The sequence below is a fragment of the Sphingomonas kyungheensis genome, assembly GCF_037120395.1.
GTDB classification, from domain to species: domain Bacteria; phylum Pseudomonadota; class Alphaproteobacteria; order Sphingomonadales; family Sphingomonadaceae; genus Sphingomonas; species Sphingomonas kyungheensis.
In genome coordinates this window covers 1-169,299 of record NZ_JBBBDM010000005.1, presented here as the reverse complement: position 1 = coordinate 169,299, position 169,299 = coordinate 1, and the positions used below count along the sequence as shown (strand labels likewise).

154 protein-coding genes, 1 pseudogene and 1 riboswitch are annotated in these 169,299 nt (G+C 67.1%); of the genes and pseudogenes, 99 read left to right on the top strand and 56 right to left on the bottom strand.

Annotated elements, in window-relative coordinates; translation table 11 throughout:
- Window positions 1-1,092: relaxase/mobilization nuclease domain-containing protein (locus tag V8201_RS12530; protein WP_336545516.1), on the top strand; the 1,092-nt coding region annotated here is incomplete at its 5' end.
- A gap of 145 nt (window positions 1,093-1,237) precedes the next feature.
- Here V8201_RS12530 and V8201_RS12525 read toward each other — a convergent pair.
- Window positions 1,238-8,413 carry an autotransporter outer membrane beta-barrel domain-containing protein gene (locus tag V8201_RS12525; protein WP_336545515.1) on the bottom strand — a complete coding sequence of 2,392 codons (7,176 nt, stop codon included), beginning with the start codon at window positions 8,411-8,413 and terminating at the stop codon, window positions 1,238-1,240.
- Between the two features lie 143 nt (window positions 8,414-8,556).
- Window positions 8,557-8,724, bottom strand: coding sequence for a hypothetical protein (locus V8201_RS12520; protein WP_336545514.1), 168 nt, complete (start codon window positions 8,722-8,724; stop codon window positions 8,557-8,559).
- 348 nt (window positions 8,725-9,072) lie between these two features.
- Between V8201_RS12520 and V8201_RS12515 the strand changes: the two genes are divergently transcribed.
- The 21 genes from V8201_RS12515 (at window position 9,073) to V8201_RS12415 (ending at window position 33,294) form a co-directional block, all read left to right on the top strand.
- A complete protein-coding gene (locus V8201_RS12515) occupies window positions 9,073-9,843 on the top strand; it encodes a glycosyltransferase (protein WP_336545513.1) in 771 nt (256 codons plus the stop codon).
- Between the two features lie 77 nt (window positions 9,844-9,920).
- Window positions 9,921-11,255, top strand: coding sequence for a sugar transferase (locus V8201_RS12510; RefSeq protein WP_336545512.1), 1,335 nt, complete (start codon window positions 9,921-9,923; stop codon window positions 11,253-11,255).
- A 123-nt stretch (window positions 11,256-11,378) separates the two neighbouring features.
- Window positions 11,379-11,945: a dTDP-4-dehydrorhamnose 3,5-epimerase gene (gene rfbC, locus V8201_RS12505; RefSeq protein WP_336545511.1), complete on the top strand. Its 567-nt coding sequence runs from the start codon at window positions 11,379-11,381 to the stop codon at window positions 11,943-11,945.
- Window positions 11,946-11,956: 11 nt separating this feature from the next.
- The gene (gene rfbB, locus V8201_RS12500; protein WP_336545510.1) at window positions 11,957-13,009 is read left to right on the top strand and encodes a dTDP-glucose 4,6-dehydratase; all 1,053 of its coding nucleotides are present in this window, start codon (window positions 11,957-11,959) and stop codon (window positions 13,007-13,009) included.
- A gap of 39 nt (window positions 13,010-13,048) precedes the next feature.
- Window positions 13,049-13,951: a dTDP-4-dehydrorhamnose reductase gene (gene rfbD / locus V8201_RS12495; RefSeq protein ID WP_336545509.1), complete on the top strand. Its 903-nt coding sequence runs from the start codon at window positions 13,049-13,051 to the stop codon at window positions 13,949-13,951.
- Window positions 13,948-14,817, top strand: a complete 870-nt coding sequence (gene rfbA / locus V8201_RS12490) for a glucose-1-phosphate thymidylyltransferase RfbA (protein WP_336545508.1) — start codon at window positions 13,948-13,950, stop codon at window positions 14,815-14,817. Before rfbD ends, rfbA begins: the two co-directional genes overlap by 4 nt.
- 222 nt (window positions 14,818-15,039) lie before the next feature.
- Entirely contained in the window at window positions 15,040-16,485 is a 1,446-nt protein-coding gene (locus tag V8201_RS12485; protein WP_336545507.1) for a glycosyl hydrolase family 28-related protein, read from the top strand.
- Between the two features lie 207 nt (window positions 16,486-16,692).
- Window positions 16,693-18,045 (top strand): oligosaccharide flippase family protein, encoded by a 1,353-nt coding sequence (locus tag V8201_RS12480; RefSeq protein WP_336545506.1) that lies wholly within the window; start codon window positions 16,693-16,695, stop codon window positions 18,043-18,045.
- Between the two features lie 122 nt (window positions 18,046-18,167).
- Window positions 18,168-18,611: a DapH/DapD/GlmU-related protein gene (locus tag V8201_RS12475; RefSeq protein WP_336545505.1), complete on the top strand. Its 444-nt coding sequence runs from the start codon at window positions 18,168-18,170 to the stop codon at window positions 18,609-18,611.
- A 4-nt stretch (window positions 18,612-18,615) separates the two neighbouring features.
- Window positions 18,616-19,236, top strand: coding sequence for a class I SAM-dependent methyltransferase (locus V8201_RS12470; protein ID WP_336545504.1), 621 nt, complete (start codon window positions 18,616-18,618; stop codon window positions 19,234-19,236).
- Window positions 19,199-20,455: a glycosyltransferase gene (locus tag V8201_RS12465; protein WP_336545503.1), complete on the top strand. Its 1,257-nt coding sequence runs from the start codon at window positions 19,199-19,201 to the stop codon at window positions 20,453-20,455. The genes V8201_RS12470 and V8201_RS12465 overlap by 38 nt, the downstream gene beginning before the upstream one ends.
- Window positions 20,456-20,465: 10 nt before the next feature.
- A complete protein-coding gene (locus V8201_RS12460) occupies window positions 20,466-21,785 on the top strand; it encodes a glycosyltransferase family protein (protein ID WP_336545502.1) in 1,320 nt (439 codons plus the stop codon).
- Entirely contained in the window at window positions 21,785-22,936 is a 1,152-nt protein-coding gene (locus tag V8201_RS12455) for an EpsG family protein (RefSeq protein ID WP_336545501.1), read from the top strand. The genes V8201_RS12460 and V8201_RS12455 overlap by 1 nt, the downstream gene beginning before the upstream one ends.
- Window positions 22,937-23,033: 97 nt before the next feature.
- A complete protein-coding gene (locus tag V8201_RS12450) occupies window positions 23,034-24,023 on the top strand; it encodes a glycosyltransferase family protein (protein ID WP_336545500.1) in 990 nt (329 codons plus the stop codon).
- A 2-nt stretch (window positions 24,024-24,025) separates the two neighbouring features.
- On the top strand, window positions 24,026-25,078 hold the full coding sequence (locus V8201_RS12445; protein ID WP_336545499.1) for a glycosyltransferase family protein: 1,053 nt from the start codon (window positions 24,026-24,028) through the stop codon (window positions 25,076-25,078).
- A 67-nt stretch (window positions 25,079-25,145) separates the two neighbouring features.
- A complete protein-coding gene (locus tag V8201_RS12440; protein ID WP_336545498.1) occupies window positions 25,146-26,522 on the top strand; it encodes an O-antigen ligase family protein in 1,377 nt (458 codons plus the stop codon).
- A 109-nt stretch (window positions 26,523-26,631) separates the two neighbouring features.
- The gene (locus tag V8201_RS12435) at window positions 26,632-27,276 is read left to right on the top strand and encodes a polysaccharide biosynthesis/export family protein (protein ID WP_336545497.1); all 645 of its coding nucleotides are present in this window, start codon (window positions 26,632-26,634) and stop codon (window positions 27,274-27,276) included.
- Between the two features lie 15 nt (window positions 27,277-27,291).
- Complete coding sequence (locus tag V8201_RS12430) at window positions 27,292-29,496, top strand: GumC family protein (RefSeq protein WP_336545496.1); 2,205 nt, start codon at window positions 27,292-27,294, stop codon at window positions 29,494-29,496.
- A 130-nt stretch (window positions 29,497-29,626) separates the two neighbouring features.
- On the top strand, window positions 29,627-30,742 hold the full coding sequence (locus V8201_RS12425) for a hypothetical protein (RefSeq protein WP_336545495.1): 1,116 nt from the start codon (window positions 29,627-29,629) through the stop codon (window positions 30,740-30,742).
- 385 nt (window positions 30,743-31,127) lie between these two features.
- The gene (locus tag V8201_RS12420) at window positions 31,128-32,138 is read left to right on the top strand and encodes an acyltransferase family protein (protein WP_336545494.1); all 1,011 of its coding nucleotides are present in this window, start codon (window positions 31,128-31,130) and stop codon (window positions 32,136-32,138) included.
- Between the two features lie 139 nt (window positions 32,139-32,277).
- A complete protein-coding gene (locus tag V8201_RS12415) occupies window positions 32,278-33,294 on the top strand; it encodes a site-specific integrase (protein WP_336545493.1) in 1,017 nt (338 codons plus the stop codon).
- 298 nt (window positions 33,295-33,592) lie between these two features.
- Here the strand turns inward: V8201_RS12415 and V8201_RS12410 are convergent, their stop codons facing one another.
- Entirely contained in the window at window positions 33,593-34,087 is a 495-nt protein-coding gene (locus V8201_RS12410) for a hypothetical protein (RefSeq protein ID WP_336545492.1), read from the bottom strand.
- Between the two features lie 185 nt (window positions 34,088-34,272).
- Between V8201_RS12410 and V8201_RS12405 the strand changes: the two genes are divergently transcribed.
- The 6 genes from V8201_RS12405 to V8201_RS12380 all read left to right on the top strand — a co-directional run bounded on the left by V8201_RS12405 (window position 34,273) and on the right by V8201_RS12380 (window position 41,477).
- Window positions 34,273-36,294 (top strand): HAD family hydrolase, encoded by a 2,022-nt coding sequence (locus tag V8201_RS12405; protein WP_336545491.1) that lies wholly within the window; start codon window positions 34,273-34,275, stop codon window positions 36,292-36,294.
- Entirely contained in the window at window positions 36,291-37,421 is a 1,131-nt protein-coding gene (locus tag V8201_RS12400; protein ID WP_336545490.1) for a hypothetical protein, read from the top strand. Before V8201_RS12405 ends, V8201_RS12400 begins: the two co-directional genes overlap by 4 nt.
- 258 nt (window positions 37,422-37,679) lie before the next feature.
- Entirely contained in the window at window positions 37,680-38,609 is a 930-nt protein-coding gene (locus V8201_RS12395; RefSeq protein WP_336545489.1) for a glycosyltransferase family 2 protein, read from the top strand.
- Window positions 38,606-39,679, top strand: coding sequence for a glycosyltransferase (locus V8201_RS12390; protein ID WP_336545488.1), 1,074 nt, complete (start codon window positions 38,606-38,608; stop codon window positions 39,677-39,679). Before V8201_RS12395 ends, V8201_RS12390 begins: the two co-directional genes overlap by 4 nt.
- Window positions 39,676-40,587, top strand: coding sequence for a polysaccharide pyruvyl transferase family protein (locus V8201_RS12385; protein ID WP_336545487.1), 912 nt, complete (start codon window positions 39,676-39,678; stop codon window positions 40,585-40,587). The genes V8201_RS12390 and V8201_RS12385 overlap by 4 nt, the downstream gene beginning before the upstream one ends.
- On the top strand, window positions 40,584-41,477 hold the full coding sequence (locus V8201_RS12380; RefSeq protein WP_336545486.1) for a glycosyltransferase family 2 protein: 894 nt from the start codon (window positions 40,584-40,586) through the stop codon (window positions 41,475-41,477). Before V8201_RS12385 ends, V8201_RS12380 begins: the two co-directional genes overlap by 4 nt.
- A gap of 90 nt (window positions 41,478-41,567) precedes the next feature.
- On the opposite strand, the gene V8201_RS12375 is transcribed toward V8201_RS12380, so the two are convergent.
- The 3 genes from V8201_RS12375 to V8201_RS12365 form a co-directional block, all read right to left on the bottom strand.
- Window positions 41,568-42,293, bottom strand: coding sequence for a Crp/Fnr family transcriptional regulator (locus V8201_RS12375; protein WP_336545485.1), 726 nt, complete (start codon window positions 42,291-42,293; stop codon window positions 41,568-41,570).
- Between the two features lie 63 nt (window positions 42,294-42,356).
- Window positions 42,357-42,863, bottom strand: a complete 507-nt coding sequence (locus V8201_RS12370; RefSeq protein ID WP_336545484.1) for an RES family NAD+ phosphorylase — start codon at window positions 42,861-42,863, stop codon at window positions 42,357-42,359.
- Window positions 42,864-42,889: 26 nt separating this feature from the next.
- A complete protein-coding gene (locus V8201_RS12365) occupies window positions 42,890-43,240 on the bottom strand; it encodes a hypothetical protein (RefSeq protein ID WP_037533948.1) in 351 nt (116 codons plus the stop codon).
- A 94-nt stretch (window positions 43,241-43,334) separates the two neighbouring features.
- On the opposite strand from V8201_RS12365, the gene V8201_RS12360 reads away from it, so the two are divergent.
- Window positions 43,335-43,760 (top strand): hypothetical protein, encoded by a 426-nt coding sequence (locus V8201_RS12360; protein ID WP_037533949.1) that lies wholly within the window; start codon window positions 43,335-43,337, stop codon window positions 43,758-43,760.
- A 13-nt stretch (window positions 43,761-43,773) separates the two neighbouring features.
- On the opposite strand, the gene V8201_RS12355 is transcribed toward V8201_RS12360, so the two are convergent.
- The 5 genes from V8201_RS12355 to V8201_RS12335 all read right to left on the bottom strand — a co-directional run bounded on the left by V8201_RS12355 (window position 43,774) and on the right by V8201_RS12335 (window position 46,900).
- Entirely contained in the window at window positions 43,774-44,013 is a 240-nt protein-coding gene (locus V8201_RS12355; RefSeq protein WP_037533950.1) for a hypothetical protein, read from the bottom strand.
- Between the two features lie 173 nt (window positions 44,014-44,186).
- Window positions 44,187-44,630 carry a hypothetical protein gene (locus V8201_RS12350; RefSeq protein ID WP_037534004.1) on the bottom strand — a complete coding sequence of 148 codons (444 nt, stop codon included), beginning with the start codon at window positions 44,628-44,630 and terminating at the stop codon, window positions 44,187-44,189.
- Window positions 44,627-45,442 (bottom strand): FAD:protein FMN transferase, encoded by an 816-nt coding sequence (locus tag V8201_RS12345; protein WP_336545483.1) that lies wholly within the window; start codon window positions 45,440-45,442, stop codon window positions 44,627-44,629. The genes V8201_RS12350 and V8201_RS12345 overlap by 4 nt, the downstream gene beginning before the upstream one ends.
- A gap of 19 nt (window positions 45,443-45,461) precedes the next feature.
- Window positions 45,462-45,998, bottom strand: a complete 537-nt coding sequence (locus tag V8201_RS12340; RefSeq protein ID WP_336545482.1) for an FMN-binding protein — start codon at window positions 45,996-45,998, stop codon at window positions 45,462-45,464.
- Entirely contained in the window at window positions 45,995-46,900 is a 906-nt protein-coding gene (locus V8201_RS12335) for a DUF6662 family protein (protein WP_336545481.1), read from the bottom strand. The genes V8201_RS12340 and V8201_RS12335 overlap by 4 nt, the downstream gene beginning before the upstream one ends.
- A gap of 161 nt (window positions 46,901-47,061) precedes the next feature.
- Here V8201_RS12335 and V8201_RS12330 point away from each other — a divergent pair, with 161 nt between their 5' ends.
- From V8201_RS12330 to V8201_RS12310, 5 genes are all read left to right on the top strand, one after another.
- Window positions 47,062-47,487, top strand: coding sequence for a hypothetical protein (locus V8201_RS12330; protein WP_336545480.1), 426 nt, complete (start codon window positions 47,062-47,064; stop codon window positions 47,485-47,487).
- Between the two features lie 489 nt (window positions 47,488-47,976).
- A complete protein-coding gene (locus V8201_RS12325) occupies window positions 47,977-48,972 on the top strand; it encodes a diguanylate cyclase domain-containing protein (protein WP_051583399.1) in 996 nt (331 codons plus the stop codon).
- On the top strand, window positions 48,932-49,747 hold the full coding sequence (locus V8201_RS12320) for a hypothetical protein (RefSeq protein WP_336545479.1): 816 nt from the start codon (window positions 48,932-48,934) through the stop codon (window positions 49,745-49,747). Before V8201_RS12325 ends, V8201_RS12320 begins: the two co-directional genes overlap by 41 nt.
- Window positions 49,748-49,959: 212 nt before the next feature.
- Window positions 49,960-50,112 carry a hypothetical protein gene (locus tag V8201_RS12315; RefSeq protein WP_153810796.1) on the top strand — a complete coding sequence of 51 codons (153 nt, stop codon included), beginning with the start codon at window positions 49,960-49,962 and terminating at the stop codon, window positions 50,110-50,112.
- 57 nt (window positions 50,113-50,169) lie between these two features.
- Window positions 50,170-51,168 (top strand): alpha/beta fold hydrolase, encoded by a 999-nt coding sequence (locus tag V8201_RS12310; RefSeq protein WP_336545478.1) that lies wholly within the window; start codon window positions 50,170-50,172, stop codon window positions 51,166-51,168.
- Window positions 51,169-51,416: 248 nt separating this feature from the next.
- Here V8201_RS12310 and V8201_RS12305 read toward each other — a convergent pair whose 3' ends face one another.
- Complete coding sequence (locus V8201_RS12305) at window positions 51,417-52,733, bottom strand: chloride channel protein (RefSeq protein WP_336545477.1); 1,317 nt, start codon at window positions 52,731-52,733, stop codon at window positions 51,417-51,419.
- Between the two features lie 163 nt (window positions 52,734-52,896).
- Between V8201_RS12305 and V8201_RS12300 the strand changes: the two genes are divergently transcribed.
- The 5 genes from V8201_RS12300 to V8201_RS12280 all read left to right on the top strand — a co-directional run bounded on the left by V8201_RS12300 (window position 52,897) and on the right by V8201_RS12280 (window position 60,364).
- Window positions 52,897-54,558 (top strand): methyl-accepting chemotaxis protein, encoded by a 1,662-nt coding sequence (locus tag V8201_RS12300; protein WP_336545476.1) that lies wholly within the window; start codon window positions 52,897-52,899, stop codon window positions 54,556-54,558.
- Between the two features lie 467 nt (window positions 54,559-55,025).
- On the top strand, window positions 55,026-56,969 hold the full coding sequence (locus V8201_RS12295; RefSeq protein ID WP_336545475.1) for a methyl-accepting chemotaxis protein: 1,944 nt from the start codon (window positions 55,026-55,028) through the stop codon (window positions 56,967-56,969).
- Between the two features lie 141 nt (window positions 56,970-57,110).
- The gene (locus tag V8201_RS12290) at window positions 57,111-58,796 is read left to right on the top strand and encodes a methyl-accepting chemotaxis protein (protein WP_336545474.1); all 1,686 of its coding nucleotides are present in this window, start codon (window positions 57,111-57,113) and stop codon (window positions 58,794-58,796) included.
- Between the two features lie 112 nt (window positions 58,797-58,908).
- Window positions 58,909-59,550 (top strand): helix-turn-helix domain-containing protein, encoded by a 642-nt coding sequence (locus V8201_RS12285; RefSeq protein ID WP_336545473.1) that lies wholly within the window; start codon window positions 58,909-58,911, stop codon window positions 59,548-59,550.
- 622 nt (window positions 59,551-60,172) lie between these two features.
- The gene (locus V8201_RS12280) at window positions 60,173-60,364 is read left to right on the top strand and encodes a hypothetical protein (protein WP_037533958.1); all 192 of its coding nucleotides are present in this window, start codon (window positions 60,173-60,175) and stop codon (window positions 60,362-60,364) included.
- Window positions 60,365-60,396: 32 nt separating this feature from the next.
- On the opposite strand, the gene V8201_RS19040 is transcribed toward V8201_RS12280, so the two are convergent.
- Together V8201_RS19040 and V8201_RS12275 are read right to left on the bottom strand one after the other, a co-directional pair.
- Complete coding sequence (locus tag V8201_RS19040; protein ID WP_373276480.1) at window positions 60,397-60,660, bottom strand: type II toxin-antitoxin system RelE/ParE family toxin; 264 nt, start codon at window positions 60,658-60,660, stop codon at window positions 60,397-60,399.
- Between the two features lie 17 nt (window positions 60,661-60,677).
- Window positions 60,678-60,923: a type II toxin-antitoxin system ParD family antitoxin gene (locus tag V8201_RS12275; protein WP_336545472.1), complete on the bottom strand. Its 246-nt coding sequence runs from the start codon at window positions 60,921-60,923 to the stop codon at window positions 60,678-60,680.
- A gap of 214 nt (window positions 60,924-61,137) precedes the next feature.
- Here V8201_RS12275 and V8201_RS12270 point away from each other — a divergent pair, with 214 nt between their 5' ends.
- Window positions 61,138-64,215, top strand: a complete 3,078-nt coding sequence (locus V8201_RS12270) for a TonB-dependent receptor domain-containing protein (protein WP_336545471.1) — start codon at window positions 61,138-61,140, stop codon at window positions 64,213-64,215.
- 133 nt (window positions 64,216-64,348) lie between these two features.
- On the opposite strand, the gene V8201_RS12265 is transcribed toward V8201_RS12270, so the two are convergent.
- From V8201_RS12265 to V8201_RS12230, 8 genes are all read right to left on the bottom strand, one after another.
- The gene (locus V8201_RS12265; protein WP_336545470.1) at window positions 64,349-64,579 is read right to left on the bottom strand and encodes a BrnA antitoxin family protein; all 231 of its coding nucleotides are present in this window, start codon (window positions 64,577-64,579) and stop codon (window positions 64,349-64,351) included.
- A complete protein-coding gene (locus V8201_RS12260) occupies window positions 64,566-64,841 on the bottom strand; it encodes a BrnT family toxin (RefSeq protein WP_037533963.1) in 276 nt (91 codons plus the stop codon). The genes V8201_RS12265 and V8201_RS12260 overlap by 14 nt, the downstream gene beginning before the upstream one ends.
- 240 nt (window positions 64,842-65,081) lie before the next feature.
- On the bottom strand, window positions 65,082-66,845 hold the full coding sequence (locus V8201_RS12255) for an aspartyl protease family protein (RefSeq protein ID WP_336545469.1): 1,764 nt from the start codon (window positions 66,843-66,845) through the stop codon (window positions 65,082-65,084).
- A 311-nt stretch (window positions 66,846-67,156) separates the two neighbouring features.
- On the bottom strand, window positions 67,157-69,319 hold the full coding sequence (locus V8201_RS12250) for a TonB-dependent receptor (protein WP_336545468.1): 2,163 nt from the start codon (window positions 69,317-69,319) through the stop codon (window positions 67,157-67,159).
- A gap of 720 nt (window positions 69,320-70,039) precedes the next feature.
- A complete protein-coding gene (locus V8201_RS12245; protein ID WP_336545467.1) occupies window positions 70,040-70,486 on the bottom strand; it encodes a DMT family transporter in 447 nt (148 codons plus the stop codon).
- A gap of 160 nt (window positions 70,487-70,646) precedes the next feature.
- Window positions 70,647-71,003: a Rap1a/Tai family immunity protein gene (locus V8201_RS12240; protein WP_037533970.1), complete on the bottom strand. Its 357-nt coding sequence runs from the start codon at window positions 71,001-71,003 to the stop codon at window positions 70,647-70,649.
- Window positions 71,004-71,013: 10 nt separating this feature from the next.
- Window positions 71,014-71,775: a hypothetical protein gene (locus tag V8201_RS12235; protein WP_336545466.1), complete on the bottom strand. Its 762-nt coding sequence runs from the start codon at window positions 71,773-71,775 to the stop codon at window positions 71,014-71,016.
- 10 nt (window positions 71,776-71,785) lie between these two features.
- Entirely contained in the window at window positions 71,786-72,097 is a 312-nt protein-coding gene (locus V8201_RS12230; RefSeq protein WP_051583402.1) for a hypothetical protein, read from the bottom strand.
- 670 nt (window positions 72,098-72,767) lie between these two features.
- Here V8201_RS12230 and V8201_RS12225 point away from each other — a divergent pair.
- The 4 genes from V8201_RS12225 to V8201_RS12210 all read left to right on the top strand — a co-directional run bounded on the left by V8201_RS12225 (window position 72,768) and on the right by V8201_RS12210 (window position 76,473).
- Window positions 72,768-73,634: a GGDEF domain-containing protein gene (locus tag V8201_RS12225; protein WP_336545465.1), complete on the top strand. Its 867-nt coding sequence runs from the start codon at window positions 72,768-72,770 to the stop codon at window positions 73,632-73,634.
- A gap of 243 nt (window positions 73,635-73,877) precedes the next feature.
- Window positions 73,878-74,378 carry a Ros/MucR family transcriptional regulator gene (locus V8201_RS12220; protein WP_037533971.1) on the top strand — a complete coding sequence of 167 codons (501 nt, stop codon included), beginning with the start codon at window positions 73,878-73,880 and terminating at the stop codon, window positions 74,376-74,378.
- Window positions 74,379-74,508: 130 nt separating this feature from the next.
- On the top strand, window positions 74,509-74,874 hold the full coding sequence (locus V8201_RS12215) for a response regulator (protein ID WP_037533973.1): 366 nt from the start codon (window positions 74,509-74,511) through the stop codon (window positions 74,872-74,874).
- Between the two features lie 654 nt (window positions 74,875-75,528).
- On the top strand, window positions 75,529-76,473 hold the full coding sequence (locus V8201_RS12210; protein ID WP_336545464.1) for a hypothetical protein: 945 nt from the start codon (window positions 75,529-75,531) through the stop codon (window positions 76,471-76,473).
- A 209-nt stretch (window positions 76,474-76,682) separates the two neighbouring features.
- Here V8201_RS12210 and V8201_RS12205 read toward each other — a convergent pair whose 3' ends face one another.
- Window positions 76,683-78,614, bottom strand: a complete 1,932-nt coding sequence (locus V8201_RS12205; RefSeq protein WP_336545463.1) for a hypothetical protein — start codon at window positions 78,612-78,614, stop codon at window positions 76,683-76,685.
- Window positions 78,615-78,813: 199 nt separating this feature from the next.
- Between V8201_RS12205 and V8201_RS12200 the strand changes: the two genes are divergently transcribed.
- Both V8201_RS12200 and V8201_RS12195 read left to right on the top strand, forming a co-directional pair.
- Window positions 78,814-79,584, top strand: coding sequence for a metallophosphoesterase family protein (locus V8201_RS12200; protein WP_037533978.1), 771 nt, complete (start codon window positions 78,814-78,816; stop codon window positions 79,582-79,584).
- A 493-nt stretch (window positions 79,585-80,077) separates the two neighbouring features.
- Entirely contained in the window at window positions 80,078-81,154 is a 1,077-nt protein-coding gene (locus tag V8201_RS12195; RefSeq protein ID WP_336545462.1) for a DUF5694 domain-containing protein, read from the top strand.
- A gap of 456 nt (window positions 81,155-81,610) precedes the next feature.
- On the opposite strand, the gene map is transcribed toward V8201_RS12195, so the two are convergent.
- Together map and V8201_RS12185 are read right to left on the bottom strand one after the other, a co-directional pair.
- Window positions 81,611-82,384 (bottom strand): type I methionyl aminopeptidase, encoded by a 774-nt coding sequence (gene map, locus V8201_RS12190; RefSeq protein WP_336545461.1) that lies wholly within the window; start codon window positions 82,382-82,384, stop codon window positions 81,611-81,613.
- Between the two features lies 1 nt (window position 82,385).
- Window positions 82,386-82,586 carry a ParD-like family protein gene (locus tag V8201_RS12185; protein WP_037533983.1) on the bottom strand — a complete coding sequence of 67 codons (201 nt, stop codon included), beginning with the start codon at window positions 82,584-82,586 and terminating at the stop codon, window positions 82,386-82,388.
- A 194-nt stretch (window positions 82,587-82,780) separates the two neighbouring features.
- On the opposite strand from V8201_RS12185, the gene V8201_RS12180 reads away from it, so the two are divergent.
- Window positions 82,781-83,035 carry a hypothetical protein gene (locus V8201_RS12180; protein WP_037533985.1) on the top strand — a complete coding sequence of 85 codons (255 nt, stop codon included), beginning with the start codon at window positions 82,781-82,783 and terminating at the stop codon, window positions 83,033-83,035.
- A gap of 37 nt (window positions 83,036-83,072) precedes the next feature.
- On the opposite strand, the gene V8201_RS12175 is transcribed toward V8201_RS12180, so the two are convergent.
- The 4 genes from V8201_RS12175 to V8201_RS12160 form a co-directional block, all read right to left on the bottom strand.
- Complete coding sequence (locus V8201_RS12175) at window positions 83,073-83,834, bottom strand: trypsin-like serine peptidase (protein WP_336545460.1); 762 nt, start codon at window positions 83,832-83,834, stop codon at window positions 83,073-83,075.
- Window positions 83,835-83,935: 101 nt separating this feature from the next.
- A complete protein-coding gene (locus tag V8201_RS12170) occupies window positions 83,936-84,268 on the bottom strand; it encodes a hypothetical protein (RefSeq protein WP_271301092.1) in 333 nt (110 codons plus the stop codon).
- A 164-nt stretch (window positions 84,269-84,432) separates the two neighbouring features.
- Window positions 84,433-84,702: a hypothetical protein gene (locus tag V8201_RS12165; RefSeq protein ID WP_037533991.1), complete on the bottom strand. Its 270-nt coding sequence runs from the start codon at window positions 84,700-84,702 to the stop codon at window positions 84,433-84,435.
- A gap of 76 nt (window positions 84,703-84,778) precedes the next feature.
- Complete coding sequence (locus tag V8201_RS12160) at window positions 84,779-85,363, bottom strand: transglutaminase-like cysteine peptidase (protein ID WP_336545459.1); 585 nt, start codon at window positions 85,361-85,363, stop codon at window positions 84,779-84,781.
- 164 nt (window positions 85,364-85,527) lie between these two features.
- Between V8201_RS12160 and V8201_RS12155 the strand changes: the two genes are divergently transcribed.
- The 5 genes from V8201_RS12155 to V8201_RS12135 all read left to right on the top strand — a co-directional run bounded on the left by V8201_RS12155 (window position 85,528) and on the right by V8201_RS12135 (window position 91,167).
- The gene (locus V8201_RS12155) at window positions 85,528-86,166 is read left to right on the top strand and encodes a polysaccharide biosynthesis/export family protein (protein WP_152542241.1); all 639 of its coding nucleotides are present in this window, start codon (window positions 85,528-85,530) and stop codon (window positions 86,164-86,166) included.
- Window positions 86,167-86,614: 448 nt separating this feature from the next.
- The gene (locus V8201_RS12150; protein WP_152542243.1) at window positions 86,615-87,049 is read left to right on the top strand and encodes a hypothetical protein; all 435 of its coding nucleotides are present in this window, start codon (window positions 86,615-86,617) and stop codon (window positions 87,047-87,049) included.
- Between the two features lie 24 nt (window positions 87,050-87,073).
- Window positions 87,074-88,372: an outer membrane beta-barrel protein gene (locus V8201_RS12145; protein WP_336545458.1), complete on the top strand. Its 1,299-nt coding sequence runs from the start codon at window positions 87,074-87,076 to the stop codon at window positions 88,370-88,372.
- Between the two features lie 33 nt (window positions 88,373-88,405).
- Window positions 88,406-90,550 (top strand): GumC family protein, encoded by a 2,145-nt coding sequence (locus V8201_RS12140; protein ID WP_037533997.1) that lies wholly within the window; start codon window positions 88,406-88,408, stop codon window positions 90,548-90,550.
- Window positions 90,550-91,167 carry a hypothetical protein gene (locus V8201_RS12135; RefSeq protein WP_336545457.1) on the top strand — a complete coding sequence of 206 codons (618 nt, stop codon included), beginning with the start codon at window positions 90,550-90,552 and terminating at the stop codon, window positions 91,165-91,167. Before V8201_RS12140 ends, V8201_RS12135 begins: the two co-directional genes overlap by 1 nt.
- Before the next feature lie 435 nt (window positions 91,168-91,602).
- Here the strand turns inward: V8201_RS12135 and V8201_RS12130 are convergent, their stop codons facing one another.
- The 3 genes from V8201_RS12130 to V8201_RS12120 all read right to left on the bottom strand — a co-directional run bounded on the left by V8201_RS12130 (window position 91,603) and on the right by V8201_RS12120 (window position 94,106).
- Window positions 91,603-92,937 (bottom strand): O-antigen ligase family protein, encoded by a 1,335-nt coding sequence (locus V8201_RS12130; protein WP_336545456.1) that lies wholly within the window; start codon window positions 92,935-92,937, stop codon window positions 91,603-91,605.
- A 75-nt stretch (window positions 92,938-93,012) separates the two neighbouring features.
- Window positions 93,013-93,408 (bottom strand): PIN-like domain-containing protein, encoded by a 396-nt coding sequence (locus tag V8201_RS12125; protein WP_336545455.1) that lies wholly within the window; start codon window positions 93,406-93,408, stop codon window positions 93,013-93,015.
- Window positions 93,405-94,106, bottom strand: coding sequence for a DUF433 domain-containing protein (locus V8201_RS12120; RefSeq protein ID WP_336545454.1), 702 nt, complete (start codon window positions 94,104-94,106; stop codon window positions 93,405-93,407). The genes V8201_RS12125 and V8201_RS12120 overlap by 4 nt, the downstream gene beginning before the upstream one ends.
- Window positions 94,107-94,447: 341 nt before the next feature.
- On the opposite strand from V8201_RS12120, the gene V8201_RS12115 reads away from it, so the two are divergent.
- Together V8201_RS12115 and V8201_RS12110 are read left to right on the top strand one after the other, a co-directional pair.
- Window positions 94,448-95,515 (top strand): cell wall hydrolase, encoded by a 1,068-nt coding sequence (locus tag V8201_RS12115; RefSeq protein ID WP_336545453.1) that lies wholly within the window; start codon window positions 94,448-94,450, stop codon window positions 95,513-95,515.
- A 25-nt stretch (window positions 95,516-95,540) separates the two neighbouring features.
- Window positions 95,541-96,746, top strand: a complete 1,206-nt coding sequence (locus V8201_RS12110; protein ID WP_051583292.1) for a glycosyltransferase — start codon at window positions 95,541-95,543, stop codon at window positions 96,744-96,746.
- 19 nt (window positions 96,747-96,765) lie between these two features.
- Here V8201_RS12110 and V8201_RS12105 read toward each other — a convergent pair whose 3' ends face one another.
- Window positions 96,766-97,062, bottom strand: coding sequence for a helix-turn-helix domain-containing protein (locus tag V8201_RS12105; RefSeq protein WP_152542144.1), 297 nt, complete (start codon window positions 97,060-97,062; stop codon window positions 96,766-96,768).
- The gene (locus tag V8201_RS12100) at window positions 97,043-97,507 is read right to left on the bottom strand and encodes a type II toxin-antitoxin system RelE/ParE family toxin (RefSeq protein ID WP_336545452.1); all 465 of its coding nucleotides are present in this window, start codon (window positions 97,505-97,507) and stop codon (window positions 97,043-97,045) included. Before V8201_RS12100 ends, V8201_RS12105 begins: the two co-directional genes overlap by 20 nt.
- Window positions 97,508-97,524: 17 nt before the next feature.
- Between V8201_RS12100 and V8201_RS12095 the strand changes: the two genes are divergently transcribed.
- On the top strand, window positions 97,525-98,265 hold the full coding sequence (locus V8201_RS12095; RefSeq protein ID WP_336545451.1) for an SDR family oxidoreductase: 741 nt from the start codon (window positions 97,525-97,527) through the stop codon (window positions 98,263-98,265).
- Between the two features lie 128 nt (window positions 98,266-98,393).
- Window positions 98,394-100,874 carry a TonB-dependent receptor domain-containing protein gene (locus V8201_RS12090; protein ID WP_336545450.1) on the top strand — a complete coding sequence of 827 codons (2,481 nt, stop codon included), beginning with the start codon at window positions 98,394-98,396 and terminating at the stop codon, window positions 100,872-100,874.
- A 46-nt stretch (window positions 100,875-100,920) separates the two neighbouring features.
- Here the strand turns inward: V8201_RS12090 and V8201_RS12085 are convergent, their stop codons facing one another.
- On the bottom strand, window positions 100,921-101,388 hold the full coding sequence (locus tag V8201_RS12085; protein ID WP_336545449.1) for a PilZ domain-containing protein: 468 nt from the start codon (window positions 101,386-101,388) through the stop codon (window positions 100,921-100,923).
- Window positions 101,389-101,788: 400 nt separating this feature from the next.
- Between V8201_RS12085 and V8201_RS12080 the strand changes: the two genes are divergently transcribed.
- The 4 genes from V8201_RS12080 (at window position 101,789) to V8201_RS12065 (ending at window position 107,300) form a co-directional block, all read left to right on the top strand.
- Window positions 101,789-103,711, top strand: a complete 1,923-nt coding sequence (locus V8201_RS12080) for an oligosaccharide flippase family protein (protein WP_336545448.1) — start codon at window positions 101,789-101,791, stop codon at window positions 103,709-103,711.
- A gap of 1,018 nt (window positions 103,712-104,729) precedes the next feature.
- Window positions 104,730-105,740, top strand: coding sequence for an acyltransferase family protein (locus V8201_RS12075; protein ID WP_336545517.1), 1,011 nt, complete (start codon window positions 104,730-104,732; stop codon window positions 105,738-105,740).
- Between the two features lie 94 nt (window positions 105,741-105,834).
- A complete protein-coding gene (locus tag V8201_RS12070) occupies window positions 105,835-106,038 on the top strand; it encodes a hypothetical protein (protein ID WP_037532368.1) in 204 nt (67 codons plus the stop codon).
- Between the two features lie 278 nt (window positions 106,039-106,316).
- Window positions 106,317-107,300 carry a glycosyltransferase family 8 protein gene (locus tag V8201_RS12065; protein WP_336545447.1) on the top strand — a complete coding sequence of 328 codons (984 nt, stop codon included), beginning with the start codon at window positions 106,317-106,319 and terminating at the stop codon, window positions 107,298-107,300.
- 166 nt (window positions 107,301-107,466) lie between these two features.
- Here the strand turns inward: V8201_RS12065 and V8201_RS12060 are convergent, their stop codons facing one another.
- The 3 genes from V8201_RS12060 to galE all read right to left on the bottom strand — a co-directional run bounded on the left by V8201_RS12060 (window position 107,467) and on the right by galE (window position 111,111).
- Window positions 107,467-108,519 (bottom strand): glycosyltransferase family A protein, encoded by a 1,053-nt coding sequence (locus V8201_RS12060; protein WP_037532363.1) that lies wholly within the window; start codon window positions 108,517-108,519, stop codon window positions 107,467-107,469.
- A 614-nt stretch (window positions 108,520-109,133) separates the two neighbouring features.
- Window positions 109,134-110,099 (bottom strand): UDP-glucuronic acid decarboxylase family protein, encoded by a 966-nt coding sequence (locus tag V8201_RS12055; protein WP_037532361.1) that lies wholly within the window; start codon window positions 110,097-110,099, stop codon window positions 109,134-109,136.
- Window positions 110,089-111,111: a UDP-glucose 4-epimerase GalE gene (galE, locus tag V8201_RS12050; RefSeq protein ID WP_336545446.1), complete on the bottom strand. Its 1,023-nt coding sequence runs from the start codon at window positions 111,109-111,111 to the stop codon at window positions 110,089-110,091. Before galE ends, V8201_RS12055 begins: the two co-directional genes overlap by 11 nt.
- 211 nt (window positions 111,112-111,322) lie before the next feature.
- Between galE and V8201_RS12045 the strand changes: the two genes are divergently transcribed.
- Window positions 111,323-111,514: a hypothetical protein gene (locus V8201_RS12045; RefSeq protein WP_037532355.1), complete on the top strand. Its 192-nt coding sequence runs from the start codon at window positions 111,323-111,325 to the stop codon at window positions 111,512-111,514.
- Window positions 111,515-111,520: 6 nt separating this feature from the next.
- The gene (locus tag V8201_RS12040; RefSeq protein WP_336545445.1) at window positions 111,521-111,958 is read left to right on the top strand and encodes a type II toxin-antitoxin system VapC family toxin; all 438 of its coding nucleotides are present in this window, start codon (window positions 111,521-111,523) and stop codon (window positions 111,956-111,958) included.
- 125 nt (window positions 111,959-112,083) lie between these two features.
- On the opposite strand, the gene V8201_RS12035 is transcribed toward V8201_RS12040, so the two are convergent.
- Window positions 112,084-113,544 carry a hypothetical protein gene (locus V8201_RS12035; RefSeq protein WP_051583286.1) on the bottom strand — a complete coding sequence of 487 codons (1,461 nt, stop codon included), beginning with the start codon at window positions 113,542-113,544 and terminating at the stop codon, window positions 112,084-112,086.
- Between the two features lie 310 nt (window positions 113,545-113,854).
- On the opposite strand from V8201_RS12035, the gene V8201_RS12030 reads away from it, so the two are divergent.
- Window positions 113,855-114,895, top strand: a complete 1,041-nt coding sequence (locus V8201_RS12030) for a glycosyltransferase family 8 protein (RefSeq protein ID WP_051583285.1) — start codon at window positions 113,855-113,857, stop codon at window positions 114,893-114,895.
- 100 nt (window positions 114,896-114,995) lie between these two features.
- Window positions 114,996-116,489, top strand: coding sequence for a lipopolysaccharide biosynthesis protein (locus V8201_RS12025; RefSeq protein WP_037532353.1), 1,494 nt, complete (start codon window positions 114,996-114,998; stop codon window positions 116,487-116,489).
- A 78-nt stretch (window positions 116,490-116,567) separates the two neighbouring features.
- On the opposite strand, the gene V8201_RS12020 is transcribed toward V8201_RS12025, so the two are convergent.
- Together V8201_RS12020 and V8201_RS12015 are read right to left on the bottom strand one after the other, a co-directional pair.
- Entirely contained in the window at window positions 116,568-117,827 is a 1,260-nt protein-coding gene (locus V8201_RS12020; RefSeq protein ID WP_336545444.1) for an aminotransferase class V-fold PLP-dependent enzyme, read from the bottom strand.
- Window positions 117,827-120,220 (bottom strand): TonB-dependent receptor plug domain-containing protein, encoded by a 2,394-nt coding sequence (locus tag V8201_RS12015; RefSeq protein ID WP_336545443.1) that lies wholly within the window; start codon window positions 120,218-120,220, stop codon window positions 117,827-117,829. The genes V8201_RS12020 and V8201_RS12015 overlap by 1 nt, the downstream gene beginning before the upstream one ends.
- A gap of 319 nt (window positions 120,221-120,539) precedes the next feature.
- Here V8201_RS12015 and V8201_RS12010 point away from each other — a divergent pair, with 319 nt between their 5' ends.
- From V8201_RS12010 to V8201_RS11955, 12 genes are all read left to right on the top strand, one after another.
- Window positions 120,540-121,214: an RNA polymerase sigma factor gene (locus tag V8201_RS12010; protein ID WP_336545442.1), complete on the top strand. Its 675-nt coding sequence runs from the start codon at window positions 120,540-120,542 to the stop codon at window positions 121,212-121,214.
- Entirely contained in the window at window positions 121,211-122,146 is a 936-nt protein-coding gene (locus V8201_RS12005) for a FecR family protein (RefSeq protein ID WP_336545441.1), read from the top strand. Before V8201_RS12010 ends, V8201_RS12005 begins: the two co-directional genes overlap by 4 nt.
- On the top strand, window positions 122,143-124,521 hold the full coding sequence (locus tag V8201_RS12000; protein WP_336545440.1) for a TonB-dependent receptor: 2,379 nt from the start codon (window positions 122,143-122,145) through the stop codon (window positions 124,519-124,521). Before V8201_RS12005 ends, V8201_RS12000 begins: the two co-directional genes overlap by 4 nt.
- Before the next feature lie 97 nt (window positions 124,522-124,618).
- Window positions 124,619-124,768, top strand: coding sequence for a CopG family antitoxin (locus V8201_RS11995; RefSeq protein WP_336545439.1), 150 nt, complete (start codon window positions 124,619-124,621; stop codon window positions 124,766-124,768).
- Window positions 124,769-124,781: 13 nt separating this feature from the next.
- Entirely contained in the window at window positions 124,782-125,363 is a 582-nt protein-coding gene (locus V8201_RS11990) for a class I SAM-dependent methyltransferase (protein WP_336545438.1), read from the top strand.
- A gap of 525 nt (window positions 125,364-125,888) precedes the next feature.
- Window positions 125,889-127,151, top strand: coding sequence for a glycosyltransferase family 4 protein (locus V8201_RS11985; protein WP_336545437.1), 1,263 nt, complete (start codon window positions 125,889-125,891; stop codon window positions 127,149-127,151).
- The gene (locus V8201_RS11980) at window positions 127,151-128,248 is read left to right on the top strand and encodes a KpsE/RkpR family capsule polysaccharide export protein (RefSeq protein ID WP_336545436.1); all 1,098 of its coding nucleotides are present in this window, start codon (window positions 127,151-127,153) and stop codon (window positions 128,246-128,248) included. The genes V8201_RS11985 and V8201_RS11980 overlap by 1 nt, the downstream gene beginning before the upstream one ends.
- Entirely contained in the window at window positions 128,245-129,066 is an 822-nt protein-coding gene (locus tag V8201_RS11975; RefSeq protein ID WP_051583283.1) for an ABC transporter permease, read from the top strand. Before V8201_RS11980 ends, V8201_RS11975 begins: the two co-directional genes overlap by 4 nt.
- Window positions 129,063-130,454: an ABC transporter ATP-binding protein gene (locus V8201_RS11970; protein WP_336545435.1), complete on the top strand. Its 1,392-nt coding sequence runs from the start codon at window positions 129,063-129,065 to the stop codon at window positions 130,452-130,454. Before V8201_RS11975 ends, V8201_RS11970 begins: the two co-directional genes overlap by 4 nt.
- Window positions 130,451-131,743, top strand: a complete 1,293-nt coding sequence (locus V8201_RS11965) for a glycosyltransferase family 4 protein (RefSeq protein WP_336545434.1) — start codon at window positions 130,451-130,453, stop codon at window positions 131,741-131,743. The genes V8201_RS11970 and V8201_RS11965 overlap by 4 nt, the downstream gene beginning before the upstream one ends.
- A complete protein-coding gene (locus V8201_RS11960; RefSeq protein WP_336545433.1) occupies window positions 131,743-132,912 on the top strand; it encodes a polysaccharide biosynthesis/export family protein in 1,170 nt (389 codons plus the stop codon). Before V8201_RS11965 ends, V8201_RS11960 begins: the two co-directional genes overlap by 1 nt.
- A gap of 11 nt (window positions 132,913-132,923) precedes the next feature.
- Window positions 132,924-134,057, top strand: coding sequence for a glycosyltransferase family 4 protein (locus tag V8201_RS11955; protein WP_336545432.1), 1,134 nt, complete (start codon window positions 132,924-132,926; stop codon window positions 134,055-134,057).
- 123 nt (window positions 134,058-134,180) lie between these two features.
- Here V8201_RS11955 and V8201_RS11950 read toward each other — a convergent pair whose 3' ends face one another.
- A complete protein-coding gene (locus V8201_RS11950) occupies window positions 134,181-134,402 on the bottom strand; it encodes a type II toxin-antitoxin system RelE/ParE family toxin (protein ID WP_336545431.1) in 222 nt (73 codons plus the stop codon).
- 1 nt (window position 134,403) lies between these two features.
- A complete protein-coding gene (locus V8201_RS11945) occupies window positions 134,404-134,655 on the bottom strand; it encodes a ribbon-helix-helix domain-containing protein (RefSeq protein ID WP_336545430.1) in 252 nt (83 codons plus the stop codon).
- A 155-nt stretch (window positions 134,656-134,810) separates the two neighbouring features.
- On the opposite strand from V8201_RS11945, the gene V8201_RS11940 reads away from it, so the two are divergent.
- Window positions 134,811-135,947 carry a CDP-alcohol phosphatidyltransferase family protein gene (locus V8201_RS11940; RefSeq protein ID WP_336545429.1) on the top strand — a complete coding sequence of 379 codons (1,137 nt, stop codon included), beginning with the start codon at window positions 134,811-134,813 and terminating at the stop codon, window positions 135,945-135,947.
- Window positions 135,948-136,130: 183 nt separating this feature from the next.
- Here V8201_RS11940 and V8201_RS19035 read toward each other — a convergent pair whose 3' ends face one another.
- Window positions 136,131-136,619 carry an Imm26 family immunity protein gene (locus V8201_RS19035; protein WP_373276479.1) on the bottom strand — a complete coding sequence of 163 codons (489 nt, stop codon included), beginning with the start codon at window positions 136,617-136,619 and terminating at the stop codon, window positions 136,131-136,133.
- Window positions 136,620-136,777: 158 nt separating this feature from the next.
- On the opposite strand from V8201_RS19035, the pseudogene V8201_RS11930 reads away from it, so the two are divergent.
- The 3 genes and pseudogenes from V8201_RS11930 to V8201_RS11920 all read left to right on the top strand — a co-directional run bounded on the left by V8201_RS11930 (window position 136,778) and on the right by V8201_RS11920 (window position 138,714).
- Window positions 136,778-136,856: pseudogene (locus V8201_RS11930) on the top strand.
- A gap of 442 nt (window positions 136,857-137,298) precedes the next feature.
- On the top strand, window positions 137,299-137,625 hold the full coding sequence (locus V8201_RS11925) for a hypothetical protein (RefSeq protein WP_336545427.1): 327 nt from the start codon (window positions 137,299-137,301) through the stop codon (window positions 137,623-137,625).
- Between the two features lie 447 nt (window positions 137,626-138,072).
- Window positions 138,073-138,714: a hypothetical protein gene (locus tag V8201_RS11920; RefSeq protein WP_336545426.1), complete on the top strand. Its 642-nt coding sequence runs from the start codon at window positions 138,073-138,075 to the stop codon at window positions 138,712-138,714.
- Window positions 138,715-138,777: 63 nt separating this feature from the next.
- Here the strand turns inward: V8201_RS11920 and V8201_RS11915 are convergent, their stop codons facing one another.
- Complete coding sequence (locus V8201_RS11915) at window positions 138,778-139,137, bottom strand: DUF6572 domain-containing protein (protein WP_336545425.1); 360 nt, start codon at window positions 139,135-139,137, stop codon at window positions 138,778-138,780.
- 116 nt (window positions 139,138-139,253) lie between these two features.
- Here V8201_RS11915 and V8201_RS11910 point away from each other — a divergent pair, with 116 nt between their 5' ends.
- Together V8201_RS11910 and V8201_RS11905 are read left to right on the top strand one after the other, a co-directional pair.
- Window positions 139,254-139,427, top strand: coding sequence for a hypothetical protein (locus V8201_RS11910; protein WP_336545424.1), 174 nt, complete (start codon window positions 139,254-139,256; stop codon window positions 139,425-139,427).
- A 146-nt stretch (window positions 139,428-139,573) separates the two neighbouring features.
- Window positions 139,574-139,840, top strand: coding sequence for a hypothetical protein (locus tag V8201_RS11905; protein WP_336545423.1), 267 nt, complete (start codon window positions 139,574-139,576; stop codon window positions 139,838-139,840).
- 40 nt (window positions 139,841-139,880) lie between these two features.
- Here V8201_RS11905 and V8201_RS11900 read toward each other — a convergent pair whose 3' ends face one another.
- On the bottom strand, window positions 139,881-140,240 hold the full coding sequence (locus tag V8201_RS11900) for a hypothetical protein (RefSeq protein WP_336545422.1): 360 nt from the start codon (window positions 140,238-140,240) through the stop codon (window positions 139,881-139,883).
- Window positions 140,241-140,695: 455 nt separating this feature from the next.
- On the opposite strand from V8201_RS11900, the gene V8201_RS11895 reads away from it, so the two are divergent.
- The 4 genes from V8201_RS11895 to V8201_RS11880 all read left to right on the top strand — a co-directional run bounded on the left by V8201_RS11895 (window position 140,696) and on the right by V8201_RS11880 (window position 143,373).
- On the top strand, window positions 140,696-141,142 hold the full coding sequence (locus V8201_RS11895) for a DUF4262 domain-containing protein (RefSeq protein WP_336545421.1): 447 nt from the start codon (window positions 140,696-140,698) through the stop codon (window positions 141,140-141,142).
- A gap of 252 nt (window positions 141,143-141,394) precedes the next feature.
- The gene (locus V8201_RS11890; RefSeq protein WP_336545420.1) at window positions 141,395-141,664 is read left to right on the top strand and encodes a hypothetical protein; all 270 of its coding nucleotides are present in this window, start codon (window positions 141,395-141,397) and stop codon (window positions 141,662-141,664) included.
- Entirely contained in the window at window positions 141,645-141,992 is a 348-nt protein-coding gene (locus tag V8201_RS11885; protein ID WP_336545419.1) for a hypothetical protein, read from the top strand. The genes V8201_RS11890 and V8201_RS11885 overlap by 20 nt, the downstream gene beginning before the upstream one ends.
- A gap of 1,132 nt (window positions 141,993-143,124) precedes the next feature.
- Window positions 143,125-143,373 (top strand): hypothetical protein, encoded by a 249-nt coding sequence (locus V8201_RS11880; RefSeq protein ID WP_336545418.1) that lies wholly within the window; start codon window positions 143,125-143,127, stop codon window positions 143,371-143,373.
- Window positions 143,374-143,885: 512 nt separating this feature from the next.
- On the opposite strand, the gene V8201_RS11875 is transcribed toward V8201_RS11880, so the two are convergent.
- On the bottom strand, window positions 143,886-144,152 hold the full coding sequence (locus V8201_RS11875) for a hypothetical protein (RefSeq protein WP_336545417.1): 267 nt from the start codon (window positions 144,150-144,152) through the stop codon (window positions 143,886-143,888).
- Between the two features lie 51 nt (window positions 144,153-144,203).
- On the opposite strand from V8201_RS11875, the gene V8201_RS11870 reads away from it, so the two are divergent.
- Together V8201_RS11870 and V8201_RS11865 are read left to right on the top strand one after the other, a co-directional pair.
- The gene (locus V8201_RS11870) at window positions 144,204-144,704 is read left to right on the top strand and encodes a hypothetical protein (protein WP_336545416.1); all 501 of its coding nucleotides are present in this window, start codon (window positions 144,204-144,206) and stop codon (window positions 144,702-144,704) included.
- A gap of 925 nt (window positions 144,705-145,629) precedes the next feature.
- Window positions 145,630-146,001, top strand: coding sequence for a hypothetical protein (locus V8201_RS11865; protein WP_336545415.1), 372 nt, complete (start codon window positions 145,630-145,632; stop codon window positions 145,999-146,001).
- Between the two features lie 21 nt (window positions 146,002-146,022).
- On the opposite strand, the gene V8201_RS11860 is transcribed toward V8201_RS11865, so the two are convergent.
- From V8201_RS11860 to V8201_RS11835, 6 genes are all read right to left on the bottom strand, one after another.
- On the bottom strand, window positions 146,023-146,541 hold the full coding sequence (locus tag V8201_RS11860) for a hypothetical protein (RefSeq protein ID WP_336545414.1): 519 nt from the start codon (window positions 146,539-146,541) through the stop codon (window positions 146,023-146,025).
- Between the two features lie 138 nt (window positions 146,542-146,679).
- Window positions 146,680-147,579 (bottom strand): glycosyltransferase family 2 protein, encoded by a 900-nt coding sequence (locus V8201_RS11855; RefSeq protein ID WP_336545413.1) that lies wholly within the window; start codon window positions 147,577-147,579, stop codon window positions 146,680-146,682.
- Window positions 147,576-148,712, bottom strand: a complete 1,137-nt coding sequence (locus V8201_RS11850) for a glycosyltransferase family 4 protein (RefSeq protein ID WP_336545412.1) — start codon at window positions 148,710-148,712, stop codon at window positions 147,576-147,578. Before V8201_RS11850 ends, V8201_RS11855 begins: the two co-directional genes overlap by 4 nt.
- Before the next feature lie 53 nt (window positions 148,713-148,765).
- Window positions 148,766-149,440: a sugar transferase gene (locus V8201_RS11845; protein WP_336545411.1), complete on the bottom strand. Its 675-nt coding sequence runs from the start codon at window positions 149,438-149,440 to the stop codon at window positions 148,766-148,768.
- Between the two features lie 240 nt (window positions 149,441-149,680).
- On the bottom strand, window positions 149,681-150,778 hold the full coding sequence (locus V8201_RS11840) for a glycosyltransferase family 4 protein (protein ID WP_336545410.1): 1,098 nt from the start codon (window positions 150,776-150,778) through the stop codon (window positions 149,681-149,683).
- A gap of 76 nt (window positions 150,779-150,854) precedes the next feature.
- The gene (locus V8201_RS11835) at window positions 150,855-151,709 is read right to left on the bottom strand and encodes a glycoside hydrolase family 16 protein (protein ID WP_336545409.1); all 855 of its coding nucleotides are present in this window, start codon (window positions 151,707-151,709) and stop codon (window positions 150,855-150,857) included.
- Window positions 151,710-152,272: 563 nt separating this feature from the next.
- On the opposite strand from V8201_RS11835, the gene V8201_RS11830 reads away from it, so the two are divergent.
- From V8201_RS11830 to galU, 3 genes are all read left to right on the top strand, one after another.
- Complete coding sequence (locus V8201_RS11830) at window positions 152,273-153,103, top strand: glycosyltransferase family 8 protein (RefSeq protein WP_336545408.1); 831 nt, start codon at window positions 152,273-152,275, stop codon at window positions 153,101-153,103.
- A gap of 277 nt (window positions 153,104-153,380) precedes the next feature.
- Window positions 153,381-154,286 carry a hypothetical protein gene (locus V8201_RS11825; protein WP_336545407.1) on the top strand — a complete coding sequence of 302 codons (906 nt, stop codon included), beginning with the start codon at window positions 153,381-153,383 and terminating at the stop codon, window positions 154,284-154,286.
- A gap of 257 nt (window positions 154,287-154,543) precedes the next feature.
- Window positions 154,544-155,413, top strand: a complete 870-nt coding sequence (gene galU / locus V8201_RS11820; protein WP_336545406.1) for a UTP--glucose-1-phosphate uridylyltransferase GalU — start codon at window positions 154,544-154,546, stop codon at window positions 155,411-155,413.
- A gap of 74 nt (window positions 155,414-155,487) precedes the next feature.
- Here the strand turns inward: galU and V8201_RS11815 are convergent, their stop codons facing one another.
- From V8201_RS11815 to V8201_RS11805, 3 genes are all read right to left on the bottom strand, one after another.
- The gene (locus V8201_RS11815; RefSeq protein ID WP_336545405.1) at window positions 155,488-156,750 is read right to left on the bottom strand and encodes a hypothetical protein; all 1,263 of its coding nucleotides are present in this window, start codon (window positions 156,748-156,750) and stop codon (window positions 155,488-155,490) included.
- Window positions 156,751-156,896: 146 nt separating this feature from the next.
- Window positions 156,897-157,577 carry a hypothetical protein gene (locus V8201_RS11810; RefSeq protein ID WP_336545404.1) on the bottom strand — a complete coding sequence of 227 codons (681 nt, stop codon included), beginning with the start codon at window positions 157,575-157,577 and terminating at the stop codon, window positions 156,897-156,899.
- A gap of 1,462 nt (window positions 157,578-159,039) precedes the next feature.
- Complete coding sequence (locus V8201_RS11805; protein WP_336545403.1) at window positions 159,040-160,464, bottom strand: L-serine ammonia-lyase; 1,425 nt, start codon at window positions 160,462-160,464, stop codon at window positions 159,040-159,042.
- Between the two features lie 101 nt (window positions 160,465-160,565).
- Window positions 160,566-160,654: riboswitch (glycine riboswitch) on the bottom strand.
- 292 nt (window positions 160,655-160,946) lie between these two features.
- Here V8201_RS11805 and V8201_RS11800 point away from each other — a divergent pair.
- The 8 genes from V8201_RS11800 to V8201_RS11765 form a co-directional block, all read left to right on the top strand.
- The gene (locus V8201_RS11800; protein WP_336545402.1) at window positions 160,947-161,945 is read left to right on the top strand and encodes a replication initiator protein A; all 999 of its coding nucleotides are present in this window, start codon (window positions 160,947-160,949) and stop codon (window positions 161,943-161,945) included.
- Window positions 161,946-162,394: 449 nt separating this feature from the next.
- The gene (locus tag V8201_RS11795; protein WP_336545401.1) at window positions 162,395-163,198 is read left to right on the top strand and encodes a helix-turn-helix domain-containing protein; all 804 of its coding nucleotides are present in this window, start codon (window positions 162,395-162,397) and stop codon (window positions 163,196-163,198) included.
- 266 nt (window positions 163,199-163,464) lie between these two features.
- A complete protein-coding gene (gene parA, locus V8201_RS11790; protein ID WP_336545400.1) occupies window positions 163,465-164,127 on the top strand; it encodes a ParA family partition ATPase in 663 nt (220 codons plus the stop codon).
- On the top strand, window positions 164,124-164,405 hold the full coding sequence (locus V8201_RS11785) for a ribbon-helix-helix domain-containing protein (RefSeq protein WP_336545399.1): 282 nt from the start codon (window positions 164,124-164,126) through the stop codon (window positions 164,403-164,405). Before parA ends, V8201_RS11785 begins: the two co-directional genes overlap by 4 nt.
- A gap of 239 nt (window positions 164,406-164,644) precedes the next feature.
- A complete protein-coding gene (locus V8201_RS11780) occupies window positions 164,645-166,747 on the top strand; it encodes an acyltransferase family protein (RefSeq protein ID WP_336545398.1) in 2,103 nt (700 codons plus the stop codon).
- Between the two features lie 34 nt (window positions 166,748-166,781).
- Window positions 166,782-167,834, top strand: coding sequence for an acyltransferase family protein (locus V8201_RS11775; RefSeq protein ID WP_336545397.1), 1,053 nt, complete (start codon window positions 166,782-166,784; stop codon window positions 167,832-167,834).
- A 243-nt stretch (window positions 167,835-168,077) separates the two neighbouring features.
- On the top strand, window positions 168,078-168,638 hold the full coding sequence (locus tag V8201_RS11770; protein WP_336545396.1) for a hypothetical protein: 561 nt from the start codon (window positions 168,078-168,080) through the stop codon (window positions 168,636-168,638).
- The coding region (locus V8201_RS11765) for a relaxase/mobilization nuclease domain-containing protein (protein ID WP_336545395.1) at window positions 168,635-169,299 on the top strand (665 nt) is incomplete at its 3' end. The genes V8201_RS11770 and V8201_RS11765, both read left to right, overlap by 4 nt.

Sequence of the window (169,299 nt, the reverse complement as noted above, 5' to 3'; positions counted from 1 at the left end):
CTGCACGTCGATCGCGATCATCCGCACGTCCATCTGACGGTCGCGCGGCGCGATTACGACGGCCGCCGGTTCAATCCCGATCGCGACGATCTGCTGCGGTATCGCCAGCGTTTCGCGCAGAAGCTGCGCGACCGCGGCATCGAGGCGAACGCGACGCCGGTGCAGGCGCGCGGCGTCGATGCGACGCACGAACCGATCGCGGCGCGCAAGATTCGCGAGCAGGGCGCGGTGCCGCGGATCGACCGTAACCGGGCCGATCGTGCGCGGCGGCTGCACGAAACGGGGGGCGCCGATCCTACCGAAACCGCGCTCGCGAAACGACAGGCGGTCGTGCGCGACACGTTCCAGCGCTCGATCGATGAGCTGCTGACGTCGTCGTCGTTTGTCGATCAGGTCAAGGCGCAAACCTTGCGCAAGTTTGTCGCGGCGATGCCCGAGCCGGTGCCAAGTTTACGGACGTTGCCGGGTAACCCTGCGATCGTATCGGCCACACACGACCACGGGCAGGGTGCCACGCCGGCCGATCCGATCGCCGAGGCGCTCGCCCGGACACAGGCGACGAATGTCCGCATTGCTGCCAGACGCGCCGGTCTGCCATCGCACGCTATCGATCCCGCCAACCCGATCGCCGCTGCGCTCGCCCGGATGGAAGCCGCGACGGCGAGGATAGCGGAACGGCGTGCGCAGGAAGCCAGCGCTGCCGATCCGGTCGTGCTGGCACTGGCACGACTGGAAGCGGCAAGAGCCGAAATCGAAAAGAGGCACCAAAAGGCCAGCGATGCGGCGGATCCGCTGACAGCTACGCTGGCCAGAATCAATAAGGCTGCCGAAGCATTGGCGGCGCGAGGGCGGGATGCGAGCGCGGCCGGAACCCCGGGTTGCGATCGGCCGGCGGATCGCACTGCCGCCGAGCGACCGGAGCAGATGCGGGCGCCCGATGAGCCGGAACGCCGGCCCATGCCGACATATTCGACTGACAGTGTCGATGCGTTCGTGCGTCAGACCCTCGAGCGTGTCCGAGCGCTGGAGCAGGAACGCTATCGGATGCTGCAGCGCGACCGGTCGCAGGACAGGAGCGGGCCTCGCCGATAACGTTCGATCCAGCCTGGGCGGTAGCGGGCGATTGCCGCCCGCTACCGTTGCTCGACGCCGTACGATCTAGTCGGCAGCGTGCGCACAGGTAGCGCGCTTCGATTGGACGATGCGGTCCCCGTACAAGGGAACCGCATCCGTCCGATCAGAACCGCAGCCGCACCCCGGTGCTGATGCTCTCCTGATGATCGTCGCGACCGGTCTGCGACGAGACGGTGCTGAACAGGTCGAGCCCGGTGGTCAGGCGGTAGGCGAGGCCCGCCGCGGCGGTACCGACCAGATCGGCGCGCGCCGCCCCCAGCGCGGTGAGGCCGAGGCCGCCGCCTGCATAGCCGGCGAGCGCATCGGTCCGGTTGCCCTTGAACTGGTAGCGCACCCCCAGGGAGACGAACGGCCGCAGCGGCGCCTCCGAGACATCGCTGCGTGCGAAGGTCAGCCCGGCGTCGGCGAAGCCGGCGACGTGACGGTCGCGCGCGACGCTGAGCGCAAAGACGCTGCCGGTCTCGGTGAGCGCGGCGCGGGTGGTGCGGACCAGCGTCAGCCCGGCGCGGGGCCGCAGCGTCCAGTCGGTCGACAGGCCAAGGTCGTAGCTCAGCGACAGGTCGCTGACCCAGCTGTGCAGACCGTAGCTCGCGCTCGCGCTGCCCGCGCCGGGCAGGGCGCGCGTGCTATGCGCGGTGCCGCCGTCGTAGAGGATCGCGGCGGTGACGCCGGGCCCGCCGGGGACGGCATAGCGCGCCTCGAGCCCGGCGACCGCGCCGTCGAGCTTGGTGCGCGCAGCGAGCGCGTCGATCTGCTGGCGGTCGTTGAGATAGCCGGCGAAGACGCCGACGCTCCACGTCGCATCGCCGATGCCGATGCCGCCGAGGAAGCCGTAGCTCTGGCTCCGCGTCGCCGCGGTCCCCGCCGCGGCGTCCGCGCCGAGCCGGTGCCAGCCGCCGAGCATCTGCGCGAAGGTGAAGGGACGGACGTCCTCGCTGCCGGTGGCCAGGCCCGGCCCGCGCGCGGTCGCGGCGAGCGCGAGCGCGTTGTCGACGCCGATCTGGCTCGCCGAGGCATAGGTCTCGGGGGTGAGGCGGGCGAAGGCGGCGGCATCGGACGTGCCGTTGGCGGTGAGCAGCGCGGGCAGCGCCGCGAACAGCGCGCTGTCCGCCGGCTGCGCGACGATCGCGCGGTTGGCGTAGGCGATGCTGCGGCTGATCTGCGCGTTGGTGCCGGCGGGATCGAGGAACTGGCCGAGCAGCTGGATGCGGTCGCCGCGCTGGACGATGAAGCCGAACAGGCTGTCGGGCTTGAGGATCGTCGCATAGCTGCCGGTGATGCCGCCGCTCGCGGTGATCAGGTCGTAGCTGGTGCCGGGGCGCAATGTCCCGCTCGGTGCAAGCTGCAGCGTCGCGCCCGACGCGATCGTCACCGCGCCGTTGACGACGAGCTTGTCGTAGACGGTCGGGGTGATCTCGAACAGCGACAGCGATCCCGACTGGAGCGCGACATTGCCGTTGACGGTCATCGTCCCCGGCGACGCGCCGGGGCTGAGGATGCCGGCGACGGTGACATTGCCGTTGACCGTGCCCGCCGAGCCGAAGGTCGCACCGGGCCGGATCAGGAACTGGTCCGCCGACAGCGTCGAGCCCGCCAGCCCGACCAGTCGACCACCCGACATGTCGACAGTACCGAGCGCGGCATTGCCGGAGACGGTGGCGAAGCCGTCGCTCATCGACAGCGCGGCAACCTGCGCGATGCTGCCGAAAGCGACCGGCGCCGCGGCATTGCCGCCCGAGATCGCGATCGTGTTGCGGCCGGCACCGCCGTCGACCGATCCGGCGAAGCGGCCGGCGATGGTCAGGCGGTTGTCGTCGTCGCCGAAGCGGAGCTGGCCGGTGGTCAGCGCCGCATTGGCGAGCACGGTCAGGTTGCCGGTGCCGCCGACCCGGTCGAACGCATAGGTGCCGGCGAGCGACAGCGTGCCGCTGCCCTCGGTGGTCAGCGTCGCGAAGCCGGTCAGCGCATTGGTCAGCGTCCGGTCGCCGGCGAGGGCGACGGTCGCGCTGCCCTGGCCGCCGCCCGCGACGCTGCCGACCAAGGTGCCGCCCGCGGCGAGGCGGAAGCGGGTTTTGCCGGTGCCGAGGTCGATGACGCCGGCGAGCGTGCCGCCGTCGGCGACGGTGAGCTGCGTATCGGCGGTGGTGAAGGCGAGGGGGGCTGCGGCGCTGCCGAGCATCCCCGCGACGGTCAGCGCGCCACCGGTCAGCGCGACGCGCTCGAACCCGGTCGCGCTGCCGACCAATGTCACCGGCGCGGCCGCGGTGAAGGCGAGCGTGTCGGTGCCGCTGCCGCCGTCGTAGCGGCCCATCGCGACCGACGTGCCGAGCGCGAGGGTGTCGTCGCCGCCACCCAGCGCGACGCGGGCGATGTCGCCGTCGACGCGCAGCGTCTCGGCGGCATCCGATCCGGTGACGCCGGCGATGCGATAGCCGGCGAGCGTCAGGTCGGCGTTGGCACCGTTCAGCGCGAGGCTGGTGAAATCCTGGTCGAGCGTCAGGCGCAGCGTGCCGGTGCCGCCGACCGCGAGCCGTTCGAAGCCGGTGCGCGCGCCGATGCCGCTGCGGTCGCCGGCGAGGACGACCGAGTAGAGATCGTCGCCGGTGCCGCCGTCGACCACCCCGGTGACGCGGCTGTTCGGCCCTTCGACGAAGGTGTCGTTGCCCGCGCCGAGCGCGACCGCGCCGAGGATGGTGCCGTTGTTGATCACCGTCTCGTCGGCGCTGCTGCCGGTCAGCGCGACCGGGCCGCTGGTCGCGAGCGTATCGCCCGCGGCGACGGTGATGGTGCCGCCGACCAGGCCGATCGTGTCGAAGCCGAAGCTGCCGAGATAGTTGACGTTGCCCTGACCGGTCTGGCTGAGGCCCTCGAACCGGACGAATTGCGCGGCGTTGATCGTGCCGCCGCCGGTCGCATCGACGATCAGCATGTCGGTGCCGTCGCCGCCGTCGACCGTGCCGGTCAGCGTCGCATTGGCCTGCTGGAGGAAGATGTCGTCGCCGGCGCCGAGGACGACGTCGCCGGTGATCGTGCCGCGATTCTCGATCCGGTCGTTGCCGCCGCCGAGACCGATCGAGCCGATGATCGTGCCGGTGTTGACGATGCGGTTGTCGGCGTCGCCGACGGTCTGGATCGCGCCGGCGAGGCGGTCGCTGCCGAGGTGGTAGGACAGGTAGTCGTTGCCGGCGAGCGCGGTGCCGTTGCTGCCGCGGATCGTGCCGGCGTTGGTGAGGTCGAGTGCGCCGCGACCCATGATCGCGGCCGACAGCGTACCGGTCGCCTCGATCGTACCGGTCGCGGTGTTGGTGATCGCGGCGATGTCGCCGGCGTTGACGGCGTAGCGGACCGCGACCGCCGGGGTGCTGCCGTAGACCGGCGCGGCGCCGGCATAGGGATCGGCGGGCAGCGGGCTGCCGCCGCCATTGGCCTGGATCGTGCCGCTGTTGGTCAGCGTGACGCTCTGCTCGCCGGGTAGGTAACCGACTGCGCTCAATGCGACCGCATGGCCGCCGATTGCATCGGTTGCGATCGTGCCGCTGTTGTTGAGCAGCACGGTCGCGACGCCATTGATGGCGTAATTGCCTGCCGACAGCGTCACCCCGTTGCCGCCGACGGTGATCGTCCCGCTGTTGCTCATCGCCAGCGCGATCGGGGCGGGGGGAGACGTCGTCGTCACCGGCCGGGGATAATAATAATAGTAAGGGTCGTAATACGGCCAATAGGCCTCGACCGCGGCATAGACGCCTCCGCCGGTGATTGTGCCGCTGTTGGTGATGGTCGTCGATTGCGTTCCGGTCAGATAGATCGTGCTGCCGCTGCCGCTGTTGCTGATCGTGCCGGTGTTGACGAAGGTCGGCGTCGCATAGAGCGACAGCGCCTGCCCCCTGAACGTCGTCGTGCCAAGCATGCCGCTGTTGGTGAACGCGCCGACGCCGCCGTAGAAGCCGCCGGCGATCGTGCCGCTGTTGGTGAAGGCGGCGAGTTGCGCGTCGGTATGGGTCGGATCCTGGGAGGTGGCGTAATAATTGCCGGTCGAGACCGACCCGTTCAGCGTCGCACTGTTGACGATCGTGCCATCGCCGGAAATCCGCACCTCACCGTCGAACGGTGCTGCAGCGCCGATCGTGACGAGGGTATCGGCGCCCAGTGCGCGCACGCCTTCATATTCGAAATTGATCGCCGTAAGCGAGCCTAGCGCCACCGTGCCGCTGGTCGAACGGGCATGGATATAGGTGTCGGAGCCGGCGCCGCCATCGATCGTGCCGCTGACCCCGCCGACATCCTCCACCGCGACAAACAGATCATCGCCACCGCCGAAGCGCAGGTCGCCGGTGATCGTGCCGCCGTCGGCGACATAGACCGCCGAGTTCCAGGCGCGGCCGCCGTTGGGCGAGTAACCGAGATCGACCGTGCCGGTGATCGTACCGGCATTGCGGAGCGTGCCGCCGCCCATCTGGATCGCCTGCCCGGCACCGCCGCTGATCGTACCGCCGGCAAGGTTGGTGACGGTGAGGCCGTAGGAGGAATAGCTATAGGCGCCCAGACCGATCGCGATACTGCCCGAGCTGGCGAGGCGGCCCGAATTGACGATGGCGCCGACATAATAGTTGCTGAGCTCCACCGCCGTGCCGGCGACGTCGATCGTGCCGCTGTTGGTAAGATTGGTGACGCCGCTGATCCCAGCCGCAACCCGACCGCCGCTGGCCTGCACGATCGAGCCGCTGTTGATGACGTCCCGTCCGCTCGAAATGCCGGTTGCGCCGTCGAGTGTGATCGTGCCGCTGTTGGTGACGGTCTTGCCACCGGCGATCGCGGTCATCCGGCTGTATGCCGTCAATGCGCGATCGACGACGGTGATCGTGCCGGCGTTGGTAAAGACGTCGTTCTCGCCAAGTACCACCGCGGCATAGGGATAGCTGTTGGAGTCTGAACGGTCGAGCGTCAGCGCGCCGCGGCTGGTGATGGTAAGCCCGTTCGTCGCCGGCCGGATCTCGCCGGGCGCGATTTGCAGCGAGCCGACCTGAATCACCGGCTGGCTGGTGGCGGTAATCGTCGCGTCGAGATCAACGATGCCTCGGCCGGCGAGCGTCAGCGGCGCCGTGTAGAGGGCAGGGGCACTCTGTGCGGCGCTGCCGCTCAACGTCAGCGTTGCGTTGTCATAGAGGTCGTAACCGACACCGGCGAAGCCGGCGGGAAGGGTGAGGTCGGCATTGGTGTCGGTGCGGACGCGATAGCGCAGCTGTGCATCCGTCGCCGTGACCGTGCCGGTGATGCCAGCGATCCGCCCGCCGCTGCTGCCGGCGAGTTCGGCGATCAGTACGTCGCTCGCTCCGAGCGTCAGATTGCCGTTCACTACGCCGCCCGCCAGCGCGTAGAAGCGGTTGGCACTGTAGCTGCCGTTGGACGCCCTGCCGATCAGGCGCACGTCGCCGTTGATCGTGCCGGCGTTGATGACCGTCGCGTTCCATAGCCCGGTCACTGTCCCGGCGACGCCGCCATTGATCGTGCCGCCGGCACGATTGTCGAGCACGCCGTCATAATCGACCAGCACGCCGGTGCCGGGGGAGGTGATCGTCCCGGTGTTGGCGAAGAAGGAACTGATTCGCGCGCCGGCGACCTTGCCTTCGATCAGGCCGCTGTTGGTCCGGATTGTGCTGGCCGTGCCACGCAGGTTCACGCCGGTGCCGCCGGTCGAGCGGATCGTGCCGGCATTGGCAAACCCCGTACCGAACAGTGAGACACCGGTGTTGACCGCGGTGATCGTGCCGGTTGCGGTGTTGACGAACTGGCCCGAGGGCTCACCTGACACACCGTTGTTCGCAGCGACGATCGTGCCGCTGTTCTCGAACCGTGCCGCATACAGACCGAGGGCGACCGCAACGTCCGTACCAGTGCCGCCGGTGGTGGTGATCGTGGCGGCATTGATGAAGATCGGCGCATTGCCGTAATCATAGGCGCCGATCTGCACCGCTTGCGTCGTACCAGTCAGTGTGGTGCGGTTGACTACCGTACCGTAGCCGCTGGTCGTCAGCAGCCCAGGCCCGGCGAAGCCGTCGGCGATCGTCGCGGTGACCTTGGCATCGGGCGCCAGAGTGAATCGTTCGAAATTGGTCGGCAGCGTGATCGTGCCGGCGACGGTCGCATCGGCCGTGAAACGGACCCGTACCGTATCGGTACCGGCACCGCCGTTGATCGGGCCGGTGATGCCGGTGACCAGCCCATTGTTCCAGCCGGCGACGAGTGTGTCGTCGCCCGCACCGAAGGTGACTGAGCCGTTGATCGTGCCCGCGTGTGAATCAATCGTGCTGGTGCCGGTATAACTCGGACTGGCGGCGGTAACGACGTTGCCGGTGATCGTGCCGGCATTGGTCAGCGTCAGCGTGGTGCCGGCGCTGATCGCTGTCGCGGTGGCGCTGGCGATTCGCCCGCCTGCGGCGTTGGTAAGCGTCAGGACGTTGCCAGCGACCGCGGCGCCGGTACCCGTGTTGCTGATCGTCCCGCTGTTGGTGAACGTTGCAGTCCACGCCAGGTTGGCGAGTGTCGCGGCGCTGCCCGCGGCGGTGATCGTGCCGCTATTGGTAAGCGTGCCGTAGGATTCGAATACACCGCCCCAATCAATCGCGCTGTGCGTGCCGCCGTCGATCGTCCCGGCGTTGTTGAGGGCGGTGACCGTGCCGCTGATCGCGCCGATCGTTCCGGTCGCGCGGTTGGTGATCACGAATTTGCCAAAGCCCGGCGTCGCCGCGAGCAGGGCGATGCCGCTACTGCCGGTCAGCGTGCCGCTGTTGTCGATAGTCGCAATGGGGCTGCCGAAGACGTAGCCTGAGCCGTTGCTGCGCCCGAGCAGAAGCGCATTGCTGCCGGTAACGCTTCCCCCTTGCGCGACGGTGAGCTTCAGGTTGGCGTCGTTATAGCCGTAGCCGCCTGCCGGTGTCTGCCACACCAGGCTGACCCCCGGCTGGGCGCCGCCATCGACCGTCCCGGCGACGGTCACGCTGACGGCGCTGCCGTAGCTGGTCGAAGGCAGCGTCACCGCGATCCCCGGCCGGCCGCCACCCTGGACCGTCGCGCCTGCGGAAACGTCGACCGTGGTGCCATAGGTGGTGACGACCAGCCCGTCGCTGTCGGTGCCGGTGCAGCTGGTGACGATATTCGTTTGGGTAGGATCGGGCGCGCATTGTGCGAACGCGGGCGGGGCCGCGACCATTGCCAGCGCCATGCCGCTCGTCTGCAGCGCACGCGCACGCACCCGCCGCGTCGACGTCATCGTCCCGATCATTCTAGAACCCCCCGGTGTTCGACGGATTGACTAAAGAGCGAGATGAAGATTGTCCAGCCGATATGCGCAGCGTGGCGCACTCGACCTTTAATTTAATGACACACATCCCGGCATGCAACGCTGTTCGGCAATAAACTATGTTTTCAAGTAAATGATATTTTCGCCTGCTTCAACGCCACAGGTGAAATTCCTGCCCGTACGTATTTTGTTTGATTAATAATCTGAACACCCAGACGGCACTGAGCAGTAAAAATGGGCGTGTTCGGTTCGCCGATGGTGAGTGCCAGCATCACATGGTCGGTATCGATCAAGCTCGGCAATGATGGCTCCTCCATTGGCGTAAAGCATCTTGTCACAAAACGGCAGGGGGGCTTGCAAATCTGTGACAGGGCTGGAGGCTGGCGTTACCCGGTTGAGTGGCATATGGCGCCCCAAAATCTGATTTGAAAAAGGCGGTAGACGTACCATTCGTTGCATGGATCAGCCTATCAGCCATATCATTTTGGGAGCTGTTCGTCCGATCGTGGCGAGCGCCAATGCAAGAGCTATGCGATCATCGCATGTAAGCATAATCTGTCGATTGATATCGACATCGTAGACTGGGTTTTCGTCTGACAATGGCTAGGCTAACGGTTTCCTTCGTCCTGTTCCGGACGCCCGTGGATGAAATAGGTCGGGCGGTAGCCCAAGTTCAAGAATCCTTTGCCGATGCCAGCATCATACTGGTCGATAATAGCCCAGAAGTAAGTAATATACCAATATTCAATAATAACCAAGTAAAAGTTATTAGATCTGGTGCTAACATTGGATACGGCAGTGGTCATAATCTTGCTTTCGCGGAAAGTCAGGAAAGCGATTATCATGCGGTACTTAATACAGACTTGACCTACGGGTCTCAAGTATTGCCAGCATTGCTGAAGTTCATGGATGCGCGGCCGGATGTCGGGTTGGTCATGCCACGGGTCTGTTATCCTGATGGGTCGATTCAGCATCTGTGTCGTCTGCTGCCGCATCCTCTCGACGTATTCGGACGCGGTTTTATGGCAGGTACGCGTTGGGTTGAAAGGCGTAATGACGCCTACGAATTTAGAGACTGGGACTATGCCAGCGAAAAAGAGTTTCCGTTTTTGTCCGGATGTTTCATGGTGTTGCGTCGTTCCGTTGTCGCAGAAGTTGGCGGATTTGATGAGCGGTTCTTTATGTATGGGGAAGATGTTGATTTATCGCGTCGTATAAACCGGCGGCATAGGACGATATTCTTTCCACATGTTACCGTTTATCACGAATATAGAAGTCAAAGCGGTGGTTTTCGTCGAAAAATTAGCAAAATTATAAATTTATCGCGTTATTTTAATAAATGGGGTTGGATAAAAGATAGAGAACGAGACCAAGTAAATACTTGGACTATTGACCATGTTTTTAAAAAATAGTATCTATATTTCGAATAGTTGGGTAGCGGCCGTGGGCGCCTCACTGATTGTATGCCGTAATCCATTTCACATTCTAAGTGAATGCAGTAATCGGCGATCTGTTCCGTGTTTATTATTCCTTCAGCATGGCTGCGTGGAGTGTCATGATAACGCCTCGTCTTCGTCGTCTACCTACGTCTCGGCCGCCGCGCTTTCAGTTGTCAGGGGCGCTGCTCTTTGCAGGAGTGTTGCCTTATCTCATTCGCCTGCTTACGTTTGAAAGCGGCGCAAACGTCGAGCTCCACACGCAAACTTTGGGTATTGTATGTTTGTCAACGTGCCTTGGCTACTGGTTTATTCGTAACTTTGTTACTTATCCTGGAGTTGAAAAAACTGGGTACATCCTAACATCTTTTTTTATTGCTTACGGTATATTTGCATTTTTGCTAATTATTGGACGTATAGAATATAGTAGATTCATGCTATTCTGCGGAATGATCATGAGTATTGTATGGTTCTACTTTGTGAGCGCGTACGGAGCTCGCAGATACTCGTTCTGCGTCGGTTTGGCGCCTTTCGGGGACAATGCCCCGATGCCGGATGCCGTCGGCATATCGTGGAGGAGACTTAACGAACCCGGTCCGCTTCCCCCCGAAATCGACGCTGTATCTGCCGATCTTCGTGTTGATATGCCCGATGAATGGGAGCGGGCGCTGGCGGACTATGCTCTTAGCGGCATTCCAGTTTATCATACAAAGCATCTGCGTGAATCTCTGAGTGGGCAGGTCGACCTTGAACATATTTCTGAAAACAACTTCGGATCTTTGTCTCCTGTTTCGGCATATATGACGGTCAAGCATGGCTTCGACAGGGTTTTGGCATTGCTTGGGCTCGTTATGATTGCCCCGGTCATGGTGTTATGCTGTATATTTGTTAAGATGGATTCACCGGGACCCGCGTTGTTTCGCCAGCGACGGATCGGATACCAAGGTAAGCCGTTCACCGTTTTTAAGCTGCGGACCATGACCGTACGTACGCTCGGGCAGGACGATCGCAGCGCTGCGATGACCAAAGACGATGACGTCAGAGTGACGCGTATCGGTCGTTTCCTGCGCACCTCTCGCTTGGATGAGGTTCCGCAGCTCATCAACGTCCTGCTTGGCCAGATGAGTTGGATCGGACCCCGCCCCGAGGCAGAGGTGTTGAGCAAATGGTATGAAAACGAAATTCCGTTCTATCGATACCGTCATATTGTTCGCCCGGGTATAACTGGATGGGCGCAAGTAAATCAAGGGCATGTTACTGATATTACTGATGTAAAAACCAAACTTAACTTTGATTTTTACTATATTAGTAATTTGTCGGTTTCGCTAGACTTGTTGATTGTGGCTAAGACGATCAGAACGATGGTAACCGGCTTTGGCGCTCGCTAGTGATAGTGGTGTCGGTCAAACGGCGCTGCCCGCTTAAATCGTTACGGGGTAAGGGAATGTCGCTTGCTGCACACGGCTCCGATTATTGCTGAAAACTCAAGTCCTCTCTAATCGAGGTGTCATATGCAAGCTTCCCCCGTCCAACTCATCCACCCGAAGCGCTTCGGTGACAGCCGCGGCTGGTTCACCGAGGTCTACTCGGTCCCCGCCTTCGCCAAGCTCGGCATCACCTGCACCTTCGTGCAGGACAACCACTCGCTCTCCGTCCCCGCTCACACCCTCCGCGGCCTCCACTTCCAGACCCCGCCGCGCGGGCAGGACAAGCTCGTCCGTTGCATCCGCGGCCGGATTTTCGACGTCGCGGTCGACGTGCGGCGTGGCTCGCCCACCTACGGCCAGTGGGTCGGCGCCGAGCTAAGCGCCGAGAATGGCCACCAGCTCTTCATCCCGATCGGCTTCGCGCACGGCTTCGTCACGCTCGAGCCCGATTGCGAGGTGACCTACAAATGTTCGGACACCTATGCGCCCGAGGCGGACGGCGGCATCCGCTGGGACAGCGTCGGCATCGACTGGCCGCTCCCCGCCGGCGTCACCCCCGAGCTCAGCGACAAGGACAAGGTCCAGCCGGCACTCGCTGACTTCGACAGCCCCTTCCCCTATGACGGCCGGCCGCTCGCCCCCCTCGCCTGAAGGACCCAGACATGCGCATCTTCGTCACCGGCGGGGCCGGCTTCATCGGCTCGGCACTCGTCCGTCACCTGATCGAGAACACCGCCCATGAGGTGCTCAACTTCGACAAGCTGACCTATGCCGGCACGCTGTCGACGGTTGAGCGTGTCGCGAACAGCAACCGCTACCGCTTCGTCCAGGGCGACATCTGCGATGCGGAGGCGGTCCGGGCCGCGATCGCCGAGTTCAAGCCCGAGATCGTCACCCATCTCGCCGCGGAAAGCCATGTCGACCGTTCGATCGACGGCCCCGGCGCCTTCGTCCAGACCAATGTCGTCGGCACCTATACGATGCTCGCCGAGGCGCGCGCCTATTGGCAGACGCTCGACGAGGCGGCGCGTGCGGCGTTCCGCTTCCACCATATCTCGACCGACGAGGTCTATGGCAGCCTCGGCGACACCGGCCTGTTCACCGAAGACACGCCTTATGATCCGCGCTCGCCCTATTCGGCGTCGAAGGCGGGATCGGACCATCTCGTCCAGGCCTGGGGCCATACCTATGGCCTGCCGGTGCTGATCACCAATTGCTCGAACAATTACGGCCCCTACCACTTCCCCGAGAAGCTGATCCCGCTGATGATCGCCAAGGCGCTCGCCGGCGAGCCGCTGCCGGTCTACGGCAAGGGCGATCAGGTGCGCGACTGGCTCTATGTCGAGGATCACGTCCGCGCGCTGCAGGCGGTGTTCGAGCGCGGCGCGGTCGGCCGCACCTACAATGTCGGCGGCCATAACGAGAAGCAGAACATCGAGGTGGTGCACACGCTCTGCGCGATCCTCGACCGGCTGCGCCCGCGTACCGACGGCCGCTCCTATGCGACCCAGATCACCTCGGTCGCCGACCGGCCCGGCCACGACAAACGCTATGCGATCGACGCCAGCCGGATCAACGACGAGCTCGGCTGGCGCCCGCAGGAGACGTTCGAGACCGGCATCGAGAAGACGATCCGCTGGTATCTCGACAATGAAGCCTGGTGGCGGCCTTTGGTCGCCGCCAAGGCCTCCGAACGCCGCGGCATCGCGGCCTGATATGTCGAGCCTTCGACCTGTCGACATGGCGGTGCGGCGATGACCCGCGCCGTCCTCGTCACCGGCGGCAACGGCCAGCTCGGCCGCGAGCTCGCGCGTCATGCCTGGCCGGATGGCTGGCAGGCGGTCGCGCTGGGCCGGGACGCGCTCGATCTCGGCGATCCCGCCGCGCTCGCCGCGGCCATCGCCGCGGGGCATGACGGCCGGCCCTGGGCGGCGGTGATCAACGCTGCGGCCTATACCGCGGTCGACAAGGCGGAGAGCGACGTCGTCACCGCCTGGACGATCAATGCGCTCGCCCCCGCCGCGCTGGCCGCCGCCTGCGCCGCGGCGGCGATCCCGCTCGTCCAGGTCTCGACCGATTATGTCTTCGCCGGCGACCGGCAGGGCGCGTGGCAGGTCGACGATCCGGTCGGCCCGCTCGGCGTCTATGGCGCGTCGAAACTGGGCGGCGAGCTCGCGGTGCGTACCGCCGGCGGGCGTAGCGCGATCGTCCGCACCGCCTGGGTGGTATCGGCGGGCGGCGCCAATTTCGTCAGGACGATGCTCCGCCTCGCGGCCGACCGCGACCAATTGCGCGTCGTCGCCGACCAGCAGGGCAGCCCGACCAGCGCGGCCGATCTCGCAGCCGCGCTCGCGACCATTGCGATGCGGCTCGCCGACGATCCGCACGCGCCGACCGGCACCTTCCACTTCAGCAACGCCGGCGCGACCGACTGGGCCGGTTTCGCCCGCGAGATCTTCCGGCAGAGCGCCACGCGCGGCGGCCCGAGCGCCGCGGTCGAGGGGATCGCGACCAGCGATTATCCCACCCCGGCGCGGCGCCCGGCCAACTCGCTGCTCAGCCATGACGCCATCCGTACCGCTTATGGCATCGACCCGCGGCCGTGGGATGCGGCGCTGGCGGACATTCTCGACGAACTGATCGGAGTACCCCAATGAAGGGCATCATTCTCGCCGGGGGTTCGGGCACCCGGCTCCATCCGGCGACGCTGGCGGTCAACAAGCAGCTGCTGCCGGTCTACGACAAGCCGATGATCTATTATCCGCTGTCGGTGCTGATGCTCGCCGGCATCCGCGACGTGTTGATCATCTCGAGCCCAGACTATCTCGACAATTACCGCCGGCTGTTCGATGACGGCTCGCCGTTCGGGCTGCGCATCGACTATGCCGAACAGCCGAGCCCCGACGGCCTCGCGCAGGCGTTCACGATCGGCGCCGACTTCATCGGTGATGACAATGTCGCGCTGGTGCTCGGCGACAATATCTTCTTCGGTGCGCATCTCACAGATCTGCTGGCCAGCGCCGTCGCGAGGCCAACGGGCGCCACGGTGTTCAGTTACCGCGTCGAGGATCCCGAGCGCTATGGTGTGGTCGAGTTCGGCGAAGGCGGCAAGGCCATCAGCCTCGAGGAAAAGCCCGCGCAGCCCAAATCGAACCATGCGGTGACCGGCCTCTATTTCTACGACAATCGCGTCGTCCAATATGCCCGCGACCTCAAGCCTTCGGCGCGTGGCGAGCTCGAGATCACCGATCTCAACCGGCTCTACATGGAGGCGGGCGACCTCTACGTCGAACAGATGGGCCGCGGCTATGCCTGGCTCGACACCGGCACCCACGACAGCCTGCTCGAGGCGTCGGAGTTCGTGCGCACCTTGCAGCACCGCCAGGGCATCCAGATCGCCTGTCTGGAAGAGATCGCCTATGAGCAAGGCTTCATCTCTGCCGATCAGGCGCGCGAAGCCGGTGAGCGCTTCAAAAAGACCGCTTACGGTCGTGCAATTCTGAAGGCGGTGGAGGGGCGTTAAGTCATTCTGCCCCGGCCATCCCGCCAGCGTGATGAGCCCTCCGCAATCAAGGGGTGGATGACGGGGTCTGCAAAGCCGGCAAATTTTGGTGCGGGTGGGCGCGAACGAGAAGCAAGGATGTCGAGCAGGCATAGCGGGCACGAAATCCGTCCTCGTTGATGTTGCAATGTCTTTGCGATCGCTTTAGATTTTTGGGACTACCGCACAATGAATAGACGAGACATGATGGTCGGCGCATCTGTTGTCGCCACTGGTTTGTCCGCGTCGGCCCTGAGGTACAATGCCACCGACTTCGGGGTGCTAGGCGATGGGGTTGCCGACGATGCGCCGGCCATTCAGAAGGCACTGGATCATGCCGGGCGCCTGGGCGGGGGCGTCGTCTTTCTGTCACAGCCTAAAGTTCATTATCGCCTGACGAAGGGATTGAAACTTCCCTCCTACGTCACGCTCGAGGGACCGGCGCCGGTTCACTATCCCTATAATGCAGGTAATAAGGGCGCTTGCGCGCTGGTCGCTGATTTTATCGATCACCGTGCGTGGATGGTAGAGGCCGCGACGACCGAACGAGGGGTGGCTTTCGCCTACGACAAATTGCTTGGCGAACTACCCCAAGGCGTGACTTATAATTGTGGTGTGAAAAACATTCTTTTGACTTCTAAGGGAGTGGTACCGTTCGGCGGCATCCGGATGCACGGTTGCCCTGGCTCGTTTGTCGAAGAGGTTTGCATCGATCGCGTCGGCTGCGGTTTGCTGGTCAACTATAGTTTCTGCGGGTCGTATCGGGTGATGACGAACGCGTTGTATTACGGCGTAGTCGCGTGGGACGATGCCAATGCGAACATATTTGCGGTGCATTGCATGCACTCGCCGCCTTGGCCAGTCAAGGTGCCGTCTGAATATCAGCTATCCTTTATGACGCAGATGAAAGATCATTTTGATACGACGCTGAATCTGTCGACCAAGGATCATGTCGACAGGCCATACGGCATTTTGTGCGGATCCATCGCTTCGACGTCGATCGGTAACGTTTTCGATGCGACGGTGGAGCAATTTCCTGGCGGAATATTTTTGTACAACGCCTATTCGACCGATATCCGTCAATGCTATCTAGAAGGAAATCGCGACAAGATGGTTTGCGGACTGGTGGCATCGCGATCTCGCTTTTCGGTGCAGGCTTTTCACGCCTATCTCTCCGGTACTGGTGCCGTGTTTGATTTTGGCATTGACGTGCTCGGAAAAATATTTGGTAGCGGCATCGTCCACGCTGCAACCTTTGGCAAGCCTCCGCGCGACGATGGTGCTTCCCTCTTGCTGCTTGAGGGTATTCCGCTGTCGACGCCCGGGGCACCGATCCAACGCGGCATTCGATACATGACCAACGAGACATCCTGGCTTCCACTGACATTGAAACCCAATTGGCGGGCCTCAGCGGACGAGGCGCCGGCAGTGCGCTTTGATCCCTGGTCGCAGCGCGTTGAATTCAAGGGCGCGGTGCAGGGGGTGGGCGACAGCGTCGGCTTTGTACTGCCGCCGCAATGCCGGCCGCCGGGATTGCGGGTGTATAAGGTTCCTGGCGGGCAGGTCGCGATCCGCGCCGACGGCGTGGCGCGCGTTTCCGCCGATGAGGGGAGCGTGAGCTTGGATGGCATTAGCTTTTCACGATGGTAACGTAAGGATTTTCAGCCGCCATGTTGCGAAGCTGCTGAGTGTTTATCGTCGTGTCCCGGGATATGGTGGTTTTCCGCGGCGGACACCCGGCCGTTGGTCCGTAAAACTTGACCATTCGGGGGTGAATTGGATTAAGCGGCCAAGGCACGATGACGGGTCGGGCAATATGTGCCGATGTCCCGGGCGCTCTAGGGTGAAGGTCAGACGGTGAGCAGGGACGATCTTCCATCAGGCGCGCTACCCGACGATAGCCGCACCGTGCAGCCGCACCCCAGTGGCGGATCATTCGTTCAGATCGGGGCATTGATCGTTCGCTTCCGTACGCACTTCGCGAATCTCACCGCCTTTACGATCATCCAGGCTGCGTCCTATTTGATCCCGGTCGTCACGATCCCTTATTTCGCCCGCACCCTGGGCATCGCTGGAATGGGGCAACTGGCGATTGCCGGCGCGGTCGCACTCGCGGCAGGCGTGCTGATGGATTATGCGATCCAGTTGTCCGGAACGCGCTTTGCCGCGAGTCATATCGATGATCATGTCGCGATCGGCCGCTACCTCAACACCACGACCATCGTGAAACTCGTCATTTTGACGCCTATCTTCCTAGGTCTTTGCCTCTCGGCATTCGTCTTCCAGCAGGTGGCGTCACATTTTTGGGTCTTCTTCTGGTCGCTTCTATCAGCAGTCATGCTGTGCCTGTTCCCGCAATGGCTGTTTCAGGGCATGTTGATCATGCCATTGGCTGCGCGACTCATCGTCACGTGCCGTGTGGGCGCTGCCGTTCTAGCGATGCTGATGGTTCGAGCGCCGGAGGACGCCTTTATAGTACCGGCAACCCAAGCGGTGGCGGGCGCGGTGACCCTGTTGGCCGCTGCGAGAATGCTCAAGCGCCGTTACGACATTACGATGACGAGATCATCATCTGCCGAGGTCAAGGCGCTGTTCGCCGAGAACTGGACACTATTTTCTGCGACGGCTTGGGGCGCGGTCTACGCGCATGGTGGCGTAATTATTATGAGCACCATGCTTTCTGCCACAAGCATCGGCTTCTATAGCATCGCACAGAAGATATCCCAGGCATTCGTGTCGATGTTCAACGTCGCAGCGCAGACGGGTTTCCCCACGTTCGTCCGCTCACATACCCGAGCTCCCGGAAAGCTGGGGGCCCAAGTGCGCCTGTACATCGCGGCCGTGGCAGTGGCCGCAGCCCTCGCGTTGCTGATGATGTTTGCGCTGCGGGAGCATATTTACATGTTCTTCTCAGGGCGGCACAGCGACGTTGGCATCGTGATCTTTTCCATCTGGCTCACTGCGTCCTTCTTCACCATCATTAGCGTCTCGCTGAACCCGGTGATGATCGTGTTGCGCCTCGATTCATCGATGGCGGTCGTCTACCGGCTTGCAGGGTTAAGCTTTCTAGCCGCGGCACCGATTGCATGCATCTATTTCGGTGTCGTCGGCATGGCCTCAACGATGTTGGTCACCGAAGCCGCCATGGCTTTTTTCTGCGCGATTAGCGTCTTGGGTGGGCTGAATCGCACCAAGCTGGCGGTGAAATGATGCGCACGCTGTCGACTAGGCTAAGTCATTGGCTCGATGCCTCGTGGAGCCGGCTGCGCCGCTGGATGAGTTTGCGGCCGCGAGTGACAGGCCGCATCAAGTTGCGTGGCCGGACAGACGGGATGGCGATCCACCCCAGTTTCCGTTGTGACGGCGACCTATGGCTCGGCGTCCACTCGGATTTTGGTGCAATCACGATTGAGGAGGGGGTTTCCGCTTCGGGGCCGTTGGTTGTGACGGCAATCCAGCCTCTTCGCATCGGTGCGGGAACGCTGTTCGGCCCCAACGTGCTCGTCACGGATCATTATCATGGAGACCTCCGCGACCCTGCGCATTGTGCATTGCCACCGTCGCTGCGGCCGCTTCATGCGCCCGGCCCCATCGAGATCGGCAATCGGGTGCAATTGGGCGCTAACGTCGTCATTCTCAGCCCCGCCAGCATCGGCGACGACGCGGTGGTGGCGGCAAATGCCGTCGTCAAGGGCGATATTCCAGCCCGGTCTGTCTATACCGGCATCGGTTCGCTCGCCCGACCAATTTCAGGGATGGGCTTGGATGGAGAATAATCAGATGCAGGACGGCTATTATGATCATTCACGGCCGGAGGCTCTCGACCTGCTGCCAACTTGCCCGTCCAGGATACTCGACATTGGTTGCGGTCGTGGCGGCGTTACCCGGGCGCTAAAGGTCCGCTGCCCCCAGGCGCGGAGCGTCGGCCTCGATCTTTTCCTCGATCCGGCCAACGATTATGCTGCTATATTCGATGATTTCGCCCAGATTGATCTCGAGCGCGATGCCCTGCCGGTCGATGTGAGCACATTCGATCTCGTCCTCCTACTCGACGTGCTGGAGCATCTGCGCGATCCGGAAACGCTGCTGACGCAATTAGCAGATGCCGCGAAGGAAGGGTGCTACTTTTTGGTATCGCTGCCGAACTTTCATTATTATTCGAATTTGCTGACGATCGTGCGGAGCGGGCGTTTCCCCTATGACGATGCCGGCATCCTCGACAGGACGCATGTGCGGTTCTTTGGGCTCGAAGATGCTAAGGAAATGTTAAGCAAACGCTTGCAGATCGTTCGAATGATTGCTTTCAATCCTTTCGAAAATTTAAAATCCCGCATAATCGGTAAAATACTAGGCGACCGTTATCGTGCCTATCAGAATATTTTCCTTTGTAGGAAGATTTGATGTGTCCGGTAAATTAATACTTTATTATAATGATTTAGAATTCTCGCCGTCGGATGCCTTCTTAACACGGGATTTTGGGCAGGTGCCGTTCGTATTGGCGGAAAAGCACGGCCTTGATCTTGAATATTGGATCTCTGCGATGGATCCGAATCCGGGATATAATCGCTTTCGTGGCAAGATCGTCCGACAATATGCCAAGGCGCTACGCGGATTGCCGAAGCGTCTCGACTTCTTAAAAAATCTAAAGTTATACCGAGACATTGCGGGGTTGAATGGCCTCACGCACCTCGTGTTGTTCCCCTTCACGCCCGTTACCGACTATGTCGTGGCAAGGGCTGCAAAAAGGCGCCGAGATACGGTAAAACTCGTCGTAAAATTAGATGCCAATGCCGAGTTTCTTCGATCGGTAGAAGCCGATTGGGAGCGTCATGGCGGACGCTGGAACCGCAGGCTACGGCAGGCGCATTATTATCGCGAATTGCTGGCAATGGCAGACGTTGTCATCTGCGAAACGACTGTCTGCGAAGATATCCTGCGGGCGAATTTCCTTGGTCTGCAACTCGGCCACAAGCTTGCGAAGACGTTCAGTGGCGTCAGCGAAACTTGGCTTGCGTCACTTGGTGTTCCCGCAGCTCCGGTGGAGCCGCGTCGATCGTCAATCGTTGTCTCGGGAAGGCTTTCGATCTGGGTCAAATATACGAGCCTGATCTTTGAAGCTGGGCCGCCACCCCCCGGATGGACCATCGAGTTCGTGGGGGAAATAGATGAGACGATGGCGGGGACGATAGCCACCTACCGGGCGGACGATCCGCATTTCGACGAGCGATACCGGTTTCACGGGGTGATCACCGACAAGCGGGCTTATTATGACGTGCTGATGCGCAGCCGGGCACTACTGATGAACTCACGCGGGCCCGAAGGCTTTCCGAACGTATATGCGGACGCGCATTTCAGTGGTCTGTTCATCGTCACCAGTGATATCGCAAGTTCGATTGATGCGACCGACGGCGGTCGCTGGGGGATCATATATGCGCGCGAGGACGCCGCAGCATTGCGCGCGGCATTTGATGCCCTGCCAAGACGGATTGCGGCATTCGAAAACGCCTCGGACGCGAGGTCGTATCGGAACGCTTTCATCTGGGAGCATTCGTTGGACCAGCCCGCCATCCGTCGCATCTTCGCCAACGGTGCCGTCCCCCTGAGCCAGACGAGAAAGTAACGCGACAAACATGTCTTCACTCATCTTTACGATCTGCGCCAGAAATTATGTTGGCTTGGCCGAGGTCCTTGGAAAATCGGTTGCTAAACATGGTGCCAACATCGATTTCCGTATCTACGTTGCCGACGAGATCGGCTCCGATATGGCGGCAAACGACGCGATTATCTCCGCACCCGCTGCGCTTGAACCGTTCATTGATGCGGTCGAGTTTGCCAACATGGCTTTCATGTACAACATCACGGAATTTTGCACCGCATTGAAAGCGGCATGCTTCATGCATGCGTTTGCGGATGGTTACGATAAATGCGTGTATATGGATCCGGATACATTCCTGACCGCGGACGTCGAGCATATATTGCGCGAATTGGATAGCAGCGCAATTTTAATCACGCCGCATCTCTGCGTGCCGTCGGAAACCGAAGGTCCGCGGGCGGATCGCGGTATCTTGGCAACCGGTGTCTACAATCTGGGCTTTCTCGGTCTGCGATCCGATCCCGAGACGACGCAGTTCTTGGTATGGTGGCATGCTCGGTTGCAGCGTCAAGCTTTTAACGACCATTACAATGCGCTGTATACTGATCAACGCTGGATTGATTTTGTACCAGCCCTGTTTTCTTCAGGGGCGGTCAAAGTCTGGCGCCATCTCGGCTGCAACGTGGCGCCATGGAATTACCATGAACGCAAAATTGTCGCTCGCGACGGTACGTTCTGCGTAACGCCACGTGCATCCGCAACTGACGATGAAAATGCTGTTCCTCTCGTATTCTTGCATTTTTCGGGATTTGATTTCAAGAAGATCATTGATGGCGAATTCTCTCAATTAAACCTAAGTGATGTCGAGGATCATCCGGATCTTCGGCCTGTCTATGCAGCTTATGCAGAGGCGATCAGCGAACGTGCAAATGAGATGGCGCGCTACCTCTCAATCCCTTATGGGTTCGAACGGTTTGCGGACGATACGCAAATTCTACCAAGCCATCGCCGCTTATTTCGTGTCTGGCTGGAGCGGCACGGGTTCGCAGCAGACCCTTTCGGCGTTGGAGTGGGCAGCTTCTATGCGGCGTTGGTGACGCGAGGGCTGCTGGGCAAATCTCCCGGTGCCGATCTGGCAATGGACAAGGCAACCACTCGGTCGGTGGCCAATGCCGACCGCTTGCTCGAGCGCGCGCATACGGGCTTGCGTCTTTTGTTCCGCATGGTTGGGCGGTCCCGCTTCTTCTTCTTCGTGCGCAGTCTCAATCGGTTAGCGCATATAGAGCAGCATTATGATACGTTCCGCCTAGACCAAGCTAATATCGTGTCCATTAACGCTAAATCGAATGTAGTCTGATGCTGACGAGCATTGATATAATATTCGATGAAGGTCGAATCTATCTTATAATCTACGCCTGTCTCGCTATGGCTATGATTATCGAGCTTTTTTACGAAAACGAGATACTAGCCAAGTGGATGGCGAGGGCTGGTGCCCTCACGATTATCCTACTCATCGGCTTGCGATGGGAGACGGGTACCGACTGGTTTCCTTACTACAAAATTTTCTATACATCCGACTCTAGTTCTGACTATGAGTCAGTGGTGTTCGGAATTGACTATGGATACATAATATTTAATAAGTTAGTTTATCTATTTAGCCGAGAATACACGGTATTCTTGATGATAGATGCAATCGTTGCGGTAGGAGCCGTATATGTATTTATAGAACGTAGCACAAAGCTACCTTGTATGGGTATTTTTTTGTTCTACGCTTCTTACGGAATGACCCATTTTATGGGTAGCAATCGTCGTATGATTGCGATAGGATTTACTTGTGTCGGATTTTTATTCCTGGCGCGGCCGCGACGTCTTAGCCAGGGATGGCCGCGATGGGTGGTGCCCTTTGGATTGGCGGCGCTGATGCATCGCACGTCTGTGGCGGCGCTACCAGGCCTGATTGTGAGTGAAAAAGCCTGGCGGGCGCCCACGGTCATCTTCATACTTGTGATGAGCTTGGCGCTGGGAATTACTGGCATTTCGTTCAGCTTGCTTGAAGGGCTGGCTAATGCCTTGTCCCAATACGCCGGACTCTCGGTCGTCTCCAAGCTGGTCTTCTACACCTCCGGTGATGCGCAATATGATGCAAATACAGACTTTGCGCGGCAAGCTATTCTCGGTGCCTTGAAGCGGGGATCGGTCATCGCCATTCTTGTCATGTATATGAAATATGCAAAGCCAAGTCCATATGTGCAAAAGCTGTATAATATTTATATAGCGGGTTGTGCTATTTACTTTTCTATGATTGCCGCACCAATTTTTCAGATCATAAGCACCTACTATTCCATTGTTGAAATAGTTTTAATGCCTTTAGTTTTCTATGATCTAAAATCTCTAAAAGTCCCTTATACCCTTTATCTTTTGGTATTTGCACTAGCGCTACTGCTAAGCTCACTAACGCCGTATCTGGAGCTGTACGTACCCTATCATTCCGTATATTCAGTGTATTGATGTTAAAGAAAAGGCAAAGTTTTTTGCCTTTTGGGCTTTAGCACTACGACTGTTCTATGCAAAGAAAACTTCTTTGGTCGAACCTTGAAGAGACAATATGATTGTCGTGAACATGTGGTTCATCAGGCACAGCAATGGGCTGTTCCACTACGGTCTTGATTACACGGAGGCGCTTGGCGCCTCGGTGAGGGAGATTTGGGTTAGAGCAGAAACGTTGGCGCAAACCGTATTGGCCAGAATCCCAACGGCAAAAGTCCGGGTTCTCACTAGGAAGCAGCTTTTGGCGGAGATGATTCGCGCGCATCGGCAGGAAGAACTCGTCTTTACGCCGAGTGCCCATCCTGTGGCGTTCATGCGGCGTCAAGTCGTCGTAGTACATGACAGCTTTCCGTTCACGGGACGAACCGGTGCGATCAAGTTGGCGCTCTTTCGTATGGCGCTCACGCTTTCAAGAAGCGCCGTGGCTTATATCAATCGGTCAGATGGCCTCCGCTTCCTGAAACGGTGCGGCGTAGAGGAAGCTCGCATGCGCTATCTGCCAAACCATGTGGGTGGTCCAGTTCCTGCTCCGCCAAGCGGTGTAGTGACCATTGGGCGGCAGATCGTGGTGGGGCTGTTCGGTTCGGATTCTTCAAAGAAAAACTATGATGCACTTTTCGCAGCTGTTCGGGCCGGGAGACAGGGATCATCGGTCTCGTGGCGAATTTTCGGTCATCACAATGCTTATACGGAACGGCTGCGTGCTGCCTATCCCGAGCTGGCGATCGAAGTCGTTGGCAGCGACAGTCTGTCGATGCCCGCATTCATCCGTTCAATCGACATTGCTGTTTCCGTTGCAGAAGGGGAAGGCTTTGCTCGGCCCGTTGCTCTGGCCCTGATGAGTGGATGTCCGACCTTTCTGCTCGACACTCCCGTCTTTCGGGAATTCTATACGGGCTCGGCGGAGATGTTCGAAACACCTGCGGCGTTGGTGGCGGCGCTCGCCGCCTTGCGGCCAGGGCAGGAAATGGATCGACCGCAGCTTGCTTGCGAGTATGAGTTAAGGCGTGACTTTTACGCTGGCGTCGCTTGGCTGGAGACCTGCTAGCCATGTCGAATACGACCGAACAACGGATACTCATAGTGTCGGGAGCCTATCCTCCGGATATATGCGGCGTTGGCGACTATACGGCGCGGCTGATGGAAGCAGCTCAGTCAAACTGGCAACTATTCGTTGAGCGCGACTGGTCTTTGAGTGCCCTACCGCGAATAGTTTGGCGATTGTTTGCTTTGAAACCGACCGACATCGTCATTCAATATCCAACGCAGGGATATGGTTGGAGCCTGGTGCCGCATATCCTGATCATGATCGGATGGATTACGCGGCGCTATCGATCGGTGCTAGCTCTCCATGAGTTCACGTCACTGTCACGTAAGGCACAGATTGCTTTGGCGGTGGCGTCCCACTTTTCGGTGAGCATCATTTTCACCACCGAAGTGGAGCGGGATCGGGCGAGGGCGTTCAAGTGGTTTTCGTCGAAGGTGCCGACCTCCGTGATCGGCATCCTGAGCAATATCCCCCGGGCGCAGAGCCAGCCGAACTTTGTCGGGCGTTCGATCGACGTCGCGTATTTCGGGCATATCCGGCCGAACAAAGGGCTGGAGGATTTCCTCGATGTCATCGCCGTGATGCGGACTGCGGTGCCCTTGGCGCATATCGCAATCATAGGAGAAATTCCGAAGGGCTACGAAGCTTTCGGTGCGATGGTGGCAGATCGTTGCGCTGCGATCGGCGTCACGTTGACTCTGGGGCTGGATGATGAGGCGGTGGCCTGGCAGCTTGCGGACACCAAGATTCTGTATCTGCCGTTCAGGGACGGGGTATCGGCACGCCGCGGCAGCGTCCTGGCGGGATTGAGCAATGGCGCGATCGTCGCCACCCGGATCGGTGAGGCAACGCCGACGTCGCTGCGTCCCGCAGTTATTGCCTGCGATGGCACATCCGAGGATGTGATGATTTTGCGCAATGCGCTGGCAATGTCATCCGACCAGGCGGCAATCCTGCAACGCGAGGGGCACCTTTACATCACGCAAACGCTCCCACAGGACTGGGTGCATGTCGCCGCGCTGTACCAAGAAACCATTGCCAAGGCGATTAACTGACGAACGTTCTTGCCGAACTGGCCCGACCGCTCTTGTTGCGCCGTGGATCAGGACCTAAGGGCAGCCGATGAAGAGCCAACGTCTGTCTTCATCGCGGTTTCGCCCAACATTGTCACTTGGCTTGTTCGCGATGTTTCTCACTGTTGTATGGATAGCGGGGGGCGCGTCGCGTGCCGATGTCATGGGGCAAGCGGTCGTACGCGGCGCTAGCTGGGCGCTATTGGCGATCACAGCTGTCTTGGCGCCAAGGCCGCGGCTGGGTCAGGTCAAGCCGGTGATGTTTTTTGTCACGGCGGCCGCGCTGTTGACGGCGCTCCAATTGCTTCCGTTACCGCCAAGCGTCTGGGAAGCGATGCCGGGCAGAGCAATTCTAGTGGAAGCAGCAACGGCCAGCGGTCAGACACAGCCTTGGCGGCCTTGGTCGATTGTGCCTGGCGCTACGATCAATGCGCTGGCCTCTCTCGTCATTCCTTTCGCGACGCTAATGCTGGTGTCGGTAATGCGGAAGGATGAGCAGGACTGGCTACCAGCAATGATGCTCGTGTTCATATCTGCGAGCATGATGATCGGCTTGCTGCAGTTTTCCGGAGCGGTACTAGCCAATCCTTTCATCAACGACACACCGGGGCAGACGGCGGGAACGCTCGCCAACCGCAACCATTTCGCGTTGCTGATGGCCATCGGTTGTGCGCTGGCGCCGGTATGGGCAATTCAGGATGAAGGACGCCTGCAGTGGCGCGGACCATTGGCGAGCGCATTGGTGCTGCTGTTTCTGCTGGCGATTTTGGGAAGCGGCTCCCGTGCGGGCCTGGGACTGGGCGTCGCTGGCGTTGCACTTGGTACGGTGATCATCGGCAAGCGCTTGCAGCGAGTGATGCAACGCAGATCGCGCTGGGCTTTTCCGGCCCTGATTGCCTTGGCGCTATGTGTTATCGTTGCGCTTACTATCGTCGGGGTGTCTACCGGACGCAGTGTGTCTGTTGGCCGCCTGTTGGCCACTGATCTGAACCAAGACATGCGCAGTCGCGGCTTGCCGACGGTCTTGGCCATGATTGGGAATTATCTTCCGTTTGGCACCGGTTTCGGGAGCTTTGATACCCTGTTTCGCATGCATGAGCCCTTTGCACTCTTGAAGCCGACCTATTTCAATCATGCCCACAACGACTGGCTAGAAATCGTTCTGGATGGCGGGGTGATCGGCGGGCTGTTGCTGATTGTGGCTCTAGTCTGGTGGGCTTGGGCTAGTGCCCGTGCCTGGCGATCGCACGCGAGTCTGCCCAAATTTGGGTCAGCGGCAATCCTGCTGCTAATGGCGGCAAGCCTCTTCGATTATCCAGCACGCACGCCGACGTTCATGATGGTGCTGGTCTTGGCAGCCGTTTGGCTGAACAGCGGTGGTACGAAGGGGGCGCCAGCTTTACCCCGCGACCCCCTACATCTATAGGCGACTGATTATCCCTTATTCGGCGCGGAATTTCTCGGGAAATATGCGGAAAATTTACATCGCTCTTTCGATGGCCGTGGCGCTTGCCGCGTGCGCTAAGCGGGTCCCGTTGGAATCTTCCGCGCGACTGACCGTCATCCAAAACAACGGAGAACTGCCTGCCCCCGAGCGGGCGGATCTCACAGTTGCAGATCGGCCGTCGCTGATCGGGCCGCTAGATACGATCGAAGTCGATGTCTTTAACGTCGCCGAGCTCAGCCGGGAAATTCAGGTCGATGCCAGCGGTCGCATATCAATGCCGTTGATTGGCACGATCGACGCACGAGGAAAAACCGCTGACGAATTGGCAAGGGCAGTGGAGGCGGCTCTGCGTGGCCGATACGTCCGCAATCCCGAAGTGACGATCAACATCAAGAATTCGGTGAGCCAAGTCGTCACAATTGATGGTCAGGTCGTGGAGCCTGGCCTTTACCCGGTGACCAATCAGATGACCCTCCTCCGCGCGGTTGCTTCAGCCAAAGGAATGACTGAGTTCGCCAGGCAGGAAGATGTTGTGATTTTGCGGACGGTGAATGGGCGCAAGATGGCTGGCTTGTACAATATTGCCGCTATTCGAGGCGGCGCCTACGATGACCCGCCCATCTACGCTAACGATGTGATTGTCGTTGGAGACTCCCCGCAACGTCGCCTTTTCCGCGACTTCGTTTCGGTCGCGCCGTTGCTGGCAGCGCCGCTCATCGCGATACTGCAGTAAGGCCGAGTCGTCGTCATGAACCAAGTCATATCTCATCCGCATGATGCCGTAACCGGATCTGGAACTGCTCGATCGGAAATGGACGGAGGCGATGCCACGCGCTCCTCGCTGATCCGTCAATATCTCCGCATCGCCATCCGGTGGCGTTACGTGATGCTTGGCGCGATGGCTGCGTTTTTCTTGTTGGGGCTGATAGTGACGTTGTTGATGACGCCGAAATATACGGCGGAAACGACAATCGAGATTTCGCGCGAGGCCAACAAGGTCACGAATTTTCAAGGCGTGGAACGCGAAGCGAGCATCGCCGATCAGGAATTTTACCAGACTCAATATGGCCTTCTGCATGCGCGCTCGCTGGCCGAGCGCGTCGCGACGGAACAGCGCCTAGTTGATGACCCTAAGTTCTTCCAATTGTTCGGCGTATCGAGCAACCACCCGGCATTTCAGCTGGTCAACGGACGATATCCCGCATCCGGCCGCCCCGCGCGCCTGCGTGCCGCCGGGGGAATATTGCTCAAAAACGTGGATATTTCGCCGACGCGCCTTTCGCGCCTTGTCACCATCAGCTTTATCAGTCCGAGTGCCGAACTGTCCGCCCGAGTGGCCAATGCTTGGGCGGAAAACTTTATTAGGACGAATCTGGAACGAAAGATCCAGGCGACGTCCTATGGGCGGAACCTGCTTCAGCGCCAATTGGGTGAGTTCAAGGAAAGACTGGACGCCTCGCAGCGACAACTCGTCGGTTATGCGTCTGCGCAGCAGATTATCAATCTGCCGTCTCAGACCGGTGCGGACGGGCGTGCTACGTCAGAACGGTCGATTGTCGCGGATGACCTCGCGGCATTGAACACCGCATTGACGCAGGCGACGGCCGACCGAATTCAGGCGGAATCACGCTATCAGCAGGCTGGTCGTTCGGGCGCGTCCGCCGAAACGCTGCGCAACCAAGCGATCAACAGCCTGCGCCAGCGTCGTGCGGAGCTTACGGCTGAATACCAGCGGCTAATGGTTCAGTTCGAGCCGACGTATCCCGCGGCAGCGGCGCTTAAGTCACAGATCACGCAGCTTGACCGGTCGATCGCCAATGAAGAAGCGCGTGTCTCCGGATCATTCCAAGGTGAATATCGGGAAGCGCTTGGTCGCGAGAATGCGCTTCAGGCCCGAGTAAACCAGCTAAAATCTCAGTATCTCGATCTTCGCCGGCGTAGCATCCAGTACAATATCTATCAGCAGGAGGTGGATACCAACCGCGCCCTGTATGATGGCCTGCTCCAACGGTTCAAGGAGATCGGCGTTGCGGGTGATGTCGGCGTCAACAACGTTGCCATTGTCGATGCGGCGGATGTTCCGCAGATGCCGTCAAGCCCAAAGCTACTGATCAATCTGGCAATTTCTTTGTTGGCCGGCTTGGCGATGGGTGCATTGGCGGCGTTCGCGCTCGAGCAAATGGATGAAGCGATCGCGGACCCAAGCGAATTGGAGCGCCGCATCGGTCTGCCGTTGCTTGGGTCGGTTCCAAAGGTGAGAAATACAACGCCCAAAGAAGCGCTGTTGGATCGCAAGTCGGATCTCGTCGATGCTTATCTTGCGGTGCAGTCCAGTTTGGGGTTCACCACCGAGCAGGGCGTGCCGCGGTCCTTGGCCGTCACCTCTACGCGACCCGCAGAAGGCAAGTCGACGACCGCACTTGCACTTGCCACCACGCTCGCGCGTGGCCATCGCCGCGTTATCCTGATCGACGGTGACATGCGCTCGCCTTCGGTCCACCAACTGGGTGGCGTGTCCCATGATCGCGGCCTTAGCAATTTCTTGTCCGGCGACGACAATATCGAGACAATGATCTTCGAAATGGCAGATCTAGGCTTCACAGCGATGTCGGCCGGCCCCATTCCGCCGAACGCAGCAGAATTGTTGACCGGCAACCGCCTGCCAGTGTTGATCAATCGCCTGCTCGAGAGCTATGATCACGTCGTGATCGACTCCCCGCCTGTGATGGGACTAGCGGATGCGCCGTTGATCGCCGCTCGCGTTCAGGGCGTGATCTATACGGTCGAGGCGCACGGCATTCGCTCGACCTTGGTGAAGACCGCGCTCAGTCGCCTCGCGAGTGTAAATGCGCGGGTCATTGGTGCCGTGATGACAAAGTTCGAGATGCGAAAAGCTCATTTCGGTTATGGCTACGAATATGGTTATGGCTATGGCCGCGATGAGAAGGCCTGATCCATCCCGGAGCATGCAGGTAGGGCGCTCCATACCGAGGCGATCGTCGATCGACTGGATAGTTCGCGGTGTGTTGGCTGCCCTACTGTTAGCGTTTGGCGCGCTAAGCCTCGCCGCGGCATTGGCTTCGGTGATCAAGAACGATGATCCGGCGCGGGCGCATGCCTTGGCTCCTTGGGATGGCCGGGTCACCGCTCAACTTGCACTGAAGACCGTCCTTGATCTTCAAGGCAAAGGCGCACCCTTCGATGAAAGCCTAGCACAGCGGGCGCTGCGGCAGGACGCTACCGCCGCGGCAGCCGTCACTGCTTTGGGGCTTCGGGCTGAGGAAAAAAAGAATACACCACAGGCGCGGCAGCTTTTTGCGTATGGCCAGCAGCTAACACGCCGTGATTTGCTCGCGCAATTATGGGAGATTGAAGACTCTGTCGCGCGTGGAGACATTTCGGCGACATTGCATCATTATGATATTGCACTAAGAATTTCCAAGCAAGCAAGTGAGATGCTGTTTCCGATTCTCGTCGAAGCGATGGGAGACGACCGCATCCGTAGTCGATTGATCACGACGCTCACATCCGAACCGCCTTGGGCAGGCTTGTTCATCGAGTATGCTGCTGCGAACGGACGCAATCCAAATGCGACCGCCTCGTTGTTTCGTGATATTGAGTTGCGAAAGCCTATCATTTCTAACGTAGCAAAAGAGTTGCTGATCGCGCGGCTTAGCGCGAAGGGATCGGTTGAGGAAGCGTGGCAGTATTACGCGTCCTTTCGCGCCAACGCACGGCGTGACGCCAGCCGCGATCCGACCTTCGCAGCAGCACTGACGAACCCGACCGTATTTGACTGGCAATCTGTTGCGGCAGATGGGTTGAGTGCTTCTATAGACCGGAATTCGCTTGACGTAAGTGCGTCGGCCAGTGTCGGCGGAATATTAGTCAGGCAGGTTCAGGTGCTTCCGCCAGGCAGTTATCGTTTAACCGGTCACAGCGTCGACATCGATCAGCCCGATACGGCACTGCCCTATTGGGTTATGACATGTCAGGATGGACGGGAGGTCGGACGCGTTGCTGTTCCTAATTCATCGTCTGCGGGGGGAAATTTTTCCGGCCTGATGACCGTTCCGACGAACTGCCCGATGCAGACCCTAGCTCTGATGGCGCGATCGTCGGACGCTATTCCGGCGTTAAGCGGGCAATTTGATCGCGTGCAGCTCGCTCCCGCGGGTCAACGAGGAGGCAATGGATGAGGCGCGATCATCGAACCCCAATGTCTATGCGTATCATTCTTACCATAATCAGTTGCTCGTTATCGTCTGTTACGGCAGCTCAAAGCGAAAGCCGGCAGGCGGCGCGGTCCATCGATGTCGGCCAACGTGAGGATGCAGCAAAAATGGCACCGAATGTGATCCCCATGGCCAGGGTATCACAGCGATTGCAAACCCGAATGAATACGCGGATCAGTAATCGTCTTGTCCGTGGAATAGGCTCGACGGCATCGTTTGCGGCGGCAAACGCCCAAGTTCAAAAAACAAAATCTACCAAGTGATTTGATCGACCATGGCGGCAGCTTCCAAATCCATCGGGCCCAATGGGCTCGCGGCCGATCGCTTGCGAGAGCGCAACAACTGGGATTTGGTTCGCCTGATCCTGGCTTCCATGGTCGTCGCTTATCACAGCTATGTAATGACGGGGCTGTCGGCGCCGGCATGGTATAGTACGATTGCGCGCGGCGATCTGGCTGTTGCCGGATTTTTCGGTCTCAGCGGTTATATGGTCACCGGAAGCTATGACCGTGCACGCGACGTCAAGGTATACTTTCTATCTCGTCTTTGCCGTATTTACCCAGCCTATGCTGCCTCAATCATGTTCGCCTTGATCATTGGACTGTCAGTCTCGACGTTGCGCGAGCCAATGGTTTTATTTGTTTCCAGCATACGTTATCTTTTGGCCAACCTATCTTTAATGAACACTTTTCAGCCTACCATACCGGGCGCATTTGAGCATAATATACATCAGGAAATCAACACTGCTTGGTGGACGTTGAAGATTGAGGTTGCATTTTATTTTATCCTGCCGGGTATGCTGGTTCTGATCAGGGGGAGAAAGGGAGTTATCTGGGCTATATTAATATATATGTTGGGTTACGCTTGGAGCATGGGATGGAATAGGTTTTCAGATACAAATCATATTAATTTCTATGCTCGGATGGCCCGCCAATTACCTGGGTGGACTGGATATTTTGCTGTAGGCGCTTCGGCTTATTTTAGCCGTGAGCATCTAATGCGTTTCCGATGGCCGATTGTATTTTTTTCGGGCTACATTGTCGCCCTCGGTGTCCAAACCTTTGATCTGGTGGCACCCTTAGCAATAACAATGTTGGTTCTTTCAGTTGGATTGATTGGACCACATGTGCCGGTTAATCGGTTCGGTGACATATCTTTTGGAATATATGTGTACCATTCTCCAATAATACAGTTGCTAATATGGTCGAAAATGACGGGGGGCGTGGGGATATTGCTATTTTTTGCATTGACCATGACGCTGATACTGCCAATCGCCTGGCTTTCCTGGACGTTCATCGAGCGCCCGGCGATGGAATGGGCAAAGGCTAGGCATAAGGCGCGTCGCTCTGCAATGGTTTGAGACAGCAGCCTGTCGCCCTACAAAGCTGATCAATATGTGTTAGGTTCTGACACGAACTAATAAAGACGCTCTTGTCCGATAACCATGATTCCCGGACACACCCCTAGCCACCGCCGCCGCCGCATGCCACGCTCCCCCCATGCCCCGCCGGCCGCCCGCATCCGCACCCCATCCCGTCATCGCCTCGCCCGCCGCACCCATCCCCCACCAACCGCCGCTCCCCGCGATCCTCAACGCCAAGATCGAGCAGGCCGCCGCCTATGCCCGCGCCGCGCGCGCCACCGCGACGCGGCGGGCGTATGACAGCGACTGGGCGATCTTCACCGCCTGGTGCGAGGCGCATGGTCTGATCGCGCTGCCGGCGACGCCGGATGTCGTCGCGGTGTTCGTCAGCGATCAGGCGGTCGGCGGGATCAATCCGGCGACGATCGGCCGGCGCGTCGCGGCGATCGGCCATCATCATCGTGCGCACGGCTATCCGGCGCCGACCGCGCAGCCCGATGCCGGGCGGCTCGCCGAGGTGCTCGCCGGGATCCGCGCGGAACATGGCGGGGCGAAGCGGCGCAAGCGGCCCGCCGATGCCGCGGTGCTGCAGGCGATGCTCGCCGCGGTCGAGGGCGACGGGCTGCGCGCGCGGCGGGATCGCGCGATCCTGGCGATCGGCATGGCCGCGGCGCTGCGCCGGTCGGAGATCGTCGCGCTCGCGCTCGATCATGTCGCGCTGGTGCCCGAAGGGCTGCGGCTGACGATCGCGCAGTCGAAGACCGATCGCACCGGCGCGGGCGCGGTGATCGCGATTCCGGAAGGCGCGCGGATCCGGCCCAAGGCGCTGCTGCTCGGCTGGATGGCGGCGGCCGGGCATCGCGACGGGCCGCTGTTCCGCCGGCTGACGCGCAAGGACGCGCTCACCGACGCGCCGATGTCGGACCGGGCGATCGCGCGGCTGGTGCAATCCCATGCCGCCGCGGCGGGCTATGATCCGGCGCTGTTCGGCGGTCATTCGCTGCGCGCCGGCTTCATCACTGAAGGCGCGGCGCAGGGCGCGACGATCTTCAAGCTGCAGGAGGTCAGCCGCCATAAATCGGTGCAGGTGCTCTCCGACTATGTCCGCGACGCCGATCTGTTCCGCGACCATGCCGGTGCGCGTTTCCTGTAAGCCGTATCCCGCGTCGGCTGAAGGGTTCGCGCAGAGGCGCGGAGGACGCAGAGGGGCGCACCGGTGTCAGCGGCAGCGAGCAAATCGTCAGCCGAAAAGCGCGACGCTGCCGGGTATGATCCCGCTCTTGCCGATTTGATCACGCGGAGGCGCGGAGGGTGTCGCGTGCGCCATGGCCGTCGCGATGCGCTCAGGCCGTGGCGGGGGCATGGCCACGCTGACCCGCGCGTGATGCCTCCGCGCCTCCGCGCGAACCCCGAATGACGCGACGCCCGACGAACCGCGCTGACCTTCCTGGCTATCCGACACGTCGACGTATCGACATGTCGACAGCCACTGCCAGCCGCCGACGGGTAAGCCGCGGGTCCTCGAACAGGTCGCGGATCGCGCGCCGGCGAAAGCCATTCCACCAGCGTTGCCAGCGATGCTCGGCGGCATCGTGAAGCATGTGGCAGCGCTGGCACAGCGCGGCGAGATTGGCGGAGCGGTTGTTGCCGGGATCATGGTCGAGGTGCGCGCAGGCGAGCACGACATAGGTGGTGCGCACCGCGGCGAGCGGCGCGGCGCCGCGCAGCCCGACGCAGCGACCGTCGCCGTCGCGCCAGCGCTGCGCCGCGCCGTCCCACCAGCGGCCGTCGCCGAGATGCGCGACGTGGCGGCGATGCGGGCGGCGGCAGCGTTCGCAGCGCGCCGCGGCGCGGCCGAAGCGGATCGCCTGCGACAGCTGCGGCCAGTCGATCGGGTAGAGCCAGCGGTTCTCGGCGCGGATCGGCATCGCGATTCTATGAGTCATCGCGAGTCGCGTGCCAAGCCCCCGCGCCGCGCGCCGCGAATCGCGCGCAAGCCCCCGGCCCCGGCCGGTGCTGCCGTGCGCAGACGTTCCGGTCCCGTCCCGATCCGGAGCAGAGCGTGCGTGCCCCGCGGCGAAACCAATTTGCGTTAAGAAACGTTTCGCCGGAACAATAACTTGGGGGTCCATTGTTCATCCTGCATCTGGCCCTTGGCGGCTGTCTCAAAGCGCCGCCCGTCGCCTACGGGATCACCGCCGACACCGGCGGCCATATCGCTTATGTGCTCGAGGCGGCGCGTGCCCAGGCTGAGGCCGAGGCGGTCGACGCGGTGTCGATCGTCACCCGCCGGTTCCGCGACGCGCGGCTCGATCCGTGCCATGCCGTCGCCAGCGAGAGCGTCGCCCCCGGTCTGACGATCGACCGGATCGCCACCGCCACCCCCGCCTATCTCGAGAAAGAGGCGCTCGACGCCGAATTGCCCGCCTTCATCCAGGCGTTCTGCGCGCATCTCGCCGCGCTGCCGCGGCTGCCCGACGTCATCCACGCGCATTTCGCCGATGCCGCCGCGGTGGCGCGCGTCGCGCAGGCGCGCTTCGGCATCCCCTTCGTCTATACGCCGCACGCGCTCGGCATCGACAAGCGCGCCGCCGGGCTGGGCGGCGACGGCCTCGCCGCGCGGATCGACGCCGAGCGGCGCGCGATCGCCGAGGCCGCGGCGATCATCGTCTCGACCCGCGACGAGGCGGAGCGGCAGATCGGCGGCTATGACGTCGCGGTCGCCGGGCGGATCCACTGCCTGCCGCCCGGCGTGCCGCGCCACGAGGCCGATCGGCCCGGCCGGCCGACACTCGCCGACCGGCTCGGCGACTGGCTCGACCGGCCGGACCGGCCGATCCTGTTCGCGGTGGCGCGGCCGGTCGCCAAGAAGAACCTCGCCGCCCTCATCCGCGCCTATGCCGGCGACGCCGGCTTACGCGACGCGGCCAATCTCGTCATCCTCGCCGGGCGGCACGATCATGCGCAGGGCGAGGAGGCGGCGGTGCTCGCCGAGCTCCACCGGCTCGCCGCCGATCCGGCGCTCGCCGGGCGGATCGCGCTGCCGCCGCGCCACGATGCCGCCGACGTCGCCGCGCTCTACGCGCGTGCCGCCGACGGCGGGGTGTTCGTCAATCCGGCGCTGCACGAGCCGTTCGGCCTGACCGTGATCGAGGCCGCCGCGGCCGGCGTGCCGGTGGTGGCGACGCGCAACGGTGGCCCTGCCGAGATCGTCGCGCGGCTGCGCCACGGCGTGCTGATCGACCCGCGCGACGACGCCGCGATCGCCGCCGCCTGCCGCGACCTGCTGTGCGATCCGGTCCGCCACGCCCGCCATGCACAGGCGGCGCGGGCGCATGTCGGCGCCTATTGCTGGACGCGTTATGCGGCGGAGAGCGTCGCGCTCTACCGCGCGATCGCGGCGCCGCGGCTGCTCGCCTGCGACATCGACCATACGCTGACCGGCTGCGCGGACGGCGCGGCGGCCTTTGCCGCGTGGCGTGCCGCCTCGCCGCTCGGCTTCGTCGTCGCGACCGGGCGCGGTCATGCCGCGGCGCAGGCGATCCTCGCCGCCTGGCGGCTGCCCGCGCCCGATGCCTATATCGTCGATGTCGGCACGCGGCTGCTGCTCGCCGACGGCGCGGGCGGCTGGCGCGCCTGCGCCGATTATGCGCGCGCGCTCGATGCCGGCTGGGATCGCGCCGCGGTGGTGCGGACGCTGACGCCGCTCGCGTTGACGCCGCAGCCGGCGGAGACCGCCGGGCCGCACAAAGTGAGCTTCTTCGGCGACGCGGGGGATGCCGCGCGCATCCGCACCGCGCTGGGGCAGGCGGGATTGCAGGCGCGGGTGATCTTCTCGCACGGCCGGCTGATCGACGTGCTCGCGCCGGCGGGGGGCAAGGCCGCGGCGATCGCGGCTTATGCCGCGCGCCACGGCTGGTCGCTCGGCCAGTGTATCGCCGCGGGCGACAGCGGCAACGATGCCGACATGCTCGCCGCCTGCGGTCAGGCCATCGTCGTCGGCAATGCCGGGGACGAGCTCGCCGGCCTGCCGCCGCGGCCCGGCCTGTACCGCGCCGCCGCGCATCATGCCGGCGGCATCGTCGAGGGATTGGACCGGCTCGGGCTGGTCGCGACGCCGGTGGCGGCGCCTGCGCCGGCGCTGGCGGCATGAGGCCGTTCGGCTATTTCGTCCATCATCAGGGACGCGGCCATGCCGAACGCTGCGCGGCGATCGCGCAGGCGCTGCCGCCGACGCGGCCGCTGACGCTGTTCTGCGCGCGCGACGACATCTTCCCGCCGCTGCCCGATCGTGTCGCGATCGTCCGCCTGCCGTCGTTGTTCGAGCCGAGCGGCGACGAGGCGGGGACGATGGACTGGGTGGCGACGCCCGACACGCTGCATTGCGCGCCGCTGGGCTGGCCGGGCATCCGCCGCGCGATGGCGACGCTGAGCGGCTGGTTCGACACCGCCGATCCGGCGCTGATGATCTGCGACGTCTCGGCGGAGGTCGCGCAGCTCGCCCGCATCTGTTCGGTGCCGCACGTCAAGGTGCTCCAGCATGGCGACCGCGGCGATCCCGGCCATCGCGCCGCCTATGACGGCGCGGCGGGGCTGCTCGCGCCGTTCCACGCCGATCTCGCCCAGCCCGACTGGGATGCGACGATGCGCGCCAAGACCTGTTTCGCCGGCGGGCTCGGCGTCGACACCCGCGTCAGCGATCGCGACGCGGCGCGCGCGCGCCTGGGGATCGGCACGGACGAGGAGATGATCCTGGTGGTGGCGGGCGGCGGGGGCGGCGGGTTCGCCGCCGCGCCGCTGGGGGTCGGCGCGCGCGCGACGCCGCAGGCGCGCTGGATCACGATCGGCCCGGTGCAGCGCGACTGGCATGCGACCGAACCCGCCAATCTGACGCACCGCGGCTGGGTCGAGGATGCCGCCGATCATATCGCCGCCGCCGACCTCGTCATCGCCTCGACCGGCAACACCACCTGCCAGCAGATCCTCGCCGCGGCGCGGCCGTGGCTGGCGATCCCCGAATGGCGCTATTTCGACGAACAGCATCGCAAGGCCGAGGCGCTCGCCGCCGCCGGCGTGGCGAGCGTGCGGCCGCATCTGCCCTCGTCGGCGGACGGCTGGCGCGCCGCGCTCGCGGCGACGCGGCGCGATCACCGCCCCGCCGCGCAGCGCGCGATGATCGCCGCCGACCCCGCCGCCGACGCGGCGCGCTGGCTGGAGGGGCTGGCGGAGCGGCTGTGGACGCCGTCCGTGGTGGCGACGCCGGTCGTGGTGGAGGCATGATGAGTCACGCGAAGCCGCGAAGCCGCGAAGAAAAAGAAGAAGAACGGTTCGCGCAGAGGCGCGGCGGGCGCGGAGGTGTTTCGTGCGCGGCAGCGCACCGGCTTACATCATCGACCCGACATAGCGGGCCGCTGACGCGGCAGGCGCATCGTCTCTGCGTCCTCCGCGCCTCTGCGCGACCATCATTCCTGCCTTCGCGACTTTGCGTCTTCGCGTGAACCACCCGACCGGCCCCATCCCTCCCACTGGAATCCGCACATGACCGTATCCGTCGTCACGCTCGCCAAGGGGCGGCCCGCGCATCTCGTCAACCTCGTCCACGGCCTCGCGCAGCAGAGCCTGCCGCCGGTCGAGCTGATCGTCGCGGTGATGCAGGCCGAGGCCTATGACCTGCCCGACGCGCCCTTTCCGATCCGTCAGATGCACGTCGTCGCCGACGCGCTGCCGCTCGCCGCGGCGCGCAATGCCGCGGCGCGCGCGGCGATTGGCGACGATCTCGTCTTCCTCGACATGGATTGCATCCCGACCCCCGATCTGGTCGCCGATTATGCCGGCTTCCTCGCGACGCACGATGCGCTGCTGATGGGCGAGGTGATGTACCTGCCCGGCGGGGCGACCGACGCCGATCTGTCGATGGAGCGGTTCGACGCGCTGGCGGTGCGCCATTCCGACCGGCGCGGCCCGCCGCCGGCGGGGGTCGAGGCGTGCAACGACTATCGCTGCTTCTGGTCGCTCAACTTCGCGATGCGGCGCGCCACCTTCCTCGCCGTCGGCGGGTTCGACGAACGCTATGTCGGCTATGGCGGCGAGGACACCGATTTCGGCAAGACGCTCGACCAGGCCGGCGTCCCCATCGCCTGGATCAAGGGTGGGCGCGCCTATCACCAATATCACCCGCACCATATGCCGCCGGTCCATCACCTCGACAGCGTCGTGCGCAACGCGGAGCTGTTCGAGAGCAAATGGGGCTATCGGACGATGGGCCATTGGCTGCACGCCTTCCGGCTGATGGGGCTGGTCGACGATACCGCCGGCCGGCCGGTGCGCATCCTGCGCCGCCCGGGGCCGGAGGATTATGCGCTGACCGGCCAGCAGAGCCACCAGCCCTATGCCAATACGGCGAGCGTGATCCGCACGCTCGAGGAACGCGGGTCCCACCCCGCGCCGGACAGCCTCGCCGCGGCATGAGGATCGCGATCCTCGCCCATGTCCGCCAGCGCATCGCCCCGCCGTTCGCCGGCGGGATGGAGGCGCATGGCTGGCAGCTCGCCGCGGGGCTGCAGGCGCGCGGCCATGACGTGACGCTGTTCGCCTCGGGCGACAGCGATCCGCGCTTCCGCATCGATCCGGTCGTCGCCGAACATTACGAGCGAACCTTCCCCTGGGCGGAGCATCGCGGCTCGGCGCCGCTGATCGCGCATCTCGACGCCGCTTATGCCGCCGCCTGCGACCGGATCGCCGCCGGCGGCTATGACGTCGTCCACAACAACAGCCTGCACCGGTTCGCGATCGAGCCGCGGCGCACCGCGGTGACGCCGACCGTCACCTCGCTGCACGTGCCGCCATACGATGCGCTGCACTGGTTCGTCCGCGCCAGCGCGACGCCGGGGCATCGGCTCACCGTCACCTCGGCGACGCAGCTCGCCGCCTGGTGGCCGGAGGGTGCGCCGGCGCAGGCGTCGGTGCTGCACAACGGCATCGATACCGATGCCTGGCCGTATCGCGCGACGGGCGACGGCCGCGCCATCTGGTGCGGGCGGATCACCCCCAACAAGGGGCCGCATTTCGCCGCCGAGGCGGCGCGCCGCGCCGGCATCCCGCTCGACCTGTTCGGCCCGATCGAGGATCCCGACTATCACGCCGCCGAGGTCGCGCCGCTGCTCGGCGAGACGATCCGCTATCGCGGTCATCTGCCCGGCGAGGCGCTTGCCGCCGAACTCGGCCGCGCCGCTTTGTTCCTGTTCACGCCATGCTGGGACGAGCCGTTCGGGCTGGTCGCCGCCGAGGCGATGGCCTGCGGCCTGCCGGTCGCCGCCTTCGACCAGGGCGCCGCGCGCGAGGTGATTGGCGAGGCGGGCGCCTTCGCCCCGGTCGGCGACGTCGCCGCGCTCGCCGCGGCGATACGGCAGGCGCTCGCCATTCCGCGGCCGGTGGCGCGCGACCGCGCCGTGCGGATGTTCGGCCGCGACCGCTGGCTCGAACGCTGCGAGGCGCTGTACCGCGCGGCGATCGCCGACCACGCCGCGCTCGCCGCATGAGCCCGCCCGCGACGCTGGCGGTGCTCGACGCCGCCTATCGCACGCATGTCGGCGCCGGCACGCGCTATGCGCTGCTCGACTTTCCCGATCACGCCAATGTCGGCGACAGCGCGATCTGGCTCGGCGAATGCGCCTTGCTCGAGGCGATCACCGGACGTCGACCCGTCTACGTGTCGACATGGCATGATCTTGACATCGACGCGCTCGCCACGGCGGAGGCGGAGGTCGTCTTTCTCCATGGCGGCGGCAATCTCGGTGATATCTGGCCGCATCACCAGCGCTTCCGCGAGACGGTGCTGGCGCGGGTGCGCGACCGGCCGGTGGTGCAATTGCCGCAGTCGATCCATTTCCGTGATCCGGGCGAGGCGGCGCGCTTCGTCGCGCTCGCCGACGCTCATCCCGATTTCACGCTCTACGTCCGCGACGCGACCAGCCTCGCCTTCGCCGCCGACCGGCTCGCCGCGCCGGTGCGGCTCGTCCCCGATTCCGCGATCGCCTTGGGCGCGCAGCCGCGTGGCCCGGCGGAGGCGCCGCTGCTGATGCTGTTGCGCAGCGACGACGAGCGCCGCGATCACGGCGCGCCGCCGCCCGCGGGCGCGCGCGTCGTCGACTGGCTCGACGATGCGCCCGACCTGCCCGCCGGCGACGACATCGCCGCGCGCGATGCGCAGGCGCGCCACCGCGTCGCGCGCGGGCTGGCGCTGATCGCGCAGGGTGCGGTGCTGGTCACCGACCGGCTGCACGGCGCGATCCTCGCCGATCTGCTCGCGCTGCCGCACGTCGTGCTCGACAATGATTACGGCAAGATCGCCGCCTATCGCGCGACCTGGCCCGCCGCCACGCCGAACGCCGCCGCCGCGACGATGGCGGAGGCGGTCGCCGCGGTCGCGCGGCTCGCTGCCGGATGAGCGAAGCGCCCGACGTCAGCCTGCTGGTCTGCACCCGCGACCGCTGCGCCAGCCTCGCCGCGACGCTCGCCTCGATCACGCGCGCCGCCGATGCCGCGCCCGAGGTGTCGATCGAGGTGATCCTGGTCGACAACGGCTCGGCCGACGCGACCGCGGCGGTGATCGCCGGCTGGCAGCCGCATTTCCCCGTCCATCGCCTGCGCGAGACGCGGCCCGGCCTCGCGCGGGCGCGCAACCATGCGCTGGCGCGGGCGAGCGGCCGGATCGTCGCGATGACCGACGACGACTGCCTGCTCCACGCCGATTATTTCGCCGCGCTGCTCGCCGCCTTCGCCGCGGTGCCGGCGCCGGCGATCGTCGGCGGGCGCATCCTGCTCGGCGATCCCGCCGACCTGCCGGTGACGGTCAAGCTCGAGGATCACCCGATGACCGCGGTCGCCGGCCGCTTCCCCGGCGGCTTCGTGATGGGCGCCAATCTCGCCTTCACCGCCGACGTGCCGCGCCGCGTCGGCCGGTTCGACGAACGCTTCGGTGCCGGCGCGCCGTTCGTCGCGGCGGAGGACACCGACTTCCTGTTCCGTGCGATGCGCTGCGGCGTCGGCCTGCATTACGACCATCGCTTCACCGTCGACCACCACCACGGCCGCCGCCACCGCGACGAGGAGACGCGGCTGCTCGCCGGCTATGGCTTCGGCGACGGCGCGCTCTACGCCAAACACTGGCGCGATGCGTGGATCGCGCGCGCGCTGCTGCGCGATATCGCCGACCTGTGGCGCGACCTCGCCGACCCGGTGACCACCCATGCCGGCATCCGCGCCTTCTACGCCTTCCGCCTGCGCCACAAGCTGCGCGGCTTCCTCTTCTACTGGCGCCACGCCCTGCGGGCATAAGGGCATGGCACCAGCGCTCTCGGAGCCGATGACGGGCAACATACCCGCTCACGCACCTTCTCCGCGCCTCCGCGCCTCTGCGTGAACCCTCTAGATCGCCGGCGGCAGCCACGCGGCGTCGAAGCGGAGCGCGCGCGGCAGGATCGGGGAGAGCGCGCGCAGCCGCGGCAGGTCGAGCAGGCGGATCGTCGTGCCGTCGCGCGCGATCAGCCCCTCCTCGCGGAAGTCGCGCAGCTTGCGGTTGACGTGGACCGCGGTCAGCCCGGCGAGATCGCCGATCGCCTCCTGGGTCAGCGGCAGGTCGAAGCCGTCGTCGACCACCAGGCCGAGCGGCAGCAGCCGCGCATGCAGGTCGAGCAGCAGCCGCGCGAGCTGTTCGCGCGCGGAGGCGCGGCCGGTCACCGCCAGCGTGTCCATCAGCGACACCCGCTCGGCCTGGGCGGCGAAGGTGAACAGCGCGGCGAGCCGCGGCAGGCGGGTGTAGACCGCGCCGAGCCGCGTGAACGGCACGAAGGCGACGGTCGCCTCGGTCACCATGGTCAGCGTATCGGCCGCATGCGGCAGCACCATGCTCGGCGTGCCAAGCATGTCGCCGGGCAGATGCACCTTCTGGATCAGCCGCGCGCCGTTGCGCAGCATGATCGACGAGGTGATCCAGCCGCGGATATGGAGGTAGAAGCCCGACACCGGCGCGCCTTCCGGCCGGATCATATGGCCGGGCGGGCGGGTGACCGGCGCATCGCCCAACGTGACGAGCGCCGTCTCCTCGTCACGGGTCAGGTCGGCGAGTGCACGGTAACGGTGGAGCGGATACAATCCCTGACATTCCTACCCAATGGATGGTCGAAGCGTACCATAGGGATAAGAGTTCAAAATGGTTCAACTTTTAGCGTCGTCGGATGTCTCGCCGGTCAACACCGCCTCGGGATCGAGCAGCGTCAGCGCCGCACCCGGACCGGCCGTGCGCGTGTCGTGCCAGCGCCACAGCACCAGATTGCTGCCACCGGCCTGCTGCACCGACGGCACCAGCGCGCCGTCGGCGCCGGCATCGCGCAGCGTCTCGGCCAGCGTCCAGGTCGGTGGGACGCAATGGTCGAGCTGGAACAGCCGCCGCCAGGCACAGCCGAGCACCGCCGGATCGCCGCCGCGCAGATCCGCGATCGCGTCCGCGCGGATGTCGAAGGCGACCAACGTCCCCGGCCTGACCAGATCCTGATGCATCTCAGCAATCGCGGTGGCATGATCGGCAGACAGGTAGAGTGCTGCCATTCCCGGCGGGTTCCAGCGGCCGCCGGTCAGATGTGCGCCGCTGTCGAACGGCCGCCGCTGCCAGCGCACGCCGAGCATCCGCCAGAAACGTCCGGCGAGCGGGACAAGGTCAGTCATCGTCCGCTCGGCGCGCCGCGCCATGTTCAGGCATAGACGCCCTGATCCATCGACTCGAGCGTCCACAGCACCGCCGCCGCCTCGCCCGCCTCGACCAGCTGCTCGGCGGTTTTGCCGAAGCCGGCGATCGGCTGGTGGCGGAACCAGATGATCGCCTTGCCCTCGTCGCCGGAGAGTTCCGCGGCGCGCGCGATGATCCGCGCGATCTCGCCGAGCTTGGCCTGGACCGCCGGGCTTTCGGGACGCGCGGTCATCGTGTTGCGGTTGACCCGCGCCAGCTTGGCGAGCTGCGTCAGCGGCAGCCGCAGCCGCCCGGCGAGCCGACGCGGTGCGATCAGATCGGCGTCGCGGATGTCATCAAGAAAGGCGGCAAGCATGGATGCACTCCCTGCCCGTTATATGCACCCGTTATCGCTCGGCGGCAAGTCCGACGCGGCAGGCACCGGGCGCGGCCATGTGCGTTGTCGACGGATGATCCGTTCCGCTGCCGCGCTGCTCGCCCTCCTTCTGACCGGCGTTGGCGCGCAAGGCGCCGCGCCACGGCCGGGCGGCGTCTACCCGCTCATCCCGGGCATCTACGTCTCGCACGGTTCGGGCTGCGCCGATCCCGCCAATGCGGTGATCCGCCAATATGACGGGCAAGGCCTCAGCGGCGCGCACAGCCGGGCGTGCGTCGCGCGCGTGCTTGCCCGCGCCGGGCGGCGCTATACCGTCCGCCAGTCGTGCATCGACGCCGGCGCCGGCCCCGCCCCGCGCGTCGCCGAGCGGCAGGTCGTGACGGTGCTCGACGCGCGCCGCTTCACGCTGGCGACGCGCGGGCCGGCGACGCTGTATCGCTATTGCCCGCCCGCGCAGCTGCCGGCCGGGCTGCGCAGCGCGCTGCGCCGCCCGGCCTGACATCGCCGTTGCGTCAGCGGCAGACGCGGACGCGGCGGTGGTGACGGATCACGGTGCGGCAGCGGTCGTGCCGGCCGAAGTGACGGCCGCGGTCGTGCCGGCCGTAATGCGGGCCGCGATGATCGCGCTCATAGCGGCCATGGTCGCGGTCGCGGTCGTGGCGCTGCGCATCGGCGGTGCCGGCAAGGCCGAGCGTCGCGGCGAACAGGCCGACGGCACCGAGGATGCGGGGAAGGATACGGGGGGTGGTCATGCCTGTCTCTCCGGACCCGTGACTGGGTCGATGCGGAGATTACGCAGGCGACATGACATCGTTCCTGACCAAATTGTCGCCATCTGTCGCAGGCGCGCGTTGACGATGCGGCGAATAACATGGCTATTCCCCGCATGATTTGCGGCGATCCGTTGCTGCATGGGGAGGCTCTGTCAGAGGTCCGGCGCTGCCCTCCCCCGTCGCGCCCGCCCGCGCGCGGTCAGCCGGTGGGCGAGGAAGACCGGCAGGCCGGCAAGGCCGAGCAGCCAGTGCAGTTGCGCGATCCCGGCGCGCCAGTCGTCGTCGGCGACGTAATAGAGCAGCCAGCCGCTGCCGGTCAGCACCAGCGTCACGCTGACCAAGAGCGCCCCCGACAGCCGCGCGCGCCGCATCCGCCAGCGCGGGCCGATGTGCACGCCCCACAGCAGCCCGAGCAGCGCCACCGCGGCATAGCCGCAGCCGCCGTGCAGGCGCAGCGCCCAGGGCTCGACCGGGCTCGGCACCGGGCCGTAATCGCCCGGCCGGACCAGCCAGTGATGCGCGACCAGCCAGCCCGCGCCGCTCGCCCAGAGCAGCGCCGCAACGAGGCACACCCATCGGCGTCGCGCCGGCGTCATCGCGCCGCGCCCCACGATCCGGCGTCGGGCGCGAGCGTCTGCCAGTCGCCGCCGGCACGGCTGCAATAGGCGACGGCGCGATGGCGGGCGAGCAGCGGCAGCGCCGCCGCGCCGGCGACGAGGACGATCTTGGTCAGCGCATCGGCGTCGCGGCAGCGCGGCGCCACCACGCTGACGAAGCCCGCCGGCGCCGCCGCGCCGCTGCGCCCGTCGCGATGCTGCGCCGCGCCGCGATCGGCCCAGGCCGCGGCGACATCGCTGCTCGCCAGCGCGCCGCGGTCGAGCGCGACCACCGCCGCCGGCGCCGCATGGCCGGGTGCGAGCCGGATGCGATAGCCACCGCCGAGCACCGCGAGGTCGCCGCCGGCATTGACGATCGCGCGGCGCACGCCCGCCGCGCGCAACGCCGCGCAGGCGCGGTCGACCGCATAGCCCTTGGCGATCCCCGACAGGTCGAGCCGCAGCCGTCGTGCGACGCGGACGCGGCGGCCGGCGAGCGCGAGGTCGCGCCAGCTCGCGCCGTCGCCGGGCAGCACCGGGTCGAACAGTCCGTCGCTCGCCGCGGCGAGGCGCAGCGCGGCGCGCAGGCAGGCGGCGGTGGCGCGGTCGACCGTCACCGCCGCGCCGCCGCCGGCGCGCGCGATCGCGGCGAGGTCGCTGTCCGCCGCCTGCGCGCTCATCACCCGGTGGACGTGCGCGATCGCCGCGAAGCCGCGCGCGATCGCCGCCGCGACATCGCCGCCCCCGCCCCCCTCGTCGACGCGGATCAAGACCAATGTGCCGAGCAGCGGCCGGATGCGCTCGACCGGCATCCCCCCGATCGGCACCCCCTCAGCCGGCAAAGACGACGCCGTTGGTCGCGAGCAGCCGGCGCACGCCCTCGGTGACGTGGCGCGCCGACAGCGTGCCGCCGGAGAGGCCGTGGATGTCGCGGTCGAGCCGCAGCGGCGCGCCGTCGCGCTTGCCGGTGAACTGCCGCCGCCACGCCGGATCGCGCACCTGCCCGCCGTAGCTCTCGCGATAGTCGAGGATCTCGAGCCCGCGCACCGCGCCGCCCGCGTCGAGCGCGAGCGCCAGCGTGATCATCTCATGCTTGCCGAGCACCTGATCGACGAACAATCGACCGCCGTCGGGCGCGCGCCAGCTGTGCACCGTCTTCGACAGCACCGCGACGTCGCTGCGCCGGTGGATCGCGGCGATCTGCTCCGCCGTCAGCACGCGGTCGTCGGCGACCAGCGCGACGTGCGGGAACAGGATCGCCTGCGCCTCGGCGAGCGTCATCGTGGTGCGCGCCCAGCCCGGCGCGGCGACCGCGGCGGTCGCGGTGATCAGCGTCGCACCGGCCCAGCGCCTGCGCCGCCCCCTCACAGCGGGATGCCGAGCTTGAAGGTCAGCTCGTTGCGTTCGTGGCTGCGCAGGAACAGCCGGTTGCCGATGTCATTGCCGTCCTCGTCATGGCCGGGGGCGCCGGCGAACTGGCGCAGCAGGCCGAGCGTCGCCCACAGATGCTGGTCGGCATAATGGACCACCGGCCCCGCCCAATAGACCGAATGTTCGTGATGGGTGAAATTGCCGTATTCGTTGTGGTTGCGGAACTCGCCGCCGACGAAGACGCGCGGCGCGACGCGATAGGTGACGCCGAGTTCGTTGTTCCAGTCGAGCTCGCTGTTGGTATCGGGCCGGCCGGCGAAGCGGATCGATTCCGCCTCGAGGACGAGATTGTAGGCGACGATCACCCGGTCCTGCGCAAAATTCTTCTGCACGATCGCGCGGCCTTCGAGCGAGAAGGTGCCGGGCGCGTAGCGCAGCCCGTTGTGCAGGTCGTGAAAGGCATATTCGGGTTCGAGATAGAGCGCGAGGCCCCAGCCGTGGCGCGACTTGTACGGGCTGAGCGCGCGATAGACGAATTCGGTCGAGATGCTCTCCAGCGTGACATTGTGGCGGGTGAAGCCGGTGTCGGCATGGTCGTCGTCGTCGTCGCTTGTCCGCGTCGCGTGCATGCGGTTGGCGTTGACGTAGAGCGCCGCCTGGAAATTGTCGGTGACGCCATATTCGACCTCGGTGCGCAGGTCGGTGGCATCGTAATGGCCGAAGACGCGGCCGGCGCGCTCGCGCACCACCTGCTCGATCTCGACATGGCCGGCGGGGGTGAGATCAGCGGTATAGACGCGCGAGAACATCCCCTCGCTCGCCCGCGCCGGGCCCGCCGCCGCCACGCCGGCGCAGACCAGGGCGAGCGCAATCCCGTCGCGCCGCAGACCGAAAGCCATGATCGTCTCTTTCCCCGATAGTGATTATCATTAGCTTATAGACGGCGGTCGCGGCCTGCGGTCGCCGGTCGCGGCGATTGTCGGTTCCGGCATGTGGCGCGCGCGTCGGGCGGGGGCGCCGCGCCGCTATAATAAGCGAGGACCGTGAACGGGAGGCAGCGGTGGAACTGGGGGAGATCATCGATCAGGCCGACGAATTCGTCGCCTTTCACGAAGAGCAGAGCGGCGAGCGGCTCGATTATACGCCGGCCAGCCTGGTCGCGCTCGACGCGATGCTGACCGCGCTGTTCGACCGCCGCGTCGACTCGGCGGATGCGGGCGATCTGGTGATCGGCGCGGCCGCCTATCTCGGCGAGGTGATCCGCCGCATGCTCGGCGGCAGCTGGCACGACGGCGACGGCGTCGCCGAGGTGATCAACCCCCGGTTGCAGGTGGGCAGCGTCTCGCTCTGGCCGGTCGAGAGCGTCATGCGCTGCATCGCCGACGGCCCCGAGGAATCGCTGACGCAATATTACGCCACCCTCACCACCCTCGTCGCGCCCACCCAGGCCGACACCCGCTACACCGCCGTCCGCGCCTCCGCCTGAACCGGCGGAAAGCCTTGCCCCGCCGGCCGGGGGGAACGTCACGCGACGCCGCGAGCAACGGGTTCACGCGGAGGCGCGGAGGCGCGGAGAGTGCGCGCGGATGGATAGGTGCCGCCCGCCAACGGCCGGAGAAAAAAGCTGCGTGCGCACGCGACAGCTTCGCGTCTTCGCCTGACCCCTGCGGCGCCAGCCGCCTTCCCGCTTCATGAAAGCGACGGCGCATCTCCGGACGCACCCGTTCCGCGCCTCCGCGCCTCCGCGTGAACCCAAGGGCGTCAGCCGAGCGCCCGGCGGAGGCGTCGTGCGGCTCGCACCGCACGCCCGGTCGCGCCTGCGCCCTGCGCGGATCCGGCGCCGGCGCCTATACCATGTAGGCGCGCGCGCCGCAGCGAGATGCCATGCGGTGATGGTTGCCGACCCCAGGGGGAGGCGGTAGATCAGTCAGATCGTCTGTCCTTGTGCGGCGACCCGGTCGAAAGCAGAGTCCCGATGGCGGCGTTTGAACTGGCCCGAGAGGCCCTGGCATTTCTCGAACATCATCGGCTCCCGCCCAGCGAGGTCTATCGCGATCTCGCCGCGCGCTATCTGGCGACGCCGGGCTCGCCGCTCGCGCGTGAGATCGACGCGGCGATCGACGGCGGGCTGCGCCTCACCGCCGCCGATGCGACGCGGCTCGTCGATCTATATTGCCGCGACCGGTCGGACGACATCCGCTGGCGCGAGCATCGCGTCGCGCAGCAGGCGGATGCGCTCGGCTCGCTCGCCGCCGAGGCGCACGACGTCACCCGTGCGCTCGGCGCCGATCTCGGCACGGCGCAGGCGACCCCCGCCGATACCGATGCGATCGTCGCGCGACTGGTGCAGGCCGAGCGCGAGCTCGCCGATCTGCGCGCCGAGCTCGCGCTGCTCCGCGACACGATCGCGGGCGCGGTGCCGCGCCGCGACGATGGCCGCGACGAGCTGACCGCGGCGCTCGACCAGGCGGGCGGCGAGCGGCTGTTGCAGGAGGTGGCGCTGTCGGGGCGCAGCTATGTGATGGTGCTGTTCGGCATCGATGCGCTGGTGGGGATCAACGCGCGCTACGGCCGTTCGGTCGGCAACAACGTGCTCAGCGCCTTCGCCGCGACGTTGCGCCAGAGCTTCCCCGACGAGGAGCTGATCCGGTGGAGCGGCAATGAATTCATCGTCGTGATGCGTGACGTCGCGCTGATCATGGCGCGCGCCCGCGCCGACGAGGCGCTGCGCGCCTTTCACGCGCGCCGGCTCAAGCTGCGCGGCAGCGGCGAGACGATCGACCCCGTCACCGCCTCGGTCGGCATCGTCGTCGGCCGCGGCGACGAGACCACCGCCTCGCTCGAACAGGCGCGGCTGCATCTTGCCGCGGCGCGCGACCGCGTCGCCGCCGATTCGGCTATAATGGACAGGTACAGTCGGGATGACGTCCATGAAGCCAGTCCGCATCGCATCGGTGATCCCGCCGGCTGATCGGTCGGCCCGCGGCGACATCGCGCCACAGGCGGCGCAGGACGATCCGGCGTTCGGCACCCGGCAGGCGCGCGCCGATGCGTGCACCGCGATCCGCACGCTCGCCGCGGTCGCCGCCGCGCAGCACGACCATCACGCCGAACAGGCGCAGGCCGCCGCCAAGATCGCCCAGCTCAAGGCGCGGCTCAATATGCTCAAGCTGCTCTACGCCAGCGATTCCGGCAAGCTCGCCGCCGCGGCGGTGCAGATCGCGCGCGAACTCGCCCGCGCGGTCGACGATTATGTCCGCGCCGGCGGCAGCGGCCTGTCGCTCGGCGGCTCGCTCGCCACCGATCCCGCCGCGCCGTTCGAGGCCGAACCCGCCGACACCGCCGCCGCCGCGCTGGCCCCCGCCACGGCCGCCGCTGCCGCTCCCGCCGCACAGGCCGCCGCCGGCGCTGCCGCCGCCGCGGCGCGGCACGACGCCACCGGCGACACTGGCAAGGGCGACACCGCCGCCGCGACCGGCACGGGCCAGACCCCTGCGCATACCGCCCTGCCCGGTCTCGGCGGCCCCAACGATCCCGCAACGGTCGTCGCCGACGTCCATCAACTGGTCCGCATGCTGCGCGACATCCTGCGCGACGCCGAACGCCGGCAACACGCGCCCGACCGCGAACAGGCGACCAGCGACCTCGATCAGGCCGATGCCGAGATCGCGCGCGTCCCCACCGGCTATGCCGCGACGCTCGCCCGCATCCCCGCCGCCGCACCGACGGTCGTGATCGCGGGGTAAGCGGGCGGCAAGGCGGCACGCCTTGCACCAAGCGTTGCAGGCACTTGACGTCAGCGACCCGCATGTCGGGGGCGGTGCAGGATTGTCTCGCCGTGACGGTCAAAGAGGCCGCCGGATGAACAACCCCTCATCCCGCCGTCACCGAAACGTCTGATGGACCTGCTATGGCGGGTGACGCCGGGCCATCGCCCGGGTCCGACGAGGAAGACGACATGGCCGACGATCGCGAGGCGCTGCTGCTGCTCGAAGATGCGCTGCGCATCCTCGACCGGCTCGGGCTGGCGCTGCCCGCCGTCTATGTGAGCCAGTCGATCGCGACGCTGGAGGACAGCGTCAAGCGCGACGCGCACGCCAGTCTCCACTGACCGGAACGCCCGTCGCATCAAGGGGTTGATCCGGCCATATCCGGCGGGAGACCGAGCATGCCGACGATCGCCTGCGACGATGTCATCATCGATTATCACGACCAGGGCAGCCGCAGCGCCCCGGTGATCCTGTTGCTCCACGGCTGGCCCGACGATGCCTCGACCTGGGACCAGGTCGCGCCGGTGCTCGCCGATGCCGGCTTCCGCGTCATCGTGCCGACGCTGCGCGGCTTCGGCGCGACGCGCTTCGTCGATGCCGCCGCGCCACGCACCGGCAACAGCGCGATCCTGGCGATGGACGCGATCGCGCTGCTCGATGCGCTCGGCATCCGCCGCGTCATGGTCGCCGGCCACGACTGGGGATCGAATATCGCCGAGGCGCTCGCGGTCGGCTGGCCGGAACGGGTGGTGCGGCTGGCGATGCTGTCGACGCCGCCGCGGCTCGGCGGCATGCCGACGCCGTCGTTCGAACAGGCGCAGCGGCAATGGTATCACTGGTTCATGGCGACCGCGCGCGGCGCGCAGGCGGTGCGCGACGATCGCAAGGGCTTCGCGCATCGCCACTGGGTCAATTGGTCGCCGCCGGGCTGGTTCGACGAGGCGACCTTCCGCCGCGTCGCGCGCGCCTTCGACAATCCCGACTGGGTCGACGTCACGCTGCACAGCTATCGCGCGCGCTGGGGCGAGGCGCATCCCGATCCGCGCAGCCAGTGGCTCGAGGACAAGGTGCGCGCCACCGCGACGCTCGACCTGCCCGCGCTCTACATCCAGGGCGACGCCGACGGGGTCAATCCGCCCGAGGCGTCGCACGACGTCGCCGCCAAATTCGCCGGGCCGTTCGCGCGCATCCGCCTCGCCGGGGTTGGCCATTTCCCGCAGCGCGAGGCGCCCGCGGCGGTCGCGCGCCACCTGCTCGCGCTGTTCGCGGGCGATCCTGCGACGCTCGCCGATACGCCGGAGCGCGGGGCCGGTGCCCGGCTCTCCGTGGGCATCGGCCTCGCCGCGCTGGCGCTCGCCGCCTTCGGCCTCGCCCGGGTGCGCCGCGGGGCGGCCTAACGGGTCACGCGAAGCCGCGAAGGAAGAGAGGCACGCGGAGGCGCGGAGGGCGCGCGCGGGAGGATAAGATGCTGCCCGCTATCGGCGGAGGAATAAGCCTGCGCGCGGCCCTTCACCAAAAATCCGGCTGCCGCCGCGGGGGCGGCAGCCGTAGGGGTCCATCTAAGGATCGCCAGGCACAGGGTACTGAAGCACTGGCGAACGATGCCATAGCATCACTGATCCATGTGTGTCAGCCATATAATACACTAAGACGGTCGATGCGGCGAGAAGGTCGCCGACAGGCCGTGGTAGAGCTTCTCGCGGCAGACCGCCTGGCTCGCCCCGTCGGCGATGAACGCCGCGGCGAACATCGGCAGCATCAGCCCGCGGCTCGCCGTCGTCTCCGACAGGATGATCACCGCGGTGAGCGGCGCGCGCACCACGCCGGTGAAATAGGCGACCATGCCGAGGATCACCACCGCGCCGGTCGGATCGTCGGGGAAGACCGCGCGCAGCAGGTTGCCGACGCCGGCGCCGACCGCGAGGCTGGGGGCGAAGATGCCGCCGGGCAGCCCCGCCACCGCGGTGGCGAGCGTCGCGGCGAATTTGGCGGGGCCGAACCACAAGGGCGCATCGACCCCGCCGATCATGCCGCGCGCCGCGCCATAGCCGGTGCCCCAGGTCAGGCCGGTGGCGACGCCGAGCGCGGCGACGACCAGCCCGCAGGCGCCGGCGAACAGCACCGGGCGCGCCTTGCTCCACCGCGTCAGCCGGTGCCGGCCGCTGGCGAGCGCGAGCATCGCCCGCGCGAAGGCGCCACCCGCGAGGCCGCCGGCGAGCCCCGCCACCGGCACCACCACCAGCGCCGCGCCGAGCGACATATGCGCGCCGATCACGCCGAAATAGACGTAATTGCCGGTCAGGCTCTGCGCGACCATGCCGGCGATGACGATCGAGGAGAGCACCATCAGCGTCATCCGCTGCTCATAGGCGGCGGCCAGTTCCTCGATCGCGAACAGCACGCCGGCGAGCGGGGTGTTGAACGCCGCGGCGACGCCGGCCGCGCCGCCGGCGATCACCACCGTGCTCTTGAGCGTCACCCGCATCAGCCGGTGGCTGACCCCCATCACCGCCGCGGCGAGCTGCACCGTCGGCCCCTCGCGGCCGACACTGCCGCCGCACAGGATCGCGCCCATCGTCAGCAGCACCTTGCCTGCCACCGTCTTCACCGCGATCAGATTGCCGGTCGCCGCGGCGGGATCGTCGCGCGCCGCCATCACCTGCGGAATGCCCGATCCGCGCGCCAGCGGCACGTAGCGGCGGGTCAGCCAGACCAGCGCCATGAAGCCGAGCGGCGTCGACAGCAGCGGCAGCCACGGCTGGCGCCGGACGAAGCCGTCGAACAGCGCCGAGGTCGCGTCGGCGAGCTCGGCGAACAGCACCGCGACGATGCCGATCGCCACCGCCCCGGTGGTCACCGCGATCCGCTGGCGGAAGCGCACCGAGGTCGGCCCGCGCGCGCGCAGCAGCGCGCGGAAGCGCGCAGGGGTCCAGCGACGGCCACGGCGGGGAAGATGAGCCATGATGCGTCTTAGGCACAGCAGCCGCCGGGCGTCACCCCGCTTGACGCGCCAAGCCGCGAAGATGTCGCTTCGTCAAATAGACGTGCGCGATCAGGACGGTCGCCGGGCGAGCTATCATAGACTGTGGCGCGGCGGACCCCGCGTCCTGTCCAAAGGCCCCGTCATGCGACCCTATGTCTCGCTCAAGCCCTCGGCCCATATCGACGTCGCGATCCAGGAGGTGCGCCGGCTGCGGCAGGCGCTGGCGCAGGGGCGGCTCGGCGCGCGCAGCGATCCGTCGGCGGGCAGCGGCGCGGTGCGCACGTTGCTCGGCGAGATCGACGCGCTGCTCGATGCGGCGACCCATCCGGTCGAGGCGCTGCGCGACGAGGCGGCGACGCTGATCGCCGCGCACAACCGCGGCGAGGTCGATGCGGTCATGCCGGTGACACGCTTCACCGGCGACCTTGCCGCGATCGCGCGCGACGTCAACGCTGCGGTCGACTGGCACGTGCAATCGGCGCGCCGCATCGTCGCCTGCGTGCGGGCGTTCGGCGCCGGCGATTTCGACGCGCCGCTTGCCCCCTTCCCCGGCAAGGCGGCGTCGGGCAATCAGGTGATCGAGCAGATGCGCGCCAACCTGCGCGACATCACCGCCGAGATCCAGCGGCTGATCGCCGCCGCCACCGCCGGCCGGCTGCGCGAACGCGGCGAGGCGGCGCGCTTCCAGGGCGATTTCGCCGGGCTGATCGCCGGGATCAACGGCATGCTCGATGCGACGCTGCTGCCGATCGGCGAGAGCAACCGCGTGCTCGATCTGGTCAGCACCGGCTCGCTACTCGAACGCGTCGAGATCGCCTGCGAGGGCGATCACCAGCGGATGAAGGAGGCGGTCAACCGGCTGGTCGAGGCGCTCACCCGGGTCGTCGGCACGATCGCGGCCGCCGCGGCGCAGGTCGCCGGGGGCAGCCAGCAATTGTCCGCCGGCGCCGACCGGATGAGCCAGGGCGCGAGCGAGCAGGCCGCCGCGGCCGAACAGGCCTCCGCCTCGATGGAAGAGATGGCCGCCAACATCAAACAGAATGCCGACAATGCCGCGCAGACCGAGAAGATCGCCCGCCAGTCCTCCGCCGAGGCGGAACGCAGCGGTGCCGCCGTCGCCTGTGCGGTCGGGGCGATGCGGACGATCGCCGACAAGATCGGCATCGTCCAGGAGATCGCGCGCCAGACCGACCTGCTCGCCCTCAACGCCGCGGTCGAGGCGGCACGCGCCGGCGATCACGGCAAGGGCTTCGCCGTCGTCGCCGCCGAGGTGCGCAAGCTCGCCGAGCGCAGCCAGGCCGCCGCGGCGGACATATCGCGGGTGTCGGGGGAGACGGTGGTGGCGGCGACCGACGCGGGCGCGATGCTCGCGCGGCTGGTGCCGGAGATCCGCCGCACCGCCGAACTGGTCGCCGAGATCAGCGCGGCGTGTCGCGAACAGGATCTCGGCGCCGCGCAGATCAGCCAGGCGATCCAGCAGCTCGACACGGTGACGCAGCAGAATGCCGCCGCGGCCGAACAGATCAGCGCCACCGCGGCGACGCTCGCCGACCAGGCGGAGGAGCTGCAGCAGGGCATCGCCTTCTTCCGCTGCGCCGACACGCCGGTCGCGGCCCCGCCGGTGCGCGTCGCGACGCGTCACCCCGCCACCGCGAAGCGCCCCGCGATCAAGGGCACGACATCGGCGCGGCTGCTGACGCCGCGTCCCGGCCCGCTCGCCGACCGGTCGCGCCTGCGCGGCTATGCGCTCGACCTCAGCGCCGGCACCGGCGATGCCGACGATGCCGGCTTCGAACGGATGTGACGCGCGCCGCCCGCGCCGGCGCCTGACCGTACCGTTGCGTCGAACGTGATGAATGTCAGAGCCTTGGCGAGGCGCGGCGCGGCCCGTCGACGGCGGGCCGTGCCGGACCGCCCGCCACCGGGATGACCGGCCGGTGCACAGGGCCAGACAGGCGGTGGCCGAGCCCGCGCAACGGGCGCATGACCGCCGCTCTGCCGTCGGCGTCGACCATCGGTCGCCGACCTCTGTGGCGCCATACCGCTTTAACTAAAACTTAAGTCCATAATCGACATGGAGCGGTCGTGACCCTATGTCGCGTCGAACGCGGGGAGCGGCCGTCTCCCGGAGCGGGTGTCACCCGCCCGACCTGATGTTCGAACGTGACCATCGGCCGCGCTTCCGCCGCCCCGTCATCCGCCGGATGCCGGTGTCTTCGCCGTGGCCGTCATCCCCGGGGATGGCGGCGCCATCGATCAAGAGAGTCTGCCATGCGTCCTTATCTCTCGCTTTCCTCCGCCGCCCATATCGATGTCGCGATCGGCGAGGTGCAGCGACTGCGGCAGGCGATCGCGCAGGGGCGGCTCGGCGAACGCAGCGATCCCGCCGTGGCGAGCGGCGCGACGCGCCGGCTGCTCGACGAGGTCGACGCGCTGGTCGAGGCGGCGACCGCGCCGGTCGCGCAGCTGCGCGAGGCGGTGGCGACGCTCGCCGCCGATCATGCCCGCGGCGAGATCGACGCGACGCTGCCGGTCGTGCGCTTCACCGGCGACCTCGCCGCGGTGACGCGCGAGGTCAATGGCGTGATCGCCGGCCATATCGACGCCAAGCGCCAGGCGATGGCCTGCGTCCGCGCCTTCGGCGAGGGCGATTTCGACGCGTCGCTGCCCGCCTTCCCGGGCAAGAAGGCGTTCATCAACGAGACGATCGAGCTGTTGCGCGCCAATTTGCGGCGGCTGATCGCCGAGATGACGCGCATGTCGGCGGACCATGATCGCGGCGACATCGACGTGTTCGTGCCGGTCGAGGCGTTCACCGGCGATTTTCGCACGATGGCGACGGGGATCAACACGATGGTCGCAGGCCATATCGCGGTCAAGAAACAGGCGATGGCGTGTATCGCCCAGTTCGGCGAAGGCGATTTCAACGCGCCGCTCGCCGCCTTTCCAGGCAAGAAGGCGTTCATCAACGACACGATCGAGCTGCTGCGCGGCAATCTGCGCGAGATCACCGCCGAGATCCAGCGGCTGATCGTCGCCTCGACCGCCGGCCAGCTGCGCGAGCGCGGCGACGTCGCGCGCTTCCGCGGCGATTTCGCCGGGCTGATCGCCGGGATCAACGGCATGCTCGATGCGATCCTGCTGCCGATCGGAGAGGGCAATCGCGTGCTCGATCTGGTCAGCACCGGCTCGCTGCTCGAACGCGTCGAGATCGCCTGCGACGGCGATCACCAGCGGATGAAGGAGTCGGTCAACCGGCTGATCGATGCGCTGTCCGGCTTCGCCGGCAACGTCACCGAAGCGGCGGACCGGATGGCCGAGGGCAGCCAGCAGCTGTCGTCGAGCGCCGAGCAGGTCAGCCAGGGCGCGACCGAACAGGCCGCCGCGGCGGAAGAGGCCTCGGCATCGATGGAGCAGATGGCGGCGAACATCAAACAGAATGCCGACAATGCCGCGCAGACCGAGAAGATCGCCCGCCAGTCGTCGGCGGAGGCCGAGCGCAGCGGCGAGGCGGTGGCGCGCGCGGTCACCGCGATGCGGACGATCGCCGAGCGGATCGGCATCGTCCAGGAGATCGCGCGACAGACCGACCTGCTCGCCTTGAACGCCGCGGTCGAGGCGGCGCGCGCCGGCGATCACGGCAAGGGCTTCGCCGTCGTCGCCGCCGAGGTGCGCAAGCTCGCCGAGCGCAGCCAGACCGCCGCGGCGGAGATTTCGGCGATGTCGGGCGACACGGTCGGCGCGGCGACCGAGGCCGGCGCGATGCTGACCCGGCTGGTGCCGGAGATCCGCCGCACCGCCGAGCTCGTCGCGGAGATCAGCGCGGCGTGCCGCGAACAGGACCTCGGCGCCGCGCAGGTCAGCCAGGCGATCCAGCAACTCGATGCGGTGACGCAGCAGAATGCCTCCGCCTCGGACCAGATCAGTGCCACCGCGGCGACGCTCGCCGATCAGGCGGAGGAGCTGCAACAGGGGCTCGCCTTCTTCCGCCGCGGTGACGCCGCTTCCGGCACTCCCCGCCCCCGCCCCGCCGCGAAGCCGCGCGTCGCCAAACGCCCCGCTGCGCAGCGCACCGCGATCCAGGGGACGCGCGCCGCGCGGCTGCTGACGCCGCGGCCGGGCACGCTGACCGACCAGACCCGTGTGCGCGGCTTCGCCCTCGACCTTGCCGCCGGCGAGGTCGATGCCGAGGACGCCGAGTTCGAGCGGATCTGACCCGTCGCGCCGCCGTCGACCGGGATGATAGGCCTGCCCTCACGCCGAAATGGCGGCGATCGTTGCCGACGAACGGGCAGCTGCCGCACTCTTCCCCGCGTTGACTATATTATGTTGCATAACCATCCGCGGGCAGGATCGATGCGACTGACGATCAAAAGCAAAATGGCCTTCACCTTTGCGGTGCTGCTCGCGCTGCTCGCCGCCGTCGTCTGGGTCGGCATCGGCGGCATGGCGCGGCTCGATCAGGCGGTCGACGGGCTGATCCACGGTCCCGTCGCCCGGCTCGACAGCGCGCAGGATCTCGCCAACACCGTCAATCTCGTCATCCGCACCGAGAAGAATCTGGTGATGGTCACCGACGCGGCGCAGATGCAGCAGTTCGACGCCGATCTGATGCGCCTGCGCGGCGAGGTGCAGAAGGCGCTCACCGCCGGGGTGGCGCATGCCCGCGACGCCGACCGGCCGCTGTGGCAGCGGCTGCAGGCGAAATGGGCCGATTATCTGCCGCTCAACGACCAGATCCGCGTGCTCGCGCTCGCCAACCGCAATGCCGAGGCGGGCGCGCTCTCCGCCACGCGGTCGCGGACGATGGTCAATGCGCTCGCCGCGGTCGCCCAGCAGATCGTCGATCAGGCGCGCCAGCAGATGCTCGACGCCAATGGCGAGACGCGGCGCCTGTACGAAACGGCGCGCATGACGCTGATCGTCACCGCGGGGCTGGCGCTGCTGATCGCCTGCGCGGGCGGCGTCTGGCTGTCGCGGCTGGTCTCGCAGGGCCTGCGCAGCGCCGGCCGCGCGGTCGAGGCGGTGGCGGCGGGCGATCTGCACAGCGAGGTGCAGGTCCACCATCAGGACGAGATCAGCGACCTCATCGCCCTGGTCAACACCATGTCGGCGCGGCTGCGTGAGGTGGTGCGCGGCATCGACGAGACGGCGCAGCAGGTCGCGGCGGGCAGCGCGCAACTGTCCTCCGCCTCCGAACAGATGGGCGAAGGTGCGACCGAACAGGCCGCCGCGGCCGAACAGGCCTCTGCCTCGATGGAAGAGATGGCCGCCAACATCAAACAGAATGCCGACAATGCCGCGCAGACCGAGGCGATCGCCCGCCAGTCGGCGCGCGATGCCGAGGGCAGCGGCGCGGCGGTGACGCGCGCGGTCGCGGCGATGCGGACGATCGCCGACAAGATCGGCATCGTCCAGGAGATCGCGCGCCAGACCGATTTGCTCGCCTTGAATGCCGCGGTCGAGGCGGCGCGCGCCGGCGACCACGGCAAGGGCTTCGCCGTCGTCGCCGCCGAGGTGCGCAAGCTCGCCGAGCGCAGCCAGGCCGCCGCGGCGGAGATTTCGGCAATGTCGGGCGAGACGGTGGGGGCGGCGACCGAGGCGGGCGAGCGGCTGATCCGGCTCGTCCCCGACATCCGCCGCACCGCCGAGCTGGTCGCCGAGATCAGCGCCGCCTGCCGCGAACAGGATATCGGCGCGCGGCAGGTCAATGAGGCGATCCAGCAGCTCGACACGGTGACGCAGCAGAACAGCGCCGCGGTCGAACAGATCAGCGGCACCGCGATGACGCTCGCCGAACAGGCGGGCGAATTGCAGCAGACGATCGGCTTCTTCGACCTCGGCGACCGGCCGGCCGCACGCCGCGCCACGCCGCGCGTGCTGACACCGCTTACCCGCAAGCGGACGCTGGTCGCCACGCGCAAGGCGACACCGGCGCTCGCCCCCGGCGCGATGACCGACCAGCGGCCGCGCGGCCATCGGCTCGACCTGTCGAGCGGCGGTCCCGATGCCGAGGACGCCGAGTTCGACCGCGTCGCCTGACTTCGGCACCGGCATGCGGCTCGCCGCTCGACTTGGGCAAGCCATTCGGATTATCGGATATCCTCTCATCCGGCGCGGCGCGGGGCCGCGGCGGTCAGTCCGAGGAGCCGGGATGCCGGTTGCGCATTGCGTCTCGACCACCACCGGTATCATCCTCGGCGCCGACAGCGGCTTCTGCCGGTTGCTGCAACGCCCGCACGCCGATCTGATCGGCGCCTCCTACCGCTCGATCACCGTCGCCGACGATCTCGCCAAGAGCGCGGCGATGCTCGACACCTTGGTCGACAAGGCGGCGCCGACGCAGCTGCGCAAACATTATTGGCGGCCCGACGGCGGGATCGTCGCGGTCGACCTGCTCGTCTCGCGCTTCGACGCGGCGGGGCTGCTCGTCTCGACCCTGTCCTGGGTGGAGGACGCCGGCGCGACGCCGCAGCGGCTGTGGCAGGCGGCGCTGCGGCTGCGCCATCTCTATGCGCTGCGGATGGAGGCGTGGGGCCGCGACCTGTTCGGCGACTATCCCGGATTGATCCTGCTCGCGCTCTATCTCGCCGAGGCGGAGGGGCGGCCGGCGACGCTCGCCGATATCGCCGCGGCGACGACGCTGACCCCCGGCTCGGTCGAGCGCTGGCTGCGCGTCCTCGTCCAGCGCGGCTTCGTCGCGCCGCGCGACGGATCGGAGCTGATCCAGCTCGGCCACGCCGGCCTCGCCACGATCGAACGCCTGCTGACCGCCGCGCTCGCCCCGCTCCCCTAGCGCCGCCGATGGATCGCGCGGCGGGCTGGCGCGACGGCGTGGCATCCCGGGGCGTGGGAGCGGCTGACACCGCCCGAAATTCACGCAAAGCCGCTCGCGCGCCAGCGCACCTCCCTCCGGTCATTGCCGGGCAGACCACTTCCTCCCGAACACCCTCTCCGCGCCTCCGCGTGAACCCTTTCTCTTCGCGTCTTCGCGTCTTCGCGTGGCTCATCGACGTCGAGCGACAGGCAGCCGCCGTGGTTCACGCGGAGGCGCGGAGGCGCGGAGAGGGTGCGTACCGGGAAGCGGAGTGGCTTCGTCGGGAGCGGGACAGCGGCTGACGCCGCAGGTCAGGCGATCGCCGGAGCGCGCCCTTCGTATATCCAGCCGGTGGCGGGCGGAAACGCGGGCCATGCCTCTGCGCCTCTGCGCGCCTCTGTCTCGCGGTGATACAGAGATGACGCGCTTGTCATCCACCCTGTCAGAGGCATGTAACAGGAACGGCTTAGGGGCCGCCATCGCGTCCCGATCCGCGTGCGACGCCACGATGGCGATCGTGGCGGCAGCCCGCCGATCTCCGGCGCGACCGCACGGGGACACGAAGACCGGCCGATCATCCGCGCCGGCGAAGGGGGCAAGAATGACGACAGCGCGCGACCGGCTGGCCGGCGTCGGCACGCGATTGCGCCGCTGGTCGATGCGCCTCGCCGGCGCGCGCGAGGGCATCCCGACCCCGCCGCCCGCCCTGCCCGCCGCGCCGCCCGAGCCATGGCACCACGCCCGCGACCGCGCCGAGGAAGCCGACCGCATCCGCCGCAACGGTTGCCCGTGACGTCCAGTCCGTGATCGCTGGCCAGCCGGCCCTTACAGGTAACGGCTCGCCTTCATGCGCTGGTGCAGGATCCGAACGACGACGATGCCATCGTCCGTTGCGCGAAAATGGATCATATGCTGCTCGACTGTCCGGCGTCGGTAGCCTGGCCGGATATCGGCACAGCTTTGTGCATGATGGGGCGCCTCAGCCAAGGCACCGCAGACGTCTGCGATGAGATCGATATAGCGTACCGCCTGATCCAGACCCCAGCGTGTCGTGCTATAGTCGAATATATCATCCGGATCACGCCGCACGCGGCGCGAACGGCAATTCAGCCATATTGCTCGATCTTACGCTGCTTGAACGCGGCAAAGTCCCAGGTTTGCGGTGCGCCGCTCTGCTCGCCCTCGATCAGGGCATGGCGAAGGGCATTGATCTCACCACGGCGGTCCTGTTCGCGCCGGATCATATCCCGGATCGCATCGCTGTCGTCGGTGTAGCTGCCGGCTTCGATCTGCGCCGCAAGCCATGCATTGTGCTGCTCGGTCGGGATGATGGTCTTGCTGATGGTCGTCATCTCTGCCTCCGCACGCCCTCCCTGCCCGTCCATCATAGCACGACGGTATCGGCCGTCAGCCGTCACCCACCCTTTCGCGCGTTGATCAAGGTGTATTTACTTTAGTTTGAAATTGGTATTATTCAGGTCTGGTAAGGGCCTGATTTGGTTTCCGATTTGACGGAGGCCGGCAGGGACAGCCGGCGCGCGACGCCGGGTCAGAGGGAGAGGCGTCTTGGTTCAGTCGGTTTCGCGTATCGCATTGCTCGCCGCGATGGGGGTGTGGGCGCTGCCCGCCGCCGCCCAGCAGACGCCGCCGCTCGACACGCCCGCCCCCAATGCGAACGTCGCCGCCGCGGCGCAGACCGATCCGCAGCCCGCCGCCGATGCCGCGGTCGCCTCCGACACGCGCGCCGCGGCGATCGCCGGCCAGACCGGCGACGCGCCCGCCTCGGGCGAGATCGTCGTCACCGGCACGCGCATCAACCGCCCCAATGTCACCTCGGCCGCGCCGATCACCTCGGTCACCGCGCAGGACATCCGCGCCCAGGCGCCGGTCAACGTCGAGGACGTGCTCAACCGCCTGCCGCAGGTCGCGCCCGACAGCCAGCAGACCTATAACGATTCGGACGGCCGCCAGCGCATCAAGCTGCGCAGCCTCGGCTTCGAGCGGACGCTGGTGCTGATCGACGGCAAGCGCCTCGGCACGCAGAACGGCCAGGACGTCGGCATCATCCCGCCCTCGCTGCTCGAGCGCGTCGACGTGCTGACCGGCGGTGCCTCGTCGGTCTATGGCTCGGACGCGGTCGCCGGCGTCGTCAACTTCGTCCTCAAGAAGGATTTCGAGGGCGTCCAGCTCGACGCCAATTACAATTTCTACAATCACAACAACAAGGACACGATCGTCTCGCCGCTGGCGCGCGCCGCCGGCTTCACCAGCCCGCGCGGCCTGACCAACGATGGCGGCCGCGCCGACCTGACGCTGACCGCGGGCACCAAGCTGTTCGACGGCAAGCTGCACCTCAGCGGCTTCGTCAACTATCGCAAGACCGACGAAGTCGCCCTCACCTCGCGCTCCAACGCGGGCTGCTACATCACCCAGCTGCAGCTCAACGGCCCGCTGTCGTGCGGCCTCACCCCGAGCAGCTCGACCAGCGGCCTGATCACGCCGCAGTCGGGCGTCAACAAGGGCGCGCAGTTCGTCAACAATCCCGACGGGTCGCGCAATTTCGTGCCCTTCGCGGCGGGTGCCGGCAACGCCTCCAACTATTTCAGCGGCTATGCCTATCAGCGCCCCTCCGAGCGGGTGAACGCGGGCGGCTTCGCCAGCCTCGACCTTGCGCCCGAAGCCGAGCTCTATGCCTCGGGGATCTGGTTCCGCGACAAGTCGTACAACAATTATCCGACGATCGCCTCCGGCACCGTCAACGTCAGCTGCGCCAACCCCTATCTGTCGGGGACGCAGGCGACCGCGATCGGCTGCGGCGCCGGCACGACCAGCGTGCCCGTCACGCTCGCCTATCGCCTCGGCGAGATGAACGACCGGCCCGATACCTATGTCAACACCGGCGTCCGCCTGACCGGCGGTGTCCGCGGCAAGGTCGGCGATGCCTGGACCTATGACGTGGGCGGCGTCTATGCGCGCAACCATCAGGATTACATCCCGAGCTTCGCCATCCCCGGCCGCCTGCAGAATGCCGTCGACGTCACCGGCACCGCCGCCTCGGCGAGCTGCGCGAGCGGCGCGGCGGGCTGCGTGCCGTTCGACATCTTCAGCGCCGGCAACACCGATCCCGCGCTGATCAACTATCTGTTCGGCACCGGCACCGCGGTGACCACCGGCACGCTGTACGACGTGCAGGCGAACATGACCGGCGACCTCGGCAAATACGGCATCACCTCGCCGTTCGCCGAACAGGGCGTCGCGATCGCGCTCGGCACCGAATATCGCAAGGACACCCTGTCGTCGCGCGCCGACAGCGCCTATCGCAGCGCGCTCGGCGGCACCGACAGCTATCTCAGCCAGGACGTCTGGGAAGCCAATATCGAGGTGCAGGCGCCGCTCATCGAGCACAAGCCGTTCGCCGAGCTGGTCCAGCTCAACGGCGGCTATCGCGTGTCGAAGTACAGCAGCAATCCGAGCACCTTCAACACCTGGAAGGTCGAGGGCGTCTATGCGCCGGTACGCGATCTGACCTTCCGCGCCTCGTTCAACAAGGCGCAGCGCGCGCCGACGGTGGTCGAGATCCGCCAGGCGAGCAACATCGAGTTCGCCGCGGGCGGTTCGGGCACGTTCAACGATTTCTGCGCGCCGACCGTCACCACCACCGCGACCGGCGTGACCTATGGCGCGCCGATCGCCTCGCGCGAGGTGTGCCGCGCCACCGGCCTGTCCGACGCGCTCTACGGCAGCACCACCCTGCTGTGCAGCAACAACACCACGCCCAACGGCACCAACGCCTGTTCGGTGCGCTCGGGCGGCTTCACCGCCGATCCGGAGACCGCCTACACCCAGACCTATGGGCTGGTGGTCAAGCCGCGCTTCGTCAAGGGTCTGGTGTTCTCGGTCGACCGCTACCGGATCAAGATCGACAACTCGCTCGGCTATAACGACTATAGCTATTACACCGACGGCTGCCTGCGCTCGGGCGGCGACCAGTTCTTCTGCCAGGGCATCGTCCGCAACGCCAACGGCACGCTGTTCGCCAGCGGCACCGATGCCACCACCGGCTTCATCCGCCAGGGCACGACCAATTATTACACGTCGATCGCGCGCGGCTATGACTTCCAGGCGCAATATGCGCTCGATCTCGATGCGATCGGCCGGCTCGACTTCGGCTTCAACGGCTCGCTGACCACCTTCGCCGGCGGCCAGGATTCGCCGCTGCAGCCGCAGCGCAACTGCGCGGGCTATTACGGCAACGGCTGCGGCCAGCTGATCCCCAAGTGGAGCCACGGCCTGCGCACCACCTACACCACCGCCAACAAGGGCTTCAGCGCCTCGTTCAACTGGCGCTATGTCGGCTCGCTGACCAACGCCAACAATTCGGGCGATGCGGCGATCGGCGGCACCGCGGACCGCGCGCTGACCAATTACTATCGCGTCGCACCGCAGAGCTATTTCGACCTGGCGCTCAATTTCGCCATCGCGAAGCAGTTCTCGCTGCGCCTGATCGCCAACAACCTGCTCGACAAGAGCGCGCCGATCGTGCCGGATTCGTACAATATCTCGCTGGCACGCAGCAACACCATCCCGCAGCGCTACGATTCGCTCGGCCGCAACATCGCGATCGGGACGACGATCAACTTCTGATCGGCTTGTAAGGGCGGTGCCGGCCCGCTCCCCCGCCCGGCCTCCCACACGGTATCCTGATGGGAGGCCGGGCGGGGGAGCGGGCCGGCACCGCCTTCGACATGCGCTCTTGCGCGCATGTCGAAGGCCCCTTTCAAATCTCCCCGGCCGCGATCAGCCGGGCGAGCAGCGCATCGAGGCGGAGTTGCCAGCCAGGTCCGGCGCGGCGCAGATGATCGACCGTCCGCATGTCGAGGCGCAGCCGCACCTCGACCGTCGGCGCCGCATGCGGCAGGCCGCGCCGGTGCGACGGCGCCATCCCGGTCATGAAGGCGAGGTCCATCGGCGGATTGTCGTCGTGGATCGCCGGGTCAAATCTGGCCAAGATAGAATCTCGCTTCATGCGGTTCCGCCCGCCGCAGGCTGATCACCCGCACCGCGCCGTCGTGCGAGCCAGGGGTGAACACCAGCACATGCACGCGCTCGGCGATCAGGCCGAGCGCGACGAAGCGGCGGTGACCGTAATCATAGCGGTCGTCTTCGCGTTCGAGCGCGCTGCTCCAGTCGAACTGGGCGGCACTGTGCCAGGATACGCCGTGACGGGCGATGTTGCGGACGTCTTTCGCCGGATCGAACTCAACCTGCATCGACTGTACGTAGACAGAAAAGCTATCCGCCCAACGCGATGCGACAATGACGCGCGGGGATGCGAGGTCGCCCCCCCGCCGTCCCCGGGAAGACGATGGCTCACGCGGAGGCGCGGAGGCGCGGAGAAAGTGCGTGAGGCTGGCGGGGCCCGGTCATCTGCAAGAGGGAAGCAGAGCCGGGGCGGATACGTATCCGCCCCGCCCCTCCGCGCCTCCGCGTGAACCCGTCTGCCCGCGCGCTCAGCTGATCGCGAGGCCGCGGAAGCGTTCGTCGAGATGGGGGGCGATGTGCAGCGCCGCGGCGATATCGGCGTCGGCCGCGGCGGTCTGGCCGAGGTGGCGTTCGGCGAGGCCGCGGCCGTAGAGCGACCAGGCGTCGCGCGGGCTGAGCGCGATGCTGGCGGTATAATCGGCCACCGCCTTGTCATAGTCGCCCATCCGCAGCCGGATCAGCCCGCGCGTGTCGAGGAAGCGGGCATTGTCGCGACGCTGGTGGATCGCGCTGTCGGCGTCGGACAAAGCGGCGGGCAGGTCGCGCCCGGCGAGCGCGCGCACCCAGGCGCGGTCGTTCTGCGCGACCGGCTTGCGGCTGTCGTCGGGATGGATGCGGATCCAGCCGTCGAACTGCGCGATCGCGCGGTCGAACTGGTCGATGTCGCCATAGAGCGCGCCGAGCGTCAGCCGCAGGTCGGACGCCGCCGGCGCGGCGCGATCCGCCGCCGCGATATCGTCGCTCGCGGCGGGGCGGTCGTGCGCCGCCAGCCGCATCCGCGCACGCAGCACATGCGCCTCGGCATCGTCGGGGGCGAGCGCCAGCGCGCGGTCGAGATCGTCATGCGCCGCGCCGGTCTGATGCTCCATCAGCCGCACCGTCGCGCGCTGGTAATAATAATGGCCCTGCTGCGGTGCGAGCTGGATCGCCGCGCTGAGATCGGCGTCGGCCTGTGCATATTGATGGCGCGCGGCGAACACCATCGCGCGCTGCGCCAGCCCGGCATCGTCCTTGGCATCGGGCGTCGCCACCGGCACCGCCAGCGCCGCGCCGCTGGCATCGACCGCATGCGCCGGATTGACGTTGAACACCGGCCCGCCGTCATAGGTGAAGAACAGGCGATGCTCGCCATTGGCGACGTAGACGCGGTGCGACAGGAAGAAATCGGCGCCGATCAGCATGTCGACGTCGTCCATGCCGAGATCGCCGATGCGCAGCTTGCTGTGGTTGATCTGTTCGCCGCCGATCGCGAAGGCGTCGAACGGCGCCAGCCAGGTCTTGACGATATGGCGGCCGATGCCGCGGCTGTAGCCGGCGGGGATGACGCCGGGGCTGTCCGGCGTCACGCCGGCACGCGCCGCCGCGGCCAGCGACAGCATGGTGGTGCTCGCGCCGGTGTCGAACATCGCGCGGATCTTGGCACCGTTGAGCAGCACGGTGGCGATGGTGTGCGGCTGGTGCGCGTCGCGCGGCAGGATGGTCAGGATCGACACCGGCCGCCCCGCCGCCCAATAGGCGAAATCCTCGTGCGCGCAGCTTTTGGGGTGGAGCAGCCGGATCGCGCCATGCGCCAGGTCATATTCGACATCGCCGAGGCCGAGCACGTTCTGGCCGAGCAGCCCCGCCCCCGGCCCGACCTCGCTGCCGCCGACGATGAACGGCACGTCGTGCAGCGGAATGCCGGCGAGCGTCAGCGTCCTGACCCGTGCGAGATCGGCCTGCGTGCTGCCGCCGATGCCGCGGACCACGAATTGCGGCGGCAGCATCGACAAGGGCAGCGCCAGTTGCCTGGCATAGCCGGGCGAGATGCTGCTGAAGAAGGCGCCGCTGTCGGCGACGAAGCGCACCGGCTGGCCGTTGACGGTCGCGTCGACCATCGGCTTCTCGCCGACCATCGCCACCTTGAGTTCGGCGAATTGCGCCACCTCGCATTTCGCCCAGGCGGTGCCCGGCGCGGCGAGCGCGAACAGCGCGGCGACGACACGGGCGAGCGACGGGGGCCGGACGGACATGCGGGTCTCCTTCCCCGCCGGGCGCGGGGGCGGACGAAGGATGCTGTCGCTGCGGGCGTTAACGCAAATGACAAAGGCGTCAGGGATCCGGCCGGAGTGGGCGGATAAGCGCGGCCACCCATGCTCCCGCTTTCACAAGACTCCTGCAACACCACGCCAGTGCCCCTGCGCACGCAGGAGCCCAGGGTCGCAAAGAGTGTCGGTCGTTGCTCTGCTTGACCCTGGGTTCCTGCTTGCGCAGGAACACGGTGACATCGCGCATCGACGCCGACGTCCACGGCGGTCCCGCCTTCACGCGGGACTACCGCCCCTCAGCCGAACGCCTTGCTCACCCCGACGAAGAACCCCCGCCGCGGGCCGTATTGCGGCGCGCCGACGCCGACGCCGCCGCCGTCGCGGATCTCGTATTTATGGTCGGCGACGTTGATCACGTCGAACCGCACGTCGACGTCGGGCGCGGCGAAATGGTGGCTCGCGGTGAGGTTGACCTGCGCATAGGGCGACAGTTTCGCGCCATTGGGCACCGCGCCGTCGGTGCGCAGCCCCGAGCCGTAGAGCAGGCTGCCGCCGATCTTGCTCCCCGCCAGCGCACCCGTGCGCAGCGCATAGGAAAGGCCGCCCGAGCCGGTGTAGCTCTGGTCGTGGTCGAGATAGATGTAATGACCGGCGATATAGGCGAGATCGTCGGCCGAGAAGCTGAACTGGCTCGAGACGATGTCGCGTCCCTTGGCCTTGGCCGCGGCGAAATTGGCGTAGAGGCTCCAGGGGCCGCGCGCGTAACTGGCGTTCGCCTCGATCCCGCCGATCCGCCCCTGCGCATAGTTGAACGGCGTCAGGATGATCGGCGCGCCGAACTGGCCCTCGTCGATCAGGTTCTTGGAGATGCGATAATAAGCGTCGATGCCCCAGGTGAGATGCGCGTCCGCCCTGATCTGGAAGCCGGCGTCGAAATAATGCTGGCGCTCGGCGAACGGCGTCGTGTCGGTGGTGACCTCGGGATAGGCGCTGGTGCCGGCGAGCGCGGCGACGCTGGTCACCGCGACATTCTCGAACGGGGGCGGCACGAAATAGCGCGCATAGCCGATATGGCCGGTGAAGCGGCTGTCCGGCTGCCACACCAGATTGGCGCGTGGGGAAAGCTGCTGCTCGGTGCGATAGCCGGCGTAATGATCGTAGCGCGCGCCGTAATTGAGCGTCAGCGTCGGCGCGAGCTTCCATTCGTCCTGCAGATAGAGGCTGAGCGTCACCGCGGTCTTGGCGGCGCGATCGGCGAGGACGATCGGCTCGCCCGCCTGCGCGCCGCTGTCGTCGACCGGGAAGACGCTGGTCTGCGTCGCGCTGGTGCTGCGGTCGCGGCTGACCAGCAGGCCGCCGCGCAGCGTATGCGCGCTGCCGAGATGATAGACCGCGTCGCCCTGCGCGCCGATCGTGAAATCCTGCTTGAGCGCCGCCTGCGCCTGGCCGTCGAACAGCAATTCGCCGAGCAGGTCGGGCCGGTAGCGCAGCGACGAATAGCGCGCGAACACCGACGCCTGGATGGTCAGCGGCTCGGCATCGTGGAGCAGGCTGAGCTGGCCGAAGCCGGTGCGTTCGAGCTGGCGCTCGTTCAGCGCCTCGCTCGGATAGGCGGTGCGCCCGCCGACCGACCAGCTGCCGTCGGGCTGCGCGCCGACCGGATCGGGGATCTGGAACCATTGGTTCGAATAACCGCCGACGAACGAGACGCGGTTGTTGTCGTTCAGGATGTGATCGACATAGGCGAAGCCCTGATATTGGTCGGTGTCGTCGTGCACCGGGTTCGAGCGCCCGTCGACGCTCTCGATGCCGAGCGCGTCATGGCGATAGTCGCCCGAGACGAAGTAATTGGTCCGCCCGGTCGAGCCGCCATAGGTGAAGCTCGGCTCGATCGTGTCGTGGCTGCCGCCGTAGAGCGAGACGGTGCCGCCGTTGTGGAACAGCCCGCTCTTGGTGGTGATGTCGATGATCCCGGCGCTGCGCAGGCCATATTGCGCGGGCAGCGCGCCGGTGAGCAGCTCGAGCCGGTCGACCAGCCGCGGCGACAGCGTCTGGCCGAACACCGCCAGCCCTTCGGGCAGGACGGTGCCGTTGATGCGATATTGCAGGCCGTTGTGATCGTCGCGGACGTGGAACTGGCCGAAGCCGTCCTGCACCACGCCGGGCAGCTGGAGCAGCACCTGGTTGAACTGCTGGTTCTCGCCGCCGGGCAGCGCCTGGATCGTCGCGCTGGTCATCTCGTAGCTGGTTGCGCCGAGGCTCGGCTGGATATGCGCGCGCGCCGCGTCGAGCCGCTGGCCGGTGACGACGATGTCCTTCGCCGGGGCGGGATCGGCCGGTGCCGGCGCGGTGGCGGGATCGGCGCTGGTCTGGGCCGGTGCGCCGGTCGTGGCCCCGGTCTGGGCATGGGCGACGGCGGGGAGCAGCAGCGGCAACATCGTCACGATCAGCGGGCGCATCGAAACCTCATGATATAAAGTTACCTCTCCCACCCGCGGCCCTGCACCCCGCGCCGGTCGCGGGCAAGCCGAACCCGCGAGGATGACGGATTATTCATCGGAATGTTAGGCGAATGCACTGGTGGCACCGCGCCACATCGCGCAGTTGAACGCGCGCTGAACTTGTCGCAGACTGACGGCATGAGTCGATGGGCCTCGGCCTCTCAGACATCGACTATACAGCCTTGGCGCCCGTCCCGGCCCGCCGCCGGGACGGGCTTTTTCTCGACCTTCGTTTGGGGTTCGTGCAGAGGCGCGGAGGGCGCAGCGAGGATATGGCTCCCGGGGCGGCGGCTGGCGTCGCATGAGGGTCACGCGAAGCCGCAAAAAGGGCGCGCGTCAGCCCAGGGCTCTGCTCCCTCCAGCCGTTGCAGGGCGGCACGTCCCCTCCTGCGCGCACCCCTCCGCGCCTCCGCGCCTCCGCGTGAACCCCTTTTCGTCGCGTCTTCGTGTCGTCGCGTGAACCCTCTCCTCCCGACGATCAGCGGCGGCCGGATTTTGGTCACGCGGAGGCGCGGAGGCGCGGAGGCGTTGCATGTGGGGCAATGGCGTGGCTTCCCCCGGAAGGAGACAGCAGCTGGCGCCGGATGCGGTCACGCAAGCCGCGACCTCACGCCCCGCTCTGCGACCTCCGCGCCTCTGCGCGCACCGATCGTCTCCGTGTAAGCCGCCCGGCGCGCATCAGAATTTCGAGATCAGCGCCACCCCCGCAATCATCAGCACCGCGCCGGCGAAGCGCATCGGGTTCATCGCATGCTGTTCCATGCGCAGCAGCCCGAAATGGTCGATCGCCAGGCTGGCGAGGATGTTGGCGGTGATCGTCACGCCGTTGACCGGGCCGGCGCCGAGCGTCTGGATGAAGGTGAAGCCGGCGAACACCGCGACCGCGCCGACGATGCCGCCGAGCGGCGCCCACCAGGGCATCGTCGCGAAATCGCCGACCGTCGGCAGCGGCTTGGGCATGCAGACGAACAGCGCCGCGGTGACGAACAGCACCAGCAGGAACGACAGCGAGGTCGCCAGCCACGGATTGTGCAGCGACTTGTTGAGCTCGCCGCCCATCGCCGCACCGGCCGCCTGCAACATGCCGGCGACGAAGATGAAGGGAAATGCCCAGGCTGCATTCATCGCATCATGTCCATCGGTTGCGGCGCAGGTCCGCGCTCGCCCACCAACCCCAGGCCGATCGCAAATGTTGCACCCGCCCGATAAAAGAATCGGCGGTAATAGGACACGATAGCTGTAGTATCAGCGTGCGATCCAGCCCGACAACGACACTATAGCGTACCTATTTACGCGTCCTGCGGGTCTTGGTCCGCGGCGGTGTCTTGACCGGACAGGGGAAGGCCTCGCGCAGGCCGGCACGGATCACGAAGGACGGGGCGGCATCGCTGTCGTCATGCTTGCGTAGATATTTGCGCGCCGCGGCGAGTACCGCGATGTTCGACGCGCGCTCCGGCGACGGGCAGATCTGCCGCGCCACCGACAAAGTGTCGAACACGCCGAGGATATAGCCGGTGCAGAAGCTCGCGGTCGGGTCCTTGTCCTTGCCCTGGCATTGCGCGGCGAGCTGGCCGGTGGTCAGCGCGCTCACCACCACCGGGCGGTCCGCCGCAGCGAGCAGCGCGAGCGTCAGCAGCAGCATCGCATCCTCCTCATGCCGGCGCGCCGAGATAGGGCAGCAGCCGCAGCCGCGGGAAGACGGTATCGAGCGGCAGCGTGTCGGGCAGGATGTAGACGATGCCGCCCTTGCCGGTGAAGCGCGGCCGCAGCGTCTTGGTATAGAAGGACGTGCCGACGTTGATGCAGCCGAAGCTGATGCGATTGTCGTCCGGGGTCGGCGACAGCAGCCGCGCGACGCGATGTTCGCTCTTGTGGGTGGTGATCACCGCATGCAGCGCGACCGAATTGGCATAATCGACCCACAGCACGCGCTGGTTGCCGAAGGCGCGGCCGAATTTGGCGACGAACCGTCCCGCCGGGGTGGTGCGCTCGGCGGGGCCGATCTCCTCGAGCCGCTTGGCGCCGACGCCGGGCGAGGATTCGTCGCCGACGCCGATGCCGAGCAGCACCGGCGTCGCGCCGCGCGGCGTGCCATCGGCGTCGAACAGGAACAGCGCCGCCTGCTGTTTGTCGATCACCGCATAGGGCAGGCCGGCATTGTCCTGCGCCGCGGCGATCCAGGCGATCACCTGTGCCGCCGCGGGCGACGGCACCGGGACGAAGGCCGGCGTCGCCGCGGTCTGCGGCTTGGCCTTGGACTTCGTCTTGACCTTGGCCTTGGCCGCTACCCTGGCGCCGGCCTTGACCGCGCGCGCCTGGGCGGCCGGCACGGCCTCGACCGGGGCGACGAGCGCGAGGATCGCGGCGAGCGCCGGCCAGCGCCAGTCGCCGCGTGGGGCCGCCGCCCGCCGCATCCGCAAGCGATCAGCCGCGCGGACGACGCGCGCGCTGCTGCGCCTGCTGCTGCACCTGCTGGTCGAGCCCGTCGACGCGGCCGTTGAGCTGGTCGATGCGCTGGCCGTTCTGCTGCGCCTGACCCGCGGCAGCCTGTGCCTGGGCGAGCGCCTGGCCCGACGTGCCCTCGACGGTGCGGAGGCGGCCGTCCATGCCATCGATGCGCGTGTTGACGGTGGCGATCTGTTCGCGGACGAACCCCTTGGTCGCGCAGCCGCCGAGCGTGCCCGCTCCGGCGAGGATCAGGACGACCGCAGACGATTTGGCGATATTCAGACGCATAAGTTACCCTCCGATAAGGAAGCGGCAGACAGCGCAGCGTTAACGACGCTGACAATCGATATCCGGCGAAGCGTGCCAAGTCTGCGGCGGGCATGCCGCGGATTTGCGCGCTGTCGCAACGGTATAACGAGGCGACCCGCGGATCGTTGCATGTCCGAACCGATGGCCCGACGCGGGGGATGAGGGCGCGCACAGAGGCGCGGAGGACGCGAAGCCGGGGGAATGCGCCCGCGCGCCTGCCATTCGGCCTCACACGACCCTGCGGCGCAGCCGCCTTGCACGATACGCCGGAAAGCCACGCCGCTCCCCAAACACGGTCTCCGCTCCTCCGCGGCTCCGCGGCTCCGCGTGCACTCTGCGGCGCAGCCGCCTTCGGGAGGCCCGGAAAGCCGCGGCGCGTCCCCAGCACGTCGTCGCTGCGCCTCCGCGCCTCCGCGCGAACCCAGGCGCCTGCCCGGCGAACGCGCAGCTTTGAGGCATGCGGGTAAAGGCCGGTACGGACGCCATTTTTACGTTCCGTTAAGGAATAAGCGTCAGGAACGCTGACGCTCGGTGCCCCCCCAAGGCCGGGTAGCCTCGCCTGCGCCAACCCGCGCGGCGAGGCGTTTTTCCCGCCCCGCGCCCGCACGTGGCGTCCGATCCGTTAACCAATGACGGTTAGGGGGCGGGCATGTCATCCCCCGCCCCTGCGCTGCGCTCGCCGCTCGAGCGGATGCTCGAATGGACGGCCGGCCTGCCGGCGCGGCAGACCGTCCCGGGCCTCGCCGCGGCCTGGGCGGTGGTCGTGCTGCTCGATGCGGCGACCGGCCGGCTCGTCTCGCTCAACACGCTCTATCTGGTGCCGCTCTGCTTCACCGCCTGGTGCCTGGGCGGCGGCTGGGGGCTCGTCTCGGGGGTGCTGGCGGTGGCGACGACGCTGGCGATCAACGGCTTCGGCGACGGCCTGTCGGCGCAGGCGTCGCACGTGCCGACGGGGATCGCGATCTGGAATGCGGCGATGCGGATCGCCGGGGTCGGCTTCCTCATCCTGCTGGTCGGCGCGTTCCGGCGCACCTTCGACCGCGCACACGATCAGGCGCGGATCGATCCGCTCACCGGCCTTGGCAACCGCCGTGCCTTTGCGATCGAGAGCCGGCAGATCGCGCGCCAGGCGCGCGGCCTGCTCTACGGCCTGATCGATCTCGACGATTTCAAGCGGATCAACGACGTGCACGGCCATGCCACCGGTGATGAGATCCTCTGCGTCGCCGCCGGCGCGTTGCGCGGCGCGCTGCGCCCCGGCGATGCGACCGCGCGGATCGGGGGCGACGAGCTCGCCTTCTGCCTCGCCGCGGACGACGGATGCGCCGAGGCGCGCGTCGCCGACATCCACCACCGCGTCACCACCGCGCTCGCCGGTGCGCGCGTGCCGGCGACGTGCAGCCTCGGCGCGGCGCTCAGCCACGAACCCGGCGTCGCCTTCGCGCTCGCCGCCGCCGATCGCGCGATGTACGCCGCCAAACGCCACGGCAAGGGCCAGTGGCGCTTCGTCGCCTGATTCGCCGCCGAACGTATCAAATATTGCCGCGCCCACGGCGTTAGTCGCGCCCGGCCGATCGCCCGGCTGTTCCACGATTGTTCGATAGCTGCTGTCACCTGAGCTTTGCGCCATGTTGTCCCACGCTGGCACCACGACGACATTGCGGCACGGCATTGCTTGATCCTGACAAGTGAAGAACAGGCTTGTCAGCGTCAACTTAGCGATTATTGCACGGTCATCGTCACGCCAAAGGAGCACAACATGGCCGACCAGAACGACTTTGACACCAGCATCAGTCCGGTGGAACTCGCAACCGAATTGACTGTGGCGTGGCTGAGCAACTCCAATAACCGGGTGAGCGCGGACGATGTGCCGGCGTTCCTGCAGCGGATGCACGACACCGTCGTCGCGCTGTCGACCGGCAGTGCCAAGGGCGGCGACGATGCCGCGCCGGCGCAGGATTACACGCCCGCGGTATCGGTGCGGAAGTCGCTCGCCTCGCGCGACCACATCATCTCGATGATCGACGGCAAGCCCTACAAGACGCTGCGCCGCCATCTCGCCACCAACGGCATGACCCCGGACGAATATCGCGCCCGCTACGGGCTCAAGGCCGATTATCCGATGGTCGCCCCCGCCTATAGCGAGAGCCGCAGCGCGATGGCCAAGACGATCGGTCTCGGCCGCAAGCCCGGCCAGACCAATGCCGCCAAGGGGGAGGCCAAGCCCGCCCGCAAGCCCAAGGCCGACGCGACCGCCTGAGCCGACCGGCCCGGAGCCGCGCCCCGCGCGCGGCTCCGGCCATGATCCGTCCGGTTCGCGGTCACTCGTTTCATGGGTGGAACGTTCTTTTATTTGGTGGGTTTTCAGTACTCTCGCTGAAAAGGCCGCCATGCCGCATGTGCTGATCATCGAAGATTCCTATCTATTCGGCGAATTCGTCGCCGATGCCGCGACCTTGGCCGGCGCGGGCAGCATCGAGGTGGCGGAAAGCCAGGCCGCGGCCGAGCGCGCCGCCGCGCGTCGCGCCCCCGATCTGATCATCGCCGACGTCTGCCTGCGCCACGGCACCGGCACCGCCGCGGTCGCGCGGATCGCCGCCGACGGCGTCGCCGCGCCGGTCCTCTATCTTACCGCACATCCCGATCGCTGCCCGAGCGGCGGGCGGGTGATCGCCAAGCCGGTGTCGCACGACCGGCTGCGGCTGACGATCGCCGAGGCCTTTGCGAATCACGCCACGCCGCATCGGCAGCGTTAACCATACCGCGGCATGGAAAATGACGCGACCGGGACGCCGGCGGGTGACCCTCCGTGCCGACGGTACGGTGCCGGCGGGCGCGCGGCGGCCGCGCCATTGCGGCGGATGCAGCGGCCATGACGGAGGATGCAACCTGCCCCGTTTCGGGACCCGCCAGATCCGCGAACTCTGGTGGATTACCGTGGGTTTGGTTATAGTTAAGCACGACAGGGTGAGGCGTTGGTGTGCTTGGATTTCTATGCCGGCACGGCATCCACCGATGGCGGCACAAGCCCGCCACGGTGCGCAAGGGAACGGTGATTTCGCGCTGCGGTCGCTGCAACGCGGTACGGGTGACGCATGCCCGAAACACAAAAGATCGCGAAACCCCTTGAACCGGTACCATAAATGGATACGTTAACCACTCATAGCGAAAACGCTGGGAGAGGCTCTGATGCGTATCTTCAACTACCCCGAGGCCGACCGTCATCCGTTCGGCGCCCATGGCATCCTGATCGCGCTGCCGATCGCCGCCGCCCTCTGGGCCGGGATCATCGCCACCGTCTTCTGATAAGCGTCGCGGCACGGGGACGTGCCGCGCCCGACCACGCCGACGCGACGGTTTTTTGTCGCGTCGCGTGACCGCGAGCGCTGCCGGCCTTCTATCATGGAGGCATGAATATTGGCAGCGCCCCGCCGGCGGTCTACGCCGATCCGCAGCATTACGGCCCCGTGCCGGCTGCTCCCGTCGCGAGCGTCGCCGCGATCGACGCGCTCACCGCGGCCGCCACGCCGTCGGCGATAGCGCGGCCCGAGCCGGCAGCGGAGGCCGCCCATCCGGCCGTGCCGCATCCCGATCCCAACCGGCTCGATCCCAATCAGCCCGATCCCGCGCATCGTGCCGCCGAACATCGCGCCGAAGCCCGGCGCGAGGCGCGTCACGCCGCCACCGCGACCGAGACGCTCGAGGCGTTGCGCACCGCCAAGCGCGAGGCGGAGGTAGCGCGTCTCCACGCCACCCAGAAGATCGCCGATCTCAAGGCACAGCTCCACCTCGTCGAGATGCTGCACGTCGGCGATCCCGCCAAGCGCGGTGAGGCCGCCGAACAGATCGCGCGCGAGCTCGCCGCGACGGTGCACGATTATATCAACGCGGGCGGCACGATGATCCCGAGCAGCGCGCCCGCGCCGGTCGGCAGCGACGATACGCCGGCGCCGACCGACACCGCCGCCGTCGCCGCGACCGCCACGGCCCCCGCGCAGATCGAGGCGACGCGCGCGACCGATCCGGCGGTGCTCGTCGCCGCCGCCGCGGTGGGCGGCGCGATCCACGCCGATATCGCGTCCGCGCAGACCGCCACCCCCGTTGGGCGGACCGACGCCGCGCCCGCCGATCTGGCGAGCGCGGTGGCGCGGGTCGGCGCGATCGACCCGGTCGCGGTGACCGTCGACCACGATCCGCATGCGCTCTTCGCCCGTGAAGCGCAGGCGCTCGCCCGCGACCTGCGCAGCCTCGCCCGCCGCGACCGCGACGACGACGGCGCCGCCGCGATCGACCAGACGCTCGCCGACATCCTCACCCCCGCCGCCCCGCCGCCTCGCACGACGCCGGCGGGCTGAGCGGGGCGGGGTGCATCACGCATCCTGCGATGGCTGCGATCTGCCGGCTACGGCCGTCCTGACATTCCGGTCCGGTCACCGGCGGTGGCGTCGCTGCGGCCCGGTTACCGCAGCGCCGTCGCCACGGCTCGGTCACCGCGTCCCGCCCCACAGGCACGAACGGGCCGCCGGCTCCCGCCGGCGACCCGTCCGCATCGCTGCCGCCGCGCTCAGGACGCGCGGTAGAGCTTCAGCCGATATTGCGTCGTGTCGGTGCCGGTCGCATTCTGGTTGGGCCCGATCACGAAGGTGACGACATCGCCCTGTTTGAGGGTGATCCCCTTCAGGCTGAGGTCGGAATGGCCCTTGAACATCGTCGTATAGACCGTCTTGGCGTTGACCACGACGCCGACGTCGATGCCGTCCGCCGAATTGGCGTTGACGTCGAACGCGCCGACGATGTTGAACGTCCCGTCATAGGGCGAGGTGTAGCGCAGGATCGCCTTATAGGCGTCGGGTGACCCGCCGGTGTTATAGTCGACCGGGCTCACCGTATTGGCGTTGATGTTGAACGGGCGCAGCCAGTCGATGCCGATATAGGGCATCCAGTCCGAACTCGCGATCTCGCCGCCGCCCTGGGTATAGGCCTGGGTATAGGCCTGCGAGCGCACGCCATAAGCGAAATAGCTCCACGGCCCCTCGAACTTGGTCGATCCGTCGAGCGAATTGGTGAAGTCGAACTGGTCGTAACTGTCGGCGACGAGCTGCGTCGACCCGAGCGTGACGTTGCTGCCGTAGACGAGCGGCGTATCGCTGACGATGATCGTCGGCGAATTCTGGTCGAGCGTCGCCGGCTTGGCGATCGCGACGCCCTGCGAATTGTAATATTTCGCATTGGCCGAGACGGTGAGGCTGCGCGGATCGCCCCAGATCACCATCGCCTTGTCGCCGAACTGATAGGCGTAGACGAACGGGTCGGTGGCGATGCGCTTGCCGGCGCCTTGGGTGAGCACCTGCGTCGCCATCACCTGATAGCCCTGCCCCGGCGGCAGCACCGCGCCCGCGAACGAGGCGAGCGCGACGTTCTTGTACCAGATGTTGCTCGCGCTGCCCTGCTGGCGCAGCGCATACCAGTCCGCCTCGGCGACGCCTGCCGACGCCATCACCGCGACGCTCTTGACCAGATAGTCGGCGGTGTCGGGGATGCTGTCGAGCTCCTGCGCGAACTCGGTCATGTGGATCGGCTTGGCGCTGCTTCCCATCGCGTTGCGCAGCACGGTGAGCTGCTTGTCGAGCTGCTCGGGATTGGTCGTATAGGGATGGACGACGATCCCATCCATATAGTTGAGCCCGCCGAGCGCGAACAACGTCTTGAAGTAACCGACCGGGATCGCCAGCGCCGCCCCGCCCAGCACCTTGACGTCGGGATGCGTCGCCTTGACCGCGGTGTAGACCGCTTTCAGCATGTCATAGTAATATTTCTGGCGGGCGGGATAGCCGTCGTTGAACACCGGCCCGGTGACGAAGTTGAACGCATTGTATTCGTTGCCGACCTCGATCGCCTTGACGCGCGGGAAATGGTCGAGCGTCGCGACGATCATCTTGGCGTAAGCGGCGCGGCCGGCGTCGGTATAGGGGGTGTAACCGCTGTCGTAGAGCGAATTGGTGTTGTCGAACAACAAGGTCACCGGGAAGCCGCCGTCGATGACATTGTCGATCCAGCTCACCTTGGGCGAGGTGAACTGATAGACGCCGGGCGACTTTTCGATCTCGGTCCAGGCGACGCCGTCGCGCACCTGGGCGACGCCAAGCGTCTTGGCGGTCTGCAGGATCGAGAAATCCCAGGTCTGCTGGCCGAAGGCGGTCGCCGCGCCGAGCACCAGCGTATTGGGATTGGACGCCGTCGGGGTCGGTGTCGGCGTCGGGCTCGGCGTCGGCGTGGGGGCCGGTGTCGGTGTCGGGGTAGGAGTCGGTGCGGGCGTCGGGGTCGGTGTCGCGGCCGGCGTCGGCGTCGGCGTCGCGGTCGGCGTGGGGGTCGGCGTCGCCGCGGGGACGACGACGACGCCCGACGATCCCGCCGCGGTTTCGCTGGTGCTGGCGGTGCTGCCGCTGCCGCTGCCGCCACCGCAGCCGCCGAGCAGCAGCAGGCTCGAGGCCGCCATCAAAAGTCCAAAGCTACGCATGACTGTTCAGCCCAAGAATAATTCTCAAGTGATTTAGGCCGTTGCGGTTAAATATCGGTTGAAGGCCGGGGCGGATGGTGGTTGGAGGCCGCGGGCTTCGCGTGGTCGTGGGGTCCCGTCACGGCGTTCGACGCTCCCGATCCCTCCCTTCCGCGCAGGGTGCGCGCCATGGAGCTTGATGGTCTTTCGCCGCCGCCCCGTCGCCGCGCCCTGCCTGCCGCCCGGGCGGCGCGTCTATGCGATCGGCGACATCCACGGCGAGGCGGATCTGCTGATCAGCCTGCTCAACGCGATCCGCCATGATTCGAGCGCGCGCGGGCCTGCCGCGGTGACGTTGGTGTTCCTCGGCGACTTCATTGATCGCGGTCGCGACGCGGCGACCCTGCTGCGCGCGCTGCCGCTCGCCGGCGACGACGACGTCAAGGTGCTCAAGGGCAATCACGAGGCGGCGCTGGTCGACGTCTATCGCGGCGACGAGGAGGCGCTCGCCTTCTGGCTGCGCTTCGGCGGGCGGCAGACGCTGGAGGGACTGGGCGTCGCGATCCCCGATCCGGTCGACACCGCGCATGTGCTGCACGCGCTGCGCGCCGCGCTCGACGTCGGCGTGGTCGACTGGCTCGACCGGCTGCCGCATGCCTGGACGTGCGGCGACTATCTGTTCGTCCACGCCGGCATCCGCCCGCGCGTGCGGCTGGCGCGGCAGGACCCCGACGATCTGCTGTGGATCCGCGAACCCTTCCTGTCGAGCCGCCGCCGCCACGAGAAGGTGATCGTCCACGGCCACACCTTCACGCCGGGCCGGCCGCAGCTCGGCGGCAACCGCATCGGCATCGACACCGGCGCGCACGAAACCGGCTGCCTCACCGCGCTCGGGCTCGAGGGCGAGGCGCAATGGCTGATCCAGGCCTATGACGACCGCCCGCGCACGACCAGCGAACCGTTCGGCTAGGCGGCAGGCCGAAGAGGGGTCACGCGGAGGCGCGGAGGCGCGGAGCATGTCCCGCCTGCCGCGGCAGCGGCCCTCCCCTCCCGGCCGGGAATGAGCGGACCACGCCAGCCCCCACCGCACCGCCTCCGCGCCTCCGCGTGCACCCCTCCGGCTGCTTCGATCGAAGGGAGTGGATGATGATTCACGCGAAGACGCGAAGCCGCGAAGAGAGGTTCGCGCAGAGGCGCAGAGGACGCAGAGAAGATGCCGAAGGCCGCAGGTGCGACCGCACGCACCCTCTTCGCGGCTTCGCGTGATCTCCTCTCTCGTCCGAGTGACAGGGCCACGTCCGCCCCGAACGACCCCCCTGCGTCCTCTGCGCCTCTGCGCGCACCCTCATCGGCGTTGCCGGCGCGCTAGCCTCTGAAGCCGGCAGCCGACGGTCCAGACTTGACGCATTTGCTGTATTATACCAGCAATGCACCGGCAGTATCAGACAGGGGGGCGTATGAGGATGCGAGCGATATGGGCGGCAGCGATGGCGCTCGCCGGCGCAGCGACGGTCGCGCCGGCGCAGGACTATCGGCCGACGTTCCGGCCCGACATGCTCACCGATCGACCCGCCGGCGCGCCCAATGACGTGCTCGTGCTCGGCTCGGCACATCTGTCGACGCTGCCCAAGAGCTTTCAGCCGGAGAGGGTTACGCCGCTGGTCGACCGCCTCGCCGCGTGGCGGCCGACCGCGGTCGCCAGCGAGAATATCTCCGGGCTGCACTGCGACGCGATGCGCCACCAGCACCCCCTCCATGCCGAGGCGGTCGACGGCTATTGCTACGATCCCGCCGCGGCCGGGCGCGCGACCGGGCTCGACGTCGCCGCCGCCAATGCCGCGGTCGAGCGGCAGCTCGCCGACTGGCCGGCGACGCCGTCGCCCGCGCAGCGCCGGCGGCTGGCGATGCTCTTCCTCGCGGCGGGCGAGCCGGCATCGGCGCTGGTGCAATGGCTGCGCCTGCCGCCGGCCGAACGCCGCGCCGGCAACAGTCTCACCGATGCCGCGGTCGCCGAGATACGCCGGCGCGCCATCGACCGCAACGAGACCGCGCTGATCGCCGCGCCGCTCGCCGCGCGCGCCGGGCTCGAACGGGTATGGAGCGTCGACGACCAGTCGTTCGTCGGCGCGCCGATGGACGATGCGGCCTATGGCGCGGCGATCGCCAAGGCATGGGACAATCCCGCCAGCAAGGCCCGCGCCGCCGCCGACGCGGCGCTGATCGCGCGGCTCGGCGCGCCGGACGGATTGCTCGATCTGTATCGCGCGTTCAACGCGCCCGACTATGCCGCGCAGGCCTATCGCGGCGACTGGGGCGCGGCGCTCACCGAACTTTCGGCGCAGGGCTATGGCCGCCGCTACGTCGCTTACTGGGAGACACGCAACCTGCGGATGGTGGCGAACATCCGGGAGCTGCTCGGCCGCGCGCCGGGGACGCGGCTGGTCGCGATCGTCGGCGCCTCGCACAAGGGCTATTACGAGGCCTATCTCCATCAGATGCGTGACGTCGCACTGGCCGACACCGCAGCGGTGCTGCGCTAGCCCGCCCATCCTGACGACGGTGCGGATCTTGGGTCACGCGGAGGCGCGGAGGCGCGGAGGATGTCCCGCCTGCCGCGGCAGCGCCCTCCCCTCCCGACCGAGGAATGAACGGACCACGCCAGCCCGGACCGCCCCCCCTCCGCGCCTCCGCGCCTCCGCGTGAACCTCTTCAGCTGCTCCGATCGAAGGGGATTCATGCGAAGACGCGAAGACGCGAAGAGGAGTTCGCGCAGAGGCGCGGAGGACGCAGAGGCGCAGAGATGGTGAATGCGTCCTGCCCGCCATCGTCCGGAGGAAGCCAGCAGGTGCGACGGCGCGCGCACCCTCTTCGCGTCTTCGCGTGAACCTCCGCTCTCGTCTGGATGACAGGGCCACGCCCGCGCCCGAACGCCACCCTCTGCGTTCTCTGCGCCTCTGCGCGCACCCTCGGCAGCGAAGCCAGCCAGCAAGCCCCCGCTAGGCCGCGCCCGCGCGCCGTTCGTCGTGGCGCAGCGTCAGCACCTCGACGCCGTCGTGGGTCACCGCGACGGTATGTTCGAACTGCGCCGAAAGCTTGCCGTCGCTGGTCACCACCGTCCAGCCGTCGTCCCCGGTCGCAACCGTGCGGCTGCCCTGGTTGATCATCGGTTCGATCGTGAACACCATGCCCTCGCGCAGCCGCATGCCCGTGCCCGACCGGCCGAAGTGGAGGACCTGCGGCTCCTCGTGCATGTCGCGGCCGATGCCGTGGCCGCAGAAGTCGCGTACCACCGAATAGCCGTGCGTCCTGGCGTGGCGCTCGATCGCGGCGCCGATGTCGCCGAGATGCGCGCCCGGCCGCACCCGGCCGATGCCCTTCCACATCGCCTCGCGCGCCACCCGCACCAGCCGCCGCGCGGCGGGGCTCGGCTCGCCGACCAGATAGGTCTTGCTCGAATCCGCGATGAAGCCGTTCTTCTCGAGCGTGATGTCGAGGTTGATGATGTCGCCGTCGCGGACGATCTCGCCGGCGCTCGGCACGCCGTGACAGACGACGTGATTGATCGAACAGTTGAGCACGAAGCGGAAGCCATATTGGCCCTTGCTCGCCGGGCGCGCGGCGAGGTCGTCGGTGATGAACCGCTCGACCAGATCGTTGATCTGGAGGGTCGACATGCCGGCAAGGGCCTGGCGGTCGAGCATCTCGAACACCGACGCGAGCAGCCGGCCCGAGACGCGCATCAACGCGAGTTCGTCCGCCGTCTTGACCATGTCAGGCGGCCGCGGCGACGGGGGCGTGACCGGCGGCCCGCTGCGCCGCGACGATTGCGTTGAACGACAGCGTTGGATGCGCCTCGGCGAGCATGCCGATCTTCATCCAGAATTCGGCCTGGGCGTTGATCGACCGGCACATGACCGCGCTCGCCTTGCGGGCTTCCTCGTGCAGCCCGTCGTCGATCTTGACGATTCCCATATCCGTTCCCCTGCCTTGACTATACGAACCGTATATGGACCATATGTTCGGGTCAATCGGAGAGGCGTGCGGCTGCGTTGCGGCTGTCGGGCGTGCGGCGCAATCATGCTGCGGCGCGGCGAAGCGATGTAGCATAACGCGTCGTGGTGCGTTGGGACCGGTGGCGATCGTTCGCCGACACTGGGAGACTCCATATGTTGAAATCCGTCCTGCTCGGCGCATCGACGCTCGCCCTCGCGGCCAGTCCCGTCGCGGCCAGCGCCGCCACCGCCAATCCCGCGAGCGCGCTGTCGCTGTCGTCGGCGCATCGCGCCGCCGCGCCGACCGGCAAGTCGAGCAAGCTCGCCGGTGCCGGTATCGGCCCGATCTCGGCCGCGATCATCGTCGCCGGCATCGCGATCGGCGCCGCGGTGCTGATCAGCGACCATGAGGATTCGGACAGCAACTGATCCTCACCCGCCCGGCGCCGAACGCGCCGGGCGGCCCTCACCGCGCCAGCGGATTCGCCTGGCCGGCGCGGTCGCGGCGGATCGCCGCCAGCATCGCGGGGAGCGCGCTGAGCGCGGCGGAGGGGATCGCGATATTGGCGTGTGCCGCGGTAAAGCCGGGCAGGATGTCACGGACCGGCGCGAGTTCGCCGGCGTTGATCGCGACGACCAGCGGCGCGCCGGGTGCAGCCGGATCGAGCAGCGGCGCGCCTGAGGCGCCCTCGCGGCTGGCGCAATCGTGCAACAGCCAGCCCGCCCCCGCTGTCGCCGTCCCCGCTGCCGCAACGATCCGGCACGCGCGCTGGCGGCTGAGCTGGCGCATGCCGCGGTCGCGCGCATAACCCGCCAGATCGACCGGACCGCGCGGATCGGCGCGTGGCGCGGCAAGTTCGTACCAGCCGAGCCGCCGCCCCGGGCAATCGTCGAGCCGGACCAAGGCGAGATCGGGCAGAGCGCCGCCGAGGCCGCCGGCGTGACGCACCCGGCCCGCCACGCGCAGCGGTGCGTCGGCCGCGGCGAGCGCGAAGCGGACGCTGACGTCGTAATCCGCCATCGGGTCGAGATTGAGCGGATGGTTGCCGAACACGACGTGGTAATTGGTCAGCGCATAGCATGGCGAGACCAGGAAGGCGGTACCCGCCCCCGGTGGCACGCCGAAGCCGCGCTTGGCGCGCAGCACGAAATCGGATTCGATCGCGCCGATCGGCGCCAGCCGTCGTGCCTCTGCCGCACCGGCCGCGACGTACGCGCGCGGGTCCACGCCGTCCGCATCGAATATATTGGCACCAGCCGCGGCGGACAGCCCGGCTGCCGCTGCGATCGCGATCAGAACCGGCCGCCCGACGGACGACCCGCAGCGGATCAGCGCGCGGTGCTCCGGTCGTAGGGGACGAAGCTGTCGAAGGTGCAATAGGCCGACGGCACCGACGAAGTCGACTGGACGGTGCGGAAGCGATCACCCTTGCACAGCTGCGCGCCGCGCTGCTCCACGACCAGGGTGCGGCCAGGCCGTAGGCCCTGGCAGACGCCCTGCGGATGGACCACCCAATTGCGTCGGTCGGTGCGTGAATAGACGATCGTGCGCGCGTCGACGATCTCGGCGCGGGCATTGGTATCGAAGCCCGACAGGCATTGGCTTGCCGGGCCGGCGACGCGACCGGCGAGCGGATCGTCCTTGGCCGCTACCAACATCATGCCCAACGCTACGACGCTCAATGCTTTGGTCAGCATTACCATCTCCCCGCCGGCGACACGGTCATAACGGTCATGCCGCTACCGTGCGGCAAACGCCGTGCCGCGGCGAGGGTTCCCGTCCGGTCGGACGATCGGAGGGCGACAGCCGCTCCGATCGGTCTCGATCACATGCCGTTCGACAGATTGGTGTCGGGGTCGTTGGTGCGCATGTCTTCGGCCTGGTTCTGGCCGGTCGCGCGCACCGCGTCCGCCGTGTTCTCGAGCCGGTCCGCGGCAGCGGCATTGCCGGTCGCGTCGGCGGCATCTTCGAGATTGTCGGCGACCGCTTCGGTGTTCGACTCGATATTGTCGGCGGCCTGCTCGCGCGGGCTCGAGTTGCAGGCCGACAGGCTGACCAGACCGGCTGCCAGAGCCACCATTACCGTCTTCTTCATCACTAACCCCTTTTGTTACGGACCCGTAAGGTCGAACCGGGGGTAATGGTCGATCGCTGCGTTGGTTCCGCGCCGCTCAGCTGCGCGCGATGCCGAACCAGCGCGACGGGTCCTGCCCCGATTGCGCGCCGATCCACTGATAGGGTACGTCGCGCCACGGCCGCAGCCCCTCGGTGCGGCTGTCGAGGACGAGGTCGCCCGAGCCGGTGCGCGCGACCAGCACGACGTGCAGGCCGATCCGCCGCGCATAGCCGACCGCGAGGAACAGGGTTTCGGGCGGGACGCCCGCCTGGATCAGCTCGATCCGCTTCTCGAGCGCGATATCCTCGCAATCGCCGCGCGCGTCGCGACCGCGCCCGGCCGGCGTCCACAGTTCGCCGCGGCCATAGGTGCGCACGTCGGTCTGCTGGCGGACGCGCCGGTTGACGGTGCGGTTGACCGTATCGATCAGGCGCAGGTCGTCGGTCAGCGTCGCCGACCCGGTCATCGGCACGGTGCTGCACAGTTCGGGCCGCGTTGCGCACATCGCGGTGAAGCCGCGCGGCGCGGTGATCGGCTGGTCGAGCGTGATGAACGACAGCACCGGATGCGCCGCGGCGAGCGCGGGCGAGACCAGAGCGAGCGCGAGCAGCAGCCGGCGAAGCAGGGCAAGGACGGTCATGGCGGCAAGGCTAGCCAGCAAAGGTTAACAAGCCGTCCCGTAGCGGGCCTTTGTCCTAAACCCCAGCAGGTGACAAGAAACATGACGTACGCTAGCTTTAGCCGATTGTGTCCGCGCCGGGAGAAGGCCGGATGCATCGAATGGTTACTGGGGATATGCGGCGAATGAAAATCCTGACGCTGATCGCGGCGATCGCACTCGCCGGCTGCGGCCCGGCGCTCGCCGGCCAGACCTCCCCGGCCGGCAGCACGCCCGCCGCCACGTCTGCCGCGACGGGCGCGGCCGCACGCGCCGGCGTCACCGCCTCGGCGCAGGCCGGCCCGGCGGGCGTGTCGGCCGCGACCGACGATTACCGGCTCGGCGTCGCCGACAAGGTGCGCATCCTGATCTTCGACGAACCGTCGCTGTCGGGCGAGTTCCTGGTCAACGCCAACGGCAAATTGTCGCTGCCGCTGATCGGCGACGTCGAGGCGGCGGGTGTCACCACCACCGCGCTCGCCGCGACGATCCAGCGCAAGCTCGCCGACGGCTATCTGCGCGAGCCGCGGGTCAGCATCGACGTGCTCACCTTCCGCCCCTTCTACATCCTCGGCGAGGTCAACAAGCCGGGCGAATATCCCTATTCGTCGGGTCTGACGGTGCTCAACGCGGTGGCGACCGCGGAAGGCTTCACCTATCGCGCCAGCAAGAAGTCGGTGGTGGTCAAGCACGCCGGCGAGGCGGACGAAGAGACCGTGCCGCTCTCCCCCGACCTGCGCGTCCGCCCCGGCGATACGATCCGCATCAAGGAACGCCTGTTCTGACGACGCCGCGCCGCGGCGCCTGAGCGGGTTCGCGCGGAGGCGCGAAGGACGCAGAGGGGGCACGCTTCAGGCTGGCGCGGCCCTCCCTCTCCTGCCGGCCGATGGCATGGGCTGCCGTTGCGGCCGGCGCAGCCTCTCCGCGCCTCCGCGTGAATCCCTAGTTCCCCGCCGTATCATCCGACCGGGCAGCGGCATGCGCGCGCCCCTCTGCGCTCTCTGCGCCTCTGCGCGAAACAACAGGATCACGCGGAGGCGCGGAGGGGGCGCTCCGGGATGGTCATGCCCTTCCCCCGCGGCCGGTACGAGGGAAGGGCCGTGCCTGCTCCGATGCGGCGCGAGCGGCGTTGGTTGCTGTCCCGGAAACGGACACAACCACATCGGACCATGCGGCGTGATTGTGGTTTGCGGCGTTATGTGACACAGGATTGAAAAAACAGGGGTTCCACGGATGCGGATGCTTATTCTGGGCATGGCGGCGGCAGCGACGCTGGTAGCCGCCGGCGGGGACGCGCAGATCCCGGTGACGCCCCTGTCGCCGGTCGTGTCGCGCGACGATCCCAATGTCATCGCGCTCTATACCGACATCCTGCGCACCATCGCCGGCGTGCCCGCTCCCGCCTCGCGCGAGGCGCTCGAGGCGCAGATCGCCTATACGATCGACCAGAGCCAGGCGAACTGCCCGGTGGTCGTCGCCGCGCTGCACGAGACGCTCGACACCGCCCAGCCCAAGCCGACCGTGCAGGCGCTGCGCGACGTGCTGACCAGCGCCTCGCGCTGCGACCGCTACGGCACCGCCGCGGTCGGCGGTCCGGGCGCGACGCTGGCGCTCGGCCCGGTGGTCGGCATCGGCGGGGGCGGCGGCTCCAATTACGCCAATTTCTGATCCATGATTTTGACAGGTATTTCGATGCGGCTGCCCCTTGTTGCCCTGGCGGGCATGCTGACCCTGCCGTTCGCGGCGAGCGCCGTCGAGGCGCAGTCGACCGACGCCAATCTGGTGCTGCCCAACCTGCCGCTCGATTTCGATCGCGGCAAGAACACCAGCGTGCTCCAGCGTGAGCGCCCCGAATATCAGGCGCAGGGCGTGCGCGCCGGCTCGTTCCTGCTCTATCCCAAGCTCGAACTCGGCGCCGGCTTCACCGACAACGCCTATCAGGTCGACAACAACAAGCAGAGCGACGTCTATGCGCTGATCGCGCCGTCGATCGCCGCCAACAGCAACTGGTCGACCAACGAGCTCAACTTCAACGCCGGGGCGCGGCTGCGCCGCTTCTCGAGCGAGACGCCGCGCAACGAGACCAATTACAACGTCGATGCGAGCGGCCGGCTCGACGCGACCCGCTCGCTGAGCTTCAACACATTGCTGCGCACCGCGCGCTCGACCGAGCCGCGCTCGTCCGCCGCCTCGCCGCAGGATGCCGCCGAGGCGATCCAGTTCCAGCAGACCACCGCCAGCGTCGGCAGCGCCTTCGCCGGCGCGCGCATCCGCGGCCAGGTCGCGGTCAGCGTCGACCAGTTCAACTTCTCCGACGTGCGCTCCTTCTCGAACACGATCATCAGCCAGCAGGGCCGCGACCAGGTGCTCTTCCGCACCACCGCGCGCGGCGAATATGCGATGTCGCCCGACACCTCGCTGTTCCTGCAGGGCGGCTATACCGACACCACCTACAAATATCCGCTGACCACCGGCATCCCCAACCGCGATTCCAAGGAGGTCAACGTGATCGGGGGCGCGAGCTTCGATCTGTCGGCGCTGGTCCGCGGCGGCATCGGCCTCGGCTATGTCAGCCGCCGCTACGATTCCCCGATCTATTCCGACATCTCCGGCCTGTCGGCGGAAGCGCGGGTCGAATATTTCCCGACCCAGCTGACCACGGTCGGCCTCAACGTCCGCCGCACCATCCAGGACAGCTATTTCGGCACGAGCAGCGGCTATTTCGCCACCGCCGCGGCGGTGCGCGTCGATCACGAGCTGCTGCGCAACCTGTTGCTCAACGCGCAGCTCGGCTATGAGCAGGACGATTTCGCCAATCAGGACGCCAAATCGAAGATCCTGCGCTACAGCGCCGGTGCGCGCTATCTGCTCAATCGCAACTTCGGCTTCGGCCTCGTCGTCGGGCGCGACAATCGTACCGCGCGCGGCAACGTCGGATTACGGGCTTTCGACGAGACGCGTGCACTGTTATCAATCGTTGTGCAGCGGTAACGCTGTTGTCCCCAAAGGGAAAATAGCGACCGTATGAATAAGATGTCCGCGTTGGCCGAAACCGAGGAAGCAAGCCGCTTCGACCAGTCGCGTCATGTCGGCCGCCGTGCAGTGACGCTGCGGTCGGTCGGCGATGCGATCCGCCGGCGCTGGATCGTCGTCGTCGCCACCGCCGTGCTGGTGTTCGCCGCCGCGCTCGGCGCGGCGCTGATGCTGACGCCCAAATATGATGCCTTCGCCAAGGTGCGCATCACCCCCAATGCCGCCTCGCCGCTCGACTTCGGCAACACCAACGAACAGCCCGCGGACCAGACCGCGGTCAATACCGAGGTGCAGGTGATCGGCTCGCGCGGCACCGCGCGCAAGGTGGTGACGCAATTGGGGCTCGACCGCGATCCCGAATTCGCCGGCAAGGGCCCTGCCAATACCGCGATCGAACGCGCGACCAGCGGCGTGCTCGACCATCTCAAGATCAACCGCGACGACAAGAGCTATCTTGTCATGATCGGCATCCGCTCGGTCGACGGCGCCAAGGCGGCGCGCATCGCCAATACCTATGCCGCGACCTATGTCGCCGGCACCGCCGACAATCTGATGGGCACCGCGGCGAAACAGTCGCAGTCGATCCAGGACCGGCTGCGCGAGCTCGGCGCCGAGGTGCAGGCCGCCGACGCGCGCCTCGCCTCCTATCGTGCGCAGAGCGGCATCAGCCAGAGCGGCGAGGGCGGCACGATCACCGACCAGCAGATCGCGCCGCTGTCGATGCAGCTCGCCACCGCCGAATCCGAGGCCGCCGCGGCGCGCTCGGCATTGTCGGTCGCCGAACGGCAGAATGCCACCGGCGGCACCGACGCCATCTCCGCGGTGCTGTCGTCGGGGGTCATCGCCGACCTGCGCCGCCAGCGTACCGAGGCGGAGAAGCGCCGTGCCGAGCTGAGCTCGCGCTACGGCCCGCGCTATCCGCTGTCGATCCAGGTCGCCGAGCAGATCGAATCGCTCGACCAGCAGATCCGCCAAGAGGCGCAGCGCGTCGTCGGCGGTCTGCGCAGCCAGGCGCTGTCCGCCGAGGCACGCGCCGCCAGCCTGCGCGGCCGGCTCAACACGCTGCAGCGCGGCGTCGCCCGCGACGACCAGGCGTCGGTGATGGCCGGCAGCCTCGAGCGCGATGCCGAGGCCAAGCGCACCGCCTACACCCGCCTCGCCCAGGCGGCGCAGCAGTCGAGCCAGGCGCAGCGCGTCTCGACGCCGCAGGCGAACATCATCGAGAATGCGACGATCCCGACCAAGCCGACCTTCCCGCAGGTCAAGGCCTTCGCCGCGGCGGGGCTGCTGATCGGCCTCGTCTTCGGTCTCGCCGGCGTGCTGCTGTTCGAGGGGCTGAGCTCGACGATCCGCAAGCCCGAGGATATCGAGACGCTGCTCGGCCTGTCGTTCGTCGCCTCGGTGCCGCGCCTGCCGACGCCGTGGAAGCTGCGCGCGCATCGCGTCACCAACCCGGCCACCACGCTCGTCGCCAAGCCGATGACCGTCTATGCCGAGGCCTATCGCGCGATCCGCGCCTTCGTCGTGACGCGCAACCAGACGCAGCCGACCAAGGTGATCGCGCTCGCCTCGACGCTGCCCGGCGAGGGCAAGACGACCAGCGCCTTGTCGCTCGCGCGGGTGATGGCGATGAGCGGCGACCGCGTGCTGCTGATCGACTGCGACGTGCGCCGCGCCGGCGTGCTGCGCGCGCTTAACCGTTCGGTCGACACCGGCCTGGCCGACGTGCTCGAAGGCCGCAGCACGATGGCGCAGGCGGTGATCCCCGACGAGGTCGACGGGCTCGACCTGCTGCTCGTCCAGGGCTCGCTGTTCACCCCGATCGACCTGTTCGGCGGTGGCCGGATGGAAGCGATGCTCGAGGCGGCGCGCAGCCGCTACGACTTCATCATCCTCGACACGCCGCCGCTGCTCGGCATCGCCGATGCACGCACGCTGGTCGGCCTTGCGGACGCGGTGATGCTGGTGATCAAGTGGAATGCGACGCCGATCGCCGCGGTCGACGCGGCGCTCGCCGGGCTCGAACATAGCCATGGCGAGGTGCTCGGCGCGGTGCTGACGATGGTCGATCACCGGTCGGAGGCGATGGGCGGCCTTTATTATTCGGCGCGCTACTCCTCCTATTACAACGAATAGTGGCGCGCGCGCCGGAGCGGCTGGCGTGGCTCGCGGTGGCGGGGGCGACGCTGCTGCTCGCCGGCCTCGCCATCGGTCCTGAACGGCGCATCGCCCGCGTCGCCGCGGCGCGCGACGATGATGCCGCGACCCGCGCCGCGCTGCTCGCCGAGGCGGCGGACTGGCGCCCCGCCGACGTCCCGCCGCGCGCCGCCGCCGGCCTTGCCGCCTTGTGGCTGCGCCAGGCGGCGACCGCGGTGCCGGCGGGCAGCGACCGCGCCGCGCTCGCCCATGCGCAGGCGATGCTGGCGCGCGCCGACGCCGGCGGACCGCGCGCGGCCGCGCTGCTGCTGCACAGCCAGCTCGCGCTCGGCAGCGGACCGCATCCGAGCCGCACCAGCCTCGCCGCCTTCATGGCCAGCTATGCCGCGGCACCCTTCCTCACCGCCGAGGGCTTCTGGCGCAGCGCCTATGCCGCGCGCTACTGGCGCGACCTGCCGCCCGCGACGCAGGAGGCGGCGGTCGCCGAGGCGGCGTGGCTCGGTACGCTCGACGGCCGCTTCGCCGACCGGCTCGCCGACATCATGGCCGGCTCGCCGATGGCGGTCCGCGTCGCGCTGCGCATGCCGAAACGGTAGCGGCGGGGTCTGTTCGCGCGGAGGCGCGGAGGCGCAGAGGATGTCACGCGGAGGCGCGGAGGGGGTGCGCGGCAGCGCTCCCGCTTTCCAACGGCCGGAAGGACCGGCGACGCTGCCTCACCCAAATCTCCGCGCCTCCGCGCCTCCGCGTGATCCCGATCCTGCCCTCCGCTGTCTGCGTGGCAAGAAGCGGATGATCGCGCGAAGACGCGAAGACGCGAAGAGGGCGCGCTTCGGAACGGCGTGGCCCTTCCCCCTGCCGGTCGATGGCATGGGTCGTGGCCGCCGCAGGCGGAACATCGTCGCGTCTTCGCGTCTTCGCGCGAAAACCCCTCCAACGCCGAGATCACGCGAGCACGCCTGGGTACGCGCCCTCTGCGTCCTCCGCGCCTCTGCGCGAACCCTTGCGACCCCTGTCCGAAAGCGCCCTCACCCTTAGGCCACCGCCCGAGCACCCCGCACGCCCTTCCCCCGCCGCCGCACCCGCGGCGTCCCGCTCGCCAGCGCCGCGCCCCAGATCGCGCCGAGCAGCACCGCGAACAGCGCCGCCACTGCCGGCACGTTGAGCGCGATGTCGACCATTGCGCTGCCCGTGATGGCGAACAACGCGCAGAGCGGCGCCACCGTCCACCAGTCGCGCCGCGCCCGCGCCACCTGCCAGCCGATCGCGGCGAGCGCGAGCAGCAGCAGCGCGAGGCCCGGCCAGCCGGTCTCGATCGCCTGCTGCACCGCTGCGTTGTGCGCCGCGCCGAAATTCCAGTAGAGCGGCGCCACCTCGGGCGTCAGCGTCTGCTGGTTGACGTCGTAGAAGCTGCCGAGGCCATGGCCCCAGACGGGCTGCGCCTGCGCGATGCCGGCATAATGGTCGATCACCGCCCAGCGCGATCCGGCATCCTCGGGCAGATAGGCGGAGCGGTCGCCGACCGGCGTCGCCCAGGCGACGACGCCGAGCAGCACGACCAGCGCCAGCCCCGCCGCAGCGACCAGCCGCAGCGGCGGCCGCCCGTCCTGCCAGCGCCGCCAGCGCCGTACCAGCAGCAGCGCGCCGCCGACGAGCGCGAGCAGCACCGCGCTGCGGCTGCCGGTCAGCGCGCACAGGACGAGCGCCACCGCGCTTCCCGCCAGCGCCGCGCCGCGCAGCGCCGGCGGCTCCGCCTCGGGCGCGAGCGCGAGCCCGCCGGCGAGCAGCGCCAGCGCGGCGAAGACGATCCCCGCCGCATTGGGATTGCCGATCGTGCCGCTGTAGCGGGCGGCGCGGGCGCTGTCGTACAGCCAGTCGAGCGCATCCGCCGCCGCCCACAGCAGATAGACGAGCCCGGCGAGCGTCAGCACCCGCACCAGCCCGCGCGCCGAACCGTCGCGATAGGCGAGCAGGCCTGCGACGATCAGCAGCAGCGTCGTCGCCAGCGCCTTGGCGAGCGCGAGGGCGAAGCGGTCGGCGGCCGGATTGACCGGCATCGCCAGCGCGCGGGCGAGGCCGGCGGGGAGCAGGCCGGGCAGCGCCGCCCACAGCAGCGCCGCGGCGAGCAGCACGAACGGCCCGCGCGCGCGCGCCCAGAAGCGCGACTGCGCCGGCGCCAGCGCGAACACCGCGATCGCCAGCGCGGCATCGGCGCAGGCGGCGAGCGCGCTCGACACGCCCTGATTGGCGCCCCCGGCGAGCCATTGCGCGACGAGCAGCACGGCGAGCGCCGGCGCCGCCCAGCCGAGCCGCTGCCGCGACGCCCTGCCGCTTGCCGGCGTCTCCAGCGCCGCCGCATGATCGGCCACCGGCCCCTCCTTCCGCCGCGCCTGCCGCGGTTTCCCCGACTTGCCTGTCCGCGGCGGTCAAGTCGAGGGGGGCGTTCAGCCGATCGGATGCAGCCGGGTGCCCTTGATGCCGAGTTCGAAACAGCCCCGGTCAACGATCTGCCCGGTTGTCTCGATCAGCGGGCAGAGCGTCAGGATACGCGCGGCGATACCATGCAGCGGCAGCGCCATCACCGCGGGCAACGGAAGGAAGCCGATCAGGTTGGCGCGCAGGAACAGTTCGCGCGACGGGCGTTTGGTGGCGATCCGCCGATCACCCGACAGGACGCACCAGCCGCCTTCCTTGCCGAGCGCCGCGATCCCGGTCGCGTCGGGCAGGCTGCCGGTTCCGAACCGGTCGCGGATATGCTCGACCTGATGACGCCCCTGGAACAACGCACCGAGTCCTCTGCCGAGAACAGGCGGCAGGTTGTTGTCGACGAGCAGTTTCACGCGGCCTGACGCAGCGCGCGTTGCTGTTGATAAGTGAGCGCGTCGCGGATCAACGAGGGCCGGATCTCATAGATTTGCGCAACGCTGGAGACCGAGCCTTCCGCAGCGACGGCTTGGGCCACGCGCGCGGTGGTAATACCCGTCGCGGCGATGATCGGCTGGCCGAAGGCGCACGCCGGGTCGGCGACGATCGTCCGTTTGCCGGGCAGCAGCCACCAGCGCGTGGCACCCTCGGGTCCGAAGTCGAGATCGGCGAGACTGGGCGCAACCACCCGGTTGAACACGCCTTGGCTGTGTTTGAGATCGATCAGGTGCGGTTCGTCGAGGTCGCGGGTGATTTCGAGAAAGATCGTCTTGCCATCGGTCTTGAACAGCGCAGTCGAGAAAGGATGATCGGCGCCAACGATCGCCCGCGCCCGGTCGATGCAGATGCGGATCGTCGGCAGGCCGATGTGTTTCCCACGCAAGGCGTGGACGATCCGCGCCTCGACCAGATCACGAAAGCCGAGCAGCACGCCATCGGTTTCGTCAGGTGCATATTGCGGCTGCCAGAGCGGCGGTTCGTGACGGCGTGCGGCGTCGATGCCGGCATGCTCATAGCCAAGCAGCCAGCGGCGTAGCGTCTGCGCATGCATGCCAACCATTTGCGCCGCCTCGGGCGCGGTATAGACGCCGATGCCGAATGCCGCCTCTGCCATGGTCCCAGTATAGACCGCGTCCGTCCGACAATCACGCCCTGCACGGGATCGGATGATCAAACATGTGAACGGGCAACGCTCTCGATCCATAGTCGCGATGGAGGCATGGCGTGGCCCGACCGAACCGCTCTTCTGTTTCTCCGCGCCTCTGCGCGCCCATCGTCCCCGATCGCCGCACACGACGCCGCCCGACCGCCGCCCCGCGCCTGCCAATCGCCTCTGCCAGCTTGCAAATGTCCCGAAAACGCACGATGCGGTGGCAGATCGCCGGCGGCCTCTGCACGACAGGAGCGCAGCGATCGGCCATGGGTGCGCGCGCCGATTGCCTTCGAGGAGTGTCCGTGCCGCTAGCCCAATCCCAACGATCGACCTTGTGGGGCCTCGCGGCGCTGCTGATCGTCGTCGTGCTGGGATTCGCGCTGTGGACGATGGACGACGACGACGGCAGCTTCCTCGACGCGATTCCGTTCGCGCCGCACCATGCCACCTCCGCCGCCGCGCCCGAGGGCGGCGCGACGCCGCTCGCCGAGGATGCGCTGCCGCTCGACAGCTTCGTGCCGAGCGCGGTGCTGCCGCTGTCGCCGCAGGATGCGCTGGCGCGCAACCTCGCGCTGCCGCTCAGCCATGCGAGCAACCCGCTCGCGCCGTCGTTCGTCGCGGCGTGGCTCGGCGCCGATCTCGACCGGCAGACCGACTGCCTCGCCAAGGCGGTCTATTACGAGGCGAACGGCGAACCGCTCGCCGGCCAGCGCGCGGTCGCGCAGGTGGTGCTCAACCGGCTGCGCCATCCGCGCTATCCCAAGACGATCTGCGCGGTGGTCAACCAGGGGGCGGAGCGGCCGACCGGCTGCCAGTTCAGCTTCACCTGCGACGGCTCGCTCGCCCGCGCGCCCAATCCGGCGCGCTTCAAGCTGGCGCTCGCCGTCGCCGCCGCCGCGCTCAACGGCGCGATCTCGGCGGAGGCGGGGCAGGCGACGCATTACCATACGCTCTACGTCTTCCCGAAATGGGCGCCCGAATTGCTGAAGCTCGGCGTGCTCGGCCATCACGTCTTCTACCGCCTGCCGGGCCAGCCCTATGACTATAGCGGCTTCCGCGCCGCCGCCGGGGTGCCGTCCGATGCGGCGCTGGCGGCGCTGCCCGACGTGCCGCCCGCCGACGCCGACGCCGCCGCCGGCACGACGCCGGTGACGCCGACCGCGACGAGCGGCGCGACCGTCGGCGTCGGCATCGTGCCGCCGACCTATCCCGGGCCGACCGTCACCCCGGGCGATGCGGCGACCGCCGCCGCCACCACCGCGACGCCGCCGTCGACGAGCCCGAGCCCGCGTGCGACCGCGACCGAGGCGCCGCGCACCTATTTCCCCGAGCGGCGCAGCCAGCGTCCCCATCTCGCGCTGCCGCAATAGCCGCGCCCGTGCCACAGGACCTCCGATGACCCCTGAGACCCCGTCCGCGCCGCGCCCGCGCAAGGTGGCGATCGTCCATTACTGGCTGGTGACGATGCGCGGCGGGGAACGCGTGCTCGAGCGGATCTGCGACCTCTATCCCGACGCCGACATCTTCACCCATGTCGTCGACGAGGGCGCGCTGTCGCAGACGCTCAAGCGCCACCGGATCTTCAGCACCTTCATAGCCAAGCTGCCGCTGGCGAAGACGCAATATCAGAAATACCTGCCGCTGATGCCCGCCGCGCTCGAGGCGCTCGACCTCAGCGCCTATGATCTCGTCATCAGCTGCGAGGCGGGGCCGGCCAAGGGCGTCATCACCCGCCCCGATGCGGTCCACGTCACCTATTGCCATTCGCCGATGCGCTACATCTGGGACCAGTATCACGCCTATCGCAAGGCGAGCGGCAAGCTCGCCGGCCTCTACCTGCGGCTCGTCGCGCCGCGCATGCGCGCCTGGGACCGGATGAGCGCGTCGCGTCCCGACGTGATCATGGCCAACAGCCAGTTCGTCCGCCGCCGCATCGGCAAATTCTGGGGCCGCGAGGCGAGCGTCGTCTATCCGCCGGTCGACGTCGACATCTTCCAGCGCAGCGATGCGGTCAGCGACGAATGCGTCTGGATCAGCCAGCTCGTCCCCTACAAGCGGCCCGACATCGCGGTCGAGGCCTTCACCCGCAGCGGCCGCAAGCTGCACGTCATCGGCGACGGGCCGATGCTCGAGACGCTCAAGGCCAAGGCCGGCCCCAACGTCCGCTTCACGACGCGGATGCGCTTCGACGAGCTGCGCGCCGCTTATGCGCAGGCGCGCGCGCTGATCTTCACCGCCGAGGAGGATTTCGGCATCATCCCGGTCGAATCGCAGGCGGCGGGTCGCCCGGTGGTGGTGTTCGGCCGCGGCGGGGGCACCGAGACGGTGATCGACGGCGAGACCGGCATCCACTTCCACGAACAGACCGCGGACTCGCTGATCGCGGCGATGGACCGGTTCGACGCCTGGTTGCCCGGCTTCGATCCCGAGGCGGCGATCGCCAATGCCAGCCGCTTCGCCCGCGCCAATTTCCTGCGCGACTTCGCCGCCGAAGTCGCCCGCGCCGAACGGCTGGTCGCCGCCGACAGCGTGCTGGCGTCGGCGGAGGCGGGGGCGTCGACCGACACGGCGTTCGCAGCCGACCAGCCACAGACGTGGTAAGCCGACGCGCGGCGTTCACTCAGACCTGCTGGACGAGCCTCTCGATCGTATCCGGCTCCGCGCTGATCAGCCCGAGCAGCACGCGCGCCGGCGCATCGGGCTGAGTGCGGCGCTGCTCCCAATCGCGCAGCGTACCGATCGGCAGGCGATAGGCGCGGGCGAATTGATCCTGCGTCTTGCCCGTCTGCTTGCGGATTGCCGCCACGTCGAGCTCCGGCGAGGGCGTCGCCACCCTGCCCCGGCTGTCATCGCCATTGGCATAAGCGATGGCATCGGCGATCCCCGCCATCATCCCGTCAAATGCGCGCTTTGCCATGTCGGACTCCCAGACTGTCGGTGAGCAGCTTGACGGCGGTGCTGAACGTCTGCTGCTCGGCTTTGGTAAGATTGGATTTCATGTTCTTCGCAAAGACGGTCAGCAGGAACACCGGAACGTCCGCCCCGGCGTAATAGCTGATCACGCGATAGCCGCCGGATTTACCGCCACCCGGTCGCGCGACGCGTAGCTTCCGCGCGCCCCCGCATCCCGGCATGATATCGCCAGCCTCCGGGTTGACGGCAATCAGGTCGACCACCGCCTGACGCTCGACATCCCCCATGCCGGCCTCTTTCGCCGCAGCCAGATAAGCTGGGGTTCCGATCACCGTGTGCACGATGCTCTTGTACGGATTATCCGTACCGCGTTCAAGTCGCGGATGCGGTTCCGCATGAGGCATGGGGCGGCGCAATGCCGGCGCCGTCAGATCGGCCAGCGGCCCCATGCCGCTACAAGAGTCGCATGGCACGGTTCGACGGCAAGCGCATCCTGATCACCGGTGGCACGCGCGGGATCGGGCTCGCCGGGGCGCAGCGCATCGTCGCGGAAGGCGGCGCGGTCGTCGTCACCGGGCGCGATGCGGCGCGGGTCGCGACGGTGGAAGCGCGGCTCGGCACCGGCGCGCAGGGCTTGGTCAACGATGCCGCCGATCCGGACGCGGCCGCGGCGCTCGCCGCGGCCGTGTCGCCGCTCGGCGGGCTCGACGGTCTGTGGCTCAACGCTGCGGTGGCGGTGCTGGCGCCACCCGAGGCGGTCGATGCCGAAAGCTTCGATGCGATGATGGCGGTCAACGTGCGCGGGCCGATGCTGCAGCTCGCCCGGCTGTCGATGCAGCTCAAGCCGGGCGCGGCGGTGGTGGTGACCGCCTCCTCGTCGGCCTATGAGGGCGCGGCGGCCACCGGCCTCTATGCGGCGAGCAAGAGCGCGCTGATCGGCGCGGCGCGATCCTGGGCGACGGCGCTGGCGCCGCGCGGCATCCGCGTCAACGTGCTGGTGCCGGGGCCGATCGACACCGATTTCCGTGCCTTTCTGCCCGAGGCGGCGCGGCGCGGGTTCGAACGGTTCGTCATCGATCAGGTGCCGCTCGGCCGCGCCGGCACCGCCGACGAGGCGGCGGCCGTGGCGCTGTTCCTGCTCTCCGACGACGCCTCCTACGTCACCGGCAGCCAATATGCGGTCGACGGCGGTCTGCTGCGGCGCTGAGCCGCGACGCTATCGTCCGGGAAATCCTGCCGACGCCGGGGCGGCGGCAGCGGCGCGCGTCGGTCGGACGATACCTGCCTCTATAAAGGATGTGACCAATATGGTTCCAATCCTGTTTGAGGTATTGCATGAAGGTTTCGTCACGCCTGCTGGCCGGAGTAGCTGCGATCGTGCTGATCCCCCAATCGGCAGCGGCGCAGACCGGCGCATCCGCATCCGCATCCGATGCGGGCACGACGGCGGAGCAGACCCCCTCGCCCGACAAGGATATCATCGTCACCGGTACGGCGCGGCCGCGCCGGCGGCTGACCACCAGCATCTCGATCAGCGCGGTCGATGCCGCGGATCTCGCCCGGCTGGCGCCGATGAGCAGCGCCGACCTGCTGCGCAACGTGCCCGGGCTGCGCGCCGAATCCTCGGGCGGCGAGGGCAATGCCAATATCGCGGTGCGCGGCCTGCCCGCGGCCGATGGCGGCGCCAAGTTCGTCCAGTTCCAGGAGGACGGGCTGCCGGTGCTCGACTTCGGCGATATCGCCTTCGCCACCGCCGATACCTTCCTGCGCCCCGACTTCACCGTCCAGCGCGTCGAGGTGGTGCGCGGCGGATCGGCGTCCACCTTCACCAGCAACGCGCCCGGCGCGGTGATCAATTACATCAGCAAGACCGGCGACGTCGCCGGCGGGGCGGTCGGCGTCAGCCGCGGCATGGATTTCAACCGGACGCGGATCGACGCCGATTACGGCGCCCCGCTCGGCCAGGACTGGACCTTCCACGCCGGCGGCTTCTACCGGATCGGCCGCGGCCTCAAGGATGCCGGCTTCACCGCCGAGCGCGGCGGTCAGCTCAAGGCCAATGTCACGCGCAAATTCGCCAACGGCTTCATCCGGCTCCACGCCAAATTGCTCGACGACCGCACGCCGCTGTTCGTGCCGGCGCCGGTGCGGATCACCGGCACCGCCGACGCGCCCGTCTATACCGCCTTCCCCGGCTTCGACCTGCGCGCGGGCACCGCCCTGTCGCCCTATTTCCGCAACGACCTGGCGATCGGCGCGGACGGCAACCGGATCGCCGCGGACCTCGCCGACGGCTATCGCATCCGCACCCGCGGGGGCGGCGCGCAGGCGTCGTTCGATCTCGGCGACGGCGTCACCGTCTCCGACCTGTTCAACGTCGCGAGCAACGCGGGATCGGCCGCCACCTCCTATCCGGGGCTGGTCGCGCCGCTCGCCACGCTGGCGCAGACGATCGGCGGCAACGGCGCGACGCTGCGCTATGCCAGCGGGCCACGCGCCGGTCGCGGGATCGCCGATCCCGCTGCGCTCAACGGCAACGGCCTCGGCCTCTACGCCCTCACCTTCGGCGTGACGCTGAACGATTTCACCAATGCGACCAATATCCTGTCGCTGACCCGCGATTATCGCGGCGATCACGTCACGGGCAGTATCGCGCTCGGCTATTTCAAGTCGTTCCAGAAGGTGCGGATGGACTGGCACTGGAACAGCTATCTCGAGGAGGCCAAGGGCCGCGATGCCGCGCTGCTCGACGTCTATGACGGCGCCGGCCAGGCGGTGACGCAGCATGGCCTGATCGCTTATGGCGAGCCGATCTGGGGCAATTGCTGCCAGCGTTATTACAATGTCGATTACACGATCGACGCGCCCTATGTCGGCGCCAACATCCAGTTCAGCGGCCTCAACATCGGCGGCAGCATCCGCTTCAACGGTTCGTCCGCCACCGGCAGCTATGCCGGCGCGGCGACCAGCCCGATCGACGTCGACCGCGACGGCCTCCTCCAGCCGCCCGAGCGCGCCGTCCCCGTCGTCCGACTGGCCGCGGCCCAGCCGGTCAACTATCGCAAGCGCTATCTCACCTATTCGGCCGGCGTGAATTACGAGATCGTCCACGATCTGGCGGTGTTCGGGCGGGTGAGCCGCGGCGCGCGCTTCAACGCGGACCATCTGCTGTTCGGGGGCGGCATCCGCCCCGACGGCAGCATCGCCGATGCGGTCGCGGTCAATGACGTCGACCAGCAGGATGCCGGGGTCAAATTCCGCGCTGGCGGAATCTTCGTCAATCTCACCGCCTTCCGCGCGCTCACCGCCGAAACCAACGAGATCGCGATCCCCGTCCAGATGCTGGTCAAGAACCACTATCGGTCCTGTGGCATCGAATTCGAGGGCGGCATCGACCGCGGCCTCTTCCATCTCGTCGGCGGGGCGACCTATACCCATGCCCGCATCGCCGAGAGCGAGGTGGATCCGGCGCTCAACGGCCATATCCCCTATCGGCAGGCGGCGCTGGTCTTCCAGGCGACGCCGTCGATCGAGACCGGCCGCTTCGCCGTCGGCCTCAACGTCACCGGCACCACCGCCTCCTATGCCGGGGATTCCAACACGCTGAAGATGCCGGGCTATACCCTGACCAACGGCTTCATGTCCTATGACGTCACGCCGCGCATCCGGCTGGCGCTCAACGCGCAGAATCTGTTCGACGTCGTCGCGATCAGCGAGGTCGGCCAGGTGCGCGACAGGATGCCGGCGGACGGCATCGACAGCGCCCGCGCCTTTGCCGGACGCAATGTCACCGCCTCGGCGGTGCTGCGCCTGTAGGCGCGGCGCGCGACGGGGGCGGTCTCCCGCCCCCTGCGCGCGGCGCTCAGCTCAGCGCGAGATACAGGCCCGCGGCGACCGCCCAGCCGGCGGCTGCGGCGACGGTGGCGATGACCAGCTTGGTGCGGCCCGAATAGGGTTCGACGAACGGTTCGGGGACATGGTCGAGCAGCGCGCCCGCACCGGTCGGAAAGGCGATCGGCGCGACCGGCTCGGCGGAGAGCGCGCGGCCGAGCATCTCCGGCGTGATCGGCGTGACGAATTCGCAGCCGTAGACGTCGCCGTCCTGCCGCGTCACCCGCGCCTGATGGATGCCGATGCCGGCGAAGCCGATCGACGCCTCGCTGCCGACGGTCAGCGCCGGTCCGCCCGACAGGCGGAAGCCGGTCAGCGACAGATCGTCGATCATCACGTCGTGCGGGCGCGTCACCTGGTCGCGCAGCGTCGCATTGAGCCCGACCGTGAAACGTTCCGAGCCACGGTCGTCGCCGATGATCTGAGCAGGTATCGCCATAATCACACCCTAATCCTTCCCCTATAGTCCTAGCCGGCAAAAGGTAAAGACAGGGTGAACGATGTTTGCCGATACGATTGGGCTGTTTATTATGGTTAGCCGATCATTACTAGAGCGATAGACTAAGATAGTGCGACGGCGGGGATCAGGGCCGCTGCCCCGGCGCGCGAAGCTGCACCGCAGCGAGACACTTGGTGCGGCGCACCATGGCTCCAAGACTGATGACAGGCCACAAAGGAACGGCTAATCAACGCGATGAGCCGCCGCGGTGCAGCTTGCGGAGCGGGATCGCGTGGGTCCCGCGCCGGCGTGGCATCGGAGCACAGACTATTGGCGTTCGTTGCGGCCGTGCGCCCCGTACCTGTTCCCGGACGCTGCGTCCCGGCGTCGGCGCGCTGACGTGACCGCGCTGTCCGTCCCCACCCCTGCCCCCGCGGCCGCCGCGTCGCATCGCACCGCGCTCGCCTCGATCCTCGCGGTCGGCGGGCGGCTGCTGTCGCGGCTGATCGATCTCGTCGCGCTGATCGTGCTCGCGCGGCTGCTCCAGCCCGCCGACTTCGGGCTGATCAGCATCGCGATGAGCCTGATCTTCATCGTCGAGGCGGTGATGGAATTGCCGGTGTCGCAGGTGCTGCTCGTCGAGCGCGACATCACCCGATCGATGATGGACACCGCCTTCACGCTCAGCGTGCTGCGCGGCGTCGTGCTCGCGGTGCTGATCGGCGCGGCGGCCTGGCCGTTCGCGATCGTCTACGGCGACATGCGGCTGCTGCCGCTGATCCTCGCGCTGGCGCTGGCGCCGGCGTTCCGCGGCATCAACAATCCACGGCTCGCGCTGTACAATCGCGATCTCGACTTCCGCCGCACCGTCGCCACCGAATTGCTCGGCAAGCTCGTCTCGATCGGCGTGTCGATCGGCGTCGCGGTGGCGACCGGCAGCTATTGGGCGCTCGCGCTCGGCACGATCGCCTCGCCGGTGACCGCGTCGCTGATGTCGTTCGTGCTCGCTCCCTATCGCCCGACCCTGTCGCTCAAGGACTGGCGGCTGTTCCGCAACTTCCTCAGCTGGCTGAGCGGCGCGCAGCTCTTCTCGGCCTTCGCCTGGCAGATGGACCGGCTGGTGCTCGGCCGGCTCGCGCCGACCGCCTCGGTCGGCCGCTTCACGATGGCGGACAGCCTCGCCTCGATCCCCGGGCAGGTGCTGCTCACCCCGATCCTCGGGCCGCTGTCGGCGGGGCTGGTCGCGGTGCGCGACGATCCGGCGCGGCTGCGCCAGGCCTATCTCAAGACCTTCGCCGCGGTCGCGCTGCTCGGTTTCCCGATCCTCGCCGGCACCGCGCTGCTCGCGCATCCGGTGGTTAGCCTCGCGCTCGGCGCGAAATGGGACATGGTCGCGCCGATCCTGCAATGGCTCGCGCTCGCCGGCATTCCCGGGCTGCTGTGGACGCCGCTCAACGCGCTGGCGCTGGCGCTGCGCCGCTCGACGCTGATCTTCAACCGCCAGCTCACCGACTTCCTCGTCAAGGTGCCTTTGGTCATCGCCGGCGCGTGGTTCTTCCTCATCCCCGGCATCGCCGCGGCGCGCGCGGCGGCCGCGCTGGTGCTCGCCGGCATGGCGGTGAAGGCGGCGCGCGACGCGATCGACCTGCCGGTCTGGGCGCAGCTCAAGGCGATTCTGCGGCCGGTGATCGGCTGTCTGGTGATGGGGGCGCTTGTCTATCCGGCGACGCAATGGCTGCCCGCCGATCTCGCCAAGCCGTGGCTGGTCGCCGCGCTCGCCGGCTTCGCCGCGCTGGGCGCGCTCGGCTTCGGCATGACCGTGCTGCTGCTCTGGCAGCTCGCCGGCCGGCCGCAGGGCGGCGAGGCGATGGTACTCGGCATCGCCACCAAGATGCTGCGCCGTGGCCGGGGCGGCAGCCCCGCGCCCGCCGCGCCGGCGCCGACGCGCGCGCAGGAGGCGGCGCATGCCGATGCGCGCGACCAGATCTTCGCGCTCGCCAACGCCTCGTCGCGCAGCGGCGCCGAGCCCGCGGCGTCGAGCGTCTATCGCATCCTCGATATCCTGATGCAGGCCAATCTCGTCCAGCCGACCGACAATCGCGCGATAGAAGGCGAGCAATATCAGCCGCGTATCAATTTGGTCTGTAGCCGCTGCGGACAATCGACCCCGGTCCGCGGCCATGCCGCGGCGAATATCATCAGCGTTGCCGCGGGCGCCGCAGGGTTTCACATGACCAGCAAGTCGATCGACGTCGCCGGACATTGCGAGCGCTGCCCGTCACCGTCGCGACAAGTCGCGCGACCCTATCCCCGCCGGCCCTGATCCAGCAACGTCGCGGCGCCTGGCCGACGATTATTCAGGCCAGATGTCATTTGCCCGATCCCGTGCCGGCCGAATGTTATGCCGTGACCGGACAACAACGTCTCCATCAGATCATCCTGCCGGTTTCGACCACGGCTGACCGGATCAAGGACGCGCCGCGGCCGCGGCTCGGCCGCTGTTTATTTAATATTTACCGTGATCGGCGTGCGCGAATATTGCTATTTGTCGAAAACGCGATCAATGCTTTCCCATTGTTGAACACGGCGGGCAAGCGATTGGGCGTTGCATATCGCAGCGCATCATTGTTAGATGCCGGTACACGTTCACGAGGGAGCCTGTGTTAAATCGTGAGCATGTCGGTTCCTACCCTTGTCATCCTTGCGGCGCTGGTCGGCTTGCTATCGGTCGTGGTCTTGCTCAAGCGGCGGTCGCGGCGACGCAGACGGCGCGCCTACCGCAATTACTATAAAGAGTAAGCGCCGCTTACGCTAAGCGGCTGATATGACGGCGTTTGTCGGCGCAGAGCCGCGACGCGGACGCAAGCTCCCACGCCTCCGCCCCACCCCGTACCGGCCTGGCGATTCTTTGCCCAAGCCTCTGGGAATCCGGCATTTTGGCTCACGCGAAGACGCGAAGAGGTCGTGCTTCGGGGAAGTGTGGCCCGGTCATTTCGAGGGCAATTGTGACAAGCCGCGATCACCGCAGGCGCGACACCTTCGCGCCTCCGCGTGAACCCATCAACCGCTGTGGATCACGCGACCAATTTGCATCTCCCCTGCGTCCTCCGCGCCTCTGCGCGCCCTATCCGATGAGTGCCCCAACAGGATCATGTAGAGGCGCGGAGGTGTCGCGCTTTGGGGACATCCTGTCGTGTTTCCCGGCGATACGGGATCGGTGGCGGGCGCTGGCGTCGGCGCGGGAGAGCGACTAGACCGGTGCCGCCGGCGTGACCGGCGCGTGTGCGTTCCGATCCCGCCGCCGGTGACCATGCGCCGGCCGTTGCCGTACGGAGGCCGCCATCGCTTCGACACCCAGCGCCGTCCTGCCCGCCGCACCGCCGGAGGTCGCGTCGCGGCGCGCCGGCGTCGACCTGATGCGGCTGGTCGCCTTCGTCGCGGTGGTGCTGATCCATGCGGTCGCCGACGGCGCGAACGACGCCGCCACCGCCGCCGATACGATCGCGGTGCTGGCGCGCTTCGCGGTGCCGTTCTTCTTCGTCGCCTTCGGCTATTTCCTGTCGCCGCGCGCACCGGCGCGCACCGCGATGCGCCTGCTCGTCCGGCTGGCGCCGCCCTTCTTCGTCTGGGCGCTGGTCTATATCCTCTATTTCAAGGGTTCGCTCGCCGAGCTGCGCTCGCCGGCGATGCTGGTGCGGCTGCTGGTCACCGGGCTCGACGGCCAGCATCTCTGGTTCCTGCCCGCGCTCGGCGTCGCCGGCGTGCTGTTCGCTTTGGTGCGCAGCCGGTTCGGCTGGAGTGCGGTGCTCGCGCTGGCGCTGCTCTTCTACGCGCTGGCGCTCGCCTTCGGGCCGTATCGCGGCTGGCTCGGCCTGCCGCGGCCGCCGTTCAACACGCGCAACGGGCCGTTCTTCGGACTGTTGTTCATCACCGCCGGCGCGTGGATGCGCGCGCGCGACCTCCGGCCGGCGCTCGCCTCGGCGCTGGCGCTGTTCGCGCTCGCCGCCGCGCTCCAGCTCGGCGAGGTCGCCGCGCTCCATGCGCAGGGGACGATCCCCTTCCCGCGCTTCACCGACGATACGGTGATGACCATCCCTTATGGCATCGCCGCCTTCCTCGTCGCGCTGGCGCTGCCGCCGACGCTGCACCTGCCGCCGCTGCTCGCACAGCTCGCGCGGCTCAGCCTCGGCCTCTATGTCGTCCACCTGCTGTTCCTCGACCTTGCCGCGCGGCTGATCGGCCGGGCGACGCTCGCCGTCTGCCTGGTCGATGCGCTGCTCGCGGTGATCGCATCGGCGCTGTGCGTGCTGGCGCTCGACCGGCTGCCGTTCACGCAGCGGCTGATCCGCTAGGGGATCGGTCGCATCACCGGCTCGCATCACCGCGTATCCGCTGCGCCGCAGCAGAAAAACTTGTGCAGGATCGGGGCGGATGCCACCAAGCGGCATGACCGAGAAGGAAGCCGCACGCCGGGTGGACGAGGCCATCGCCCATCTCCGCACTTTCGCCGGCTCGATCCGCGGCAGCGACGTCGTCGATCGGGACAGCCGGCTGACCGGCGACGATCTCCATATCGTCCTCGGCGTCTTCGATGACGTGCTCGACAAGGATTACGGGCTGATCAAGCGCCCGGCCGACCCGACCGACTAGCCCTGTCCGGCATCTTCGGGGCTATTCCCCAAGTTGTCACATGATCCGCTCCACCGGATGCTCCGGTGGAGCGCCGATGCCGTGCGTGAAAGACCGGGCATCGACAGTAAAGTTGGACAGCAATACTGTTGGATTGCCGCGATTTGATCGGATTATTGGCCCGTTCCATCGGACGAGCCGTTGATATAGCTGGCAAATATACCCTGCCCCGCCTAATCCCGGTCGGGCTGGCAGGGCCTTCGGGCGCTTCGAAGCTTGCGATCACTTAGGGGTAACGCATGAGCGACCGTCGGCACCGATTGGTGTTCTTTTCGACCGATCGGGGCTTTCTCGTCCCGACGATCGTCGCGGCCGAACAGATTACGCGACAGGCGGACGTGATGGCGATCGCCGATGTGATGATCATGCTGATCGACATCGCGCCCGAACAGGGGGCGGCGTTGCAGGCGGCGTTTCCGAAGATCGCCTTCCGCCATATCAGCAAGGACGGCTTCGCGCTGCCCGACGGCGCGGTGTTCAACGAGACGCACGTGCCCAAGGCGGCGCTCGCGCGATTGTCGTCGTCTCGGTATATCGACAGCCAGTACAAGCATATCGTCTATATCGACGGCGACGTGCAGATCGTCGGATCGATCCTGCCGCTGGTCAGCCACGACGTCGGAGAGGGCCATATCCTCGCCGGGCCCGACGCCGCCGAAATGTGGTGGTCCGAAGCCGGCGGCAGCGCGACGGGCGAGCGGCATTACGTCCGCGGGCTCGGGATCAGCGATCCGCGGCTTTATTTCAACAGCGGCGTGCTGGCGGCGACGCGCGAGACATGGGCGGCCTTCGGCGTGCAGGCGCTCCAGTTCATGCGCGATCGCTCGGCGATCTGCCGCTATCACGACCAGAGCGCGTTGAACGCGATCACCCCGCGCGCCAAGCGCGAATTCCTGTCGCCGCGCTACAATTTCAACCGCTGGTACGGGCTGCTCGGGCTGCGCGAGCGGATGAACCCGGCGATCATCCACTTCACCGGCGCGCAAAAGCCGTGGGCGGACAAATATCCCTCGTACAACGGCGAGTTCAAGGACGCCTATACGACGCTGGTCGCGCGCCATCCGGTGCTCGCGCCTTATTGGGAGACGACGTCGGGCCGCGCCGGGCCGGGGCTCGACCAGCCGCCGCGGCTCGGGCTCGGCTGGGCCCTGCCGTGGCGGGTGCCGCTGCGCCGCAAGCGCGCGCTGCGCTCGTTCCGCAGGACGCCGTATAGCGTCGCCTGAGATCGGGGCGCGATCGGCGTGGAATAGGATCGCGCAGAGGCGCGGAGGGCGTAGAGGCCCGCATCTCCGATCCCATCCCCGATCAGGCGCGCGACCGACGCGGCAAGCGCATCATCTCCGCGTCCTCCGCGCCTCAGCGCGAACCCAATTCTTCACACAACCGCGGCTATTCGAACTTCCGCGTCAGCGATAGCAGCGCCTTGAACAGCGGCGAGCGGTTGGTCTGGGTGCGCGCCTTGCGGATCTGGCGTTCGACGAGCGGCCGCGGCGCATAGCCGAGGAACAGCAGCCAGCCGAAGCGCGCCGCGCTGCCCGCCCAGCCGAACGGGTGGAGCTCGACCAGCCATTGCGCGGCATCGCTGACGACGCGGTGGCGGCGGTCGGGCGGGCGCGTCGCGGGATCGGCGAAGCGCAGCGCCTGCATGCGATATTCGAGGCTCTGGAACGAGCGCAGCAGCGGCTGGCGGATCGCGACGCCGCGCTGCCCCGCCGCGGTGACGAAGGCGTGTTCGAGCACCCGGTCGAACGCCAGCCAGCGCAGCGCGACATCGGCGCTCCAGCTCTTCTGCGAACTCGCCCAGGCATTGTTGCCATGGACGCGATAGCCGCCGAGCACCGCGGGCAGCGAGCGCACCGCGCCATAGAGCGGCGCGAGCTTGCTGAGATAGCCGTCGGGCGAGCGATAGACGGTGCCGGCGTCGATCGGCATCACCTGGTCGAGGAAGCTGCGGGTGAAGATGTTGCCGGTCGATACCGTCCACGGATACCAGCCCGACCGCGCTGCGGCGCGCAGCACGTCGGCGGGGGCATAGCCGGGCGGGAAATGCGGAAAGGGCATGTTCTGGTCGGCGCCGGTGCCGTCAACCGTCGCCAGCCGGAACTGCACCTTGGCGTCGCCCGGCTCGAGCATGGCGAGCGCCTGGCTGAGGCAGTCGGGCCGCAGCAGGTCGTCGGCGTCGAGGAACAGCAGATAGTCGCCGCGTGCCGCGGCATAGCCGGCGTTGACCGCGGCGACATGGCCGCCCTGCGCCTTCATCACCGCGCGGATGCGGTCGCCATAGCCGGCGATGATCGCGGCGGAATCATCGGTCGAGCCGTCGTCGACGACGATCACCTCGAGCGGCGTGTGATCCTGCGCCAATGCGCTGTCGATCGCGGTGGCGAGGAAGCTGCCGTAATTGTGGTTGATCACCACGATGCTGGCGAGGCGGCCGGTCATCGCCGCCGCTCCCCTACCGCCATGCTGCCGACCGTTCTGGCAAGAGCATCACAATATCGCGCTGGCACGGCTCGGTCCTATCCTGACGGGTCGTATCACCGCGACGCCTGGCTGGATCGGCCTTGCTGATGGCCGCCCCGACGGTGCCGCCGAAATGATTGATATGCCATCGCATGAGCCAATCGGCCTTGGCAAGCAGCGGGACACGGCCTGATAGGACAGAATCGCTTCGATATTACCGGTTCGTCGCTGAAGCGTCCCGTTTTGGCGCGGGCGGGGTGAAATTCGAGGCGCATTGCCGTGGTTCGGCGCCTGTCGTCGCCCTCGTCGGGTTGGCCTGTCGGCGGATCGATGGTCCTTGCGAAGCCGCGGGGACGATGATCCGCGCGGAGGCGCTGAGGCGCAGCATTCTGTCCGGTGATCGTCGGAGGCGTGAGAGCGGCTGCCTCATCCCGACGCCCGCGCGTGAGCCACCGAGCGGAGATCAGCGACACCCGTAGCGACGGACGACGAAACCCGAACCGCTGGTCGATACGAAAACCCTCCGCGCCTCCGCGCGAACCACACGGCCGCGGGCGCACGGCGCGTCACCATATCACGCCGAGGCAGGCGTCCTACCCCGCCGCCGTCGCGCCCTCGGCGAGCCGCGTCTCGAAATAGGCGATCGTCTTCTCGAGCCCTTCGCGCAGCTGGACGCGCGGTTCCCAGCCGAGCTCGCGGCGGGCGATCGCAATGTCCGGGCGGCGCTGGCGCGGGTCGTCGGCGGGCAGCGGCAGGTGGACGATCTTCGAGCGCGAGCCGGTCAGCTCGATGACCAGCTGCGCCAGTTCGATCATCGTGAACTCGACCGGATTGCCGATGTTGATCGGCCCGGTCACCGTCTCGGGCGTGTCCATCAGCCGGACGAAGCCGTCGAGCAGGTCGCTGACGTAGCAGAAGGAGCGCGTCTGCTCGCCGTTGCCGAAGATGGTGATGTCGTCCCCGCGCAGCGCCTGGACGATGAAGCTCGACACGACGCGCCCGTCATTGGGGTGCATGCGCGGGCCATAGGTGTTGAAGATCCGCGCCACCTTGATCGTCAGGTGATGCTGGCGGCGATAGTCGAAGAACAACGTCTCGGCGCAGCGCTTGCCCTCGTCGTAGCAGGAGCGGATGCCGATCGGATTGACGTTGCCCCAATAATCCTCGGTCTGCGGGTGGATGCTGGGATCGCCGTAGACTTCGGAGGTCGAGGCCTGGAAGATCTTGGCCTTGGTGCGCTTGGCGAGGCCGAGCATGTTGATCGCGCCGATCACGCTCACCTTGGTGGTCTGCACCGGATCGCGCTGATAGTGGATCGGGCTGGCCGGGCAGGCGAGATTGTAGATCTCGTCGACCTCGACGTAGAGCGGGAAGCTGACGTCGTGGCGCATCAGCTCGAAGCGGTTGTTGTCGCGCAGATGGTCGACGTTGCGCTGCGTGCCGGTGAAGAAATTGTCGACGCACAGCACGCGATGCCCCGCCGCCAGCATCATGTCGCACAGGTGCGAGCCGAGGAAGCCGGCGCCACCCGTGATGAGGATGCGTTTCTCAAGATGCACAAGCGTCTCCGTGGCCGGTCTGGGGCGTGCCGTGCGTCTGCGCATGCCAGCGCCACGCCGAGGCGATGATGTCGCGCAGCGCCGAATGGCGTGCGGTGAAGCCGAGCGCGTCACGCGCCAGCGCGACGTCGGCGACGAGCTGCGGCGGGTCGCCCGGCCGGCGGCCGCCGCGCGGCGCGGCGAGCGGCCGGCCGGAGACCGCGGCGATCTCGGCGAGCACCGCGGCGACCGAATGGCCGTTGCCCGAGCCGAGGTTGAACACGCGGGCCGCCGCCTCGCCGCCGTCCAGCAGCCGGCGCAGCGCGAGCAGATGCGCCGCGGCGAGATCGGCGACATGGATGTAATCGCGGATCGCGGTGCCGTCGGGGGTCGGGAAGTCGCTGCCGAACACCGCGAAATCGGGCAGCCGGCCGAGCAGGTGGAGCATCGCGCGCGGGATCAGATGCGGTTCGTAGTCGCGGTCCTCGCCGAGCTCGCCGTCGAGATCGGCGCCGCTCGCGTTGAAATAGCGCAGCGCGACATAGTCGATGCCATAGGCGGCGGCATGGTCGGCGAGCATCTGTTCGCAGATCAGCTTGGTGCGGCCATAGGGATTGACCGGCTCGGCGGGCGTATCCTCGTCGATCGGCAGCGTCGCCGGGCTGCCATAGACCGCGCAGGTGCTGGAGAAGACGATCCGCGTGCAGCCGGCACGGCGCATGCCGGCGAGCAGGCCGATCATCCCGCCGACGTTATTGTCGTAATAGCGCGCCGGATCGGCGACGGATTCACCGACATAGGCGTCCGCGGCGAAATGGATCACCGCCGCCGCATCATGATCGGCGATCGCCTGCGCTACCGCCGCGGCGTCGCGCACGTCGCCCTCGACCAGCGGGCCCCAGCGCACCCGCGCCGCATCGCCGAGCGTCAGATTGTCGAAGGTCACCGGCACGAAGCCCTCCGCAGCGAGCGCCTTGCACGTGTGGCTGCCGATATAACCGGCCCCGCCCGTCACCAGAATGCGCTTGCCCATCGCCGCTCCTTTCCTCTCGCCGGTCTGATAGCACGGATGACGCAGACGGCCAGCCACGCCGTCCCGGCGTCCGGGACAGCCGGCCGGGCAGCGATCAGGGTGCGCGCAGAGGCGCGGAGGGGGCGGCCGACATCGAAATCCGAGGTCCCCGTGCAGAAGTGACGCGGATCGGTCGTTTGGAGCTCGGCGTAGGACGGCGTATATTATGGGAATGACCAAGTCCCACGCCACATCGACCAGCACGGTCGTTCGCGATACGAAGACAGGTCGGCTCGTCACGGTTTTCGGCGTCGGCGCGCTCAAGGGTCTGACGCTGAAGAAGGGCGTCGACCTGACGAAGCCGATTGCCTCGCAGGCACTCAAAGGCAGCAAGTCTGGCCGATCGACCACGGCCAAGTCGTAATCGCTCTTGGCAGGCGTTCTTCTCGATACGCACACCCTCTATTGGCTCGTCACCGGCAACGCTCCCCTCATGGAGGAGGCGCTGGTGGCGATCGGTGACAGCCAAGAGGCTGGTGCGCTTCTGGCGTCGCCGATCACGGCATGGGAGCTGGCGGTCGCGTCGCAGAAAACCCGGGTGGCGGATCGTCCACATCTCGGTGATGACGCGCCGGATCACTGGTTCCGCGATGCTGTGGCGGTGACGCGGGCGCGGGTGGTGCCGATAGACCAGCGGATTGCCATAGAGGCCGCCAAGGTGGCCCTGGAAACCGGCCACAAAGACCCAGGGGACTGCTTTCTGATCGCGACCGCCCGGGTTCGGAAGGTGCCGTTGGTCACGCGTGACGCGACACTTCGCGCCATATCAGCCGATCGGCCTGACTATCTGGCTGTTGTCGTATGCTGATCCGAATGATGGGCGCGACCGGCCGAACACGTGAGCCGTCCCGGTATAGCGTCCCGATAGAAAGGCGTGCGTCGCTTGGAATATCATCCCGTCCATAGCCGCCGCGCGCCTCTCCGCGCGAACCCTCAGCGCGCGACGCGGCGGACGCCGGCGCGGGCCGGGCGCGGCGCCGGCTGCGCGCGCGGCGCGATGGTGCGCGGTTCGCCGGCACCGGGGCGGCGCATGCGCCGGCGTCGCGTCGCGACCGGGATCAGCGTCGGCAGTGCGGTGGTGATCGCGAACAGCGTCGCGTTGAACGCGCCGAAATCGACCAGCGTCCCCGCCACCGCGCCGGGGATGAGGCAGATCAGCAGCGCATAGCGCGCGCCGACCACGACGCGGCGGATCTCGTCGCTCGCGCCGCGCAGGCTCGCGGTCATCAGGCGGAGGAAGAACAGTGCCATCATCAGCCCGCCGATCACCCCGGTGCTGCTCAGCACCGCGACCGGCCAGCTCGATGCGCGCGTCGAGCCGACGCCGACGCCATAGCCGCCGGTCGCGACCAGCCCTTCGAGGCTGACGATGTTCCAGCTGCTGCGCTCCGAATAGGAGCTGCTCGACGTCTTCTTGAAGATCAGGCTGTCGACCAGGTCGACGACGCCGTTGAACAGGCTGGGCGTCGCGATCACCAGCGCGGCGACGACGATCGCGCCCGCACCGATGACCAGCAGCTGGATCAGCGCGCGCTTCTCGTCGGCGGGGTGGCGCAGCGCGAGCACGTTGGCGAACACCGCCATCATGCCGAGCACGCCCAGGCCGAGGAACGCCGCCGACGAGGTCGACAGCACGGTGAAGGCGATCAGCGCCAGCGCCAGCGGCGTCTGGATCTTGGCATAGATGCCGCCGAGCGCTTCGCCCAGCCGCATGAAATAGATCATCGAGCCGAACGACAGCACCAGCGTGCCGTAGGCGGAGGCTTCGGTGTTGAAGCCGATGACGCGGCGCATGCCGCCGACGTCGTCGCCGTCCATGATGACATAGGTGGCGGTGCGCAGCGGCGCGAGCAGGCCGCTGCCCGCGGTCGCCATGTCGATCATCCCGGCGAGCACCGCCATCGCGCCGCCGATGAAGATCGCCTGATAGACCATCCGCCGCGTCTCGGTCTGCAGCAGCAGCTGGTAGATCGAGATGGTGATCGCGAAGGCGGCGAGCAGATAGAGCGGCTGGGTGATGTTGCCCGAACCGAAGCCCAGCGGGCTGCGCGTGATGTTGTTGAGCCCCATGATCGGCGCGCCGTGGAACAGGAACGGCGCGGTATAGGTGACCATCAGCCCGAAGACGATGAACGCGGTGAGCAGCCCGAGCTTGTTGTAATCGAGCAGGCCGTCGACCAGCAGATGCGGCTTGCGGCAGGCGATGAACGAGCGGACGCAGAGCAAGGCCGAACAGGCGGTGTGCGGCAGGAAGGTGGTGCCGCCGGTGAGGTTGACCGGCAGGATGGCGAGCGAGCCGAAGGCGAGGCTGCAGAAGAACAGATAGAGCGTCCAGCGGATGCCCGACACCGCCGCGGCGAAGAACAGCAGCCAGAAAATTGCGAGAACGACCATCACAGCCCCTAATGCGGCCCCGTCCGGCGCCCGTCCGGCCCGGTCGCGCGGGGCGGCGCGTCCACGCGCGCCCTCCGCCGGCCGGTTTGCCAATCCGGACAAAGACGTAGCATCCCCTGTCCGGCAAGGCTATCCTGCCTGGCGATGACATGGCGGGCGCTTACCAAATATTGATCCCTCGCGGGCGATAATGGGGAGAAGAACGTTGTATCGCATCGCCTTGCCACGTTCCGGTGGCGGGCGCGGCAGGATCGTCCCCGCCGGTCGCGCAGGGTTCCACGATCCGGTGCGTGCAGTCAGGAGTTGATGAGTGGACACCTTCCCCCTGGGGACGCCCGAGAGCAACCGGCCGGGGATCACACGGGTGGTCACCTTCGTCAGCGACCGCGGCTATGTCGCGCAGGCGCTGATCGCCGCCTCGCAGCTCGCCGCCCAGCCCGAAGTCGCGGCGATCGCCGACATCCTCATCTATCTGATCGACATCCCCGAGGACGAACAGCGCGCGATCCAGGCGGCGCTGGCGCCGGCGCGGTTCAACTTCCGCTTCCTCGACAGCCGCCGCTTCCTCACCGACAGCGTCGGCCGGCTGCCCGAACTGCACTGTCCGAGCTCGACGCTCGGCCGGCTGGTGATCGACGCCGAGATCCCGGCGCAATATGATACGGTGATCTACATCGACGGCGACGTGCAGATCGTCGGTCCGGTCGCCGCGCTGATCGGCTTCGACTGTCCGCCCGATACCCTGCTCGCCGGTGCCGACCGGCTCGACAATGGCGGCCGCTATGCCAATCCGCCCGCCTATCTGAAGGGCATCGGCATCGATCGCGTCGCCGATTATTTCAACGCCGGGGTGATGATGGCGCGGCGCGAGACGTGGCGCCAGCTCACCGGCGCGGCGCTGCGCTTCCTCGCCGAGAACCCCGAACGCTGCAAGCACCACGACCAGAGCGCGCTCAACGCGGTGCTCAACGCACCGGGCGGGCCGCGCCGGATGATGCTGCACCCGCGCTACAATTATTCGACCTGGTTCCGCCTCGCCGACCGCGCGCGGGCGATCGCGCCGAGCATCGTCCATTTCACCGGCCCGATCAAACCGTGGAACACGACCGGCGGCCCGTGGGAGCCGGCGCACCGCCGCGTCTATGCCGACTTCCTCGCCGCCCACCCCTATTTCGCCCAATATCTCACCGTCGACGCGAGCCGCGCGATCGATCCCAAATATCGCAGCGGTTCGCCGCTGCTGCGCGCCCGCCGGCTGCTCAAGAGCGGCAAGGAGGCGTTCGATCACCGCTGGCAGGCGGTGCTGCTCAACCGCTTCGCGCAGAGGACTTTTTTCAGCCCGCGCGATTGAGTAGGGAGCGCCGCGAGGCCGCCCCCGCACGCCCGGGGCGGCAGCCGCCGGCGAACGGGTCGGCGGGCACGAGCGGTGCCGGAAGGCCATGGGGGCGGCAATGACGGATGGACAGGTCGGCGGCCGCGGGGTCGGCAGCCGCACGGCGGGCAGCGTGGCGTGGCTGATGGCGTCGCGACTGATGGCGCGCGGCATCGATTTCACCACGCTGATCGTGCTGGCGCGGACGCTGTCGCCGCAGGACTTCGGGCTGATCTCGGTGGCGATGACGCTGATCTTCGTCGTCGAGGCGGTGTCCGAACTGCCGATCGCGCAATCGCTGGTGCGGCTCGACACGATCGGCCGCAGCCATCTCGACACCGCCTTCACGATCGGCGTGCTGCGCGGCCTCGTCCTCGCGCTGATCGTCGCCGCGGCGGCCTGGCCGTTCGCCTGGGCCTATGCCGATCCGCGGCTGGTGCCGCTGATCCTGTTCCTCGCGCTCGCGCCGATCACCCGCGGGCTGCAGAGCCCGGCGATGGTGCAATATGCGCGGCGGATCGATTTCCGCCGCGACCTGGTGATCGAGATCGTCAGCAAGGTGTTCGGCTTCTCGGTCGCGGTGCTGCTCGCGGTGACGACGCGCAGCTATTGGGCGATCGCCGCGGGGACGGTGGTGACGCCGCTCGCCAGCCTCATCCAGTCCTATGCCTTCGCGCCGTTCCGGCCGCGGCTCGGGCTGACGCAATGGCGCAGCTTCGCCGGCTTCCTCGGCTGGGCGAGCCTCGCCCAGGCGCTCGCCGCGCTGAGCTGGCAGTCGGACAAGCTGATCCTCGGCCGCTTCATCGGCAAGGCCGACCTCGGCCGCTTCTCGATGGCGGCGGACCTGTCGTCGGTGCCCGAACAGGTGCTGGTCGCGCCGGCGATGCGGCCGCTGATGGCGGGCTTCGTGACGATGAAGGACTCGCGCGAGCGGATGGCGCGCGCCTATCTGCGCATCTCGCAGACGCTGCTCACCATCGCCGCGCCGGGGATGGTCGGGCTGAGCCTGCTCGCCGGGCAGGTGGTGCCGGTGGTGCTCGGCGGCAATTGGATCCAGGCGATCCCGATGCTGCGCTGGCTGGCGCTCGCGCCGGTGTTCGTCGTCTGGGTGTCGCCGCTCGACCCGATGGCGATGGCGATGGACCGCACCGCGATCTTCCTGCGCCAGCGCGTCGTCGAGATCCTCGTCAAGCTGCCGCTGCTGATCGCGCTGATCTGGCATTATGGCGTGATGGGCGCGGTGATCGGCCGGGTGCTGACCAATGCGATCCTGATGCTGGTGACGATGGGCTATGTGCGGCGGCTGGTCGGCCTGTCGATCGTCGCGCAGCTCGTCGCGCCGTGGCGGATCGCGCTCGCCACCGCGGGGATGGCGGCGGTGGTGCTGGCCTTGCCCGATGCCTTGCGCCACTCGCTGTCGCTGGTCGCGGTGATCGCCACCGTGCTGGTCGGCGCCGCGACCTATGCCGCGCTCCTGCTCGGCAGCTGGATCGCGGTCGGCCGGCCCGAGGGGCCGGAACGGATGGTCGCCGAGCGGCTGGCGCCGGTCGCGCGGCGGTTGGGCTGGGGGTGACGGGAAGCGGACCATCCGCAAGGTAACGGCGAGAGGTACCCGCCGTTCATGGCTGCTGTTGCGCCGATCCCGGGCACGTCATGCGGTCTTGGACATATCCCGCAGCGCGACGATCAACCGGTCGATATCGGTGGCGGAGGTGAACAGCGACGGCGTCACCCGGACGCAGGCGCCCTTGGCCACGCCGGCGCGATGCACCGTAAAGACGCCGTATCGGTCGAGCAGCCGCTGCGCGATCGCGGCATTGGCCTGCGGGCTGGTCTGATCCCGCAACCGGAAGGACGTGATGGCGCCGTGCAGCGCGGGATCGTCCGGCGTGAGCACCTCGAGACCAGATATGGTGCGCGCCTGCCCGACCCAGCGGTTGCGGAGCGCGCGAAGCCGGGCGGCACGGGCGGCGCGATCGATCCGCTGCTGAAAGGCCAGCGCCGCGGGCACGGTGAGCCAGGCGGCATAATCGAGCGTGCCGGTATGGACACGCGCCATGACGGTATCGGGACCAGCGGCGTCTTCGGCAGGATCGCGGTCGATGCGCGACAAGGCGCGTCGGCGGATGTGGAGGATACCGACGCCGAGCGGCGCACCGAGCCATTTGTGTCCGTTCAACCCGACGAAATCACAGTCGAGGTCCGGCAGCGCGAAGTCGAGCTGCTGCCAGCTGTGCGCAGCGTCGACGATGACGTCGATCCCACGCGCGCGCGCCATCGCGGCAATCTCACGGACCGGAATCACCAGACCGGTGCGATGGCTCATATGAGTGAGCAGAATGAGCTTCAGCCGCGGTTCGTCCGCCATTGCCTGGGCATAAGCGTCGATCAGACCGGCGCGGGTGGCGGGCTCGGGCAGCGCGATGCGGCGGACGCGGACGCCGCGCCGCTGCGCGAGGCTGTCCATACACGCCTGCATGCTGTCGTAATCGAGATCCGCATAGAGGATCGCGTCGCCTGGCGTCAGGCGATTGTAGCCGAGGATCAGCGCTTTCAGCGCCTCGGTCGCGTTGCGGGTGAAGGCGATCTCCTCCGCCGGCACGCCAAGCTCCGCCGCCACCGCGGCACGCGCGGCGGTAAGGTCGGCCGTCATGCCGCGCCGGGTATAGAAGCTGGTATCCCGGTTCACGCGCGCGACCGCCTGTTCATAGGCGGCCCGCACGGGTCGGGACATCGCGCCCCAATTGCCGTTCTCGAGCTGGATGACCTCCTGCGGCACGTCATAGTCCGCCGCGACCGTGGCCCAGAAGGTCTCGTCATCTGCGGCGGGCCGCGTCGGCGCGATGGCGCGCCCCGGCAGCGGGAGGGTGGCGGCTATCCCGCCGCCGAGCAGCGTACGGCGACCGATCATCAGAAGGTCAATCCGAACCGCACGTAATAACGCCCGCCGTCGGTATCATAGGGGGCGTTACGCGAATAGATCAGGCCGCGATTGGCCTGGTTGGTCGCCTCGGCGGGATAGGTGCCGAAGACATTCTCCGCTCCGCCGCGGATCGAGATGTTCGGTGTCATCCGATAGGTGAGCGAGGCGTCGAACAGCGCGAGACCGCCGAAGCGCTGGAACAGCTCGCCGGTCGCATTGCCGGTCACGTCGGTCCACGGCCCATAATAGCGGCCACGCAGCATCACGCCGACCGGCCCGATGTCATAGCCGAGCGTACCGGTCGCATTGTGCTGCGGCAGGCGTTCCTGGAAGATGCGGCGCTGCGTCTCGTTGGCGATCGCCGCGCTCGTCCCGCTGCAGACCTGGGTACGATTGTAATTATAGGCGAGCGTCGCACTGGCGCGGCCGCTGCCGAGATTGCGGGCGTAGCTGACCACGACGTCGATGCCGCGGGTGCGGGTGTCGAAGTCGTTGGTGAAATAGCTGATCGACGTGAAGCGGTCGGGATTGGCGAAACCGGCCGGGATGGGAATCGTCGCCGACTGGCTGAACCGGTCGTCGACGTCGATCTGATAGAGGTCAATCGTCGCGCCCAGCCCGATATGCGTCTGCGCGACGAGGCCGGCGCTGACGTTGCGCGAGGTTTCGGGCCGCAGCGGCTTGGCGCCGAGCGCCACCGCGAGCGCATCGGTGGGTGCGAGGCGACCCTGATTGAACACTTGCAGCGTGCGGGTGTCGAGGCCCTGGCTCACCACCCGCGTATTGAGCTGGGCCGGGGTCGGCGCGCGGAAGCCGGTGGAATAGGTCCCCCGCAGCGCCAGCCACGCGACCGGCTCGATCCGGCCCGAAATCTTATACGTGAACTTGTCACCGAAGCTCGAGAAATCCTCGTAACGGCCGGCAGCGCCAAGCGTCAGCATCCTGACCGGATGCCAGGCGAGATCGACGTAGCCCGCATTGCTCGTCTGCTTGAAGTTGCCCGCTTGCTGGGGACCGAAGCCGGGAAAGCCGTTCGCGTTCGGGGCGAGGCCGGTCGCAGCGCCGGCGCCGATCGCATAAGAAGCGGCATCGCCCGCGCCGACCGCATAGCGCTCGATCCGCCGCTCGCCGCCGAAGGCGATATTGAGCGGTTCGACACCGCCGACGGGCAGGCGATAGACGAAGTCGGCGTTGAGGTTGGTCTCCCGCTGCGTCAGGCGACCGAGGTAGAAGCTGGTCGGGCTGGCCGGCCCGAGCGAGGCGTTGAGCGTTTCGGCGATCGTATAGTCGATGCGGCTGCGCCCGGCCGAGGCGCTGAGGTCGTAGCTCAGCGCGTCCGATAGATTGCCGCGCACGCCGCTGACAAGTTGCAGATCGGTAAATTGCGTGCCGAAGCGCGGCGTGAAGCCCGCCGGGTAGATGCTGCGGAAGCTGAAGCCGGGAAAGGCGCTGCTGGGATTGTAGACGCTGCCGGTGTTGCTGGGATTGCGCCAGTTGAAGTCGGTCAGCCCCTCGCCCTGCTGCACGGTGCCGAAGGCGTAGATCGTGGCGGCATCGGCGAGGTCATAGTGCATGTCGACCGCGCCGCGCACACGCTCCTCGTCGGGCTGGCCCCAGCGCTGGACGGGATTGGGCACCGCGAGGCTGGGGTTCGCCGCCTGGAAGCTGATCGCGTCGGGACGCTGGCGCGTGCGCGAGGTCGCCTCGCCATGTTCGAACTGACCGGTGAAGACGATCGCACCCTTGTCGCCGAGGGCGATGCCGCCGCGCGCGCCGGACTGATAATCATTGCCGTCGCCGGCATAATATTGGCTGAACTGGCCATAGGCCTCCATCCCCGGCTGATCGTCGAGGATGATGTTGATAACGCCGGCGATGGCGTCGGAGCCATATTGCGCCGAGGCGCCGTCGCGCAGCACCTCGATACGCTTGATCGCGAGGCTGGGGATGCTGGCGAGGTCGGGGGCCTGCGCGCCGCGGGTGCCGAGCAGTGCGGAGCGATGGTAGCGCTTGCCGTTGACGAGGACGAGCGTCTGGTCGGCTGACAGCCCGCGCAAGGTCGCCGGCCGGACGAACGCCTGCCCATCCGCGGCCGGCAGGCGCTGGACGTTGAACGACGGCAGGAGTTGCGCGAGCGCATTGTTGAGATCGCCCGATACGCTGGACCGCACCAGGGCTTCCGGGAGCACGTCGACGGGCGCCAGGGTGTCGAACTGCGTACGGCCCCGCTCCCGCGTACCGGTCACCACGATGTCGCCCCCGTCAGCAGCCTCCGCGGCCGGCTGACTGAGCACCGGATCGGTTGGGGAGGTCTGTGCCGACGCGGCAGAGGTCGACAGGACGTGCAACGCCGCGACGACGCTGACGGTAGCAAATTTCATGGTGAATCAATCCCTGAAGGGCGGTTCTTTGGCGCCTGAAGCTTGAGCGCTAGGGCAGTTGTGTTGCACTATCTTTGAGCTTTCGCGACTTGATGGCGTCAGGGATGTGACCGTTTTGTCTCACGCCTGACGGATTACTTTACCGCCTTGGCAACGGCCGACGCCGCATACGATGCAATCATCCCGGACCCGCCCCCACCCAAGCTGCGCCGCACGGTGGACATCCGCCGGTCCACGCCGCACAACCCCGCCCCGTCCGGAAATCAAGGATCGGCGTCGTCGGCTCCGTCTATGGTCCGGAACAGGGAGAAGGATGTCGATGCGCCTCGATGCGGGCCTGCCCCCCGGCCGGGGGGTGTCGGACAATGCGCCATGGCCGGCGGGGACGCATCGGCTCGTCCGCCGGGCGCGGCGGGCGGTCAAACATGGCTTCTCCAATCAGGGGCTTGCGACTAGACAGCGGCATCTTCCACCTTGGATCACCCGTCCCGCCATGGCGCCGACCGGCCTCGAAGCCGTCTATCTCGACAATCGTGACGGGCTGCTGCGCTTCCTGCGCGCGCGCGGCGCGGGCGAGGCGGCCGAGGACCTCGTCCATGATCTCTGGCTCAAGGTGCGCGGCCGGACCGACGGACCGATCGCCCAGCCGCTCGCCTATCTCTATCGCGCCGCCGACCTGCTGATGATCGACCGCTACCGGTCGGCGCGGCAGGCGGAGCGGCGCGACCAGGCGTGGCAGGACGGCCGCCACGATCCCGCCGGCGCGGTGCCGACGCCCGAACGCGAGGTCGCCGCGCGGCAGGAGGCGGCGCGGGTAACGCAGCTGCTGCGCACGCTCGGCACGCGCAAGGCGACGGTGTTCCGCCGCGCGCGGCTCGACGGCGTGCCGCACCGGACGATCGCCGCCGACCTCGGCATCAGCCTGAGCACGGTCGAGGCCGATCTGCGCGAGGTGACGCGCGCGCTCGCCGCGCTGCGCGGGACGATGCGATGACCGGCCCCGCGACGATCGACGACGAGGCGCTCGACTGGGCGCTGCGCATGGCCGGACCGGATGCCGACTGGGCGGCGTTCACCGACTGGCTCGCCGCGGATGCCGCGCGCGCCGAACGCTATGACCGCGCCGCGCTCGCCGTCGCCGACGCCACCGCCAGCATCGCGCTGGCGATGCCGCCGGCCAATGACGACGACGGGGAGGATCCCATCCCCGCCCCGGCCCCCGCCAGGACGCGCCGGTTCGCCGGCGCGTGGCTCGCGGTCGCGCTCCTCGTCGTCGCGCTCGGCGTCGGCCTGTGGCGCATGCCGCCGCGCAGCCGGACGATCGCCACCGCCGCGGGCGAGCGGCGCAGCGTCGCGCTCGCCGACGGCAGCCGCATCGAGCTGGCGGGCGGAACGCGCCTCCGGCTCGACCCCGCACGGCCGCGCACCGCGACGATCGAGGCGGGCGAGGCGCTGTTCCACGTCCGCCATGATCCCCGCACCCCCTTCCGCGTCGAGGCGAACGGCCTGCCGCTGCAAGACCTTGGCACCGTATTCGATATCCGGTTATTGGGCGGGCGGACGCAGGTGGCGGTGGGAGAAGGCGCGGTGATGGTCGACCCGGACGGTGCCGCGCTCACCCTTGCCGCGGGCGAAGGCGTGATCGCCGCGGGCACGACGCTGCGCCGCATCCGGCAGGACGCCGGCGCGGTCGGCGCGTGGCGCGACGGTCGCCTCGCCTATGACGGCGCGACCCTGAGCGCGGTCGCCGAGGATCTGTCGCGCCAGCTCGGCTGGCGGATCACCGCCGCGCCCGCGGTGGCGACGCGGCTGTTCAACGGCACGCTCGAGACGCAGTCGTTCCGCGACGATCCGACGTTGCTCGGCGCGTTGCTCGACGTCGAGGTGCGGCGCGCGCCGGACGGCTGGACGCTGGACCGGCGGTGAGGATCGCGACGCGCGGCATCGCCGCCTGTGCCGTGCTCCTCGCCCCGACCGCCGTCCGCGCCGCGACGCTGACCATCGATCTGCCCGCCGGCACCGTCGGCCAGCAGGTGACCGCGCTCGGCCGGCAGGCGCGGGTCAGCATCGTCGTGCCCGATGCGACATTGTGGGCGCGCCCGGTGCCGGCGCTGCGCGGGCGGCTGTCGGTCAAGGCGGCGATCGCCGCGATCGCCGCGCGTGCCGGCGCGCGGGCGGAGCCGGTCGGTGCGCAGGGCTGGCGGCTGCGCCCCGCGCCGCCGGCCGCGCCGCGCCGGCCGCCGCGCCCCCGCCCCGCCCCTGCGCCCGTCCGGCCCGAGGGCGACATCGTCGTCACCGCGAGCAAGCGCGACACGACGCAGGACAATTTCGCCGGCCAGGTGTCGACCACCCCCGGCGACGAACTCGAGCGCGGCGGGGCGGGCGGCACCGACCGGCTGGTGCAGCGGCTGACCAGCGTCACCTCGACCTATCTCGGCGCCGGGCGCAACAAATTGTTCATCCGCGGCATCGCCGATTCGAGCTTCACCGGCCCGACGCAGGCGACCGTCGGCCAATATTACGGCGACCTGCGGCTGAGCTACAACGCCCCCGACCCCGATCTCCGCCTCGCCGACCTCGCCGCGGTCGAGGTGCTGGAGGGGCCGCAGGGCACGCTCTACGGCGCGGGCTCGCTCGGCGGGCTGATCCGGCTGGTGCCCAATCCGGTGCGGCTCGACCAGCTGTCGGGTTCGGCGGTGGTCGGCGCCTCGGCGACCGCGCACGGCGATCCCGGGCTCGATGCGCAGGGGGTGCTCAACCTGCCGCTCGTCACCGACCGGCTCGGCCTGCGCATCGTCGCCACCGACGCGCTCGAAGGCGGCTATATCGACAAGCCGCTGCTCGGCCGCCGCAACGTCAACCGCACCCGGATCGCCGGCGGGCGGGCGACGCTGCACCTCGCGCTTGGCCCCGACTGGAGCGCCGAGCTGATCGGCATCGGCCAGCGCATCCGCGGCGCCGACAGCCAATATGCCGATCGCACCGGCGCGCCGCTGACCCGGCTCGCCCCCGTCACCGAAGGGTTCAGCGCCGATTACGGCCAGGCGCAGGCGGTGATCGCCGGGCGGATCGGCGCGGTGCAGATCCGCTCGACCAGCGGCATCACCGCGCACGACCTGCTCGAACGCTATGACGCGACGCTGCCCGATGGCCCCGACCGCGTCTTCGTCCAGACCAACCGCACCCGCATGCAGGCGAACGAGACGCGCGCCTGGCACAGCGCCGCGGACGGATCGGGCTGGATCGTCGGCGTCAGCTACATCCACAACCGCACCCGGCTGCTCCGCCTGCTCGGCCCCCCCGATGCGCCGGCGCCGACCACCGGCGTGATCAACAGCGTGCGCGAATGGACGGTCTATGGCGAGGGCAGCGTCCGCCCGCTCGCCGGGCTGCTGCTCACCGGTGGCCTCCGCGCGACGCGGACGACGCTCGACGGCAGTCCCGAGAACGTGTCGGTGGCGGTGCAGGGCAGCGAGACCGCGCAACGCTCGCAGACGATCCTGCTGCCGGGCGGCGCGGCGCTGGTCGACCTCGCGCCCCGCACCAAGCTGTTCCTGCGCTATCAGCAGGGCTTCCGCCCCGGCGGCCTCGCGATCGAGAGCGATTACGTCCGCCAGTTCCGCAACGACCGCGTCGCGACGATCGAGACGGGGGTGCGCCACGGCTGGTCGATCGCCGATCTCAGCGTCACGGTCGCGCGCGCGGCGTGGCGCGACATCCAGGCCGATTTCATCGACAATCGCGGCCTGCCGAGCACCGCCAACATCGGCAACGGCCGGCTGTGGACGGTGGAGGCGACCGGCACGCTGCGCCCGGTGCGCGCGCTGCGGCTGGAGGGCGCGGTGGCGTTCAACGACGGCCGTATCGCGGAGCCGTCCGAGCGGCTGCTCGCGCTGATCGCGACCCCCGACCTGCCGCCGGGATCGCAGGCGATGCGCGCGCAGGCCTCGGCGCGGCTCGAACAGATCCCCAATATCGCCAAGGTCACCGCGCGCGCCGGCGCGGTCTACCAGCAGGCGCTGCGCGGCGCCGGGCTGACGGTGGACGGCTGGCTGCGCTACGTCGGCTCGTCGCGGCTCGGCGTCGGGCCGGTGCTCGGCCAGCGCCAGGGCGACTATCTCGACACCTCGCTCACCGCGCGGCTCGCTCTGGCGCGGTTCGGCGTCACCTTGGGGATGACCAACCTCCTCGACACCCGCGGCAACCGCTTCGCGCTCGGCACCCCCTTCGCCACCGGCCGCGACCAGACCACCCCGCTGCGCCCCCGCACCGTCCGCCTCGGCCTCGATACGCGGTTCTGAGGGGGGTCAGTGGGACGCCCTATGCTATAATCTCATCCAAGCGGGCGCTTCTGCGCCCTGCCTGCCGGGAGGTGAGATTGTGGTCAAGCACAAGCCTTTGCCTAAGCTGTCGAGTGATGCCGACGCCGAGGCGTTCGTCGCGTCGGCGGATCTCACCGAATATGACCTGTCGTCGCTCGTTTTGACCCGCGTTCCGTTCAAGGCCGCGACGGCGCGAATCAAGCGCTTTCCGATCCGCAACCCGTGATCGATCCGGGGATATGACGACCGACCATTCCAATGGCTGGGAAGCGGTCTCCGACCGGTTCGTCGCCATTCGATCGCCGGTCGGCGCAGCGTTGGTCGTCGGCTGGGCGAAGGACCACCTTCCCCGCTCGGCCGCCATCCTCGACATCGGCTGTGGCTCCGGCATGCCGATCGGCACGGCATTGACGGTCGAGGGCTTTTCGATCTGGGGCGTGGATGCGTCGCCATCGCTGATCGCGGCGTTTCACCGCAACCTTCCCGGCATGCCCGCCGTCTGCGAACCGGCAGAGGGCAGCGCCTTTTTTGCACGACGTTTCGTCGGCATCGTATCGATCGGGCTCATCTTTCTGCTCGATGCGGCGGACCAGCGACGGCTTCTCGCCAACGTCGCGCAGGCACTGGAAGCTGGCGGACGGTTTCTGTTCAGCGCCCCGCGCGAGGCTTGCCGATGGAAGGACTCGCTGACCGGCCGTGTGTCGGTATCGCTCGGTGCGGACGCTTATGCTGCGCATCTCGATAGCATCGGCCTGCGCTTGGCCGGTTGCCTGTCGGATGAGGGTGGCAACCATTATTATGACGTGGTCACGCGCATCTAGCGGTCACGGATAACATTGGCAGCTTCTGTTCGCGCAGAGGCGCATAGGACGCAGAGGTGGTCTGCGTGGGGCGGTTGCAGCCCCAGGCCATCGACCGCTGCGGGGATGGAGCGGTAGATGCCCCGCCCCTCCTCCGCGTCTCCGCGCCTCCGCGTGAACCTGTTCTGCCTGCGGGTGGCGGGGTGGTTCGCGCGAAGACGCGAAGACGCAAAGGTGTTGGGCTGTCGCGTTCGCGGCCCTTCCTCTCGGACCTTTGAGAAGAAAGGGCCACGCCGCTCGCGGGCGCATCCTCTTTGCGTCTTCGCGTCTTCGCGTGACCATCGTCTTCTCCGAGGCAGCAGAAGGTTCGCGCGGAAGCGCGGAGAGATGTGCCTGCTGCGTTCCGAACCGGTGAGAGGAGCAGGCCGCGCCAGCCGGGCGACGCGCCCCTCTGCGTCCTCCGCGCCTCTGCGCGCACCGGGCCGCCCGAAAAAATGCGCAGCCCTGCCAAGGGGTCGGCGCGACGGCTCCGTCTGTCTGAGGATGATGGCGGTCGATCCAGGGTTTTGCGGTGCGGCGGAGGGCGAGGCGCCGGTGCTGCTCGACGTGACGCGGCTCGTCGCGCTGCGCTGGGGCGGCCGGCCGGCGACCGGGATCGATCGGATATGCCTCGCCTATCTCGCGCATTACGCCGGGACGGCGCGCGCGGTGGTGCAGCATCGCGGCGTGATCCGCATGCTCGGCGCGGCCGCGTCGCGGCGGCTGTTCGCGGTGCTCGCCGCCCCGTCGCGCGGCGTCCGCCTCCGGCTCGGCCTCGCGCTCGCCGCGGCGCTGGCGCGGGGCGAGCGGCCGCGGCCGGGCAGCCTCTACGTCAACGCCGGCCATACCGATTACGATCTGCCCGCGCATGTCGGCTGGGTCGCGCGGCACCGGCTGCGCGCCATCTATCTGATCCACGACCTGATCCCGATCCGCCACCCGGACCATTGCCGGCCGCACGCCGTCCGCCGCCACACCGGGCGCGTCGCCTCGGCGCTGCGCCACGGCGCCGGCATCGTCGTCGGCAGCGAGGCGGTCGCGCGCGATCTCGCCGCGCATGCGCGCGAGGCGCGGCTGCGCTGCCCGCCGGTCGTCGTCGCGCCGCTCGCCGGCGCCGAGCTGCCGCGGGTCGAACCTGGTCCCGCCGCGGGCGACTATTTCCTCTGCGTCGGGACGATCGAGAGCCGCAAGAACCATGCGCTGCTGCTCGCGGTCTGGGAGCGGCTGTGCGCCGCGCAGTGCGATCCGCCGCGGCTGGTCATCGCCGGCCGCTGGGGCACGGGCGCCGACGGCGTGCGCGCCGCGCTCGCCGCCTCGGCGATGGCCGGCGGGCGGATCACGATCGTCGAGGCGTGCGACGATGCCGCGCTCGCCGCGCTGATGCAGGGCGCGCGCGCGATGCTGATGCCCTCGCTCGCCGAAGGCTTCGGCCTGCCGATGGCGGAGGCGCTGGCGCTGGGCATACCGGTGATCGCCAGCGACCTGCCCTGTTTCCGCGAGGTCGGCCAGGGCATCCCCTGCCTGCTCGATCCGCACGACGTCGCCGGCTGGACGGCGCGGATCGCCGGCTTCGACCGCGCCGCGGCGCAGCGGCAGCGGCGGATCGACGCCCTGCGCGGCTACCGCCCGCCGCGCTGGGACCAGCATTTCGCGCAGGTCGACGCCTGGCTGACCACGCTCACCCGCCCCGCCGCGCCCGCCGATGCGGCGCCCGGCCCCGGCCGCCGGCCCCGCGCCGGCCGCCGCCTCGATCTGGGAACCGCCCGCTAGTGCCGTCCATATCCAAGCGTGTCTCGCCGCTGTTCCTCGCGCTGGTGGTGGTGCCGACGCTGCTCGCCGCGCTCTATTTCCTGCTGCTGGCGAGCGACGTCTACGTCTCCGAGGCGCGCTTCGTCGTACGCAGCCCGAGCAAGGCGGCGGTGACCTCGCTGGGGCAGGTGCTGAGCGGCACCGGGCTCAGCGGCGCGACCGAGGAGAGCAATGCGGTCGTCGAATATCTCGAATCGCGCGGCGCGCTCGCCGATGCCAATCGCGACGGCCTGCTGACCCGCGCCTATACCGCGGGGTCGATCTTCCTGCTCGACCGGTTCGGCGGGCTGCTGCCCGGCAACCGCGAACGCTTCTTCGATTATTATCTCGGCAAGGTCGAGGTCGAGCCCGATACGACGACGCAGGTGCTCCACCTCAGCGTCAGCGCCTTCGATCCCGATCAGGCGCGCGCGATCAACGAACGGCTGCTCGAACAGTCGGAGGCTCTGGTCAACCGCCTGTCGAGCCGCGCCCGTGCCGACGCGCTCGAGGTCGCCGAAAGCGACGCGCGCGCGGCGCAGGAGCGCGCGCGGACCGCCGCGGTGCGGCTCGCCGCCTATCGCAACCGCGCCGGCATCATCGATCCCGAGAAGGAGGCCGAGGCGCGGCTGCAGGGCATCGCCAAGCTCGACGACGAGCTCGTCTCGGCACGCACCCAGTTGCAGCAGATGGAGGCCTTCACCCCCGCCGCGCCGCAGATCCCCTATCTGCGCACCCAGATCGCGGGACTCGAGAAGGAGATCGCGCTGCGCCGCTCGGGCGTCGCGGGCGGGCGCAATTCGCTGTCCGCGGCGGGCGCGCGCTACCAGTTGCTCCAGCTCGACAGCGAACTCGCCGCCAAGAGCCTCGCCGCAACGCTGATCTCGCTGCAGGACGCGCATGCCGAGGCGGCGCGCAAGCGCGCCTATGTCGAGCGAATCGCCGCGCCGAGCCTGCCCGATTATCCGATCCGGCCGCGGCGGCTGGGCGGCGTGCTCGCGGTGTTCGTGCTCGGCCTGCTCGGCTGGGGCATCCTCACCATCCTGCTCGCCGGCATCCGCGAGCATCGCGAGGGATGACCGCCGCTCAGGCCCCCGTCCCCGTCCGGCCGCCGCCGCCGCGGCTGCGCGACAGCCTGCGCGTGCAGGGCCGCGTGCTCGTCGCGCTGCTGCTGCGCGAGATGCTGACCCGCTACGGCCGGCACAATATCGGCTTCCTCTGGCTGTTCGTCGAACCGATGCTGTTCACGCTCGGCGTCGCCGCGCTGTGGACCGCGGCCAAGGCCTATCACGGCAGCAACCTGCCGATCGTCGCCTTCGCGCTGACCGGCTATTCGAGCGTGCTGCTGTGGCGCAACATGCCGGGCCGCTGCATCGGCGCTTTGTGGAGCAACCTGTCGCTGCTCTACCATCGCAACATCCGCGTGCTCGACATCTATGTCGCGCGCGTCCTGCTCGAATTCGGCGGGGCGACGATGTCGTTCGCGGGGCTCAGCGTCCTGTTCATCGTGCTCGGCATGATCGATCCGCCGAAGAACATCCTCGAGGTGGTGGGCGGCTGGCTGCTGATCGCCTGGTTCGGCGGGGCGCTGGCGATCACCCTGGGGGCGCTCAGCCATCAGAGCGAGCTGGTCGACAAGCTCTGGCACCCGGCCTCCTATCTGATCTTCCCGCTGTCGGGATCGGCGTTCCTGGTCGATGCCCTGCCCGCCGCGGCGCAGAAATACGTGCTCTACATCCCGATGGTGCACGGCACCGAGATCGTCCGCGAAGGCTATTTCGGGTCGCGCGTCCATGCGCATTACGACCTCGGCTATATCCTGCCCTTCTGCCTCGTGCTGACCTTCGTCGCGCTGTTCACGACGCAATGGGTGGCGCGGCGGGTGGTGCCCGAATGATCCGGCTGAGCGACGTCCGCAAGGTCTACCACACCCGCTCGGGCGACAATGTCGTGCTCGACGGCGTCGGCTTCAGCCTCGCGATGGGCGAGCGGCTCGGCGTGCTCGGGCGCAACGGCGCGGGCAAGTCGACGATGGTGCGGCTGATCAGCGGCGCCGAACGGCCGACCGCGGGGCGCGTCGAACGCCATATGTCGGTGTCCTGGCCGCTCGCCTTCGGGGGCGCGTTCCAGCCGACGCTGTCGGGGATCGACAATATCCGCTTCATCAGCCGCATCTATGCGCAGGATTTCCAGCGCAACCTCGCCTTCGTCGCCGATTTCTCCGAGCTCGGCCGCTATCTGCACGAACCGGTGCGCAACTATTCGTCGGGGATGCGCGCGCGGCTCGCCTTCGCGATTTCGATGATCATCGAATTCGACTGTTTCCTGATCGACGAGATCGGCGCGGTCGGCGACGCGCGCTTCCACGATCGCTGCAACCACGAATTGTTCGGCAAGCGCGGCGATCGCGCGATGGTGCTGATCAGCCACGATCCCGGCTATCTGCGCGACCATTGCAACCGGTTCGCGCTGCTCCACGGCGGGCGGCTCGCCTTGTTCGACGATTTCGACGAGGCCTATGACCGGTTCCGCGAGGCGATCGGCCTCGTCGCCGCGCCGTCGATCGACGCCGCCGCCGCGGTCGACCGCGCCGCGCTGATCGAGGTCGCGCAGCATCGCGCGCTCGGCGACGAACGCTTCCGGCTGCTGGTGCGCGAGGGCGACTGGCGGCGCGACGCGCGCGACTGGGCCGCGGCGGAGGAGCGCTATGCCGCCGCGCTCGCGCTCCATCCCTATCAGCGCTCCTATTGGGTGCAGCTTGCGCATGTCGCCAAGGAGCGCGGCGCCTTCGCCCGTGCCGAGGCCGCCTATCGCACCGCCTGCGCGCTCGGCGAGCCTGCCGCCGACGTCGTCGAGCATCTCCGCTTCGTCGTCGCGCAGGGCGGCGCCGATCCGGCGGCCTGGCCGATCCACCCCTATCGCAAGGGCGCGGCAAGCACGCAGGTTCCCGGCCGCCCCGATGTCGAGGCGCTCGCCTGGCTGCTCTGGCCCGGCGCGTCGGTCGACGATGCGGAGGCGACCGACCTGCTGCGCCGCCACGGCGATGGCGACCGGCTCGCCGCGGCGATGATCGCCGACCCGCGCTTCGCCGCCGCCGCCGCCGTCGCCCCCGCCGCCGGCGTGGATGGCGAGATCCTGCGCGTCCTCGCCTTCGCGCATCGCACGCCCGCCGACGGCGCCGCCGCGATCGCGCAGCTGCCGCCCGATGCGCCCGCCTGGCCGGTCGCCGCCGCGGCGGGCGCGTTCCGCGACTGGCCGCATGTCCAGCAGGCGCTGACGCCATGAAACACGTGCTGATCGACGGCTATAATCTCGGGCTCGAAAAGGGCACCGGCGTCGCCACCTATGCCCGCAACCTCAGCTACGAACTGGGCAGGCTCGGCCATCGCACCTCGGTGCTCTACGGCCTGCAGGGCCTTGCCGCGCGCGAGCCGCTGCTGCGCGAGATCGGCTTCTTCGATGCCGGCGCGGCGCGGCCGCAGGGCCGGCTGCGCGACCTCGCCGGGCTGCTGTCGCCGCGCGCCGCGCGCGCCGCGGCGGTGCCGGTCACCGGACAGGTGGTGACGCGCCAGTTCGACGCGCGGCTGCCGCATCACGACACGCTCTACAATGCCGGCGACGTCTTCCGCCGCGCCAACGGCCGGTTCCATGCCTGGGGCGCGACCACCGCGGTGCGCCTGCCCGAGCGGCCCGACCTCGCCCACTGGACCTATCCGCTGCCGCTGCGCGTCGCCGGCGCCGCCAATCTCTACACGCTGCACGACCTCGTGCCGCTGCGGCTGCCCTATACGACGCTCGACAACAAGCGGCATTATCTCAAGCTGCTGCGCACGCTCGCGCGCCACGCCGACCATCTCGTCACCGTGTCGGAATGTTCGCGTCGCGACATCATCGACCTGACCGGCATCGCTCCTGACCGGGTCACCAACACCTATCAGGCGGTCGACATCCCCGCCCGCTATCTCGCCACCCCCGACGAGCAGGTGGCGCGCGAGGTCGAGGGCGCGATCGGCGCCGGCTACAAGGACTATTTCCTGTTCTGGGGGTCGATCGAGCCCAAGAAGAACATCGGCCGCATCGTCGAGGCCTATATGGCGAGCGGCCTCGCCACGCCCTTGGTCATCGTCGGCGCGCGCGCCTGGCGGGCGGAGGGCGAATTGCGGCTGCTCGACGCGCTCGCCAACGGCAAGCCCGCCAAGGGCGACGTGCGCCGCGGCCGCATCATCCAATTGCCCTATGCGCCCTTCGGCCTGCTCGTCAGTCTGATCCGCGGCGCCAAGGCGGCGCTGTTCCCGTCGCTCTACGAAGGCTTCGGCCTGCCGGTGCTCGAAGCGATGCTGCTCGGCACGCCGGTCCTGTGTTCGGACACCTCGTCGCTGCCCGAGGTGGCGGGCGATGCCGCCATCGCGGTCGACCCCTATGACACCGCGGCGATCACCGCCGGGCTGCACGCGCTCGACGGCGATGCCGGGTTGCGCGCCGATCTCGCCGCGCGCGGCCGCGTCCAGGCGGCGTTCTTCTCGCCCGACCGTTACCGGGCGCGGCTCGCCGCGCTCTACCAGAGGTTCCTGTGATGTCCCTGCCCCCGACCCCCCGATCCGCCATCGCGCTCCTGCTGCTGCTCGCGACCGGCTGTTCGACGGTCGGCAATTCGGGCCCGAGCGCCAAGGCGATCACCCGCGCCGCCAGGGCGGGCACCGCCAGCGACCGCGGCATCAGCGTCGTCGCGCTCGACGCGGCGACCGCGCAGCGCGCCGCCGCCTATGCCCGCGCGCAGCGCTTCGCCGACGTGTTCGGCTCGGTCGCGCCGACCGGCACGGTGATCGGCGTCGGCGACGTGCTCGACATCGCGATCTGGGAAGCGCCGCCCGCGGTGCTGTTCGGCGCGACCGCGCCCGGTGCGAACATCAGTAGCGCGATCGCGCAGAGCGCGGGCATCCCGCAGCAATTGGTCGGCGAGGACGGCACCATCACCGTCCCCTTCATCGGCACTCTGCTGGTGCGCGGCCTCACCCCGCAGGCGGTGGGGCGGCTGATCGTCGCGCGGCTCGCCGGGCGCGCGCACAGCCCGCAGGCAATCGTCCGGTTGGCGCAGAACGACAGCCGCGCGGTGACGGTGATCGGCGAGGTCGGCGCAACCCGCCGCCTGCCGCTCACCCCGCGCGGCGAACGGCTGCTCGATGCGATCGCCGCGGCGGGCGGATCGCGCCAGCCGGTCGCCAAGACGACGATCCAGCTCAGCCGTGCCGGCCGCACCGCGGCGATGCCGCTCGACGCGATCGTCCGCGATCCGTCGCAGAACATCACGCTCCAGGCGGGCGACGTCGTCGCCGCGGTCTTCCAGCCGTACAGCTTCGTCGCGCTCGGCGCGGTCGGCCAGAATGCGGAGGTGCCGTTCGAGGGCGGCGGCATCACGCTGGCGCAGGCGCTCGGCCGGATCGGCGGGCTGCGCGACGACCGCGCCGACCGGCGCAGCGTCTTCGTCTTCCGCCTCGAACATCCCGAGGTGCTCGATCCTTCGGTGGCGCAGACCGCGAAGCGCACCGCGGCGGGGCTCGTCCCGGTCGTCTACCGGCTCGACCTCGGTGACGGCGCGTCCTTCTTCACCGCGCAGGATTTCGCGATCCGCGACCGCGACGTGCTCTACGTCTCCAACGCGCCGCTCGCCGATCTGCAGAAATTCCTCAACATCGTGTCGAGCGCCGCTTTCTCGATCACCGGCATCAACAACGCGGTGCAATAGCGGCCCGCGCCGTGCCGACCCCGACGATCTGCATCGATGCCCGCTATCTCGGCCCGCGCCCGAGCGGCATCGCCGAGGTGGTGCGCGGGCTGATCGACCATGTCCCCGCGCTCGCGCCGGATCTGCGCTTCCTGCTGCTGCGCCACCCCGCGCATCCGGGGCCGCTGAGCGACGCGCCCAACGTCACCGAGCGCGTCGTCGCGCAGGCGGCGAACGGTCCGGCGACGATGTGGTGGCTGCCGCGCGTCGTCGACCTGTCGCGCGTCGCGCTGTTCCACGCGACCTTCAACATCATGCCCGCCGGGCTGCGCATGCCCTGCCTGGTGACGATCCACGACATCATGCGGCTGACCCATCCCGACTGGTGCCGCACCGGCGCGCGCGGCATGGTCGAGCGGCATTTCTACGGCCACGGCCTGCGCCGCGCGATCCGCTCCGCCGCGGGGATCGCCGCGATCAGCAGCGCCACCGCGGCAGAGCTCGCCGCCTATGCGCCGGCAGTGGCGGCGCGCACCCGGGTGACGCTGTCGGGCGTCGCCGATCAGTTCCGGGTCGCGCCGCCCGACCCGGCTGCGCTCGCGGCGCTCGGGCTGCATCGCCCCTTCGTCCTCACCGTCGGGCAGGATGCGCCGTACAAGAACCACGACGGCGCGCTGCGCGCCTTCGCCGCCGCCTGTGGCGACGATCCCGGCCTCGACCTCGTCATGGTGCAGCGGCGCGGTCCGGGCCGCACGCGGCTGACCGCGCTCGCCGCCGCGCTGGGCCTTTCGGGGCGCGTCCGCTTCCTCGCCACGGTCGACGGCGCGGCGCTGCTGACGCTGTACGGCGCGGCGCGGGTGCTGCTTCACCCGTCGCTGATGGAGGGGTTCGGCAATCCGGTCGCCGAGGCGATGGCGTGCGGCTGCCCGGTCGTCACCAGCGATCGTTCGTCGATGCCCGAAGTCGCGGGCGGCGCGGCGCTGCTCGCCGATCCGCGCGACATTGCCGCGATCGCCGCGCAGCTGCGCGTGGTGCTCTACGCGCCGGGCGTCGCCGCGCGGCTGCGCGCCGCCGGCCTCGCGCGGGTGCGCAGCTTGCGCTGGCAGGATTTCGCCGCGGCCAATCTGGCGCTCTACCGCGACCTGCTCGCCGGAGGCGCGGGTTAGATCGGGCGGGTGCCCCGCCCCACGATCCGCGCCCTCCTTCGCGCTGGGTCCCTTCAGATCAGGCGATCGAGGTCGCGCAGGCCTTCGACGACTGCGACGATCTCTACCTGTTCGGCTCCGGCATCATACGCATAGAGGATCAGATAGCGCCCATGCACCAGCGTGCGCACCGGGCCGGATATCGTCGCGCGCCGTGCCGATGTCGGGGAAATCGCGCAGCCGCTCGATCTTGGCGTCGAGTGCCAGCAGCAGCCTGTCGGCCGCACGCGCGTCATCCAGCGTGATATGGGTCCATATGCGTTTGAGATCCTCCCGCGCCCGGCGGGACAGGACGATCGTGGTCATCTCACCGCGCGGCGTCGGCTTCGTCTCCGGCTTCCGCGATGATCGCCGTCATGTCGAGGGGACCGGCACTCCCGCTGGCCTTGCCCGTGTCCCATGCATCGCGCAGCAGCCGCAATTCCTCCGCCCGGACGGCGCGGCGCTCGTTCCACAGCCGCATCGCGTCGCGCACCACTTCGCTCACCGACGCATATTCGCCCGCCGCTATGGCGGCATGGATCGTCTCCGCCATCGGCTCGGGGACCACGACGGTCATCCTGGCATAAGCACCCATCGTCGACCTCGTTGCTTGATCTGTTCATACTATTTCATACCGCCATCGCCGACAAGCGCGGCGGCCGCCCGCTTTTCACCAAGGCTTTGCCCCCGCCGCTCCGTCAACTGGGCGACGCACCAGCGGGAACGAGCGATTTGCCCCAGATCATCCTTGTCTTTTCGAGTGCGGCGACCGCCGAATATCGCGTCGCCGGCATTCCCGCCGCGGCGCGGGCGGTGCAGGCGGTCGGGACGATCGCCGGGCAGGACGATATCCGCCGCTGTTCGATCGTCGCCGGCGACGACTGGCTGCCGAGCGATGCGCTGCTCGCCGAATGCCGCCGCCTCGCGCCGCGGCTGCCGCTCGCCTTCGCCGCGCGGCCCTCGGCGGGCGATATCCTGACGGTGTGCGGCGAGCGGTTCGTCGCGGCGCTGGCGCGGCGGCCGGACGGCGGGCGCGAGCATGTGCTGCCGGCGCTGTTCGACACGCGCACCAGCGCCGCCGCGCCGCCGACGCCCGAGGCGGCGTGGCGGCTGCTGCACCGCGCCGGCCGCACCGTCCTCGCCGCGACCGGCAAGGGCGGCGACGGCATCGTCTCGCGCTACGTCAACCGGCCGATCTCGCGCGCGATCAGCCACCAGCTGCTGCGCTTCCCCGCGGTGACGCCGTTCCACGCCAGCCTCGGCACCGCCGCGCTCGCGCTGGCGATGGCGGTGGCGCTGCTGTTCGGCGGAGCGGCGGGGCTGGTCGCCGGCGGCCTGCTGTTCCAGGCCGCGTCGATCTTCGACGGCGTCGACGGCGAGATCGCCCGCGCCACCTGCCGCAGCTCGGATGCCGGCGCGACGCTCGACAGCGTCATCGACGCCTGCACCAACCTCGCCTTCGTCCTCGGCGTCACCGCCAATGTCGCGATGGCGGGCGACGTGTCGGGTGCGGTCGCCGGCGGCATCGCGCTGGTCAGCCTCGCCGCCGGGCTGCTGCTGATCGGCCGCCACGCCAGCGCGACCGGCGCGGCGATGAACTTCGACGTGATCAAGCTCCACCTGCGCCGCGGCGGCCCGCCCTCGCCGCTGACCGAATTCCTCATCCACCTGACGATGCGCGACTTCTTTGCGGCGATCAGCGCGCTGATGGTGGTCGCCGGGCTGACCCACCTGCTGCTCGTCGCCTTTGCGACGATCGCCTCGGGCTGGCTGGTGGTGACCAGCGTCATCCTCGGCATCATCCGCCGCCGGATGGGGCTGGCCGCACCGGCCTATGGCGGCGGGGCGAGGATCAAGCCGGTGCGGTGAGTGATCTGGCGGTCGTCCCATCTGGCAATGGCTCGGACCGCCCAAGTGCGGGCTGTGACGCTTTGACGAGGGGGGCGCACGGTCGCCCTGATGACCTTGAGGGCAGCACCGACTTGGTTTGCGATCACAGCCGCCCGATCTCGGCCGTTCAATAGGCCAGGCGCTCTGCCGACAAGCGGACGCTCAAGGGATTGCGGCCTCATTTATCCGTAAGCTTTCGACCCACTTGTTAGGCCGACCTGCGAAGTGGTCACGGAGTCGGTCCTCAACGTGCTCGGGTTCCCATACGGCGGCAGCCTCCAATCCAGCGCATTCTGCATAGGTCGCTGCTCGCTCCCAGTTCGGTGCCGCAAACGTCGAATGGTAAAGAGATAATCTCCCGGTCATCACGTCTTGCTTGTAGAAGAACGGCTCTACGCGGCTTTCAGGGTTAAGCGGGACACGACCGATCACTGGCCAACGCCCATGCGTGACGGCATGGTTTGCAACCCAAAGGCGGAAGAGGACCGGCAAGCGGCTTACATCTTCCGGGGCAAGATCGTCGGCACTCGCGCGTTCAAAGAATATCATCAGTGGTCCTGCGGCAACCTGAGCATACGACTGGTGACCGCCGCCAAGATCAATTTTAAGGAGATCGCCTTCGCGACGGCGGACCTTGGACCCGGGGTGCATTCGATCATGTTACGCTCGCGGCTGCATCGGGCGCAACGTCCGCTGACGGGAACTGCCGCCTGAAAAGCGCTTGTCCGCTTTCCTCCCAAAAGTGGCCGTTCCGCTTCCGCCCAATAGCGAACATTGCTCAAAAAACGACCGCACGATACGTCATCAAAGCCAGCGTGACGGAATTGGTAGACGTATCGCTACAGCGATCCCGGTAACGGGTGCGGGTTCGATCCCCTGCCGCTGGCAATCTTGCCCCAAGAGCGGACTTCAGCCTCGACAAAAGTGCTCGTGGAGAGCCCGCAATAGATCATCACCTTTGATTGATTGCGAGATCAAGCACGGATCGTCCCACTCATTCTGAAAAGTAAACTCTTCTCCACCGAACATCACGATCGTCGCGATCCCGACCGCCTCGCTGCGTATCTCGGCGTAGCACTCCTCAATGCATGATCGCACCGTTTCAACGTCAGTGGTATCGAACTCCAGTGAGAGGTAATTTCCGACCTTGAGAAGAGAGACCGTCATTTCCGGAAGGTAGCTCTAGCTGTGTCCACTTTCCACCAACTACCAGACATGCGAGACATGCCAGACATGTCAGACATGCCGGTGCCGTCCAATGTTAGACGTCACGTCTTGTCGCGCCGTTATCCGAAAGTGGTCGTTCGCAAGGCTGCTCAGGCGCACCTTGTTGGTGACCGGCCTTGCTGTTGGGTTGCCGATCAACGCGCCTTACCCTGATTGTTCCTTTCAATTTCCGGGACGTCTTTTCAATATTGCCGGATACGACCATCCCGAACTCACAAAGGCTTATGTCCACAGTGGATGCCGGTTGAATGATTTCTTCGGCGATCTTGCAACCCTGGCAGTCAGGATCGAAGACCACAGCGTAAAGGCCTGGTTTTCCGTCCATGCGGGCCAACGCACCGTCGTCGCCATAGTGAACTATCTGGACGGGTTGCCGGGTCAGCCCAGAACCTACCTCCGGCAAGCGATCAGCGCGTCGGCATGCATATAGCGATGACACGGCGACGAACGCCCACAAGGTGGCTGGCTTGAACTTCATTCTCGAGGTTTGCAGAACAGGACTGTTCAAGCAATAGGCGCTTTCCGACCTCTTGCACGAAAAGCCGCCTGTCCACTTTCCTCCCACAAGCGGACAGTTCGCTTCGGCCCATTACCGGACATCTGCGCCTCCGAACTCCTTGCTCTAAAGCGGTCATTCGGTAAGCCTTTGACAATGGCCTACCGTCGAGTGCTCCGTATTGCGTTGGGTGCTGCCTGTTCGCTTCTGGCTGGGTTGGCCGGATGCCGAGACGCGACACCTCCCAGGAAAACGACAGCCATAAGACCCGATCAATCCCGGGCAGCTTTCTTCGAGCGTCCTGCTGCGCTTGCTAGGGCTCGAGCATCATCCACGCCAAGTCCACTCATTGTGTTGCGTTCGACTGACCCATGGAAAACGGTGATCGGTTCGGATTCGCCGGCCTTTGCGCTTTACAGTGATGGAACAGTATTGTTTCGTCGAAAGGACGATTATGGGGCGGTCAAGCTAAATCCAACCGAACTGAACGTCCTGCGGGAGGCGTTTTCCAGTCCAGAATTGACCGCCCTCTCAGGTGGCTATGAAGCAACAGATTGGACTGATCAACCAGACAATGATTTGCTTCTGTATGACCGAAAGGTGCCGCTTTACATCACCGTGTATGGCTCCCTGGACGACGTACAGGTAAGAGCAAAGTTGTCAGACACGATCCTTGAAGCATTCGATCGGTTGCGTAACTTTTCTGCGCCAAGTGCCCAGCCTTGGATGCCTGGAAAAGTAGAAGTTATGGTATGGCCTTACGAGCACGCGCCTGAACGATCAATTATCTGGCCCAAGCGGTGGCCTGCTCTCACGAGTCCGACAACGCGTAAACGCGGTGACTTGTACAGCATTTTCGTTCCATCCTCCGAGTTGCCTGCACTCCGCTCGTTTTTCGCCGCTCAAAGAGAAAAGGGGGCTGTCGAGATCGATGGCAAGAAGTGGTCTGCCAGCATCCGGCTGCCTTTCCCGCATGAGGAGCTATGGATGGGTCCGAACAATGAGATAGCGACCAAACAATAGGCGGCTTTGCAGAAGCTGCTTCCCTAAGCGGACCGTCAACTAACGCCCGAAAGCGGACGTTCGCTAGGTAGCGAGACTGTCGTGATTTACCTCAAATTTGAATGACCTTACGAAATTTGATTGCTTGGGTGAGTAGCCGTTCATTTCAAATAACCCGGCGGCGAACCGCTCGACGAACTCGGTTACTGGTTTTGTCGGCAGGTTATAGCAGTCCACCTGGACAATGAAGTTCAGTCCTGCTGACTTTGGGAACAGCGCCGCGACCTGCCCATCGAGAGCGGCATTGACGCAGCCATATAGTCGATCCTGAAGCGAGCGAAGATGATCGTCGAATGGCTGCTCCCAGCCCTCTTCGACAAGGACGAGTAAGCATGCGCCCCGATCATCATCAAAGGCTATGAAGTCGACAGTGGTATCAGCCATTCAGGCACATTGGCAGGATGGCTCCGCTGAAGCCAGCAGATCGGCTTTCCCCCAAGAGCACACGTTCCGCTTACGCCCAACAGCGGACGTTCCTCGTGACTGATACAATCGCGTGCATGGCTGACTACGATCCCGACGACAAATGGCAGGACGAGTGGAAGGAGACCATTCGCAGCGACGGCGTGGCTCTTCGCGAGAAACACCTCAGCAATCCGTGGCCGCACATTCCAGCTTTACCAGTAGCCATGAGATATTTCGCGACCGAGCTTTGGGATCGTGGATTTAGTTAAACTGAAATTCGCGAAGCTTTCGAGCTGGCGATCCGAGAGCTGCCTCCCTATGCGGCTCGTTATGAGAAGCGGCCTTAGAAGCTTTCGCCCAATAGCTGACATTCGCTGAGCCAGGTGACAGAACCCCGCCGCCCAAGGGATACACCATGACCGTTTTAGCTGATGCGGGAAAAGCAGATCGCTACCTTGAGCCTGGCACTCGCTTCCGGCTCGACAGCGCAGTCTTCGACGATGACCAGACCACCCCCGAATTTGGCGTGGTGGTTCATTGCTGGCTCGATGCGGGGATCGGAATGTTCGACTGCTACGTCGCCTTTTTCGGCAGCGAACTGCCGGTCGGAGAACCTGCTGGATCACCGTACGTGCTTCGATATGGTGCGACCTCGCTGACGGTGCTTAGGGATGCGAGTTAAAGCCAACTTCCGCTAACGCCAACTTGCGGACGTCCTGAGACTAATGGGTCGGCCAACGTGTCCGTGGCTCTGCCGTCGCGAGCGAGATGCTGGCAGTGTCCCTATCCATCACGTTGATGATATGCTCGGGGCCGAACGGTAGCTCAGTTCCGACCCAGAACGCATCGTTCTCGTCGATGCTGTCAGGCTCGTTATCGAGAACGCCAAGATAACCGCCCGGTACTCGCTCCCGGATGACGACCCACATGCTTTCAACCGCGACCGGCTCTTCCCGGTCGTCTACGCTGATTCTGAAAATTAGTTTTGCAAAATCACCGGGTTGGAGCCCTTCCCGAATATGTCGGTCTGGTATCCAGAAGGTGGCAGGCGAATGGGCGTGCCGGGCTTCTCCGTCGTCCAAGCACCACCCATCGTGTTCAAAATCCGGTTCTCGCATTCAGGTAGATTAGGGGCTGTCTGAATATTCGCAATCCTCCCAAAATCAGACATTGACGCTTTGACGAGGGCGCGCACTGTCTAGCTGATGAACCTAAGGTCAGCACTGACTTGGCTTGCGATCACAGCCGCCGTTTTTCTCGTGTGCCGCGTGCTCATGCTCATCTTCGGCAGTCGCATGAACGCGCCAGTGATCGTCTATCCATTTATAGCCGTGTGGGGGCTCAGTACGCTTGCATGGCCGCTCTTCCTTGTGCTTGCTTTCCGAGCGCGGAACGAACGCTAACGCCCATCAATGGACATCCGGAACGGCCATTCCGCTTCACGATTGCGGACGTTCGACGGCCCGATTAGCTTGTGATTATGCGAACCGCTTTAGACGCGCCGATTGAAGTTCTCGACGATCCCGAAAGAACGTTCGTGGCCAAGATCCGTGAACATGGATGGTTCGACACGGCGGTCCTTGGCGACGCCGAAGGTCCGGGGTTTTCTTTTACCACTGGCTTATGGGTAAACGCGGGTCAGCCCGAGTTGATCATGTTTGGGATGAAGCGCGAGATAACCCATGATGTATTTTGGACCTTGTTCCGTGAAGCCAAGGCGGGATCGCCACTGCCGATAGGCATGCCGACCGATAGAGCGTTCGAAAACCTCCTCGCTTACGCGTTCCCCGTGGCGAAGCGCTTCTATACGGATCACCTCGGCTGGAGCCGCTGGTTCTATGGGAACGATGACTTTCCATGCCTCCAGATCGTTTGGCCGGATCGAAGCGGCATCTTTCCATGGGAGCCGGGGTTCGACACTTCCTTCGTCGACGACCAGATCGACCTGACCGAACATGGGTGGAAGTCAGCCGTCATGGGCTGAGTCCGCTACACCTCAGTCTATCCCTAAAGATGCCATTTCGCTTCCGGCCAGCTTCGGAAATTTAGCGGCGGAGAGGCCCTTCGCCGCGAGGGAGCTAATGTGCCCAGTCCGGCGCGGCCGATACCCGATTCTCGCAGTTTCAGCACCCGCATCCGCTATCGCCCACTAGCCGACATCGCAGACGCACGGCATCATAACTGAATGCGACGATCTCGTCAGAGCCTTTTAGATCACTTCTTCAACGCGATCTGTGTGCTGTTCACCCTCTGGTTTATTGCGATAGGCCAACATCAAGGCTGGTCGACGCTGTTGACCATTGGGCTGCTGGTCATTGTATCGATCCCTATCGCGCTTGCGCTACTTTGGCTCAAGCTGTGGTTGCGTTTGTATTTCGAAACTTCCGCTAACGCCCATTGCCAGCATTTCAGAACCCGTCCCACGGTTCACCATTGCGGACATTCGTTCATCAATGCACTCTGCTCCTATGGAGCACGCGACTCTCGTGGGATTTCTGACTGGTGAGCTCTCGCCGGAGGTGCTGATTGATGAGATCACTACCGAAGTGGAGGCTTGCGAAGCGTCCTTCCGAGCGGGTGAGAACGGCTACATTATCATCACTGATGGTCCGCCCGTCGAAGTAACAAGAGAAGGCGCACGGCGACTGCTCGCGGCTATAGCCGATGGGCGATTGCCTTTCCAGCTGGCGAATTACGTTGCAGATTGCATCATCATGAGTGACGACTTTGACTTGGCGGACGATGCCGTTCGCGACGCCGTTAACTTTGTGGCAGATGACAGCAGACCACCTACGAAAGATGAAACGATTAAGGCGTTGGCGACGCTCGGGTAAAGGTTGGCTTTCAAAGCTTTCTTCCTAAAGCGGGTATTCCGCTTACGCCTAAGTGCGGACGTTCAATCCTCGTTCTGGTCGACTGTCCATGTCGTGGTGAAGTCGGGGTCTCGACTATTTCACCAGTATTGCGAAGCCGATACGAGCCCGGCTGGGCGGGGAAGAAGGCTCTTGGGTCCGGTGGCAGGAAGAAGTTTTCGCCGGAGCGCGAGCCGCTTAAGGCTAAGTCAATGCCTTGAGCGTTCGCCCGTTGGACAGTCCCATAGAACTGCTCAAGCGTCTCGCCGTTGACACTTCGACGGGTGATGCCGACGAGGACCACGGAGCCGAGCAGCTTCGCAGCTAAGTCGTCGCTCCAATCGGGTTTCCCGTCGACCATGCGTCAGCACGTAAGGTCATTCGCGCGTTCAGGCAACGTTCGCTATCGCCCATACGCGGCCTTTCCACTTACGCCCAATTGTCGCCGTTCGAGGCTACAGGCACTCTCCTTGATCGCAACCATTCGACAATCGCTGGCTTTACAAAGAGCCCCGAGCATGATGGAAGGAATATGGATCGGCGGAGGATGGTCGTCACTTCGGGTGGTCGCGCCAAGTCGCCGCCGATCCACCCCTTATCCTTGATCACGATCGCTCAATTGCAGTCATTCCGTCGGTGTGACACGTCTGCTCGATGCGAGCCGCTCCCCTCCGTTCCGCAATGATCCTGCTCATGCTGGCGATCTTTGGGATGGGAAGTTGCAGCCGCCCGCTTGCGCGCTTGAACAAGTCAGATACCCGAAGCTGCGTCGCGCAAGGCGGATATGAGAGTGGCGGCCCTTTCGGCAGCCCGTTCTGTCAGTTCCGGTATTCTGACGGCGGCAAACTTTGTTCTGGCAAATCTGATTGCGAAGGCCAGTGCATCGTAGCGATTGGGGGTCAACCCGGATCAGACCCTAAACCCGGTGCTCCTGCTCACGGCGCTTGCGAGGCAGAACGGTCCACGTTCGGATGCTATGCGAAAGTCGAAGATGGCAAGGTATCACCCGAGGGCAGCGTCTGCGTTGACTAACGGTGATGTCCGCTTTCCCCCACAAGCGGACGTGCCGCTTGTGGGGGAAAGCGGACATTGGCGGATGGTGTAGAATGCCCTGATGAGCGACAGCCACTATAAGGGTGAAAGCACGCGTGGGGGTAAATGGGGTTGCGCCGTAGCGTCGCTTTTCGGCATTCCAGTATTTATGCTCGCGACTTTGGTTGCCAGCCTGGGCGACTGCATGCCTGACATAAAATGCCACCCCGGCTTCTGGCTCGAAGTCATTCTGCCAACCGCCTTCGTGGCAACCCCGATCGGACTAGGTGTTCGTTGGCTGCTAAACCGCCGGTCGAACGACGATTCCTAATGCCGAAAAGCGGACATTCCGCAAATATTCTGCAATCAAATAAACGTATGCGGACGAGATTCAGGTCACACATACGGTTAAAAGGCTCGGTTATAGAAGTCCCTGGGTGAACCGCCTTCGACGGCAAATAAGGGTTGACCTTTGGCATTCACTACAAATCCGACGACTGTATCCGATGTATATCTGGAAATATACAGGAGGTAAATTCTACCTGACCTACCTCGCCGCGTTTCGTATGGCGCTATCTCTTCGGCACGCAGGCTCGGCCTCTTGTTGTAGCAATACTCCACCTTTCGCCGGGCGGACGCGATTGCTGTATCATCGTGGATCGTGGATGGAGGCAAATCGCTAGGGTCAACCGGGCTAGCGCCTCCAAAACCCCTATCTAAAAAAGCGCATGACGTCCCAATGTCGGTACACCCCGCCAAGAAAGAGAGCGCGACGAAAGCGAACGCCGAGGATCGAGACATCAGGGCACATTGGCGGCGATAAGCGACGTACGCAATGTCGCCTCACGCCCAATTGCAGACATTCAACATGTCGGTCACCATGCGCGAATGACGGTCGTCGAAGCCTTCCTGGTTGAAGCCCTGCAACGGGTCGCTGATGGCGGGCATATAGCTCAATCCGAACTCGACATCGCGGTGCCCGATCCATTCGCTCTCGATCCAGCGGAGAAGACCGCATGGGAAGAATTGAGCCATTGGGCCGATGACGAGGACATACGGCAACGGAATGAACGCTACGCCGCCTCCAAGCGCGAGCGAATGCGCAATCACGTCGCCGCCCTCCGATCGCATGGTCGCTGACGCTAGATTGAAAACGCTTACATGAACATGCACACTATAGTGATGACGCGGCTTTTGAGTAAGGTTTTAGTACTGGCGGGGGCAGTCGGAACGATTTGGTGCTGGAATAACGGCCATGATCCTAAGCCACCCGCAAGCGATTGGCAGAAGGCAGGCTGGCATTATAGATTTGACGACGATAAGGAAATCGGCGCAGCAATGTACCGATTCCAAGATAATTCGCAGCAGTATTTTATGGCACTATGCGATATTAAGCCCTTGTTCCACCTTGTTTATGGCAAGGTTCCGATCGAGTCGACTACATTTCAGCTACAGGTAGATCAGAGCCGCTTTAGTTTTAGGCGTTATGACGGAGCGGGTCTAATGGTAATCGACCCAGCTGTCGCAGATGCGTTTGCGAGATCTAAAAAGAACATCACATTCAGCGTCGGACCGTCGTATTTGGTCCGCATCCCTCCAAGCCCACTCATCGCCAAGCTGATCAAAGCTTGCCGCAGTCGAAACAAACCTGACAGGCGCTAATCATTGAGCCGAACGTCTGCATCTGGTGATAAGGGGGCCGGCCGCTTCCGCACAATCGCAGACATATCCATCGGTCCTAGGGCAAGTTCCCGAGTCGTCGATCAGGCGCTTGCGTACCATCCTTTATGCTAGTTTCTTTGGCCTCGATACGATAAGAAAGCTGTTTCACAGCTAGCGAAGGTCGTATATCATGAGAAGTACGACAATCGCGGCCTTGCTACTTAGCATGACCCCTTGTCCTGTTCTGGCTGCCCAAGCCTTAGGTCCGTATGCGTCAGACCCACGTTCGGTTGGCATTCACCGTGGCACCGAGCAATGGAAAGAACGCGAGTATAGCAAATCTAAGCAGCGTGTCCGTGCCAAGGATCATGCCACCAAGACAGTAATCAAGAGTCCCGAAAAACTTCGACCCGCCCCTCAACGATAGGTGAGCGTCGGACGCTGCGAAGGATAAGCCCTACATCGGGAACCCTGGGTGGTCATGACGGGTGATTTATTGATCGTGATCGGCATCTCACGAGGGGAAAGACGCCTGTCGTTCGGCAGTCGTGCCCACCCCGTACATCGCAGGCCGACGTCCGCCAATGTTCGCTTACAGCCCGATGATGTTGAAAATATGCTGGAAGATTAGCAGCAGCGCGACGTCACGCAACGTCCGCTTCCCCGCTAAATGCCGCCGATCTGCTTACGTCCATTTATCGCCCTTCGAGCAAGCGAGGCGCTTGCCCGAAAGCAGTCATTCGTTCAGCTTAGTCGCATGGTGGATCAATTAAAGGGCCGGACTACGTATTGCGGTCCGATCGTCGCTATGGCAATCATCGCCCTACTTGTCGGGGGTTACGTTGCATTCGCATGGCTATCCCCAGATGCATGAGGTTGGTTACCGCCAAATTGCAGACACTATCACCGACTGTATGTTGAGCTCATGACGCCGTCGTTCAACGCCGACACAATAATAAAGCAGATTGATGCGGGCATGTTTCGACCCATGGGGAACGTCGTTGCTCGTGCTCTGCTTGAAAAGATCGGCTTTTATCACGAGATTATTGTCCAGCATGATAAAGGCGCAGCAATCGAATGGTTGCCTGGGACAGATGAGCTTTGGACACAGATCTATGCGTTGCCTGTCGATCAACAAGGAGCGCTACGCCTTGTAGCCAATCTCACGCAACCGGAAGGTGAGCTTGACGGGTATTCTGCCGAATTATTTCTTCTATGGGCGCGTCAGCAAAAATTGTCAGAAAACGACATAGGCGAGGCATTTGGTATCCTCGTTGATGGCAGCTACCCCCTATAGGGGACGTTCCGCTTTCGCCCATCAGCGGACATTCCGCTTTCGGGTTGGGGTCGGTATTGCACCCGCGAAATGAAATAGCGCTGGAAGACGCTGCCGACCGACCAGACGGTCGATCTCGGCTTGGTAAGTTGTTAGATCGACAATGCCTCCGCCGTTCTTGCCTTGGTCGGCTCTGAAGACGCCGTCGCCCGTCAAGAGGATACGCAGCCTTTCACCCTTGCGTTTGAGCCCAATGTCGCAGGAATTGATGTACACGACCGGCACCGACTCCTGTCCGACGTGCCCCTTCCAAACCTTCAAAGCCTTAAGATAAGCGATTGGCGTCAGGCCCGGCTTCCAATCAGGTCCAAACTTCATCGGTTCGACGACTACAGCGTCGATCACAGCGCTCGCACGCTTGAAATCATCTCTCGCTTGCTGCCTTGTCTGTGCGGAAGTCAGCTTCCGGTGCGCAAAGCTACAGGCGCTACCTGTCGATGAAGCTAACATAGCACTTAGGCAAGCCACAGCTATCGCCAGTATTTTGGGATTGAGCATCATTGGACGATGCTGGTCCCGGTCACCACGGTGCGCAAGACCAGTTGAACGTCGGCTTTCCACCCACGAGCGGACATTCCGCTAACGCCCAAACCCGGACGCTCCTTCATTCCTGCGTCCAACCGCGGATGCGACCTTCCCTCACATATCCAGAATGCGGTCCGGGCGCAGCCGGCCGGTGAGCAGGTCGCGGACGGCGCGCCAATTGCCCATGACGCGGCCCTTGCGGTCGACCCAGGGTTCGGGGCTGAACGCCTTGACATGGTTGCTGGCGACGTTGCGCGCCATCAGCCACAAGGCGTCGCGCGGCGTCATCGTGCCCTTGCCGATCAGGTAGAGCGGATTGGCGACCTGCGAATAGCCGAGCCGGCGGCCCGGGCTGCGCCCGCCCTTCACCCCCTGATGCACGCCGACGAAGGCATGGGTGCGCTCGACCCGGCCGCGGCCGCGCAGCCGGCGCGAGAAATCGACGTCTTCCTGCCAGGCGTAAAGCGGCAATTTCTCGTCGAAGCGGACGTCGCCGACGGCCGACCGGCGGAACGCCATGTTGCAGCCATAGGTGCCCATCGCCTTGATCAGCGTCGTGTCGATGGCGGGATCCTCGGCGTCGTAGGTCTCGATCATCGCGGTCGCGGTCTCGTAATCGACGCCGGCGCTGTGGATGCCGTCGGCGAGCAGGTCGCCGCTGGTGCCGACCAGATCGGGATGCGCGGCGAACACCGCGGCGATGCCTTCGAGGCAGCGGCGGCTCGGCACGTAATCGTCGTCGAAGAAGGCGACGATGTCGGGGTCGCTGGTCAGCGCGTCGAGCCCGGTGTTGCGCTGGTGGCACGAGCCCTTGGGGCCGCGCAGCACGCGCACCATCGGATCGGCGAAGCCCGGCGGGATATCGGTGTCCGAGGCGATCGAGAAGAGGATCTCGCTCGGGGCGAGCGTCTGGCGGCGGGCGTGGTCGCCCCAGCGGGCGAGCTCGACCGGGCGGCCGACGCTGGCGATGACGATGGCGACCTTCATCGACGACGGGTCCTTGACTGGAGTCATGCGCGGGCGCTCGTGCAGCGGCGCAGGCAGTCGACCAGCAGGTCGCCGGCGCGCGCCCAGGTGAAGGTGGCGGCCTGCGCGCGGCCGGCCTCGCGCATCCGCGCGGCGAGCGCGGCGTCGTCGCGCAAGGCCGCGATCTGCGCCTGCCAGGCGGCGGGATCGTCGGGATCGGCGTAGAGCGCGGCGTCGCCGCACACTTCGGGCAGGGCGCCGCACGGCGCGACCACCGCGGGGGTGCCGAGCAGCATCGCCTCGAGCGGCGGCAGGCCGAAGCCTTCGGTGGTCGACGGCATCGCGAAGCACAAAGCCTGTTCGAGCAATGCGCGCAGCTCGCCGTCGCTGACCATGCCGGTGAAGATCACGTCGTCGGGCAGGTCGGGATAAGCGGCGCGCATCGTCGCCGCGTCGGTCTTGCCGACCAGCACGAGGCGCAGATCGCCCATCGCCCCCGCGGCGAAGGCGCGCAGCAGCACCGCGATATTCTTGTGCGGCTGCGTCGTCGCCAGTGCGACGACATAGCCGCGCGGCGTGAGGGCGAGCCGGCGCAGCGCGGCGTCGTCGCTGGCGAAGCCGAGGATATGGTCGACGCCATTGGGGATGACGGTGATCCGCTCGGCGCTCGCGACCTTGTGGTCGACGAGCTGCTGTTTGGAGAAATGCGACACGGTCAGCACCTGCAGATTGCGGCGGCCGAGCCGCGGCAGCAGGAAGCGGTACCAGCGCACGAAGGCGCGCGAATAGGATTGCGGCGCGGTATAGACCTGCGCGTCGTGGATCATCGTGATGCCGCGCGTCGCGGCGAGCGGGCCGACGTTGGACAGCGACAGGATGACGTCGCCCCTGCCCTGCCCCCTCGCCTGCCGGGGCAGGGTGAACTGCTCCCAGATCTGGCCGCCGCGCCGCCCGGCCTGATGCACCGGCAGCCCGGCGACCTGCGCCGCGAGCTCGCCCGCCGGCGCCTCGATGCCGACCCCCGCCGGGAACAGCCGGGCGAGCTCGTCGCGGCGTTCGCCCAGCTGATGGAGCAAAGCGGTGGCGACGCGTTGCACGCCGGTCGGCCGCGCAAACAGGAAGCGGCCGTTGACGAGCAGCCGCCCGTTCGCGGTATCGCCGGTCGTGTCGGTGCGCGTCACATCCTGTCCCCCTGCCCCCTGTCCGTCCGTCCGTCCGCCGGCCGCCCGCGCCGTCAGCGACTGCCCTTGGCGGCGAGCACCGCGGGGACGGTCATCATCATGATCTTGATGTTGAGCCCGAGCGAGCGATGCCGCGAATAGGCGACGTCGAGCGCGACGCGGCGCCGGTAGGTCGTGTCGCTGCGCCCGCTGACCTGCCACAGGCCGGTGATCCCCGGCCGCACCCGGCAGTAATCGGCGAAGCGGCGGCCGTAGCGCACCACCTCGGCATTGACGATCGGGCGCGGCCCGACGACGCTCATCGTGCCGTTGATCAGGTTGAAGAACTGCGGCAGCTCGTCGAGGCTGCTCTTGCGCAGGAAGCGGCCGAGCGGGGTGATGCGCGGATCGTTGCGCAATTTGTGGTCGCGCGCCCATTCCGCCCGCGCGGCGGGATCGTTGGCGAGCAATTGCTCGAGCCGGTCGGTCGCATCGACCACCATCGTGCGGAACTTGAGGCAGCGGAATTCGCGCCCGTTGCGGCCGATGCGCGGCTGCGCGAAGATCAGCGGCCCAGGGTCGCTGATATAGATGGCGATCGCCAGCCCGACGAGCAACGGCGCGAAGACGATGATCGCGACGATGCCGATGGTGAGATCGAGCAGCCGCAGGATCATTTCGTTGGCGTGACTGGTAGCGGGACGGTCGGATACGCGCACTTCACCGCCCCGGTCTTGGGTCTGATACATGAGACAACCCCTTCACCTGCCCATTCGTACCGCGCGCGTTGCGGTTTGGTTAATGCCGTCGAAATATTCACGCGTCGCGCGTCGTCCTGGCCGGTTTGCCGGCGCTACATCATACCGACCTGATAATGGTAGATATTTCCACGACAAGAGCGTCCCGAAGCGGGGCCATAACGGCACAGGTGTGACGATTACACGGTTAATGCTGCAAGCCGGCAACACCGGGCCGCACCACGCTGCCCGCTAATCGGCGCTCCCGCTGACAAGTGCTTGGGAAATTTCGACATGTCTGCGGGCGAAGGCATAAGAACTGAGGCCCTCCGGCCCCATCCGCCGCTGCGCCGCGACCGCCTGCGCGTAGCGCGCCTCGGCGTCGCCGAGCAGATGCGCGATCGCGCGCTCGAGCGCATCGACATCGCCGCTCGGATAATAAGAGACCGAATCGGCATCGAAATAATCGCGCAGCCCGCCGACGTCGCTGGCGATCGCGGCGACGCCGTTGAGCGCCGCCTCCTGCAGCACGGTGATCCCCGAGGCATGGGCATTGGGCGACAGCGGCACCACCGCGATCGTCGCCTGCCGCCACAAAGCGGTCAGCTCGGGATTGGTCGAGACGCCGGCGATCTCGACGTTGGGAATGCCCGCGGCGAGCGCCGGCGGGCATTTGGTCGAGACGATGCGCAGCCGCCAGTCGGGATGGCGCGCCACCGCGGCGATCAGCGTCGGCCAGTCGCGATGGACGTCATTGCCGACCGAGATGATCAGCGGCGCGCCGGCGGGATCGCGTACCGGCGGGGTGATCGTCGCCGCGTTGATCCCGAACAGCACCAGCTCGCGCCGCGTGCCGGGCAGCCGCGTCGCCGCCATCGCCAGATTGTCGCGCGAATGGAAGGTGAGCACGTCGGCGCGGCGGATCAGCCGGCGGTAATAGGCGCGGCGCAGCGCCGACAGCCGGTCCCAGCGATCGATCAGCCAGACGCTCTGCGCAAGCAGCCTCGGCTGGCGTGCGCGCGGCACGCGCTGCAAGGCGAAGACCTGCGACACCGCGAGATGCTGCGATTCCGTATGCGTCCACACCACGTCCGCGGCGCGCAGCGCGGCGCGGTTGCGCCAGGCGTGGAGGAAATCGAAGCCGAGCACCGCACGAAAGCCGAGCCGCACCAGCCGGCCGAACCTGCCTTCGGGATGGTCGACCGAACTGGTCATCGCCCCGACCATCGGTGCGGCATGGCGATAGCCATAGGCATCGCGCTCGTTGACGCCGATCAGCTGGCCATCGTCGAACCGCCGGCCCCAACGCGCCTCGCCAAAGCCGTAAGCGAGATGGACATGTACCTTCATCGACGATCCCTGCGCGGTGCTGCCCGGGCGTTTACCATCAAGATATTGCAAAAGCCTGACGATAGCTTGATCCGGATCATGGTCGGTCCTTGCGGACATAGGCGCGGACATAGTCCACCGTCATCGCGCGGTCGTCGGGCATGCCGTCGATCGGCCAGCCGCCGCCCGCGCCGAGATTGACCAGCAGCATCTTGGGCTTGAGGTAATCGGGCGCCGAGGCGAAACAGGCGACCTGCCGCCCGTCGAGGAAGACGGTGATCGCCTCCTTCTCGACGCTGACGCCGTAGCGGTGCATCGCGCTGCTGAGCGAGCCCGCCGGCACGCGCACCACCTTGGGCCCCTGGTCGCGGCTCTTGCCGTCGGTCCACAGATGCGTGGTGGCGAGGAAGGTGGCGGGATCGCGGCCGTAATGTTCGAGCACGTCGATTTCCGGCGTCGTCTCGCCCTTCTTGCCGAGCGAGCCGAGCCAGAAGGCCGGCCACACGCCATTGCCCGCCGGCAGCTTCGCGCGCATCTCGAAATAGCCGGTGCGCTGGGTGAAGCCGTTGCCCTTGGCGTCGCTCGACGACAGCAGCCCGCCCTGCCACTTGCCCTGCGCATTGCGCTTCATGTGGATGGTGAGCTCGCCATTGGCGACCGAGAAGGGAAAGCCCGGTTGCGGATCGACGAAGGTCGCGCTGCCGAAATCACCGTTCCACGGCGTATGCGCGGTCCAGCGCGTCCCCGGCCCGTGCGCCGAGACGTCGAGCGTGTCGAACGGCTCGTCGAACGTCGGACGATAGTCCTTGAGGTCGATCCGCGCCGGGCATTGCGGCACCGGCGCGCAGGCGGCGGTGCCGGCGAGCGACAGCGCGGTCGCACCCGCGCCGATCACCGACACGATGCGGCGCCGGATATGCGCGCCGCGGGAGCTGGGCAGGATCGGGATCATGGCCACCTTTGCTGTCAGGGGGTTGGAGCATCGTCCTCTCGCGGAGGCGGGTCTGATGCCCGTCTGGCTCTCGCCCGCATCGCCGCCACTACGCACCACCGGGCTGCGGCGATCCGTCGGTAAACGCGCTGGTCACCATTCGTGTAGGGCAAAGCGGGCGATCATGCCAGTCGTGCCGTCCCACGTCCGATTTTGGCACGGTTCCAAAGCTTTGGCCAAGATCGCCGGACGCGGGGACATGAACGGGTCGATCCGATGCCGCGGCATGCCATGCCGTTTCAACGCCGCCCTTACCTGCCCCGACGAAGTCCGTTATGCCGGCCGCGTGGGAGGGGGAGCAGCATCGTGTCGAACGAAACACCCCGTCGTGCGCGGCGCGGCGCCCCCATCGCTTGCATGATCATATTGACGGCGCGCGCGCGTCCGGCACACAGAGTGGCCGCAAAGGAATCTCCGTGACTGTGAATGCTTCCCCATCGCGATCATGCATTTGCTACATAGCGAACCAGGGGTATCTGTATCAGTCGCTGGTCAGCGCAATACAGGCGCGGCAGCATTCGCCGGTGCATTGGGACGTGATCGTCTTCGACATGACCGCCGCGCCGGGCGAGGAAAGCCGCCGTATCGCGCATGTCTGCGCCGCCAAGGGGGTGGACTATCGCTGGGCGGACCCGGCGGTGCTCGGCGGGCTGCACATCATGAACGCGCGGCTGTTCCTCGACGAACTGCTGCCGGCCGATTATGCCGAGATCCTCTATCTCGACGGCGATACGCAGGTGGTCGGCGACCTCACCCCGCTGCTCGACTTCCGGCCGCAGCCGGGCGGGCTGTGCGCGGTGCGCGACCCGATGATCTATCTGCGCGGCGTCGACCGGCTGCGCGACGAATTCGAGGATGAGATCCGCGCCTTCGGCGACGATTACGTCAACAGCGGCGTGTTCCGCGTCGACCGGGCGAGCTGGGCGGCGATCTCGCGCGAGGCGCTCGCGCAGATGGGCGATGCGACCAGCGCGCTGCATTTCGAGGACCAGACGGTGATCAACCGCGTCACCGACGGGCGGCGCGACTATGCCTCGCTGCGCTGGAATTTCCCGGGCTTCATCCTCGGCTATGGCCTCGACGCGATCGCACCGCCGGCGATCGTCCATTTCATGTCCAATCCCCGGCCGTGGCAGGGCGCCTATGCGCCATGGGGCCGGTCGTGGAACATCCCCTATCTCGCGCTCGCGCGCGAATTCCCCGAGATCAAGGCCTATTGCGCCGCGCTCGATCTGCGCCGCCGCGCCGCCTACAAGGTCAAGCAGATCGCCAAATCCTATGTCGAACGCCGGCTGTGGAACGCGCCCGAGCTGATCGACCATATCCGCCGGCTGGAAGAACGGGCCGACGTGTGAGCGTTGCGCGGGCCTGCGTCGCGGCGCGGGCCGCCGCCTGCGCAGTCCGCGCCGACGGGCCAAGCAAACAAGGGCCGTATCGGCCGCTGCAACTTGGCGCGCGCGGGGGCATGCGGGCGGCAAAGCTCCGGCAATGCTTGGCGCGACCGGCGGCTATGCGACAGGATGCTGGATTATCGCGACCAAAGACGCTACCCGCAGGGCGACCAGACGGCGCCCCGGCCGCGACGAACGCCCTGCGGAGACAAGCGCGCATCATGACCAGCAGGATTGTTTCTTGATGCTGGGCAGCGCGACGTCCAAGAATCTGGTGATCACACGCGCCGGGCCGAAGAGCCTGCACGAGGGGTGGCTGACGCCCGCGGCGACGCGCGATTTCGACCTGCTCGTCGCCTCGTTCGATCCCAACAGCCGGCCGCTCGCCGCGCCCGGCACCTTCCACCGCTTCATCCCCGGCACCAAGGTGCAGGGCTGGCGCGCGACCCTGTCCGACAATGCCGATTTCATCGCGCAATATGACTATATCGCGCTGATCGACGACGATATCGACACCGATGCCGACAGCCTCAGCCGGTTGTTCGCGCTCGGCGCGGCGGAGGGGTTCACGATCTTCCAGCCGAGCCTGACCTGGGACAGCTATTTCACCTATGCCGGCACGGTGCAGAACCCGTCGCTGCGCTATCGTGAGGTCAATTACATCGAGATGATGGCGCCCTTCTTCGCGGCGCGGGCGCTGCACCAGGTCGCGCCGTTGTTCGATTACGGCTGGGAAAGCGGCATCGACCTGATCTGGGGCAGCGCCCTGCCCGCCGCCGACCGCCGCTTCGCGATCGTCGACGCCGTCCCCGTCCGTCACACCCGTCCGGTCGGTGCGCTCAAGGAGGCCAACGGCTTCGTCAACCGCACCTATGAATCGGACATCGAGGCGGCGCTGGCGCATTTCGCCATGGCGTGGCCGAGCCTCGTCGCCAGCCGCGGCGTCACCGCCGCGGGCACGGAGATCGGCCGCTGGGGGCTCGCCTGGCGCGTGCTCGGCCTGCTCGGGCTGCCGTGGCGCTCGCCGACGCGCGGCGCGTGGCGGCGCACGTGCGACCATATCCGCCACCAGTGGATGCGCCGCCCCGCCTATGTCGAAGCGGTCGGCGACCGCCTCGCCCGCGATGCCGCCGGGCGCTTGCGCTAAGTCTGTTCGCGCGGCGGGGGGCTGCCGCGCCGGCGGCCCGTTCCGCACGCCATGGAGATGACAGGCCACGCCCGCCCCGGACGATATCTCCGCGCCTCCGCGCCTCCGGGTGAACCCAAGGATCGCGTCCGACCGTGGCACAAGGTTCGTCCCGAACCGGCACCACCTCATACCTAGTGTATTTCCTCTGTCTTCATAACACTCTAGACGCCAGCGCACGGTAATGTGACCGCTCGCACAAGCAATGGGACCTCTCGATGACGATCAAGCGCGTACGCAAAGCAGTGTTTCCGGTGGCGGGCCTCGGCACGCGCTTCCTGCCCGCGACCAAATCGATGCCCAAGGAGATGCTGACCGTCGTCGACAAGCCGCTGATCCAATATGCGGTCGAGGAAGCGCTGGAAGCGGGGATCGAGCAGATCATCTTCGTCACCGGCCGCGGCAAGGGCGCGCTCGAGGATCATTTCGACATCTCCTACGAGCTCGAGGCGACGATGCGCGCGCGCGGCAAGTCGCTCTCCGCGATCGAGGGCATCCGCCAGAAGCCCGGCTCGCCGGTCTATGTCCGCCAGCAGGAGCCGCTCGGCCTCGGCCATGCCGTCTGGTGCGCGCGCGAGATCGTCGGCGACGAGCCGTTCGCGGTGCTGCTCCCCGACGAATTGATGGTCGGCAAGCCCGGCTTCATCGCGCAGATGGTCGAGGCCTATAACCAGGTCGGCGGCAATATCGTCGGCGCGCTCGAGGTCGCCGACAGCGAGACCGACAAATACGGCATCATCTCGCCGGGCACGGTCGACGGCCGCCTCACCGAGGTCAAGGCGCTGGTCGAAAAGCCCAAGGCGGGCAGCGCGCCGTCCAATCTGATGATCCCTGGCCGCTACATCCTCCAGCCCGAGGTGATGCGCATCCTCGAGAGCCAGGAAAAGGGAGCTGGCGGCGAGATCCAGCTGACCGACGCGATGGCGCAACTGATCGGCCAGCAGCCGTTCCACGGCTTCACCTTCGACGGCGAGCGCTACGATTGCGGCGACAAGGCGGGCTATATCCAGGCCAATCTCGCCCTCGCCCTCGCCCGCGCCGACATCGGCCCGGCGGTGCGCAGCTTCGCCGAAGGCCTGCTGCGCTGAGCTGACGACAGGCCGACATGTCGTGATGTCGACGTGTCGGCCTGTCGAGGGGCGCGGATGCAGCGCCACGCCGGTCACGGCTGGACGGCGAAGCGCACCGGCTCCGGCGGTGCGAACAGATGCGCAGGCGGTGATCCGGCGCGGACGATGAGCTGGTCGAGCGGCACGGCATCGGCCGGCGCGGTGGCGGCGAAGACTTGGACGAGCCGATGCCCCGCCGCCGGCAACAGCGCCGCGGGCACTGGGAGCGGCTGGCCGCCGAGATCGGACAGCCAGGCGGGGCGGCCGAAACGATAGCTTCGCCGCGGGTGGACCACCTGCAGGTCGACCGCTCCTGCATATTGACCGAGCACCAGCGGGCGATCGTGGCGGAACAGGATGCCGTCGCGATCCTGCACGCGCGCGGCGGCCGCCTGATAGGACGCGCGCGTCGCGACATTCTCCTCTGTCAGCGTGGTCTGGTCGATGGTCAGCGGGTCGATCCCGGTCATCCGCTTCAGCCGCACGGCCATCCATTCGGTGCGTTTGCCGTCGCCCTCATCGAGCGGCGCCTCGGCGACATGGCTGTGCCCGACATAGACGAGCAGCTTGGCCGCCGGCATGCGGCGATGCAGGGCGGCGAGATTGTCCGCCTCGGCCTGATCCCGCGCCGCGATCACCGCGGCGCGCGACGGTTGCCCTTTGGGGCGTTGCAGGCTGGTCTGCTCATAGGCGGCCGGCTGGTAGCCGATGGCGAGCGCATTGCGCAGGAAGGCGGCATAGACCGGATCGCGCGTGTAGAAACCGGTATCGATGCGGACGAAGCGCTCGCGGGCGAGCTGCGCGACGGCGGTCGGCTTGCCGTCGCGCGCCGGCTCGTTGCTGAACGTCTCCGCCGCGAGCACCGTATAACCGAGCGGACGCAGCGCCTGCGCCACCCGCCAGGCAAAGGCGCGGTCGCGCGGGCTGCTATGCGCTTCGTTGAGGATGACGATGCTGGTCGCGCGGGCGCGGCGGACGATCTCGGCAATCGCGTCGCGTCCGACCGACTCCGCGATCGCCGCAACCCAGCCGGCCTCGCCGGCGCCGTGTGGCTGCGCCGTGGCGAGCGTGGTGAGATCGAGTTCGTTGGTGACGGTGGTGCTGACCTGTTGCCATATCTGATAGGCCAAGTCGTCGCGGACCTTGCCCTGCGCATCGAACGCCGCCGCGGCGAGCATGTCTGTCGCTTGTAGATAGCCGCCCTGGTCATAGGCGGTCATCGCGGCGTCGACGCTATTCGCGGGTGGCTGCGCCGGGGGCGTCTGCGTGGCGAGCAGCGTGGCGAGCAGGATGGCGCCCCGGGTCACGATCGTCATGGTGCGTTCCCTCCCTTGCCGGCAGGATGGATCGGCGCGCAGTCTACGTCCAGTGCCGAGAGGGCGCGGTCCGGGCGGCGATATGGCCGCATCCTTCCAGCCATGATCATGTCGAGGTGGCGGATCGTCGATATGTCGACACGTCTTCAATCTGACGCATCGACCTCGACACTCAAGGATCGTCGCAGATGCGCCCGGGTCGCCGCCTCGAAAGCGGTCGGCCAGGCGATGCCCCAGCGCGCGGCGAGCGCCCGCGCCCGTGGCAGGAAGGCGGTGGCAACGGCGCGATACGCCGCGATCAGCGATGCCTCGCTCAGATCGGTCTGCGGAAGCCGTTCGAGCAGCGCGAACTGGTCGGGCGGCAGCCGGCGGCTCCAGGCGAGCATGCCGCCTTTGTCGGCGCGCTCGACCGTTTCGGAGAGGAGCTGGAACAGCGCCATGCGCTGCATCTCGAGGCCGGCACGTGCGGCAAGATACTCCCGCCGGCCGAGCACGACCGGCAGCAGCCCCAATACGCGCAGGAATTCGTCGATCAGGAAGGCGACGCGCGCCCGATCCGGCCCCGGCCAGTCGCGATGCGCGGCGAGGCGATCGTAGAGGCCGGCGTGGTCGATCAGGCAGCGCGTGCCGTCGCAGGTCCGCTGGAGTGCGCCGGCATGGTCGGTGAGCAGCAGGTCAATCCGCTCCCACCCCTGCCCGATCGCATTGTGTACCGCCCCGCCGCTGCGCGCCTCATACCAGAGGACGATCGGCACCAGCGCCTCGACCTGCGTGCGCCAGTCTTGCGCGACGCCGGCCTGGTGCTCCGCCGCGACGACGGCGATCAAATCGACGCCGCTATACGCATCCGCCTCGCCCCGCCCGAAGCTGCCGCCGAGTCACAGCGCGTCGAGATGCGGTACGTCCCGCATCGCGCGGGTGATGGCGGTGATGAAAGCGTCCTGCCACATGATGCATCCCCCTGCCCTGCCATCATAGCGGCGACGCCGGCGCTGCGGGAGGCCGCCGCCGTGTCGACCTGTCGGGATGTCGATGGCTCGTGCCGTTTGGTCGGTAGTGTTGACACGTCGACACATCGACACATCGACACGTCGAGGCGTCGAATGTACGACGATAGCGAAGGCGGATCAGCGGAGGGGGGAAGGTTCGCGCAGAGGCGCAAAAGACGCAGAGAAGCCCGGGAGGATGGTCCGGCCCTCTTGTGCCCCGCCGTCGCGGGATCGCCATGCGGCGCAGCCGCTGTCCGGATCGCAGGGACACGTGCCGCATCCCCGAAAGCAACTCCTCCGCGCCTCCGCGCCTCCGCGCCTCCGCGTGAACCAAAACCGGCCACTTCGCGGATCGCCGGACGATGGATCACGCGAAGACGCGAAGACGCGAAGAAAAGGAGGTTCACGCGGAGGCGCGGAGGCGCGGAGAAGGACGCGCTAGAGGAGCGCCCTGCCCTCCAGCGGCGGCTGGGAAGGAGCAATGCACTGGCACACAGCCCCTTCGCGTCTTCGCGTGATCGTCACGCGGCGTCACCCGCGACCCGGCCGCTCGGGATGCCGCGCCGCTCACGACAAAGGCATCACGTCGTATCATCGACCTGTCGACACCACGACACTTCGACAGCCCGCCCAACGGAATATCAGACGCCGAAGGCCACTCGCAGGATCGCCATGCGGCGCAGCCGCTGTCCGGATCGCGGGGACACGCGCCGCATCCCCGAAAGCAACTCCTCCGCGCCTCCGCGCCTCCGCGTGATCCAAAACGTGGCCGCTTCGCGGACCGCCGCTTGAGGGCTCACGCGAAGACGCGAAGACGCGAAGACAAGGAGGTTCACGCGGAGGCGCGGAGGCGCGGAGGCGCGGAGAGGGACGCGCTGGAGGGAACGCCCTGCCCTCCAGCGGCGGCTGGGGACGCGGAATGCGCTGGCGCGCAGCCCCTTCGCGTCTTTGCGTCTTCGCGTGAACCCTCGAGCGGCGTCAGCCGCGACCCGGACGCGAAGCATGCCGCGCCGCTCCGACAGGCATCACGTCGGATCATCGACTTGTCGACATTACGACACCTCGACAGCCCTCCCGACGAGTATCAGGCGCCGAAAAGGCGGCTCTGCTTATAGCCCGAGCGCTCGTCTCCGCCCTCCCAATCGGCAGACGGCCCCCTCCCAATAGCCGCTCTGCGCTCTTTGCGCCTCTGCGCGACCCGAACCGGCCGCCGCGATCGCCGGAACCGGACGGCGCGCACAACAGCGCCCCGTCCCCGTCCCATCGCGTCAGATCATCGACCTGTCGACATATCGACAGGTCAACATTCCACCACATTGACCGCCAGCCCGCCGAGGCTCGTCTCCTTATACTGCGAGCGCATGTCCTCGCCGGTCTGGCGCATCGTCTCGATTACCGCGTCGAGGCTGACGACGTGGCTGCCGTCGCCGCGCAGCGCGAGATAGGCGGCGTTGATCGCTTTCACCGCGCCCATCGTGTTGCGCTCGATGCACGGGATCTGGACGAGCCCGCCGATCGGGTCGCAGGTCAGGCCGAGGTTATGCTCCATGCCGATCTCGGCGGCATTCTCGATCTGGCGATTGCTGCCGCCGAGCACCGCGGCGAGGCCGCCCGCCGCCATCGAACAGGCGACGCCGACCTCGCCCTGGCAGCCCATCTCCGCCGCCGAGATCGACGCGCGCTTCTTGTAGAGCATGCCGATCGCCGCCGCGGTGAGCAGGAAGGTGCGGGCACCCTCCCCGCGCGTCGCCTGATCGCAGTCGCGCGCCACCAGCGTCTCGTAGAAGCGCAGCACCGCGGGCAGCACGCCCGCCGCGCCATTGGTCGGCGCGGTGACGACGCGGCCGCCGGCGGCATTCTCCTCATTGACCGCGAGCGCCCACAGGCTGACCCATTCGAACACTTCCGCGGGGTTGCTGCCGGGGACGCAGCCGCTCAGGCCCTGCGCGATCGCCTGCGCGCGCCGGCGCACCTTGAGCCCGCCGGGCAGCATGCCCTGCTGGGCGATGCCGCGGTCGATACAGGCGTGCATCGCGGCGCGCACCGCGTCGAGGAAGGCGTCGGTCTCGGCAGGGGCACGCCATGCCTCCTCATTGGCGCGGACGAGGTCGGCGATGCCGAGCCCGGTCGCATCGCCGAGCGCGAGCAGGTCGGCGCCCGAGCCGAACGGATGGCGCACCGCGACATTGCCCGCCGCCAGCCGCTCGCCGCGGCGCAGGATCGCCCCGCCGCCGATCGAGAAATAGGTTTCGGTGAGCGTGCCGTCGGCAGTCTCGGCGGTGAAGGTCAGGCCGTTGGGATGTTCGGGCAGGAATTCGCGCGGATGGAAGACGATGTCGCCCGGCGCGAAGGCGATCTCGGCACCGCCAGCGAGCGGCAGCCGGCACCGCGTCTCGATATCGGCGAGGATCGCCGGCGCGGCATCGGGATCGAGCCGCTCGGGCTGCCAGCCGGCGAGGCCGAGGATCACCGCGGTATCGGTGGCATGGCCGCGCCCGGTCAGCGCGAGGCTGCCGTAGAGGTCGCAGCGCACCGCGGTGACCGCCTGCCCGACGACCCGCTGGGCGAAGTCGAAGGCGGCGCGCATCGGCCCGACGGTGTGCGAGCTCGACGGGCCAATGCCGATGGTGAAGAGTTCGGCGACGCTGATCGGCCGGTCGAGGCCGCGGTCGAGCGGGGTCCGGGACTGGGACTGGAACTGGGGCAGGGGCAGGTCGGTCGGCATCAGGGTCCCTCCGCCGGCATCGCCGGCCTGCCCCCTCTGTCCCTTGCGCCTGAGATCATTATCCCGTCGGCGGACGCGGCTGCGCCTCTCTCCAGATGTTTGCCGTCGCTACGGTCCTTTGGCCTGAGAGTTTCCGGGGCGGTTGCTCCTTCGGCGCCGGGGCGGGCCCGGTCTCTCCCGTATCGACCGCGCCGCTATCCGCCGGGTCGGGGCGCCGGGTCAAGCGGCATCGCGCCGGAGTCGACGTGACGACATGTCGACGTTGCGACACCGCACGCCCGCACCGTCACCGGGCGCCGACATGTCGGGCTGTCGACATGTCGGGAGCGGGCAGGCCGCGGCGCGTGGGGGGAGCAGGCGCGGCAGGGGAGGGGGCGGTATTTCCTACTCGAAAGCACGAATGGATGCGGCCGGTGACGCCATTTCCCTAGGGATTCCCGTGCGGGGTGCCAAAAGTTCGTGCTTTCGAGTAGGAAATGGCGATGGCCCGCTCCCCCGCTCCCGCCCGCCCCGCATCCGGCTCCGCCGCCGTGCCGCACCGCGACCTGTTCACGCTCGACAGTCCGCTGCACGGCGAGATCCGCGGCGAACGCTCGCTGATGGCCTTTCCCTTCTTCGCGCTCAGCAAGAATGCGTGGATGAAGCCGCTGACCTACGATCATGCCACCGTGTCGATCGAGGTGCGGCCGTCGGCGAGCGGCGTCGCGACGATCTACGACAAGGAGATCGTCCTCTACATCGCCAGCCTGATGGCGGCGAAGCTCGAGGCGGGCGAGCATGTCGAGCAGGATTTCATCTTCACCGCGCACGATCTGTTCTCGGTGACCGGCTCCAACCATAGCGCACGCTCGTACAACCGGCTGTCCGAGGCGCTCGAGCGGCTCCAGGGTACGCAGATCAAGACCAATATCGAAGCCGGCGGGGAAGGGGAGGAGGGCTTCTTTTCCTGGCTGTCGGAAGCAAAGCTCCACTATTCGCGCACCAAGAGCGGCGAACGGCGCCTGAAAGCGGTCAAGGTACGGCTGTGCGACTGGCTGTTCCGGGCGATCCTGCTCGATCGTCACGTGCTCGACTATGCCGCCGCCTATTTCCAGCTGGGACCGATCGAGCGGCGCATCTATGAAGTGGCGCGCTCGACGTGCGAGGAAGAGCTCGACCTCGACCTTGCCACCTTCCGCCTGCAGATCGGCTATCAGAACCCGCTGTCGAACTTCCGGGCGGCGCTCAAGCAGATCGTCGCGACCGACGGCATCCCCGACTATCACCTCGAACTGGTCGAGGGCGATGCAGGCGGGGCGGCGGAGGAGGGGGCACCGCGCCGCGGCCGCCGCGCGCCGCAGAGCCGGGTGGTGATCACCCCGCGCCCGCAGCCCGGCGAGTCGGCGCTGAGCACGACTCGCGCCATCCTGGAATCGACCGAGTCGGGCGAATCGATCGATGCCGACCCGGCGGACGCCGATTCGCCGACCCCCGCCGACTGATTCGTGCCGCCATCCGAATTGTTACTCGAAAGCACGAATGGAACGGCGATTTTCTACTCGAAAGCACGAACTTAGCCGCGCCATTGTTACTCGAAAGCACGAATCGGCAGCGCATTGTTACTCGAAAGCACGAACTTTTTTTCGATTAAATACTCGAAAGCACGAATCGTAGCCGCTTCCAGTGTTGGATCAATGCTGCAACAAAGGGGCGCGGCCAACGTCGGCCGTGCAGGTTTGTTGAGTGGAATGGCCGTGACCCCATAAAGGAAAGCCCGGCACGAGGCCGGGCATCCCAGTATTCCTGTGTGACCAGCGTCGCCAAACGCCGAACACCTTATCGCAGGTAGTCAGGCCACAGGGATACTGCCGAACCCGATCCGGTTCAAGGATGCGCGTTTCGCGCCACGGAATTTTTTGTCCTCGGTCCCGGCCCCACAAGGGGATGGAAGATGACGGCGTTGACCTTCGGGGAAGCGAGCGCGCAGCTCTGCGCGCGCGTAAGGCTGGACGCGCGTGCCGTGCGGCGCGTGCCCCACCGCACCGGTGCGCCGGTGCGCCGCGACAGTATCGAGGCGGGGACGTTCGAACACCTCTTCTTCGCGCCGCCCGCCGCCGGCGAGCCCGACCGCTGGCTGCGCGCCTGCCGCCGCGCGCTCGACGCCGGCCGGCGGCTGCGGCGCGAGGCGCGCGCCGGCACCCGGACGCTGAGCGCGCGCGAACGGCCGATCGCCGCGCTGACCGGCGCGGCGGTGCGCGTCTTCGAGGAACTGTGCACGCTGGCGCGACTGCATCGTGGCCGCGTCTTCCCGAGCTACGACTGGCTCGCCGAGGCGACCGCGCTCGGCCGCGCCACCGTCGCACGCGCGCTCGTCCTGCTCGAGGCGGCGGGCTTCCTCGTCCGCCAGCGCCGCTTCACCCGGATCGAGGGGGCAGGGGAAGGGCCGCGCTATCGCCAGACCTCCAACGCCTATCGCGCGCTGCTGCCCGCCGCGGTGCTCGGCTATCTGCCGCGCTGGATGCGCCCGGCGCCGCTGCCCGTCGACCAGCTCGATCACCATCAGGCGCAGGCCGACGCACAGGCGGCGATGCTCGCCGGCCTGTCGTCGCGCGACCGTGCCCGTGCCACTGTCGACGGCGCGCTCGGCAAGGTGCTCGCCGCCCTGGGCGCCGCGGTCGATCGAGCCTGCGAGTCTCAAGACCATCCGCAACCGCTCATGGATTCTATTCATACGGGAACGAAAGAGTTGGCCTAGTCGGCCAACGCAAACGCCTGACGGCGACGAAGACGCAGCGAGACGACCCCATCACCGCCATCAGACCCGCAAGGACAGGAGTGCCGGCTACGCCGTCACATGCTCCCTAGAAGGAGCAAGCGGATAGGGCAGGGATCAATGGCGAGCGACGCGAAGAATGCGACGACGGAGGCGGACGGATTGCGCGTCGCCCACCGCCCGACCGTCCGACACGTCTATATGTCGAGGACTTGCCACGTCGGCATGTAGACATGTAGGAGGAGGCTATGGCGACCATCGCGATCATCAGTCAGAAGGGCGGTGCGGGTAAGACGACGCTCGCGCTCCACCTCGCCGCCGCGGCGCAGGATGCCGGCCGCGTCGCGCTGATCGTCGATACCGATCCGCAGGCGACGGCGAGCCAATGGGCGGCCTGGCGCGGCGACGCCCCGCCCGAGGTGATCGACAGCCCGCCGCCGCGGCTCGCCGCCAAGGTCGCCGCCGCGACCGAACAGGGTGCCGAGCTGATCGTCATCGACACGCCGCCGCACGCCGACAGCGCGGCGCGCGCCGCGGTCGAGGTCGCCGATCTGGTGCTGATCCCGTGCCGGCCGAGCGCGTTCGACCTGTCGGCGATCCAGACCACCGCGAAGCTCGTCCAACTGCTGCGCAAGCCCGCCTATGTCGTATTCACCGCCGGATCGCCCAATGCACCGCGCGTCTACCAGGAGGCGGGCGAGCTGGTCGACGGCTTCGGCACGCCGCCCTGTCCGGTGCAGATCCCCGATCGCGCCGCCTATCGCCACGCCAGCGGCGAAGGCCGGACGGTGATGGAATATGAACCCGACGGCAAGGCCGCCGACGACATCCGCCAGCTCTACGCCTGGACCTGTCGCCAGCTCGGCCTGCCCGAGGCGAAGAGCAAGACCCGCAAGAAGGTGCCCGCATGAGCCGCAAGCCGAGTTTCGCCAATCTGCGCACCGTCGGCGCGCCGCCCCCGCCCGTCGCCACCCCCGCGCCGGTCGCCGCCCCCGTTCCCGCCGCGGGCGCAGGGCAGGGGCCGGCGAGCCGCCAGGGGCGCAAGCAGATCGCCGGCTTCTTCAGCCCCGAAATGTCGTTCGCGATGCACACGCTCGCCCGCCGCCAGGGCCGCAGCCTGCAGGCGCTGATGGCCGAGGCGTTCAACGACGTGCTGAGGAAGCACGGCGAGAGCCCGATCGGCGACTGACCACGCGCAAATCTCCGCCCCGCGCGCTTCGCCGGCGGAGAGATATGCCCCCGGCTCCCCGCGTATTCCGGCTTGGCGTCCAAGCGTTGCCGCGCCGACGCCAAAGTGGGTCCGTATTAACGCTGCCTGCTAACCTAACAGTGTCCGATTCTGGCATCATGCCGTCGGTCTGCTGAATTGATCTTCATCAATCCGTCTTTTACCCACGTCATGCAAGGTCGGGATCCACGGCGACGACGGTGCGCCGTCATCATCGCCAAGTCGATCCCGCGGCAGGTGCAGAGAACAGACATTACGGTATCGTGCCGTCGGGATTGGACGCGATGGTCAGGGAGGGGTTCAAGCCGGAATTGCAGGGGCTGCGTGCCGTCGCAGTATTGCTCGTGCTCGTCTTCCATCTCGATCCGGCGTGGCTGCGTGGCGGCTATGTCGGCGTCGATGCCTTTTTTGTGCTGTCGGGCTATTTCATCACTACGTCGCTGATCGCCGATATCGACAGGACGGGGACGATCGATCTGGTCGGCTTCTATGCCCGGCGCTTCCGCCGGCTGCTGCCCGCCGCGGCGCTGGTGCTGGCAGCGATGGTCATCGGCGTGGTCGTCTTCCCGCGGGACCAGTGGCCGCATATCGCGCGCGAGGTCGCCGCGGCCGCGCTCTACGTCGAGAATCTGTTCCTCGCGCATCATTCGGTCGACTATCTGGCGTTCGACCGCGTCGCCAGCCCGGTGCAGCATTATTGGTCGCTGTCGGTCGAGGAGCAATTCTACCTCGTCTGGCCGATGCTGCTGCTGGGGGCGGTCGGCTGCGGCCGGATCGTCGGCTGGCCGGTGCGGGTCTGGTATCGCGCGGCGATCGTCATCGCCTTGCTCGGATCGCTCGCGCTGTCGATTCTGGCGGGGCGCCATCCGCAGCCGGGCGCCTATTTCTATCCGCAGCTGCGCGTCTGGGAGCTGGCGCTGGGCGGTCTGATCGCCTGCCTGCCGGCGCGGTGGGCGCGGATCGCGTCCGGAACGCCGGCGCCGGTGCTGCAGGCGGCAGGGCTGGCGATGCTGGTCGGCGCGAGCCTGGTCTATTCGGCGAAGACCGTCTTTCCCGGCTCTGCCGCGCTGTTGCCGACGATCGGCGCGGCGCTGGTCATCGTCGCGGTCGGGGAGGGCGGGGCCCGGCGCCGCAATCCGCTGCTCGACAATCGGGCGATGCGCTGGATCGGCGACCTCTCCTATTCGATCTATCTCTGGCATTGGCCGATCATCGTCGCCGTCCGCGACCATCGCGCCGCGCTGCGCCCGATCGACGCGGTCGGCATCGTGCTGCTCGTGCTGCTGCTCGCCCAGCTGACCAAGACGTTGGTCGAGGACCGGTTCCGCCTCCATGGTGGCGCGCGGCGGGCGGCGCGCCCGCGCTGGCGTGCCTTCGTGCCGGTCGTCGTCGCGATCGCCATCCCGCTGCTGCTGGCCGCCGCGCTGCTCGGCTATGTCGCCTGGGACAAGCGCCGGTTCGAGGCGGCGCGGCTCGATCCGCGGGACTATCCCGGCGCCGCGGCGCTCGTCGCATCGACGCCGGTGCCGGCGCGCGCGGTCTTTCCCGCCGCGCATCTCGTGCCGGAGGATCTTCCGGTCGAATATAAGACGGGGTGCAGCCTGCCGTTCGGAGAGAGCGTGATCCAGGCCTGTCCCTCGGGTCAGCCGGACAGCCGCTTCCGGATCGCCGTCGTCGGCGATTCGCATGCCGCGCAATGGTTGCCGGGGATCGAGGCCGCGGGGCGCGCGCGCGGCTGGGCGATCGTGCCGCTGACCAAATCCTCCTGTCCGTTGGTGCCGGTGCGGCTCCGCCACTTCGATGCCGCCGCCTGCGCCGCCTGGTCGCGCAACGTCATGGCCGAACTCCGCGCGCACCCGCCGCAGGTGGTGATCTATGCGCTGTATCTCGACGGCGAGATCGCGCAGCTGCCGTCGGACGCGGTACGACTGGCGGCGGTGCGGCCGGCGCTCGCCCAGCTCGCCGCGCTGGGATCGCAGGTCATCGTGCTGCGCGATACGCCGCATCTCGCCGGCGATCCGATCGCCGCACTCGACGCGGCGCAGCCGCGACCGCTGCCCGCCGTCGCGCGCCGCGCCGGGCCGGACATCGTCGCGCAGGCGGCCGCTACCCTTCCCGGCGTGCGCGTGCTCGACATGAACGATCTGGTCTGTCCGGCGGCACGCTGCCGTGCCGTGATCGGCAATCTCGTCGTCTGGCGGGACGAACATCATATCGCCGCCCATTATGCGGCGACGCTGGGGGACGCGTTCGCCGAGCGGCTCGGCCGGCTGATCGCCGCTGACCGGGCGACGCGTCGTTGAGCGAGCATCCCTCTTTTCATACCGGAGCCGCCGCATGCCCCCGATGACGCGCCCGGCGGGCCGCTACGAAACGCTCGACCTGATGCGCGGCCTTGCCGCCTTTTCGGTGCTGCTGCTGCATTGTTCGCCGCCCGGTTTCTACCTCGCGCCGCACGGCCATCTCGCGGTCGACCTGTTCTTCGGGCTGAGCGGGTTCGTCGTCGCCGCGGCCTATGTGCCCAGGCTCGCCACCGGCATGCGGCTGTCCGCCTTCGCCGCGGTGCGGATGAAGCGGTTATACCCGCTGATCCTGCTCGGCGCGCTGATCGGGCTCGCCGGCTATAGCCGCGCCTATCCGCCGCGCGATCTGGCGGTGCTGTTCGTCACCGGGCTGCTGATGCTGCCGACGCCGCTCGGCAGCGCCGAGGAGGGCTATGCCGCGGTGGCGATCAACCCGCCGAGCTGGAGCCTGTTCTGGGAGCTGCTGGTCAATGTGATCTTCGCGCGCTGGGCGTGGCGCTGGTCGCGGCGCGTGCTGGTCGCGATCCTGCTGGTCAGCGGCGTCGCGCTCGCCGCGCAGGCGCTCCATTACGGCCAGTTGTCGCAGGGCTTCACCTGGGGGAGCTGGTGGGGCGGGGCGGTGCGGGTCAGCTTCTCGTTCACGCTCGGCGTCTGGCTCCATCGGATCGAACGGCCGCGCTGGCGGCTGCCGGTGCCGCTGATCGCGCTGGTCACCGTCGGCATTTTCCTGATGCCGGCGCTGGGGGCGTGGAACGGCCTGTTCGACATGCTGTGCGTCGCGCTCGTCTTCCCGCTGCTGCTGATCGTCGGGATCAACAGCCATGCGCCGCGGTGGACCCGCGTCTCGCCGCTGCTCGGCGAGGCGTCCTACCCCGCCTATATCCTGCAGGGCGGCGTCTATCCGCACATCAAGGGTCTGTGGCACCATCTGCCGGTCGAGGGCGCGGCGATGATCGCGGCGACGGTGGGGATTGCACTGGTGTTCTTCTTCGGCGCGCTGCTGGTCGCGCGGCCGTACGAGCGGCTGGTGCGCGCGCTGCTGCCCGGCGTGCGGCGGGTGGCGATGCCGGCGCAGGCGGCGCCTTGAGGGGCGGAATTGGCCGGCCGTGCCAGTGGCTGAGGTGTCGCAATGCCGCCGAGCTCGCGCCAGCCTGATGGCGTAGTTCGCCGCTGTGTTTGGCGAGCGATTGCCGATCCAGAGTAAGCGGATCTCCTTCTATAATTCTGTGAAGAGAGGGATGGCAGGATATGCCATCTGTCACCGATGTAATACATCGGTGACAGATGGCGCCGCTGCACGGGGCTGTCGTGAATGATGATTAGCCTGCGATTGAAGGACGAGCTGGTCGAGGAGATCGACCGCGTCGCGCTCGCTCAAGGCCAATCCCGCAGCGCGTGGATCGCGCGCGTACTGACGCAGTCCGCACTTTCCGAAGGCGAGCACGCGCCGCTGGTGCCGATGAGCCGGCGCGGCCGCCCCGACGAGTATGTGCGCGTGACGCTGCGCCTGCACCGGCATGAACTCGAGGCGATCGATGCGGTCGGCGCGCCGCTCCGCCTGGGGCGGAACGAATGGATCAAGCGCGCCATCCGCTGGCAGCTGTGGGACAGGGCAGGGGTGCTGCGGCTCGCGCCCGCGACGGCAGCCGAGATCGGCAAGCTGCGCAAGCAGGTGCTGGCGATCGGGCGCAACATCAACCAGGCGGTGCACGCAATGAACGCGGCGAACATGCCCGGCAGTTCGCTCGACATCGCGCGGATCGCCGAGCCGTTCATCGACACCTGCGCGGAGCTGAAGTCGCAGCTGTTCGCGCTGCGCCGGGCGCTCAGCCGCTACGTCAGCGGCGAGGTCGCCTACTGGACCGGCGCCGCGGAGGAGCAGGAGACATGAGTTTCCGCCTCTCGCCGGGAACGCTGGTCTCGCTGGCGGGCGTGTTCGCGCCGCCCCGTAACCGGCGGGCGAGTGGCGGCGGACGAGGGAAGGGCGGCACCCGCGACGACGGTGCCATGCTGGCATTTGCTGCGGCGTCGCTGCTGCGCAAGGCTGCGCCGGCGAGCGGCGGTTATCGGCCCAGCGCGCAGGTGAAACAGGCGTTCGGAGGCGGGTCGCATGCGGCGATCAGCGCGCGGGCGCTGCGGACGATGGAGCGCACCGCGCGCGGCGTTCCGGAGGTAATGGTGCGCGTCACCGGCCGCCAGCATGGCGGCGGCCACGTGCTCGCCAACATGTCGTACATCAGCCGCCTCGGCCATGGCGAGGACAAGCAGGTCGACCTCCATACCAGCGAGGGCGAGGTGCTGCGCGACGGTCGCGACATGCAGGAGCTGGCGCAGGACTGGCAGGAATGGGAGATCGCCGACGAGGCGCGCCGCAAGGGCGCAACGTCGCTGTCGATGATCCTGTCGATGCCGGCGCATACCGACCCGCAAGGCGTCAAAGAGGCGGCGCTGGCGTTCGCGCGCGAGGAGTTCGCCAACCGCTCCTGGGTCGCGGCGCTGCACGTCGATCGCGATCATCCGCACGTCCATCTGACGGTCGCGCGGCGCGATTA

Excerpts from the sequence above, each read along its gene's own strand:
- V8201_RS11945 (WP_336545430.1), bottom strand. The coding sequence starts at position 134,655 with ATGACCGTCGTGGTCCCCGAGCCGATGGCGGAGACGATCCATGCCGCC.
- V8201_RS12230 (WP_051583402.1), bottom strand. The coding sequence starts at position 72,097 with ATGCGTCTGAATATCGCCAAATCGTCTGCGGTCGTCCTGATCCTCGCC.
- V8201_RS12150 (WP_152542243.1), top strand. The coding sequence starts at position 86,615 with ATGCGGATGCTTATTCTGGGCATGGCGGCGGCAGCGACGCTGGTAGCC.
- V8201_RS12025 (WP_037532353.1), top strand. The coding sequence starts at position 114,996 with ATGACGGATGGACAGGTCGGCGGCCGCGGGGTCGGCAGCCGCACGGCG.
- V8201_RS12280 (WP_037533958.1), top strand. The coding sequence starts at position 60,173 with ATGACGACAGCGCGCGACCGGCTGGCCGGCGTCGGCACGCGATTGCGC.
- V8201_RS12100 (WP_336545452.1), bottom strand. The coding sequence starts at position 97,507 with ATGGGGCCGCTGGCCGATCTGACGGCGCCGGCATTGCGCCGCCCCATG.
- V8201_RS11965 (WP_336545434.1), top strand. The coding sequence starts at position 130,451 with ATGAAACACGTGCTGATCGACGGCTATAATCTCGGGCTCGAAAAGGGC.
- V8201_RS12485 (WP_336545507.1), top strand. The coding sequence starts at position 15,040 with ATGATGGTCGGCGCATCTGTTGTCGCCACTGGTTTGTCCGCGTCGGCC.
- V8201_RS12155 (WP_152542241.1), top strand. The coding sequence starts at position 85,528 with ATGAAAATCCTGACGCTGATCGCGGCGATCGCACTCGCCGGCTGCGGC.
- V8201_RS11880 (WP_336545418.1), top strand. The coding sequence starts at position 143,125 with ATGAGCGACAGCCACTATAAGGGTGAAAGCACGCGTGGGGGTAAATGG.
- V8201_RS11815 (WP_336545405.1), bottom strand. The coding sequence starts at position 156,750 with ATGACGATCGTGACCCGGGGCGCCATCCTGCTCGCCACGCTGCTCGCC.
- V8201_RS12140 (WP_037533997.1), top strand. The coding sequence starts at position 88,406 with ATGAATAAGATGTCCGCGTTGGCCGAAACCGAGGAAGCAAGCCGCTTC.
- V8201_RS12245 (WP_336545467.1), bottom strand. The coding sequence starts at position 70,486 with ATGAATGCAGCCTGGGCATTTCCCTTCATCTTCGTCGCCGGCATGTTG.
- V8201_RS12005 (WP_336545441.1), top strand. The coding sequence starts at position 121,211 with ATGACCGGCCCCGCGACGATCGACGACGAGGCGCTCGACTGGGCGCTG.
- galU (WP_336545406.1), top strand. The coding sequence starts at position 154,544 with ATGACGATCAAGCGCGTACGCAAAGCAGTGTTTCCGGTGGCGGGCCTC.
- V8201_RS12215 (WP_037533973.1), top strand. The coding sequence starts at position 74,509 with ATGCCGCATGTGCTGATCATCGAAGATTCCTATCTATTCGGCGAATTC.
- V8201_RS11800 (WP_336545402.1), top strand. The coding sequence starts at position 160,947 with ATGGCCCGCTCCCCCGCTCCCGCCCGCCCCGCATCCGGCTCCGCCGCC.
- V8201_RS12360 (WP_037533949.1), top strand. The coding sequence starts at position 43,335 with ATGATCCGTTCCGCTGCCGCGCTGCTCGCCCTCCTTCTGACCGGCGTT.
- V8201_RS12350 (WP_037534004.1), bottom strand. The coding sequence starts at position 44,630 with ATGACGCCGGCGCGACGCCGATGGGTGTGCCTCGTTGCGGCGCTGCTC.
- V8201_RS12095 (WP_336545451.1), top strand. The coding sequence starts at position 97,525 with ATGGCACGGTTCGACGGCAAGCGCATCCTGATCACCGGTGGCACGCGC.
- V8201_RS19035 (WP_373276479.1), bottom strand. The coding sequence starts at position 136,619 with ATGCACCCCGGGTCCAAGGTCCGCCGTCGCGAAGGCGATCTCCTTAAA.
- V8201_RS12400 (WP_336545490.1), top strand. The coding sequence starts at position 36,291 with ATGAGGCCGTTCGGCTATTTCGTCCATCATCAGGGACGCGGCCATGCC.
- V8201_RS12300 (WP_336545476.1), top strand. The coding sequence starts at position 52,897 with ATGCGACCCTATGTCTCGCTCAAGCCCTCGGCCCATATCGACGTCGCG.
- rfbD (WP_336545509.1), top strand. The coding sequence starts at position 13,049 with ATGACCCGCGCCGTCCTCGTCACCGGCGGCAACGGCCAGCTCGGCCGC.
- V8201_RS12185 (WP_037533983.1), bottom strand. The coding sequence starts at position 82,586 with ATGGGAATCGTCAAGATCGACGACGGGCTGCACGAGGAAGCCCGCAAG.
- V8201_RS12275 (WP_336545472.1), bottom strand. The coding sequence starts at position 60,923 with ATGACGACCATCAGCAAGACCATCATCCCGACCGAGCAGCACAATGCA.
- V8201_RS12455 (WP_336545501.1), top strand. The coding sequence starts at position 21,785 with ATGCTGACGAGCATTGATATAATATTCGATGAAGGTCGAATCTATCTT.
- parA (WP_336545400.1), top strand. The coding sequence starts at position 163,465 with ATGGCGACCATCGCGATCATCAGTCAGAAGGGCGGTGCGGGTAAGACG.
- V8201_RS12205 (WP_336545463.1), bottom strand. The coding sequence starts at position 78,614 with ATGGCGGCCTCGAGCCTGCTGCTGCTCGGCGGCTGCGGTGGCGGCAGC.
- V8201_RS12120 (WP_336545454.1), bottom strand. The coding sequence starts at position 94,106 with ATGGCAGAGGCGGCATTCGGCATCGGCGTCTATACCGCGCCCGAGGCG.
- V8201_RS12335 (WP_336545481.1), bottom strand. The coding sequence starts at position 46,900 with ATGGCTTTCGGTCTGCGGCGCGACGGGATTGCGCTCGCCCTGGTCTGC.
- V8201_RS12445 (WP_336545499.1), top strand. The coding sequence starts at position 24,026 with ATGTCGAATACGACCGAACAACGGATACTCATAGTGTCGGGAGCCTAT.
- V8201_RS12470 (WP_336545504.1), top strand. The coding sequence starts at position 18,616 with ATGCAGGACGGCTATTATGATCATTCACGGCCGGAGGCTCTCGACCTG.
- V8201_RS11905 (WP_336545423.1), top strand. The coding sequence starts at position 139,574 with ATGACCGTTTTAGCTGATGCGGGAAAAGCAGATCGCTACCTTGAGCCT.
- V8201_RS12200 (WP_037533978.1), top strand. The coding sequence starts at position 78,814 with ATGGTCTTTCGCCGCCGCCCCGTCGCCGCGCCCTGCCTGCCGCCCGGG.
- galE (WP_336545446.1), bottom strand. The coding sequence starts at position 111,111 with ATGGGCAAGCGCATTCTGGTGACGGGCGGGGCCGGTTATATCGGCAGC.
- V8201_RS12285 (WP_336545473.1), top strand. The coding sequence starts at position 58,909 with ATGCCGGTTGCGCATTGCGTCTCGACCACCACCGGTATCATCCTCGGC.
- V8201_RS12310 (WP_336545478.1), top strand. The coding sequence starts at position 50,170 with ATGCCGACGATCGCCTGCGACGATGTCATCATCGATTATCACGACCAG.
- V8201_RS12195 (WP_336545462.1), top strand. The coding sequence starts at position 80,078 with ATGCGAGCGATATGGGCGGCAGCGATGGCGCTCGCCGGCGCAGCGACG.
- V8201_RS12430 (WP_336545496.1), top strand. The coding sequence starts at position 27,292 with ATGAACCAAGTCATATCTCATCCGCATGATGCCGTAACCGGATCTGGA.
- V8201_RS12475 (WP_336545505.1), top strand. The coding sequence starts at position 18,168 with ATGGCGATCCACCCCAGTTTCCGTTGTGACGGCGACCTATGGCTCGGC.
- V8201_RS11910 (WP_336545424.1), top strand. The coding sequence starts at position 139,254 with ATGGCTGACTACGATCCCGACGACAAATGGCAGGACGAGTGGAAGGAG.
- V8201_RS12110 (WP_051583292.1), top strand. The coding sequence starts at position 95,541 with ATGACCCCTGAGACCCCGTCCGCGCCGCGCCCGCGCAAGGTGGCGATC.
- V8201_RS11970 (WP_336545435.1), top strand. The coding sequence starts at position 129,063 with ATGATCCGGCTGAGCGACGTCCGCAAGGTCTACCACACCCGCTCGGGC.
- V8201_RS12385 (WP_336545487.1), top strand. The coding sequence starts at position 39,676 with ATGAGCCCGCCCGCGACGCTGGCGGTGCTCGACGCCGCCTATCGCACG.
- V8201_RS12320 (WP_336545479.1), top strand. The coding sequence starts at position 48,932 with ATGAAGCCAGTCCGCATCGCATCGGTGATCCCGCCGGCTGATCGGTCG.
- V8201_RS12090 (WP_336545450.1), top strand. The coding sequence starts at position 98,394 with ATGAAGGTTTCGTCACGCCTGCTGGCCGGAGTAGCTGCGATCGTGCTG.
- V8201_RS11775 (WP_336545397.1), top strand. The coding sequence starts at position 166,782 with ATGCCCCCGATGACGCGCCCGGCGGGCCGCTACGAAACGCTCGACCTG.
- V8201_RS11795 (WP_336545401.1), top strand. The coding sequence starts at position 162,395 with ATGACGGCGTTGACCTTCGGGGAAGCGAGCGCGCAGCTCTGCGCGCGC.
- rfbA (WP_336545508.1), top strand. The coding sequence starts at position 13,948 with ATGAAGGGCATCATTCTCGCCGGGGGTTCGGGCACCCGGCTCCATCCG.
- V8201_RS12410 (WP_336545492.1), bottom strand. The coding sequence starts at position 34,087 with ATGACTCATAGAATCGCGATGCCGATCCGCGCCGAGAACCGCTGGCTC.
- V8201_RS11950 (WP_336545431.1), bottom strand. The coding sequence starts at position 134,402 with ATGACCACGATCGTCCTGTCCCGCCGGGCGCGGGAGGATCTCAAACGC.
- V8201_RS11840 (WP_336545410.1), bottom strand. The coding sequence starts at position 150,778 with ATGAAGGTACATGTCCATCTCGCTTACGGCTTTGGCGAGGCGCGTTGG.
- V8201_RS12390 (WP_336545488.1), top strand. The coding sequence starts at position 38,606 with ATGAGGATCGCGATCCTCGCCCATGTCCGCCAGCGCATCGCCCCGCCG.
- V8201_RS11805 (WP_336545403.1), bottom strand. The coding sequence starts at position 160,464 with ATGCCGACCGACCTGCCCCTGCCCCAGTTCCAGTCCCAGTCCCGGACC.
- V8201_RS12020 (WP_336545444.1), bottom strand. The coding sequence starts at position 117,827 with ATGATCGGTCGCCGTACGCTGCTCGGCGGCGGGATAGCCGCCACCCTC.
- V8201_RS12235 (WP_336545466.1), bottom strand. The coding sequence starts at position 71,775 with ATGCGGCGGGCGGCGGCCCCACGCGGCGACTGGCGCTGGCCGGCGCTC.
- rfbB (WP_336545510.1), top strand. The coding sequence starts at position 11,957 with ATGCGCATCTTCGTCACCGGCGGGGCCGGCTTCATCGGCTCGGCACTC.
- V8201_RS12345 (WP_336545483.1), bottom strand. The coding sequence starts at position 45,442 with ATGCCGGTCGAGCGCATCCGGCCGCTGCTCGGCACATTGGTCTTGATC.
- V8201_RS12225 (WP_336545465.1), top strand. The coding sequence starts at position 72,768 with ATGTCATCCCCCGCCCCTGCGCTGCGCTCGCCGCTCGAGCGGATGCTC.
- V8201_RS11835 (WP_336545409.1), bottom strand. The coding sequence starts at position 151,709 with ATGATCCCGATCCTGCCCAGCTCCCGCGGCGCGCATATCCGGCGCCGC.
- V8201_RS11915 (WP_336545425.1), bottom strand. The coding sequence starts at position 139,137 with ATGGCTGATACCACTGTCGACTTCATAGCCTTTGATGATGATCGGGGC.
- V8201_RS11975 (WP_051583283.1), top strand. The coding sequence starts at position 128,245 with ATGACCGCCGCTCAGGCCCCCGTCCCCGTCCGGCCGCCGCCGCCGCGG.
- V8201_RS12035 (WP_051583286.1), bottom strand. The coding sequence starts at position 113,544 with ATGGTCGTTCTCGCAATTTTCTGGCTGCTGTTCTTCGCCGCGGCGGTG.
- V8201_RS12450 (WP_336545500.1), top strand. The coding sequence starts at position 23,034 with ATGATTGTCGTGAACATGTGGTTCATCAGGCACAGCAATGGGCTGTTC.
- V8201_RS12460 (WP_336545502.1), top strand. The coding sequence starts at position 20,466 with ATGTCTTCACTCATCTTTACGATCTGCGCCAGAAATTATGTTGGCTTG.
- V8201_RS12045 (WP_037532355.1), top strand. The coding sequence starts at position 111,323 with ATGACCAAGTCCCACGCCACATCGACCAGCACGGTCGTTCGCGATACG.
- V8201_RS12290 (WP_336545474.1), top strand. The coding sequence starts at position 57,111 with ATGCGACTGACGATCAAAAGCAAAATGGCCTTCACCTTTGCGGTGCTG.
- V8201_RS12165 (WP_037533991.1), bottom strand. The coding sequence starts at position 84,702 with ATGAAGAAGACGGTAATGGTGGCTCTGGCAGCCGGTCTGGTCAGCCTG.
- V8201_RS12355 (WP_037533950.1), bottom strand. The coding sequence starts at position 44,013 with ATGACCACCCCCCGTATCCTTCCCCGCATCCTCGGTGCCGTCGGCCTG.
- map (WP_336545461.1), bottom strand. The coding sequence starts at position 82,384 with ATGGTCAAGACGGCGGACGAACTCGCGTTGATGCGCGTCTCGGGCCGG.
- V8201_RS12315 (WP_153810796.1), top strand. The coding sequence starts at position 49,960 with ATGGCCGACGATCGCGAGGCGCTGCTGCTGCTCGAAGATGCGCTGCGC.
- V8201_RS12240 (WP_037533970.1), bottom strand. The coding sequence starts at position 71,003 with ATGCTGCTGCTGACGCTCGCGCTGCTCGCTGCGGCGGACCGCCCGGTG.
- V8201_RS12160 (WP_336545459.1), bottom strand. The coding sequence starts at position 85,363 with ATGACCGTCCTTGCCCTGCTTCGCCGGCTGCTGCTCGCGCTCGCTCTG.
- V8201_RS11985 (WP_336545437.1), top strand. The coding sequence starts at position 125,889 with ATGGCGGTCGATCCAGGGTTTTGCGGTGCGGCGGAGGGCGAGGCGCCG.
- V8201_RS12370 (WP_336545484.1), bottom strand. The coding sequence starts at position 42,863 with ATGACTGACCTTGTCCCGCTCGCCGGACGTTTCTGGCGGATGCTCGGC.
- V8201_RS12015 (WP_336545443.1), bottom strand. The coding sequence starts at position 120,220 with ATGAAATTTGCTACCGTCAGCGTCGTCGCGGCGTTGCACGTCCTGTCG.
- V8201_RS11845 (WP_336545411.1), bottom strand. The coding sequence starts at position 149,440 with ATGTATCAGACCCAAGACCGGGGCGGTGAAGTGCGCGTATCCGACCGT.
- V8201_RS12210 (WP_336545464.1), top strand. The coding sequence starts at position 75,529 with ATGAATATTGGCAGCGCCCCGCCGGCGGTCTACGCCGATCCGCAGCAT.
- V8201_RS12070 (WP_037532368.1), top strand. The coding sequence starts at position 105,835 with ATGACCGAGAAGGAAGCCGCACGCCGGGTGGACGAGGCCATCGCCCAT.
- V8201_RS11855 (WP_336545413.1), bottom strand. The coding sequence starts at position 147,579 with ATGACTCCAGTCAAGGACCCGTCGTCGATGAAGGTCGCCATCGTCATC.
- V8201_RS12380 (WP_336545486.1), top strand. The coding sequence starts at position 40,584 with ATGAGCGAAGCGCCCGACGTCAGCCTGCTGGTCTGCACCCGCGACCGC.
- V8201_RS12255 (WP_336545469.1), bottom strand. The coding sequence starts at position 66,845 with ATGTCCGTCCGGCCCCCGTCGCTCGCCCGTGTCGTCGCCGCGCTGTTC.
- V8201_RS12415 (WP_336545493.1), top strand. The coding sequence starts at position 32,278 with ATGCCCCGCCGGCCGCCCGCATCCGCACCCCATCCCGTCATCGCCTCG.
- V8201_RS11860 (WP_336545414.1), bottom strand. The coding sequence starts at position 146,541 with ATGATGCTCAATCCCAAAATACTGGCGATAGCTGTGGCTTGCCTAAGT.
- V8201_RS12295 (WP_336545475.1), top strand. The coding sequence starts at position 55,026 with ATGCGTCCTTATCTCTCGCTTTCCTCCGCCGCCCATATCGATGTCGCG.
- V8201_RS12065 (WP_336545447.1), top strand. The coding sequence starts at position 106,317 with ATGAGCGACCGTCGGCACCGATTGGTGTTCTTTTCGACCGATCGGGGC.
- V8201_RS11960 (WP_336545433.1), top strand. The coding sequence starts at position 131,743 with ATGTCCCTGCCCCCGACCCCCCGATCCGCCATCGCGCTCCTGCTGCTG.
- V8201_RS12260 (WP_037533963.1), bottom strand. The coding sequence starts at position 64,841 with ATGCAGGTTGAGTTCGATCCGGCGAAAGACGTCCGCAACATCGCCCGT.
- V8201_RS12145 (WP_336545458.1), top strand. The coding sequence starts at position 87,074 with ATGCGGCTGCCCCTTGTTGCCCTGGCGGGCATGCTGACCCTGCCGTTC.
- V8201_RS12220 (WP_037533971.1), top strand. The coding sequence starts at position 73,878 with ATGGCCGACCAGAACGACTTTGACACCAGCATCAGTCCGGTGGAACTC.
- V8201_RS11865 (WP_336545415.1), top strand. The coding sequence starts at position 145,630 with ATGACGCCGTCGTTCAACGCCGACACAATAATAAAGCAGATTGATGCG.
- V8201_RS12010 (WP_336545442.1), top strand. The coding sequence starts at position 120,540 with ATGCGCCTCGATGCGGGCCTGCCCCCCGGCCGGGGGGTGTCGGACAAT.
- V8201_RS12365 (WP_037533948.1), bottom strand. The coding sequence starts at position 43,240 with ATGCTTGCCGCCTTTCTTGATGACATCCGCGACGCCGATCTGATCGCA.
- V8201_RS12180 (WP_037533985.1), top strand. The coding sequence starts at position 82,781 with ATGTTGAAATCCGTCCTGCTCGGCGCATCGACGCTCGCCCTCGCGGCC.
- rfbC (WP_336545511.1), top strand. The coding sequence starts at position 11,379 with ATGCAAGCTTCCCCCGTCCAACTCATCCACCCGAAGCGCTTCGGTGAC.
- V8201_RS12250 (WP_336545468.1), bottom strand. The coding sequence starts at position 69,319 with ATGCGCCCGCTGATCGTGACGATGTTGCCGCTGCTGCTCCCCGCCGTC.
- V8201_RS11870 (WP_336545416.1), top strand. The coding sequence starts at position 144,204 with ATGAACATGCACACTATAGTGATGACGCGGCTTTTGAGTAAGGTTTTA.
- V8201_RS11990 (WP_336545438.1), top strand. The coding sequence starts at position 124,782 with ATGACGACCGACCATTCCAATGGCTGGGAAGCGGTCTCCGACCGGTTC.
- V8201_RS12060 (WP_037532363.1), bottom strand. The coding sequence starts at position 108,519 with ATGACCGGCCGCCTCGCCAGCATCGTGGTGATCAACCACAATTACGGC.
- V8201_RS12440 (WP_336545498.1), top strand. The coding sequence starts at position 25,146 with ATGAAGAGCCAACGTCTGTCTTCATCGCGGTTTCGCCCAACATTGTCA.
- V8201_RS12525 (WP_336545515.1), bottom strand. The coding sequence starts at position 8,413 with ATGATCGGGACGATGACGTCGACGCGGCGGGTGCGTGCGCGTGCGCTG.
- V8201_RS12395 (WP_336545489.1), top strand. The coding sequence starts at position 37,680 with ATGACCGTATCCGTCGTCACGCTCGCCAAGGGGCGGCCCGCGCATCTC.
- V8201_RS11785 (WP_336545399.1), top strand. The coding sequence starts at position 164,124 with ATGAGCCGCAAGCCGAGTTTCGCCAATCTGCGCACCGTCGGCGCGCCG.
- V8201_RS12170 (WP_271301092.1), bottom strand. The coding sequence starts at position 84,268 with ATGATGTTGGTAGCGGCCAAGGACGATCCGCTCGCCGGTCGCGTCGCC.
- V8201_RS12105 (WP_152542144.1), bottom strand. The coding sequence starts at position 97,062 with ATGGCAAAGCGCGCATTTGACGGGATGATGGCGGGGATCGCCGATGCC.
- V8201_RS12305 (WP_336545477.1), bottom strand. The coding sequence starts at position 52,733 with ATGGCTCATCTTCCCCGCCGTGGCCGTCGCTGGACCCCTGCGCGCTTC.
- V8201_RS12085 (WP_336545449.1), bottom strand. The coding sequence starts at position 101,388 with ATGGCGATACCTGCTCAGATCATCGGCGACGACCGTGGCTCGGAACGT.
- V8201_RS12325 (WP_051583399.1), top strand. The coding sequence starts at position 47,977 with ATGGCGGCGTTTGAACTGGCCCGAGAGGCCCTGGCATTTCTCGAACAT.